This is a genomic window from Chthonobacter albigriseus (assembly GCF_013839445.1).
Classification (GTDB): domain Bacteria; phylum Pseudomonadota; class Alphaproteobacteria; order Rhizobiales; family Pleomorphomonadaceae; genus Chthonobacter; species Chthonobacter albigriseus.
On the sequence record NZ_JACDIT010000007.1, the window covers coordinates 1 to 214,568 of the forward strand.

General features: G+C 66.7%; 201 protein-coding genes, 4 tRNA genes, 1 pseudogene and 1 other annotated feature. Of the genes and pseudogenes, 129 read left to right on the forward strand and 77 right to left on the reverse strand.

Features of this window, described 5'->3' with window-relative positions:
• Window positions 1-101 precede the first annotated feature (101 nt).
• The 3 genes from HZ321_RS16650 to HZ321_RS16660 form a co-directional block, all read right to left on the reverse strand.
• Complete coding sequence (locus HZ321_RS16650; protein ID WP_181703528.1) at window positions 102-1,184, reverse strand: O-fucosyltransferase family protein; 1,083 nt, start codon at window positions 1,182-1,184, stop codon at window positions 102-104.
• A gap of 262 nt (window positions 1,185-1,446) precedes the next feature.
• A complete protein-coding gene (locus tag HZ321_RS16655) occupies window positions 1,447-2,901 on the reverse strand; it encodes an oligosaccharide flippase family protein (protein ID WP_181703529.1) in 1,455 nt (484 codons plus the stop codon).
• 34 nt (window positions 2,902-2,935) lie between these two features.
• Entirely contained in the window at window positions 2,936-3,754 is an 819-nt protein-coding gene (locus HZ321_RS16660) for a hypothetical protein (RefSeq protein ID WP_181703530.1), read from the reverse strand.
• 339 nt (window positions 3,755-4,093) lie between these two features.
• Here HZ321_RS16660 and thrS point away from each other — a divergent pair, with 339 nt between their 5' ends.
• Window positions 4,094-6,079 (forward strand): threonine--tRNA ligase, encoded by a 1,986-nt coding sequence (gene thrS, locus HZ321_RS16665; RefSeq protein ID WP_181703531.1) that lies wholly within the window; start codon window positions 4,094-4,096, stop codon window positions 6,077-6,079.
• 51 nt (window positions 6,080-6,130) lie between these two features.
• Here thrS and HZ321_RS16670 read toward each other — a convergent pair whose 3' ends face one another.
• A complete protein-coding gene (locus HZ321_RS16670) occupies window positions 6,131-6,310 on the reverse strand; it encodes a YegP family protein (protein WP_181703532.1) in 180 nt (59 codons plus the stop codon).
• A gap of 235 nt (window positions 6,311-6,545) precedes the next feature.
• On the opposite strand from HZ321_RS16670, the gene HZ321_RS16675 reads away from it, so the two are divergent.
• The 3 genes and pseudogenes from HZ321_RS16675 to HZ321_RS16685 form a co-directional block, all read left to right on the forward strand.
• The gene (locus HZ321_RS16675; protein ID WP_181703533.1) at window positions 6,546-7,226 is read left to right on the forward strand and encodes a hypothetical protein; all 681 of its coding nucleotides are present in this window, start codon (window positions 6,546-6,548) and stop codon (window positions 7,224-7,226) included.
• Window positions 7,227-7,229: 3 nt separating this feature from the next.
• Window positions 7,230-7,631 (forward strand): hypothetical protein, encoded by a 402-nt coding sequence (locus HZ321_RS16680; protein WP_181703534.1) that lies wholly within the window; start codon window positions 7,230-7,232, stop codon window positions 7,629-7,631.
• A gap of 5 nt (window positions 7,632-7,636) precedes the next feature.
• Window positions 7,637-7,989, forward strand: a pseudogene (locus tag HZ321_RS16685) (His/Gly/Thr/Pro-type tRNA ligase C-terminal domain-containing protein); the annotation flags it as partial.
• Window positions 7,990-8,168: 179 nt separating this feature from the next.
• Here the strand turns inward: HZ321_RS16685 and HZ321_RS16690 are convergent.
• On the reverse strand, window positions 8,169-8,822 hold the full coding sequence (locus tag HZ321_RS16690; RefSeq protein WP_181703535.1) for a hypothetical protein: 654 nt from the start codon (window positions 8,820-8,822) through the stop codon (window positions 8,169-8,171).
• 203 nt (window positions 8,823-9,025) lie between these two features.
• On the opposite strand from HZ321_RS16690, the gene HZ321_RS16695 reads away from it, so the two are divergent.
• Window positions 9,026-9,430 (forward strand): hypothetical protein, encoded by a 405-nt coding sequence (locus HZ321_RS16695; protein WP_181703536.1) that lies wholly within the window; start codon window positions 9,026-9,028, stop codon window positions 9,428-9,430.
• Between the two features lie 125 nt (window positions 9,431-9,555).
• Window positions 9,556-9,924 carry a hypothetical protein gene (locus tag HZ321_RS16700; protein WP_181703537.1) on the forward strand — a complete coding sequence of 123 codons (369 nt, stop codon included), beginning with the start codon at window positions 9,556-9,558 and terminating at the stop codon, window positions 9,922-9,924.
• Between the two features lie 67 nt (window positions 9,925-9,991).
• On the opposite strand, the gene ruvX is transcribed toward HZ321_RS16700, so the two are convergent.
• Together ruvX and HZ321_RS16710 are read right to left on the reverse strand one after the other, a co-directional pair.
• A complete protein-coding gene (gene ruvX / locus HZ321_RS16705; protein ID WP_181703538.1) occupies window positions 9,992-10,492 on the reverse strand; it encodes a Holliday junction resolvase RuvX in 501 nt (166 codons plus the stop codon).
• Window positions 10,493-10,539: 47 nt separating this feature from the next.
• On the reverse strand, window positions 10,540-10,953 hold the full coding sequence (locus HZ321_RS16710) for a hypothetical protein (RefSeq protein WP_181703539.1): 414 nt from the start codon (window positions 10,951-10,953) through the stop codon (window positions 10,540-10,542).
• Between the two features lie 185 nt (window positions 10,954-11,138).
• Between HZ321_RS16710 and HZ321_RS16715 the strand changes: the two genes are divergently transcribed.
• Window positions 11,139-11,840: a metal-dependent hydrolase gene (locus HZ321_RS16715; protein WP_181703540.1), complete on the forward strand. Its 702-nt coding sequence runs from the start codon at window positions 11,139-11,141 to the stop codon at window positions 11,838-11,840.
• Window positions 11,841-11,847: 7 nt separating this feature from the next.
• Here the strand turns inward: HZ321_RS16715 and HZ321_RS16720 are convergent, their stop codons facing one another.
• The gene (locus tag HZ321_RS16720) at window positions 11,848-12,735 is read right to left on the reverse strand and encodes a GGDEF domain-containing response regulator (RefSeq protein ID WP_181703541.1); all 888 of its coding nucleotides are present in this window, start codon (window positions 12,733-12,735) and stop codon (window positions 11,848-11,850) included.
• A gap of 195 nt (window positions 12,736-12,930) precedes the next feature.
• Here HZ321_RS16720 and gatC point away from each other — a divergent pair, with 195 nt between their 5' ends.
• The 13 genes from gatC (at window position 12,931) to HZ321_RS16785 (ending at window position 25,430) form a co-directional block, all read left to right on the forward strand.
• A complete protein-coding gene (gene gatC, locus HZ321_RS16725) occupies window positions 12,931-13,218 on the forward strand; it encodes an Asp-tRNA(Asn)/Glu-tRNA(Gln) amidotransferase subunit GatC (protein WP_181703542.1) in 288 nt (95 codons plus the stop codon).
• A gap of 50 nt (window positions 13,219-13,268) precedes the next feature.
• Window positions 13,269-14,744: an Asp-tRNA(Asn)/Glu-tRNA(Gln) amidotransferase subunit GatA gene (gene gatA / locus HZ321_RS16730; RefSeq protein ID WP_181703543.1), complete on the forward strand. Its 1,476-nt coding sequence runs from the start codon at window positions 13,269-13,271 to the stop codon at window positions 14,742-14,744.
• 221 nt (window positions 14,745-14,965) lie between these two features.
• A complete protein-coding gene (locus tag HZ321_RS16735; protein ID WP_181703544.1) occupies window positions 14,966-15,409 on the forward strand; it encodes a hypothetical protein in 444 nt (147 codons plus the stop codon).
• Window positions 15,410-15,645: 236 nt separating this feature from the next.
• Entirely contained in the window at window positions 15,646-16,074 is a 429-nt protein-coding gene (locus tag HZ321_RS16740) for a hypothetical protein (protein WP_181703545.1), read from the forward strand.
• A gap of 474 nt (window positions 16,075-16,548) precedes the next feature.
• Complete coding sequence (locus tag HZ321_RS16745) at window positions 16,549-17,100, forward strand: hypothetical protein (RefSeq protein WP_181703546.1); 552 nt, start codon at window positions 16,549-16,551, stop codon at window positions 17,098-17,100.
• Window positions 17,101-17,257: 157 nt separating this feature from the next.
• Window positions 17,258-18,739, forward strand: coding sequence for an Asp-tRNA(Asn)/Glu-tRNA(Gln) amidotransferase subunit GatB (gene gatB, locus HZ321_RS16750; protein WP_181703547.1), 1,482 nt, complete (start codon window positions 17,258-17,260; stop codon window positions 18,737-18,739).
• Window positions 18,740-18,813: 74 nt separating this feature from the next.
• Window positions 18,814-20,052 (forward strand): MFS transporter, encoded by a 1,239-nt coding sequence (locus HZ321_RS16755; RefSeq protein WP_425305416.1) that lies wholly within the window; start codon window positions 18,814-18,816, stop codon window positions 20,050-20,052.
• Between the two features lie 363 nt (window positions 20,053-20,415).
• Window positions 20,416-22,023 carry a glycosyltransferase family 39 protein gene (locus tag HZ321_RS16760; RefSeq protein ID WP_181703548.1) on the forward strand — a complete coding sequence of 536 codons (1,608 nt, stop codon included), beginning with the start codon at window positions 20,416-20,418 and terminating at the stop codon, window positions 22,021-22,023.
• Between the two features lie 92 nt (window positions 22,024-22,115).
• Window positions 22,116-22,817 (forward strand): glutathione S-transferase N-terminal domain-containing protein, encoded by a 702-nt coding sequence (locus HZ321_RS16765; RefSeq protein WP_342343869.1) that lies wholly within the window; start codon window positions 22,116-22,118, stop codon window positions 22,815-22,817.
• A gap of 341 nt (window positions 22,818-23,158) precedes the next feature.
• Entirely contained in the window at window positions 23,159-23,428 is a 270-nt protein-coding gene (locus tag HZ321_RS16770; protein WP_425305414.1) for an SEL1-like repeat protein, read from the forward strand.
• A gap of 131 nt (window positions 23,429-23,559) precedes the next feature.
• Complete coding sequence (locus HZ321_RS16775; protein WP_181703549.1) at window positions 23,560-24,252, forward strand: orotate phosphoribosyltransferase; 693 nt, start codon at window positions 23,560-23,562, stop codon at window positions 24,250-24,252.
• Between the two features lie 136 nt (window positions 24,253-24,388).
• Window positions 24,389-24,703 carry a quaternary ammonium compound efflux SMR transporter SugE gene (sugE, locus tag HZ321_RS16780; protein WP_181703550.1) on the forward strand — a complete coding sequence of 105 codons (315 nt, stop codon included), beginning with the start codon at window positions 24,389-24,391 and terminating at the stop codon, window positions 24,701-24,703.
• Between the two features lie 346 nt (window positions 24,704-25,049).
• Window positions 25,050-25,430: a hypothetical protein gene (locus HZ321_RS16785; protein WP_181703551.1), complete on the forward strand. Its 381-nt coding sequence runs from the start codon at window positions 25,050-25,052 to the stop codon at window positions 25,428-25,430.
• Window positions 25,431-25,500: 70 nt separating this feature from the next.
• Here the strand turns inward: HZ321_RS16785 and HZ321_RS16790 are convergent, their stop codons facing one another.
• Window positions 25,501-25,764 (reverse strand): hypothetical protein, encoded by a 264-nt coding sequence (locus HZ321_RS16790; RefSeq protein WP_181703552.1) that lies wholly within the window; start codon window positions 25,762-25,764, stop codon window positions 25,501-25,503.
• Between the two features lie 211 nt (window positions 25,765-25,975).
• Here HZ321_RS16790 and HZ321_RS16795 point away from each other — a divergent pair, with 211 nt between their 5' ends.
• From HZ321_RS16795 to HZ321_RS16805, 3 genes are read left to right on the forward strand one after another with little or no spacing between them, the layout of a single operon-like run.
• Complete coding sequence (locus HZ321_RS16795; RefSeq protein ID WP_181703553.1) at window positions 25,976-26,647, forward strand: response regulator transcription factor; 672 nt, start codon at window positions 25,976-25,978, stop codon at window positions 26,645-26,647.
• The gene (locus tag HZ321_RS16800) at window positions 26,644-28,047 is read left to right on the forward strand and encodes a sensor histidine kinase (protein WP_181703554.1); all 1,404 of its coding nucleotides are present in this window, start codon (window positions 26,644-26,646) and stop codon (window positions 28,045-28,047) included. The genes HZ321_RS16795 and HZ321_RS16800 overlap by 4 nt, the downstream gene beginning before the upstream one ends.
• Window positions 28,044-29,042, forward strand: a complete 999-nt coding sequence (locus tag HZ321_RS16805) for an ABC transporter substrate-binding protein (protein WP_181703555.1) — start codon at window positions 28,044-28,046, stop codon at window positions 29,040-29,042. The genes HZ321_RS16800 and HZ321_RS16805 overlap by 4 nt, the downstream gene beginning before the upstream one ends.
• 14 nt (window positions 29,043-29,056) lie before the next feature.
• Here HZ321_RS16805 and HZ321_RS16810 read toward each other — a convergent pair whose 3' ends face one another.
• Window positions 29,057-29,230, reverse strand: a complete 174-nt coding sequence (locus HZ321_RS16810; protein ID WP_181703556.1) for a hypothetical protein — start codon at window positions 29,228-29,230, stop codon at window positions 29,057-29,059.
• A 332-nt stretch (window positions 29,231-29,562) separates the two neighbouring features.
• On the opposite strand from HZ321_RS16810, the gene HZ321_RS16815 reads away from it, so the two are divergent.
• The 4 genes from HZ321_RS16815 to HZ321_RS16830 all read left to right on the forward strand — a co-directional run bounded on the left by HZ321_RS16815 (window position 29,563) and on the right by HZ321_RS16830 (window position 33,397).
• Window positions 29,563-30,513 (forward strand): tripartite tricarboxylate transporter substrate-binding protein, encoded by a 951-nt coding sequence (locus HZ321_RS16815; RefSeq protein WP_181703557.1) that lies wholly within the window; start codon window positions 29,563-29,565, stop codon window positions 30,511-30,513.
• Entirely contained in the window at window positions 30,513-31,001 is a 489-nt protein-coding gene (locus tag HZ321_RS16820) for a tripartite tricarboxylate transporter TctB family protein (RefSeq protein WP_181703558.1), read from the forward strand. The genes HZ321_RS16815 and HZ321_RS16820 overlap by 1 nt, the downstream gene beginning before the upstream one ends.
• 10 nt (window positions 31,002-31,011) lie before the next feature.
• A complete protein-coding gene (locus HZ321_RS16825; protein ID WP_181703559.1) occupies window positions 31,012-32,529 on the forward strand; it encodes a tripartite tricarboxylate transporter permease in 1,518 nt (505 codons plus the stop codon).
• Between the two features lie 223 nt (window positions 32,530-32,752).
• On the forward strand, window positions 32,753-33,397 hold the full coding sequence (locus HZ321_RS16830) for a TerC family protein (RefSeq protein WP_181703560.1): 645 nt from the start codon (window positions 32,753-32,755) through the stop codon (window positions 33,395-33,397).
• Between the two features lie 87 nt (window positions 33,398-33,484).
• Here HZ321_RS16830 and HZ321_RS16835 read toward each other — a convergent pair whose 3' ends face one another.
• Window positions 33,485-33,970 (reverse strand): YidB family protein, encoded by a 486-nt coding sequence (locus tag HZ321_RS16835; protein ID WP_181703561.1) that lies wholly within the window; start codon window positions 33,968-33,970, stop codon window positions 33,485-33,487.
• Between the two features lie 245 nt (window positions 33,971-34,215).
• Here HZ321_RS16835 and HZ321_RS16840 point away from each other — a divergent pair, with 245 nt between their 5' ends.
• The 9 genes from HZ321_RS16840 (at window position 34,216) to HZ321_RS16880 (ending at window position 43,469) form a co-directional block, all read left to right on the forward strand.
• Window positions 34,216-34,989, forward strand: coding sequence for a FadR/GntR family transcriptional regulator (locus HZ321_RS16840; protein WP_244635948.1), 774 nt, complete (start codon window positions 34,216-34,218; stop codon window positions 34,987-34,989).
• A 58-nt stretch (window positions 34,990-35,047) separates the two neighbouring features.
• A complete protein-coding gene (denD, locus tag HZ321_RS16845; protein ID WP_181703562.1) occupies window positions 35,048-36,046 on the forward strand; it encodes a D-erythronate dehydrogenase in 999 nt (332 codons plus the stop codon).
• Window positions 36,047-36,231: 185 nt separating this feature from the next.
• Complete coding sequence (locus tag HZ321_RS16850) at window positions 36,232-37,110, forward strand: NAD(P)-dependent oxidoreductase (RefSeq protein ID WP_181703563.1); 879 nt, start codon at window positions 36,232-36,234, stop codon at window positions 37,108-37,110.
• An 86-nt stretch (window positions 37,111-37,196) separates the two neighbouring features.
• On the forward strand, window positions 37,197-38,189 hold the full coding sequence (locus tag HZ321_RS16855) for an autoinducer 2 ABC transporter substrate-binding protein (RefSeq protein WP_181703564.1): 993 nt from the start codon (window positions 37,197-37,199) through the stop codon (window positions 38,187-38,189).
• Window positions 38,190-38,255: 66 nt separating this feature from the next.
• A complete protein-coding gene (locus tag HZ321_RS16860) occupies window positions 38,256-39,749 on the forward strand; it encodes a sugar ABC transporter ATP-binding protein (protein ID WP_181703565.1) in 1,494 nt (497 codons plus the stop codon).
• Window positions 39,750-39,764: 15 nt separating this feature from the next.
• A complete protein-coding gene (locus HZ321_RS16865; protein ID WP_181703566.1) occupies window positions 39,765-40,751 on the forward strand; it encodes an ABC transporter permease in 987 nt (328 codons plus the stop codon).
• A 98-nt stretch (window positions 40,752-40,849) separates the two neighbouring features.
• Window positions 40,850-41,830 carry an ABC transporter permease gene (locus tag HZ321_RS16870; RefSeq protein ID WP_181703567.1) on the forward strand — a complete coding sequence of 327 codons (981 nt, stop codon included), beginning with the start codon at window positions 40,850-40,852 and terminating at the stop codon, window positions 41,828-41,830.
• Window positions 41,827-42,825 (forward strand): dihydroxyacetone kinase subunit DhaK, encoded by a 999-nt coding sequence (gene dhaK / locus HZ321_RS16875; protein WP_181703568.1) that lies wholly within the window; start codon window positions 41,827-41,829, stop codon window positions 42,823-42,825. The genes HZ321_RS16870 and dhaK overlap by 4 nt, the downstream gene beginning before the upstream one ends.
• Window positions 42,826-42,827: 2 nt before the next feature.
• The gene (locus HZ321_RS16880) at window positions 42,828-43,469 is read left to right on the forward strand and encodes a DAK2 domain-containing protein (RefSeq protein WP_181703569.1); all 642 of its coding nucleotides are present in this window, start codon (window positions 42,828-42,830) and stop codon (window positions 43,467-43,469) included.
• Here HZ321_RS16880 and HZ321_RS16885 read toward each other — a convergent pair.
• The 3 genes from HZ321_RS16885 to HZ321_RS16895 form a co-directional block, all read right to left on the reverse strand.
• Window positions 43,466-44,449, reverse strand: a complete 984-nt coding sequence (locus HZ321_RS16885) for a sulfotransferase (protein WP_181703570.1) — start codon at window positions 44,447-44,449, stop codon at window positions 43,466-43,468. The genes HZ321_RS16880 and HZ321_RS16885 overlap by 4 nt on opposite strands.
• A gap of 293 nt (window positions 44,450-44,742) precedes the next feature.
• Window positions 44,743-44,799, reverse strand: a sequence feature (sul1 is cis-regulatory element that is thought to sense ions involved in sulfur or methionine metabolism; They are found in Alphaproteobacteria).
• Window positions 44,800-44,911: 112 nt separating this feature from the next.
• On the reverse strand, window positions 44,912-45,253 hold the full coding sequence (locus HZ321_RS16890; protein ID WP_181703571.1) for a hypothetical protein: 342 nt from the start codon (window positions 45,251-45,253) through the stop codon (window positions 44,912-44,914).
• Window positions 45,254-45,447: 194 nt separating this feature from the next.
• Window positions 45,448-45,720, reverse strand: a complete 273-nt coding sequence (locus tag HZ321_RS16895; RefSeq protein ID WP_181703572.1) for a helix-turn-helix transcriptional regulator — start codon at window positions 45,718-45,720, stop codon at window positions 45,448-45,450.
• A gap of 77 nt (window positions 45,721-45,797) precedes the next feature.
• On the opposite strand from HZ321_RS16895, the gene HZ321_RS16900 reads away from it, so the two are divergent.
• The 6 genes from HZ321_RS16900 to HZ321_RS21955 all read left to right on the forward strand — a co-directional run bounded on the left by HZ321_RS16900 (window position 45,798) and on the right by HZ321_RS21955 (window position 54,437).
• Window positions 45,798-47,684 carry a cation:proton antiporter domain-containing protein gene (locus HZ321_RS16900; protein WP_181703573.1) on the forward strand — a complete coding sequence of 629 codons (1,887 nt, stop codon included), beginning with the start codon at window positions 45,798-45,800 and terminating at the stop codon, window positions 47,682-47,684.
• Window positions 47,685-47,696: 12 nt separating this feature from the next.
• Window positions 47,697-48,110, forward strand: a complete 414-nt coding sequence (locus tag HZ321_RS16905) for a hypothetical protein (RefSeq protein WP_181703574.1) — start codon at window positions 47,697-47,699, stop codon at window positions 48,108-48,110.
• 78 nt (window positions 48,111-48,188) lie between these two features.
• Complete coding sequence (gene secD / locus HZ321_RS16910) at window positions 48,189-50,708, forward strand: protein translocase subunit SecD (protein ID WP_181703575.1); 2,520 nt, start codon at window positions 48,189-48,191, stop codon at window positions 50,706-50,708.
• 466 nt (window positions 50,709-51,174) lie between these two features.
• Entirely contained in the window at window positions 51,175-51,699 is a 525-nt protein-coding gene (locus HZ321_RS16915; protein WP_181703576.1) for a PAS domain-containing protein, read from the forward strand.
• Window positions 51,674-52,972 carry a methyl-accepting chemotaxis protein gene (locus HZ321_RS16920; RefSeq protein WP_181703577.1) on the forward strand — a complete coding sequence of 433 codons (1,299 nt, stop codon included), beginning with the start codon at window positions 51,674-51,676 and terminating at the stop codon, window positions 52,970-52,972. Before HZ321_RS16915 ends, HZ321_RS16920 begins: the two co-directional genes overlap by 26 nt.
• 487 nt (window positions 52,973-53,459) lie before the next feature.
• Entirely contained in the window at window positions 53,460-54,437 is a 978-nt protein-coding gene (locus tag HZ321_RS21955; protein ID WP_181703578.1) for an OmpA family protein, read from the forward strand.
• A 141-nt stretch (window positions 54,438-54,578) separates the two neighbouring features.
• Here the strand turns inward: HZ321_RS21955 and HZ321_RS16930 are convergent.
• Window positions 54,579-54,672: transfer RNA gene (locus HZ321_RS16930), tRNA-Ser, on the reverse strand.
• Window positions 54,673-55,160: 488 nt separating this feature from the next.
• On the opposite strand from HZ321_RS16930, the gene HZ321_RS16935 reads away from it, so the two are divergent.
• The 3 genes from HZ321_RS16935 to HZ321_RS16945 all read left to right on the forward strand — a co-directional run bounded on the left by HZ321_RS16935 (window position 55,161) and on the right by HZ321_RS16945 (window position 56,480).
• Window positions 55,161-55,616: a host attachment family protein gene (locus tag HZ321_RS16935; protein WP_181703579.1), complete on the forward strand. Its 456-nt coding sequence runs from the start codon at window positions 55,161-55,163 to the stop codon at window positions 55,614-55,616.
• A gap of 143 nt (window positions 55,617-55,759) precedes the next feature.
• Window positions 55,760-56,227: a hypothetical protein gene (locus HZ321_RS16940; protein ID WP_181703580.1), complete on the forward strand. Its 468-nt coding sequence runs from the start codon at window positions 55,760-55,762 to the stop codon at window positions 56,225-56,227.
• A gap of 58 nt (window positions 56,228-56,285) precedes the next feature.
• On the forward strand, window positions 56,286-56,480 hold the full coding sequence (locus tag HZ321_RS16945) for a hypothetical protein (protein ID WP_181703581.1): 195 nt from the start codon (window positions 56,286-56,288) through the stop codon (window positions 56,478-56,480).
• Between the two features lie 9 nt (window positions 56,481-56,489).
• Here the strand turns inward: HZ321_RS16945 and HZ321_RS16950 are convergent, their stop codons facing one another.
• Entirely contained in the window at window positions 56,490-57,518 is a 1,029-nt protein-coding gene (locus tag HZ321_RS16950) for a histone deacetylase family protein (protein ID WP_181703582.1), read from the reverse strand.
• Window positions 57,519-58,033: 515 nt separating this feature from the next.
• Here HZ321_RS16950 and HZ321_RS16955 point away from each other — a divergent pair.
• Both HZ321_RS16955 and HZ321_RS16960 read left to right on the forward strand, forming a co-directional pair.
• Window positions 58,034-58,198, forward strand: a complete 165-nt coding sequence (locus HZ321_RS16955; RefSeq protein WP_181703583.1) for a Flp family type IVb pilin — start codon at window positions 58,034-58,036, stop codon at window positions 58,196-58,198.
• Window positions 58,199-58,460: 262 nt separating this feature from the next.
• Window positions 58,461-58,625, forward strand: coding sequence for a Flp family type IVb pilin (locus HZ321_RS16960; RefSeq protein WP_181703584.1), 165 nt, complete (start codon window positions 58,461-58,463; stop codon window positions 58,623-58,625).
• 214 nt (window positions 58,626-58,839) lie between these two features.
• On the opposite strand, the gene HZ321_RS16965 is transcribed toward HZ321_RS16960, so the two are convergent.
• The 5 genes from HZ321_RS16965 to HZ321_RS16985 all read right to left on the reverse strand — a co-directional run bounded on the left by HZ321_RS16965 (window position 58,840) and on the right by HZ321_RS16985 (window position 64,604).
• Complete coding sequence (locus HZ321_RS16965) at window positions 58,840-59,811, reverse strand: NAD(P)-dependent oxidoreductase (RefSeq protein WP_181703585.1); 972 nt, start codon at window positions 59,809-59,811, stop codon at window positions 58,840-58,842.
• 232 nt (window positions 59,812-60,043) lie between these two features.
• Window positions 60,044-60,946, reverse strand: coding sequence for a succinate--CoA ligase subunit alpha (gene sucD, locus HZ321_RS16970; protein ID WP_181703586.1), 903 nt, complete (start codon window positions 60,944-60,946; stop codon window positions 60,044-60,046).
• 24 nt (window positions 60,947-60,970) lie between these two features.
• Complete coding sequence (locus tag HZ321_RS16975; RefSeq protein ID WP_181703587.1) at window positions 60,971-62,152, reverse strand: malate--CoA ligase subunit beta; 1,182 nt, start codon at window positions 62,150-62,152, stop codon at window positions 60,971-60,973.
• 124 nt (window positions 62,153-62,276) lie between these two features.
• The gene (locus HZ321_RS16980) at window positions 62,277-63,233 is read right to left on the reverse strand and encodes an HpcH/HpaI aldolase/citrate lyase family protein (protein WP_181703588.1); all 957 of its coding nucleotides are present in this window, start codon (window positions 63,231-63,233) and stop codon (window positions 62,277-62,279) included.
• Window positions 63,234-63,416: 183 nt separating this feature from the next.
• Window positions 63,417-64,604 (reverse strand): aminotransferase class V-fold PLP-dependent enzyme, encoded by a 1,188-nt coding sequence (locus HZ321_RS16985; RefSeq protein WP_181703589.1) that lies wholly within the window; start codon window positions 64,602-64,604, stop codon window positions 63,417-63,419.
• A gap of 499 nt (window positions 64,605-65,103) precedes the next feature.
• Between HZ321_RS16985 and HZ321_RS16990 the strand changes: the two genes are divergently transcribed.
• The 4 genes from HZ321_RS16990 to HZ321_RS17005 all read left to right on the forward strand — a co-directional run bounded on the left by HZ321_RS16990 (window position 65,104) and on the right by HZ321_RS17005 (window position 68,895).
• Complete coding sequence (locus HZ321_RS16990) at window positions 65,104-66,111, forward strand: efflux RND transporter periplasmic adaptor subunit (RefSeq protein ID WP_181703590.1); 1,008 nt, start codon at window positions 65,104-65,106, stop codon at window positions 66,109-66,111.
• Window positions 66,111-67,349, forward strand: a complete 1,239-nt coding sequence (locus HZ321_RS16995) for an FtsX-like permease family protein (RefSeq protein ID WP_181703718.1) — start codon at window positions 66,111-66,113, stop codon at window positions 67,347-67,349. The genes HZ321_RS16990 and HZ321_RS16995 overlap by 1 nt, the downstream gene beginning before the upstream one ends.
• Window positions 67,346-68,074, forward strand: a complete 729-nt coding sequence (locus HZ321_RS17000; protein WP_181703591.1) for an ABC transporter ATP-binding protein — start codon at window positions 67,346-67,348, stop codon at window positions 68,072-68,074. Before HZ321_RS16995 ends, HZ321_RS17000 begins: the two co-directional genes overlap by 4 nt.
• An 80-nt stretch (window positions 68,075-68,154) precedes the next feature.
• Window positions 68,155-68,895, forward strand: coding sequence for a cytochrome c biogenesis CcdA family protein (locus HZ321_RS17005; protein ID WP_181703592.1), 741 nt, complete (start codon window positions 68,155-68,157; stop codon window positions 68,893-68,895).
• Between the two features lie 17 nt (window positions 68,896-68,912).
• On the opposite strand, the gene HZ321_RS17010 is transcribed toward HZ321_RS17005, so the two are convergent.
• Window positions 68,913-69,905: a DUF808 family protein gene (locus HZ321_RS17010; protein WP_181703593.1), complete on the reverse strand. Its 993-nt coding sequence runs from the start codon at window positions 69,903-69,905 to the stop codon at window positions 68,913-68,915.
• Window positions 69,906-70,184: 279 nt separating this feature from the next.
• Here HZ321_RS17010 and HZ321_RS17015 point away from each other — a divergent pair, with 279 nt between their 5' ends.
• The 12 genes from HZ321_RS17015 (at window position 70,185) to HZ321_RS17070 (ending at window position 81,024) form a co-directional block, all read left to right on the forward strand.
• Complete coding sequence (locus tag HZ321_RS17015; RefSeq protein ID WP_181703594.1) at window positions 70,185-70,619, forward strand: VOC family protein; 435 nt, start codon at window positions 70,185-70,187, stop codon at window positions 70,617-70,619.
• A gap of 46 nt (window positions 70,620-70,665) precedes the next feature.
• Window positions 70,666-71,151 (forward strand): SRPBCC family protein, encoded by a 486-nt coding sequence (locus tag HZ321_RS17020; protein WP_181703595.1) that lies wholly within the window; start codon window positions 70,666-70,668, stop codon window positions 71,149-71,151.
• A 169-nt stretch (window positions 71,152-71,320) separates the two neighbouring features.
• Window positions 71,321-71,830 carry a DUF4405 domain-containing protein gene (locus HZ321_RS17025; RefSeq protein WP_181703596.1) on the forward strand — a complete coding sequence of 170 codons (510 nt, stop codon included), beginning with the start codon at window positions 71,321-71,323 and terminating at the stop codon, window positions 71,828-71,830.
• A 143-nt stretch (window positions 71,831-71,973) separates the two neighbouring features.
• Window positions 71,974-72,058, forward strand: a tRNA-Leu gene (locus HZ321_RS17030).
• Between the two features lie 172 nt (window positions 72,059-72,230).
• Window positions 72,231-73,580, forward strand: coding sequence for a trigger factor (gene tig, locus HZ321_RS17035; RefSeq protein ID WP_181703597.1), 1,350 nt, complete (start codon window positions 72,231-72,233; stop codon window positions 73,578-73,580).
• Window positions 73,581-74,036: 456 nt separating this feature from the next.
• Complete coding sequence (locus tag HZ321_RS17040) at window positions 74,037-74,672, forward strand: ATP-dependent Clp protease proteolytic subunit (protein WP_181703598.1); 636 nt, start codon at window positions 74,037-74,039, stop codon at window positions 74,670-74,672.
• Between the two features lie 305 nt (window positions 74,673-74,977).
• Window positions 74,978-76,243, forward strand: coding sequence for an ATP-dependent Clp protease ATP-binding subunit ClpX (clpX, locus tag HZ321_RS17045; RefSeq protein WP_181703599.1), 1,266 nt, complete (start codon window positions 74,978-74,980; stop codon window positions 76,241-76,243).
• Window positions 76,244-76,606: 363 nt separating this feature from the next.
• Window positions 76,607-79,039: an endopeptidase La gene (lon, locus tag HZ321_RS17050; RefSeq protein ID WP_181703600.1), complete on the forward strand. Its 2,433-nt coding sequence runs from the start codon at window positions 76,607-76,609 to the stop codon at window positions 79,037-79,039.
• A 21-nt stretch (window positions 79,040-79,060) separates the two neighbouring features.
• On the forward strand, window positions 79,061-79,501 hold the full coding sequence (locus tag HZ321_RS17055; protein ID WP_425305415.1) for an HU family DNA-binding protein: 441 nt from the start codon (window positions 79,061-79,063) through the stop codon (window positions 79,499-79,501).
• A gap of 266 nt (window positions 79,502-79,767) precedes the next feature.
• Window positions 79,768-79,842, forward strand: a tRNA-Val gene (locus HZ321_RS17060).
• Between the two features lie 403 nt (window positions 79,843-80,245).
• Window positions 80,246-80,322, forward strand: a tRNA-Asp gene (locus HZ321_RS17065).
• A 399-nt stretch (window positions 80,323-80,721) separates the two neighbouring features.
• Complete coding sequence (locus HZ321_RS17070; protein WP_181703602.1) at window positions 80,722-81,024, forward strand: hypothetical protein; 303 nt, start codon at window positions 80,722-80,724, stop codon at window positions 81,022-81,024.
• Between the two features lie 7 nt (window positions 81,025-81,031).
• On the opposite strand, the gene HZ321_RS21725 is transcribed toward HZ321_RS17070, so the two are convergent.
• Together HZ321_RS21725 and hemB are read right to left on the reverse strand one after the other, a co-directional pair.
• Window positions 81,032-82,444: an ABC transporter permease subunit gene (locus HZ321_RS21725; protein WP_181703603.1), complete on the reverse strand. Its 1,413-nt coding sequence runs from the start codon at window positions 82,442-82,444 to the stop codon at window positions 81,032-81,034.
• Window positions 82,441-83,409 carry a porphobilinogen synthase gene (gene hemB, locus HZ321_RS17080; RefSeq protein WP_244635968.1) on the reverse strand — a complete coding sequence of 323 codons (969 nt, stop codon included), beginning with the start codon at window positions 83,407-83,409 and terminating at the stop codon, window positions 82,441-82,443. Before hemB ends, HZ321_RS21725 begins: the two co-directional genes overlap by 4 nt.
• A gap of 566 nt (window positions 83,410-83,975) precedes the next feature.
• Between hemB and HZ321_RS17085 the strand changes: the two genes are divergently transcribed.
• Together HZ321_RS17085 and ldtR are read left to right on the forward strand one after the other, a co-directional pair.
• Window positions 83,976-84,392, forward strand: a complete 417-nt coding sequence (locus tag HZ321_RS17085; RefSeq protein ID WP_181703605.1) for a DUF6163 family protein — start codon at window positions 83,976-83,978, stop codon at window positions 84,390-84,392.
• A gap of 246 nt (window positions 84,393-84,638) precedes the next feature.
• Window positions 84,639-85,151 (forward strand): transcriptional regulator LdtR, encoded by a 513-nt coding sequence (gene ldtR / locus HZ321_RS17090; RefSeq protein ID WP_181703606.1) that lies wholly within the window; start codon window positions 84,639-84,641, stop codon window positions 85,149-85,151.
• Between the two features lie 109 nt (window positions 85,152-85,260).
• Here ldtR and HZ321_RS17095 read toward each other — a convergent pair whose 3' ends face one another.
• Window positions 85,261-86,112: a DUF1295 domain-containing protein gene (locus HZ321_RS17095; protein ID WP_181703607.1), complete on the reverse strand. Its 852-nt coding sequence runs from the start codon at window positions 86,110-86,112 to the stop codon at window positions 85,261-85,263.
• Between the two features lie 219 nt (window positions 86,113-86,331).
• Here HZ321_RS17095 and HZ321_RS17100 point away from each other — a divergent pair, with 219 nt between their 5' ends.
• From HZ321_RS17100 to HZ321_RS17120, 5 genes are all read left to right on the forward strand, one after another.
• The gene (locus HZ321_RS17100) at window positions 86,332-87,606 is read left to right on the forward strand and encodes a L,D-transpeptidase family protein (RefSeq protein WP_181703608.1); all 1,275 of its coding nucleotides are present in this window, start codon (window positions 86,332-86,334) and stop codon (window positions 87,604-87,606) included.
• 227 nt (window positions 87,607-87,833) lie between these two features.
• Window positions 87,834-88,139, forward strand: coding sequence for a ribbon-helix-helix domain-containing protein (locus HZ321_RS17105; protein WP_181703609.1), 306 nt, complete (start codon window positions 87,834-87,836; stop codon window positions 88,137-88,139).
• Window positions 88,140-88,258: 119 nt separating this feature from the next.
• Window positions 88,259-88,654, forward strand: coding sequence for a VOC family protein (locus HZ321_RS17110; protein ID WP_181703610.1), 396 nt, complete (start codon window positions 88,259-88,261; stop codon window positions 88,652-88,654).
• An 83-nt stretch (window positions 88,655-88,737) separates the two neighbouring features.
• Window positions 88,738-89,304, forward strand: coding sequence for a gluconate 2-dehydrogenase subunit 3 family protein (locus HZ321_RS17115; protein WP_181703611.1), 567 nt, complete (start codon window positions 88,738-88,740; stop codon window positions 89,302-89,304).
• Window positions 89,305-89,364: 60 nt separating this feature from the next.
• Entirely contained in the window at window positions 89,365-90,933 is a 1,569-nt protein-coding gene (locus tag HZ321_RS17120; RefSeq protein ID WP_181703612.1) for a GMC family oxidoreductase, read from the forward strand.
• 67 nt (window positions 90,934-91,000) lie between these two features.
• On the opposite strand, the gene HZ321_RS17125 is transcribed toward HZ321_RS17120, so the two are convergent.
• Window positions 91,001-91,756, reverse strand: coding sequence for an SPOR domain-containing protein (locus HZ321_RS17125; RefSeq protein ID WP_181703613.1), 756 nt, complete (start codon window positions 91,754-91,756; stop codon window positions 91,001-91,003).
• A 162-nt stretch (window positions 91,757-91,918) separates the two neighbouring features.
• The gene (locus HZ321_RS17130; protein ID WP_181703614.1) at window positions 91,919-92,275 is read right to left on the reverse strand and encodes a YbaN family protein; all 357 of its coding nucleotides are present in this window, start codon (window positions 92,273-92,275) and stop codon (window positions 91,919-91,921) included.
• Window positions 92,276-92,456: 181 nt separating this feature from the next.
• On the opposite strand from HZ321_RS17130, the gene HZ321_RS17135 reads away from it, so the two are divergent.
• Complete coding sequence (locus HZ321_RS17135; RefSeq protein WP_181703615.1) at window positions 92,457-93,125, forward strand: DUF502 domain-containing protein; 669 nt, start codon at window positions 92,457-92,459, stop codon at window positions 93,123-93,125.
• A gap of 6 nt (window positions 93,126-93,131) precedes the next feature.
• Here the strand turns inward: HZ321_RS17135 and HZ321_RS17140 are convergent, their stop codons facing one another.
• From HZ321_RS17140 to HZ321_RS17150, 3 genes are all read right to left on the reverse strand, one after another.
• Window positions 93,132-93,791 (reverse strand): DsbA family oxidoreductase, encoded by a 660-nt coding sequence (locus HZ321_RS17140; protein WP_181703616.1) that lies wholly within the window; start codon window positions 93,789-93,791, stop codon window positions 93,132-93,134.
• Between the two features lie 89 nt (window positions 93,792-93,880).
• Window positions 93,881-95,527 (reverse strand): AMP-binding protein, encoded by a 1,647-nt coding sequence (locus HZ321_RS17145; RefSeq protein ID WP_181703617.1) that lies wholly within the window; start codon window positions 95,525-95,527, stop codon window positions 93,881-93,883.
• 24 nt (window positions 95,528-95,551) lie between these two features.
• Entirely contained in the window at window positions 95,552-97,378 is a 1,827-nt protein-coding gene (locus HZ321_RS17150; protein WP_342343870.1) for an extracellular solute-binding protein, read from the reverse strand.
• A 266-nt stretch (window positions 97,379-97,644) separates the two neighbouring features.
• Here HZ321_RS17150 and HZ321_RS17155 point away from each other — a divergent pair, with 266 nt between their 5' ends.
• Window positions 97,645-98,328 carry an invasion associated locus B family protein gene (locus tag HZ321_RS17155; protein WP_244635951.1) on the forward strand — a complete coding sequence of 228 codons (684 nt, stop codon included), beginning with the start codon at window positions 97,645-97,647 and terminating at the stop codon, window positions 98,326-98,328.
• A 691-nt stretch (window positions 98,329-99,019) separates the two neighbouring features.
• On the opposite strand, the gene HZ321_RS17160 is transcribed toward HZ321_RS17155, so the two are convergent.
• Window positions 99,020-99,883: a LysR family transcriptional regulator gene (locus HZ321_RS17160; RefSeq protein WP_244635953.1), complete on the reverse strand. Its 864-nt coding sequence runs from the start codon at window positions 99,881-99,883 to the stop codon at window positions 99,020-99,022.
• Between the two features lie 200 nt (window positions 99,884-100,083).
• Between HZ321_RS17160 and amaB the strand changes: the two genes are divergently transcribed.
• The 8 genes from amaB (at window position 100,084) to pbpC (ending at window position 110,311) form a co-directional block, all read left to right on the forward strand.
• Window positions 100,084-101,613: an L-piperidine-6-carboxylate dehydrogenase gene (gene amaB, locus HZ321_RS17165; protein ID WP_181703619.1), complete on the forward strand. Its 1,530-nt coding sequence runs from the start codon at window positions 100,084-100,086 to the stop codon at window positions 101,611-101,613.
• Window positions 101,614-101,627: 14 nt separating this feature from the next.
• Window positions 101,628-102,431, forward strand: coding sequence for a 4-hydroxy-tetrahydrodipicolinate reductase (gene dapB / locus HZ321_RS17170; protein WP_181703620.1), 804 nt, complete (start codon window positions 101,628-101,630; stop codon window positions 102,429-102,431).
• Between the two features lie 11 nt (window positions 102,432-102,442).
• A complete protein-coding gene (locus HZ321_RS17175; RefSeq protein WP_181703621.1) occupies window positions 102,443-103,654 on the forward strand; it encodes an acyl-CoA dehydrogenase in 1,212 nt (403 codons plus the stop codon).
• Between the two features lie 10 nt (window positions 103,655-103,664).
• A complete protein-coding gene (locus tag HZ321_RS17180; RefSeq protein WP_181703622.1) occupies window positions 103,665-104,081 on the forward strand; it encodes a hypothetical protein in 417 nt (138 codons plus the stop codon).
• On the forward strand, window positions 104,074-105,264 hold the full coding sequence (locus HZ321_RS17185) for a CaiB/BaiF CoA transferase family protein (protein ID WP_181703623.1): 1,191 nt from the start codon (window positions 104,074-104,076) through the stop codon (window positions 105,262-105,264). Before HZ321_RS17180 ends, HZ321_RS17185 begins: the two co-directional genes overlap by 8 nt.
• Window positions 105,261-106,928 carry a thiamine pyrophosphate-dependent enzyme gene (locus tag HZ321_RS17190; RefSeq protein ID WP_181703624.1) on the forward strand — a complete coding sequence of 556 codons (1,668 nt, stop codon included), beginning with the start codon at window positions 105,261-105,263 and terminating at the stop codon, window positions 106,926-106,928. Before HZ321_RS17185 ends, HZ321_RS17190 begins: the two co-directional genes overlap by 4 nt.
• A 67-nt stretch (window positions 106,929-106,995) precedes the next feature.
• Window positions 106,996-108,174: an NAD(P)/FAD-dependent oxidoreductase gene (locus tag HZ321_RS17195; RefSeq protein ID WP_181703625.1), complete on the forward strand. Its 1,179-nt coding sequence runs from the start codon at window positions 106,996-106,998 to the stop codon at window positions 108,172-108,174.
• Window positions 108,175-108,247: 73 nt separating this feature from the next.
• Window positions 108,248-110,311 carry a penicillin-binding protein 1C gene (gene pbpC, locus HZ321_RS17200; protein ID WP_244635955.1) on the forward strand — a complete coding sequence of 688 codons (2,064 nt, stop codon included), beginning with the start codon at window positions 108,248-108,250 and terminating at the stop codon, window positions 110,309-110,311.
• A gap of 8 nt (window positions 110,312-110,319) precedes the next feature.
• Here the strand turns inward: pbpC and HZ321_RS17205 are convergent, their stop codons facing one another.
• Together HZ321_RS17205 and HZ321_RS17210 are read right to left on the reverse strand one after the other, a co-directional pair.
• On the reverse strand, window positions 110,320-111,222 hold the full coding sequence (locus tag HZ321_RS17205; protein ID WP_181703626.1) for a DUF4344 domain-containing metallopeptidase: 903 nt from the start codon (window positions 111,220-111,222) through the stop codon (window positions 110,320-110,322).
• A gap of 230 nt (window positions 111,223-111,452) precedes the next feature.
• The gene (locus HZ321_RS17210; protein WP_181703627.1) at window positions 111,453-112,922 is read right to left on the reverse strand and encodes a catalase; all 1,470 of its coding nucleotides are present in this window, start codon (window positions 112,920-112,922) and stop codon (window positions 111,453-111,455) included.
• 129 nt (window positions 112,923-113,051) lie between these two features.
• On the opposite strand from HZ321_RS17210, the gene HZ321_RS17215 reads away from it, so the two are divergent.
• The 3 genes from HZ321_RS17215 (at window position 113,052) to HZ321_RS17225 (ending at window position 116,729) form a co-directional block, all read left to right on the forward strand.
• Complete coding sequence (locus tag HZ321_RS17215; protein ID WP_181703628.1) at window positions 113,052-114,062, forward strand: hydrogen peroxide-inducible genes activator; 1,011 nt, start codon at window positions 113,052-113,054, stop codon at window positions 114,060-114,062.
• Between the two features lie 13 nt (window positions 114,063-114,075).
• Entirely contained in the window at window positions 114,076-114,498 is a 423-nt protein-coding gene (ndk, locus tag HZ321_RS17220; protein WP_181703629.1) for a nucleoside-diphosphate kinase, read from the forward strand.
• 143 nt (window positions 114,499-114,641) lie between these two features.
• The gene (locus tag HZ321_RS17225; RefSeq protein ID WP_181703630.1) at window positions 114,642-116,729 is read left to right on the forward strand and encodes a molybdopterin oxidoreductase family protein; all 2,088 of its coding nucleotides are present in this window, start codon (window positions 114,642-114,644) and stop codon (window positions 116,727-116,729) included.
• Window positions 116,730-116,780: 51 nt separating this feature from the next.
• Here the strand turns inward: HZ321_RS17225 and HZ321_RS17230 are convergent, their stop codons facing one another.
• Together HZ321_RS17230 and HZ321_RS17235 are read right to left on the reverse strand one after the other, a co-directional pair.
• Window positions 116,781-118,238: a methyl-accepting chemotaxis protein gene (locus HZ321_RS17230; protein WP_194304053.1), complete on the reverse strand. Its 1,458-nt coding sequence runs from the start codon at window positions 118,236-118,238 to the stop codon at window positions 116,781-116,783.
• On the reverse strand, window positions 118,235-118,552 hold the full coding sequence (locus HZ321_RS17235; protein ID WP_181703631.1) for a hypothetical protein: 318 nt from the start codon (window positions 118,550-118,552) through the stop codon (window positions 118,235-118,237). Before HZ321_RS17235 ends, HZ321_RS17230 begins: the two co-directional genes overlap by 4 nt.
• Before the next feature lie 216 nt (window positions 118,553-118,768).
• On the opposite strand from HZ321_RS17235, the gene HZ321_RS17240 reads away from it, so the two are divergent.
• Complete coding sequence (locus tag HZ321_RS17240) at window positions 118,769-119,074, forward strand: hypothetical protein (protein WP_181703632.1); 306 nt, start codon at window positions 118,769-118,771, stop codon at window positions 119,072-119,074.
• Here HZ321_RS17240 and purN read toward each other — a convergent pair.
• Together purN and purM are read right to left on the reverse strand one after the other, a co-directional pair.
• Window positions 119,069-119,746 carry a phosphoribosylglycinamide formyltransferase gene (purN, locus tag HZ321_RS17245; RefSeq protein ID WP_181703633.1) on the reverse strand — a complete coding sequence of 226 codons (678 nt, stop codon included), beginning with the start codon at window positions 119,744-119,746 and terminating at the stop codon, window positions 119,069-119,071. The genes HZ321_RS17240 and purN overlap by 6 nt on opposite strands.
• A 2-nt stretch (window positions 119,747-119,748) precedes the next feature.
• Window positions 119,749-120,822, reverse strand: a complete 1,074-nt coding sequence (gene purM / locus HZ321_RS17250; RefSeq protein WP_181703634.1) for a phosphoribosylformylglycinamidine cyclo-ligase — start codon at window positions 120,820-120,822, stop codon at window positions 119,749-119,751.
• A 210-nt stretch (window positions 120,823-121,032) separates the two neighbouring features.
• Between purM and HZ321_RS17255 the strand changes: the two genes are divergently transcribed.
• The 5 genes from HZ321_RS17255 to HZ321_RS17275 all read left to right on the forward strand — a co-directional run bounded on the left by HZ321_RS17255 (window position 121,033) and on the right by HZ321_RS17275 (window position 127,243).
• Window positions 121,033-121,602 carry a CDP-alcohol phosphatidyltransferase family protein gene (locus HZ321_RS17255; RefSeq protein WP_181703635.1) on the forward strand — a complete coding sequence of 190 codons (570 nt, stop codon included), beginning with the start codon at window positions 121,033-121,035 and terminating at the stop codon, window positions 121,600-121,602.
• Complete coding sequence (locus HZ321_RS17260; RefSeq protein ID WP_181703636.1) at window positions 121,599-122,735, forward strand: AI-2E family transporter; 1,137 nt, start codon at window positions 121,599-121,601, stop codon at window positions 122,733-122,735. The genes HZ321_RS17255 and HZ321_RS17260 overlap by 4 nt, the downstream gene beginning before the upstream one ends.
• On the forward strand, window positions 122,732-123,421 hold the full coding sequence (locus HZ321_RS17265) for a P-loop NTPase family protein (protein ID WP_181703637.1): 690 nt from the start codon (window positions 122,732-122,734) through the stop codon (window positions 123,419-123,421). Before HZ321_RS17260 ends, HZ321_RS17265 begins: the two co-directional genes overlap by 4 nt.
• Before the next feature lie 134 nt (window positions 123,422-123,555).
• Window positions 123,556-125,739 carry an RNA degradosome polyphosphate kinase gene (locus HZ321_RS17270; RefSeq protein WP_181703723.1) on the forward strand — a complete coding sequence of 728 codons (2,184 nt, stop codon included), beginning with the start codon at window positions 123,556-123,558 and terminating at the stop codon, window positions 125,737-125,739.
• A 22-nt stretch (window positions 125,740-125,761) separates the two neighbouring features.
• Window positions 125,762-127,243, forward strand: a complete 1,482-nt coding sequence (locus HZ321_RS17275) for a Ppx/GppA phosphatase family protein (protein ID WP_181703638.1) — start codon at window positions 125,762-125,764, stop codon at window positions 127,241-127,243.
• 37 nt (window positions 127,244-127,280) lie between these two features.
• Here the strand turns inward: HZ321_RS17275 and rnd are convergent, their stop codons facing one another.
• Complete coding sequence (gene rnd, locus HZ321_RS17280) at window positions 127,281-128,465, reverse strand: ribonuclease D (RefSeq protein ID WP_181703639.1); 1,185 nt, start codon at window positions 128,463-128,465, stop codon at window positions 127,281-127,283.
• A 243-nt stretch (window positions 128,466-128,708) separates the two neighbouring features.
• On the opposite strand from rnd, the gene aspS reads away from it, so the two are divergent.
• Window positions 128,709-130,490 carry an aspartate--tRNA ligase gene (gene aspS, locus HZ321_RS17285; protein ID WP_181703640.1) on the forward strand — a complete coding sequence of 594 codons (1,782 nt, stop codon included), beginning with the start codon at window positions 128,709-128,711 and terminating at the stop codon, window positions 130,488-130,490.
• 64 nt (window positions 130,491-130,554) lie between these two features.
• On the opposite strand, the gene HZ321_RS17290 is transcribed toward aspS, so the two are convergent.
• Together HZ321_RS17290 and HZ321_RS17295 are read right to left on the reverse strand one after the other, a co-directional pair.
• Window positions 130,555-132,645: a hypothetical protein gene (locus tag HZ321_RS17290; RefSeq protein ID WP_181703641.1), complete on the reverse strand. Its 2,091-nt coding sequence runs from the start codon at window positions 132,643-132,645 to the stop codon at window positions 130,555-130,557.
• 61 nt (window positions 132,646-132,706) lie between these two features.
• Entirely contained in the window at window positions 132,707-133,867 is a 1,161-nt protein-coding gene (locus tag HZ321_RS17295; RefSeq protein WP_181703642.1) for a hypothetical protein, read from the reverse strand.
• A gap of 378 nt (window positions 133,868-134,245) precedes the next feature.
• Here HZ321_RS17295 and HZ321_RS17300 point away from each other — a divergent pair, with 378 nt between their 5' ends.
• Window positions 134,246-135,859, forward strand: a complete 1,614-nt coding sequence (locus tag HZ321_RS17300) for an EAL domain-containing protein (RefSeq protein ID WP_181703643.1) — start codon at window positions 134,246-134,248, stop codon at window positions 135,857-135,859.
• Between the two features lie 45 nt (window positions 135,860-135,904).
• Window positions 135,905-136,474 (forward strand): glutathione peroxidase, encoded by a 570-nt coding sequence (locus HZ321_RS17305; protein WP_181703644.1) that lies wholly within the window; start codon window positions 135,905-135,907, stop codon window positions 136,472-136,474.
• 55 nt (window positions 136,475-136,529) lie between these two features.
• Here HZ321_RS17305 and HZ321_RS17310 read toward each other — a convergent pair whose 3' ends face one another.
• Window positions 136,530-137,075 (reverse strand): BA14K family protein, encoded by a 546-nt coding sequence (locus HZ321_RS17310; RefSeq protein WP_244635957.1) that lies wholly within the window; start codon window positions 137,073-137,075, stop codon window positions 136,530-136,532.
• Window positions 137,076-137,274: 199 nt separating this feature from the next.
• Complete coding sequence (locus HZ321_RS17315) at window positions 137,275-137,550, reverse strand: DUF6455 family protein (protein ID WP_181703645.1); 276 nt, start codon at window positions 137,548-137,550, stop codon at window positions 137,275-137,277.
• A gap of 223 nt (window positions 137,551-137,773) precedes the next feature.
• Here HZ321_RS17315 and HZ321_RS17320 point away from each other — a divergent pair, with 223 nt between their 5' ends.
• From HZ321_RS17320 to HZ321_RS17335, 4 genes are all read left to right on the forward strand, one after another.
• Complete coding sequence (locus HZ321_RS17320) at window positions 137,774-138,661, forward strand: cation diffusion facilitator family transporter (protein WP_181703646.1); 888 nt, start codon at window positions 137,774-137,776, stop codon at window positions 138,659-138,661.
• A 47-nt stretch (window positions 138,662-138,708) separates the two neighbouring features.
• On the forward strand, window positions 138,709-138,987 hold the full coding sequence (locus HZ321_RS17325) for an Rdx family protein (protein ID WP_181703647.1): 279 nt from the start codon (window positions 138,709-138,711) through the stop codon (window positions 138,985-138,987).
• Window positions 138,988-139,276: 289 nt separating this feature from the next.
• A complete protein-coding gene (locus HZ321_RS17330) occupies window positions 139,277-140,056 on the forward strand; it encodes a LysR family transcriptional regulator (protein WP_181703648.1) in 780 nt (259 codons plus the stop codon).
• Between the two features lie 224 nt (window positions 140,057-140,280).
• Entirely contained in the window at window positions 140,281-140,472 is a 192-nt protein-coding gene (locus HZ321_RS17335) for a hypothetical protein (RefSeq protein WP_181703649.1), read from the forward strand.
• A 16-nt stretch (window positions 140,473-140,488) separates the two neighbouring features.
• Here HZ321_RS17335 and HZ321_RS17340 read toward each other — a convergent pair whose 3' ends face one another.
• Entirely contained in the window at window positions 140,489-141,733 is a 1,245-nt protein-coding gene (locus HZ321_RS17340; RefSeq protein ID WP_181703650.1) for an MgtC/SapB family protein, read from the reverse strand.
• A 173-nt stretch (window positions 141,734-141,906) separates the two neighbouring features.
• Here HZ321_RS17340 and msrB point away from each other — a divergent pair, with 173 nt between their 5' ends.
• Together msrB and HZ321_RS17350 are read left to right on the forward strand one after the other, a co-directional pair.
• Window positions 141,907-142,314, forward strand: coding sequence for a peptide-methionine (R)-S-oxide reductase MsrB (gene msrB, locus HZ321_RS17345; RefSeq protein WP_181703651.1), 408 nt, complete (start codon window positions 141,907-141,909; stop codon window positions 142,312-142,314).
• Between the two features lie 55 nt (window positions 142,315-142,369).
• Complete coding sequence (locus HZ321_RS17350) at window positions 142,370-143,062, forward strand: Crp/Fnr family transcriptional regulator (protein ID WP_181703652.1); 693 nt, start codon at window positions 142,370-142,372, stop codon at window positions 143,060-143,062.
• 3 nt (window positions 143,063-143,065) lie between these two features.
• Here HZ321_RS17350 and HZ321_RS17355 read toward each other — a convergent pair whose 3' ends face one another.
• The 9 genes from HZ321_RS17355 to HZ321_RS17395 form a co-directional block, all read right to left on the reverse strand.
• Window positions 143,066-143,272, reverse strand: a complete 207-nt coding sequence (locus tag HZ321_RS17355) for a hypothetical protein (RefSeq protein WP_181703653.1) — start codon at window positions 143,270-143,272, stop codon at window positions 143,066-143,068.
• A 148-nt stretch (window positions 143,273-143,420) separates the two neighbouring features.
• A complete protein-coding gene (locus HZ321_RS17360) occupies window positions 143,421-144,602 on the reverse strand; it encodes a fumarylacetoacetate hydrolase family protein (protein ID WP_181703654.1) in 1,182 nt (393 codons plus the stop codon).
• A 163-nt stretch (window positions 144,603-144,765) separates the two neighbouring features.
• Window positions 144,766-145,035 carry a hypothetical protein gene (locus HZ321_RS17365; protein WP_181703655.1) on the reverse strand — a complete coding sequence of 90 codons (270 nt, stop codon included), beginning with the start codon at window positions 145,033-145,035 and terminating at the stop codon, window positions 144,766-144,768.
• A gap of 41 nt (window positions 145,036-145,076) precedes the next feature.
• Complete coding sequence (locus tag HZ321_RS17370) at window positions 145,077-145,805, reverse strand: TfuA-like protein (RefSeq protein ID WP_181703656.1); 729 nt, start codon at window positions 145,803-145,805, stop codon at window positions 145,077-145,079.
• On the reverse strand, window positions 145,802-147,034 hold the full coding sequence (locus HZ321_RS17375; protein WP_181703657.1) for a YcaO-like family protein: 1,233 nt from the start codon (window positions 147,032-147,034) through the stop codon (window positions 145,802-145,804). Before HZ321_RS17375 ends, HZ321_RS17370 begins: the two co-directional genes overlap by 4 nt.
• A gap of 2 nt (window positions 147,035-147,036) precedes the next feature.
• Window positions 147,037-147,258 (reverse strand): hypothetical protein, encoded by a 222-nt coding sequence (locus HZ321_RS17380; RefSeq protein WP_181703658.1) that lies wholly within the window; start codon window positions 147,256-147,258, stop codon window positions 147,037-147,039.
• A gap of 13 nt (window positions 147,259-147,271) precedes the next feature.
• Window positions 147,272-149,224, reverse strand: coding sequence for an AfsR/SARP family transcriptional regulator (locus HZ321_RS17385; protein ID WP_181703659.1), 1,953 nt, complete (start codon window positions 149,222-149,224; stop codon window positions 147,272-147,274).
• Window positions 149,225-149,383: 159 nt separating this feature from the next.
• Complete coding sequence (locus HZ321_RS17390; protein ID WP_181703660.1) at window positions 149,384-149,806, reverse strand: DUF2141 domain-containing protein; 423 nt, start codon at window positions 149,804-149,806, stop codon at window positions 149,384-149,386.
• Between the two features lie 70 nt (window positions 149,807-149,876).
• Window positions 149,877-150,680, reverse strand: a complete 804-nt coding sequence (locus tag HZ321_RS17395) for a helix-turn-helix domain-containing protein (RefSeq protein ID WP_181703661.1) — start codon at window positions 150,678-150,680, stop codon at window positions 149,877-149,879.
• Between the two features lie 124 nt (window positions 150,681-150,804).
• Between HZ321_RS17395 and HZ321_RS17400 the strand changes: the two genes are divergently transcribed.
• The gene (locus HZ321_RS17400; RefSeq protein ID WP_181703662.1) at window positions 150,805-151,212 is read left to right on the forward strand and encodes a hypothetical protein; all 408 of its coding nucleotides are present in this window, start codon (window positions 150,805-150,807) and stop codon (window positions 151,210-151,212) included.
• A gap of 176 nt (window positions 151,213-151,388) precedes the next feature.
• Window positions 151,389-152,408 (forward strand): NADP-dependent oxidoreductase, encoded by a 1,020-nt coding sequence (locus HZ321_RS17405; protein WP_181703663.1) that lies wholly within the window; start codon window positions 151,389-151,391, stop codon window positions 152,406-152,408.
• Between the two features lie 11 nt (window positions 152,409-152,419).
• On the opposite strand, the gene HZ321_RS17410 is transcribed toward HZ321_RS17405, so the two are convergent.
• A complete protein-coding gene (locus HZ321_RS17410) occupies window positions 152,420-153,313 on the reverse strand; it encodes a LysR family transcriptional regulator (protein ID WP_181703664.1) in 894 nt (297 codons plus the stop codon).
• A gap of 93 nt (window positions 153,314-153,406) precedes the next feature.
• Here HZ321_RS17410 and HZ321_RS17415 point away from each other — a divergent pair, with 93 nt between their 5' ends.
• Together HZ321_RS17415 and HZ321_RS17420 are read left to right on the forward strand one after the other, a co-directional pair.
• A complete protein-coding gene (locus HZ321_RS17415; protein WP_181703665.1) occupies window positions 153,407-154,414 on the forward strand; it encodes an NAD-dependent epimerase/dehydratase family protein in 1,008 nt (335 codons plus the stop codon).
• On the forward strand, window positions 154,414-154,788 hold the full coding sequence (locus HZ321_RS17420) for a DUF6220 domain-containing protein (protein WP_181703666.1): 375 nt from the start codon (window positions 154,414-154,416) through the stop codon (window positions 154,786-154,788). The genes HZ321_RS17415 and HZ321_RS17420 overlap by 1 nt, the downstream gene beginning before the upstream one ends.
• Before the next feature lie 36 nt (window positions 154,789-154,824).
• Here the strand turns inward: HZ321_RS17420 and HZ321_RS17425 are convergent, their stop codons facing one another.
• Window positions 154,825-158,571, reverse strand: a complete 3,747-nt coding sequence (locus tag HZ321_RS17425; protein WP_181703667.1) for a vitamin B12-dependent ribonucleotide reductase — start codon at window positions 158,569-158,571, stop codon at window positions 154,825-154,827.
• Window positions 158,572-159,245: 674 nt separating this feature from the next.
• Here HZ321_RS17425 and HZ321_RS17430 point away from each other — a divergent pair.
• From HZ321_RS17430 to HZ321_RS17445, 4 genes are all read left to right on the forward strand, one after another.
• Window positions 159,246-159,944: a response regulator gene (locus HZ321_RS17430; RefSeq protein WP_181703668.1), complete on the forward strand. Its 699-nt coding sequence runs from the start codon at window positions 159,246-159,248 to the stop codon at window positions 159,942-159,944.
• Between the two features lie 95 nt (window positions 159,945-160,039).
• A complete protein-coding gene (locus HZ321_RS17435; RefSeq protein WP_181703669.1) occupies window positions 160,040-160,423 on the forward strand; it encodes an NADH:ubiquinone oxidoreductase subunit NDUFA12 in 384 nt (127 codons plus the stop codon).
• A 166-nt stretch (window positions 160,424-160,589) separates the two neighbouring features.
• Complete coding sequence (locus HZ321_RS17440; RefSeq protein ID WP_181703670.1) at window positions 160,590-161,537, forward strand: nucleoside hydrolase; 948 nt, start codon at window positions 160,590-160,592, stop codon at window positions 161,535-161,537.
• A 113-nt stretch (window positions 161,538-161,650) separates the two neighbouring features.
• A complete protein-coding gene (locus HZ321_RS17445; protein ID WP_181703671.1) occupies window positions 161,651-162,235 on the forward strand; it encodes a DUF2155 domain-containing protein in 585 nt (194 codons plus the stop codon).
• Between the two features lie 16 nt (window positions 162,236-162,251).
• On the opposite strand, the gene aat is transcribed toward HZ321_RS17445, so the two are convergent.
• Window positions 162,252-162,920 (reverse strand): leucyl/phenylalanyl-tRNA--protein transferase, encoded by a 669-nt coding sequence (gene aat / locus HZ321_RS17450; RefSeq protein WP_181703672.1) that lies wholly within the window; start codon window positions 162,918-162,920, stop codon window positions 162,252-162,254.
• Window positions 162,921-163,253: 333 nt separating this feature from the next.
• On the opposite strand from aat, the gene HZ321_RS17455 reads away from it, so the two are divergent.
• From HZ321_RS17455 to dusA, 4 genes are all read left to right on the forward strand, one after another.
• The gene (locus tag HZ321_RS17455) at window positions 163,254-163,793 is read left to right on the forward strand and encodes a PepSY domain-containing protein (protein WP_181703673.1); all 540 of its coding nucleotides are present in this window, start codon (window positions 163,254-163,256) and stop codon (window positions 163,791-163,793) included.
• Between the two features lie 483 nt (window positions 163,794-164,276).
• A complete protein-coding gene (locus tag HZ321_RS17460) occupies window positions 164,277-165,644 on the forward strand; it encodes an ATP-binding protein (RefSeq protein WP_181703674.1) in 1,368 nt (455 codons plus the stop codon).
• The gene (locus HZ321_RS17465) at window positions 165,641-166,288 is read left to right on the forward strand and encodes a response regulator (protein ID WP_181703675.1); all 648 of its coding nucleotides are present in this window, start codon (window positions 165,641-165,643) and stop codon (window positions 166,286-166,288) included. The genes HZ321_RS17460 and HZ321_RS17465 overlap by 4 nt, the downstream gene beginning before the upstream one ends.
• Before the next feature lie 82 nt (window positions 166,289-166,370).
• The gene (gene dusA / locus HZ321_RS17470; RefSeq protein WP_181703676.1) at window positions 166,371-167,369 is read left to right on the forward strand and encodes a tRNA dihydrouridine(20/20a) synthase DusA; all 999 of its coding nucleotides are present in this window, start codon (window positions 166,371-166,373) and stop codon (window positions 167,367-167,369) included.
• Between the two features lie 40 nt (window positions 167,370-167,409).
• Here the strand turns inward: dusA and accC are convergent, their stop codons facing one another.
• The 5 genes from accC to HZ321_RS17495 form a co-directional block, all read right to left on the reverse strand.
• Entirely contained in the window at window positions 167,410-168,762 is a 1,353-nt protein-coding gene (accC, locus tag HZ321_RS17475; RefSeq protein WP_181703677.1) for an acetyl-CoA carboxylase biotin carboxylase subunit, read from the reverse strand.
• A 14-nt stretch (window positions 168,763-168,776) separates the two neighbouring features.
• Window positions 168,777-169,244 carry an acetyl-CoA carboxylase biotin carboxyl carrier protein gene (gene accB / locus HZ321_RS17480; protein WP_181703678.1) on the reverse strand — a complete coding sequence of 156 codons (468 nt, stop codon included), beginning with the start codon at window positions 169,242-169,244 and terminating at the stop codon, window positions 168,777-168,779.
• Window positions 169,245-169,269: 25 nt separating this feature from the next.
• Window positions 169,270-169,710, reverse strand: a complete 441-nt coding sequence (gene aroQ, locus HZ321_RS17485; protein ID WP_181703679.1) for a type II 3-dehydroquinate dehydratase — start codon at window positions 169,708-169,710, stop codon at window positions 169,270-169,272.
• A gap of 125 nt (window positions 169,711-169,835) precedes the next feature.
• Window positions 169,836-170,606: a DsbA family protein gene (locus HZ321_RS17490; protein WP_181703680.1), complete on the reverse strand. Its 771-nt coding sequence runs from the start codon at window positions 170,604-170,606 to the stop codon at window positions 169,836-169,838.
• A gap of 31 nt (window positions 170,607-170,637) precedes the next feature.
• On the reverse strand, window positions 170,638-172,017 hold the full coding sequence (locus HZ321_RS17495) for a M48 family metalloprotease (RefSeq protein WP_181703681.1): 1,380 nt from the start codon (window positions 172,015-172,017) through the stop codon (window positions 170,638-170,640).
• Between the two features lie 136 nt (window positions 172,018-172,153).
• Between HZ321_RS17495 and HZ321_RS17500 the strand changes: the two genes are divergently transcribed.
• Window positions 172,154-173,305, forward strand: coding sequence for a pyridoxal phosphate-dependent aminotransferase (locus HZ321_RS17500; RefSeq protein WP_181703682.1), 1,152 nt, complete (start codon window positions 172,154-172,156; stop codon window positions 173,303-173,305).
• A 64-nt stretch (window positions 173,306-173,369) separates the two neighbouring features.
• Here the strand turns inward: HZ321_RS17500 and HZ321_RS17505 are convergent, their stop codons facing one another.
• Window positions 173,370-175,952, reverse strand: coding sequence for a ribonuclease E/G (locus HZ321_RS17505; protein ID WP_181703683.1), 2,583 nt, complete (start codon window positions 175,950-175,952; stop codon window positions 173,370-173,372).
• Window positions 175,953-176,665: 713 nt separating this feature from the next.
• Here HZ321_RS17505 and HZ321_RS17510 point away from each other — a divergent pair.
• The 3 genes from HZ321_RS17510 to prfB all read left to right on the forward strand — a co-directional run bounded on the left by HZ321_RS17510 (window position 176,666) and on the right by prfB (window position 181,848).
• Complete coding sequence (locus tag HZ321_RS17510; RefSeq protein WP_181703684.1) at window positions 176,666-177,922, forward strand: N-acetylmuramoyl-L-alanine amidase; 1,257 nt, start codon at window positions 176,666-176,668, stop codon at window positions 177,920-177,922.
• 203 nt (window positions 177,923-178,125) lie between these two features.
• On the forward strand, window positions 178,126-180,585 hold the full coding sequence (locus HZ321_RS17515; RefSeq protein WP_181703685.1) for a penicillin-binding protein 1A: 2,460 nt from the start codon (window positions 178,126-178,128) through the stop codon (window positions 180,583-180,585).
• Between the two features lie 131 nt (window positions 180,586-180,716).
• A protein-coding gene (gene prfB, locus HZ321_RS17520) for a peptide chain release factor 2 (protein WP_181703686.1) occupies window positions 180,717-181,848 on the forward strand; the annotation gives its coding sequence in 2 pieces (ribosomal slippage) (window positions 180,717-180,785 and window positions 180,787-181,848; 1,131 coding nt in all).
• Window positions 181,849-181,924: 76 nt separating this feature from the next.
• On the opposite strand, the gene HZ321_RS21870 is transcribed toward prfB, so the two are convergent.
• The 3 genes from HZ321_RS21870 to HZ321_RS17535 all read right to left on the reverse strand — a co-directional run bounded on the left by HZ321_RS21870 (window position 181,925) and on the right by HZ321_RS17535 (window position 184,652).
• Complete coding sequence (locus HZ321_RS21870) at window positions 181,925-183,217, reverse strand: M23 family metallopeptidase (protein WP_181703687.1); 1,293 nt, start codon at window positions 183,215-183,217, stop codon at window positions 181,925-181,927.
• A 96-nt stretch (window positions 183,218-183,313) separates the two neighbouring features.
• Window positions 183,314-184,174, reverse strand: coding sequence for a ferritin-like domain-containing protein (locus tag HZ321_RS17530; RefSeq protein WP_181703688.1), 861 nt, complete (start codon window positions 184,172-184,174; stop codon window positions 183,314-183,316).
• A gap of 7 nt (window positions 184,175-184,181) precedes the next feature.
• Window positions 184,182-184,652: a peroxiredoxin gene (locus tag HZ321_RS17535; protein WP_181703689.1), complete on the reverse strand. Its 471-nt coding sequence runs from the start codon at window positions 184,650-184,652 to the stop codon at window positions 184,182-184,184.
• Window positions 184,653-184,841: 189 nt separating this feature from the next.
• On the opposite strand from HZ321_RS17535, the gene HZ321_RS17540 reads away from it, so the two are divergent.
• A complete protein-coding gene (locus HZ321_RS17540) occupies window positions 184,842-188,045 on the forward strand; it encodes an AsmA-like C-terminal region-containing protein (protein WP_181703690.1) in 3,204 nt (1,067 codons plus the stop codon).
• A gap of 121 nt (window positions 188,046-188,166) precedes the next feature.
• Here HZ321_RS17540 and HZ321_RS17545 read toward each other — a convergent pair whose 3' ends face one another.
• From HZ321_RS17545 to HZ321_RS17590, 10 genes are all read right to left on the reverse strand, one after another.
• Window positions 188,167-189,063, reverse strand: a complete 897-nt coding sequence (locus tag HZ321_RS17545) for a flagellar motor protein MotB (RefSeq protein ID WP_181703691.1) — start codon at window positions 189,061-189,063, stop codon at window positions 188,167-188,169.
• A 22-nt stretch (window positions 189,064-189,085) separates the two neighbouring features.
• Window positions 189,086-190,024 carry a flagellar motor stator protein MotA gene (gene motA / locus HZ321_RS17550; protein ID WP_342343871.1) on the reverse strand — a complete coding sequence of 313 codons (939 nt, stop codon included), beginning with the start codon at window positions 190,022-190,024 and terminating at the stop codon, window positions 189,086-189,088.
• Between the two features lie 128 nt (window positions 190,025-190,152).
• Window positions 190,153-191,220, reverse strand: a complete 1,068-nt coding sequence (locus HZ321_RS17555) for a UDP-glucuronic acid decarboxylase family protein (RefSeq protein WP_181703692.1) — start codon at window positions 191,218-191,220, stop codon at window positions 190,153-190,155.
• A 60-nt stretch (window positions 191,221-191,280) separates the two neighbouring features.
• A complete protein-coding gene (locus HZ321_RS17560; protein ID WP_181703693.1) occupies window positions 191,281-192,399 on the reverse strand; it encodes a CgeB family protein in 1,119 nt (372 codons plus the stop codon).
• Window positions 192,396-193,514 (reverse strand): CgeB family protein, encoded by a 1,119-nt coding sequence (locus HZ321_RS17565; protein ID WP_181703694.1) that lies wholly within the window; start codon window positions 193,512-193,514, stop codon window positions 192,396-192,398. The genes HZ321_RS17560 and HZ321_RS17565 overlap by 4 nt, the downstream gene beginning before the upstream one ends.
• Window positions 193,511-194,641 carry a CgeB family protein gene (locus HZ321_RS17570; RefSeq protein WP_181703695.1) on the reverse strand — a complete coding sequence of 377 codons (1,131 nt, stop codon included), beginning with the start codon at window positions 194,639-194,641 and terminating at the stop codon, window positions 193,511-193,513. Before HZ321_RS17570 ends, HZ321_RS17565 begins: the two co-directional genes overlap by 4 nt.
• 2 nt (window positions 194,642-194,643) lie before the next feature.
• Entirely contained in the window at window positions 194,644-195,807 is a 1,164-nt protein-coding gene (locus HZ321_RS17575; protein ID WP_244635959.1) for a glycosyltransferase family 4 protein, read from the reverse strand.
• A complete protein-coding gene (locus HZ321_RS17580; RefSeq protein ID WP_181703696.1) occupies window positions 195,789-197,099 on the reverse strand; it encodes a TIGR04295 family B12-binding domain-containing radical SAM protein in 1,311 nt (436 codons plus the stop codon). Before HZ321_RS17580 ends, HZ321_RS17575 begins: the two co-directional genes overlap by 19 nt.
• A complete protein-coding gene (locus HZ321_RS17585) occupies window positions 197,096-198,196 on the reverse strand; it encodes an NAD-dependent epimerase/dehydratase family protein (RefSeq protein ID WP_181703697.1) in 1,101 nt (366 codons plus the stop codon). The genes HZ321_RS17580 and HZ321_RS17585 overlap by 4 nt, the downstream gene beginning before the upstream one ends.
• Window positions 198,193-199,302, reverse strand: a complete 1,110-nt coding sequence (locus tag HZ321_RS17590) for an SDR family NAD(P)-dependent oxidoreductase (RefSeq protein ID WP_181703698.1) — start codon at window positions 199,300-199,302, stop codon at window positions 198,193-198,195. Before HZ321_RS17590 ends, HZ321_RS17585 begins: the two co-directional genes overlap by 4 nt.
• A 210-nt stretch (window positions 199,303-199,512) precedes the next feature.
• Here HZ321_RS17590 and HZ321_RS17595 point away from each other — a divergent pair, with 210 nt between their 5' ends.
• Both HZ321_RS17595 and HZ321_RS17600 read left to right on the forward strand, forming a co-directional pair.
• Window positions 199,513-200,352 (forward strand): TIGR02587 family membrane protein, encoded by an 840-nt coding sequence (locus tag HZ321_RS17595; RefSeq protein ID WP_181703699.1) that lies wholly within the window; start codon window positions 199,513-199,515, stop codon window positions 200,350-200,352.
• Window positions 200,349-200,768: a hypothetical protein gene (locus tag HZ321_RS17600; RefSeq protein WP_181703700.1), complete on the forward strand. Its 420-nt coding sequence runs from the start codon at window positions 200,349-200,351 to the stop codon at window positions 200,766-200,768. The genes HZ321_RS17595 and HZ321_RS17600 overlap by 4 nt, the downstream gene beginning before the upstream one ends.
• 51 nt (window positions 200,769-200,819) lie before the next feature.
• Here HZ321_RS17600 and tyrS read toward each other — a convergent pair whose 3' ends face one another.
• Window positions 200,820-202,073: a tyrosine--tRNA ligase gene (tyrS, locus tag HZ321_RS17605; RefSeq protein ID WP_181703701.1), complete on the reverse strand. Its 1,254-nt coding sequence runs from the start codon at window positions 202,071-202,073 to the stop codon at window positions 200,820-200,822.
• Between the two features lie 103 nt (window positions 202,074-202,176).
• Here tyrS and HZ321_RS17610 point away from each other — a divergent pair, with 103 nt between their 5' ends.
• Window positions 202,177-203,301: an anhydro-N-acetylmuramic acid kinase gene (locus HZ321_RS17610; RefSeq protein WP_244635961.1), complete on the forward strand. Its 1,125-nt coding sequence runs from the start codon at window positions 202,177-202,179 to the stop codon at window positions 203,299-203,301.
• A 38-nt stretch (window positions 203,302-203,339) separates the two neighbouring features.
• Here the strand turns inward: HZ321_RS17610 and HZ321_RS17615 are convergent, their stop codons facing one another.
• Entirely contained in the window at window positions 203,340-203,990 is a 651-nt protein-coding gene (locus HZ321_RS17615) for an alpha/beta hydrolase (protein WP_181703702.1), read from the reverse strand.
• Window positions 203,991-204,287: 297 nt separating this feature from the next.
• On the opposite strand from HZ321_RS17615, the gene HZ321_RS17620 reads away from it, so the two are divergent.
• The 10 genes from HZ321_RS17620 (at window position 204,288) to HZ321_RS17665 (ending at window position 212,862) form a co-directional block, all read left to right on the forward strand.
• The gene (locus HZ321_RS17620) at window positions 204,288-205,463 is read left to right on the forward strand and encodes a cysteine desulfurase family protein (protein WP_181703703.1); all 1,176 of its coding nucleotides are present in this window, start codon (window positions 204,288-204,290) and stop codon (window positions 205,461-205,463) included.
• Window positions 205,464-205,522: 59 nt separating this feature from the next.
• Window positions 205,523-206,998 (forward strand): Fe-S cluster assembly protein SufB, encoded by a 1,476-nt coding sequence (gene sufB, locus HZ321_RS17625; protein ID WP_181703704.1) that lies wholly within the window; start codon window positions 205,523-205,525, stop codon window positions 206,996-206,998.
• Window positions 206,999-207,099: 101 nt separating this feature from the next.
• The gene (gene sufC / locus HZ321_RS17630) at window positions 207,100-207,849 is read left to right on the forward strand and encodes a Fe-S cluster assembly ATPase SufC (RefSeq protein WP_181703705.1); all 750 of its coding nucleotides are present in this window, start codon (window positions 207,100-207,102) and stop codon (window positions 207,847-207,849) included.
• Window positions 207,850-207,865: 16 nt separating this feature from the next.
• Window positions 207,866-209,194: a Fe-S cluster assembly protein SufD gene (sufD, locus tag HZ321_RS17635; RefSeq protein ID WP_181703706.1), complete on the forward strand. Its 1,329-nt coding sequence runs from the start codon at window positions 207,866-207,868 to the stop codon at window positions 209,192-209,194.
• Between the two features lie 42 nt (window positions 209,195-209,236).
• Entirely contained in the window at window positions 209,237-210,472 is a 1,236-nt protein-coding gene (locus HZ321_RS17640; RefSeq protein ID WP_181703707.1) for a cysteine desulfurase, read from the forward strand.
• Between the two features lie 5 nt (window positions 210,473-210,477).
• On the forward strand, window positions 210,478-210,855 hold the full coding sequence (locus HZ321_RS17645) for an SUF system Fe-S cluster assembly protein (protein ID WP_181703708.1): 378 nt from the start codon (window positions 210,478-210,480) through the stop codon (window positions 210,853-210,855).
• Between the two features lie 105 nt (window positions 210,856-210,960).
• The gene (gene sufA, locus HZ321_RS17650) at window positions 210,961-211,332 is read left to right on the forward strand and encodes a Fe-S cluster assembly scaffold SufA (protein ID WP_181703709.1); all 372 of its coding nucleotides are present in this window, start codon (window positions 210,961-210,963) and stop codon (window positions 211,330-211,332) included.
• A 4-nt stretch (window positions 211,333-211,336) separates the two neighbouring features.
• On the forward strand, window positions 211,337-211,789 hold the full coding sequence (locus HZ321_RS17655; RefSeq protein ID WP_181703710.1) for a hypothetical protein: 453 nt from the start codon (window positions 211,337-211,339) through the stop codon (window positions 211,787-211,789).
• Between the two features lie 3 nt (window positions 211,790-211,792).
• Window positions 211,793-212,458, forward strand: coding sequence for a thiaminase II (tenA, locus tag HZ321_RS17660; protein WP_181703711.1), 666 nt, complete (start codon window positions 211,793-211,795; stop codon window positions 212,456-212,458).
• A gap of 41 nt (window positions 212,459-212,499) precedes the next feature.
• Complete coding sequence (locus tag HZ321_RS17665) at window positions 212,500-212,862, forward strand: TfoX/Sxy family protein (RefSeq protein WP_181703712.1); 363 nt, start codon at window positions 212,500-212,502, stop codon at window positions 212,860-212,862.
• A gap of 100 nt (window positions 212,863-212,962) precedes the next feature.
• Here the strand turns inward: HZ321_RS17665 and HZ321_RS17670 are convergent, their stop codons facing one another.
• Window positions 212,963-214,033, reverse strand: coding sequence for a GGDEF domain-containing protein (locus HZ321_RS17670; protein ID WP_181703713.1), 1,071 nt, complete (start codon window positions 214,031-214,033; stop codon window positions 212,963-212,965).
• A gap of 230 nt (window positions 214,034-214,263) precedes the next feature.
• Between HZ321_RS17670 and HZ321_RS17675 the strand changes: the two genes are divergently transcribed.
• The coding region (locus HZ321_RS17675; protein ID WP_181703714.1) for a hypothetical protein at window positions 214,264-214,568 on the forward strand (305 nt) is incomplete at its 3' end.

Sequence of the window (214,568 nt, forward strand, 5' to 3'; positions counted from 1 at the left end):
ACGCCCCGCGCATCGGGGCAGCCTTGCATCCCATGCTCCGGCGGCACTCCGCGCGGAAACGAAGAGGTGCGCCTTTCCAGTCGGCCCACCCGCGGTGGGCCTCATCCGGCAACCGAGGGTGTCGCGGGGATGGCGCCGTAAAGGACGAGATCCGTCGTCCGACGCCGGATCCGGACCCGGTGTTCCAGGTCGGCCAGGAGGTCGTCCGGAACGCTTCCCGACCAGTCCACCGCAACGCCGCGGGGCACGAGGGTCTCGCCGGTTCCGACAAGCCTGGCGTTGGTGTCCCGGGCCCGGGCGGTGGGGCCGTCCGGCGGCTGCTGACCGGGTTCGTAGCCCCAGATCGAACGGAAGCCGCCCATTTCGGTCAGGTTCTCCGCCAGCCAGACGTAGCGGCTGTCGTTCAGGAAGACCGCCCAGCAGCTGAAACTGGAGATCGAGCAGATCATCAGGTCGGTTCGGGCGAGGACGAGCAGATCGGAGACGTCCCGATGGGTTTCCTCCAGCGTGGTGACGCAGTCGAACTCGCGCGTGAAGGGCTCGATGTCGGCGGCGGTGCCGTCGGTTCCGACCACGAACTGGACCCGGGAACCGAAGTGTCCGGCGATCCGCCGCGCCACCGCGATGTACCAGTCCATCGGGATCGCCGTGTTGAACCGCGCCCGAAAGTCCGCGGGGTCGAAGGCCGAGCCGAAGTCGCCGCGGCGGATATGCACGCCGACGTGGAGGGCGTCGGGACGCAGCCGGCGAGACAGCGCATAGAGGTTGTCGAGCGTGTGCCGCGTCGACAGCAGCTTCTGCAGCAGCGTGAGCCGGGCGTCGCGCAGGATGTCGAAGCCGCCCCACAGCCCGTCGAAGCCGAGGACGTAGGCGAGGCGGTCGCCGAGGCCCTCCCGCGCGGCGAAGGCGAGGACGCTGTCGTGAAGGGAGCGGCCGGGAAGCAGGTCGCTTTCCCGGAACTCCAGATAGGGCAGGCCGGCCCTGAGGAGCCGGTGGGCGACGAAGTCCAGCCGGTTGCTGCGGAAGTATCGCCAGTAGGCCCGCTTGTTGGCGCCCCAGGCCGGCGGAAGCGCGGGGATCCGCAGCGCCTGCCCCGCGATGATCGCCTTGGCCCAGGGGATCATCTCGTTGCCCAGGCCGGATCCACGGCCATTCACCACCGGTAAAGCGAAGCGCAACGCCATGCTCGATCTCCCGCATCGCCAGCTTTCATCGGGTCGGCAGGGCCCCGGTTCTTCTCACCGCCGCCCGGAGCGTCTCGACGAAGGGCTTGAGTTCCGCCAGCCGGGTGAGGATCGGCAGAAGGCACGCGGCCAGTACCAGCGCGACCGAACACCGGCACGACCGATCCTTTGCCGGTTACGGTCGAGCGTAGACGATCCCGAACCGGTGATGCCGGCTTTGGATGTCTTCCAAAAGATACCCACGGTGCTTGTTGGCGACATGTCATGGGGTAGTCACGCGAGAGACGAAAGCTGCGACTCGTCGTTGCCACTCGAAGTGTGTCTGACCGACCTCTAAACGGACCTTGAAAGCGTATGTGATGGTAAAAACAAAAGCCAAAACGAAAAAGCGGAAAGGGCTAGACAGGGATATCAGCAAATAATCGACAATGATGGCTGGTATCATCATCAACACTGTCGATGCCATAGGTGCAAGGATATCTCTGAGGAAATTTATTCCGTCGACCCAGGCGAATTTAACGGCACTTCCTATTAATATTATACTTCGAATGCCGTATGCTGCAAGAGTTACATAAGCCGCATGATAGACATCCTCGATCGGAAAAATCCAAAATCCTATACAGAATGTGGCTATACCCATCATCTGTGCAGTCAAATCAAAACCCAGGCGGTTGCGACCCCATAGTACGGCGCCACTGATCGACCCCAACAGCCGGAGCGCCATGACAATACCTATGATACCCAGTATCGGTGCTGCTTCGATCCAATTCTTTCCCAGCAATGTCTTTATGATTACTTCCGGAAAAAGCGCCACAAACAAGTAGATGGGCATGACAAGGCAGATCGAAGCGTTGAGTATTTCTATGTACCTTCGAGCAGCTACTGCTGAATCATCTTGCTCATGAGCGCTGGAAACCAATAGAGGAGACTGGATTACAGAGACGATCGCATCTGTTGGCGCTCGTCCCAAATTGAAAGACATTGAATAAAGTCCAAGGGAGCGCGGACCTAAGTAGTGGGATATAAATGCGTTGTCGATGGATTCGTTGATGAACTGCGCCATGTTCACAACAACCCCCTTTGCGCCGTAAGTCAGCAGATCTCTTCCTCCCCGCCAAGTTGGAACAAGCGGGCAATGTCCAACGATCCATGTCGCACACAAAGCTAGAAGGGTCTGCAGTATAAATGCTGCGATCAAGGCCCATACGGAGGGGAAGTAGATCGCAACCGGCAGACTTACGAACAAAAAGCTGATGATATACGCGGAAAGTTGAATAACCTGCGCTTCGAGCGCACGGTATTCACGACGTAGAACGCTCATCGGTACCGATGACAAAGCAAGCGGCACGATTGTCAGAGCTGCATACACGATAAGTGACCGATCTGCCTCTCGAATTCCTAACACTCGGGCGATCGACTCCTGCAAAGCTACTATGGACAGAGCCACACAAGATGAATATACGAATGTCCAGAACAATCCAACTCGCAGCAGTTGATGACTGAACTGCGGAGATCTAACAAGAGCGGAACCAATGCCACCGTCGGACAGTATAGTTCCGAAGCCGACAATTAAGAGGTAAATAGCAAACTGACCGAGGATTTCCGGTCCGAGCAATCGCATGAGGCAAACTTGCACAAATAGCGCTGCGATCGCCCGCGATAATGAGCCGAGCGTGTTCCATCTTATCGCGCGCCCGAATCCGTTTCCGCTGACCATTCAAGATGACTCGATTTTACGAAGCTGAGCAATCTCAAGCGCGACGAAAAAGCATCCTAAGAAGATTCTTCCCCCCGAATTCGGGCCGTCCTCCAGCTTGCATTCGCGGGTTTATCAGTATCTTGCCCCCGTTCGACGTTATACCTGCGTGAAACGCTACGTGTTCACAGACTTCCCGGCCGTCGGCAGTCAGCCCTTCGTACCTTGAACTGACGTAAACCTCCTGACGATAGAGCGCCAATCCGGCGAAAGCCGATTTCACCTCAATCGCGGGGTGCTCTGGGGGGATCGTAATCATTTTTCCCTCGACCAGCAGTTTCCGGGCGACTGCTCTGTCCAACTTCTGCCCAAGCCGGTCGAGCGCAGCAAAACAGTCGTCTTCGACCCAGTCATCGCATCGCAGTGCAAAAACATCATAGTAACGCCCAAATCGATTCGCCGTGCAGACATCCCACTTCTGATCTATCGCAAAGCACGACATCAATCCTTCTTCGTTGATGCCGTCGTTTATATTGTCAAGGTCAGCGACCAAAACGAAGTCGTGTCGTTCTGGAGATGTGAATACGAATTCAATGCAGGCGTTTCGGCAGAATGCCAGCCGCTGGGTGCGCAGTGGCATCTCCGACGCGAGCTGACCGAAAGACCTGAAATTGAAATCCGATCGTTTCGCAGATAGCGCCTCCAACATCCGGACCGTACCGTCGCTGGAGTCGCTCTCGACAACGAAGTAGGTTCGCCGTCCGAACCCGGCAGTGGCGGCATCCAAGCGTTTGATGTCGCGGATCAGTGACCTTGTACCATTCCGAATCGTCCCGACGATCACTACCGATGGTTTCTGAGCTTCGGAATGCAATGTTCACGCTTCCTGTTTTCGTATTCGACCCACTGAAGGCCGAAGAGTCGCAGGACCTCAAAGGAAGCTCCATCATGGAACAGAGCTTGTGATTCCGGATATCGCTACCCGTATTGCAGAAAATGACATCTCCTATGTTGAACGGCAACACGTTTCCGCCGCTTCAGTTGGATCGAAATGGAAAAGGCGAGGCCGAAGAGGGAGGCGGTGGCCGTGCGGACCCGCCCGAAAACTCCCCATTGGACATCCGGCCGCCCGCCGACTTATACCAACCCCCGCTTCGAACACCCCCAACCGCTTACCCGCGCTCGTCAGCGGGAGTGAGCGAGGAGACACCTGATGATCCACGTCACCTTCCCCGACGGCTCCGTGCGCGACTTCGAGCCGGGCATCACCGGCCAGGCGATCGCGGAGGGCATTTCCAAGTCGCTCGCCAAGAAGGCGGTCGCGATGGCCCTCGACGGCACGCTCGCCGACCTCTCCGACCCCATCACCCGCGACGTGAAGCTGGAGATCGTGACGCGCGACGACCCGCGCGCGCTGGAGCTCATCCGCCACGACGCCGCGCACGTGATGGCCGAGGCGGTGCAGGAGCTGTTCCCGGGCACGCAGGTGACCATCGGGCCGGTGATCGAGAACGGCTTCTACTACGACTTCTTTCGGCCCGAGGGCCCGTTCACGCCGGATGACCTGCCGAAGATCGAGGCGAAGATGCGCGAGATCATCGCGCGCGACGCCCGCTTCACCAAGGAGGAGTGGACGCGCGACCAGGCCAAGGACTGGTTCGCCACCAAGGGCGAGGCCTTCAAGATCGAGCTCGTCGACGCCATCCCGGCCGACCAGAGCCTGAAGATCTACCGGCAGGGCCAGTGGCTGGATCTCTGCCGCGGCCCGCACATGACCTCCACGGGCAAGATCGGCAACGCCTTCAAGCTGATGAAGGTGGCCGGCGCCTATTGGCGGGGCGACAGCGACCGCGAGATGCTGACGCGCATCTACGCCACCGCCTGGCACACGGAGGAGGATCTCAAGGCCTACCTCCATATGCTGGAGGAAGCCGAGAAGCGCGACCACCGCCGGCTCGGCCGGGAGATGGACCTCTTCCACTTCCAGGAGGAGGGGCCGGGCGTCGTGTTCTGGCACGGCAAGGGCTGGACGATGTTCCAGGAGCTGGTCGCCTACATGCGCCGGCGGCTGAAAGGCGGCTACCAGGAGGTCAACGCTCCGCAGGTGCTCGACAAAAGCCTGTGGGAGACCTCCGGCCACTGGGGCTGGTACAAGGAGAACATGTTCAAGGTTCAGTCCGCCGGCGACGACACCGAGGACGAGCGCGTGTTCGCGCTGAAGCCGATGAACTGCCCGGGCCATATCCAGATCTTCAAGCACGGGCTGAAGAGCTACCGCGAGCTGCCGATCCGCATGGCCGAGTTCGGTGCGGTGCATCGCTACGAACCGTCGGGCGCCATGCACGGGCTGATGCGCGTGCGCGGCTTCACGCAGGACGACGCGCACATCTTCTGCACCGAGGACCAGATGGCCGCCGAGTGCCACAAGATCAACGACCTGATCCTGTCGGTCTACGAGGACTTCGGCTTCTCCGAAGTGGTGGTCAAGCTCTCCACCCGGCCGGAAAAGCGGGTCGGCTCGGACGATCTCTGGGATCACGCCGAAGAGGTGATGACGCAGGTGCTGAACGAGATCGCGGAAGCTTCCGGCGGGCGCATCAAGACTGGCATCAACCCGGGCGAGGGCGCCTTCTACGGCCCGAAGTTCGAGTACACGCTGCGCGACGCGATCGGCCGCGAGTGGCAGTGCGGCACCACGCAGGTGGACTTCAACCTGCCGGAGCGGTTCGGCGCCTTCTACGTGGACAAGGACGGCGAGAAGAAGACGCCCGTGATGATCCACCGGGCCATCTGCGGCTCGATGGAGCGTTTCCTCGGCATCCTGATCGAGAACTTCGCCGGCCATTTCCCGCTGTGGATCGCGCCGACGCAGGTGGTCGTCACCACGATCACCTCCGACGCGGACGACTATGCGAGCGAGGTCCACGCCAAGCTGATCGCCGCGGGCGTCAGGGCCGACCTCGATCTGCGCAACGAGAAGATCAACTACAAGGTCCGCGAGCACAGCCACGCCAAGGTCCCGCTGATCTTCGTCTGCGGCAAGCGCGAGGCGGAGGAGCAGGCTGTCAACGTCCGCCGGCTCGGCAGCCAGCACCCGCAGGGCATGGCCCTCGCCGACGCCCTCGCCATGGTCGCCGAGGAGATCGTCCCGCCGGACGTGAAACGGAAGCGAGCGGAGCTGGCGGTCGCGGCGGAGTAGGGGGCGGACTCAGGATGGGCGCATCAGTGGCGCCCATCCGCGACTGCGCACTCATCGAGGAGTGCACTTCATCCCGTTCCGTTTGGCGTTGTCTATACAATCTGATTTGTTGCTGTAAGCCTGGGTAGATGAACCTACTATGCGGCCGTTGGAAGCTGTGCGACGCCACCGCCAACCGTCCGAATTGTAAATTTCCCACTTGTCCCCGTTTGTATCCGTGCAAGATTCCATTTCTTTACCTCCGCTTCTTTGGCGAGCGGAACTTCGGCTGAAGGGTCCGGGGCCACAACTAACTGAGTACAATCTGTGGTTTATTCCTGCTCGGTTTCATAGAACTTATCCCCGCACTTACAGTATAGGAAAATAATCCTTCTCCGATGATTTCACGGGGCAGGTCGGTGCACACGTCCGTTCAGGACATCCAGAGCACGCAGTGGGCGCTTCTTCGTCTCAGGTGCGAGGTCGCTTGGTTTGCCTGGACCGGGCATTACGGCAGTTCGCGGCAAAGGCGGGGTTCGATCCGAACCAGCCTCGGGTGCCGCGCGGTCAGGCCGGCGGCGGCCGGTGGACGGATGCCGACGGACCTGCGGGCGGCGCTTCCTCCACGGGCGATGGGACGAGGCCCATCGTCCTCGCCCAGTCCAGACCGCGCGGCGGCATGGCCGGGCGGTCCGGCCAAATGGTCTTCACTGGCACGCCGCAGCAGGTGCCCGGAGAGATCCCTTTGCGACCGATGGGTTTCCCGAGCGAAGCGGCCTACGCCCGTTTCGTCCGGAGCGCCTACGACGAGTTGTCCGCGCTGGGCTATCCCAATGCGCTCATCGGGATTCGGGGCAGCGCGGCGACGGGCTTCAGCTATCGGACCGGCCGGGCGTTCAACGACTCTTCGACGAAGCCGAGCGACATCGACCTCGCCATCATCAGCCGAGACCTCTACGAAAGGATCGCAGTGATCGCACCGAGGCGGGTCAACAGCAAACAAGGTCGCACGGATCCACTGAAGTCCAGCGATGAATTGACAGTAGACCTCGGTATAGCGGACATCATTTTGCGAGCAAGATCGGGAACCGGTCAGCCTTCCTCGATCGTCGTCTATCGAGATCTGCAGACCTTTATTGACCGTCGATTTTTCGTAGCTGTGGAGTGAGAGATGTACATATATGCAGTGTTCGTATCTGAAAAAATGGAGCTCGAAGACGCGGCAAATCTCTGTTCGGAGGCCCTGGGGCTGACGGCGCAGGGAGGGGAATCTGACTACGCAGGCGTTCACTACGAGATAGAAACCAGTCTGGACGATGGATGCAGCTTGAGTAGCAATTTCGCATTCGATTATGAGGGCGATGAGCAGACTTGGTATACGTGCGACGAAGAATTTTCGCCCAACGCCGTGATTGTCCACGTGCGAACCGCGGATCCCGCGTCGCGTGTACTGGCCTTCTTCCTTGATCGACCGGAGTTGTTCACGCTCCGCAAGCCGATGGCGGTGTACCGAGGTCGGGAACGCATCTTCGAAGGCTATCCCCCCATTCCCGAAGCCGTCCTGCGGAGCTGACCGGCTTCACGCTGCGCGATGCGATCGGCCGGGAATGGCAGTGCGGCACCACGCATGTGGACTGCAACCTGCCAGCGAGGTCCACGCCAAGCTGATCGCCGCCGGCGTCAGGGCCGACCTCGACCTTCGCAACGAGAAGATCAACTACAAGGTCCGCGAGCACAGCCACGCCAAGGTCCCGCTGATCTTCGTCTGCGGCAAGCGCGAGGCGGAAGAGCAGGCTGTCAACGTCCGCCGGCTCGGTAGCCAGCACCCGCAGGGCATGGCGCTCGCCGATGCCCTCGCCATGGTCGCCGAGGAGATCGTCCCGCCGGACGTGAAACGGAAGCGAGCAGGGCAGGCGGAGGCAGCGGAGTAGGCGAGCGCTTGGATGGCGAACAAGCTCGGGGCAGGCTCGGACCGGCCCCGTTTGTCTTTCCGGTCTATAAAAAAGTAATCCTCGCGCAGTGAGTATAGGATCAATGTCCTAAGTCCGCTCGGAAACGATTGGCCAGGTGAGCGGAAACCATGAACCGGAGCCGCAACTACACGGTTGGCTCATGGAAACGCCCTTTCGGCTGGAAAGAAAAAATCCGGTTTCCATTGTTGTTCCGCGTCTGGATTGGGCGGACTTGCGAAATATTGAATTATACCGCTGTGGCGGATGCCGGCTTGACTGTGTTCGTCGTGCTCATCAGGATATCGGGCGCAAGCTGCAAGGCCGATTGCTGCCATCGTTGAAGTCAAACAATAGAGCCATCTCGATAAAAACATGGATCTCCTGTCCAGCTGATAGGGCTTGCGATGTCCGACCTGAGCGAAGCGGCGCATTGGAAAAATCTGGAGCAGGAAATCGGCTATCGCGAGTTCGTTGCGGCCTTTCAAACCGGCTGCCTGGGGCGACGCCAATCGAACGGTGATGACAGGGGTTCCAAGGCCGGGCTTCCCCGACCTGTCCTTTCCCGGGTTCTCGGGGAGTATCGCCCCTTCCTCAACGAGGTTCCGCTGCTGCCCTTCGGGTTCCGATCTGCGGAGGCGTATGTCGGCTTCGTCACCGAATGCCACCGCCTTCTGCGGGAGAACGGCCAGCCACACGTCCTCGTCGCCATCCGGGGCGGAGGCGCAACAGGGTTCAGTTACGGTACCGGCCGAGTGTTCGACGATGACTGCGGCTATGAACTCGCCGTTGTCGGGCGGAGTCTCTTCGATCAAGCCAAGACCCTGGAACGATCCTACAGCACCGATCAGCGGACCTGTCCGATCAGAGAAAGATCGGCGGTCGCCTACGGCCTTGGGCTGAACGATCTTTTGACGGCTCTACGGGGTATAGCTCGGAGGGACATCAGCCTCATCATCCTTCGAGATTTAGCGGCGCTCGCAGCCCGTGGCCCTTTCACTGTCCTGGAGTAGACCAGATGATCTGCGCCGAGTTCGCGGTTCGATCAGACAGCGTAGCGGCGACAGTCGATCTCTGCGAAAGCCTGTTCGGCGCGGAATTTGCGCTTTGGCTAAACGACTTCGAGGATGGCTGTTATGCCTTCGATTTCTCGGACGGAGACATGCTCCACATACTTCCAAACTACACCATAGATACGACGCTCCCCCCAACAATCCGGGCTGTGTGGCCGGACTGTCCGCAGGAAGCATCCAGGCTGTACTTCTCCGGGACCGACGCACGGTCACCATGCCTGAGCGCCTTGCTTGCGAACCCTGATATTTTCGTCCTCTACGGGCCGGCGACGATCTGGGAGCGCGGCATCAAAATTTTCGAGGGCTACCCGCCGCTACCGGAGAACGGCAGTCCTGGCGAGTCCGGATAAGAAGGTCGAGCTTCAAATCAGGGCCTCGTCCCGGCATGGGCGGTGATAAGCGGCCGACGTGACTTCTTCCACAGCGACTAGATCTTGCCGGGGTATTCGTCTTGCAACTCGTTGCCAATTTCACAATGAGCGCCGACCACCTCGATGAGGCCGTTGAACTCTGCGAGAAGCTGCTCGAGCTTCCTCTTGTGCGGACGCATCTGGGTTATCGGGACGTTCACTACAGCCATGCGGACCGCGGCGAGATACTGCAACTCGGGTACAACTTCGATGTTTCCGGAACGATGCCGCCCTGTGTCTACGCGGTCTGGCCCGAGTTCAGCCAAATGCAATTGCGGGTCCGATTGATTTCGGAGCGGCGCGACATGCGGGTCCTCGGATCCTTGCTGGCCTATCCGGAGGTCTTCACCCTCTACAGGCGGCTGGAGATCTGGGACGATAGCCGGCAGGTCTGGGAAGGCCTTCCTCCGGTGCCGGATGGAATTTTCCATTGAAACGGAACGCGTCACCTCACCCTTATCCAACGTCGGCAGGTGCTCGAACTTCGCGGTCGACCCACCGTCACAACCTCCTCAAATCTTCCCGCCGTTCCTCCGCGTGGAGGCGGTCGAGAAAACCCTGGAGGATGTAGGCGGCGGCCATCTTGTCGACGACCTCGTCGCGGCGCCTGCGGGAGGTGTCAGCCTCGATCAGCATGCGCGTGACGGCGGCGGTGGAAAGGCGTTCGTCCCAGAACACGATCGGCAGCTCGGTGAGCGGGCGAAGGTTGCGGACGAAGGAGCGGGTGGATTGGGCGCGCGGGCCTTCGGAGCCGTCCATGTTGACGGGCAGGCCGATGACGATCCCGCCGACCTGCTGGCGGGCGGCAAGGGCCAGCAGTTTCTCCACGTCCTTGGTGAACTTGACGCGGGCGATCGTCTCCAGCGGGGAGGCGATCCGGTGGCCGCCGTCGGAGACCGCGACGCCGATGGTCTTGCTGCCGAGGTCGAGGCCGAACAGCCGGGCAGCGGGGGGCAGGGCGGCGGCGAAGGCGAGGGGGTCGTCGAAGATATCCGCGGGCATGGGCGGCGTGGTACCACAGGGGCGTGGCGGGGTCACGTCCACAGAGGTCACGTTCTCGGGGCGGGTGGCGGCAGGGCGGCCTTCTGCTCCAGGGCGGCGATGAGGCGCTTGGCGGCGACCGGGTCAACCTTCAGCAGCGCGAGCACGGCCTCCTCCGCCTTGTCCTCCAGCGCGCGGCGGGACTGGTGCTTGATCGCCTCAACCCGGTTGGCGATGCCACGCAGCCGCTCGACGGCCTCGGCGGGGCCGCCGTCGGCCATCTCCAGAAGCGCGTCGGTGAGGATTCCCAACTGCTTGCCGAAGCTGGCGATCTCCTCCACGACGCGCTGCTCGATCCGGCGGTCGCCCTCGTAGGTGACGATGGTCGGAGACAGCCAGTTGGCGACCGGCGCGATCCACTGCGCGTTCTGGTCGGCGACCGACATCTTGAGGTCCGGCCACGTCAGCGGGAAGGGGAACATGGAGGCGCTCCAGGATTTGTGCATTGCACAAACGATAGCATGCAAGGGCCCGCCGCCCAAGCGATCTCCGGTGCGCCCCGTTGGCCCGCGCCGGGCCGCAAAGGCCTGTCACGGCATCGATAAAGATCTATGTTTCGGGTACCGGGCGGGACCGGTCCCGACCCTCGACAACGGAGAACATGCCCATGAAGATCACCTGGTACGGCCATTCCGCCTTCCGCGTCGAGTTCGCCGGCGCCGTCGTGCTGATCGACCCCTTCCTGTCGCAGAACCCGTCGTTCAAGGGCAGCGTCGAGCAGGTGCAGGCGGGCGTCACCCACATCGTGCTCACCCACGGCCACGGCGACCACCTCGGCGACACCCTCCCGATCGCCAAGGCGACGGGCGCTAGGGTCATCGCGAACGCCGACCTCGGGGCTTGGCTGTCCCTGCGCGGGCTGGAGAACGTCGACGAGATGGGGACGGGCGGCACCACGAACCAGGGCGCGTTCACCATCACCCTGGTCCATGCGCTGCATTCGTCGGCGACGCAGACCGACGACGGCGTCAGCCACGCGCTCGGCAATCCGAACGGCGTGATCCTGAAGGCGCCGGGCGAGAAGGTGCTCTACCACATGGGCGACACCGACATCTTCGGCGACATGGCGCTGATCAACGAGATCCACCGGCCGGAGATCGGCCTCGTGCCGATCGGCGACCGGTTCACAATGGGCGGCAAGGTGGCGGCGCTCGCCTGCCGCCGGTTCTTCGATTTTTCCGCGATCATCCCCTGCCACTACGGCACGTTCGGCCTGCTCGACCAGACGGCGGACACCTTCGTGGCCGGCATGGGGGACCAGGCCGGACGGGTGAAGGCGGTCCCGCCCGGGACCGTCCTGGAACTTTGATGGTCGGTCAGCCGACGCTGAGGGGCGAGAAGCTGGAGACGCGGTTCCGGCCGCTGTTCTTGGCGTGGTAGAGCGCGGTGTCGGCGCGGCGCGCCATGTCCCCGATCGCCTCGCCGGCGGCGAGGTCGGAGACGCCGAAGCTGGCGGTGAAGGCGATCTCCTGGTCGCCGAACTCGATGGCGATGCCCTCGATCTGCTCGCGGAGGTACTCGGCGACCGACATCGCGCCGTCGAGCGGAACGTCCGGGATCGCCACGGCGAACTCCTCGCCACCGATGCGGCCGAAGATGGCGTCTGGCGGCATGCGCAGCTTGCCGATGTGGGCGATCACCTCGTCGCCCGCGGCATGGCCGTAGACGTCGTTGATGCGCTTGAAGTGATCCACGTCGAACAGGATCATGGAAAGGGCGCCGTCGGGCTGCAGGCCGGAGCGGACCTGCTCGACCTTCTCGAAGAAGGCGCGGCGGTTGAGGATCTTGGAGAGGTCGTCGACCGTGGCCATCGCGATCAGGTGCCGCTGCATCGTGAGCGTCCGCTCGGCGACGCGGAGGCGGGCGTTGAGTTCATCGGCGCGGGGTGGCTTCATCATGAAGTCGTCCGCGCCGGCGTCCAGAATGCCGACGACATGCTCCAGGTCGGTGTTGGCCGACATGGCGATCACGTAGATCGGGCGACCGCCGTCGGCGATGACGCGGACTTCCCAACAGAGCTGCGAGCCGGACAGGCTGGCCAGTTCGAAGCTGGTGATCACCAGCTCGACATCCTCGTTGGCGCGGATGAAGTCGAGCGCCTCCTGACCATCGATGAAGTAGGTCACCAGGTCGCCCCGGTGCTCGATCATGCGGTGGAGGATCATCAAGCCGGTGCGGCTGCCGTCGACGACAACGATATGCATCTATTCCAATTTTCCGTTCTCGAACCGGCGGTTCCCTTGCCCAACCGACGGTCTCCCCCTACCGGCAATATCATGAAGCGGGCCGTGTTGCGACAAATCTCAATCGCTTCTCCGCGCGAGCCCGTTGGCGAGCGAAGGCGCGCTCTGCTATAGCGGCGCGGACACCATCGTCTCACACCCAGGAACCGAAAACCCATGTCCGTGGATACGGCCACTGTCCGACGCGTCGCCCGTCTCGCCCGCATCAAGGTGAGCGATGAGGAAGCTCTGCGGATGACGCACGAGCTCAATTCCATCCTCGGCTTCGTCGAGCAGTTGAACGAGGTCGACGTGACCGGTGTCGAACCGATGACCGCCGTCGTTTCCACCCGCATGAAGAAGCGCCAGGACGTGGTGACCGACGGCGATATCCCGGAACGCGTAACCGGAAACGCGCCGATCTCCGACGACAACTTCTTCATGGTGCCGAAGGTCGTCGAGTAGCGCGCGCCGCCGCTCCGATCCCGCCCCTCCTCCTCCAGGACATCCAAGCCGTGACCGATCTCACCGACCTGACCATTGCCGAGGCCCGCGACGGGCTGAAGGCCAAGCGCTTCACCGCAACGGAACTGACCGAGGCCTACATCGGCGCCGTCGAGCGCGGCCGGTCGCTTAACGCCTACGTCGTGGAGACGCCGGAGAAGGCGCGGGCCATGGCCCGTGCTTCGGACGAGCGGTTCGCCCGCGGCGAGGAGCGGCCGCTGGAAGGCATCCCGCTCGGCATCAAGGACCTGTTCGCCACCGAAGGCGTGCACACCCAGGCCTGCAGCCACATCCTCGACCGATTCAAGCCCGCCTACGAGAGCACCGTTTCGGCCAACCTCTGGGCTGACGGCGCGGTGATGCTCGGCAAGCTCAACATGGACGAGTTCGCCATGGGCTCGTCCAACGAGACCAGTCACTACGGGCCGGTGACCAACCCTTGGCGCCGGCAGGGCTCCAACGCGACGCTGGTGCCGGGCGGCTCGTCCGGCGGGTCCGCGGCGGCGGTGGCGGCGCGGCTCTGCGCCGGGGCGACGGCCACGGACACGGGCGGCTCGATCCGCCAGCCGGCCGCCTTCACCGGGACGGCCGGCATCAAGCCGACCTATGGCCGCTGTTCGCGCTGGGGCATCGTCGCCTTCGCCTCCTCGCTGGACCAGGCGGGGCCGATCGCCCGCGACGTGCGGGATACCGCGATTCTCCTGAAATCGATGGCCTCGGTCGACCCCAAGGACACCACCTCCGTCGACGTGCCGGTGCCCGACTACGAGGCGGCGATCGGCCAGTCCGTCAAGGGGCTGAAGATCGGCGTTCCCCGCGAGTACCGGCTGGACGGGGTGCCGGCCGAAATCGACGCACTCTGGCAGAAGGGGATCGACATCCTTCGGGATGCCGGGGCGGAGATCGTCGACATCTCGCTGCCGCACACGAAATACGCGCTGCCGGCCTACTACATCGTGGCGCCGGCGGAGGCCTCGTCCAACCTCGCCCGCTACGACGGCGTGCGCTACGGCCTGCGGGTGCCGGGCGACGACATCGTCGACATGTACGAGCGGACTCGTGCGGCCGGCTTTGGCGAGGAGGTGAAGCGCCGCATCCTGATCGGCACCTACGTGCTCTCGGCCGGCTACTACGACGCCTATTATCTGAAGGCGCAGAAGGTCCGCACGCTGATCAAGCGCGACTTCGAGGCCGTCTACGCGAACGGGATCGATGCCATCCTGACGCCCGCCACACCGTCCGCCGCCTTCGCGATCGGCGAGAAGGCCGGCGCGGATCCGGTGGAGATGTACCTCAACGACGTGTTCACCGTGACGGTCAACATGGCCGGACTGCCGGGGCTCGCCGTGCCGGCCGGGCTTTCATCGGAAGGGTTGCCGCTCGGCCTGCAGCTGATCGGACGGCCATTCGACGAGGAGACGCTGTTCCGCGTCGGCAGCGCCATCGAGGCGGCGGTGGGAACGTTCGCTCCGGCGAAATGGTGGTGAAGACCGGGATCTCGCCGGTTCGACCCCGCACTCCGGGGAAGGCGTGGATGTCCAGCTGCCAGGCAGACCCGTTGTACTCCGGCCTGTACAACTGCTGAACACTTGTGCAACTTTTTGGCTAAATTGTCGTTGACAAAAACGACACCTGTTTGCATGCTCCGGCTATCCAGGGCGAGATGTATGGAGTGCGCCAGAAGCGCTTTTCAGGTGTGAGGTTTCCGATGCTGAAGATGGCTGTGATGGCATCATTTGTTGCTGCAGGTCTTCTCGCGAGCGATCCGGCCGGTGCGGCCGGATCCTGCACGACGCCGCTGGCCGGCGGGCAGTGCACGGGGTTCAGCAGCGTGTCGGATTTCTACAGCTACATCTCGGGCACCGGGCTTTTCAGCTCCTTGGCTGGCCTGACCCAAACCCTAGGCTTCGGACAGCTGCCGGGGACCTATTTCTTCACGGCCACGATCAGTGCTGTCACGGCGCTGAACTCCGCGACGACGTCCGTCACCACGACCGGGACCGGTTTCACGGTGCCCGGTTTCATCGCGGACAACTTCAGCGCAAGCAACACGGTTGCCGTTCCCGGGCCGGAACTCGGTGGGCTGTCCGTTGTCGCCGCACTCGCCGCCTTCGGTCTTTATCGGCGGCGCCGGCAGCAGCTGGCCGCCTGAAGCCATCCTACGAGGTCGGGATGCTGGCGGGACGGCGGCTTGCTTCGTGAACCTCAGGCGCTCGGATGCGGGTGGCCGGAGCGGCGGGCGAGAGGTTCGTGAGGGGCGTGCTTTCGGACGACGGAGGTAGCGCCCGTAGCATGTGAACTTGGTAGCCTCTCTTTGCATGTGGTTCAAACGTTTCTGGCCAACCGGCACTCGATGACTTCGGTGTGTAACAGTAATTTGGAGGGTCCATGTTCAGGCAACTCGCTGCTGCAGCCGTTCTGACGTCCGGCCTTGCTGCTACTGCTCCTGCAAATGCTGCAGGGACCTGCACCTTTTCGTTGCCGATAGGGTGCTCCGGCTTCACCAATACGGTCGACTTCTACAATTTCATCAAGACGACCTATTTCCCAATCTGGAGCGGTACGAACCAGACCTTCGGGTTCCTGCAACTGGCTCTTCCCAACCCGCTCGTCATCACCGCTTCCGTCGCCGTTGCGACGTCCGGCCAAGTCTCGACATTCACGACCATCGGCGCGGGCGTGAACGCATTTAACGGCCAGTCCACTTCGATCAACGAAGTCTTCGCCGTTCCGGGTCCGGCGATCGGCGGGTTGCCGGTCATCGCAGGCATGGTCGCCTACGGTTTCTATCGGCGCCGCCGGGCCGTGGCGGCCTGAGGGCGGGACAAGGCTTCGATCTGTCCGATCGGCCGGGGAGAACGCCTCGGCCGATCGTTGTTTTCGCGACCGCGCTCGAAGCGCAGCCACCTTCTGGGGCGGGGCCGTCCTCCGGGCGCAGCGGAGATGCCGCTGCAAACCGCGATTTCCTCGCCGGCCTGATTCGACGGTCGGCCGGCGCCAGACGGGGCGAGGCTGGCGGGATGGGTTGCGACCCTATCGGGCCCACCAGCGGTCGAAAAAATCCTTCGACGGGCAGGGGGCGGGTAAGTTGCTGAAACTACTTCGAACTCAAAATATGGCGGATTCTCGCGGGGTGTGCGGTGCAACCGAAGGACATTTCAACGTGAATCTCGCGTTGACAGACTCAACGGCATTAAACATAAAAGCTAGAGGCGTAGGGTCGTGAGTCCCGGGAGGCCCGGGACTATTGGTGCGGCTCATTTGTTTCTGACAGCAATTGGAGTCAAACAAATGATGAAGACATTGAGCGCAGCCACCGTTGTGGCAGTTGGGCTCCTGAGCTCCGGCTCGGCGTTCGCTCAGGTCGTCAAGGATGGAACCTTCGAGCAGTTCCTTGCGAACGGCACGACTCCGTGGAGCACGGGCGGCAACGCAACCGTCGAGCTGGGTGCCAACGGCAACATCTTCGATTTCGGCCAGATCACGCAGACCCTCACGGATGCCGTGGTGGGGCAGGTCTACAACCTGACCGTTTCGCTCGGGAAGACCAATCTCACCAGCCTCTACGGCACCAACAACTTCCTGTCGGTCTTCTACGGCGGGTCGAACCTCGGCAACTACGTCGCGTCTACGCTGCCGACGACGCTGAGCACCAGCTTCACGGCGATCGCCGGTGGCTCGCTCCGCTTCGTGGGCGACAGCGGCAACGAGTTCGTCTCGTTCACCGTCGACGACGTGAAGATCACCGCTATTCCGGGGCCGATCGCCGGCGCCGGGCTTCCGGTCATCGCGGGGATGATCGCCTACGGCTTCTACCGTCGCCGGCAGCAGATCGCCGCCTGATCCCGCATCCTGGGATCAACGAGTTCATCGGCTGCGGAGCGATCCGCAGCCGATTTCGTTTTCGCGGGCCGCGTCCGTGCGAACCCTTGTCCGGCCGGCGAAAAACCGATATCCGGCGGCTGAAGACCCGTCCCATCCAAGCGAGATCGTTGCCGCCATGACCGCCGCCGTCAGAACGCCCGACCCGAAGAAGTTGATCAAGGGCGCCACCGGCGACTGGGAGGTCGTCATCGGCCTGGAGGTGCATGCCCAGGTCACCTCCCAGTCCAAGCTGTTCTCCGGTGCCTCGGCTGAATACGGCGGGGCGCCGAACGCGCACGTCAGTCTGGTCGACGCCGCGATGCCGGGCATGCTGCCGGTGATCAACGAGGAATGCGTCGCGCAGGCAGTCCGCACCGGTCTGGGGCTGAAGGCGGCAATCAACCCCTATTCGGTGTTCGACCGGAAGAACTACTTCTACCCGGATCTGCCGCAGGGCTACCAGATCAGCCAGTACAAGCAGCCGATCGTCGGGGAAGGCGTGGTGGTCGTCGACCTTGCCGACGGCACGTCGATCGAGGTCGGGGTGGAGCGGCTTCACCTGGAGCAGGACGCCGGCAAGTCGATCCACGACCAGCATCCGACCATGTCCTTCGTCGACCTGAACCGGTCGGGCGTGGCGCTGATGGAGATCGTCTCCAAGCCGGACCTGCGGTCTTCGGAGGAGGCCAAGGCCTATCTCTCCAAGCTCCGGACCATCCTTCGCTATCTCGGCACCTGCGACGGCAACATGGAGGAGGGCTCGCTTCGGGCCGACATCAACGTCTCCGTCCGCAAGCCGGGCGCGCCGCTCGGCACGCGCTGCGAGATCAAGAACGTCAATTCGATGCGGTTCGCGGGTCAGGCGATCGAGTACGAAGCCCGCCGGCAGATCGCGATCCTGGAGGATGGCGGCTCGATCGACCAGGAGACCCGGCTCTACGATCCCGGCAAGGGGGAGACGCGGTCGATGCGCTCCAAGGAGGAGGCGCACGACTACCGCTACTTCCCCGACCCCGACCTGCTGCCGCTCGAACTCGATCCTGCCTGGATCGAGAGCCTCAAGGCACACCTTCCCGAGCTTCCCGATGAGAAGAAGGCCCGGTTCGTCGCCGACTACGGCGTCACCACCTACGACGCCATGGTTCTGACGCTGGAGCGCGCCTCGGCGGACTTCTTCGAAAAGGTTGCCGCCGGACGGGACGGCAAGGCCGCGGCGAACTGGGTGATCAACGAACTGTTCGGCCGCCTCAACAAGGAGGGGCTCGGGATCGAGGAAACCCCCGTTTCGGCCGAACAGCTGGGCGCGATCGTCGACCTGATCCAGGACGGGACCATCTCCGGCAAGATCGCCAAGGACCTGTTCGAGATCGTCTGGACCGAAGGGGGCGATCCGAAAGCGCTGGTCGAACAGCGGGGGCTGAAGCAGGTCACCGACACCGGTGCGATCGAGAAGGCCGTCGACGAGGTCATCGCCGCCAACCCGGACAAGGTCGAGCAGGCCAAGGCCAAGCCGACGCTGGCCGGCTGGTTCGTCGGGCAGGTGATGAAGGCAACCGGCGGCAAGGCGAACCCGCAGTCCGTCAACGATCTGGTCAAGCGCAAGCTCGGCATCGAGTGACCGCGGCGGCCGGTCGGGCCGGGTGAGGATCTTCGTCCGTGGTTCAGGATCCAGCACCGGAGATCGCCGGGACGATCGATTACCAGGGTGTCGACACAGGGGGAGGCGGCCGGATCCGCGCCGCCACGGCCGAGTTCCGGCGCGCCACCTGGGGCCTGTTCAGCGCGGGGTTCGCAACCTTCGCGCTGCTCTACAGCGTCCAGCCGCTCCTGCCTGAATTTTCACGTGAATTCGGTGTGACACCGGCGGTCGCCAGTCTGGCGCTGTCGCTGAGTACGGCCGTCCTTGCGGTGTTCATGCTGATCGCGTCCTCCTTCTCCGACGTGGTCGGGCGGAAGGGGATCATGGTGGTCGCCCTGGCCGCCTCGGCCTTGGCCACGCTGGCCGTGGCGTTCGCTTCGACTTGGCCGCACGTGTTGATCCTGCGGACCTTGATGGGGGCGACGTTGAGCGGACTGCCGGCGGTCGCGATGGCCTATCTGGTGGATGAGGTGGAAAGCGCCGCCGTCGGCCGCGCCATGGGGCTTTACATCGGCGGCAGCGCCTTCGGGGGAATGAGCGGACGGCTGATCATGTCCGTGCTTGTCGATGTGACGACATGGCGGATCGCGATGGCGGTCCTGGGCGCGGTGGGCCTTGCCTGCGCGATCCTACTCTGGAGGGGATTGCCGGCGTCGCGCCATTTCCAGCCGCGAAGGCTTCATCTGACGGCGCTGGCCGCATCGCTCGCAGGCCATCTGCGCGACCCTGGACTGCGGCTGCTCTTCCTGCTGGCCTTCCTTTTGATGGGCAGCTTCGTCACCGTCTACAACTACATCGCCTACCGGCTCCTCGCGCCGCCCTACGGGCTCAGCCAGACCGCGATCGGGCTGATCTTCGCCAGCTACCTGCTGGGCAGCCTCTCGTCGGCGTGGATGGGCGGGCTCGCGGACCGCTTCGGACGGCGTCGGGTGCTCTGGGCCGGCATTGTGATCATGCTGGCGGGAATCCTGATGACGCTGGGCTCCGGCCTCGTCCTCATCGTCGGGGGGATCGCGGTGATGACCTTCGGCTTCTTCGGGGCGCATTCGATCGCTTCGAGCTGGGTCGGCCTGCGGGCCAATGGAGCCAAGGCGCAGGCGTCGTCGCTCTACCTGCTCGCCTACTACATGGGCTCCAGCCTCGCCGGTACGGCGGGCGGTCTTCTCTGGGCGTGGAGCGGATGGCACGGGGTGGTGGCAGGCGTCACCGTCCTGTCGACGGCGGGACTCGCGGTCTCCGTCCTGCTTGCGCGGATCGCGCCTCCGGCGTGGATGAAACCCGGTCCCGGATAGTGATGGCCTAAGTCTGCGTGACTGTTGACCCGACGTTCGAGAGCCCCGCAAAAGGTCGCTTGTCCGGCCCCGAGAACTCTCCGCGCAACGGGATACCACCGCCGCCCCCGTGCTGGGGCAATAGGGCCAGTCGGAGTCCGTACTGTCCGGCGTGATGGGGCTCGCCGATACCGCTCCGTTGTTCCCTGTCGCTCCGTTTTGGCGGGCCAATGGGCTGGCCGACCTGGTGATCGAGAAGACCGCGCCGGCGCTGGCGTCGGCCAGACCTGTCCGATCAGCGGCCGTTCCAACGGCTTCCTTCCCAACGGCTCCGCACTCCGCTAAGACCGCCGCAACCAAATTCGAGCGGCGCGATCCCCGTCCATGAACGTCAACTCCAAGTCCGCCGATGGGCGAGGCGAAGCCGGAAGCGGCTTCTGGACGGCGGTCGACCGTATCCTGGAGCGGTGGTCGTCGCCCGGCTCCGTCGCGCTGGTGTTCTTCGCCTATGGGCTGCTGCACGCGGGGCTGCGCCTCGCCTTCTCGGCGACGCTGCCCTTCGACGACGCGCTTGCCGAGGAAACGCTGCAACGGACCTTCGCGCTCGCCTACCAGGTGCGCAATCCGCCGCTCTGGGAGTGGTTGATCCATCTCCTGCACGGACTGGCCGGACCAGGTCTCACTGCCCACTTGGTGCTGCGCTATGGGCTCATGGTGGCGATCGGCCTGTCGCTCCGGGCGGCGGTCGAGGAGGCCACCGGCGACCGGCGGACCGCTGCGGCGGCCGCCTACAGCCTGTTCGCCTTCTACTGGTTCGGCTGGCACTTCCACGAGTTCGTGACGCACACTCTGCTGCTGATCACGGCCTGCCTCGTACACCTCAGGCTCACCCTTCGCTGGATCAAGGCGCCGGACGGGCGGACGGCCCTGCTGCTGGCGCTGGTCACGGCGGTCGGCCTCATCACGAAGTGGAACTTCACGCTCTATCTGGCTCTGCTCGTCGCGGCCATGGCCCTTCGACCGGAGACCCGGCGGCGGCTGTTCGACGCGCGCCTGCTCGGCATTCTGCCGGCGTCGGCGCTGACGCTGGGTCCGGTCCTCACCGGCATCTCCCAACTCGGCGGCGACGTGGTGGCGATGTCGCGCTCGAACCTGATCGGAACCAAGCCCTATTGGGAGCGGCTGGCTGAAGGGCTGGGCGACGCCGCTGCCAATGTGCCGCTCTTCTTCATGCCGTGGGCGCTGCTCGTCGGAATCGCGCTCTACGGCAGCCGCAAGGTGGACGGCGGGCCGGTGGTCGGCTTTCTCCTCCGGTTCTCGGTTCTGGCGGTGTCGGCACTGGTGATCGGTGTCGCCGTGCTCGGGGTGCGCGAGATCGGGACCCGGTACCTCTATCCGATCGGGCTTCCGATGGTCGTCGCGGCGCTCGCGGTGGTGGCCGCGCGGGGGAGGGGCGTGCGGTCCGGGCGGATCGTGGCCGTCGCCGCGCCGGTGCTGGTCGTTCTGGTGCTGGCGGTCAGGGTGACTGCGCTCGCGTCGCCGGGGTTCACCGAGAAGAACCGGAACCGCAACTACGAGCCCTATGCCGCGGTCGCGATGCGTCTGTCGGAGATGGGCTACGGATCGGCTGCTTTCGTGACGGCCCTCCACCAGGAATCAGGCAACCTGATCGCGGCGCTCCCCGACGCGATGGCGGGATCGGCTGTGACCGTGCGGCTGATGCGTCCGATGAGCTATGCTGCGGAACGGACCTGCGTGCTGTTCTGGAACGCCGGCTACCGCACTCCGGGCAGGCCGGAACCGGACCTTGCATTACCCGAGGCCCTGCTCGCGCTTGCGCCCGACGCGGCGACGCGGACAGCGGTGGACCTGGAGGTTCCCTGGGCGAAGACGCTGCTCGGTTCGCCGCGGGTGGGGGTCTACAGGCTGATCGATCTCGGCCGGAACGCCGAGCCCTGCAGGCAGGTCTTCGGGCCTGTCACCGACAGGTGATCGCGCCGGGACTTCCGGCCGCCACGGGGTGGGGATATTTCTGCGGACAGGCTGACCAGCAGGTCATTCTCGAACGACATGGGAGAGTTGCGGTGAACCAGACGAAGCCGATCGACCTCTACTACTGGCCGACCCCGAACGGGTGGAAGATCACCATCATGCTCGAAGAGCTGGGGGTGCCCTACAACGTCCATTACATCAACATCGGCAAAGGCGATCAGTTCAAGCCCGAGTTCCTCACGTTCTCGCCCAACAACAAGATGCCGGCGATCATCGATCCTGAAGGGCCGGACGGCAAGCCGATCTCGGTGTTCGAATCGGGGGCGATCCTGCAGTATCTCGGCCGCAAGTTCGGACGCTTCTATCCGACCGACGAACGCGCCCGGGTCGACGTCGACCAGTGGCTGTTCTGGCAGATGGGCGGCTTCGGCCCAATGCTCGGGCAGTTCCACCACTTCTCGATCTACGCGCCGGAGAAGCTGCCCTATGCCATCACCCGCTACACCAACGAGGCGCATCGTCTCTACGGCGTGCTGAACAAGCAGCTGGAAGGCCGGGACTACGTGGCTGGCGACTACTCCATCGCCGACATGGCCATCATCGGCTGGGCGAAGCTCTGGGAGCGTCACGAGGTGACGGAAAAGGAGATTCCGAACGTGGTGGCCTGGGTCAACCGGCTGCTTGCCCGTCCGGCCGTCGCAAAGGGGCTCGCGGTCAAGTCCGAAGAGCCGCCGGTGAACCTCGCCGAGGACAAGGAAGCGCAGAAGGTCCTGTTCAACCAGCGCGCCCGCTGACGACGTCCGATCATCGTTGCAACAGCCCGGCCGGGTCCATCCCGTGCCGGGCTTTTCATTGAACGGCGTCTGCTGTCGACGAAACCGTATCCGTTGAGTTTGGTGAATAAATTGTGTACAAATTCAGCAACTTATCGGGACCATCAGATCGTTAGATCGGCTGAATACCGGGATATTTAAAGTAAAAATCCGTTCACCCAGTGTGGCAAGACCCGAGCAATTTTCAGAAAATTAAGCGCGTGGTTTAACAGCCTATTCAAGGAGCAGCGTCACCATCATCTCATCTTCGAAGAACTCGAAGACATTGATCCGACAGACCTAGAGAACCCAGGAACAAGTCGATGATGGCGCGTTTCAACACTGCTTCCGCCGAAATGATTGCCGAAGGTCAGAATGCTTCCGGTGATGTCCTTTTCCAGTTGGGCATCATGTACGCGACCGGGCGGACGGTTCCGATCGACCTGGTGGCCGCGCACAAGTGGTTCAATCTCGCCGCACTCCGCGGGAGCAACGAGGCGGCCCGCTACCGCCGCGAAGTCGCCGAGGAGATGACCGCCGCCGACATCGCCGCCGCGCAGCGCGACGCCCGCGAGTGGCTGTCCCGGCATTGACCGCGGCCGCTTGATCGAGGTTGTCCAAGGTCTCGTGCGCGGTGTTCTTGGCATCGCCGCCCGCGGGTGATATTGCCGCCTTTGTCGAGGGCGCCGACAGTCGGCGTCTGCGGTGAAGGGATCAGCAGGCGATGGACAACGCGTTCATGGCGTCGCAGACGGCGCGGATGATGCTGGAAGTGAAAGCTATCCAGTTCAACGCCGAGACGCCGTTCATCTTCACGTCGGGCTGGGCGAGCCCGGTCTACGTGGACTGCCGCAAGCTCATCTCGTTCCCGCGCCTGCGCAAGCGGATCATGGATTTCGCGGCGGAGAAGATCCTCGCGGAGATCGGCGCGGAATCGCTCGACGCGATCGCCGGCGGCGAGACGGCGGGCATTCCCTTCGCGGCCTGGATCGCGGATCGGCTGGAACTGCCGATGCTCTACGTCCGCAAGAAGCCCAAGGGCTTCGGCCGCAACGCTCAGATCGAGGGCGATGTGCGTGAAGGCGCGCGCGTGCTTCTCGTCGAGGATCTGGCGACAGACGGCCGCTCCAAGCTCCTCTTCACCGACGCGATCCGCAAGGCCGGGTGCAGCGTCGCCCATACGCTGGTCGTGTTCCACTACGGCATCTTCAAGGAGAGCACCTCCGTACTTGCGGAAGAGGGCATCAAGCTCCACGCCTTGGCGACGTGGTGGGACATCCTGGCCGAGGCCCGAGCCTCCGGCGCCTTCCCGGCCGCGACGCTCGACGCGGTGGAGGCATTCCTCAACGATCCGGCGGGCTGGTCCGCGGCACACGGCGGACGGTCGGAGTTCGAGAAGCCCAAGCAGGACGGCTGAGCCCTCCGCCTGCCGCGCACATCTTTTCAAGACCGGCCCGGCTTCCCATATATCGATGTGGCGGGGACGACCCCGCCCCCCATTCACCACCACGCGGCAGGGACGGCCCTCCGGAGCAAAACCAGAGCGTCGTTCCATGTCTTGGTTCGTTCTTCTCGTCGCCGGCCTCCTGGAGGTCGGCTGGGCCATCGGGCTCAAGTACACCGACGGCTTCACACGACCGCTTCCGAGCATTGCAACCCTGGTCGCCATGGCCCTCAGCCTTTTCCTGTTGGCTGTCGCGGTGCGTGACCTGCCGCTCGGAACCGCCTATGCCGTCTGGACCGGGATCGGGACCATCGGCACGGTGATCTTCGGGATCGCATTCCTGGGCGAGCCTGCCGATGTTGTGCGCCTCGGCTGCATCGCCCTGATCGCAGCCGGAATTGCAGGGCTTAAGATCCTGACCTGATCGGTGCGCGGACGGGATGGTCGTCTCTTTGCGCGGCTCAACGGATGCGTTCCGGCAAAAAAAGTCCCTTCGCAGTGAACGATCGACGTTCTTGGACGTTGTCGCATCGTCTCGGGTTCCGTGCCGCTGCTTCGGCACAGCCGGAGCCGGACATGACGCGGTGGTACACTTGGCCCCGGCGCAGGTCGCCGGGGCCCTTTCCGCATGCAGCAAAAACGGGCGCGAACGCCGCGGCGACGCTTATGTTGACGCCGATCGTTCACGGTGTGGAACCAATAGGGCCTCTCGCGCGATGAATGGCCAGAAGGCGGCCGCCTTCGGAACCCAAAAAAGTCGGAGGAAGCTCATGACGCTGGACAACGGGCCGAGGGAGCCCCGCTCGAGTTCCCGAAACACCACGGTGCTGGTCGTTCTGGCGGTGGCGGTGATCCTGGCGATCATCTTCATCTTCGGTTTCGGCGGGACGGATGACACGGTCGACACGACGACGGATGCGCCGGTGAGCGGCGACACCGCAACGCCCCCGGCCACGACCACGCCGGACGCGACGCCTCCGGCCACGACCACGCCGGAGCCGACGACCCCGCCGGCGACCACGACTCCGGAGCCGACTACGCCTCCGGCGACGACGCCCGATACCACGACGCCGGATACGACGACGCCGCCGGCCACCACGCCGGACACCACCACGCCTCCGGCAGGTGGAGCGACGCCTCCGGCCCAGTAACGGTCGGCGGGTTTCCGCAGGATCGATCAGGAGGGGTCACCGCGCCGCGGTGGCCCCTTCTTGCGTTCGCCTAACGAGGACTGGTGTCGCCGAGGATGCGGTCGGCGTCAAAGACGAGGACATGGCTGCAGTCCACGCAGGTGAAGGCGAAGACACGCAGGTATCCGGGCGATCCGAACCACGACACCGGATGATCCTCGTAAAGCAGCGCCAGGGGCTTGCCGTCCTTCGACACGGAGGCGGCAAGCTCCGATCCGCCGCAGGCGGGGCAGCCGAGGGTCCGGCCTTTAGCGCTGAACCGCTCCCGCAGAGCCTCGATCGTCAGTCGTGCCATCGGCGGCACCTCCCGAATTTTCTTCTTGGCGGATCGTCACCGTTCGGCCGCCACTGAACAGACAGACTTTACCGGCGTCAACCACGCCGGATCGTTCAATGGGGCTGGCTTGCGCATTGGTCGCGACGGGGGTGGAAAGCCGGCGCCAAATGCAGAAGAATTGAGCCATTCCGCCAAGGCCGTCCGTTGCCGGCGCGGAGCGGGGGAATCGATGCGACTGCTCCTGGTGGAGGATGCGGAGGACCTTGGTCACGCGATCGAGCGCCATCTCGCACGCGGTGGGCATGTCGTGGAATGGGTGCGCGACGGCGCAGACGCGATCCAGCTGGCCGAGGCCGGAGACTTCGACGCGGTGCTGCTGGACCTCAACCTGCCGGTCCGCTCGGGAACCAGCGTGCTGGAACGCCTGCGCAGTCGCCAGGACCCGACACCGGTGCTGGTGATGACCGCACGGGGCGAGATCGAAGACAAGATCCGTCATTTCCAGCTCGGCGCCGACGACTATCTCGTCAAGCCGTTCGATCTGCGGGAGCTCGATGCAAGGCTTTCGGCGCTGCTTCGCCGCCGACACGGATATTCCGGGGAGCGGATCACCGTCGGCAACCTCCTGTTCGACGCGGAGGGACGCCGCGTCCTCGTCAACGACCAGCTGGTCGAACTCTCGGCGCGCGAGTATCGGCTGCTGGAGTACTTCATCGTCGGGAGGGGCAGGGTGCTCTCCAAGGAGCAGATTCTCGACCATCTCGTCGGGCTCAACGAAGAGATCGGGCTGAACGCCGTCGAACTCTACGTCTCGCGACTGCGCAAGAAGCTGGATGGATGCAGCTTCCAGATCCGTACGATCCGCGGGCTCGGCTACGTGGCCGAGGAGGGCCGATCATGAAGACGGCCCGCAGCTATTCGATCGCGCGCCGGCTTGCGATCGCCGGAGGTGCTTCGGTGGTCGCCTTTGTCGCCGTGATGGCGCTGATCGTGATCTCGTTCTCGGACCGCGCCTCCAACGAGGCCTACGATCGCCTGCTGCTCGCTTCCGCCCAGTCGATCGCCGACGCCATCCGCATCGTCGGGGCGGACCTGACGGTGGACGTGCCGATCTCGGCCTTTTCCATGCTGGCGATCGGGAAGTCCGACCGCATCTTCTATCGCGTGACGGAGGAGCCCTCCTCGGCGATCACCGGCTACGGCGACCTGGCACCCGGTTTCCGCTTCGCGCCCGGTCGCGACGTTGCCTATGCGGACGATGTCTACCTCGGCTTGCCCGTGCGCGTGGCCGCGACGCGCCGGTTGATCAGCGCGGCCGGCGAGCCGCGGCGTGTCGTTGTGCTGGTGGCAGAGACACGGGAAAGCCGGCAGGTGCTGGCTGCGGAGATCCGGACCTACGCGCTGGTGCCGCTGTTCGTCGTCTGCGTGGCGGCGGTGGTGATGATCCCGTTCTCCATCCGGCAGGTGATGCGGCCGATCGCGGCGCTGGAGCAAACGGTGAAGGCGCGAGAGCCGACCGACCTCGGCCCGCTCGACCCGCCCTCGGTGCCGCGCGAGATCGCCCCGCTCGTCGAGGCGCTTGACCACTTCGTGGCACGGCTGAAGGAGACACTCGCGCAGAACCGGGCCTTCATCGACGAAACCGCGCATCAGCTCCGCACTCCGCTGGCAAGCCTGCGCGGCATGGCGGAGGTGGCGGCCAACGAGCAGGATCCTGTCGCGCTGCGCAACCAGATCGCCCGGATCCACCGCAGCGCCGTCTCGGCCGCTCGCATCACCAACCAGCTGCTCGCCGACGCGGCAGTGGCCAATCGGCTGCAGACCGGACGGCGGCAGGCGGTGCGGCTGGACATGCTGGCCGCCGAGGCGGTCAACGACGCGGTGGGCTTCTCCGGTGCGCGGACCATTCGCTTCGACGTGTCGGAGGCGGCGGAGGGGACGCTCGTCGCAGCCGATTCCGCGGCGCTGCGCGAAGCGGTCCGCAATCTCATCGAAAATGCGCTGGTGCATGGAGCCCCTGGGGGAACGGTGGAGGTGACGGTCGAGCGCCCCAATCTCATGATGGCCTCGGTCCAGGTGGCGGATCGCGGGCCCGGCATACCCGCCGAAGAAAAGCCCCGCCTGCTTCGCCGGTTCGAGCGTGGGGCGGGGGCGGGCGAGGGCGGCTCGGGCCTTGGCCTGGCCATCGTGGAGCGGGTCGCGGTTGCGCACGGGGGAACGGTAAGCCTGGAGGATCGCGAAGGCGGAGGGCTGGTCGCGTCCATCCGGCTCCCGGTGCAAGACCCCTATGAGGGAGCATGACGATGACGCGGGAGATGCTCTTCGCGCTGGCCGTGCTCTTCGCCGGCCCCGCGTCGGCCGCCGGCCTGGTGGTGGCCGGATCGACGGACCGCGCGGCGATGGAGCCGCTGCTGGTGGCGTTCCGTGCCGCCAACCCGGACATCGCCGTCACCTACCTGGAGCAGGAAACGGTCGAACTCTACGAGGCGGTGACGAGCGGGTCGCTGCAGCCACAGCCGGATGTGGTGATCTCGTCGGCGGCGGATCTCCAGATCCGCCTCGTCAATGACGGCTACACCCGCAGCCATGCCTCGGACGCGACGGCTCGCCTGCCGGACTGGGCGCGATGGCGCGACGAGGCCTTCGGCTTCACCTTCGAACCGCTGGTGTTCGTGGTCAATCCCGTGCTGCTGCCCGTGGAGAACCGTCCCCGGACGCGGGAGGCGCTGGCGCAGCTGGTGGCGGCAGGAGGCGTGGACGGACCGAAGGTCGCGACCTACGACGTCGGGCAGAGCGGGATCGGATATCTCGCGGCAAGCTTCGACGCGGGCACCATGAGCGACTACTGGCCGTTCGTGGAGCGGACCAGCGGAACCGGCCTGCTGACGGCATGCTGCACGTCACTGGTGCTGGACATGGTGGAGGATGGCCGAGCGCTGGTCGGCTACAACGTGCTCGGGTCCTACGCCCGGGCTCGGGTTGCGGAGGGCGGAGCCGTCGCGATCGTTGAACCGGAGGACTTCACCGTCGCGATCACGCGGGTGGCGATCCTCCTGAAGGACGGGCGGAACCCGCTGCCGGCCAACCGCTTCCTGGACTTCCTCGTGTCGCCGGCGGCACAGGCGACGTTGGGCGACGAGGCGCTCCTGCCGCAGGCTGGCGAAAGCGCGGTTCCCGCGGCGCGGGGACCGGTGCGGCCGATCCCGCTCAATGCAAGCTTGCTGGCGCTGACGGACCCGCTCCGCCGCCGCCAGTTCATCGACCTCTGGCGGTCGGTGACAAGCGGCGGTCCCTGAGCTCCGTCCGAACTCTAGAACAGGCGCGTGTTGTCGAAGGCGTCCGGGCGGATGCCGAGCTTGACGAGTGCGGCGCGGGACGGCTTGCGGCCGGTGTCGATGGCACCGGCGGCCTGGACGGCACCCTCGAAGGCGCCGACCATGTCACGGATGGTGCGGGCGAGAGAGGCGGTACGGCGGGTCAACATCTGGTCCTCGATCCAGCCGGCGCGGGCGCCACGGTGCGGCCCGCCAACATCTCCGGCTGCGCCTAAGATGCGCCTTCGACCGCGCCGGGAGTAGGGCGTGCATCGGATTGCTGCCCTGCAACAAACACATGCATCGAACGAAACGCCAAGTTTCGGGTTCGGTTGGCGGGCCTGACAGGCTCGTGACAGGTCCGCAACCCATGTTCGGCGTGTCCGGGCACGGCAGAGCCACCCGGGGGATGTCAGAGGAGCGGCCCCAAGCCGTGACATCCGCCGGATCTGCCACGCCACGACCAATCGACAGGCGGCTTTTGTCGCCAGGGAGGAATTCAGTGAAGAAGTTCATCATCAGCCTGCTGGCTGCGGGCGCGCTCGCCCTTCCCAGCCTTGCCAACGCAGCGGACTACAAGATCATGGCGCCGGCCGCCCCGGGCGGCGGCTGGGACCAGACCGCTCGCACCATGCAGACGGCGCTCCAGGACGAAGGCATCTCCGGCAGCGTGCAGGTGACCAACGTGCCGGGCGCGGGCGGTACCATCGGCCTGGCGCAGTTCGTCAACCAGGCGAGCGGCGATCCGACGTCGCTGATCGTCGGCGGCTACGTGATGGTCGGCGCGATCCTGACCAACGCCTCGCCGGTGAGCCTCAAGGACGTGACGCCGATCGCCCGCCTGACGGGTGAATCCGAGGCGATCGTCGTTCCCGCCGCTTCCGACATCAAGTCGATGGATGATCTCGTCGCCCAGTTGAAGGCGGATCCAGGCTCGGTGTCCTGGGCCGGCGGTTCGGCCGGTGGCACCGACCATATCGCGGCCGGACTGATCGCCAAGGCGGTCGGGGTCGACCCGACCAAGATCAACTACATCGCCTACTCCGGCGGCGGCGAAGCGCTCGCGGCCATCCTCGGCGGCCAGGTGACGGCCGGCATCTCCGGCTACGGCGAGTTCGCCTCGCAGGTGGAAGCCGGCGCGCTGCGGCTAATCGCAGTGTCCGGCGACACGCGGATCCCGGGTGCCGACGCGCCGACGCTGAAGGAAGCCGGCGTCGACGTGGTGCTGCAGAACTGGCGCATGGTCGCCGCCGCGCCGGGTCTCTCCGACGAGCAAAAGGCCGCGGTGACTGCCGACATCGAGAAGATGGCGAAGTCGAAGTCCTGGCAGGACGCGCTGGCCGCCAAGGGCTGGGCGGACACCTTCCTCGCCGGTCCGGCCTTCGAGGAACAGCTTGCCAAGGACATCACGGCCACCGAGGGCATCCTCAAAGACATCGGCCTGGTGAAGTGATGTCGGAGCTCGGCTCCCAACGCGACGAGCGCCGCCCTGATCGGGCGGCGCTGGTCATCGCGGCCGGGCTGGCAGTGCTGTCGGGCGTGATCTTCTGGAACACGGCCAGCATCGGCACGGCCGGCAGCTATGCCCGGATCGGGCCGACCGCGTTTCCCTATGCGATCGCAGGGGCGTTGCTGCTGATCTCGATCGGCACCGCGCTCCGCGCGTGGCGCGGCCATTTCCCGGTTCGGGAAGCCGACGAGCCGGCGCCGATCCTGTGGATCGTGGGCGGGCTGGCGGCGCAGATGCTGCTCCTCAAGGTGGCGGGGTTTGCGATCGCGACCGGCATCCTGTTCGCGTTGACGGCACGCGGCTTCGGACGGGGACCGCTGTGGATGACGCTGCCGATCGGCATCGGCCTGTCGCTGGCGATCTGGCTGGTGTTCGCCCGCCTGCTCCAGCTCTCTCTTCCCGCTGGCCCCCTCGAGCGTCTCTTCCTTTGAAGGCTGCGCCATGGACACCTTTTCGCTTCTGGCCGGAGGCCTGCTGACGGCTCTGCAGCCGATGAGCCTGGTCTACGCGTTCATCGGCGTGCTGCTCGGCACGGCGGTCGGCGTGCTTCCGGGCATCGGGCCGGCGCTGACCGTCGCCCTCTTGCTGCCGGTCACCTACAAGCTCGACCCGGCGGGATCGCTGATCATGTTCGCCGGCATCTACTACGGCGGCATGTACGGCGGCTCGACCACGTCGATCCTGCTCAACACGCCGGGTGAAAGCGCGTCGATCATCACGGCGCTGGAGGGCAACAAGATGGCCCGCGCCGGCCGCGGCGGCCCGGCGCTGGCCACGGCGGCGATCGGATCGTTTATCGCCGGGCTCGTCGCCACCATCGCGCTCGCCTTCCTGGCCCCCACCGTTGTGAAGCTGGCTCTGAGTTTCGGGCCGGCGGACTATTTCGCGCTGATGGTGCTGGCCTTCGTCACGGTTTCGGCGGCGTTCGGGTCCTCCGCCCTGATGGGTCTGACGTCGCTGTTCATCGGGCTGACGCTCGGGCTCGTCGGGATCGACCTGCAGACCGGTCAGGCACGGCTCGCCTTCGGCGTCCCGGACCTGCTTGACGGCATCGAGGTCACCACGCTCGCCGTGGCGCTGTTTGCGATCGGCGAGACGCTGGCAGTTGCCGGTGCCGGCGCGCGGGCGCCCGACAAGATCGAGCCGGTGCGCGGTTCGGTGTGGATGACGGCCGCGGACTGGGGACGCTCGTGGAAGCCGTGGCTGCGCGGCACCGCGATCGGCTTTCCGATCGGTGCGATGCCGGCCGGCGGCGCGGAGATCGGCACGTTCCTCTCCTATGCGGCGGAGCGGCGGCTGACCAAGCATCCCGAGGAGTTCGGGCACGGCGCCATCGAGGGCGTCGCCGGGCCGGAGGCGGCCAACAACGCCTCGGCGGCGGGTACGCTCGTGCCGCTGCTGACGCTCGGCCTGCCGACGTCCGCGACGGCGGCGATCATGCTGGCGGGATTCCAGCAGTTCGGGCTGCAGCCGGGGCCGCTGCTTTTCATCAACAGCCCGCAACTCGTCTGGGGCCTCATCGCCAGCCTCCTGGTCGCCAACTTCATGCTGCTGATCCTCAACCTGCCGCTGGTGGGGCTCTGGGTGCGGCTCCTGGCGATCCCGCGGGCCTGGCTCTACGCCGGAATCCTGACCTTCTCGACGCTTGGCACGATCGGCGCCAACCCGTCGCAGGTGGAACTCGGGATGCTGCTCGGCTTCGGCCTGCTCGGATATGGGCTCCGGCGTTTCGGCTACCCGATCGCGCCGGTGGTGATCGGCCTGATTCTCGGACCGCTCGCCGAGCAGCAGCTGCGGCGGGCGCTCGCGATCAGCCAGGGCGATCTCCTGGTTCTCGTCCAGTCGCCGCTGGCGATCGCGCTCTACCTGATCGCGGCCGCCGCGCTGCTCATACCCCTCGTCATGCGCCTGCGCGGACGAGGCGAGGTCCTCAACCAGCTCGCGGCGGACGAGGACTGATTGACAGGATCGCCGCCGGCCTTCATAGCCGGCGGCGCGCGGCCATCCGGCCGCTCTCGTGCCAGGCCGGGCCCCTCTGGCAGCGCTCCCTGCGCTGCGATGTCGGACTGGAAATCAGACAAGACAGGCTCGACGGAATTACCGTGGTGGAGACCGCCAGCCCTCCTGGCGGAATGGGCGTCCGACGAGCCGACCCCTCAATGACGGAAGGGTTGGCACATCCATGGAAGTGTTTACGAGTGAGGGCTTCGCAGCCCTCCTTCAGGTGATCGCGATCGACCTTGTGCTTGCGGGCGACAATGCGATCGTGATCGGCCTCGCCGCGGCGGGGCTGCCCAAGGACCAGCGCAACAAGGCGATCCTGATCGGCATCATCGCTGCGACGGTGCTGCGCATCGGCTTCGCCGCGGTCACCACCCAACTGCTGCAGATCCTCGGCCTCTTGCTGGTCGGCGGCATTCTGCTGCTCTGGGTCTGCTGGAAGATGTGGCGTGAGCTGAGCACCAGCCATGCCGACGAGGTGAACGCCGAGGAGGCGCTCGCCAACCAGGACCTCAACGCAGATGGAACCGTGGCGGGCGGAGCGCCACGCAAGACCTTCGCGCAAGCGGCCTGGCAGATCGTGGTGGCGGACGTGTCGATGTCGCTCGACAACGTGCTGGCCGTGGCCGGCGCCGCGCGGGACCACCCGACGGTGCTGATCATCGGCCTGGTGCTCTCCATCGCGCTGATGGGTCTGGCGGCGAGCTTCATCGCCCAGCTGCTGCAGAAGCATCGCTGGATCGCCTACGTCGGCCTGGTCATCATCCTCTACGTCGCGCTGGAGATGATCTACCGCGGCAGCATGGAAGTCCTGGCCGCGACCTGACGGGCCGGCCCCAGATATCCGTGCCGACATGCAAAAGCCCCGGGCCGATGGTCCGGGGCTTTTCGTTGACGGGGCTATCCGAACGGATCAGGCGCCGAACTCGTCCTCGCGCGGGATGCGGCCCTGCGGGGTGTAACGGTCGACGGCCTCCGGGAGAGTCCGGGAAAGGCGCGCCAGCAGTTCGTCCCGCGACAGACCTGTCTGTTCGCTGAGGTCGGCCAGGGTATCGTCGCCGATGGCCTGCTCCAGTTCGGACGGGGCGAGTTCGCGGTTCGGCCCGGTGCCGACCCAGCTGTCGGCGACATCGCCCTTGCCGTTGCGGCGGAACTGCTCGACAAGGTCGCCGAGACCGCCGCTGAGCACGCCGCCGGGGCTGCTCTGGCTGCCGCCGAGAGCGCCGGTGAGGCCACCCAGGATCGATCCGAGCCCCCCGCCCGAGGCGCCGGCCGGATTGGCGCCGCCGGAGCCGGTCCGCGACTGGCCGAGATACTCTGCGATCTTGTCGCGGTTCTGATAGCCGGCCACGGCCAGCAAGCCGAGCAGTGCGGTCATTGACGGAAATCCACGTGCCATTTCTACCTCCATCGGGTTGCTGGACGAACGGCCGCGACGGCGGAATGGTTCCTGCATGCTATGGGTTGGGCGCGACGACTGCGGTGGGGGAGACCGATGGCCAGAGCTTCAAACAGACCCGGTGCGGACCGGCAAGGCGGGTGCGGGGCGTCACGCGCCGAGCGGCAGCTTCCGCTTGACAACTTCGGTGTGCGGCTCCTTAACTGGTCTACTGTATGGACCAGTAGGTCAGTGAAGGTTCAGCGATGACCTCCCGCCGTACTCTTTCCGTGCTGAAGCAGATGCCCGAACTGCGGGACGGCGTGTCGCGCCAGACCGTACGGGACATCGTGGCCGACAAGATCGCCTCGCTGATCGCTTCGGGCATTCTCCAGGTCGGCGATGCCCTGCCGAGCGAACGCGACCTCGCCGCGGCGTTCCAGGTGAGCCGGGAGACCGTGCGTGGTGGCATCCAGATCCTCGCCGCGCGCGGCGTGATCGAAGTCTGGCAGGGCGCGCGGACGCGGGTGGTCAGCGCCGACGTCGCGCCACTGGCTTCGGGGCTTCGCGAGCCACGGCTGATCAACAGCTACGACCTGGATTCGATCCACGCTGCCCGGCTCCTGGTCGAGAGGCAGGTGGTGGCCGACGCGGCCGAGCGCATGGACGCGGCGACGCTCGCCAAGCTTGACGCTTCGCTCGCCGAGCAGAGGGCGGCTCTCGACGAGCCGGTCCGCTTCCTGATCTGCGACCGCGAGTTCCACCTCTCGATCTACAAAAGCTGCGGGAACCCGGTGCTCGGCGATTTCGTGAGCGACCTCTACAGCTACATGATGGAGCACCGCCGGGTAGCGGTGTCGAAGCCGGGGTCGATCCAGAAGAGCTTCGACGACCACGTGCTGATCGTTGAAGGCCTCCGTGCCCGCGACCCCGCGGCCGTCGTGGCCGCCTTCGACATCCACCTGGACCGGATCTACACCACCACGCGGTCGCTGCTCGTTGCCGACGATCGCGTTTCGCAGCATGAGGCGGCGGGTTAGGGCGGATGCCCTGCACGTCGTCGCCCTGTCCTCCCGCGTGCCAGAAAGGCCGACCTTCATGCACGTCCTGATCCTCGGAGCCGGAGGGATGATCGGCCAGAAGCTTGTTGCCAGACTGGCAGCGGACGGCGCAGTCGCGGGACGGGAGATCGGGACGCTGACCCTGGTCGACGTCGAGGCCCCGCCGGTACCGCCGGCCTTCAGTGGGACTGCGGCCCGCATCGCTGCCGACATCTCCGACCCGGCGACTGCCGAGCGACTGGTGGGCGAGCGCCCGGACCTGATCTTCCATCTGGCGGCGATCGTCTCGGGCGAGGCGGAGGCGAACTTCGAGCTCGGCTACCGGATCAACCTCGACGGGACGCGCCACCTCCTAGAGGCCATCCGCCTGGCGCATGGCGCGACGGGCTACACGCCGCGGCTGGTGTTCGCCTCCTCGGTCGCCGTGTTCGGCGCCCCGTTCCCGGAGCGGATCGGCGACACGTTCTTCACCACCCCGCTCACCAGCTACGGCACCCAGAAGGCGATCTGCGAACTGCTTCTCGCCGACTACAGCCGGCGCGGTTTCCTCGGCGGCATCGGTATCCGCCTGCCGACGATCTGCGTGCGTCCAGGCCGGCCGAACAAGGCGGCGTCGGGTTTCTTCTCCAACATCCTGCGCGAGCCGTTGGTCGGGCAGGAAGCGCTGCTTCCGGTGTCGGAGGACGTGCGCCACTGGTTCGCCAGCCCGCGCGCGGCGGTCGGCTTCCTGCTGCACGCCGCCGGCATCGACCTTTCGCGAGTCGGCCCCCGCTGCAATCTCAACATGCCGGGTCTCTCCGCCACAGTCGCGGAGGAGATCGAGGCGCTGCGGCGCGTCGCCGGCGATCGGGCGGTGGCGCTGATCCGGCGTGAACCGGATCCGGTGATCGACCGGATCGTCGCCGGGTGGGCGCGGGACTTCGACGCGCGGCGGGCGGTGGGGCTTGGCTTTGCAGCCGAGCGCTCGTTCGACGAGATCCTGGCCGTGCACATCGAGGATGAACTCGGGGGCGTAGTTCCCGGCCAAGCGGCCTGAGGACGGCGACGCTCATTCGTGAGTCCTGGCGACAATTGTGCATGCCGGGATCTTGACAACCCATCCCGCCATGGCTTCACTTAACTGGTCTACTGTTTGGACCAGTAGTGCAGTGCGATCGAGAGCGGCCGGGCGCCTAAGGCGCCGCAGAGACCGCCGATCAGAGGCTTCTCCGGGAGGATGCGTTGGCCACAATCGCTCACATCGGGCTCGGGATCATGGGCAGCGGCATGGCCCGCAACAGCCTGAAAGCCGGCCATGCGGTCACCGTCTGGAACCGGACCGATCGAGACCTGCATCCCGATCTCGCAAGCGCGACGCGCGCCAAGTCGATCGCCGAGGCTGCGCAGGCCAGCGACCGCATCCTGGTCTGCCTGACAGGTCCCGACGCGCAGCGCGACGTGCTGCTCGGGCCGGACGGTCTTGCGGCGCACCTGCGGCGCGGCACCATCGTTGCCGACGCGACCACCACCGATCCGAAGCTCACCCACGAGATCGCTGCCGCGGTGACCGCCGCCGGTGCGGTCTATCTGGACACGCCGGTGTTCGGCAGCCGGAACGAGGCCTGGGAGGGCAAGCTCGATTTCGTGTGCGGCGGCCCGCGCGACGCGTTCGAGGCGTTTCGCCCGCTGTTCGACCCGCTCTCCAACAGCGTCCACTATCTCGGCGAGACCGGGACCGGCGCGACGATGAAGCTGGTCGGCAATCTGCTGGTCGCTGCGCAGATGGCATCGCTCGGCGAGGCGCTGTCGATGGCGCGCAAGGCGAACCTCGACCCGGAGGCCGTCATGGGCGTGCTCGACGTCACCGACTACTCCTCCGCGCTGATCCGCGGCGTCGGGCGGGCGTCGTTCAAGGGTGACTTCTCGCCCCATTTCTATCTCCGCCACATGCTGAAGGACGCCCGTCTGATCGGCGACACGGCCCGCGATCTCGGCGTGCCGCTCTCCGCGACGTCGGCGATCGCACAGCTCTACCAGGCGGCGGTCAATCTCGGCCTCGGCGACCTCAACGCCTCGGGCCTGCACAAGATGCAGTTCGACATGGCCGGCCTGAAGGACTGAGGTCCAAGAGGTCGCGCATCGAAAACCCGCCGGTGTCGCCTGCACCCGGACGGGAAACCCAGAGCAGGCTTGGGAGGATATTCGGCATGAAGAAGATCGTCGGAATCTCGTCGCTTGCTGTCGCCGTAGCCTTCGGCGCCGCCACGCTTGCGGGCGTCGCCGTCGCGCAGGAGAAACTGGACATCCCGACCGTCGTGAAGATCTCCGGCATCCAGTGGTTCAACCGGATGGAGGAGGGCGTGAAGAAATACGCCGCCGAATCCGGACACAACGCCTTCCAGGTCGGACCGGCCAAGGCCGATGCCCAGCTGCAGGTCCAGATCCTGGAGGACATGATCGCCCAGAAGGTCGACGCCATCACCGTGGTTCCGTTCTCGCCGGAGGCGCTGGAGCCGGTTCTGCAGAAGGCACGCGACCAGGGCATCAAGGTCGTGGCGCACGAAGCCTCTTCGATTCAGAACGTTGACTACGACATCGAGGCCTTCAAGAACGAGGACTTCGGCGCCCAGCTGATGGACCGCCTGGCGGCCTGCATGGGTGAAGAGGGCGAGTACGCCGTGTTCGTCGGCAGCCTCACCTCCAAGACCCATAACCAGTGGGTCGATGGCGCGATCGCGCGCCAGAAGGAGGCCTATCCGAAGATGACGCTGGTCGGGTCCAAGAACGAGACCTACGACGACCAGCAGCAGGCCTATGCCAAGGCGCAGGAGGTGATGCGCGCCTTTCCGAACGTGAAGGGCTTCCAGGGCTCCGCGTCGACGGACGTCGCCGGCATCGGGCTCGCCATCGAGGAGCGCGGCCTTGAGGCTCAGACCTGCGTGGCCGGCACCAGCCTCCCGTCGATCGCCGGCCAGTACCTCGAGACCGACGCGGTGGATGCGATCGGCTTCTGGGATCCGGCCGACGCCGCGATCGTGATGAACAAGGTCGCTGCGACGCTGATCGAGGGCGGCAAGATCGAGGACGGCGCCAACCTCGGCGTTCCGGGCTACGAAGCCATCAAGCTGGACGGCAAGGTGATCTACGGCGAAGCCTACAAGCTCGTCGACAAGACCAACATGAAGGACTTCCCCTTCTGATCGGGTCTCACCCGGGCTCCCGGCGTGCTTTTGCGCCGGGAGCCCCCAATCTGCCGACGGTGCTCCATGACCGATCTGCCCCTGGTGAAGCTCTCCGGGATCTCCAAGGCGTTCGCCGGCGTCCACGCGCTTGATGACGTGAGCCTTTCCGTGGGGCGGGGCGAGATCGTCTGCCTCGCCGGCGAGAACGGCAGCGGCAAGTCCACGCTGATCAAGATCCTCGCCGGGGCGCAGGGCGCCGACAGCGGGACCATCGAGATCGACGGGCAGGCGCGCGGCTCGCTCCATCCGATCGAGGCCGTGCGAGCCGGCATCCAGGTGATTTACCAGGACTTCTCGCTGTTCCCGAACCTTTCCGTCGCCGAAAACATCGCCTTCAACGACCAGCTGGTGCACGGCCGCCGCCTCGTCGACAAGCGCCGCAACCGGCGGATCGCGCGCGAGGCGCTCGCCCGGATCGGTGTCGACATGGACCTCGACCGCGTGGTGGAGACGCTGCCGGTCGCCGACAAGCAGCTCGTCGCGATCAGCCGGGCGCTGCTCCACGATGCGCGGCTGATCGTGATGGACGAGCCCACGACTGCGCTCACGGAGCGCGAGGTGCGCGCACTGCTCCAGGTGATCCGCAAGCTGCAGAAGGACGGCGTCGCGGTGCTCTTCGTCAGCCACAAGCTGAAGGAGATCTTTGCCGTCTGCGAGAAGATCGTGGTGCTGCGGAACGGTCGGAAGGTCGCCGACGGGCCGGCGCGCGAGTTCGACCTTGCCTCGCTCACCTACCACATGACCGGCCGCCACGTGACGGCGGTGGAGCTGCCACCGGCGCCCGGCGAGGGCAGCGCGGAGCTCCTGCGCGTGGAAGACCTCGGCCGCGGCAGCCAGTTCGACGGGGTCAGCTTCAGCCTCCGCGCGGGCGAGGTGCTCGGCATCACGGGGCTGCTCGGCTCCGGCCGGACGGATCTCGCAAAGGCGCTGTTCGGGCTCGCGCCCGCCGATCGGGGGCGGATCGTCGTCGGGGGTCGTCCCGTTGCGATCACCAGCGTCAAGGACGCGATCGGCCTCGGCATAGGCTATGTGCCGGAGGACCGACTGACCGAAGGGCTTTTCCTGCCACAGGCGATCGGCCGCAACGTCGCCGTCGGCATCCTCGACCGCTTCGCCGGCCGTTCCGGTGTCGTGGATCGGCCGCGGCTCTCGGATGCGGTGGAAGGATGGGTGCGCCGGCTGAAAGTGGCGACGCCATCGACGGCGCTGCCGGTGCAGAGCCTCTCCGGCGGCAACCAGCAGCGCGTCGTGCTCGCCCGCTGGCTGGCGATCAACCCGCGGATTCTCATCCTCAACGGGCCTACGGTAGGAGTCGACGTCGGTTCCAAGGCCGACATTCACGCCATCATCGCCGACCTCGCGCGCGAAGGGCTCGGGGTGATCGTGATCTCCGACGACCTGCCGGAGGTGCTTGCCGCCTGCCACCGCATCCTGGTGATGCGGGAGGGGCGGATCATCGAGGAGGTCGGGCGGGACTCCGCGGACGAGGACACGCTCGCCCACCGCCTGGCGAGCTGACGGGAGGCACGGACGATGCGATCGCTGTTCTCCCGCAACGAAACCCTGGTGGCGCTGATCATCGTCGCCTTCTGCGTGGTGACCGCGATCGTGGAGCCGCGCTTCCTGACGATCACCACGATCACGGATCTCCTGCGCAACGGCATCGTGATCGGCATCTTCGCCATCGCGGCGATGCTGGTGCTCGTTTCCGGCGGCATCGACGTCTCGTTCACGGCGATCGCGGCCTTCAGCATGTACTCGGCGACGAAGCTGATGATCGCGCTCGGGGTCGGGGACCAGATCATCGTCGCCTTCCTTGTTGCAGCCGCGATCGGGCTGACGCTCGGGCTGATCAACGCGGTCTTCATCGGTACCCTCAAGCTGCCGACGCTGATCGTCACGCTCGGCACGCTCACCGCCTTCCGTGGGTTCCTGCTCACGTTCGTCGGCAGCCAGCTGATCACCAACGTGCCGCCAGGCATGCGCGACTTCGCCCGCAGCATGATCTTCCGCGGCGAGACGCCCGGCGGATCGTTCGTGGCGGTGCCGACCGCGACGCTGTTCCTCGTCGGTGCGGTGGTGCTGACGTGGTTCATCCTGAACCGGACGGTGCTCGGGCGCAGCATCGTTGCGATGGGCGGTTCGCGGGAATCGGCGGCGCGCGTCGGGATCAACGTCACGGCGATGCAGTATTTCGTCTACGGCTACGTCGGCGTGCTGTCTGGGCTCGCCGGCATCGTTCACGCCTCGCTCGCTCGGGTCGCGAACCCCTTCGACCTGGTGGGCCTGGAGCTCCAGGTGATCGCGGCCGTGGTGCTCGGTGGGGCGCGGCTGACCGGAGGCCACGGCACCATCACGGGCACGCTGCTCGGCGTGACGCTGATCGTGCTCATCAACAACAGCCTGATCATGCTCGGCATTCCGTCCACCTGGCAGAACGTGGTGATCGGCTTCCTCATCCTGCTCGGCACCGGTATGCCCGCCTGGCAGGCGCGGCGCCGCGCGGCGGCATCGGCCTGAAAGCGGAGCGCACGCCACCCATGCAGACGCCCAATCCCTCAACGACCGCAGATCCAACAGCGTCCCGCCTCGCATCGCCGTTCCGGGGCGATCCGACGATGGCGCGGCTACTTGCGATCACCATCGCCATCTTCGTGGTGATGAGCCTCCTGAAGCCCGGGCTGTTCTTCACCTGGGGCAACTTCAGCTCCATGGCTTTCCAGTTCCCGGAGTTCGCCATCCTGTCGCTTGCGATGATGATTGCCATGCTGACCGGCGGCATCGACCTTTCCGTGATCGGGCTCGCCAACCTCTCCGCGATCCTCGCCGCCTTCGTGCTCACCGCCTTCGGCCCGGACCTCGCCGCCGGCGGCTCCGCGTTCGGCGTGATCGCACTCGCCGTCGCGACGGCGCTGGCCATCGGTGCGATCGGCGGGCTCGTCAACGGGTTGATCATCGCGGTGATCGGCATCCCGCCGATCCTGGCGACGCTCGGCACCGGCCTGATCTTCACCGGCATCGCCGTCGTGCTGACGGAGGGACAGGCGGTGCTCGGCTTTCCCGCCGCCTTCAGCGTGATCGGCAACGGCTCGATCTACGGGATCCCGGTGCCGCTGGTCATCTTCGCGGTGCTGGCAGTCGCGGTGGCGTTCCTGCTCAACCGCACGGCCTTCGGGCTGAAGCTCTACCTGATGGGCACCAACGCGCTCGCCTCGCGGTTCGCGGGCGTCGACAACACCGGGCTCACCGTCCGGGCCTATCTCCTCAGCGGCACGCTCGCCTCGATCGCCGGGGTGGTGCTGATGTCGCGCGCCAACTCGGCCAAGGCCGATTACGGCACGTCCTACCTGCTGCTCTCGATCCTGATCGCCGTGCTCGGGGGCATCAATCCCTACGGCGGGTTCGGCAAGGTCGGCGGCCTGGTGCTCGCCGTGCTGTCGCTGCAGTTCCTGTCCAGCGGCTTCAACATGCTCCAGTTCAGCAACTTCGCGAAGGAGTTCATCTGGGGCGCGCTGCTGCTGCTGGTGATGGTGGTCAACGGACTTCAATTCGGCCGGACCCGTCCGCGGGCGGCCGCCAGGGAGGGAGGGAATCCATGAAGAAGATCCTGAACAAGGCCGAGAACTTCGTTCCGGAGATGCTCGACGGGCTCCTCAAGGCGCACCCCGATCAGCTCGCCCATGCCGGGGAACTGCACGCGATCGTGCGCGCCGACGCACCGGTCCAGGGGAAGGTGGCGCTCGCCACCGGCGGCGGCTCGGGCCATCTGCCGGTGTTCCTCGGCTATGTCGGAAAGGGCCTGCTCGACGGCTGCGCCGTCGGCGACGTGTTCTCCTCGCCCTCGGCGGAGCAGATGCTGGCCGTCACGCGGCGGATCAGCGGGGGCAAGGGCGTCGTCTACATCTACGGCAACTACGGCGGCGACGTGATGAACTTCGACATGGCGGCCGAGATGGCCGAGATGGACGACATCCCCGTCCGCACCGTGCTGGTGCGCGACGACGTCGCGTCTGCGCCGCCGGCCGAGTGGGAGCGCCGCCGCGGTGTCGCGGGCATGGTGTTCGCCTTCAAGGTGGCGGGCGCGCTTGCCGAGAAGGGCGGCTCGCTCGACGAGGTTGCCGCGATCGCGGAGAAGACGCTCGCCAATCTCCGCACCATGGGCGTCGCGCTGTCGCCCTGCACGGTTCCGCTCGCCGGCCGGCCGACCTTCACCATCGGCGACAACGAGATGGAAATCGGCATGGGTATCCACGGCGAGCCCGGCATGAAGCGCGAGACGCTGCAGACCGCCGACGAGATTGCCACGCGCATGCTGACGGCAATCCTGGACGATCTGAAGCCCGCCGCCGGCGATCGGGTGGCGGTCATGGTCAACGGTCTCGGCGCTACGCCGCCGGAGGAACTCTACATCCTCTACCGTACCGTCCACGACCTGCTCGCCGAGAGGAACATCCGCGTGCATCGGGCCTATGTCGGGGAGTACGCGACCAGCATGGAGATGGCTGGCGCGTCCTTCACGATCCTGCGGCTCGACGACGAATTGGCCGACCTCCTCGACGCGCCCGCGCGCTCGCCGTTCTTCGTGCAGGTTTGACCATGAGCGAGATCGATGCAGCCGCCGTTGCAGCGGCGATGCGGCGGGTCGGGGCGGCGCTGGAAGCCGCGCGAGACCGGCTGACCGAACTGGACCAGGCCGTCGGGGACGGCGACCTCGGCATCACGGCCGGCAAGGCGGGGCAGGCGATCGCCGCGCATGCCGACGGGGATCCGGGCGAAGACCTCGGCAAGTTCGTCGCGCAGGGCGGCATGGCGGTCAACCGTGTCGCCTCTTCGACCATGGGCACGTTGCTCGCCACGGCGCTGATGCGCGCGGGCAAGGCGGCGAGCGGCAAGGCGACGCTGACCAGCGCCGACCTTGTCGCGATGCTGCTCGCCGCCGACCAGGGCATCCAGGAACGCGGCAAGGCGAAGCCGGGCGACAAGACCGTCGTCGACGCGTTGCATCCGGCGGCGCTGGCCTTCGAGGCGGCGATCGGGGAGGGCGCTTCGCTTGCCGATGCCGGGCAGCGGATGCTCGAGGCGGCACGCCAGGGGCTCGACGCCGTCACGCCGCTCCGGAACAGGATCGGTCGCGCCGGCTGGGTCGGAGAACGGACCGAAGGCGCGGTCGATCCCGGCTGTGCGGCAATGGTTGTGATCCTGGAAGCTCTGTCGAGGTCGGACCGGGCGAGCCCTTAGGCCTCACACGGCTCGTAGAACCTCGCGCAGACCGTTTCGGTACCCCGGTCGATCCTGTCGATCTGTTCGTTCGTCAGCCGCTTCTTCCAGTTGTCGAGGTTCTTCCGGCTGTCCAGGCGCACGCCGAAACCGTCCTGATCGCTTGGATTGTGGGAACCGCTCACCTGCTCGACGAACCGGGCCTGCTTCGGACCGAAGTGGAGGTCCACAGCCTTGAAGAGGGCCCTGAAGCCGCTCACCGGATCCCGCGACAGGTCCTCATGCCGCGCGAAAACCCAGTCGGGGTGCTTCTCCCGGTAGACATCCGCGCGGTGGTAAATGCAGTTCCACAACAGAATTCCCTGGTCGACGATGTCAGGTTGTCGTCTCGCGTAGGCTGCGATTTGCTCCCGGAAGGGTGCGAGAGTTTCCATCAACTTCGGTTGTGACGAGAGATTGGTGAAGTCGAAGTTCCAACCCTTGACGAGCAAGCTCGACACGAAGGCGCGGGGATGCCTGATCATCACCACGGGTCGCATGCCGAAATGGGCGGCGAGCCATTCGGCGGAGAAGAAGGCCAGCGGGTCCTTGTAGATCACGCGGCTGGAGCGCCGAAGAACGTACTTGGATCTCCGGAGAGCATACTTGGCGAGAGGCTTCAGCCCCGGACGGAGAAGCACCGCTTCCTGCCAGTAGGGGTAATCCTTGATCGTCGAGGCGATACTGGCGCGGTAGGCCGGATCGGAGTCCTCGTGGAGATAGAGGTACCAGTGACGCGGGTCGAAGTTTCGCTGCTCGTTCCTCAAATGGATGTTGAACGGCTCGAACACCAGTCTCGTGGCTGGCGCGGAACTCAGCACGGAGCCGACCCAGGTCGTACCGGATCTATGCGACCCCGTGACCAGGACAGGGCCTCTTCGGTCTCTCAGCCCGATCATTTTTCGGGCCTCGTCGGCAAACAACGCTTTCTTGTCATGCAGCGGCTTCCAAGCCGCGCGCATACGCTTTCGGAGGGGCGAAATCCGGCCCTAAACCAAGCAAAACGAACGGACTGTCTGCTCAAAACGAAGGGTTGAATGCACCCGGCTCTTTCGATCGTCTCGACGCACGTGCCTATGACCATAGTATCCTCATGCACGAGTCCGCCGCTCCGTTCCCGCTGGATGCGAGCGGACGGACCTGAAAATGCTCCAATGACGAACGGGCTCCGGCCGCGAAGGTTGCCCGCCTCAGACGTTGAACGCGCAGTCCCGACACCGCTGCCGCAAAAATGAGCGGTTCATGGCGTCGGTACGGTTGTCCGGCGGATTGGCGGCCGGAATAGCCACCCGGCTCTGCCCCGGGCTCCATGCGATTAGGTAAAGATACATATTCGCATGCTAAACGGCAACAGTTGGGCGACGACATCGTGCCGGTCGCTTGCCAACCTCCCGGATCGGATGTCCGGCCGCTGCCTCAGCCGGTTATCGAGTCCACGTCCCGACGGGTTCGCCGTCATGGAAGATCGTGGCGACTCGCCCGTCGATCTCCGCGACGAAGCACTTCTCCGCCTGTTCCTCCCAGCGAAGGCAGAACGCCTCGGCGCGCACTGCCCAGCGGCCTTTCCACGCCTTGTCCGGCGCCGAAAGCAGCGCGGTCCCGTCGGGCAGCAGGATGAAGGTCGCGACCAGGCCGGAGAAGGTCTTCGCCTGGAACGGCTTGCCGTTGGCGAAGGCGCTGACGAGTTCGGCGACCGCCGGTTCCTGGGCTGCGGCCGCGGTGACCATCGTCGTCAAGACGACCAGCAGACTTGCCAGCTTGCCCATCGCGCTCCTCGCCGCCGGATTCGACGAGCTTAGCGAGAGGCGTGGAGTCGGGGCTAGGGACATATTCCCTATTCTGCAAACTTCGTATCGGAAAGCAGCTGGAAGCCTGATTGCGGTTCGCCAGGACCGCCTGCCGCGCGTCCGGAACCGGAGATGAACGAGGCAACGTCGCGCCGGCCGGGTGATGCCGCCGTCTAGTCGACCGCGTTCGGCGGCTGATCGCGGGAGAGCAGAGCGGTTCCCAGCCCTTCCACCTGGATGATCGACACCCCCGCCTCTTCGAAGGCGCGCAGAACCTGCGCTTCCGTGGCGCGATGGAGTTCATGCGCGCCGACTTCGAAATCCTTGATCGTGCTGCGGGAGACCTGGGCCCGTTCCGCGAGGTCGGCTTGCGACCAGTCCAGCAGGCCACGCGCGCCTCGACAGAATGCCGGTGTCAAACTGCGGTTTCTAACGTCTTGAACCATAGTGCATGTCAACCATATTGGTTGGTATCACCCCAATATGGTGCTTTCCAGCAAGAAATCCAGACCGAGGACAGCTCATGCCGCACGACACACCCCTGATCTCTACGATCGTCGCGGGCCTCGTGCTGGCTTTCATCTTCGGTGCCATCGCCAATCGGTTTCGTCTGCCACCGCTGGTCGGCTATCTCGTCGCCGGCATCCTGGTAGGACCTTACACGCCCGGTTTCGTGGCCGATCAAAGTCTTGCGCCCGAACTCGCCGAGATCGGCGTCATCCTGCTCATGTTCGGTGTCGGGCTGCATTTCTCCCTGAAGGACCTGATGTCCGTCCGCTTCATCGCGGTGCCCGGCGCGCTGGCCCAGATCGGCTTCGCCACGCTGCTCGGCTGGGCCCTCGGCTGGGCGATGGGATGGACAACGGGCGGGGGTCTCGTATTCGGCCTGGCACTCTCCGTCGCCTCCACGGTGGTCCTCCTGAAGGCGCTCCAGGAGCGGCGGCTGGTCGATACCGAACGCGGCAAGATCGCGGTAGGGTGGCTGATCGTGGAGGACCTTGCGATGGTCCTGGCGCTCGTGCTGATCCCGGCTGCGGCCAGCGTCAGCGACGGCGGCCACGGCGGCGGCGATCCCATGGTGGCGACCTTGGGGCAACTCCTCGGCGTGGATCTCGGCCTGACCGGGATCATCGGCGTGACCCTGCTGAAGGTGGCCGCCTTTGTCGGTCTCATGCTGGTGGTCGGCCGGCGCGTGATCCCCTGGATCCTGCACCGGATCGCGCACTCTGGAAGCCGCGAGCTGTTCCGCCTCGGCGTGCTGGCGATCGCGCTGGGGGTGGCCTTCGGGGCCGCCAAGCTGTTCGGCGTCTCGCTCGCGCTCGGCGCGTTCTTCGCCGGCATGATCCTGTCGGAGAGCGAGCTCAGCCATCGAGCCGCGCAGGAGAGCCTGCCGCTGCGCGACGCCTTCGCCGTGCTGTTCTTCGTCTCGGTCGGCATGCTGTTCAATCCGGCGATCCTCATGGAGAGCCCGGGGCCGTTGCTTGCCACCGTCGCCATCATCGTGGTCGGCAAATCGATCGCGGCCTTCCTGATCGTCTTGGCGTTTCGCCGCAGCACCGGCACGGCGCTGACGATCTCGGCCAGCCTGGCGCAAATCGGCGAGTTCTCCTTCATCCTCGCCGAACTCGGGGTGGGGCTGAACCTGCTGCCGGAGGAGGGCCGGAACCTGATCCTGGCCGGCGCCATCATCTCGATCATCCTCAACCCGCTGATCTTCTGGCTGGCCGAAACGGTCAAGCCGGGGCTTGAGACCCGCGTCATCCGCCAGCCGCCCCGCGCCGCAACCGAACCGGCGGCCGAGACACGGGTGACCGCCCCGCCGGCCGGAAACGGACCCGCCGCTGCTGCGCCGGAAATCGAGGCCGCCCGCTCGGGGCCCGATGCTGCAGGACGGGCGGATGTCCCGGAGGCAGCCGGCGAGGTCGAGGACATCCGTCCGACCTCGCTCACCGGGCATACGGTGCTGGTCGGCTACGGCCGGGTCGGAAGCCTGATCGGCAGCGCACTGACTGCCGATGGCGCGCCGCTGGTGGTGATTGAGGATGCCGACCAGCGTGTCGACGCCCTGCAGGCGGCTGGCATCGAGGTGATCGTCGGCAACGCCGCGGCGGCCGACGTCCTCGCCCTCGCCAACCTTGCGGCCGCCCGTTGCATCCTGGTCGCGATCCCGGAGTCCTTCGAGGCTGGTCAGGTGGTCGAACAGGCCCGCAAGGCCAATCCCGGCATTCTGATCATCGGGCGCGCGCACTCCGACGCGGAGGTCGATCACCTCACGGGGCTGGGGGCGGACGTCGTGATCATGGGCGAGCGGGAGATCGCCCGCGGCATGCTGGATCGTGTGCGGCGTCAGCCGGACCTCCCGGTTGCCGCGGAGGCGAGCGCGGGGTCGACGGCGGGCGCTCCGGTCTGATAGGCATCAAGGATGACGTTCGCGAACCTTCGAGGCAGCGGGATCGACCAGACGCCGGCATCCGTCGGCGCCCGGTCGCGCGCGACCGCGACGGTTGTCGCTCTCGTCTTCGCCTACATCGGCTTTCTGCTTGGGGCGCCTGCACCGGACTTCCGGATCGGATCGGCGCAAGCAGGCGTCCAGGGCGCGCAAGGCTGGCAGCACCTGGCCGGCCGCGAGGGTCCTCGGGCCGTCGCCACAGTCGACCGACCGGATCCGCGGGTACCGTCGCCGCCGTCCCCGCCGGCCCTCGGGCCCGCGCGCGCCGCCGGCCTCCCGACGGTCGACCGTTCCGGCGAGGTCGTCGTCCGGCGGCCTACGACGCCCCGGGCGGTCTCCCTTTCCCGCGCCCACCCGCCGCGAGCGCCTCCCACCGTGCCGGCCTGATCCTCATCCCTGATCAAGGCGCGCCCCCGCTTCGATGCCGAACGGCTCGACGCTGTCGGCGCAGGCACGGACATTCCCATGAAGACCTCTCCCTGGTTGGTGGCCACCTACGTGGTCATCGTCGCGCTCGGCATCCTGACCGCCCTGCCGAACATTCTCTCACAGTCCACCCTCGACTCGCTCCCGTCCTGGCTCCCGCGGGACAAGGTCTCGCTCGGCCTCGACCTGCGCGGCGGCTCCCATCTCGTCCTGGAGGTCGACGGGGCCGACCTCGCACGGGAGCGCCTGCAGACCCTGACGCAGGACGCCCGGCGCGCGCTCCGTGACGCTGGCATCGCCGACACGACGATCAGGCGCTCCGACAGCGGGCTCGTCGTTCGCCTCGGCAACCCGGCCGACCGAGCGGCCGCTCTCACCGCGCTCAACGGCCTGGCGACGACCGTCGGCATCTCCGGCACCCCGGACCTGGCGTTCGCAGGGGAGGGTGGCACCATCACCATCGGTCTGACGCAAGCCGGCCTTTCCGATCGGACGAGCGCGGCCGTCGAGCAAAGCCTGGAGATCATCCGTCAGCGCATCGACCAGGTGGGCGTCGCCGAACCGACCATTCAGCGCGTCGGCGCCGACAGGATCCTCGTCCAGCTGCCGGGCGTTCAAGACCCGGCGCGTATCCGCGACCTCCTCGGCTCGACCGCCAAGATGAGCTTCCACCTTCTGTCGGAGAGCGCCGTAGACGGAGCGGTGCCGCCGGGCGTGACGATGCTGCGCGACGACGAGGGCCGCAGCTACCCGGTCGACGACCGCATCGAGCTCAACGGCGACCGGCTGACCGACGCCCGGGTCGGCTTCGATCCGAACACCAACGAACCGATCGTGTCGTTCCGCTTCGACACGGCGGGCGCCGCGCGGTTCGCGGAGATCACACGCGCCAACGTCGGCAAGCCCTTTGCCATCGTGCTCGACGCCAAGGTGCTCTCGGCGCCGGTGATCCGCGAGCCGATCACCGGCGGATCGGGTCAGATCTCCGGTAACTTCTCCGTGGAGAGCGCCACCGATCTCGCCGCGCTGCTGCGCGCGGGTGCCCTGCCGGCCAAGCTCACCGTCATCGAGGAGCGCACGGTGGGCGCCGATCTGGGTGCGGACGCGATTGCCATGGGCGTCACCACCGGCCTGATCGGCTTCGGCCTGGTGGTCGGGTTCATGGTGGTTCTCTACGGCGCGTGGGGGCTGCTGGCCAACCTGGCGCTCGGCCTCAACGTGATCCTCACCTTCGCCGGCCTGTCGCTGCTGGGGGCGACGCTGACGCTGCCGGGCATCGCGGGCATCGTGCTCGGCATCGGTCTCGCCGTCGACGCCAACGTCCTGATCAACGAGCGCATCCGGGAGGAGACGCGCAAGGGACGCAGCGCGATCGCGGCCCTGGACGCCGGCTTCAAGCGCGCCTTCGCCACCATCGTCGACGGCAACGTCACGGCGCTGATCGCCTCGGTGCTGCTGTTCTGGTTCGGCTCGGGCCCGGTGCGCGGCTTCGCAGTGACCATGGGCCTCGGCATCGCGATCTCGATGTTCACCGCGGTCTCGATCGTGCGCGTTGCGATGCTGGCCATCGTGCGCCGTTTCAAGCTGAAGACGCTGAACATCCGGCCGCTGCTGCCCGTTCGGCTCATTCCGGACGGCACGCGCATCAACTTCATGAAGGCGCGGTTCTTCGGCATCGGCTTCTCGGCCTTCCTGTCGGCGGCCTCGATCGTTCTGTTCGTGACGCCCGGCCTCAACTACGGCGTCGACTTCCGCGGCGGCATCCAGATGGAGGTGGTCACCGAAGGGCCGGCTGACCTCGCCGCTTTCCGCTCCGGGCTCGACGATCTCGGCCTTGGAGAGGTCGCGCTTCAGGAGTTCGGCGACGCCCGCCACGTGCTGGTCCGGGTGGAGCGCCAGCCGGGCGGAGAGGTGGCGCAGACCGCCGCCGTGGAGACGCTGAAAGCGGAGGTGCGAGCGATCGACCCGACCGCCGAGGTGGAACGGACGGAGGTCGTCGGACCGAAGGTTTCAGGCGAATTGGCCACGGCCGGCCTGCTTTCCGTCGTGTTCGCCAGCCTGGCGATGCTGGTCTACATCTGGGTCCGGTTCGAATGGCCCTTTGCAGTCGGGGCAATCGCTACGTTGATCCTGGACGTCACCAAGACGGTCGGCTTCTTCGCGCTGACCGGCCTCGACTTCAACCTGACCGCCATCGCCGCCCTGCTGACGCTGGTCGGCTATTCCGTCAACGACAAGGTCGTGGTGTATGACCGGATGCGGGAGAACATGCGCCTCTACAAGGCGATGCCGCTGCGCGAGATCATCGATCTCTCGATCAACGAGACGCTCGCGCGCAGCCTCTACACCTCGGTGACGGCCTTCCTGTCGCTGCTGCCGATGGCGATCTGGGGTGGTAGCGCGGTGGAGAGCTTCGCCGTGCCGATGATCTTCGGCATCGTCATCGCCGCGTCCTCATCGGTCTTCATCGCCGCGCCGATCCTCCTGTTCCTCGGCGATTGGCGCCGGCGGCGGGCGGCAGGCATGGCGAACCGGATCGAAGGGAGCGCCCCGGCCTGAGGCCGCACCCGAGCGTCGACGTGCCGGCCGGCGCCTGAATTCGGCCGGCACGTTCATGCCGGCGATCCGTAGTCGTGGGTAGTTCCGTTCGAACTTTACCGTACAGATTCTTCGATCTCCTCCTGGAATGGGACATCGGATGATCAATCCAATCCAACTCCCTAATAGTTAACGTTGTTATATTTGCTCCTCGTGCATTATGAAATTACTTTTCCGAAGAAAATGTCAGGATGACATACTTTTTTGTGTTGGATAGCTTCAAAGTATTCGATCAGCAGTTGCCCCTTCTCGTATTACTCGTGAAATCGGGGTAGACAGATCTGGAACCGGAGAGGGGGGCTTATCCGGGATCTCACGACTGCCATGTATTGAGCATGGTTCAACGTGGAAGGCGACCGCTGCTCCTTCAGCAGCGGTCGTTTGCATTCCGGAGTTGCTGCCCCTGCAACGGAGCACAGCAGCACGCATGTCGACACAGGCACCATCGCCGACGGGACGGGAGAGCCCCTTCTTCGAGAACGAGTTCATAGTGACGAAGACGGACATGAAAGGCCGTCTGACTTATGCCAACGACGTTTTCCTGCGCGTGTCGCGGTTCAATTCGAACGACGTGATCGGCAAGCCTCACAACATCATTCGGCACCCGGACATGCCCCGGGCCATCTTTCAGCTCCTGTGGGAGAAGATCGAGGCTCGCTGCGAGATCTTTGCCTATGTCGTCAATCTGGCGTCCAACGGCGACCACTACTGGGTGCTTGCCCACGTGACGCCGAGCTTCGACGGCGCCGGCAACGTCGTGGGCTACCACTCGAACCGTCGGAAACCGGACGGGCCGCAGGTTGCTGCCATCAAACCCCTCTATGCCGCACTCCTCGAGGAGGAGCGCCGACCGACGAAGCGGAAGGACGGGCTGCATTCCTCTCGCTTCCTGCTCGACACCATCCTCCGTGACAAAGGGCTCGGCTATGATGAGTTCGTCCTATCTCTTTAAGTCCAGACTGGCGATCCTCTCTGCGGGTATCCTGCTGTTCTTGCTGTTCGTCCTGCGCGTCATCGATTTGCTGCCTGTCGTGGTGGAGCTTTCGATCTTCGCACTCGCCGCCGCTGTCCTTGGAGCGGGGATGTACTTTACGGCGATGCTGGAGGGTCTTCTCGATCGGGTGGCCTCGGTCTGCGAGGCAGCGAGCCAAGGCGACCTGGAGGCCCGCGTTCTCGATGCGATCCAACCGGGGCCGGTCGGACGACTTCAGGGCTCGGTCAATCGCGTCCTCGATGTGTCGGATGCGTTTGTGAGGGAAGCCGCCGGATCGATGGCAGCGGTGGCTGCGGGCAAGTACTTCCGAAAGGTCATGTTGCGCGGCATGCCGGGCGCCTACGCCAATGCGGCTCGAACCCTCAATGCCGCCACCCACACGATCGACGAGCGCACCGTCGCGTTCGCGCGGTTTGCCGAGGAGAACGTCCGCAGCGTGATGGGCAGCGTCTCGGCCGCTGCCGCAGAGATGGAGGCCAGCGCCGGTTCGTTCGCGTCCTTCGCCAAACGGAGCGAGACCCTGGCCACCTCGGCAGCAAGCGCGTCGACACAAACCACTGCAAACGTGCAGTCCGTTGCCGCGGCCGCGGAACAACTCGCAGCGTCGGTGGACGAGATCTCGCGGCGCGTGAACGATTCGTCAGGTGTCACGCAGTCTGCTGTGGAACAGGCGCGCCGCACCAATGATCTTGTGGGCAGGCTCGCGGCGGCTGCGGAGCGGATCGGCGACGTGGTGCAGCTCATCACGTCGATCGCCGAACAGACGAATCTGCTCGCGCTCAACGCCACCATCGAAGCGGCGAGGGCGGGGGAGGCCGGACGAGGTTTCGCCGTCGTTGCGAGCGAGGTCAAGAGTCTTGCTGGTCAGACCGCCAGTGCGACCGACGAGATCCGGGCGCAGATCGCCTCGATCCAGGCGGAGACACGCAAGGCGGCGGCTGAGATCGGTGCCATCAGCGACACGATCCAGGGTGTCGACCAGATCGCGGCCGCCATCGCCGCCGCTGTCGAACAACAGGGGGCGACGACGCGGGAGATCTCCCGGAACGCCAGTGAGGCTGCGCAAGGCGCAGACGAAGTCACGCAGAGCGTCGTCGGCGTCAGCGCCGCCGCGATAGAAACCGGTGGTGCCGCAGGTCAGGTCTTGGAAGCCGCGGCGGAGCTGTCACGCAACGCTCAACTCCTGAGTGGCCAGATCGACAACTTCCTTGATCGCATGAAAGCGGCGTAGGCGGCCCGCTCCGCCGTACTGGAGGCGAGCGACGTGCGAACACGGCCGAAGGCTTGCCTCCCGTATCGCTCTGGCGCGATCCTTGCCCCGGAGCGACGATACATGCGGCCCCTGATCGAAGCGGCCGGGTCGAGGAACGCAAGTATCTGCCGATCGCCAGCGCGCATGCATCATCGCAGAACGTCTTGACGGCAGAGCACCGGTGACACCGGCCGGATGGCAGCAAGGCGGATGTTTCAGCTGTTCCTGCCCGCGCAAGAACGAACACCCCCGCTGCCGATCGTGGCCGACACTGCCGACATCCGCGCTCTGCCCGTTCTCGGCCTTTGCCCTGGCGACAATCGGCCTTAGGGTCTGCGCGGAGGAGATCCGTCTTTTGCAGTTAAAGGTCGGATCCGCCGCGGCCTGGACTGGAAACGCCAGCCTGGAGCCAACCTTACGACGGAACGGAGAGAAAGCCATGGCTCGGTTGGGGAGAATTGCAGGCGTGGTCCTTTTCCTGCTGCCGCTGGCCTGGAGCGCAGCCGCTGGCGCCGCGGACGTCGCGGGGTCGAAGGACGACCCGCTGATCGGCCGTTACGAGGGCTCGGAGATCGTCGAGTACTCCACCACCGAGTTCGATGCGGCGAAGGTGATCACGGGGCCGATCGATCCAGCGACGATCGACACGGGAGCAGGCGAGGGCTGGCTCCCCGTGGAGGGCAAGGTGACGCTGATCTACTACATGCTGCCACCGGACCGTTCCACGCTGGAAGTCCTGCGCAACTACCAGTCCTCCATTGAAGGGAAGGGTGGCGCTGTCGCCTTTACCTGCGACACCCAGGACGGCACCTGCTACGCGGGGGGCAGCGAGACCGCCGGGTACCTGCTCGGACAGGCGGTCGGTCCGGTCCTGGCGCTGCCCAAGCTGAACGGCGACTACGTGCACAACTGGTTCGGCAACCGCGGTCGCTATCTCTACGCCACGTTCGACAAGCCGGAAGGCAAGGTCCACGCGGAGGTATTCCTCGGCGAGAGCGGCTCCGGCAATGTCGCGGTGGTCCGCGTGGTCGAGACCACGGCCATGGAAGCCGACAAGATCACCTTCGTCGACGCCTCCCAGATGCGGTCCGCGATCGACGAGACGGGCCGGATCAGCCTCTATGGCATCCTGTTCGACTTCGACAAGGCGACCCTGAAGGATGAATCCAAGCCGACGCTGGACGAGATCGCCAAGCTGCTCACCGAGGATCCCGACCTGGAACTCCTGGTCGTCGGGCACACGGATTCGGAGGGCAGCTTCGACTACAACCTCGACCTCTCCAATCGCCGCGCCGCCGCCGTCGCGGCCGCGCTGGTGGAGACCTACGGCATCCCACAGGCGCGGCTTTCCTCGTTCGGCTGTTCGTTCGCGGCCCCGGTCGCATCCAACGCCGACGAGGCAGGACGGGCTAAAAATCGCCGAGTGGAACTGGTGCAGCGCTGAGGGCGGGGCCGGCAAAGACCTGGGGTCGCGCGTCCGAGCGGTTCCTCGGAGCGAAAAAGGCAAGGTCAGCGCTGGTGCCGGCCGGTGCCGCCGCGGCCACGACGGGGCGATGCGGCCCAGCCCATCAGTTCAAAAAAGAGATGGCGGAGCCGGAGGGATTCGAACCCTCGGTACGGGTTTACGCCCGTACAACGGTTTAGCAAACCGCCGCCTTCAGCCTCTCGGCCACAGCTCCAACGGCTGGAATGCGTAGTGGATGACCGAGGTCCGGTCAACCCCCGCAGGGATGCGCGGTGGGGAAGTCGGCAGGGCCGCGGGCAGGGGCTGCCGCACTTGCGGGTTCTCGGCTTTCGGCCCGCGGTTTTGGCACGCAGTCGGGGGTGCCGTCCGAGGGGGGTGACGGCCGTTGGGCGCCCGATCGCATGACGGCTGCGAGCGATTCGACGCGGTGTCCGTGCGCGGAATGATGCCGCCTGGCTCGGCCGTGCCGGCCTCGCGCCGTGCGCAAAGCCGGGAGGCAAAGGGCGGCCGTCGAGGCCGGGCGGTCGCGTGGAGGCTTGTCTCCTGGGATGCTCCGGATCGCTGCCGTCTCTCAAGAAACTCGTAACTTGCATGATTTGGCGCAAGGGAAAGCCGGGCGTTCGGGCGTATCCTTTCGATCCTCGAGCCCGGCGCCGGCTGGAAACACGCAGCGGAAGCCGTGGCCGGAGCAGGAGGCATCGCATGACACACACAGACCACCTCGACGCGCTGGAGTGGCTGATCGTCTTCGACGGCCGCAAGATGCTGGCCTTCCAGAACAGCGGGACGCGCCGGACGCCGACCCTCGCGCTCCGCTTCGAGAGACTTGCGGTGACGGGACCTGCACGGTCGCTTGGAACCGACCGTCCCGGCCGGGTGCAGCCCTCCGTCGGCACCGCGGGTAGCGCCGTGGAGACCCCGGACCTTCACGACGCGGCAGAAGCTGCGTTCGTCCGGGAGACGGCCACGCTTCTGGACGCCTCCGTCAGGGACGGGACGATCCGCTCGGCCGTGGTCGTCGCCCCACCACGGGCGATCGGCATCTTCCGCGAGGCCGCTCCGGTGACCCTGAAGGCGGTGATCCGCGCCGAGCTGACCGCCGACCTGACGAAGGAGCCGGTCACCGACCTTGAACGGCGCTTCTCACCTCAGGGCTGAGGGGGCGTCAACCGGCTGGAAAGGGGTCCCCCCACTAGAGTGGAGGGCGTGGGGAGCCCCTGTAACTTCCCGCTAAGGTGTCGGGGGGTATCATGATCTTTCATAGGGAAAACAAAAACCGTCCGATGCTTATGGAGCAGGTGGTGGCCATTACGCGATCTGTGCCGGTCTCGAGCGATCAGCCCGTCGGCCGGGGGATTGGGCGGATCGTCTTCGATGAGACCCCCTCCGGTACGAAGAGCCGCAAGGCCGCCAAGCCTGTGCGGAAGGAGCCGGGGATCAATTGGCTTGCCTGGATCGTCTGCGGCCTCGCGGTCGCTGTGCTCTGCGTCGGCGCAACCGCCAGCATCGTCCACGTCGTCAACCGGCCGGTTGTCGTGCCGTTGCCGAAGAACGTGACCACGGAGCGCCCCGGCGACACCAACTGGTACCAGCGGATGAACGGGCAGTACCAGCATTGGGTGATGAAGCCGGACGGCTCCTTCGAGTATGTCGGGGCCGTTGAAGCCGGACGCGACCCGAATTTCAGCGACCGCAAGTCCAACGCGGCCACGGCCGACCAGCGCCGCAAGGCGCTGCGCGATGCGGCGAACGGGACGGCCTCTCAGTAGCCTGCGGTGGAACCGATCGGCCGTCCCGCGTCTTCTTCCCCGAAAGCGGGAGAACGGCATGGCCAACAACAGCAACAGCGATCCGGAACGGCGGTCCGGCCACATGGGGCAGGGCGCGAACCAGCAGGGCCAGACGGCACCCCCGCGCGGCGCTTCGCTCGGCCATCGCGTCACGCTCGACGAGGATGGCGAGCCTCGGCCCGAAAAGCCGGATGTCGCCCGCGCGCGCAAGGGAATCCACACGGACGACTGATGGTGGCGGTCAGGCGTCCTCGAAGCCGGAAAGCACGTTCACGGCGTTGATCCCCACTTCCGCCACGGCGTAACCGCCTTCCAGAAGGAAGAGGGTGGGAAGCCCGGCTTGTCCGATCAGCCCGCCGTAGCGACGGAAGTCGTCGCTGGTCAGCTTGAAGAAGCTGATCGGGTCGCGCTCGAAGGTGTCGACGCCGAGCGACACCACGATCGCCTCGGCCCCGAAGGCCCTGATGCGCCGCAGTGCGTCAGCCAGGGCGTCCGACCACTGGTCGTATGCCGTGCCGGGAGGCATCGGGTAGTTCACGGTGAAGCCTTCGCCGGCGCCTTCACCGACCTCATCGGCATAGCCCATGAAATGCGGGAACGCGTCGGCCGGGTCGCCGTGGAGCGAGGCGAAGAAGACGTCGCCGCGCCGGTAGAAGATGTCCTGCGTGCCGTTCCCGTGGTGGAAGTCCACGTCGAGGATCGCGACTCGTCCAGCGCCGGCGTCGCGCAAGTGCTGGGCGGCGACGGCGGCGTTGTTGATAAAGCAGTAGCCGCCGTAGAGATCGTAGGCGGCGTGGTGGCCGGGCGGGCGGCAGAGGCCGAATGCGCCCTTCTCACCGCCCGCGACGAGCGCGGCGGCCGTCAGCGCGACGTCCTTGGAGGCCTGCGCGGCTTCCCACGTCCCGGGCCCGATCGACGTCTCGGTCGACATGGCGTAGTAGCCGAGCTTGCCGTCGACGTGACGGGGCACGCGGTCGACCATCCGCCGGGCCGGCCAGCAGGTCGGGATGGCCTCGCCCTCATAGCCGGCGGCGGCCCACTCGTCCTCCACCGTCGACAGGAATTCGATCAGGCCCGCGTCGTGCACTTTCAGCACCGGGTCCAGGCCATGTCGGGTCGGCGCCACCACGTCTCCCAACCCGACCTCCTGGACACGGTCAAGGACGATGCGTGCGCGCTCGGCCCGTTCGTGCGGTGGCACCAGCACACCGCCGTAGAGTTCGGTGCGGACGTTTCGTTTCTCGTGGTCGGCTGAGAAGACGGTGATCATGCTTGGCTTGTCCCAGGGGTCACGCGGGTTGGCGGACCGTCATGCTAGAGCGCTTTGCAGTCCGGCGAAATCGCCGGGTTGGTCGGTACCGCAGAAACGGGATGCTGCAGATACAGGCGGGGTCGCAATCGCCGCGACGCCGGCTTATCAGGCTGTTCGCCGAGCCGGTTCGGGCGCTAGCGGCGCGCGGACGATGGTAGATGGCCGGTGGGATGCGATCGACGTGCCAACTGCCGCGCCGGCTGCGGCTGTTCATCGCCTTGGTAAGGTTCTGTCGGGCTAAGGTGAATCAAACGTATCGGTTCGAGGGGTTCAGTCTGGCGTTTCGGTTGTTCGGCGACAGATACGCGTCGGTTGTTTCTAGCAAAACGGAGCTCTGATCGTTGTTGTATCACAAATCATGGATCTGTCTGGATCCGGTTTTCTATGTGATCAGATTAAACATTTATAAGATTTTGGATGAGAGGCTTGCCGCTAACGGGACAACATCTGGCTCCCGTCATGGAGGCTTGAAGATGGTTGGGAAGTTTCACGAGTTTCTGCGCAACGAGTCTGGTGCGACGGCCATTGAATATGGCCTTATCGCTTCGCTGATCGCCGTCGTCATCATCGGTGCTGCGACAACCCTGGGCACCAAGATCTCGAACACCTTCGGCCGGGTTTCCAACCAGCTCAGGTAATACGGCCGGATCCCAAGTCGATCCCCGCGCAAAGGTCGCCCCGTCGGGCGACCTCTTTTTTTGTCCGGGCCCTGTCGGATCCTGGCGGTTCGTCGGTTCGCCCGACGAGCGGACCGACAGAAACCTGGAGCTTGTTCTTAAAATCTTCAGGTTAAGTGTACTTAACGGGATTCACCGATGTCGGTTAGCATGTCTGTAGAGGTGGGCCTGCTAGGTTGTTTTCAGCGAGGACAACTCGCAACAGACATACGGAGAGGCCCCAATGCGTCAGACCATCAAGAACTTCATCCGCAACGAATCCGGTGCCACGGCGATCGAATACGGCCTGATCGCCTCGCTGATCGCAGTCGTCATCATCGGCGCTGCTTCGACCCTGGGTTCGAAGATCAGCAACACCTTCTCGCAGGTTTCCAACCAGCTGCGTTGATCCGTCCGGATCCAGACCATCCGGCGGTGCCAATGGCCGTCCCTTTCGGGGGACGGCCTTTTCTTTTTCCGGGCGGGCAGGCGAAAAAAAGGGCTCTTCCCTTTCGAGAAGAGCCCTTCAGTGAGGCTCGCATCCCCCATTTGTCCGCGAGCCGGAGCGGAGCCGGATCGTCCCGCTGTCCCCCGACGGGGGACGATCCGGACCTCGATGCCGATCAGGCCACCCGGTCGGGCGGCGTGCGGCCATCGAAGAAAGCTTCAAGATTGGAGAGGACGCGCCAGCCCATCGCCTCGCGGGTCGAGGCAGTCGCGCTGCCGAGGTGCGGCAGCAGCACCGCGTTCTCGCACTCGTAGAGGTCGGTGACGATCCGCGGCTCGCCTTCGAACACGTCGAGGCCGGCGCCCTTGATCACGCCCGCCTTCAGTGCGTTGGCGAGCGCCACGCCGTCGACGACCTCGCCGCGGGCGGTGTTGACCAGGATCGACGTCGGCTTCATCAGCTTCAGCCGGTCGGTGCTGATCAGGTGGTAGTTCTCCTTGCCGCCGGGCATGTGCAGCGAGACCACATCGGCCTCGCGCAGCACGTCCTCGATGGTGTCGCGCTTCTCGGCGCCAGTCTCGGCGGCGAGTTCGGGCTTCACCGGGAACGGGTCGAAGTAGATCACCTTCATGCCGAAGCCGAAGTGGGCGCGCTTGGCGGCTTCGCGTCCGATGCGGCCGAAGCCGAGCACGCCGAACACGCCGCCGGAGACCTTGGTGCCGATCATGTGGGTCGGGCGCCAGCCGGTCCACTTGTGCGCGCGCACTTCGCGCTCACCTTCGCCGGCACGGCGGGCGGCCATCAGCATCAGCGTGATGGCGAGGTCGGCGGTGCACTCGGAGAGCACCTCCGGCGTGTTGGAAACCTGGATGCCGGCCTTCTTGGCAGCTTCCGTGTCGATGTGGCTGTAGCCGACGCCGTAGCTCGCCAGCATCTTGGCGCGCGGGTTGGTCACGTCGAGCGCGGCGGCGTCCACCTTGTCGGACACGGTCGGGCAGACCGCATCGTAGGCGAGCAGCGCCTCGCGGATCTCGGCGCCGGTCATCGGGATGTCGCTCTCGTTCAGCGTCACGTCGTAGAGCGCCTTGAGCTTCTCCTCGACGACCGTGGGCCAGCGGCGGGTGACGAGCACTTTCTTCTTCGACACGGGTGTTTCCTCTGAGGTTCTTGGGGAAAGCAGGACCGGGTCCCGCCGCCTCCGTGATGGCCCGCGGAGGCGGACCACCCACGCATTCTGCCTTCGATTTCGCTTCCCTACAGCCCTGAAAGCTCCGCTCGAAGCCGTGCGGCACATCCGTCCGTCGATCGGGAGGCGGGCGGCCGGACGGATCCGGCTCCGGGGAGGAGATACCACCGTTCCTTCCGGCCGCCCGTTCCCGTCACTCCGCTGCGACGCGCAGGCCGGAGAGCATCTTCTGCACGGTGGAGGCGAACTCGGCCGGCGTCGGGACGATGGTCACGCCGCATTCCTTCAGGAGTTCCACCTTCTCGGCCGCGGATTCGCCGACCGACGACACGATGGCGCCGGCGTGGCCCATCTTGCGGCCCTTGGGCGCCGACAGGCCGGCGATGTAGGCGCAGACCGGCTTGGTCATGTGGTCGCGGGCATACATGCCGGCTTCCACTTCCTGCGGTCCGCCGATCTCGCCGATCATGATCACGGCGTCGGTGTCGGGATCGTTCTCGAACAGTTCGAGAATGTCGCGATGCGAGCAGCCGTTGATCGGGTCGCCGCCGATACCGACGGAGGTCGAGACGCCGATGCCGATCTCCTTCAGCTGCGAGGCGGCCTCGTAGCCGAGGGTGCCGGAGCGGCCGACGATGCCGATGCGGCCAGGCAGGTAGATGTGGCCCGGCATGATGCCGACCAGCGCCTCGCCCGGGGTGATGATGCCCGCGCAGTTCGGCCCGAGCAGCCGCATGCGGTTCTCGGCCTTGTAGCGCTTCATGTAGCGCTTCACGCGCATCATGTCCTGGGTGGGGATGCCGTCGGTGATGCAGACCGCGACCTTGATGCCGGCATCGGCGGCTTCCATGATCGAGTCGGCTGCGAACGGAGGCGGCACGAAGACGATGGAGACGTCGGCGCCGGTGGCCGCGACGGCATCCTTGACGGTGTTGAACACCGGCTTGCCGTGGATCTCGGTGCCGCCCTTACCCGGGGTGACGCCGCCGACGACCGGCGAGCCGTAGCGGATCATGTCCTCGGCGTGGAACGAGCCGATCTTGCCGGTGATTCCCTGGACGATGATCTTGGAGTTCTTGTTGACCAGAACGGACATTGGTTCTCTCCTTCGCTCGGGCGATCAGGCCGCGACGGCCTTGCCGGTCTTGGCGGCGGCGACCGACAGACGGGCGGCTTCGGCGAGGGTGGTGGCGGAGATCACGTTGATCCCGCTCTCGTTGATGATCTTGCGGCCTTCGTCGACGTTGGTGCCGGCGAGGCGGACGACGAGCGGCAGGTCGAGGCCGGCGATCTCCACGGCCTTCACCACGCCCTGGGCGACCCAGTCGCAGCGGTTGATGCCGGCGAAGATGTTGACGAGCACGACCTTGACGTTCTTGTCCTGGGTGACCAGGCGGAAGGCCTTGGCGACGCGCTCGGGCGTGGCACCGCCGCCGATGTCGAGGAAGTTGGCCGGGGCGCCGCCTTCGAGCAGGATCATGTCCATTGTGGCCATGGCGAGACCTGCGCCGTTGACGATGCAGCCGACGTCGCCGTCGAGGCCGACGTAGGAGAGGCCGCGGTCGGCGGCTTGCGTCTCGCGCGGATCCTCCTGGCTCTTGTCGCGGAGCTCGGAGATGTCGGGGTGGCGGAACATCGCGTTGTCGTCGAAGCTCATCTTGGCGTCGAGCGCGATCAGCGTGCCCTCGCCGGTGAAGACGAGCGGGTTGATCTCCAGCATCATGCCGTCCTTGTCGCGGAAGGCACGGTAGGCGCCGAGGATCACGCGGGTCGCGTCGGCGACGGCGGTGCCCGGGATGCCGAGCTGGAAGGCGAGTTCGCGGGCCTGGAAGGCCTGCATGCCGACGGCCGGCTCGACCGAGATCTTGACGATCGACTCCGGCTTCTGCTCGGCGACTTCCTCGATGTCCATGCCGCCTTCGGTGGAGCCGATGACGATGACGCGCTGCTCGGCGCGGTCGAGCACGAAGCCGAGGTAGAGCTCCTTGGCGATGTTGACGCCGCCTTCCACGTAGAGGCGGTTCACCATCTTGCCGGCCGGGCCGGACTGGTGGGTGACGAGCTTGCGGCCGAGCATCTTCTCGGCGGCTTCCTCGACCTCGTTCTCCGACTTGCAGACCTTGACGCCGCCGGCCTTGCCGCGGCCGCCGGTGTGGACCTGCGCCTTGACGACCCATACGGAGCCGCCGATCTCGCGGGCGCGGTAGGCGGCCTGCTCGGGGCTGTAGGCGAGGCCGCCCTTGGGGATGGGGACGCCGAACTTGGCCAGGATCTCCTTGGCCTGGTATTCATGGATATCCATCGGTCTCTTCCTCTGGGTCTCGTTGGCGGCGGATCCGGCCCGTTGGCGTGGTCCACCCAGTCCCTCCCCCGGTCAGGAGGGGAGGGCGCTCATCCGTTGATCGAGAGGGGCTTCGCCCCCGTCCTCAGGCCGCCTTGGCGGCCTTGCCCTTCGCCTCGATGGCGTCGGCCACCATGACGATGTTCTGCGCCATGCGGGCGGAGGCCGCGTCGATCAGGCGGCCGTCGAGGGAGGCAGCGCCCTTGCCCTGCGCAGCAGCCTCGTCGAGCGCCACGAGCACGCGGCGGGCGCGGTCCACTTCCGCCGGCGGGGGCGAGAAGACGTCGTTGGCAAGTGCGATCTGGGAGGGGTGGATCGCCCACTTGCCTTCGCAACCGAGCACCGCCGCGCGCTTGGCAGCCTTCACGTAGTCCTCAGGCGAGGAGAAGTCGCCGAACGGGCCGTCGATGGCGCGCAGGCCGTAGGCGCGGCAGGCCGTGACCATGCGGTCGATCGCAGCGTGCCACTGGTCGCCCGGATAGTCCGGGTTGAGGCCGCCGATGACGACGGTGCGCGAGCGGCGCGATGCGGAGAAGTCGGCGACGCCGAAGTGCAGCGCCTCCAGGTTCCGGGCGGCCGCGATCGCCTCCACGTTGGCCATGCCGAGGGTGGTCTCGATCAGGGCTTCGAGGCCGATCTCGTTGGGGATCGACTTGGCCTCGCGGATCTGCGCCACCATGGCCTCGACCATATAGACGTCGCCGGGCACGCCGACCTTGGGGATCAGGATGGTGTCGAGGAACTCGCCGGCCTGCTCCACCACGTCGACGACGTCGCGGTACATCCAGTGGGTGTCGAGGCCGTTGATGCGGACCGAGATGGTCTTGCCCTTGGCGCGCCAGGGCATCTCCTTCAGGGCCTTGATGATGTTCTCGCGGGCCTGGACCTTGTCGTTCGGCGCGACGGCGTCTTCCAGGTCGAGGAAGATGAAGTCGACTTCCGAGTTCAGCGCCTTCTCGAACATCTGCGGGTTGGAGCCCGGCACCGCCAGTTCGGAGCGCTGGACGCGCGTCTTGACGGGTTTGTACTGGGTGAAGCTCATGGATTTCCTCCGGAATTTCTCTGTGGCCGAACCTGCGGCCGGTCCGCTGGTCGCCCTTCGCGGCCTCCCGCGAAGGAGGCCGAAGGGTCTGACGCGGGCAGGGCGGTCGGCTGGATGTCGAATGCGATGCCGGGGCGGACGGGGCGGATCCGGGCGTTCCTCGCGCCCGTCCGCCCCGATCGATCAGGCCGCCGCCGCGGTGATGTTGCGGCGCGAGCCGTAGTAGGCCTGCGCGGCCGCCACGCCGGAGCCGAACTCGATGTCGGCGCCGCAGTCGACCAGGGCCATCTCGGCCGCGGCCACCGCGCCGAGCAGCATCAGCTCGTTGGTGGCGCCGAGGTGGCCGATGCGGAACACCTTGCCGGCGACCTTGTTGAGGCCGACGCCGAAGGACACGCCGTAGCGGCTGTAGGCCTGGCGGACGACCTGGGCGCTGTCGACGTTCGACGGCACCAGGATCGCCGACACCGTGTCGGAGTACCACTTGGGCTCCTTGGCGCAGAGCGTCATGCCCCAGGCCTCGACCGCCTTGCGCACGCCCTCGGCGATGTGGTTGTGGCGGATGAAGACGTTCTCCAGGCCCTCTTCGAAGAGGAGGTCCAGCGAGCAGCGCAGGCCGCGCAGCAGCGTGGTGGCCGGGGTGTAGGGGAAGTAGCCGTCCTTGTTGGTGCGCATCATGTCTTCGAAGGAGAAGAAGCAGCGCGGGAACTTGGACGACTTGTGCGCCTCGAGGGCCTTCTGCGACACGCAGATGATGGCCAGACCCGTCGGCAGCATGAAGCCCTTCTGGGAGCCGGAGACGATGGCGTCGACGCCCCATTCGTCCATGCGGAAGTCGATCGAGGCGACCGAGGACACGCCGTCGACGTAGAGCAGGGCCGGGTGGTTGGCGGCGTCGAGCGCCTTGCGCATGCCGGCGATGTCGGAGGTGACGCCCGTGGCGGTCTCGTTCTGGGTGCCGAGCACGGCCTTGATCTTGTGCTCCTTGTCGGCGGAGAGGATCGCCTCGAACTTTTCGACCGGCACGCCCTCACCCCATTCGACGTCGACCACCTGGGTGTCGAAGCCGAGGCGCTGGCACATGTCGGCCCAGAGCAGGGAGAACTGGCCGAAGGTGGAGATCAGGACCTTGTCGCCGGGGTTCAGCGTGTTGGTCAGAACCGCTTCCCAGCCGCCGGTGCCGGACGCCGGGTAGATGAAGGGCTGGCCCGTTTCGGTCTTGAAGACCTTCTTCAGGTCGGCGAACAGCGGCAGCGTCAGCTTCGGGAAGTCCGGAGCACGCATATCCTCCATCGGAAGGTTCATCGCGCGGCGGACAGGATCCGGGACGTTCGTCGGGCCGGGGATGAAGAGACCGGTATGGTAGCGCATCGTGCTCCTCGAAAGGTCGGCGGCCACGCGGGCCGCGGGTTGTCGGCCAAACCTCGCCCGTTCGGTGTCACGCTGTTTTTTGCGCGACGCCGTTCATGGGGATGCGAGATCGGGTTCCTCCTGGGGCTGAAGGTGCGCGGGTATCGTCCTCGTGAACAGCACGAATTTCTTCACGGGGGCGCTAAGAAAACTGAAGGTGCAGTGCAACAAAATCCCGCCGACGCCAGACGGACGCCGCAGAACAGCGCTTATCATCCGATCTGAACGATTAACTGCGGTGAACCTAATACTGCCCATAGGCGCTGCCTATGATGTTTTCTCTTCACTGCGACAGCCGACCGCAGGACCAATCGCCGATCGACCCACGCGCGGAGCGGACTGGGCGAGCGGACGCGGGCAGGAACAGGGTGAAACAGTGTGATCTCGATCATATTGCCGGCTGCAGCCATGGGTTAGAACCTGGGCCTTGCGCACATTGAATGGCGCGGAGGCGGACGGCATGCGTCGCACCACGGTCGTGATCCTGATCCTGATTCTCCTGGCAGCCGCCGGCGCGGCAGGCTGGATCTACTCCCGGCCACTTACGGTCACCACACAGCTGGCCCGCCACGGCGACGCGGCGGAGCTCGTCTACGCCACGGGCGTGGTGGAGCCGAAACGCTGGGCCAAGGTGACCAGCCTGGTCCGCGAGCGGATCATGGAGGTCTGCGACTGCGAGGGCGAGACGGTCCAGGCAGGGCATCTCCTGGTGCGGCTCGACGACAGTGAGACGCGCGCCAACATGCGCCAGCTGGAAGCCCGGCGGATGCTGGCCAACACCGAGCTCGCGCGCGCCGCCGACCTCCTGGAGCGCAGCGTCGGCAGCCGGCAGACATGGGAGCGCGCCAACGCGGAACTCGCCCAGATCGAGGCCTCGCTCGCGGCCATGCTGGAGCAGGCCAACGACCACCTGATCACCGCTCCGATCGCTGGCCAGGTGCTGCGGCTCGACGCGTCCGTCGGCGAGATCGCCGATCCCGGCGAGGCGCTCGCCTGGGTCGGCAGCGCCCGGCCGCTCGAGGTGGTCGCCGACGTCAACGAGGAGGACATCCCTCGCATCGCGACCGGGCAGAAGGTCCTGCTGAGGTCCGACGCCTTCCCGGGCCAGGTGCTGACGGGCTCCGTCGGCCTGATCACGCCGAAGGGCGACCCGGTCGCCAAGACATATCGGGTCCGGCTGTCGCTGCCCGATGACACGCCGCTCTTCATCGGCATGTCGGTGGATGCAAACGTCGTGGTCAGGGAGGTGAAGAACACGATCGTGGTCCCCTCGGCCGCTCTCTCCGGCAATACCGTCTTCGTCGTCCAGGGGGGCGAGGCCCGGTCTGTGTCCGTCGAGGTGGGGATCCGCGGACTGGAGACCACGGAGATCGTGTCCGGCCTCAAGGGCGACGAGACCGTCGTTTCGCCGCTGCCAGAGGACCTGACGGACGGTGCGAAGGTTGTGGCCACGGAGGGCGGCTCGTGATCCGGCTGCTCCTCGATCTCGCCCTCACGCACATCGCCGGTCGCGGCCGGCAGACGGTGGTGTCCGTCCTCGGTGTTGCCCTCGGCGTCGGCTTCTCGATCGCGATGGCGGCGCTGATGCAGGGTAGCCAGAACGACCTGATCGAGACGCTGGTGGAGGAGTATCCGCACGTGTCGATCAGCGTCGACACCCGCAATCCGCGCCCGCAGCCGGGCGACGAAGCCTATGACGCGACGGCCTACGCCGGCCTGCGGCCGCGCGAGGACCGTCGCGGGATCCTCAACCCGGGCGCGGTGGAGGCGTCGCTGGAAAGCTGGATCCCGGGGCGCCTGGCCGGCACCTTCGGGCTGCAGGCCACCGCAAGGCTTGGCGGCAACGACGTCGGAGTGTCGGTGGTCGGCATCGATCCGGACGGCTACGATGAGGTTTCCACGCTTGGCGAAAACATGGTGCTCGGCCGGCTGGCGGACCTGAAGGCGACAGCCTCGCGTATCGTGATCGGCGACGGCGTGGCCGAGAAACTCGGCGCGCAGATCGGGTCCAACGTGACGATCTCGTCATCGCTCGGCATCTCGCGGGTGTTCAAGGTGGTCGGCATGTTCAACGCGGGTGTCGCGGCAGAGGACGACGTGCTCGTCTACATGCTGCTGAAGAACGCACAGACGCTGGCCGAGCAGCCGTCCGCCATCAACGACATCCGCCTGTCGCTCGACGACCCCTATGCGGCCGACGCCGTGGCGAACCGCGTGGAGAAGACGCTCGGGCTCGACGCCAAGTCCTGGCAGGAGTCCAACCAGTCGCTGCTGGAGGCCATCTTCATCCGCAACGTCATCATGTACACGGTGGTCGGCGCAATCCTGCTCGTCGCAGGGTTCGGCATCTTCAACATCGTCTCCACCATCACCCATGAGAAAGCGCGCGACATCGCCATCCTGAAGTCGCTCGGCTTCAAGGCCGCGGACATGCGCCGGCTGTTCCTGGTGGAGGGCATGGCGATGGGGGCAGCCGGCTCGGTGCTGGGCTGGATCCTCGGTTTCGGACTGTCCAAGCTGCTTGCCACCATCCGTTTCGAGGTGAGGGCGGAGGTGGAGATGACGCACCTGCCGGTCGACATCGACTGGCGGCACTATCTCATCGCGGCGCTGTTCGCGCTGATCTCCGCGGGGATCGCCGGCTATCTCCCGGCCCGCAAGGCGGCGTCGCTGAACCCGGTCGACATCATCCGAGGGGCGACATGACCGCTCCCCTGATCAGCGCCCTCCATGTCACCCGCGTGCTGCCGGGCGTGGTGCCGGTCACGCTGGTGAAGGACGCGACGCTGTCGATCGGGCGGGGCGAGTTCGTCGGCGTCACCGGGCCGTCCGGGTCGGGCAAGTCGTCGCTGCTCTACCTGCTTGGTCTGCTCGACCATCCGACATCCGGCGAGATCGCCATCGACGGCAGAACCACCGCCGGCATGACCGACGACGAGCGCGCCGAGATCCGCCTCGCCACCATCGGCTTCGTGTTCCAGTTCCACTTCCTGCTGCCGGAATTCACCATTCTCGACAACGTGATGATCCCGATGCGGCGGCTCGGACGCCGGAGCGCTTCGGCGATGCGGGCACGGGGGGAGGAGGTGCTTTCCGCGCTCGGCCTCGGCGATCACATGACGAAGCGGCCGGACCAGCTCTCCGGCGGTCAGCGCCAGCGGGTGGCGGTGGCGCGGGCGCTCGCCAACGATCCGCCGCTGATCCTGGCCGACGAGCCCACCGGCTCTCTCGACAGCAAGTCGACCGACGCGGTGTTCAAGATCCTCGACGACATCGTCCGCAAGGACGGACGGACCGTGGTCGCGGTCACGCACGATCTCGACCTCGCCGCGCGCATGCAGCGGCGTATCCACCTGGTCGACGGCATGATCGTCAGCGACGGCGCGTCGGGAGAACTCGATCAGGACAAGGCGCCGCTTACGCAGAATTGAAGCAGCCGCGGCCGACACCGCCTCGCCTTTAACCTCCTCATCGCATATTGGGCTGGAAAGCCTGTCATCCCGAGAGCTTCATGATCGCCGACGTCTCGTTTCTCGCCGCCTTCGTTGCCGGGCTGCTGTCCTTCGTAAGTCCCTGCGTGCTGCCGCTGGTACCGCCCTATCTCGGCTTCCTGGCGGGCGCCACCATCGAGGAACTCGTCGATACCAGCGAGAGCCGGCGGGTCGCCCGGCTGCGCGTGGTCACGGTCGCCGCCTGCTTCGTGCTCGGGTTCGCCACGGTGTTCATCACGCTCGGCGCCACGGCGTCGGTGTTCGGGCAGGTGCTGGCGCGCAACACGCCGTGGCTCGCCACCGTCGCCGGGTTCGTCATCATCTTCATGGGGATGCATTTCCTGGGGCTGTTCCGGCTGCGATTCCTCTATCGCGAGGCGCGGATCCAGGCGCGGGACCTCAAGGCCGGGCCGATGGGAGCCTACCTGATGGGGCTCGCCTTCGCCTTCGGCTGGACGCCGTGCATCGGCCCGATCCTGGCGACGATCCTCGCTGTCGCAGGCTCGCGGGAAACGGTTGGCGACGGGGCGGTGCTGCTGGCGGTGTATTCGGCCGGGCTCGGCGTCCCGTTCATGGCCGCGTCGCTCTTTGCGGCCCGTTTCATGTCGTTCCTGAAGCGGTTCCGCGCGCAGTTCGACAAGGTCGAGAAGGCGATGGGCGCCGTGCTCGTCGTCACCGGCATCTTCTTTCTGACCGGGACGATGCAGACCATCTCCTTCTGGCTGCTGGAGACCTTCCCGGTTCTGGCGCGGCTCGGCTGAGCCGAACCGCTCACAGATCAGGCCTTCTTGGCAAACAAGCCCCTGACGCCACGCCAGACCGGCGCGATGACGTATTGGATGATCGGGATCAGGATGAATCCGACGATCAGGCCGAAGACGCCTGACAGGGCTGCCGTCACCACCCATTCCACGAAGCCCTCGGCTGCCGGCACGGCGTGACCGGCGGCAAGCGCCCAATCGTGGACGAAGTGGCCGATCTCGTCGAAGCCATACTCCTCCAGGCCATGGATGATGATGCCGCCGCCAACCCAGATCATCGCCGCGGTGCCGACGACCCCGAGGATGGCGAGCAGCACCGGCATCCCCTTGACGAGGGAACGGCCCAGCCCGCGCGACAGCGAGCCGAAGGCCGACTGCGAGCCGTTGCGCGCGAGGGCGACGCCGGCGTCGTCCGCCTTCACGATCAGCGCCACCGCTCCGTAGACGGCGAGGGTGATGCCGATGCCGACGACGGCGAGGGTGATCGCCTTGGTCCAGAAGCCGCCTTCGGTGACCGCGGCGAGCGTGATGGCCATGATCTCGGCGGAGAGGATGAAGTCGGTCTTGATCGCACCGGCGATCTTCTGGTCCTCCAAGGTCTCGGCGGTCAGCGACACCGGCTCCAGGTGCGCCTCGTGCTCGTGCGCGCCATGCGGTGCGATCTTTTCGTAGACCTTTTCCGCGCCCTCGTAGGCCAGATAGGCGCCACCCAGCATCAGCAGCGGCGTGATGGCCCACGGCGCGAAGAAGCCGAGCGCCAGGGCGGCGGGCAACAGGAAGATCAGCTTGTTCTTCAACGAGCCGAGCGCGATCTTGCCGACGATGGGCAACTCGCGTTCCGCCGCGAAGCCGGTGACGTAGCGCGGCGTCACCGCCGCGTCGTCGATCACCACGCCGGCGGCCTTGACCCCCGCCTTGGCCGCCTGTCCCGCGATGTCGTCGATGGAAGCCGCGGCCACCTTGGCGAGGCCCGCGATGTCGTCCAGAAGCGCGATCAGTCCGATGCTCACGTGACATCCTTCATCTTGGAACCAGGCCGCCCCCGGGGTTGCGAGAGCTTATACGCGGGCGCGGCCATCAGCGCCAAGGGGGCGCGGTGTCACCCTCTGCCGACAGGCCCGCTCAGATGAACGCAGCGGAAGCTCAGGCGATCCCTTCGCCGGCCTGTCAGCGGGGCCAAAAAAGGTCGATCCTCTGTCGGGCAGGCGGTGCCGGCCGCGTCCTTGGGGCAGATCGTCGGCGGTATCGCGTTTCAGAGGCCGGCTGATCGGTCCAGGGAGGAACCAACGATGTCCGCATTGCAGAGCCCGAACCCGGCGCCTACCTCGATGGTGATCGAAGGCGTCACACCCTACCTGCGGCTGCCGGATGCCGCTGCCGCGTCGGCCTTCTACCAGCAGGCGTTCGGCGCCCGCGAAGTCGCCCGCATCCCGGCCGACGACGGCAAGCGCCTGCTGCACTGCCATCTCCTCGTCAACGACGGCGTGCTGTTCCTGAACGACGCTTTCCCGGAATACGGCTATCCGCTGGAGCCCTACCAGGGCTTCACGCTGCACCTGCAGGTTCCGGAGCCACGGGTCTGGTGGGCGCGTGCGCTCGACGCCGGGTGCACCGTGGAGATGGAGATGCGCAAGGAATTCTGGGGCGACCTGTTCGGCCGTGTCCGCGATCCCTATGGCGTGCTCTGGTCGATCGGCGGCCCCGTGCCGGCAGAAACGGCGTGACCGCGCCTGTCGCGCGTCCTACCATCGCCAGTGAGGAGAGACACCCATGGCCACCCCCGTCGACGTCACGCCCACCGACGACCTCGAGCTCGCGATCTGCCGCATCCTGGACGTTCCCCGCGAGAAGCTGTTCAAGGCCTGGACGACGCCGGAGCTCCTGAAGCAGTTCTGGTGCCCGCTGCCGTGGACGACCCCCGAGGCGCACCTCGATGTGCGAACCGGCGGGTCGAGCGTGGTGGTGATGCGCTCGCCGGAGGGCGAGGAGCAGACCCACCGGGGCGTCTACCTGGAGGTGGTGCCGAACGAGAAGATCGTCTTCACCGACGCCTTCACCTCCGCGTGGGCGCCGTCGGATAAGCCGTTCATGGTCGGGATCATCACCTTCGAGGATGCCGGCGCGGGCCGAACCCGGTACACCGCTCGCGCCCGCCACTGGACGACCGAGGATCGCAACACCCACGACAGAATGGGATTCCACGAAGGGTGGGGCGCTGTCGCGGAGCAGTTGGAGCGTGTCGCCGCGGGGGCTTGAGGGCGGGGGCCGGCATGCCGGCCTCCGTCGTCGCTACATTTCGTTACGATTTCTTACACGCCCGTGAGGACTCCCGTCCTCGCCGGGCCTAGGGTTGTGGACGCCTCGCCGCCGGGTGCCGGACCTCCCGCCGGGCAGCCGGCGCGGCGAATTCCGAAGGCTCCGCATCATGGCTTCTCCCGTCACCGGCTTTCTCTGGCGCTATGCCACACCGTTCACAACCGGGCTCTTCCTCGTTTCGACCATATCCGGCCTGGCGCTCTTCCTGCACATCGGCACCAGCTACTTCCATGAGATGCACGAGATCCTGTCGCTCGTGCTGATCGTGCCGTTCGCGTTCCACCTGTGGCGCAACTGGCCGGCGCTCGTCGGCTACTTCAAGCGCGGCACGATCTGGGTGCCGCTGGCGCTGTCGCTGGCGGTGGCGGTTCCCTTCGCCCTCGAAGGCGCGGGCGCGACGGGCGGCAACCCGGCCCAGCGGTTGATCGGCTCGGTTCAGAAGGCGCCGCTGTCCGAAGTGGCCGCCATCGTCGACGTCGAGGGGCCGGTCCTGATCGAGCGCCTCGCTGCCGCCGGGATCGCCGGCGCTACGCTCGACGACACGATCGCCGGGCTCGCCGCGAAGACGGGACAGGACCGCTTTGCGGTTATGGCCGCGATCAACGGTCCGGCGTCCTGATCCGCTTCGGTCCATGACAACGGCGGAAAGGCGGTGTTCCGGTGCTTCCGGGAGGCCGCCTTTTCGCTTTGTCGGCTGCAAACAAGGGTGCTATAGAGACGCCGCCTCGGGCCCCGGCCGCGAAGCGAGGGAGCTCGTGTCTGGCGGGCGTGGTGGAATTGGTAGACACGCTGGGTTTAGGTTCCAGTGGCGCAAGCCTTGGGGGTTCGAGTCCCTCCGCCCGCACCAAGTCACCGCTTTTCCGCCGCTCGTGCCGGCCCGTCGATGACCGTTCCGGTATGGCTTGCCGCCGTCCGGACCGGCCCAGGCAGACGAATTGGATGCTCGAAGGCCTGTTTCGTCACAGGAGCCGCGGGCTTCTCGACAGGTGCTTCGAAGGACAGGAACGAAAGACCGACCCATGCAGGTGACCGAATCCGCGACCGAGGGGCTGAAGCGCGAGCTCAAGATCGTCGTTCCCGCGACCGAGCTGGCGAACCGCCTCGAAACCTATCTCAACGATCTCAAGGGCCGGGTTCAGATCCGTGGCTTCCGCCCGGGCAAGGTCCCCGTCGGCCACCTGAAGAAGGTGTACGGCAAGTCGGCCATGGCCGAGATCGTCAACACGGTCATCGGCGAGTCCACGGCCAAGGCCGTGGAGGAGCGCAACGAGAAGTCGGCGATGCAGCCGCAGATCGATCTCGCCGACGCCGAGGCCGAGAAGGTCCTGGCCGGTGACGCCGACCTCGCCTTCACCCTCTCCTATGAGGTCATCCCGGCCTTCGAGATCCAGTCCGTGGACGGGATCGCCATCGAGCGCCCGATCGCCGAGATCACCGACGAGGAGATCACCGAGCGGCTGACGCAGATCGGCGAAGGCGCTCGCACCTACGAGCCGCGCGGCAAGACCGCCAAGGCCAAGGACGGCGACCGGCTGACCCTTTCCTACGTCGGCAAGATCGACGGCGAGCCCTTCGAGGGCGGCGCCGACGACAAGGCCTACATCTTCCTCGGCCAGAAGCGCTTCATTCCGGGCTTCGAGGAGCAGCTGGTCGGCGCAAAGACCGGCGAGACGAAGACCATCGAGGTCACCTTCCCCGAGGACTACCCGGCCAAGCATCTGGCCGGCAAGCCGGCCACCTTCGACATCGAGGTGTTCGAGGTCGCGGCGCCCGGCGAGCTGAAGCTCGACGACGACTGGGCCAAGACCCTCGGCATGGAGAGCATCGAGCAGCTGACCGAGGCGGTCCGCAGCCAGATCCAGTCGCAGTACGGCATGCAGACCCGCCAGAAGGTCAAGCGCCAGCTGCTCGACGCGCTCGACAAGCAGTATTCCTTCGACCTGCCGCCGACGCTGGTCGCCCAGGAGTTCGAGATCATCTGGCGTCAGGTCACCGAGGAGATGGCCCGCACGGGCAAGACCTTCGAGGACGAGGAGACCACCGAGGAGAAGGCGCGCGCGGAGTACATGACGATCGCGCAGCGCCGCGTCCGCCTCGGCCTGGTGCTCTCCAAGATCGGAGAGGAGAACAAGATCCAGGTGACCGAGCAGGAACTGCAGCGCGCCCTGATCGACCGGGCCCGCCAGTTCCCGGGCCAGGAGCGCGCCGTGTTCGAGTACTACCGCAAGGACCCGAACGCGCTCGCCACCCTGCAGGCGCCGGTGTTCGAGGAGAAGGTCGTCGACCACCTGCTCACCCAGGTGAAGGTCGAGGACAAGACCGTCTCCAAGGACGAACTCTTCAAGGACGACGAGGAAGAGGCCGCCTAAGGCGCCCCTCTCCCTGCCAAGATCCGACAGCCGGCCGGGGAGGCGACTCCCCGGCCGGTCTGCTTTCGTCCAGGGCGGGCTCATGCTGCGGCGCAGCGGGTGATTCCCGGCGATTCTCTCTATCGGGTGCCGCGGCCCTGTTGCAGGCTGCGGCAATTGGGTCCGGCGCGGCGGTTGCGGAGGCCCAGCCAGGGGGCAGGGTGGCGGTTGCCCCTTCTCTTTTCCAACCTGCCGTCCCATATGTGGAATTCGTTGGCGCCCGCCGCCCTGGGGCACGGCGCATCGGCGCGCGAAGCGCGCGTTTTGTTTGGCCCCATGCACCGAAAATTCAGCGAGGCCGGTGTAGCCAAGGGGCGAGCCGGGATGTAACGATCCCCATAAAGGCGATTTGCATTCGCGAAGGTGCCGCCGCCGGCAGGTTGCGGAGCCCACCGAAGATCGAGGCCGAGGAGTGGCATGAAGGACCCCGTCGATTTCACCATGAGCAATCTCGTCCCGATGGTCGTCGAGCAGACGAACCGCGGCGAGCGGGCCTATGACATCTTCTCGCGGCTCCTCAAGGAGCGGATCATCTTCATCACGGGCGGCATCGACGACGGCGTCGCCACGCTGGTGTGCGCACAGCTCCTGTTCCTGGAATCGGAGAATCCGAACAAGGAGATCGCTCTCTACATCAACTCGCCTGGCGGTTATGTGACGTCGGGCCTGGCGATCTACGACACCATGCAGTTCATCCGCCCCAAGGTGTCGACGCTCTGCATCGGCCAGGCGGCCTCGATGGGCTCGCTGCTGCTTTGCGCCGGCGAGAAGGGCATGCGCTTTACGCTGCCGAACTCGCGCATCATGGTCCATCAGCCGTCCGGCGGCTTCCGCGGGCAGGCGGCCGACATCATGCTGCACGCGCAGGAGATCCTGAAGCTGAAGCGCAGGCTCAACGAGATTTACGTGAAGCACACCGGGCAGGACCTGAAGACCGTGGAGGATGCGCTGGAGCGCGACAACTTCATGGACGCCTATGCGGCGAAGACCTTCGGCCTCGTCGACGACGTGATCGAAAGCCGCGTCGGCCTGGAAGCGGGCGCGGCGCGCTGAGGGCAGCGGGCGCACGCCGGACCTTCCCGAACGGTGCAGGGATCCGGCGAGGGTGCCGCGGCGTTCAGGAGATAACGCCGTCCGTCCCGGTGGTCGGACGGGTGGTGGTGAGATGTTAAGGGTATCTTGATCCCTCGACCGCCAGCATGCAGAGATTAGCGTAGATTTCAGTATGCAGGCTTAGACAAGGGGTTGGGGAACGGCAGCCCGGCGCAACGGGAAAGCCGCGCGGAGAGCGGGGCGTTCTGGAGCAAGGGGTTGGCTAGGACGGACTCCCGTCCGACAACCGAGCAGGAACGATTTGGATGACCAAGGTCAGCGGCGGCGAGTCGAAGAACACGCTCTACTGTTCGTTCTGCGGCAAGAGCCAGCATGAAGTCCGCAAACTCATCGCGGGCCCGACGGTGTTCATCTGCGACGAGTGCGTCGAACTCTGCATGGACATCATCCGTGAGGAGTCGAAGTCCAACCTCGTGAAGTCGCGGGACGGCGTTCCGACGCCGGAGGACATCCGTAAGGTTCTCGACGATTACGTGATCGGTCAGGACAAGGCCAAGAAGGTCCTGTCGGTGGCGGTCCACAACCACTACAAGCGCCTGAACCACGCCGCCAAGAACAACGACGTGGAGCTGGCCAAGTCCAACATCCTGCTGATCGGCCCGACCGGTTGCGGCAAGACGCTGCTCGCGCAGACGCTCGCCCGCATCATCGACGTGCCCTTCACGATGGCGGACGCCACCACGCTCACCGAAGCCGGCTATGTCGGCGAGGACGTGGAGAACATCATCCTGAAGCTGCTGCAGGCCGCCGACTACAATGTCGAGCGGGCGCAGCGCGGCATCGTCTACATCGACGAGGTCGACAAGATCAGCCGCAAGTCGGACAACCCCTCGATCACCAGGGACGTGTCGGGCGAGGGCGTACAGCAGGCCCTCCTGAAGATCATGGAAGGCACGGTCGCGTCCGTGCCGCCGCAGGGCGGCCGCAAGCATCCCCAGCAGGAGTTCCTGCAGGTCGACACCACGAACATCCTCTTCATCTGCGGCGGCGCGTTCGCCGGGCTGGAGAAGATCATCTCGGCCCGCGGCAAGTCCACCTCGATCGGCTTCAAGGCCCAGGTCTCCGCGCCGGAGGACCGCCGGACCGGCGAACTCTTCCGCGAAGTGGAGCCGGAGGATCTCCTGAAGTTCGGCCTCATCCCCGAGTTCGTCGGCCGTCTGCCCGTTCTGGCGACGCTGGAGGACCTCGACGAGGACGCACTCGTCACCATCCTCACCGGTCCGAAGAACGCGCTGGTCAAGCAGTACCAGCGCCTGTTCGAGATGGAAGACGTCGAGCTCACCTTCCAGGACGAAGCGCTGAAGGCGATCGCCCGCCGCGCCATCGAGCGCAAGACCGGCGCCCGCGGCCTCCGGTCGATCATGGAGGCCATCCTGCTCGACACCATGTACGAACTGCCGTCGCTGGGCAGCGTGCGCGAGGTGGTGGTCAGCCAGGACGTGGTCGACGGTCGCGCGCGGCCGATCTACGTGCATTCGGAGCCGCTCGCCGAAACCGGCACGAGCGCCTGACCAGGGCAGCGGACGGGCGGATCACCGCCCGTTCACACCCGCTCGACCGGCATCGGCGCGATCCCGGGCGAGGCTTGAAATGGACGCCGCCGCGGCACATGTATCGTTTCGACGCGGCAACGCCTGAAACACGAACAGGCGGTTCGGCGATGCGCCTCTCCCGGGCATCGCGGAACCGGCCTCGAACAAGGTCGAAAGCCGGGCGATCCGGCCTCCTTCCCCAGTAGCGCGTTTCTGTACGAAGAGCTTCAAAGGTCGAAGTCCGGCCCTCCTCCCGCCGAGTTCGCGTCGACCAAAGGCCGTCCAGCCGCCTTTCCCCAGAAGAAGGCACCGGACGGGCCGTTCAGAAAGGATACCACTGCGATGACCGCTTCCTCCCACGCGCCCGGTCACGAAAAGGATGTCTTCCCGGTCCTGCCCCTGCGCGACATCGTCGTCTTCCCGCATATGATCGTGCCGCTGTTCGTCGGCCGCGAGAAGTCGATCCGCGCCCTCGAAGAGGTGATGACCGCGGACAAGCAGATCCTGCTCGCCACCCAGAAGAACGCCGGCGACGACGATCCGATGCCCGGCGCCATCTTCGACGTCGGCACGCTCGCGACGGTGCTGCAGCTGCTCAAGCTTCCCGACGGCACCGTCAAGGTGCTGGTGGAGGGCGGCAAGCGCGCCAAGATCACCCGCTATCTCGACCGCTCGGAGTATTTCGAGGCCGAGGCGTCGCTGCTCGACGAGGATCATGGCGATCGCGTCGAGGTCGAGGCGCTGGCCCGCTCGGTGGTGGCCGAGTTCGACAACTACGTGAAGCTCAACAAGAAGGTCTCGCCCGAGGTGCTCGGCACCATCGGCCAGATCGACGACTATTCCAAGCTCGCCGACACCGTCGCCTCGCATCTCGCCGTCAAGATCGGCGAGAAGCAGGAGATCCTGGCGCTCACCAGCGTCACGGAGCGGTTGGAGCGCGTGCTCGGCCTGATGGAGAGCGAGATCTCCGTCCTGCAGGTGGAGAAGCGCATCCGCTCGCGCGTCAAGCGCCAGATGGAGAAGACCCAGCGCGAGTACTACCTCAACGAGCAGATGAAGGCGATCCAGAAGGAGCTGGGCGACGGCGAGGAAGGCCGTGACGAGCTGGCCGAGCTGGAAGAGCGCATCAACAAGACCAAGCTGACCAAGGAAGCCCGGGAGAAGGCGCTCGGCGAGCTGAAGAAGCTGCGCCAGATGAGCCCGATGTCGGCCGAGGCGACGGTGGTGCGCAACTACCTCGACTGGCTGCTCGGGATTCCCTGGAAGCAGCGCTCCAAGGTCAAGAACGACCTTGGCTACGCGGAGAAGGTGCTCGGCGACGACCACTTCGGCCTGGAGAAGGTCAAGGAGCGGATCATCGAGTATCTGGCCGTGCAGTCGCGCGCCAACAAGCTGAAGGGGCCGATCATCTGCCTCGTCGGCCCTCCGGGCGTCGGCAAGACGTCGCTCGCCAAGTCGATCGCCAAGGCGACCGGCCGTGAGTATGTCCGCATGTCGCTCGGCGGCGTGCGCGACGAGGCCGAGATCCGCGGCCACCGGCGCACCTACATCGGCTCGATGCCCGGCAAGGTCATCCAGTCGATGAAGAAGGCGAAGAAGTCCAACCCGCTCTTCCTGCTCGACGAGATCGACAAGATGGGCATGGACTTCCGCGGCGATCCGTCGTCGGCGCTCTTGGAGGTGCTGGATCCGGAGCAGAACTCCACGTTCATGGACCACTACCTTGAGGTCGAGTACGACCTGTCGGACGTGATGTTCGTGACCACGGCGAACACGCTGAACATCCCGGCGCCGCTGATGGACCGCATGGAGATCATCCGCATCGCCGGCTACACCGAGGACGAAAAGGTGGAGATCGCAAAGCGGCACCTGCTGCCGAAGGCGATCAACGACCACGGCCTCAGGAAGGGCGAGTACGAAATCACCGAGGAGGCGATCCGCCACGTGATCCGGCGCTACACCCGTGAAGCGGGCGTGCGCAACCTCGATCGCGAGATGATGACGCTCGCCCGCAAGGCGGTGACCGAGCTGCTTCGCAATCGCGGGGAGGGTGCGGCCGTGTCCGTCACGGTGACGCCGGACAAGGTCGAGCAGTATCTCGGCGTGCCGCGCTACCGCTACGGCGAGGCCGAGACGGACGCCCAGGTCGGCGTCGTCACGGGCCTGGCGTGGACCGAGGTCGGCGGCGAGCTCCTGACGATCGAAGCCGTCCAGCTGCCCGGCAAGGGCCGCATGACGGTGACGGGCAACCTGCGCGACGTGATGAAGGAATCGATCTCGGCGGCGGCGTCCTACGTCCGCTCGCGGGCGATCGACTTCGGCATCGAGCCGCCGCTGTTCGACAAGCGCGACATCCACGTGCACGTGCCGGAAGGCGCGACGCCGAAGGATGGACCGTCGGCGGGCATCGCGATGGTGACCTCCATCGTGTCGGTGATGACCGGCATTCCGATTCGCCACGACGTGGCGATGACGGGCGAGATCACGCTGCGCGGCCGTGTGCTGCCGATCGGCGGTCTCAAGGAGAAGCTGCTGGCCGCACATCGGGGCGGGATCAAGACTGTCATGATCCCGGAAGAGAACGCGAAGGACCTCGCGGATATTCCGGACAACGTGAAGAGCGGTCTCGACATCATCCCCGTCGCCCGGATGGACGAGGTTCTGCGCAACGCGCTGACGCGGATGCCGGAGCCGATCGAGTGGGACGAATCGAAAATGCCTGCGCCGGCGACGACCGGGCTGGAAGATGATCCCACCGCCGTCACCGCACACTAAAAAATAGTCTGATTTGAAGCATTGGCCCCGGCGATCACTCGCCGGGGCTTTTTCGTCACGAGAGGCGGGAAACCGCGATTTTTCGGGCGATCGCCTCTTGCAATCCGGCTGATTTCCGGGAAACGTGCCGGCCGGAGCGGCGGCCGTAAGGGTCGCCTCCGCGAGAGATCGAAAAGGGATTTCGACATGAACAAGAACGATCTGGTCACGCAGGTCGCCGAGAAGGCCTCGCTCACGAAGGCGCAGGCCGGCGAAGCGGTTGATGCGGTTTTCGACGTCATCAGCGGCGCTCTCAAGGCCGGTGACGAAGTGCGCATCGTCGGCTTCGGCAACTTTGTGGTGACCGAGCGTGCCGCCACCAAGGGCCGCAATCCGCAGACGAAGGAAGAGATCGACATTCCGGCCTCCAAGCAGCCGAAGTTCCGCGCAGGCAAGGGCCTCAAGGACGCGGTGAACGGCTGATCGGTGGGAATGACTTTGCCGTTTCGGCGAAGCCATCGTTGCGTTGCGGGCGGTACGGATCCGATCGGGCTCCGACCGCCCGTTGTTTTTGGTGGTGATCACCGGCTTGCCAAGCCTGGCGCCAGAGCCTAAACGGATCGCACGCAGCCGGGCCCGTATCCCGGCCGCGGCGGCAGGGTCCCCAAGGGGCCGGAAAAGCCGCCGAAGGCCGGACAGCGGGCCCGCGGTGCAGGGATCCGCCGACCGCTGCGGCGCGCGGATCGGACGCGGGGTTAGCTCAGTGGTAGAGCGGCTGCTTTACACGCAGCGGGTCGGCGGTTCGAACCCGTCACCCCGCACCATTCCTTTCCTCGGACAGAGCGCCTGACCGTCCAGCGGCGTCCGGCAGTGGAGAGAAACCGAGGCCGGTTCGCACTGGGACGTTTCCGACCAATCGGAGAATCGCTCCGAACGGGAAGAAATCCGCGGCGCTCCGGTGCTCGCTCGATAGGCTGGGCCGCGCCTGCCTGGAATGGCATCGTCAGGCCATGCGACGCCCGCGCCCGGTCCCGAACCGACGCACGCGGATCTCCTGCGGAAGGTCGGCGGGAGAGGCGCGTAGTGCTTGATTTCTCGTGATAATCCCCTCTCTGGCGCGGATCGGAAAAAGGGCGCTTGACTTCCCCCGCCCGTTCCCATACTTCAACGCCACCGACGGCGAACGACACGCGGCACTGACGCAAATCGATCGCCAATCGCCCGAGCGGGGGTGTAGCTCAGTCGGTTAGAGTGCCGGCCTGTCACGCCGGAGGTCGCGGGTTCGAGCCCCGTCACTCCCGCCACTTTTTCTCCTTCTCCCCGTCAGGGATACGCGCCACGTCCGTGGATCCCATCCGTTTGCAGTTGCGAACGGGCTTGCGTTCCGGCGGCCTCGTCCCGCACCGATTCGCCGAAGGCGGCCAATCGGTTGCAGCGGATTTTGCTGTTGCGAACACGTGCCGGGCCGGCGACTTGTCCATTGCTGCAGCAGCATAGGAAAACCGCAAAAGGTCGGAACAGTTTATCCCGCATGCATTGGTGCTGCCGATGCGTTGGCCTGTGAAGACGGGGAAATATTCAACGGCTCTACTTTGAGAACGGGCCCGGTCCAGGCGATGAATTTTAGGAGATCTGTTTACATTATCGAAACCATACGGGCCGACCCTGTCCTCAACAACTGGCGAACATGTAAGGAGCACGCCATGGACGTTGGAGAAGACGGGGGGGCCGGGCGCCCTCCCGCACGACGCGCCACTCCCTCCGGGGTACTGGAGATCGTTGCTGCCTGGTTCGCGCTGGCGGTGTTCGTCTTTTGCGTGGTGGTCTATGCCGCCGGGCAGGGTTTGGCGGCATTGAAGATGCGCCCAGGCGATCGCGCTCAGCCGAGCTGGCCGGCTGCCATGCGACCCAGGAGCCTGCCCGAGCCGCGCCTGAGGACCGCGTCGGTGATCCGCCCGGTGCCGATCATCCAGCGTAAGCCGGACCGCTATCACCACCGCCCGTAACCGGCGGTCAGCCGCCGGCGTTCCATCGCCGGTCGGCCGCGTCGCCGAGCTGCCGGTCTATCCCGAGCAGTCCGTGCGGGCGAAACATCAGCACCAGCACAAGGGCGGTGAGGATCGCGATGTCGCGGTTCTCGATCGGCAGGTAGGCGGACCAGAGCGTTTCGCCGAGACCGATCGCAAGGCCGCCCAGGGCCGCGCCCGGCAGAGAGCCGATGCCGCCGAGCAGCGCGGCCACCAGGGCCTTGAGGCCGATCATGGTACCGGCCCCGTAGCTCGCCTGTCCGTAGTGCAAGGCCGTCATGGCGCCTGCCAGACCGGCCAGCGCGGCGGACAGCACAAAAGTGGCCGTGGCGATCCGGTCGGTGTCGAGGCCCAGGAAGCGCGCCATCTGCGGGTCGTCGGCCGTCGCCCGCCAGGCCAGGCCGAATCGCGAGCGGTGCATGGCGACCAGCACCAGCGTCAGCAGGGCCGCCGCGCCCAGCGTCTCGGCCAGACGCATCACCGTGAGCGTGACGCGGAAGCCGCCGTCCAGAAGCAGCAGAGGGTCGCCGAACAGTGGCTGGATCCAGCGATCGCGCGAGCCGGCGGCCAGCCGCACCGCCTCGCCGAGCGCGATCGCCAACCCGATGGTAGCGATCAGAAACGCGCGGTGGCCGGCGTTGCTCAATCGCCGGAACACAACCTTGCCGACGATCCCGCCGAGCAGGCCGGCGTGCAGTCCCGCACCCGCCAGGGCGGCCAACACCGCAAAGGCGGCGCCGGCTCCGGCGGTCCCGGCCAGTCCGGCACTGAACCCGGTGATCACCGCGACGGTGGCATAGGCGCCCATCACCGCGAGTTCGCCGAAGGCGAGGTTGATGCGGTTCACCAGCCCATAGACCAGCGCATAGGCGACCGCCAGGAAGGCGTAGACGGCGGAGACGGGCAGGGCGTTCAGGAGCTGCTGGAGGGCGTAGCCGACGTCCTTAGACACCGGCAGCGGCAGCAGCGGCCGACCGCCACCGATGCCGCCGATCCGGGCCTCGCCCTCGTCCAGGGCTTCCGGATCGCCCAGCCAGAAGCGCTGCAGGAAGTAGAGCCGCGCGTCTCCCACCAGCCCGTCGGCCGTCTCCACGGCGACGAGCTGGGACCGGCCCTGATCCAGGAACCCGCCGGCGAAGGCGCAGCGCAGCCGCTTCGACACGCCGTCGAGGGTGTAATCGACCCGGACGCCGTGGCGAGCATCGGGTTCGGTTGCGATCGATGTGACGACGAGGGTGCCGACCGGCTCCAGCGCGGGGACCAGTGATCGGCAGAGTCGGCCCTGTTCGCCGTCGAGCCGCGAGCCGGTGACGAGGGCGCCGGTCAGGATGGCAAGGATCACGCCCAGCGCCAGGCCCGTCCGAAACGGCCGGGGCCGGTCGAGCAGCCGGTGGATCACCCCCCAGCCTTCAGCTGACGGGCAACCGCCGGGGCGAAGTAGGTGAGCACGCCGTCGGCGCCGGCGCGCTTGAAGGCCATCAGGCTCTCCACCATCGCGCGCTCGCCGTCGATCCAGCCGTTCTGCGCGGCCGCCTGGATCATCGCGTATTCTCCGGAGACCTGGTAGGCGAAGGTTGGCACCGCGAAGGTGTCCTTGATGCGCCGGAGCACGTCGAGATAGGGCATGCCGGGCTTCACCATGATGGTGTCGGCGCCCTCGGCAAGGTCGAGTTCGGCTTCGCGGATCGCCTCGTCGGTGTTGCCCGGGTCCATCTGGTAGGTGCGCTTGTCGCCGCGCAGCGTCTTGGAGGTCCCGACCGCGTCGCGGAACGGGCCGTAGAAGGCCGAGGCGTACTTGGCGGCGTAGCTCATGATCTGGACGTGCGAGAAGCCGTTCTCGTCGAGTGCCCGGCGGATCGCGCCGATGCGCCCGTCCATCATGTCGGAGGGGGCGATCACGTCGGCGCCCGCGGCTGCCTGCACCAGCGCCTGCCGGCAGAGCTGTGCCACCGTCTCGTCGTTGAGGATCTCGTCGCCGGCCATCAAGCCGTCGTGGCCGTGGCTGGTGTAGGGATCGAGGGCGACGTCTGTGATCACCCCGACGTTCGGCACCGCCGCCTTGATCGCGCGGATCGCACGGCAGACGAGGTTCTGCTCGTTGAGCGCCTCCGAGCCGTTCTCGTCGCGCAGGTCCGGGTCCGTGTAGGGGAACAGCGCCAACGCCGGGATGCCGAGCGCCCCGGCCTCCTCCGCCGCGCGGACGATGTTGTTTATGCCCCAGCGCTCCACGCCCGGCATCGAGGGCACCGGCGTCGCCGTGTCGTCACCCTCCACCACGAACATCGGCCAGATCAGGTCGTCGATGGTCAGCGTCGATTCACGGACGAGGCGACGCGACCAGTCCGTGCGGCGGAGGCGCCGCATGCGCCGGCCATTGAGGATGTCGTCGAGGTCGGAGGAAGGGACCGGGGTGCCGTGGCCACGCTGGAACGTCATTGGATCTCACCTTGCTGGCCGCTTGGGCGCGGACACGTCGGTCGGCGTCTCCCGGCTCGCTTTTCTTGGCTCGTCATATCACGCCTGCGCCGCCGGTCACCATCGCCGTGCGGCAAATCGAAGGCCGGTCGGCGCGCGCCGTTTTCAACCGCCGCAGCCCACCTGTTCTTCCGTCCCGATCCGCGCGCCCTCCAAACCGCCCGCCTTGACGTGTCCTGACGCACACCCTTTCCGATGTCCCTGATCCGCCCGTCCGGAGCCTGCCCCTCCATCCGGCCAGATTTGCACACCGCCTTATCCGTCATGGTCCGCGAAGGCGGACCACCCACGCCTTTTGTTCGCGACGGCGCACCGGCCTCTTGCGAACACGCCTAGGAAGTGCCCCTTCACCTTTCGCGGTCTCAAGTGAAGCGGTCGCGCAATCACCGGATGGGTTCTTCCGCGGAGCGGCGAAGGCAGGCATAAAGAGGCGTGTCGGGCCGCAGGGAGAGAGCATGAGCAGGGCGAAGCGTTTGCCGTTGGAGTTCCTGTCGGGGTTCGACCCGCGGCTCGCGCTCGTCATCATGGTGCGCATCCTGGCGATGCTGTTCATGGCGTCCGGCCTGCAGCGCTGGGCCGTGGTGCTCGGGCCGCTCGCGCCGAAAGGCGATTTCCTGTCCCTGCCCACCGAGCAGATGGTGGCGACGGTGTTCTTCGCCGTCACCGATCTCGTCGCGGCCGTCGGGCTGTGGCTGCTGGCATCCTGGGGGACGGTCGTCTGGCTGATCTCCGCCCTCACCGAGGTGGTGCTGAAATCGTTTTTCCGGGAAATCTTCGGCTACGATCCGGCCATCATCGTGTTCCACGGCGCGACTGTGGTCATGTATGCGGTTCTCACATGGCTTTACGAGCGGTCGCGGCCGGATGCATGAGAGCCTCACGGGTTCGGCGAGGAAGCGGAACCGCTGAAAACCGGGATTCCTGCAATTGTAGACGTCCTGCAGGAATTCGGAAAGGTTAAGCGGGGGTTTGCCGGGTTTCCCCCCGGGGTCCGATCATTTTAAATAAACGTTCAGTCTTTCGCTTAAGTCGATTTTCAAACAGCTCGGTTAGATTTCTTCTCAATGTGGACACAGATCCACGGTGCAGAAGAGAAATCGACAGAGAGGCAGTCAACTATGGCCAATGCCAAGCGCGCTTACGACGTCTATGCCCAGACCGACGAAGAGCAGGGCTTGCAGCCGCTATACCTCGAAGCGCTCCGCCTCGTCGAACGGCTTCACCGCCGTCTCCTCGATGTGATCAAGGACGAATTCGATCGCGCCGGTCGCACCGACGTGAACGCCGTCCAGGCGCTTCTCCTGTTCAACATCGGCGACAGCGAGCTGACCGCCGGTGAACTCAGGACCCGCGGCTACTATCTCGGTTCCAACGTTTCGTACAATCTGAAGAAGCTTGTCGAGATGGGCTACATCCATCACCAGCGCTCGCGCATGGACCGCCGTTCGGTCCGTGTCCGGCTCACCGACAAGGGGCAGGAAGTCGCCCAGATCATCGAGAAGCTCTACAACCGCCACATCACCTCGATCGAGACGGTGGGCGGGATCCAGCGGGACGACTTCAAGATGTTGAACAAGTCCCTGCAGAGGCTCGAGCGCTTCTGGACGGATCAGATCCTTTATCGCCTGTGACCTTCGGCCGACCTCCGGCCAAAACCCACCCCTGCCGCACCCTCCCTCCCCGGGTGCGGGACCTTGAAGCCCCGGAGCACAGGCTTGCTCCGGGGTTTTTCTTTGTCGATCACTCGGCGGCCGCTGCCCCACGGTCGTCCGCCGGGCGCGGCCGGCGCGGCACGAAGGCCGGGGTGCGGGCGGCCCAGTCGGCATAGCCTTGCTTGGTGGCGGCCAGATGGGTGTCGAGCAGCGTCACGCCCGAGACCTTCAGCAGCAGCAGCGTGATCAGCGCGGGGCCGACGAGAGCCCAGACCAGCCCGGTGTCTGCATAGGCGATCAGACCGAATCCCCACCAGACGAGCGTCTCGCCGAAATAGTTGGGATGGCGGCTCCAGGCGAACAGCCCCTCCGTCATCAGCCGGCCGCGGTTGGCGGGATCGGCCTTGAAGCGCCAGAGCTGGAAGTCGGCCACGGTCTCCAACACCATGCCGGCCGCAAACAGCGCCAGGCCGGGATAGAGCAGGGCGGGCGACAGCGCCTCCGTCCGGCCGAACAGGGACGCATGGACCGGGGTGCCCAGCACCCACTGGATGGCGGCCTGCAGCCAGTAGAGCGTGAACAGCGAGCGCCACCACCAGCCTGGGCCGCCCTTGCGGCGCATGGCGGCGTAGCGGGCGTCCTCGCCGTCCATATGGCGGTGGCGCCAGACCATGTGCGCTGTCAGGCGTACCGCCCAGACGGTGATCAGGCCGGCGAGCAGCAATGTGCCGGTCGTGCCGCCGCCCGACAGCGCGATGGTCAGCCAAGCGACCAGCGCGAAACCCGGGCCCCAGAAGAAGTCGACGATGCCGGCGTCCCTGATTTTGACATGAATCCCCCATACCAACGAAAACAGCGCGATCGTGGCCAGGAACGTCGCGAGGAGGATCGTCGAGGGATCCCAGAGCGTTGACGCGACTGGTATGAATTCGTTAGCCAATTTCGTGTCCACTTCGTTCGCTCGAGGCCGGCGCGTGGTGATCGGATCTTGTCGGCCCGGCGTAGATGCCTGGAGAACTCCCACGTCCGGGGGCTCTGGTCACGACTGCAACAGAAATCCGTTCCGGATCCGCCGGAACCTTGAGAACCGCTGCGCCCTCACGAACCGCCGTATGGCCGGGGAGCGGGCGACATCAGCCACGGGAGCTGCATGACCGTGATGTTACGCATACGCACCGCCAATGGATCAGCTTCCGCTCTAGATCTGTCCCGGCGCGACGTGCTGAAGGCGGGACTGGCCGCGGGCCTGACCATGTCGGCGTTCGGCGCGCAGGCGCAGACCCTGCAGGCGACGCCCGCCAACCAGGCGGTGGAGTGGACCGAAGGCTTCGACGCGTCCGCGCCCTACCAGGCGCCGATCCGCTCGGCCCGGCCCACGCTTTCGGCCGAGACGGCGACCTATACCGAGCAGGCGATCACCCAGTACATGGACCTCTCCGCCCGCGGCGGCTGGCCCACCGTGCAGACCGACAAGATGCTGAAGATCGGCATGCGCGATCCGGCGATCGGGGCGCTGCGCGAGCGGCTCGCCGTCACCGGCGACCTGCAGAGCGTCGGCGGCCAGCCGGACAGCTTCGACAGCTTCGTCGACGGCGCCGTGAAGCGCTTCCAGCTGCGGCACGGTCTCAACGCTGACGGCAAGGTCGCCGGCGAGACGCTGAAGCAGCTCAACCTTCCCGTCGAGTTCCGCCTGCGCCAGTTGGAGACCAACCTCGTCCGCGTGCGCTCCATGTCCGGTTTCCTCGGCGACCGCTATGTGATGACCAACATTCCGGGCGCGGAGATCGAGACGGTGGAGGCCGACATCGTCCACTCGCGGCACCAGGCCGTGGTGGGCAAGATTGACCGGCAGACGCCGCTGCTCACGACCAAGATCAACCTGATCAAGTTCAATCCGTTCTGGACGGTGCCGCGGTCCATCATTATCAAGGACCTGATCCCCAAGATGCAGAAGGACTCCGGCTACCTGGACCGGCAGAAGATCTACATCTACACCCAGCAGGGCGAGCCGCTGGACTGGCGCACCATCAACTGGAACTCGGAGGAGGCGGCGGACTACCTGTTCCGGCAGGATCCAGGCGACCTCAACTCGATGGGCTCGGTGAAGATCGAGTTCCCGTCGCCGGAAGGCGTCTACATGCACGACACGCCCTCCAAGGGCCTGTTCGGCGAGAACGCGCGCTTCCATTCGTCCGGCTGCGTGCGCGTCCAGAACGTGCGCGAGTACGTGTTCTGGATCCTCAAGAACACGCCGGAATGGCCGCAGGAGCGGATCGCGGAAGCGCTCACCTCGGGCGAGCGCATCGACGCGCCGGTCGCCGATCCCGTGCCGCTCTATTTCCAGTACGTCACGGCGTGGGCGAACTCGGACGGCATCATCCAGTTCCGCGACGACATCTACAACCGCGACGGGCTCGACGTCGCCGCCCAGTGACGGGTGCCGCCGAGACGGAAAATTGCACCCGCCGCGTCCTCTGCGGCGGGTTTTTCGTTTCGCGTCGGACCGTCGCAGGGGGTGTTTTGCTCCAAAGGCCAATTCCCTCGCGTGCGCTGTCGCCCTACTTTCTGAATCAGGGTTTCCGCATAGGGGTGGACGCCGTCTGCGGACGACGATCCGGCAGGCCCGACCTGCAAGCGGAACCCGAAGGAGGAACGGTTCCCATGTGCCACATCTTCGCGAGCCAAGCGCCGGCGAGCTACGCGTTCGAGACGCGTTCGATCCGCCTCAACGGCCAGAGCACCAGCATCCGCCTGGAGCGCATCTTCTGGAGCGTTCTGGAGATGATCGCGGCCAAGGAAGGCCTCAGCGTGCCGAAGTTCATCTCCACCTTGCACGACGAGGTGCTGAACATCCGGGGGGAGGCGCCGAACTTCACGTCGCACCTGCGCTGCATCTGCCTGGTCGCGCTGGAGGGGAGCCTGTCGAGCGCGGAGGCCGAGCTCGCCGACGGGCGCGCCGCGGCCTGAGGGTCCGGCCGAAGCCGGCGGCGTAGTATGCCTATAACACCCGGGGCCGTCCGGTTCCGCTAGCCTCAATGAAACGACGCCTTCTCCGGAAGCGTCCTTTCAACGAGGACAGGGACCGCATGGCCAAAGCTATACACTCGATGATCCGCGTGCTCGACGAAGCCCGCTCGGTCGCCTTCTACGACCAGGCGTTCGGGCTCAAGGTCGCCGACCGTCTCGACTTTCCGGAGTTCACGCTGGTCTACCTGCGCAGCCCGGACGCCGACTTCGAGGTGGAGCTGACCATCAACAAGGGCCGAACCGAGCCCTACGATCTCGGCACCGGCTACGGCCATATCGCCTTCGTCGTCGACGACCTCGACGCCGAGCGCGAGCGCTTTGCCGGCCTGGGCCTCGAGCCGCGGCCGATCGTCGAGTTCAAGCCGGGCGGCGACCTCCTGGCGCGCTTCTTCTTCGTGGCCGATCCCGACGGCTACAAGATCGAGGTGCTGCAGAAGCACGGCCGCTACCGCTGACCGGCCCGGCGCGCGCAGCGCGCCCTTTCAATTCATCAAAACGACAGAACGCCGACAGGCGTCGACATCGGAGGAAACACAGCATGGGCCACCACCATCACGATCATGAACACGGCCACGGAAAGGGCCGGGCGCCGCTGACGCGTCGCCGCTTCCTGATGCGCTCGTCCGAGCTGACGCTCGCCGCGGCGATCACCGTCACTGCCGGCGGCGCGCTTCTCAATGCGCCGGAGGCCTGGGCTATGGACGTCAAGGCGCTGAAGCCGGAAACCATGAAGACGCTGATCCAGCTCGCCCGGGACATCTACCCGCACGACAAGATCGCCGACCGCTTCTACGCCATCGCCGTCAAGGGCCACGACGACAAGGCCGCCGCCGACGGCGCCCACAAGGAGCTGATCGAGAAGGGCATCGCCGATCTCGACGCGGCGGCCGGGCAGGGCGGCTACCTCGGCCTCGGCTGGGAGGCCGAGCGGGTCAAGCTCCTGCGCGGTATCGAGGAGACGCCCTTCTTCCAGGCGGTGCGCGGCGACCTCGTGGTCAGCCTCTACAACCAGCAGGAAGTCTGGCCGATCTTCGGCTACGAAGGCGAATCCTACTCCAAGGGCGGCTACATCGAGCGCGGCTTCGACGACATCGACTGGCTCTGAACCACCCTGTCGCGCGCCACGACGCGCCAAAAAACTAAATCGATTGAGGGGAAAACGAGGATGGCTGCTCCCTATTCCAAGGACGACGACAGCGTCGTCGTGATCATCGGATCCGGCGCCGGCGGCGGCACGCTCGGCAACGAGCTCGCCCAGAAGGGCATCGACGTGGTGATCCTGGAGGCCGGTTCCCGGCACGAGTACGAGGACTTCATCAACGACGAATGGGCGAGCTTCTCGCAGCTGGCCTGGACCGACGCCCGGACCACGTCCGGCACCTGGCGCGTCGCCAAGAACTTCCCGGGCCTTCCCGCCTGGATCGTCAAGGCTGTCGGCGGCTCCACCACGCACTGGGCCGGCGCGTCGCTGCGCTTCCAGGAGCACGAGTTCAAGACGCTGACGACCTACGGCAAGGTCGACGGGGCGAACCTCCTGGACTGGCCGATCACCCTTCAGGATCTCGCGCCCTACTACGAGAAGGCCGAGGCGAAGATGGGCGTGACGCGGACCAACGGTCTGCCGGGCCTGCCGGGCAACAACAACTTCAAGATCCTGGAGGCCGGCGCCAAGAAGCTCGGCTACAAGGAGTGCCATACCGGGCGGATGGCCATCAACTCGGTGCAGCGCGATGATCGCAACTCCTGCCAGCAGACCGGCTTCTGCTTCCAGGGCTGCAAGTGGGGCGCCAAGTGGTCGACCCTCTACACGGAGATCCCCAAGGGCGAGGCGACGGGAAAGCTTGAGGTCCGCCCGGACAGCCATGTGCTGATGATCGAGCACGACGACAGCGGCAAGGTCACCGGCGTCGTCTATGCCGACAAGGACGGCAACAAGCAGCGCCAGAAGGCCCGCATCGTCGCGGTCGCCGGAAACTCCATCGAGAGCCCGCGGATCCTGCTCAACTCGGCTTCCAACACCTTCAAGGACGGCCTTGCCAACTCGTCCGGTCAGGTCGGCCGCAACTACATGCGGCACATGACCGGGTCGGTCTACGGCGTGTTCGAGAAGCCGGTGCACTTCTATCGCGGCACGACCATGGCCGGCATCATCCAGGACGAGGCCAAGCACGATCCGAGCCGCGGCTTCGTTGGCGGCTACGAGATGGAGACGCTGGCGCTCGGCGTGCCCTTCATGGCCGCCTTCCTCGATCCGGGCGCGTGGGGACGCGAGTTCACCACCGCCATGGACAGCTACGCCAACATGGCCGGCATGTGGCTCGTCGGCGAGGACATGCCGCAGGAGAGCAACCGCATCACCCTGTCCGACACCAAGGACAAGCACGGCATGCCGGTCGCCAACGTCAACTTCGACGACCATCCGAACGACATCGCGATGCGCAATCACGCCTACAAGCAGGGCATGGCGATCTACGACGCGGTCGGTGCGACCCGCACCTTCCCGACGCCGCCGTATCCCTCCACGCACAACCTCGGCACCAACCGGATGAGTGAGAAGGCGCAGGACGGCGTGGTCAACAAGCACGGCCAGACGCACGACATCAAGAACCTCTTCATCTCCGACGGTAGCCAGTTCACGACCGGCGGCGCGGAGAACCCAACGCTGACCATTGTGGCGCTGGCGATCCGCCAGGCCGACTTCATCGCCCAGGAGATGAGCGCCGGCACGATCTGAGCACTGGGCTCGGAGCCATACCGGTGGGGGGTGGGGAGGGCGGGGCTTGCTCCGCCCTTCTGCCGTTCTAGAGCGGCTGGCCGACGTAGAAGGCCGGCATGCAGGACTGCTCGGTGCCGGCCAGGCGGCCGCAGAGCGAGGCGGCGTCGGAGGCGTTGGTGAAGGGGCCGGCGACGAGCAACAGCTCGGTCTGGCCGGACCGGTCGCGCACGGTGGCGAGCGCGCTCAGGCTGCCGAAGAGCTCCGGGTTTTCACGGCGAATCCGGCGCCATGCGTCACGGATGCTGCCGAGATCGGCAAAGGTTCCGAGTTCGACGCCGAACTGGGTGCGGGCGGCGGCCGGCGCCCTTGTGGCGAGCGTCGCCGTCTCGCCCGCCGGCGGCGACACCATGTCGACCGCGGCCGGCGGCGGGGGCTCGGCCGCGGAGATCGTCCCCGTCATGTCGGTCAGCTTGGCTTCGAGCGCCGAGAGCCGGTCGGACAAGCCGTCGATCTGTCCGCGCATGACGTCCTGCGTCTGGCGAAGCGCGGCGTTCTCGATGCGCTGGCGGGCCAGTTCGGCGGCGATGTCGGCGAGGTGCTCGGTGGCCGGACCGCCGCCCATCGCGGCGATGTCGCTACGTCCGCCGGGATCGGCGTAGACGCTGCCGGTCGACGACATCTCCGCCTCGCCGTTTCGGTCCGGGCTGCCGTACTGCCAGGCGACGAGAGCGAGAATCAGGGCGAGGCACGCGACCCCGGCCCACAACGACACGACGATGCCGCTCGGCTCCGTGCGATCGGTGCCGAGGGGATCGAACTTGTCGCCGAAGTCGCCCCTCAAGTGGAATGCCCCATCTATGCAGGGTCGCGAATCTCACCCGCCTTCGCCGCTCATGAGACGGGATGCCGATGATTCCGGCAAGTCGCAGGGCGCCGATTCCGCCCGGGCGACCCACCGACACCAGCCGACTGATGCAACGACGCCGCGCATTGCCCTTGCTTATCAGCCGTCCGGACGGCTGACCACGAACAGGGCACAACCGAGCAGGATTGCGGCGACGAGGCTGGCGAGCGGCAGGCCGGGGCGAGCGCTCAGCAGGAACAGGGCGTAGCCGACGGCCATGCCGCCCGTGGCGAGAGCTTTCGCCTTGGGAGCGATCGCGCCGGTGTCGCGCCAGCGCCGGATCGACGGGCCGAAGGTCGGGTGGTCGAGGAGCCAGGCTTCCAGCTTCGGCGACGACTTGGCAAAGCTTCCCGCCGCCAGGATCAGGAAGATCGTGGTGGGCAGGAGCGGCAGGAAGGCGCCGACGATGCCGATCGCCAGGAACAGCAACCCGGCCGCGAAGTAGAGGATACGCATGGAGGCTCCAGGGCGGCGGGCCTGATGGTCCTCGGTGTGGCCGCACCTTCTTGCCAGCGCAATATGCGTGTGGTTCGCTGCTCGCTGCAATGCCGCATTCGGATTTCCGCCCCAATCGGATCGGAAACGGAAGCGGTGGCCGGCGGGCACCCTCCGCGCCGGCGGAACGGGGTGAGCGGTCGTGGCGAGGTTGCGCAACTATTTCCTGACGGGTCTCTTGGTGGCGGGACCGGCCGCCATCACCGTCTACATCACCTGGGCGCTGATCACCTGGGTGGACAGCTGGGTGAAGCCCTATCTGCCGTCCGCCTACAACCCGGACAACTATCTGCCGTTCAGCATCCCCGGCTACGGCCTGATCGTCGCCATCTTCGTGATCACGTTGATCGGCTTCTTAACCGCCAACATCGTCGGGCGCACCCTGTTCGGCTGGAGCGAGCACATGCTCCAGCGCATGCCGGTGGTGCGCAATCTCTACCGCGGTTTGAAGCAGATCTTCTCGTCCGTGCTTGCCGAGCGCGGCCGCTCGTTCCAGAAGGCGGCGCTGGTACAGTTTCCCCGCCAGGGCGTCTGGACGATCGGGTTCGTCGCCGCCGCCACCAAGGGCGAGGTTGCGCTGAAGGCGCCGGGCGGGGACGGCATGCTGACGATCTACGTGCCGACCACACCGAACCCCACCGGCGGCTATCTGCTGTTCATCCCCGAGCCCGAGGCGATCATGCTCGACATGAGCGTGGAGGACGCCGCCAAGCTCGTCATCTCCTTCGGCCTCGTCACCGGCGAGGACGGACAGGCCGCCAAGGCCTTCGTGGAGCAGGCCGCCCGCAAGCTGCCCGAGCCGGTCGGTTGATCCCGGTCAGCCTCCAGCGGCGCGGGCCAGTTCGTCGGAGACCTGCCGGATTGCGTCGGCCATAACGGCGGACGGCTGCGCGCCGGAGATGGCGTATTTGCCGGCGATGATGGTGCACGGGACGCCGGTGATGCCGAGTTGCCCGGCGTAGGCGATCGCCTGCTGGATCGCCTCGCGGTCGGTGCCGTCGTCCAGGTTGCGGCCGATGAAATCCGGGTCGAGGCCAACGTCCTCGGCCGCCTTGATCAGCACCTCGCGGTCGCCGATGTCGGCGCCTTCCTCGAAGTAGAGCGCAAACAGCCGGTCGACCATCTCGTCGCCGAGGTCGTCCTCCTGCGCCCAGTGGATCAGGCGGTGGGCGTCCAGCGTGTTGGGCGATACCTCGATGCGCTCGAAGGCGAAGGCGATGCCGCTGCCGGCGGCGGCCTCCTCCAGGCGGGCGTGCGCCTCGGCCACGCGGCCGGGATCGCCGAACTTCTCGATCATGTAGGCGCGTCGTTCCTTGCCCTCCGGCGGGATGGTCGGGTCGAGCTGGAACGGCCGGTAGCGGACGGACGTCTCGAAGTCCGGCAGGGTCTCCAGTGCCGCGTCGAGGCGACGCTTGCCGAGGTAGCACCAGGGGCAGACCACGTCGATCACGACGTCGAGGGTGAGAGGCGTGGACATGGCTGCGGCTCCGGGCTCTTGGGACACCGGCCGGTTTAACCCCGCCGCACCCCGCCCCTCAAGCCCGCGGCGGCGCGATCTCGGAATCGTTACGCCACAGCGGCTAGAAACAGGGACTTGCGCGCCACGGACCCGTCAGCCGCGCGGGGGATTTCCGGCACGGCGATCAGCGTCGCGGGGCGGTCGAGCACGCTGGCGCCCTCTGCGTCCAGCCACTCGTTGAGCTCGTCGAGGGTGAGGCGCCGGCCGGGCCGGTTCACCACCGCGACGCCGAGGCGGGCGCCGAGCGTGCGGTCCTCGATGCCGAACACGGCGGCGTCGACGATGGCGGGGTGACGCTGCAGCAGGTCGTCGACCCGCGCCGGCGATATCGCTTGGCCGGCGACGACGATGGTCTCGGTCGTGGTGCCGGTCACGGTCAGCGTGGCGCCATCCTGCGAGACCTTGGCGGTCAGTCCGGTGCGCAACGCGCCGTCGCTCATGAAGGCCAGCACGCCGCCGACGTTGCCGCTGACCGGCTCCGGCCAGGGTGCGTCGGGAACCAGCGGGCCGGAGAGCAGCAGTTCGCCCGACGTGACGCGCCTGTCGCGCGTGCCGCGGCCCTTGAGGCGCGCCTCGGCGAGGACGGGACCGTCGAGGGGCATGGTGCGCAGGCGGTGCGGCCCGACGGCGATGTCGCGCGGGGCGCCGTCGTCGTCGCGCGCGGCAGGCAGCAGCGTCAGGCCTCCGTAGGTGATGAGGTCGACGACCGGGCGCGCGGCGGGCACAGCGGCCGGCTTGCGGCCGTCGAGGCCGGTCCAGGCGAGCGAAAGCCCTACCTCCGCCGGCAGGGCGGCGGCCAGCGCCGGCCCCAGCGCCGCGGGGGCGATCACGCGGTCGGCGCCGCATTGGCCCGCCGCCTCGGCGATCAGCCGCATGCGGATGCCATTGTGGAACGCCGCCGTGCCATCGACCACCAGGCTGGAGACCAGGCAGCCGACGAAACCGGTCAACGAGGCCGGGTGCATCAGGTCGAATAGGGTCGCGCCGGCCTCGATGCCGGCCTCGCGGACGTGGGCGGCGGCCATCGCCACCAGCGCGGCGTGGGCGAGCGGTACGGCGCAGAGCCTGCCGTCCACGGTACGGGTGAAGGACAGCAGCGCGACATGGTCCGACGGCGAGCCGCGCCGCGGCACAGCGGGGGCGGCGCCCAGGGCGTCCACCTCGGCCATCACCTCGGCGAGATCGATCAGGCCGTCGGGCAGCCCCTCGCCGACGGCGAACACGAAGCGGATCGCGAAGACCTCGCCGGCCACGTCGCGGACCAGTTCGCCGGAGGGCTGGCCCTCGATCTCGGAAGCGGTGACGATCGCCTTGATGCCGGCGACGCCGATCGCGGTTTCCATCTCCGCTTTGGTCCAGTGCAGCGGCAGCGGGCTGACGACGAGACCAGCCCTCAGCGCGGCCAGCGTCACGACGGCGGCGTCGGCGCAGGGCGGCAGGTGGATGCCGATCACCATGTCCGGACGCAGCCCAATGGAGGAGAAGAAGGCGGCCAATCCTTCAATTCGCCGGTTGGCGTCGGCGTAGGTGTAGGACGAGCCCAGTCCGGGCACCGCGGAGGCCCCGACGTCGGTCAGCGCGGTGCGCTCCGGGGCGGCGGCCGCCGCCTTGCGGAACAGGTCGTCCACAGTGGTGCGTGACCAGGCGCCGGCCTCGACGGCCGCTGCGATGCGCGCCTCGCTGGAGAGAATCATCGCGCCATTCCCCTCGTCATCCCGTCATTCCCCCTGATACCACCAGGTGGTCGGCTGCGCGCCGGTCAAAGCGGACTTTTCCGGAACTGCGATGCGTTTCCAACGCGCGATCCAGTCCTTCGGCGTGTGGAAGAGCGGCACCACGTAGCGGCCGGAGATCAGCAGCCGGTCCAAAGCGCGCACCGCCGCCTCGAACGCCGGGCGCTCGCGCGCGGACAGCAGCGCGTCGATCATGGCGTCGATGGCGGTCGAGGACGCGCCGGCGTAGTTGAAGGTGCCCTCGGTTTCCGCCGACTGGGACGACCAGCGGTTGTTCTGCTCGTTGCCGGGCGAAAGCGACGCCGTCCACAGCATCTGCAGGGCGTCGAAGTCGAACTTCTTCTGCCGGTCGAAATACTGGGTGGAGTCCACCAGCCGGATGGACATGGCGATGCCGACCGTCTTCAGCGTCGGCTGCCAGGCGAGCGCGAGGCGCTCCTCCTCCTTGGTCTTGGCCAGGAACTCGAAGGTGAAGGGCTGGCCTGCCGCGTTCTTCAGCGCGCCGCCGTCCAGCTTCCAGCCCGCCTCGCCCAGCAGCGTCAGCGCCGCCTTCAGCTGCTTGCGGTCGCGGCCGGAGCCGTCGCTCTTGGGCGGGGCGTAGGTGCCGTCGGCTACGGCGGGGAGCACGGTGTCCGGGAAGGGCGCCAGCAGCGCCTTCTCCGCGTCGTCCATCGGCTTGCCGATCGCGGAAAGCGCGGAACCCTGGAAATACGAGGCCGTGCGCTGGTAGATGCCGCCGTAGAGGTTGCGGTTCACCCATTCGGCGTCGAACAGCAGGTTCATCGCCTCGCGCACCCTCGGGTCGCGGAAGATCTCGCGGCGAGTGTTCAGCACGAACCCGCTCATCCCCTTCGGCGAACCGCTCTCCACCTCGTCGAGCACGACCTTGCCGGTCTTGGCGGCGGGGAAGCCGTAGCCGTCTGTCCAGCGCTGCGGGTCGCTTTCGAAGATCACGTCGAAGGCGCCGGTCTTGAAGGCCTCGAAATAGGCGTTGCCGTCGCGGAAATACTCCAGGCTGATCTCGTCGAAGTTGTCGAAGCCGCGCTTGATCGGCAGGTCCTTGGCCCAATAGTCCGGGTTGCGCTTCAGCGTCACGCGGGTGCCCGGTTCGACCTTGTCGAACATGTAGGGGCCGGAGCCGATCAGCGGGGCGAGGGTGGACTTGTCGAAGCTAGCGGCATCGGTCCGGTCCTTGGGGAACACGGGCGTCAGGCCGATCAGCAGCGGCAGTTCCCGGTCAGCGCCGCTGCCGAAGGTGAAGCGCACGCCGCGGTCGCCGACCTTGTCGATCGACGTCACGTTCTTGAACCGGTTGCGGTAGACCGGGCGGCCCTTGGCTTTCAGGAGGTCGACGGTGAAGATCAGGTCGTCCACCGTCAGCGGCGTGCCGTCGGAGAACTTCGCCTCCGGGCGGAGCTGGAACTCCACCCACGAGCGGTCGTCGGGAACCTCCACGGTCTCGGCGATCAGGCCGTAGAGCGTGAAGGGTTCGTCCGCCGAGCGGGCCAGCAGCGTGTCCCACACGTTGTTGCCGAGCAGGTTGTCGAGCAGGCCGCGCGGCGCGTTACCCTGCACGATGAAGGGGTTGAGGCTGTCGAAAGTGCCCGTGAAGCCGTAGGCGATCCGCCCGCCCTTGGGCGCGTCCGGGTTGGCGTAGGGCAGGGCGGCGAAGTCGGCCGGCAGCGCCGGATCCCCGTGCATGGCGATACCGTGGGCGGGTTCGGCGCGCGCGGCCAGAGGCGCCAGGACGACGGCGAGCGCCGCGCATGCCAGGACTTTCCAGGACGGCATGCGGTGGGCAGGGTTCAGCACGGCTCAGACACCTTCGGTTTGCGAATCTCCCGGTACGTCACGGCGAATCTACCATGATGTCGGGCGGTGATCGCCACCCGCTTCATTTCGCACGCCCACTCGTTTATTGAGATGAAAGGAATCGGGCCACCGTGTCGCCCCAATTGCGGTCCAACAGACGACCGTCGGATCGGGCCGGCCAGAAGGGCACGCTTTCGGGGCGTATATTTCTGAACAGCCGGTGCGGACATCACCCCAGCCGGGACCGATACTCGAGGACGATTTTCATGGCGATCACCGACATCATGCGCGCTGCCACCACGGCTCTGGCCGTCGCGACGGTTTCCGGCGCGCTGTTCGCCGGCCCCGCTTCGGCCCAGGACGCGGCTCCGGCCCAGGCGCCGGCCGCCAGCGGCCAGGCGGCTCCTCCGGCTGCCGATCCCAACGCCTGGGTCAAGCTGTGCGGCTCCGACCCCAACACCAAGAAGCAGATCTGCTTCACCCAGCGCGAGCTGCGCACCGACTCCGGCCAGTTCCTGGCCTCGGCGGGCATCCGCGAGGTGAACGGCGAGTCCCGCAAGATCCTGCTCGTGCAGACCCCCGTCGGCATGCTGATCCAGCCGGGCATGCGCGTCCAGGTCGACAAGGGCAAGCAGGACGCGGCTAAGTACACGATCTGCTTCCCGAACGCCTGCTTTGCGGAACTGCCGATCACGGACGACTTCATCTCGTCCCTCAAGAAGGGCAGCGACCTGGTGCTGACCACCCTCAACCAGCAGGCCAAGGGCGTCAGCTTCAAGATCTCGCTGAAGGGCTTCACCAGCGCCTACGACGGCCCGGCCATCGACACCGCAGCGCTGCAGCGCCAGCAGCAGCAGCTCCAGGCCGAGCTTCAGCGCAAGGCGAAGGAAGCCCAGCAGAAGCTCATCGACGCCCAGAAGGCCGCCGGCCAGCCCGCGCAGAGCCAGTAAGAACCCTCAACACCACCGCGTCCGGACCGGGCTCGCCGCAAGGCGGGCCCGTTTCGTTTTGGACCGACCATGCGGGTCATGCCAGGACGCCGACGGCGGAGGACGCGCGCCGAGCTTGCCAACCAGCTGCCTCTTCCCACCTGCCGTCATGGTCCGCGCCGGCGAACCACTCGCTTCCCCACCCCACCCGCCGTCATGGTCCGCGCAGGCGGACCACCCACGCATTTTTCCGGGCCGGCACCTCGACGTCGAAAGGCATGTACCGAGCTCACCCCACAAACTCGTGGGTGGTCCGCCTGCGCGGACCACGACGAGGGGGCGGTGGGGTAAAGGATTACACCAGCCCGCGCGGACCATGAGGGCGAAGGGGTGGAGTAGAGGATCACACCCGACCGCATGGACGGTTACGACGTGACCGCGCGCCGCATTCGTCTGTGTCCACGGCCGAGCTCGTCCCACTCCCACCTGCCGTCATGGTCCGCGCCGGCGGACCACCAGCTTCCCCGCCCCACCCGCCGTCATGGTCCGCGCAGGCGGACCACCCACGCCTTTTTGCCTGCCGATACCCCGACGTCGAAAGACACGCACCGAGCGGACCCCACAAATTCTTAGGTGGTCCGCTTGCGCGGACCATGACGGCGACGGGGAAGTGAAGGATCACCCCCTCCCGCTCGGACCATGCCGCCCCCCGTCACCCCGCCTCCCGCTTCAGCCAGTCGGCGAAAGCACGGACGAGGGCGGAGCCGGATTTTGCTTCCGGGTAGACGAACCAGTAGCCGGTCCCCGAACTGAGCGGCGCATCGAACAGCACGACCAGGCGGCCGGAACGCAATTCCTCCTCCACCAGGAAGCGGGGCACCAGCGCCACCCCCAGGCCGGCGACGGCCGCTTCGGCGATCATGGCGAACTGGTCGAAGTGGGCGCCCTTGAAGGCGTTCCTGGAGGTGACCCCGGCGGCGGCGAACCAGTCGCGCCAGGCCGTCGGCCGGGTGCTTTGGTGGAGCAGCGGGACCCGGTCGAGGTCTTCGGGAGATCCGATGCCGAGCTTTTCCCGCAGGCCCGGGGCCGCCACCGGCAGCACGGATTCGTCGCAGAGATGTTCGCACACCGCGCCCGGCCATGTCGGCTCGCCGTGGTGGATCGCGCCGTCGAACGGCTCCTCCAGGAAGTCGAAAGGCTCCAGGCGGACGGAGAAGTTGACGGTGGTGTCGGGGTGATGGCGCAGGAAGCCGGGCAGGCGCGGCATCAGCCACCGCGTGGCGAAAGTCGGCAGCACCGCAAGGTTCAGCGTGCCGGCCGTGCCGGCGAAACCGAGCACGCGCTGCGTCGCCGCGCCGAGGTCGGCGAGGATCCGTTGCACCTCGCGAAGATAGAGCCGGCCGGCGTCGGTGAGGAAAACGCGTTGGTTCACCCGTTCGAACAGCACCACGCCGAGCGTCTCCTCCAGCTGGCGGACCTGCCGGCTGATCGCGCCTTGCGTCAGGTGCAACTCCGCGGCGGCCCTGGAGAACGACAGGTGCCGCCCCGCGCTCTCGAAGGCGGTGAGAGCAGACATGGAGGGAAGGATCGCGCGGGCCATCGGACCTTGGGGTCATGAGTTCCAGTCATGATCCTACCAGAAATCATCGCTTGAGAGCGAGAGTGGGGAGGAGGATAAGGATGGCCTGACATGAACGATGGTGCGGCAGGTCCCGTTCGACTGAACGGGTGCCCGGCAATCGCCGGTCCGCCGCCATCCCGATGAGGACGCAGGCCATGACGATCGCCCCGAAGCTCGACACCCTTGCCGCGGAAGCGGCTGCCGTTCTGGATCGGCTCGGTGTTTCCCTGGCCGGCGAGGGCCCGATCGTCGTGCGCTCGCCGATCAACGGCGCGGTGCTCGCCCGCCTGCCGGAGGCTTCGGCGGCGGAGACGGCGGCGGCCGTCGGCCGTGCACACGATGCCTATCTGTCCTGGCGCAAGGTGCCGGCGCCGCGCCGCGGCGAGCTGGTCCGCCTGTTCGGCGAGGAACTGCGCGCCGCCAAGGCCGATCTCGGCCGGCTGGTCACCATCGAGGCCGGCAAGATCACCTCGGAGGGTCTCGGCGAGGTTCAGGAGATGATCGACATCTGCGATTTCGCCGTCGGCCTGTCCCGCCAGCTCTACGGCCTGACTATCGCCACCGAGCGCGCCTCGCACCGGATGATGGAAACCTGGCACCCGGTCGGCGTGGTCGGCGTCATTTCGGCGTTCAACTTTCCCGTCGCCGTCTGGTCCTGGAACGCGGCGCTCGCGCTCGTCTGCGGCGACAGCGTGGTCTGGAAGCCGTCGGAGAAGACGCCGCTGACCGCGCTCGCGGTGCAGGCGCTGTTCGAGCGGGCGGCCGCCAAGTTCGGCGGCGTGCCGGCCGGCCTCAGCGAAACGATCATCGGCGGACGCGATGCCGGTGAGGCCCTGGTTGACGATCCCCGCGTGCCGGTCGTTTCGGCCACCGGCTCCACGGCGATGGGCCGGGCCGTCGGACCGCGGCTTGCCAAGCGGTTCGCCCGCGCGATCCTGGAGCTCGGCGGCAACAACGGCGCGATCATCTGCCCGTCGGCCGATCTCGACCTGGTCGTCCGCGGCGTCGCCTTCGCGGCGATGGGCACCGCGGGCCAGCGCTGCACCACGCTCCGCCGCCTGTTCGTCCACGACAGCGTCTACGACGCGCTGGTTCCCCGCCTGAAGAAGGCCTACGGGTCGGTGCGGGTCGGCGACCCGCGCGAGCAGGGCGTGCTGGTCGGGCCGCTGATCGACGGTCGCTCGTTCGAGGGCATGCAGCAGGCGCTGCAGTCGGCCAAGGCGGCCGGCGGCACGGTGCACGGCGGCGAGCGCGTCAACGAGGCTCTGGGCGGCGATGCGTACTACGTCCGTCCGGCGCTGGTGGAGATGCCGGCGCAGACCGATATCGTCTGCCACGAGACCTTCGCGCCCATCCTCTATGTGATGCGCTGGTCGTCCTTCGACGAGGTGCTGGCGATGCATAACGGGGTACCGCAAGGCCTTTCCTCCTCCATCTTCACCAACGACCTGCGCGAGGCCGAGCGGTTCCTCTCGGTGGAGGGATCCGACTGCGGCATCGCCAACGTCAACATCGGTCCGTCCGGTGCGGAGATCGGCGGCGCGTTCGGCGGCGAGAAGGAGACCGGCGGCGGCCGCGAGGCCGGGTCGGACGCCTGGAAGGCCTACATGCGCCGCGCCACCAACACCATCAACTACGGCCGCGAGCTGCCGCTCGCCCAGGGCGTCGTGTTCGACGTCGAGTGAGAGAGGCAACGGCCATGGTAACGCGGGTCGCAGTGGCGGGGATAACCGGCTGGACGGGAAGCGCCGTCGCCAGGGGCGTGATGGCCGCCGACGACATGGATCTGGTCGCCGGCGTGTCGCGCTCGGCAGCCGGGACGGACGTCGGCGTCCTGCTCGGCGGGGTTGCGACGGGTTGCACTACGTATACGTCCGTCGCCTCGATAATGACGACTACACCTCTGCCGGAAATTCTGGTCGACTACACCAAGCCGGACGTCGTCAAATCGAACGTGCTGACCGCGATCGCCCACGGGGTCGCCGTGGTGATCGGGACCTCGGGCCTCACGGCCGCCGACTACGCCGAGATCGACGCCGCCGCCAGAGGTGCCGGGGTGGGTGTCTTCGCCGCCGGAAACTACTCCATCACGGCCACGCTGATGACCAAATTCGCTTTGATGGCAGCACGTTACGTGCCCGACGTCGAGGTGGTCGACTATGCATCCGCCAAGAAGCCGGACACGCCGTCGGGCACGGCGCGGGAACTTGCCGAACGGCTCTCGGCGGTGCGGCTGCCGTCCACGGCCAAGCCGGTCGCAGAACTCGGTGGCGTCAGAGAAACCCGTGGCGGAACAATAGGTTCGGTTCAGGTCCACTCGCTTCGGATGCCCGGTTTCGTGCTGTCCTGCGAGGCTCAGTTCGGTGCTCCGGACGAGCGTCTCGTGATCCGCCACGACGCCGGAAGCTCGGCGGCGCCCTATGTCGCCGGCACCCTGCTCGCCATCCGTCGGGTCCGTGAAGTCGCCGGTCTGCGCCGCGGCCTCGATCAACTCATCGACTGAAGAGGTTTCCCATGACCGCCGTCGCCAAGTCCGCCCCCGAAAAGCGCCAGTCGTTTCAATGGGATGACCCGTTCCTGCTGGACGACCAGCTGTCCGAGGACGAGCGCATGATCCGGGACAGCGCCCGGGCCTATGCCCAGGAGAAGCTGCAGCCGCGGGTCATCGAGGCCTACGCCGAGGAGAGGACCGATCCGGAGATCTTCCGCGAAATGGGAGAACTCGGATTGCTCGGTGTCACGATCCCGGAAGACTACGGCTGCGCCGGCGCGAACTACGTTTCGTACGGCCTCGTCGCTCGGGAAGTCGAACGTGTCGACAGCGGCTATCGCTCCATGATGAGCGTGCAGTCCTCCCTGGTGATGTACCCGATCTATGCCTACGGCGATGAAAGCCAGCGGAAGAAATACCTTCCGAAGCTTGCCTCCGGCGAGTGGATCGGCTGCTTCGGCCTGACCGAGCCGGACGCGGGGTCGGATCCCGCTGGCATGCGGACCCGGGCGGAGAAGGTATCGGACGGTTATCGTCTCACCGGCTCCAAGATGTGGATCAGCAACTCGCCGATCGCGGATGTCTTCGTCGTCTGGGCGAAGTCGGAAGCGCACGGCGGCGAGATCCGCGGCTTCGTCCTGGAGAAGGGCATGAAGGGCCTTTCCGCTCCGAAGATCGGCGGAAAACTGTCGCTTCGCGCGTCGATCACCGGCGAGATCGTGATGGACGGCGTCGTGGTCGGAGAGGATGCTCTTCTTCCGAACGTCTCCGGCCTGAAGGGTCCGTTCGGGTGTTTGAACCGGGCGCGATACGGGATTTCTTGGGGTGTGCTCGGTGCGGCCGAGTTCTGCATGCACGCTGCTCGAGGCTATACCTTGGAGCGCAAGCAGTTCGGCAAGCCGCTGGCGCAGACCCAGCTTATCCAGAAGAAGCTGGCGGACATGCAAACCGAGATCGCCCTTGGTCTGCAAGCATCGCTTCGTGTCGGCAGGCTGTTCGACGAGGGCAAGATGGCCCCCGAGATGATCTCGATCGTCAAGCGCAACAATTGCGGCAAGGCTCTCGACATCGCCCGGATGGCCAGAGACATGCATGGCGGCAACGGAATCTCGGAAGAATACCAGGTGATGCGTCACATGGTGAACCTGGAGACCGTGAACACCTATGAAGGAACGCACGATGTTCACGCGCTGATCCTCGGCCGTGCGATCACCGGGTTGCAGGCCTTCTTCTGAGAGGGCCGCCATGACCCCGCCGATCCGGGCCGCCATCGCCTATTTCGCCATCGCCTTTGGATTCGGCATGGTGTTCGGAACTATCCGGGTCCTGTTGCTGGCGCCGAAGCTCGGCGAACTGGCCGCGGTGCTGTTCGAGGTGCCGATCATGCTGGTGATCTCGGCGCTGGGGTCGCGATGGGCGGTTCGCCGGTTCGGTGTCGGCGACGCGCTGGCGGATCGGCTGGCGGTGGGCCTCGTCGCCTTCGGCCTCCTGCTGGTCGCCGAAACCTTGCTCGCGGGCTTGGTCGGCACTGGAACTTTCGGCAATAACGTCCCGCAGAACCTGCAGGAATACGGTTCCCCGCCACGCCTGGTCGGACTTGCCGCCCAGGTCGTCTTCGCCCTGATCCCGCTGTTCGTGCCGCGAAGGTCCGCCGATGTCTAAGCCTCTTGCCGGTGTTCGGGTCCTTGAACTCGCGCGGATCCTTGCCGGACCCTGGGCGGGGCAGATCCTTGCCGATCTTGGCGCCGAGGTGATCAAGGTGGAGCGACCGGGATCCGGCGACGACACCCGGGGATGGGGTCCGCCCTTCATCTCCGATGCCGTCGGCGAAAGCTGGGGGGCGGCCTACTACCACGCCTGCAATCGCGGCAAGCGGTCGATCGCGATCGACTTCGAAACCGAGGAGGGCCGGGCGGTGGTCCGGCGCCTTGCCGCGGACTGCGACGTGGTGATCGAGAACTTCAAGGTCGGCGGACTGAAGAAGTACGGTCTCGACCACGACAGCCTGAAGGCGGGAAATCCCGGCCTGATCACCTGTTCAATCAGCGGTTTCGGGCAGGACGGGCCCTATGCGGCGCGGGCCGGCTACGACTTCATGATCCAGGGGATGTGCGGGCTGATGGACATCACCGGCGACCCGGCCGGCGAACCGCAGAAGGTCGGCGTTGCGGTCGTCGACGTCTTCACTGGTGTCTATTCTGCCGTCGGAATCCTCGCGGCGTTGCGACGTCGGGACGAGACCGGGGAGGGCGGCCACATCGACATGTCGCTGCTCGACGTCGGTGTTTCGATGCTGGCTAACCAGGCGATGAACTACCTCGCCTCCGGCAAGGCGCCGCGCCGGCTCGGCAACGCCCATCCGAATATCGTTCCGTATCAAGTGTTTGAAACCAGTGACGGCCATGTCATCGTCGCGGTCGGCAACGACGGCCAGTATCAGAAGTTCTGCGCCGTGATCGGTGCGCACGAGCTCGCCGCCGACGCCGCCTATTCCCGCAACGCCGACCGTGTGCGGCTGCGGGCTGATCTGGTGCCCCGTCTTGCCCCCTTCCTGAAGGCGCTGACCCGGGTCGACGTATTGGCGCGGCTGGAGGCGGCCGGCGTTCCGGCGGGGCCGATCAACACGGTCGCCGACGTGTTCGCCGATACGCAGGTCGTCCACCGCGGGCTGAAACTGGCGCTCGCCGGTGACGATGGTGCGGTGGTTCCCTCCGTCGCGTCGCCGATCGTGATCGACGGCGTCCGGATGGCGGCGGACCGTCCGAGCCCGAAGCTCGGGGCCGACACGGCCGACATCCTCAAATCCATCGCGGTGACGCAAGATCGAGGCGGAGATACCCTGTGAGTTCAGAGACGAAGACCCGCACCGGCGGACAGATCCTCGTGGACCAGCTGATCGCCCAGGGGGTGGAGCGGCTGACCTGCGTGCCGGGTGAAAGCTACCTCGCCGTCCTCGACGCCCTCCACGACGCCTCCATCGACGTGATGGTCTGCCGCAACGAGGGTGGGGCGGCGATGATGGCGGAAGCCTACGGCAAGCTGACCGGCCGGCCGGGCATCTGCTTCGTGACCCGCGGTCCGGGAGCGACGAACGCCAGCCCCGGCGTCCACATCGCCCAGCAGGATTCCACGCCGATGATCCTGTTCGTCGGGCAGGTCGAGCGCGGGATGAAGGAGCGCGAGGCCTTCCAGGAGGTTGACTACAAGGCCGTGTTCGGGACCATGGCCAAATGGGTGGTGGAGATCGACAATCCCGCCCGCATTCCGGAACTGATCGCCCGCGCCTTCCGCGTCGCCTGCCAGGGCCGGCCTGGCCCGGTGGTGATCGCGCTGCCCGAGGACGTGCTGACCGAGACCGTGGCGGTCGCGGATGCGCCGAAGGTGGAGCCGGTGGAAACCTGGCCGGGCCTCACCGACATGATGCGGCTGCAAAAGATGCTCTGGTCGGCGAAGCGGCCGCTGGTGATCCTCGGCGGCTCGCGCTGGAGCGAGCGGGCCTGCCGCGAGGTGATCCGGTTTGCGGAGCGGTTCGACCTGCCGGTCGCGACCTCCTTCCGCCGCTCCCACCTGTTCCCCGCCAAGCACCCGAACTATGTCGGCGACGTCGGGATCGGGCCCAACCCGAAGCTGGCCGAGCGGGTGAAGGACGCCGACGTGCTGATCCTGATCGGCGGCCGGATGAGCGAGATGCCGTCGTCGAGCTACACGCTGATCGACGTTCCAGCGCCCAAGCAGCAGCTGGTGCACGTCCATCCGGATCCGGAGGAGATCGGCCGCGTCTACCAGCCGGCGCTTGGCATCGTCGCCTCGGCGCATGCCTTCGCGGCGGCGCTGGAGACGGTGCATCCGCCGGTTTCGATCCCCTGGGCGGAGCGGACCCGGGCGGCGCGCGAGGACTGGAAGGCGTGGACCGAGACGCCGAAGACGCTGCCGGGCGCGTTCCAATATGGCGACGTGATGCGCTGGCTGCGGGACCATCTGCCGGAAGACACGATCGTCTGCAACGGTGCCGGAAACTACGCGATCTGGGTGCACCGCTACTGGCGCTACAACAGCTTCGCGACGCAGCTTGCGCCGACCTCCGGCTCGATGGGCTACGGTCTGCCGGCGGCGGTGATGGCCAAGCGGCAGCGGCCGGAGAGCCCGGTGGTCGCCTTCGCCGGTGACGGCTGCTTCCTGATGAACGGCCAGGAGTTCGCCACCGCGGTCCAGTATGGCCTGCCGATCATCGCGATCGTGGTCGACAACGGGATGTTCGGGACGATCCGGATGCACCAGGAGCGGACCTACCCGGGCCGCCCGTCCGCAACGGCGCTGAAGAACCCCGATTTCGCGGCCTATGCCCGTGCCTTCGGCGGGCACGGCGAGACAGTGCGCACGGCCGAGGAGTTCGTCGCGGCCTTCGAGCGGGCCCGGTCGAGCGGCCTGCCGGCGATCCTGCACTGTCTGATCGACCCGCAGGCGATCACGCCGGCAAAGACGCTGGACGAGATCTCGCGCGGGGTCTGACGGCCCGAAACCTCAACCTGGAGGACCGGAGCGAGCCTCGGCCTCCCAAGGACACCAGCATACCCCCATGCAGAGCTATGACGTCGTTATCATCGGCGGAGCGGTCACCGGATCTTCGGTCGCCTATCACTTGGCTGCGGATCCGGATTTCACCGGGTCGATCCTGGTGGTGGAGAAGGATCCCTCCTACCAGACCTGCGCCTCGGCACTGTCGGCGGCGTCCATCCGCCAGCAGTTCTCGTCGGCGGTGAACGTCAAGATCTCGCTCCACGGCATCGCCTTCCTGCGCTCGATCGGCGACATCCTGGAAGTGGACGGCGACCGGCCGGACGTGCAATTGCACGAAGGCGGATACCTGTTCCTGGCAACCGGCGCGGGGCGTGAGATCCTGGAGGAGAACCACGCAATCCAGGTCGGGCTCGGCGCGGATATCGCCTTCCTCGACCCTGCAGCCTTGAAGGCGACGTTCCCGTGGCTCGCCGTCGACGACCTCTCGGCCGGCTGCTACGGGCTTACCGGCGAAGGCTGGTTCGACGGATACGGGCTGATGCAGGCGTTCCGGCGCAAGGCGCGGTCGCTCGGCGTGGAGTACCGGGCGGCAAGCGTCGTGGACGTGAGGACGGCCGGCGGGCGTGTCGTCTCGGTGACGCTCTCGGACGGCTCGGAGATCGCCTGCGGGACGGTGGTGAATGCGGCCGGCGCGGGCGGTGCCGCCATCGCGCGGGCGGCCGGGGTCGAGATCCCGATCCATGTGAAGAAGCGGATGATCTTCACCTTCAAGTGCGCCGACCCGGTGGAGCGCTGCCCGCTGCTGATCGATCCCACCGGCGTCTACGTGCGGCCGGAGGGCGACGGCTTCCTGTGCGGTACCGCTCCGCCGGCGGACCAAGACCCGGACGTGGAGGGCGACTTCGAGGTGGAGTGGGGCCTGTTCGAGGAGGTGATCTGGCCGACGCTGGCGGCGCGGGTGCCGGCGTTCGAGCGGATCCGGACGGGACGGGCCTGGGCGGGCACCTACGACATGTGCGCCTTCGACCACAACGTGCTGCTCGGCCCGACGCGGGCGGTGCCCAACCTGATCCTCGCCAACGGCTTTTCGGGACACGGCCTGCAGCAGTCGCCGGCCGTCGGGCGCGGCATCGCGGAACTGATCGTGCACGGCGGCTACCGCACGCTCGACCTTTCGGAGTTGTCGCCGGACCGGATCGCGGATGGTCGCCCGGTGGTGGAGAAGAACGTGGTCTGATCACGACCTGCGGCGGGGCTGTATTCTCCGGCACCGCTGCTAGAATAGGCTCTCCAGAAGGAGCCTTGCCGCGTTGCGTGCCCGCCTGCGTGCCCGACTGTTGATTGCGCTGATGATCGGCGTCGGCCTCGCCGCGTCGGCGGCGCCGATCGCGCTGCGGCTCGCGGTGGAGGCTGCCAAGCCGGCGGATCTGTTCGTCCAGACATCCCGCGTGGTACTCGACCGGAACGGCCGGCTGCTTCGACCTTTCGTGGTGGAGAACGGCCTGTGGCGACTGCCGGCATCGGTGGAAGCCGTCGATCCGCTTTATCTGGCGATGCTGCAGGCGACGGAGGATCACCGTTTTCCCGAACACCGCGGGGTCGACCCGACCGCTATCGTCCGCGCCGGATTGCAGCTGGTCACATCGGGGCGGATCGTTTCGGGCGGCTCGACGCTGACGATGCAGGTGGTGCGGCTCGCCGAACGTCGGCATACACGCGACGTCCCGGGCAAGCTCGGCCAGATCGTCGGCGCGCTGGCGCTGGAGCGCTTCGTGTCGAAGGACCAGATCCTCGACGCCTATCTGAAGCTCGCCCCATTCGGCGGGAACCTGGAGGGGATCCGGGCGGCGTCGCTTGCCTATTTCGGGCACGAGCCGCGGCGGCTGCGGCCTGCGGAGGCGGCGCTGCTCGTGGCGCTGCCGCAGGCGCCCGAAGCGCGACGGCCGGACCGTTTTCCGCAGGCGGCGAAGATCGCGCGGGACCGGGTGCTCACCCGGGCTGTCGCCTCGGGCGTTCTCAGCCGCGCCGACGCCGAGGCCGCCATGGGGGAGCCGGTGCCGGAGCGGCGGATCGCCTTTCCCATGCTCGCGCCGCAGACGACCGACCGCGTCGCCCGCGAAACGCCGGCCGAGCCGATCATCCGGCTGACGCTGGACGGCGACCTGCAGGGCAAGCTGGAGCGGCTCGCCGAAGAGCGGGCTGAGGCGATCGGGCCGAAGGTTTCGGTCGCCATCATGGTGGCGGACATCGCCACCGGCGACGTGCTCGCCTCGGTGGGGTCAGCCAAGCTGATGGACGAGAGCCGGGACGGGTTCATCGACATGACGCGCGCCGTGCGTTCGCCGGGCTCGACGCTGAAGCCCTTCATCTATGGGCTGGCGTTCGAGAGCGGGATCGCGCATCCAGCGACCCTCGTGGAAGACCGGCCGACCGCCTTCGGGGGCTATACGCCCGGCAACTTCGACAAGACCTTCCACGGGACCGTGACCGTTCGCCGGGCCCTGGAGCTGTCGCTCAACGTGCCGGCGGTGCAGGTGCTGGAGCAGGTCGGGCCGGCCCGGCTGGTCGGCCGGATCAAGCGGACGGGCGTGACGCCGCGCTTTCCGGACATGTCGCCGGCGGGCCTGGCCATCGGCCTCGGTGGCGTCGGACTGACGCTCGCCGACCTGACGACGCTCTATGTGGCGCTGGCGCGCGGCGGCGATCCGGTGCCCTTGGTGGAGCGGCTGGGCGGGCTGCGGCCGGCGGAACCGATGAAGCCGATCTTCGATGCCCGAGCAGCGGCCTACGTCACGGATATTCTTGCCGGGACACCCGGCGTGACCAAGGGTGACGCGCGGGTGGCGGTGAAGACCGGCACCTCCTACGGATACCGCGACGCGTGGGCCATGGGCTACGACGGACGGCTGGTGATCGGGGTCTGGGTGGGCCGGCCGGACGGCGCGCCAATGCCGGGACTGATGGGCGTGGACGTGGCGGTGCCGGTGCTGGCGGACGCCTTCGTGCGGGCCGGCGGGATCACCCGCCTGCCGCCGTCGCCGGTGAGCCTCCTGAACGCGACCTCGTCGCAGTTGCCCCCGCCGTTGCGGCGCCTGAGAGGCGCGCGGGCGGAGGTGGCGGACCGAAACGCGGGGCCGGCGATCGCCTATCCGCCCGACGGGGCTCGCGTGGACCTCGGCGGCAACGGGGCTGGCCTTTCCCTGAAGGTGCGGAACGGGCGGGCGCCGTTCACGTGGTTTGCCGACGGGGCGCCGATCGCGCGCGAACCCTTCTCGCGCGAGATCCTGTTCACGCCTGCAGGATCCGGCTTCGTGACGCTCAGCGTAGTGGACGCGCTCGGGCGCGCCGACCGGGTCACCGTCTTCCTGGAGTAGCTCGCCGGCTACTGCGCGCTCGTCTGCCTGTCGCTGGTGTCATCGCCAGCGTCCGCTCCCTCGGTTTCTTCGGCGTTTGCGCCGCTCCGCTCGCCGGCGGTCCAGTCCAGCATGATCCGGCCGAAGAAGTTGGCGTATTCGTAGCAGAAGGTCGCCTCGCGCTTCGCCGGGTACCAGTAGGCGTTCGCCTCGCCGCACGCCTTGGCCGTGAAGGTGATGCCGGGCTCTAGGACGTAGCGCTGAGCCATTGTTTCAGCGACGGTGTCCAGGACGCGACTTTCCTTGATCACCGTGTAGGCCCAGAGGAGTTCGGGGTCGCTGGTCTCCTCGTATGAGACCGTGATCGCCGCGCCGCTGCCGTCGGTGTTCTGGTGCGGCTCCAGCAGCTTTGCCCAGGAGTCGGAAACCTGCTGGTACTCCCAGCCGCAACGTTCGCGCCGGTCTGCGGGTAGCTCGTAGCTGTCGGCTATGTCGCTGAAGCGATCGGGATCCTGACCGACCATCAGGCAGATCACCTGGTAGGAGCGCTGCAGGTCCAGGCCGTGCTCGTCGTAGTAGGCGGAATGATCCTCCTCCGCGTCGTCGGCTGCGGCGGCCAGCTCGTGCTTGGTCCAGGATCCGTCGGCACGGTCGGCCAGAGCCTGCTCGAAAGCTTCTGAGCCGCCCTCGAGCAGCATGATCGTGGCGAGGTTGTCGACGGCGTCCTCCTCGCGGCCGAGCACTGGCAAGTCGAACTCGGAGATCAGCATATGACCGGATTCATGCAGCATCGTGTAGAGGGCGTTGCCGACGACGTACTCGACGGCGGCCGTCGTCTCGTCTTCGGTCAGGTCCTCGTAGGTCAGTTCGGCGGATCGCGCCGGAGATGACAGGATGACGACGGCTATCGCCGCCCAATAGACGCTGCGCATGATGAAGGCGTGCCCCGTTCGACTTGAACCACCGACGACTAGGGTAGCAGCGTCAGGTTTCGAAGTCGCGAATTCGAGAGACGCCGTGACCGATACGGCCGCACCAAAGAAAACCGCCGCCCACCCAGGGGGTGAGCGGCGGCTCCAAACGTCCGGCCGGGTGTCAGCCGGTGGATGGCCGGGCGCTTGTGGCCGCGCCACGAGGGGGTGGCGCGGCCAACTCGGTCAGGTCACTCGGCCGCGACCGGCATCGGCGGGACGGCGACGCCCATGCGGCGGGCGACGCCTTCGCCGTAGCGCGGGTCGCACTTGGCAAAGTGGGCGACCTGGCGCTCGATGATCTCGGCGGGAACGCCGCCCATCGCCGCTGCGATGTTGTCCATCAGGCGCTCGCGCTCGGCCTCGGTCATCAGGCGGAACAGGGCGCCGGGCTGGCTGTAGTCGTCGTTGCCGGCGCGATGGTCGTAGCGGTCCGCATCGCCGGAGATGCGCAGCGGCGGCTCGCGGTATTCGGGCGCCTGGCGTGGGCCGGAGAAGCTGTTCGGTTCGTAGTAGGCGTTCGGGTTCGGATTGTTGGGGAAGAAGCGCATCGACCCGTCCTTGTGGTAGTGGTGGACGGGGCACTTGGGCTGGTTCACCGGCAGCGCCTCGTAGTGGGTGCCGATGCGATAGCGGTGAGCGTCAGCGTAGGCGAAGATACGCGCCTGCAGCATCTTGTCGGGCGAGAAGCCGATGCCGGGAACGATATTGGACGGCGAGAAGGCGGCCTGCTCGATCTCGGCGAAGTAGTTGTCCGGGTTGCGGTTCAGCTCCATCACGCCGACCTCGATCAGCGGATAGTCGCTGTGCGGCCAGATCTTGGTGAGGTCAAACGGGTTGTAAGGCGTCTTGTCGGCGTCGAGCTCGGGCATGATCTGGACGCAGACGCGCCACTTGGGGAACTCGCCGTTCTCGATGGCGTAGAAGAGATCCTCCTGGGTGGACTCGCGGGTCTTGCCGACGACCTCGGCGGCTTCGGCGTTGGTCCAGTGCTTATGGCCCTGCAGGGTCTTGAAGTGGACCTTGATCCAGAAGCGCTCGCCGGCATCGTTCAGGAACGAGAAGGTGTGCGATCCGTAGCCGTTGACGTGACGCACGCCGACCGGCAGGCCGCGGTCGGAGAAGAGGATGGTGATCTGGTGCAGGCTCTCCGGCGAGAGCGACCAGAAGTCCCACATGGCGGTCGGGGAGCGCAGGTTGGTGCGGGGATGGCGCTTCTGGGTGTGGATGAAGTCCGGGAACTTCAGGGGATCGCGGATGAAGAAGACCGGCGTGTTGTTGCCGACGACGTCCCAGTTGCCCTCCTCGGTGTAGAACTTCACCGCGAAGCCGCGCACGTCGCGCTCTGCGTCAGCTGCGCCCAGTTCACCGGCCACCGTGGAGAAGCGCACCAGCACCGGGGTCGACTTGCCGACTTCGGCGAAGAGCTTGGCGCGGGTGTACTTGGAGATGTCGTTGGTGACCGTGAAGGTGCCATGCGCACCCCAGCCCTTGGCATGGACGACGCGCTCGGGGATGCGCTCGCGGTTCTGGTGCGCCAGCTTTTCGATCAGCTGCCAGTCCTGAAGCAGCACGGGGCCGCGCGGGCCGGCGCTCAGCGAATTCTGGTTGTCGGCGATCGGCGCGCCCGCCGTGGTCGTCATGATCGGACGATCGGTCATTGTCTGGCTCCCCACGAGAAAAGTCGTTCGGCTGCGGACCGGAATCGGCCTGCGGCTCGGCGGTGACTGTGACCGGGGACGGTGATAAGATCAAATCGCAAGTTCGGACGAAGGCGATAAGACAAACCTATGAAGATTACCCTCCGCCAACTTCGCTACCTCGATGCCCTTGCCACGGAACAGCATTTCGGTCGCGCCGCCGAACGATCGGCCGTCAGCCAGCCGGCGTTGTCGGCGCAAATCCGGGACTTGGAGGCCCTCCTCGGGGTGACGCTCGTCGAGCGGCTGCCGACCGGAGCCCGGCTGACGCGCGTCGGGGCGGAGGTCGCGGCGCGAGCCCGAGCGATCCTCGGCGATGTGGGAGACCTGGAGTCCTACGCCCGCGCGCAAAGCGGCGACCTTGCCGGGCCGTTCCGGCTGGGACTGATCCCGTCGATCGCGCCATTCCTGTTGCCGCGGCTGCTTCCCATCCTGGGCGACCGTTTTCCCCGGATGGAGCTCGCCGTGCGCGAGACCGTGACGGGGACGTTGGTGGAGGAGCTCGTCGCCGGCGACCTCGATCTCGTGATCGCCAGCGTGCCGCTCGACCATCCGGCGCTGGAGGAGATGCCGCTGTTCGACGACTGCTTCCTTCTCGCCACCCCCCGACAAGGGCCGTACGCGCTGGCAAGCGCCGACTCCGCCGGGCAGATCCCGGCGGAAGCCCTGCTGCTGCTGGAGGACGGGCACTGCCTGAGGGACCAGACGCTCAAGGTGTGCGGCGCCCTCGACATGCGCAAGCTGCGGAACACTGGGCTGACCTCGCTCACCACGATCCTGCAGCTGGTTGCGGCGGGGCAGGGAATCACCCTGCTGCCGGAGATGTTCCTGGAGAACGCCGCGATGGACCAGTCCGCCATCCGGCTGAACCGGTTCGCCGGGCCGGAGCCGAAACGGACGGTCGGGCTGGCCTGGCGACGCTCCAGCCCGCTGACGCCGTTGTTCGAACGGCTTGGCGACGTGGTGGCGCGTTGTGCGTCCGGGCACCAATCCGAGCATCGCGAGGGTGGGCGGGCGGGCTTGTCGCGGCACGAGGCGGCGGCTATAAGCCCGCAGACTTCGGCATTCGAGCCGCTTCCGACCGGACGGCGGCACCCTTGAAAGGCAAGCAGACATGGCGATCGAACGCACCTTCTCGATGATCAAGCCCGACGCGACCCGTCGCAACCTGACCGGCGCCATCACCGCCAAGCTGGAGGCGGCGGGCCTGCGCGTGATCGCCTCCAAGCGCGTGTGGATGAGCCGGCGTCAGGCGGAGGGCTTCTACGCCGTGCACAAGGGCCGGCCGTTCTTCGACGAGTTGTGCGAGTTCATGTCGTCCGCGCCGACGATCGTGCAGGTGCTGGAAGGCGAGAACGCCATCGCCAAGAACCGTGAAGTGATGGGCGCGACGAACCCGGCGAACGCCGCCGAAGGCACCATCCGCAAAGAATTCGCGCTGTCGATCGGCGAGAATTCGGTGCACGGCTCCGACGCCCCGGAGACCGCTGCGCAGGAGATCGCCTACTGGTTCTCCGAGACCGAAATCGTCGGCTGACGGCGAGCGACCTGGTCGTTTTTCAAGGCCCGCGCTCGCCAGCGCGGGCCTTCGTTTTTCCGATGAAGCCATCGGGGCTCGCGGGGCTTGACCGGCCTGACCGTTTCGCCTGATCTCGTGCGACATCGCTTGGAGTTGGCCGCATGAACCGCCCCGTCACGCCCCGCATCGCGCATTCCGCCTGCCCGCACGACTGCCCGTCGACCTGCGCGCTGGAGGTGGAGGTGATCGACGACCGGACGATCGGGCGGGTGCGGGGCGCAGAGGACAACGCCTATACGGCCGGGGTGATCTGCGCGAAGGTCGCCCGCTATGCGGAGCGTGTCCACCATCCGGACCGGCTCACGAAGCCGCTGCTGCGGACCGGTCCGAAGGGATCGCGCCAGTTCCGCGAAATCTCCTGGGACGAGGCTCTCGACCGGACCGCCGAGGCGTTCCTTGCGGCCGAAGCGCGGCTGGGCGCGGAAACCGTCTGGCCCTACTTCTACGCCGGCACGATGGGGCTCGTTCAGCGCGACGGCATCGAGCGGCTGCGGCATGTAAAGCGCTATTCGCGCGAGTTCGACACGATCTGCACGAACCCCGCCTGGACCGGCTACATCGCCGGAACCGGGCGGCTCGCCGGGCCCGACCCGCGGGAGATGGCGCTGGCCGATTGCGTGGTGATCTGGGGCACCAACGCGGTCGCAACGCAGGTCAACGTGATGACCCACGCCGTGCGTGCCCGCAAGACGCGGGGCGCGAAGATCGTGGCGGTGGACGTCTACGAGACGGAGACGGTGCGGCAGGCCGACATCGGACTCGTGCTCCGGCCCGGCACCGACGCCGCGCTCGCCTGCGCGGTCATGCACGTCGCCTTCCGCGACGGCTACGCCGACCGGGCCTACATGGCGCGCTACGCGGACGCGCCGGAGGAACTGGAGGCGCATCTCGCCAGCCGGACGCCGGCTTGGGCATCGGCGATCACCGGGCTCACCGTGGAGGCGATCGAGGCGTTCGCCAAGCTGGTCGGGACCACGCAGCGGACCTTCTTCCGGCTCGGCTACGGCTTCACGCGGAGCCGCAACGGTACGGTTTCCATGCACGCGGCGGCCTCGATCGCCACGGTGCTCGGGTCCTGGCAACACGAGGGCGGCGGGGCGTTCCACAACAACGGGGCGATCTACCGGCTCAACAAGTCGATGATCGAGGGCACCGACGCGTTGGATCCGACGGTGCGGCAGCTCGACCAGTCCCGCATCGGGGCCATCCTGACCGGCGAGGCCGCTGCGCTCGCGGGCGGCCCGCCGGTGACGGCGATGATCATCCAGAACACCAACCCGATGACGGTGGCACCGGAGCAGGAGAAGGTCCGCCGCGGGTTTTCGCGCGACGACCTGTTCGTCTGCGTGCACGAGCAGTTCATGACCGACACCGCGGCGATGGCCGATATCGTGCTGCCGGCGACCATGTTCCTGGAGCACGACGACATCTACAAGGGCGGCGGGCACCAGTACCTAATGTTCGGGCCCAAGGTGGTGGATGCGCCCGGCGAGGCGCGGGAGAACCATTTCGTCCAGGTGGAGCTGGCCCGGCGGCTCGGGGCAGTGCACCCCGGTTTCGACATGACCCCGCGCGAGCACGTGGACTGGATGCTGAAGGCGTCCGGCTGGGGGAGTCTGGCCGACTTGGAGGCGAACCGCTGGCTCGATTGCCAGCCGCCGTTCGAGCGCGCCCACTACCTCGACGGGTTCGGCTACGAGGACGGCAAGTTCCGCTTCAAGCCGGACTGGACGACGGTGAAGGCGCCCAATATGGGGCCGATGGGTCCGTGGGCCGACATGCCGTCGCTGCCCGATTTCTGGCCCGTGATCGAGGCCGCCGACGAGACGCATCCGTTCCGCCTGGTGACGGCGCCGGCACGGTCGTTCCTCAATTCCACCTTTGTTGAGACTCGGTCCTCAGTGAAGCGGGAAGGCCGGCCGACGGTGAAAATCCATCCGGACGACGCCGCGCGGCTGGTCGTGGAGACGGGCGATCGGATGGTGCTCGGCAATCACCGCGGGCGCGTGGTGCTGCACGCCGAGGTGTTTTCCGGCATTCAGCCGGGCGTGGTGGTCGCCGAGGGGATCTGGCCGAACGAGGCGCACGAGGGCGGCGTCGGCATCAACACGCTGACCGGCGCGGAGCAGGTGGCGCCCTATGGCGGGGCTGCCTTCCACGACACGAAGGTGTGGATCGCTCGCGGCTGACGTGGGCGCCGCTCCGGCCGGGTTACGGCCGACCGGAGCGGTTCCGACAGGTCAGGCCGCGATGCTGCGGACGAAGGACTGGATCTGACGGTCCAGCTGGTCGGTGACGGTCATCACGTCGGCCACCGCGGCTCGGACTGCAAGGGCCGAGCGGTTCGTTTCGGACGCCGCCTTGTCGGAGCGCTCGGAGACCGCGGCGACGCGGGCCGTACCGTCGGAGGCATGGCTGACGTTCTGGGCGATCTCCTCCGTCACCGCGCGCTGCTGCTCCATGGCGCCGGCGATCGACGCGGTGAAGTTCGCAACCTCCTCGATCCGGGTCGAGATGCCCTGGATGGCATCGACCGCGCCGCGGGTGGACGCCGAGATCGCGGCGATCCGGTTGGCGATGTCCTCGGTCGCGCGGGTGGTCTGGTTGGCGAGGTTCTTCACCTCGGCGGCGACCACGGCGAAACCCCTGCCCATCTCGCCAGCGCGCGCGGCCTCGATGGTGGCGTTCAGCGCCAGGAGGTTGGTCTGGCCGGCGATGTCCTGGATGATGTTGAGGACCTCGCCGATCCGTTCGGCCTCGGAGGCGAGGGTCGCCACGTCGGCAGTCGTGCGCTGGACGGACGACATCGTCTCGTCGACGACGGACTTCGCCTTCACCACGTGATCGGTCATCTCGCCGATGCTGGACGTCATTTCCTCGGCGGCCGCGGCAACGGTGCCCACGTTGCGGGACGCTTCGAGCGAGCTGGATGCCGCCTCGCCGGCGCTGCGCGAGGCATCGGCGGCAATGCCGGTCAGCTTGTCGGCAGTGGTGTCCATCTGGTCGGCCTGGCTGCGCAGCCGAGAGACGAGTTCGCTCACCTCGGAGCGGAAGTTTGCCACCGAGGCCTCGACGCTCGCGCGGATCCGCGCCTCCTTCTCGGCGTGCTGCTGCTGCTCGTTCGCCAGCGTGGCGGCGGACTGCTGGGCGACGGTCGCCTCCGCAAGGGCGTTGTCGGAGGTGACGAACGCGTGGTCCAGGTTCCAGACGATCCAGGCCAGGGTGCCGGTCTGGAGCACGACGATCACGGCGTGCAGAAGGACGCGCGCGAGGTCCGGCTCCGCGGCCGGGAACACGGCGGAGGGCAGGGCATAGTTCAGAACGAGGTGGTGAACCGCGGTGAAGGCCGCGTTGGCGATGATCGCCCGCCAGTCGCACCAGCCGGCGACCACCGCCAGCATGGCGAAGAAGTACATGTGCAGGTCGATCTGATAGGGGTGGCCCGCGGCCTGGTAGACCATCACCGCCACCAGGGCGGAGGCGGCGATCGACGTGGAGACGCGGGTGGCGACGCCGGTGCGGTCGGACAGCCAGGACATCGTTGCGCCGAGTGCGATTACGGCGCCGCCGGCGAGGCCGATCCAGCCGGACGATGCGCCGCCGATCAGCGCGATGCCCCCGAGAATGGCGACGTTCAGCCAGAGAAAGGCGATCAATGCGGGGCCGAACGTCCGGCGGAGCTGGTCCAGGGTCGTCATGAGCGTGTTTCCTTCACATCCTTGTTTGTGCAGCCGAACCCGAAACCGGCATCGATCACCAGCCAAGCGCCGGCGGCGTAGAGCGCCGAAACGAAGTCGGGGTTGTCAGACCGTGCGACAACGATCCAAGATTGCCCTGTCCCGTCGACCAGAAGACCGTCCGCGGCGGCAATCGCTCCGACGGCCGCCGGTTCGGACGACCCCGGGCCGAGTATGACGGCCACGTGGCCGCCCGGCTTGGGCGACAGCGCGATCGCCAGAACGGCGAGAGTGCAGAGCAGTGCTTGCGAGGTGACGGACGCGATCGTTTTCACTGGGAACCACTGTAGATTTCCCGGAATTTGCATCTTGCACCGTTAAAGTTTGGCAAAACTTCGCCACGTCAGCCAAAGTTTTCCGAATACTGCGAGCCGCTTACGCGGGCGGGGACCGGGTGCCGAAACAACCGGTCCGTTGCGTTTCCCCGCCGCTCCAGTAAAAAAGTGTCAAGCTGGCGCGCGGCGCGCCCGCTGATTCCTGAAGAGTTGGATATGACCAGATTCGTTTCGGCGATCTGCCTATTGGCCTGTGTGACGCCGGGGGTCGGCGTCGCGTTGGCGGACACGATCTCGCGCGAGACCCTGGAGCGCAGGTTCCTGGATTCCTGCGTCTACCAGCAGTTCGGCGTGAAGGACATCAACCGTCAGAAGATGATCGAGAACTGCCGCTGCGCGACGAAAACCGCGATGGCCACACAAGAGGGCGACAGCTTCCAGGAGCCCCGTTCAGGCGGGTTGACCGGTCCGCAGACCAAGACGATCCAGGCGGCGATCGCGGCCTGCTTCAAACCGTCATAGCGCTGGAAGCGCGGGCGCGAAGAGGCGGGCGGTCCCGTCGCCGGCGCGGGCCGGGTCGATGTCGACGCGATCCCCGTGGACCACAGCGGCCCCCGTGGCGATCATGGCAACCGCATAGGAATAGAGCCTGTGCTCGGCGGTCAGGATTCGCGCCGCAAGGCTGTCGGGCGTATCGCCGGGCAGAACCGGCACGGCAGCCTGGGCGACGATCGGGCCGGTGTCCACCTCGGCACGGACATAGTGGACCGTGCAGCCGGCGATCCTGACGCCGTCGGCGAGCGCCCGCGCATGCGTGTCGAGGCCCTTGTAGGCCGGCAGCAGGGAGGGGTGGATGTTGATCAGGCGATCCCGCCAGCGGTCGATGAACCAGGGCGAGAGCAGGCGCATGAAGCCGGCGAGACAGACCAGCTCGACGCCGCGCGCCTCCAGTTCCGCCGTCATCGCCTGCTCGAAGGCCACCTTGTCGGGGTAGTCGCGGTGGGCCACGGCGATCGCCGGTATGCCGCGCGCGGTGGCAAGACCCAGGCCGGCGGCGTCCGCCTTGTTGGCGATCACGCAGGCGATCTCGGCGGGAAATCCGGGCTCGGCGGCGGCGGCGGCCAGCGCCAGCATGTTGGAACCGCGGCCGGAGATGAGCACGCCGAGGCGGCGCTTGGCGGCGGCGCTGGTCATGGTCAGAGGCTCAGGCTGCCAGTGAAGAGCGTCCGCGGGCCCTCAGCGTCGGCCTCCAGGCGGCCGAGGCGGACGACAGTCTCGCCCTCGCGCGAGAGCACTGCCGAGACGGCCTCCGCATCGGCTTCGGCGACGACGACGATCATGCCGACACCGCAGTTGAAGGTGCGCACCATCTCGGACTGGTCGATGCCGGCGGTTCGCGCGAGCCAGCCGAAAACCGGGAGCGCCGGCACGGCGGAGAGGTCTACGCGGGCGGAGACCTTGTCCGGGAGCACGCGGGGGATGTTGTCGACGAAGCCGCCGCCGGTGATGTGGGCGAGGGCCTTGACGGCGCCGGTATCGCGGATGGCCGCCAGCACCGGCTTGACGTAGATGCGCGTCGGCTCGAGGAGCACCTCGCCGAGGCTGCGGCCCGGCGCGAAGGGCGCTTCGTCCCCATAGGACAAGCCGGCCCGTTCGACGACCTTGCGAACAAGCGAGTAGCCGTTCGAATGCGCGCCAGATGAAGCGAGGCCGAGGATGACATCACCGGGGCCAACGGTGGGGGCAGGGAGGATGCCGGTGCGCTCCGCCGCGCCGACGGCGAAGCCGGCGAGGTCGTAGTCGCCGTCGGCGTACATGCCGGGCATCTCGGCCGTCTCGCCGCCGATCAGCGCGCAGCCGGCGGTTCGACAGCCGTCGGCAATGCCGGCGATGACGTCGGCGGCGGTGTCGACCGACAGCTTGCCGGTGGCGAAATAATCCAGGAAGAACAAAGGCTCGGCGCCTTGCACGACGAGGTCGTTGACGCTCATGGCGACGAGGTCGATGCCGACGGTGCGGTGGATGCCGGCTTCGATCGCGACGCGCAGCTTGGTGCCCACGCCGTCGTTTGCGGCGACAAGTACGGGATCCTTGAACCCGCAGGCTTTCAGATCGAAGAGGCCGCCGAAGCCGCCGATGTCGGCGTCGGCGCCGATGCGGCGGGTGGCCTTGACCAGCGGCTTGATCCGGTCAACGAGCGCGTTCCCCGCATCGATGTCGACGCCAGCGTCGCGGTAGGTCAGACCGTTCGACCTTGTCTCGTCGGCCATGAGGGTTCGTCCTTCGCCTGCTCGCCTTCCAGAGCCGCGGTCAAACCTCAATCGGAGTGGTTTGGCAAGACGATTGACGAGCCATGCCCCCGGATTCAAGGGGAAAGCGAGGAGAGCGACGCTTCAACCCTTCAAATCGGCGCCTTTTCCGTCCACATGATCGCAAGGCACGCGCAACGCGGCGCGAGCAGACCCGAGGAAGAGACCGGCTTGACGGTTCCCAACCTGATCACGATCGCACGTCTGATCGCCGTCCCGGCCGTGGTCATGCTCATCCTGGAGCACTCCTACGGCATGGCCTTCGCCGTGTTCGTCGCGGCGGGCATCTCCGACGCGGTGGACGGGGCGATCGCCCGGCACGTGAAGGGGCAGTCGAGCGCGCTCGGCGCCTACCTCGATCCGATCGCGGACAAGGCGCTGCTGGTTTCCATCTATGTGACGCTGGCGATCATCGGCTATGCGCCCGCCTGGCTGGCGGTGCTGGTGGTGAGCCGCGATGTTCTGATCATCGGTGCGGTGCTGCTGTCGTGGGGGATCTCGCGGCCGGTCAGCATCAAGCCGATCTTCGTGTCGAAAGCCAACACGGCTTTCCAGATCGTGTTCGCGTCGGTGTCGCTGGCCGACCTCGCCTTCGGCTGGAGGCTCGGGCTGACACCGGATCTCCTGGCCTGGACCGTCGCCGCCTTGACGATCGCGTCCGCTGCGGCCTACCTCATCGAGTGGGTCCGGCACATGGGCGAACCCGGCGGCGCCGGGCCCAAGATGGGGGAAGACGGGTGAGCTTGAGGTCGACCATCCTGTTTTGGATCGCCACGGCTGTCGTGGTGATCCTGTTTCTCTACATCTTCTCCGGCGTGCTGCTGCCCTTCGTGGCCGGCATGGCGCTGGCCTACCTGCTCGATCCGGTCGCCGACCGGCTGGAGCGGATGGGCATGTCGCGCCTTCTGGCGACGGTGCTGATCCTGGTTCTGTTCGTGGTGGTGGCGATCGTCCTGCTCATCACGCTGACCCCCATCCTCGGTGAGCAGTTGGGCGGGTTCCTGCAGAACATCCCGGACTACGTGAACCGCCTGCAGCTGTTCCTCAACGAGATCGCCGGGGGCCGCATCCGCGACATGCTGCGGATGTCGCCGCAGGACGTGAAGGGCTCGCTCGGCGACATCGTGAACCAGGGTGCGGGCTGGGTCGGCCAGATCCTCTCGTCGTTGTGGAACGGCGGGCAGGCCCTGATGTCGGTCGTGTCGCTGCTCGTGGTGACGCCGGTGGTGGCCTTCTACATGCTGCTCGACTGGGATCGCATGGTCCGCAAGGTCGACGGCTGGCTGCCGCGCGATCACCAGGCGACGATCCGGGAGCTCGCCCGGCAGATGGACGAGGGCGTTTCCAACTTCGTCCGCGGCCAGGTGTCGGTGTCCACCATCCTCGGCATCTACTATGCCATCGGGCTGTCGTTGACGGGGCTCAACTTCGCGCTGCTGATCGGCATGTTCGCCGGGCTGATCAGCTTCATCCCCTACGTCGGGTCGATCCTCGGCGGCATCATCGCCATCGGTGTCGCGATCGTGCAGTTCTGGCCGGACTGGACCTGGGTGCTGGTCGTGGCGGGTGTGTTCGCCAGCGGGCAGTTCATCGAGGGCAACATCCTGCAGCCCAAGCTCGTCGGTGACAGCGTCGGCCTGCATCCCGTCTGGCTGATGTTCGCCCTGTTCGCGTTCGGCGCGATGTTCGGCTTCGTGGGCATGCTGGTCGCGGTGCCGGCCGCCACGGCAGTCGGCGTCCTCGCCCGCTTCGCGCTCACCCAGTATCTCGGCAGTCCGCTCTACCGGGGGCGCTACACGAGCACCCTGGTCGCGCCGGATCCCACGGGAAAACCGCTGACCCTCCTGCCCCGACAGCATGGATCCGAGGAATGAGCAACGGACGCCCGAAGCAACTGCCGCTGGCCCTTCCTCATGAGGCAGCCCTCGGACGCGCGGATTTTCTTGTCGGCGAATCCAACGCCGACGCCACGTCCTTCATCGACGCCTGGCCGGATTGGCCGGCCCTGGTGGTGCTCCTGATCGGGCCATCCGGGTCCGGCAAGAGCCATCTCGCACGCGCCTGGGCTGATCGGAGCGCGGCGCCGATCGTCGTCGCGGAGGATCTCGCCGGACAGGATCCGATGAAGCTGGTCGGCCGCGGGGCCGTCGCGGTGGAGGATGCGGACGATCCGGCGATGGACGAGACGGCGCTGTTCCACCTGCTCAACGCCGCCCGCGGGCGGGGCGCGTCGGTACTCATCACGGCGCACAGCGTACCGGCCGACTGGGGCCTGACGCTGCCGGACCTGCTCTCGCGGCTTCGGGCGGCGCAGCCGGCGATCCTCGGCCCACCAGACGACGACCTCTTGCGGCGCGTGCTCGTCAAGCTGTTCTCCGATCGCCAGATGGAGCCCGACATCGGTCTGATCGACTTCGTGCTCGCACGCATGGAGCGCTCCTTCGCGGCGGCAAACCGGATTGTGGAGGCGCTCGACCGGGAATCTCTCGCGCGGGGGCGCCGCGTCACCAAAGCCATGGCCGCCGAATTCCTCGGCGTCGGTAGTGAAGCGGACGATTGACGGACGCGGTTTTATCCGTCGCGGGTGCGGAAGAACCGTCATACTCTCCGGATAAAGATCGGATGCTCAGGTCGAGCTGACCTGCCGACGGGGAGATCAAGGTGGAGACGAGAGAGTTGGAACAGACCTCCCTGATGGCGGATCCCGTCCCCGCGGCCGTGAAAAGCCCGGGAGATCTGATCGGCAGTCCTTCGCGCTTCATCAATCGCGAACTCTCGTGGCTCGGGTTCAACCGGCGCGTTCTGGAGGAGTCCGAGAATCCCCATCACCCGCTGCTGGAGCGGCTGCGCTTCCTGTCGATCTCGGCCAACAATCTGGACGAGTTCTTCATGGTGCGCGTCGCCGGCATCAAGGGGCAGATCCGGGAGGACGTGAACACGCTCTCCGACGACGGACTGACGCCGGCCGAGCAACTGGCCAAGATCTCCGACGCCGCAGCCCAACTGGCGGCCTCCCAGCAGCGACGCTGGGTGAAGCTGCGGCAAGAGCTGTCCGAAGTCGGCATCGTCATCGTGTCGGGTGAGGACCTGACGCCCGAGGAATACGCCTGGATCGAGGACTACTTTCTCTCGTCCGTTTTCCCGGTGCTGACGCCGCTTGCCGTCGATCCGGCGCATCCCTTCCCGTTCATCCCGAACCTCGGGTTCACGCTGGCGTTGGACCTGGAGCGCAACCGGGACGACGAGCGGATGACGGCGCTGATCCGCATGGCCGCCAAGGTGGATCGTTTCGTGCGGTTGCCGGACCGGGGCGAGACGCCGGCGGTGCACCGCTTCATCATGGCCGAGACGCTGGTCTCGTTGTTCATCAGCCGGCTCTTCCCAGGCTATCGCGTGCTGGGGCAGGGCGCATTCCGGATCATCCGCGACAGCGACATCGAAGTGGAGGAGGAGGCGGAAGACCTCGTCCGTCTGTTCGAGACGGCGCTGAAGCGCCGTCGGCGGGGATCGGTGATCCGCGCTGAATTCGAGAGCTCGATGCCGGCCGCACTGCGCGACTTCGTCGCCGAGGCGCTCGGGACGACACACGACGAGGTGTTCCTGATGGACGGAGCGCTGGCGCTCAACGAGCTCAGCCAGCTCGTCGCGCTGGATCGCCCGGAACTGAAGTTCGTTCCCTACGCGCCGCGGTTCCCGGAGCGGATCCGCGAGCACGGCGGCGACTGCTTCGCCGCGATCCGGCAGAAGGACATCGTCGTCCACCACCCCTACGAGAGCTTCGACGTGGTGGTGCAGTTCCTGCGGCAGGCTGCGGCCGATCCCGACGTCATCGCGATCAAGCAGACGCTCTACCGCACCTCGTCCGACAGCCCGATCGTCAGGGCGCTGATCGAGGCGGCGGAGGCCGGCAAGTCCGTGACGGCGCTGGTCGAGCTGAAGGCGCGGTTCGACGAAGAGGCGAACATCCGCTGGGCGCGGGACCTGGAGCGGGCCGGCGTGCAGGTGGTGTTCGGCTTCATCGAGCTGAAGACCCACGCCAAGCTGTCGATGGTGGTCCGGCGCGAGGCGACGGGGCTGACGACCTACTGCCACCTCGGTACAGGCAACTACCACCCGATCACCGCGCGCATCTACACGGACCTGTCCTACTTCACGGCCGACAAGCCGATCGCCCACGACGTCGCCCGAATCTTCAACTTCATCACCGGCTATGCCGAGCCGCAGAAGCTGAACGCGCTCGCCATGAGCCCGATGACGCTGCGCAAGACGATCATCGAGTGCATCGACGCGGAGATCGAGCATGCCAACGCCGGGCGGCCGGCGGCAATCTGGATGAAGATGAACAGCCTGGTCGACCCGCAAGTGATCGACGCGCTCTACAAGGCGTCGATGGCGGGCGTGCATATCGACATCATCGTGCGCGGCATCTGCTGCCTCCGCCCCGGCATCAAGGGGCTGTCGGAGAACGTCCGGGTCAAGTCCATCGTCGGGCGTTTCCTGGAGCACAGCCGGATCTTCTGTTTCGGCAATGGTCACGGCTTGCCTTCGCACCGGGCGACGGTCTACATCGGGTCCGCCGACATGATGCAACGGAACCTGGACCGGCGCGTCGAGGTTCTGGTGCCGCTCACGACCGCGACGGTCCATGCGCAGGTTGTCGACCAGATCATGGTCGCCAACATCAGGGACAATCAGCAGAGCTGGCGCCTGCTGCCGGACGGGAGCCATGAACGCATCGTGCCGGAGGAGGGCGACGAGCCCTTCAACGCGCATCAATACTTCATGACAAACCCGTCGCTCTCCGGCCGCGGACACTCGCTTGAAACCGATTCTCCCAAACCGATCGTACGTCGCCGCCAACGCACTCGAGGGACGTGAGGCACCGGGCCGCCTGAAAGGGATGGGGCCGATCGCCGTCATCGACATCGGGTCCAACTCGGTCCGGCTTGTGATCTACGAACGCCTGTCGCGTTCGCCGACGATGCTCTTCAACGAGAAGGTCATGGCCGGTCTCGGCAAGGGGCTGGCCAGCACCGGCAAGCTTCGCACGGATTCCGTGCAGCAGGCGCTTGCCGCGATCCGGCGGTTCAAATTTCTTTCCGACCAGAGCGGCTCGGTGGAGCTTCATATCCTGGCGACGGCGGCCTCGCGGGACGCGGCGAACGGACCGGAGTTCCTGAAGGCGGTGGAGAAGATCTGCGGCGTGAAGGTCACGCTGCTGTCCGGGGCCGACGAGGCCCGGCTCTCCGCCTACGGCATCCTGTCGGGCTTCCACAAGCCGCGCGGCGTGGTGGGCGACCTCGGCGGCGGCAGCCTGGAACTCGTGCAGGTGGCCAACGGGAAGGTGGGGCAGGGGCGGACCTTCCCTCTCGGCGGCATCCGGCTGGAGGAGGCGTCCGAGGGATCGATCCGCAAGGCTGAGAAGATCGTGGCCGAGGCGCTGGCCGACGCCGGCGACGGCCTCGATGCGAAAGGCTCGACATTCTTCGCCGTGGGCGGGACGTGGCGGTCGTTCGCGCGCCTGCACATGTTCGAGATCGGCTATCCGCTGCACGTCATGCACCACTACGCCATCCGGGCGGACGAGGCACTGGATTTCGCCCGCATGGTCGCGCGGCGTGCGCCCGAGGCGCTCGACCAGATCGACGTGGTCTCCAAGGCACGGCGCGAGCTGCTGCCGTTCGGCGCGCTGGTGCTGGAGCAGGTGATCAGGACGGTGCAGCCGTCGCAGGTGGTCATCTCCGCGCTCGGCGTGCGGGAAGGGCACCTCTACGAACTGCTCTCCGAGGAGGAGATGACGCAGGATCCGTTAATCGAGGCCTGCGCCGAATTGGCCTATCTGCGCTCGCGCTCGCCGCAGCACGCCGAGGAGCTGATCCCCTGGGTGGGGCATGCCTTCGCCGAACTGGGGATCGACGAGACCGCGGAGGAGGAGCGGCTGCGGATCGCAGGCTGCCTCGTTTCCGACATCGGCTGGCGGGCTCACCCGGACTATCGCGGCGAGCAGACGCTGTCGATCCTGGCCAACGCGTCCTTCATCGGAATCGACCATCCCGGACGTGCCTACCTGGCGCTGGCGATCTACTACCGGCACGTGGGGCTGGTGGACGAGGCGGTCAGTCCGCGCATCCGCGAGCTCTGCTCCACGCGGCTGAAGGAGCGTGCCCGGACGCTCGGCGCCGCGCTCCGGGTCGCCTACCTGGTGTCCGCGTCGATGCCCGGGGTGATCCCCCGCACCCAGCTTGTCATGGACGGCGATACGCTGGTGCTGCAGGTGCCGCCGGACCTTGCCGACATCGTCGGCGAGCGGCTGCTGAAGCGGCTGTCGTCGCTCGCCAAGATCGGCGGCGGACGCGAAGGGGCGATCCGGGTGGTGGGCTGAGGGGGCCACCGGCCGCCATGACGGCGGCGGCGCCCGACTATTCGGCCGCCTGCCGGCCGTCGACCGGTTTGGCGAGGCCCGGTCCTTCGACCATGACCACCTTCTTGCCGTCGAAGGTCAGAGCCAGCTCTCCGCGCTTCACGCGCAGAGCCTGTTCGCCGAACAACTCGCGGCGCCAGCCTTTGAGGGCGGGCACGTCCGCGTCGTTGCTGGCCGCGATCTCCTCCAGGTCGTCGACGGTCGCGATGATCTTGGCGGCGACGCCTTCGTTCTCGCTGACGAGCTTGAGCAGAACCTTCATGAGGTCCACCGCGGCGCCGGCGCCCTCGGGTGCGTGGCGGCCCTTGGGCATGCGCGGCCACTGCTCCTTGGGCGTCTCGAGGGCGAGGCGGACGGCGGCGACGATCTCCTCGCCGGCACGTGAGCGCTCGAAACCCTTCGGGATCGTGCGGAGTTCGGCGAGTCTGGCCGGATCGGTCGGCGCCTGGGTGGCGATCTCGTAGATCGTATCGTCCTTCAGGACGCGCGAGCGCGGCACGTCCCGGGTCTGCGCCTCGCGCTCGCGCCAGGCGGCGACTTCCTTCATGACGATCAATTCGCGTGGCTTCTTCACACGCATCTTCAGCCGCTGCCAGGCTTCGTCCGGCTCGGACCTGTAGGTACCCTCGGAGGTGAGGACCTCCATCTCCTCCAGCACCCAGTCGGCGCGTCCCTGCTCCTCCAGGTTGGCCTTGAGGAAGCGGTAGACGTCGCGCAGATGGGTGACGTCGGCGATCGCGTAGGTGAGCTGGTGCTGGGACAGCGGCCGGCGCGACCAGTCGGTGAAGCGGTGCGACTTGTCGATGTGGGCGCCGCTGATGCGGGCCACCAACTGGTCGTAGGAGATGGAATCGCCGAAGCCGCAGACCATGGCCGCGACCTGGGTGTCGAACACGGGATGCGGAACGAAGCCGCCGAGGTGCCAGACGATCTCGATATCCTGGCGCGCGGCGTGGAAGACCTTCACGACCTTCTCGTTGCGCATCAGGTCGAAGAAGGGGCCGAGATCGAGGTCCGGCGCAAGGGCATCGACGACGACAGCCGCGTCCGGGCTTGCCATCTGGATGAGGCAGAGCTTGGGCCAGAAGGTGGTCTCGCGGAGGAACTCGGTGTCGACCGTTACGGCGTCATAGCGGGCGAAATCGGTGCAGGCAGCGGCGAGGGCGGCGGTTGTGGTGATCATCGTCATGGCTGGCCGAGATATAGCCGAATCGTGGCGACGTGTCTGCACGGGGTTTCGAGGCAAAATGGCGGTTCCCGGCGGTCGGCGATCGGTGCGTCCAAACCCTGCATGCAGCCCGGTGAAAACCCGCTGATCCTTGACAAATGCGGGTCGGCGTGCGCTTTTCCGGCCCGCGCGGACCAGCCCTTCCGGCTTTGCTCCGCCCTTCCTTTCTGGCCCACGATCCATCGACGGAACGATCCCATGCACCGCTATCGGACCCACACCTGCGGAGAACTGCGCTCCGCCCACGTCGGCGCCAGCGTGCGCCTGTCGGGCTGGGTTCACCGGGTGCGCGACCACGGCGGGCTGCTGTTCATCGACCTGCGCGACCATTACGGCCTGACGCAGTGCGTGGTGGATCCGGATTCGCCCGCCTTCAAGGCGGCGGAGGCGGTTCGCTCGGAGTGGGTGATCCGGATCGACGGAACGGTCAAGGCGCGGACGGCCGAGACCGTCAACGCGAACCTGCCGACCGGCGAGGTGGAGCTCTTCATCACCGACCTGGAGACGCTGTCGGCGGCCAAGGAGCTGCCGCTTCCGGTGTTCGGCGAGCCGGACTATCCGGAGGACGTGCGGCTCAAGTACCGCTTCCTCGACCTTCGACGAGAGACGCTGCACCGGAACATCGTGACGCGCACGAAGGTGATCGCGGCGATGCGCCGGCGGATGGACGAGATCGGGTTCGCAGAATACTCCACGCCGATCCTGACGGCGTCGTCGCCGGAAGGCGCGCGCGACTTCCTGGTGCCGAGCCGTATCCACCCGGGCAAGTTCTTCGCGCTGCCGCAGGCGCCGCAGCAGTACAAGCAGCTGTTGATGGTGGCCGGCTTCGACCGCTACTTCCAGATCGCGCCCTGCTTCCGCGACGAGGATCCGCGCGCCGACCGCCTGCCGGGCGAGTTCTACCAGCTCGACCTGGAGATGAGCTTCGTCACGCAGGAAGACGTCTGGAACACGATGGAGCCGGTGCTGCGCGGCCTCTTCGAGGAGTTCGCCAACGGCAAGCCGGTGACGCAGTCGTTCCCGCGCATCCCCTACGACACGGCCATCCGCAAGTACGGCTCGGACAAGCCGGACCTGCGCAATCCGATCGAGATGCAGGCGGTGACCGAGCATTTCGCCGGATCCGGCTTCAAGGTGTTCGCGCGGATGATCGAGGCGGATCCGAAGACGGAGGTCTGGGCGATCCCGGCCAAGGGCGGCGGGTCGCGGGCGTTCTGCGACCGGATGAACAGCTGGGCGCAGGGCGCGGGTCAGCCGGGGCTGGGGTACATCTTCTGGCGTACCGAGAGCGATGCGCTTGAAGGCGCCGGCCCACTCGCCAAGAACATCGGACCGGAGCGGACGGAAGCCATCCGGACCCAGCTCGGCCTGAACGAGGGCGATGCCTGCTTCTTCGTGGCGGGTGATCCGGCGAAGTTCTACAAGTTCGCCGGCGAGGCGCGGACGCGGGTCGGCACGGATCTCAACCTCGTCGACACCGAGCGGTTCGAGCTGTGCTGGATCGTCGACTTCCCGTTCTACGAGTGGGACGAGGACGAGAAGCGCGTCGACTTCGCGCACAACCCGTTCTCGATGCCGCAGGGCGGCCTCGATGCGCTCAACAACCAGGACCCGCTGACGATCAAGGCGTTCCAGTACGACATGGTCTGCAACGGCTTCGAGATCGCGTCGGGGTCGATCCGCAACCAGTCGCCGGAGCTGATGGTGAAGGCGTTCGAGCTGGTGGGACTCTCGAAGGCCGACGTTGAGGAGCGGTTCGGCGGCATGTACCGCGCGTTCCAGTATGGCGCGCCGCCGCACGGCGGCATGGCCGCGGGTGTCGACCGGATCATCATGCTGATCTGCGGGGCGCAGAACCTGCGCGAGATCACCCTGTTCCCGATGAACCAGCGGGCCGAGGATCTCCTGATGGGCGCTCCGTCCGATCCGACCAACAAGCAGCTGCGCGAGCTGCACATCAAGCTGAACCTGCCGAACTGAGCGATTGCAGAGGCGACAATAAAGCCGGCCCGTCACGCGACGAGCCGGCTTTTTCCTGTCGGCATCACTGGTTGGCGACGATCTTGAACTTCAGCGCGTCAAGGAGCGGGCCGACGCCGTCGTTGCCGAGCGCCTCGATGGCGGTGAACGGCAGCGGAGCGGCGGGCTTCGCCGTGACCACCAGCGATCTGGGATCCTTGAAGAAGTCCTTCAGGACGGCCGCAAAGCGGTCCTGGATGGTCTTGTCCTCGAGGAACCCGAGCATCAGGGGCAGGGCGTTGGCGAAGTTGTCTCGGAAGTCCTCGGGCTTCTGATTGAGCTTCTTGGCCTGGGCTTCGAAGGTCCGCTCCACGATGGAGTTGTTGCCGAAACGGAACGACGAGCCGACGAGCGCCACGTCCTGCATCCGCTGCTCGATGAGGTCCGGATTGTCCAGGATCGACAGCGGAAGGCCGTTGACCTCGGCGTCGAAGGAGACCAGTCCCATGTCCGCCACCGTCACCGTCGCGTCGTCCAGGCGGACGATCCCCTTGTCGGTGTCCCAGCTCCAGCTAGCGCCGCCGGAGACGCTGATCTGCTCATAGCCCATGGCGGTGAGCTCGTCCTTGGCGGAGGGATCGGTGATCGCCGTCACGGGGAAGTTCAGCGCCGTCCAAGCGAATTCGCCGCGGCGGGCGATCGAACCCAGCCAGTCCCCGCCGGTGACCGTGAGGGCGCTGAGGCCGAAGGTTCCCAAGGGCGTGTTGATGCTGAGGCCGTTCAGTTCGGCGAAATCGGTCCGCGGCATGCCATCGATGAGGGCTGCACGGATGAGCTCCGGCGGCGGCTCGCCACCCCCTTCCGTCGCCGCGCCCAGCTCCAGCAGAGGCTTCAGGGCGCCGAAGCGGATGTTGCCGAGCGAGACCACGTTGAACTTGCCGGATGTCTGGGGATCGACGGTCAGTTCGCCGCGGCGCAGGGTGATCGCGCCGATGCCCTCACCGTCGATGTCGGAGATGTCCAGTTCGGCCAGCGATGCGGCGACACCGTCGGGTCCGGTCATTTCGGTGTTGTCGATGGCGAGGCTGTTGAACCGCATCAGTCCCGTCAGGTTCGGCAAAATCGTGGAAACGAAGGCGAGAGGGTCCTTCTCCACCGCCTCCGGATCTGCGAACACGGCCTGGAAGATCTCCACCACGGACTTTTCGGTCTGGCGCATCTGCTGGACGTCCAGCTCGATCAGCCCGAGCTTGACGGCAACGCCTTCCGCCTCGATGGACATGTTCACGATGCCCTGCTGCTGCACGACCGTACGCCAGCGGCCGTCGGGCTTGCCGGCCTTGACGCTCGCCGGGTCGAGGACCGCCAGCACAGCGCCGAGGTCCATGCCGGACATGTAGCTCGTCTCCGCGGAGAAGGCCTGCTTGAATTCGCCGGCCGTGGTGGTTCCGCGATAGTTGTTGTAGCCGGACCGCTCGATGCGGCCGTCATGAATGCCTGTCGCGAAGATCAGCTCGTAACTGGTCTCCGACTCGCCTTCCGGCAGCCCACGGGTGACCGTTCTGAGGTTGTCCATCTCGAACCAGTCGGCCCGGGCCGCGAGGCTATGGCGGGCGTGGGCGAGCACCCGTGTGATCGTATCGGCATCGGCGGCCACCTTGGCGGGTTCCAGCGGGGTCTCGATCCGCTCATAGAGGAGGAGGTCGGCGGTCAGTTCGACGTCGTAGGCGGCCGAGACGTCGACGCTTGCGTCCACGCCATCCTCATCCTGGTCGGGGCCGGAGTTTTCGGCCCCGCCGCCCGTCTCAGCAATCTTCTTGGCGAGTTCAGGGAACCAGGCGGCCGGGTCGATGTGCAGCGTGGCCTTCATGTTCTCGCCGCGAACCGCATGGGCGGCGAACATGCCGGCTGCAGTCTTGCGGGGATCGGTGACCACGAAAACGGGAAAGTCGATCCTGGCCCACGACCCTTCGCCGCCGAACACGACGTTCTCCAGGACGACCGACGCGGTTGCCGGATTGTAGGACGAGCCGCCGACCTTGACGTCCAGGCCCATGGCGGTGACTTCCAGCCACTCGCGGACCAGGTCTTCCTGCGGCGAGGCTGCGAAGGTCGGGAAAGCGGACAGGACGATGAGCGTCGCGGAGGCCGCGAGGCGCATGGGGAGGCAGCGCATGGACGAACTCCGGTTCGAGGTGAGGCCGGCCGGAACACCGTCCCGGCCGGCCTGATTTGGATCACTCGGACTGATTGGCCTGGATCTCGGCCTTCAACGCGTCCGGCAGCGTCTGCGGGGCGGCCTGGATCGTGCCGACGAGTTCCATCAGCGAGATCGGGTTCTCGGGTGCGACCGTGATGGAGATGTTCTTCGGATCCTTCAGGAAGGCGCCGGCGGCTGTCGCGACCTTGGCTTGGAACGCTGGATTCTGGAGCGCCGTCAGAAACAGCGGGAGCGCCGCGGCCATCTGCTCGGCGAAGGCTTCCCTGGTGACTCCCTGGGCCTTGGCGTATTGCTCCATGATGCGGTTGGCCAGCGAACTGTCCTCGTAGGTCAGGGTCGCGGTGCCGAGGGTGATCTTGCCGAGCACGTCCGGCGGCGGCTGCTGCTGCTGAAGCATCGCAAGCACGTCCGGCGTGAAGCCGTAGAGTTCGCCTTCCAGCGTCAGCGACCCCATCTCGTCACCTTCGATGGTGATGCGTTCGAGGGAGATGGTGCCCTGGCCTTCCTCGTAGGTGCCATCGCCGAACAGGTTGACGCGGATCTGGGTGTACCCGAGCGCCTTCAACTGGTCGGCCCCCGGATCGGGAGGCGCGGTCGTCAGATCGACCAGAACGCCCTCGACGCCGACGCCGACGGTGCGCGGGTAGTCGCCGACGTAGTCGGCGTTCTCCAGAGAGATCTTGTCGATCGAGAAAGCCTGGTTCTGCTGACCGATGCCAGTGATGGTGGTGGCGATGATGCTGTCGTAGCGGCCTTTCTCCAGCGTGTCGCCGGTGCCGCGCTTGGCGACGAGGTTGGTGACCTCGATCTGATCGACCTTGAGGTTCGAACCGTCGTTGGAGTTGCCAGAAACCTTTTCGGCCACCAGGGACTCGGCGATAAGGGCGCCGGTCTCGTCGATGTCGGCGCCGGTCAGGGTCAGGGTCTCGATCTTGCCGTCGCGAACGACGCCATCAGAGGTGGGCGGCTGGCTGATCTCGACATTGCTGTAGACCAGCGACCCGCCGTCTTCGGTGGGCGTACCGAGCTTGACGTCGGTGTTGCCGCCCGGTCCGACGAAGAGTTCGGTGAGAGCCTTGGAGATCTCGGCTTCGGTTGCCGCGAAAGCGGTAGCCGACGAAAGGGCCAGAATGGCGATGGCGGCGACCGACGTCGTCACCCTGCGCTTCAACAACATAGACGTCTCCCAAGACCGGGACGAGGTAGTGCTCCGCCATGGCTTCCCGGAACCTTCGGCGGGCGTTTGCCGGATACTCTGCAAAAACAGGACTGCTGCGACAAGTGACCTGCCGGGCGCCGAACGTGTCGACGCGGTGACCGCCGGTCCAGGTGAGTCGGAACCAGGAGGCTATGGAATAACGGCCAAGTCATGAACTGAAATCCGTTATCGTTCGATTGCCCGTGAGCCCGCAAGCCGCCACTGCGGCCCGAACCGGCCGGTGAACTCCAGAGGCGGTTAATATCGCCTTTCCGCGCCGAAAACATCGCTTCGAAAGAGTTTCTTCAGGGCGGATCCCTAGACTTGCCGGCGATCCGCCCTGGTATGGAGTACGGCGTGAGCGGTCTTATGATGCGATGGGCAAGGGTGATCGCAGCCGCGGGATTCGTGGCGGCCGGTCCCGTTCTCATCTCCGAATACATCTTCGACCACCACGCGCTGTCGCAGAGCCGGAGCGAAACGCGCGCGCTTGCCGACCGCTACCTGGAGCGGACCGAGACTGTGGTTGCCGAAAGCCTCGGCGAGTTGCAGGCGCTGCGGGAAAAACAGCATACCTCCTGCGTGCTGGCCGATCGGCAGGCCTACGGTACGGCTGCTTTCGCATCAGCCTTCGTGCAGCAGATCGGCGTGGCCGACGCGAGCGGAACGTTGATCTGCGGCGAGCCGATGGGCTCTCTGGCCCAGCCGATCCGGCTTCCCGCCAGCGAACGCGGCGATCCCTCGGTGATGCTCGGGATCCTGAACGGACCGAAGAAGGATCGCCAGGCCGTCATCACGCTGCGGGTTTCGGAAGAGACGCGGCTGATCGCCCGCATACGGCGCGAAAGCCTCGACCTGCAAGCAGGGCCCGAATACCTGATCGACCACACCACGATCGGCATCTTCCTCGACGACGGCGCGGAGTGGATGTCGATCGCCGAGAACTGGACGCCCGAGAAGGAGGCGGACGCGGTAACGGAGACGCTCACCTCGGCGCGCTATCCGATCCGGATTATCGTCGCCACGTCCGCCTCGGCGGCCCGGGCGACCATGGCGCCGCTGAAGACGATCGTGCTCATCGTGTCGATCTTCGGTGGATTCAGCGTCTTCATCGCCGGGCTCTGGCTTTCCTGGGGCAAGGACGGCAGTGGCGACGTGTTCACCCGGGCGGTGGAGAACCGCGAGTTCGTGCCCTACTACCAGCCCGTGTTCGACCTGTTCACCGGCGAGCTGAAGGGATGCGAGGTTCTGGTCCGCTGGATCAAGCCGGACGGCTCGATGGTGCCGCCGGGACAATTCCTGCCCTATGCGGAGGCCACCGGCCTGATCCGGGACATCACACGGCAGCTGATGGTGCAGACGGTGGACGACTGCGGCGCACTTTATGCGGCAGGCAGAACGCTGAAGCTCTCGATCAACCTGACAGCGATGCACTTCGTCGACCTGGAGATCGTCGACGATATCCGCCTGATATATGCCGACAGCGGCATCTCCTACGACCAGCTCTGCTTCGAGGTCACCGAGCAGAACCCGCTCAAGGATCTTGCGCTTTCACGGACGATCATCGGGCGCATCCAGGCGCTCGGCGCCTCCGTGGCGCTCGACGATGTGGGGACGGGCCACGGCGGCCTCGCGTACCTGCAAAAGCTCGGCGTCGATATCATCAAGATCGACAAGATGTTCATCGACAACCTCGCCACCGACCATTCCTCGCAGACCATTGTGGAGACGCTGGTCGAACTCGGCACACAGCTCGGGCTGGGCATCATCGCGGAGGGCGTCGAGACGGTGGAGCAGGTGGAACAGTTGAAGCGGATCGGCGTCTCGACAGCGCAAGGGTACCTCTTCGCCAAGCCGCTTCCAGCCGCCGCCTTCCTGGAACTCGCCTGGAAGATGATGGAGGGTGAAGCCCCGTCGGCATCGCCTGAAGACGTCACGCCGGAGAAAACCGAACGGGCCGATGCAGCGTAATGACGGATACTCTTCCGTAAGAGGCTCCGACCCGCAGGTGCCTGCATGCCAACCCGCCGTGAATTCGTCGCCACCGCCCTTTGTCTCGGCCTGCTGCCGCAACGCGGCTTGGCGGCGCCCGCCATGTCGACCGGAGGGGCGCACCGCTTCCAGTTCATCGGTATCGACGGCGCGCCGATGCCGCTTTCGGCCTACGCCGGGCGTCTTCTCCTGGTCGTCAACACGGCATCGCGCTGCGCCTACACGCCCCAATACCGGGACCTGGAGGCGCTCTGGGACCTCTATGGCGCGCGTGGGCTGACGGTGATCGGCACGCCTTCGAACGATTTCGGCGGTCAGGAGCCGAAGTCGGAGCAGGAGATCCAAGGATTTTGCAGCGGTGAGTACGGCGTCAGCTTCCCGCTGACCGAAAAGATCCATGTGCGCGGGCCGCTGGCGCATCCGTTCTATCGGTGGGCGGAGACGGAGGCGGGGTTTGGAAACGCGCCGGGCTGGAACTTCCACAAATATCTGATCGGCGCCGACGGCCGCCTGATCGCGGCGTTCCCCTCGGCGATGAACCCGCAGGACCCGCGACTGGTGGCTGCCATCAAAGCCCATCTGCCGGCCGGTTGAATGGAAAAGGGCCGGCCCGAGGGCCGGCCCTTTGTCTTTGGAGCGTGTCCGCCGTTCAGCGGCAGAAGTGACGCTGGCCGTCGTAGCCCATGAAGGTTCCGGTCCGGGGGTCGAACGACCGGTAGCGCGACGAACAGTAGCTCATGTAGCCAGCCGAGAAAGGTGCGTAGCCGGCAGCCGGAGGCGCGCTGACGACATTGCCGCCGCCACCGCCGAATCCGCCTTGAGCAAGTACGCCGCCGAGCAGCGCGCCGGCTGCCAAGCCGCCAAGGCCGGCCGCGAGGTCATCCCGGTCGCGGTGGCGGCGCCAATACCGGCGGTCGCGGTCGCGATCACGGTCGCGATAGATGCGGCGCGGGCTGTCGTAGTCTCGCTTGCCATTGTAGTAGCCGTCAAAACTGCGGTGGCGACGCCAGCGCCAGTCGTCGTGGTCAACTTGCGTGACGATCCCAGGCCTGGCCAGATCGAGGTTGAGGCCGACCGACGCGGCGTGGGCGGGTGCGGACGGCAGGGCCAACGAACCCAGCGTCATCACGCCCGTGACCGCGGCGATCACGAGACTGCGGGCGCTGACCTGTGATTTGGTACGCGAATGGAACATCCGAAACTCCCATCCGGCTGCCGGCGCACATCTTTCGTGCCGGGAGCCGTTCTATAGGGGTGGTGGCCGCGTCCATTGGACGGGATGCGGCATCCTTGGATGTTCAACGTCCGGCAGCCGGCGGCGTTCCGCTCAGCTGGCGTTCACACTTTCGGGACCTGTACGGGGAAGCCGCGCCAGGGCTTTCTCGCGGGTCCGTTCAGAACGTGGACGGTGCTTCGCTTGCGAGCGCGTCGAAGGTTTCGACGTTGCGGCAGAAACCAGGGGCGTGTTCGGCGCCCGCCAGGGCGGCGATATCCAGCCAGTGCCGGCAATCGTCCCGGTCTGTGCATCCCTCGCAGCGGCCGGCAGCTGCTTTCCTCGCCTCGCCGGCCAATGCGCCGTCCACGCCAAGGACATGGATCATCTCCCGCATCAGCACGGGTTCACCGGACTGGATTTCGACGGCGACGGACTTCTGCGAAAGGGTTGACATCTGCGCCTCCAAGGCTCCGGCCGATGAGTGACCTGATACAGCGTCGCGCCCTCCTGAGAGATCAGCGTTGATCTGGATCAAGCGGGCAGGGGGGAATCGGCGGGACAAGTGCTGAAACGCCCGCATCAATGCTCAGGGGGCCTGATCGTCCGTGGCGTTTTTCGATGAGCGATGATACTCCGACGCCGGACACGGCCGGGTGGTCGTATCGGGGAGCCTTGCCTTGGAACAAACTCTCAAGCTGGCGATCGGGAGCCTGCTGGTCGGTTGTGCCGTCCTTGGACTGAAGACGCTCGCCTACCTCATGACCGGCAGCATCGCGCTCTACTCGGACGCCCTGGAGAGCATCATCAACGTGGCGGCTGCGCTGGCCGCCTTGATCGCCGTCCGGCTCAGCGCCAAGCCTGCCGACGCGAACCACCCCTACGGGCACCACAAGGCCGAATACTTCTCGGCGGTGCTGGAGGGCGTTCTGATCGTGGTGGCGGCGCTCGCGATCTTCCGGGAAGCCTATCTGGGGTACCTCGCGCCGAAGCCCCTCGACGTCTCTGCGGAAGGACTCCTGGTCAACGGCCTGGCAAGTACGATCAACGCCGTGTGGGCCTTCGTCCTGATCCATCGCGGCCGTTTCCTTCGCTCGCCCGCCCTGGTCGCGGACGGCCGGCATCTGCTGACGGACGTGCTGTCGTCGATCGGGGTCCTGCTAGGCCTGGGTGTGGCGACGCTGACCGGTTGGGCCGTGCTGGATCCGGTTCTCGGCGGCTTGGTCGCGATCAACATCCTGTGGTCCGGATGGAGCCTCGTCACCGATTCGATCGGCGGTCTGATGGACGCCGCGGCACCGCCTGAGGAGTTGGAGAAGATCCGGCTCATCATATCCCGCTCGGCGGAAGGGGCGATCGAAGCGCACGACGTGCGGACCCGGCACGCGGGCAAGGTCACCTTCATCGACTTCCATCTCGTCGTCGATGGTGAGAAGACGGTGACGGAGGCGCACGAGATCTGCGACCGGGTTGAAGCAGCGCTGAAGGCCGCCATCGGGCCGGCGGTCATCAGCATCCACGTGGAGCCCGACACGAAGGCCAAGCATTCGGGCGTCCTGGTCATCTGACGCGGACGGTCGCGTCGGATGCTTCGTGCCCGCGGTGAGGGAGCGACATGACCGCCAAACCGATGGTTTCGATCACCTATTGTCGGCAATGCCAGTGGCTTCTGCGCGCCGCGTGGATGGCGCAGGAGCTCCTCTCAACTTTTTCGGAGGAGCTCGCACAGGTTGCACTCGTCCCTGGGACCGGCGGTGTTTTCCAAATCGCTGTCGATGGGGTGATAGTCTGGGATCGATCCCAGGATGGAGGGTTCCCCGACGTCAAGTCCCTGAAGCAGCGAGTACGCGACGCGATCGACCCAGAACTGGCGCTTGGTCACATCGACCGATAGTCCAAGAGCAAGACCGCACCATAGGCTCGCCCGGTCTCGCTTTAGGTTTGCGGCGAATATTGGTAATTATTACCATAGTCTGTACTGAAGGCCAACGGCACAAATCGTCTTTTCAGTTGCAGGATTCGTCATTTCAAGTAGGCTGTTTTTTGCACAAGACGAAAAAAACGGCTGCAACGTCGAACGGGGACAGCGCTCATCACATTCCTGATGGCCGGCGGGGACTTTTCCCGTGCCGGGCGTGTGCTGTTCGGGCGGGTGTAGCCGGATCAGGTGGGGAGATCGATCGGTGAGGACTCAGGACATCGAGATCATATTGGGCATTTGCGAGCGGGGATCTTTCTCAAAGGTTGCAGAGTCCATCGGCATATCCCAGCCGGCCGTGTCTTTGGCGGTGAAGCGCATGGAAGAGGAGTTCGGTTTCCGCTTCTTCGACCGTGCAGGTCCGCAGGTTTCCGTTTCCCAGGATGGCAAGCGCGTGTTGCCGACGCTGCAGCGGGTGATGGATCTGCTGGCTGACATCAAAAGCCACCGCGCCCGCAGCGCGACTTTCAAGCTCGGACTGTCCCCGATCCTCAGCGGCCGTGATGTGGCCCAGATGTTCGATCAGGTCGACCGCGACAGTTTCCACGCCTATTCGGTAGAATTCCTTGATAGCGTCAACGTTGTCGCCCGCACGGATTTCGACGTCCGGGTCGTCGTCCCCACGTTGCGCAGGCGATCCTCCTTCTACGTCGATCTCCAGACGATCTGGATCGGCGCCAACAACGGGGTCTTCATCCAGTCGACCCAGGAGTCCGACCTGTGGCAGCGTGCCCGGCACGTGCTGCTCGACCATGGGATTGAAGTGAAGAAGACGCTGGAAGTGAACGACTGCGGGTACGCATATCACCTGGCGTCCTCCGGTGCGGGCTTCTCTCCCTGCGTGCTGACCCACCACAATGCCTTCAAAGATTTCGAATTGAGCAAATTGCCGCCGCTTCCGCCGACCCGACTGGACATATTCGCGCCGCCGGAGCTTGCGATCGTTCTCCGCAACTCGCTGTCTTCCCAGCAAGTCGCCGCCTAGCGGTTCGACTTGCAATCTCATCGATCTCAATGAAAAGCGATCGCGTGCCTGAGGTCGCTTGGACAGAGTAGCGCTTGTATTCGACTAGGTATTGTTGACCTTCAGCTTCATCGCAACAGCATGTTCGCTAGGAGAAGCAGTCGGTAGTACAATCCCGAATTTCGCGCTGTATCAGATTAATTTATTCTCTTCGTTAGTCGTCTGACGGTGCGGAGAGCGCGATAATGAGTGTGGTGGACACGGCTCGACTGATTTCCCGGTTCACCTCGATCCTGGCCGAAGAGGCCGACCGGAACGAGATGCCGTTGCTCGCCCAACTGCTCAGGAATGCGGAAGCGGAGGCCAACGAGCACGTTCCGCTCGTGCCGCCGGCGTTCGAGGATCTGGAAGAGTTCACGGTTTGCCGGGTCCAGTAGGCACGGACTAGGCGCGTCAGTCCCAGGCCAGGGCGCCGGCCGTCACCGCGGCGACACTGATCGCGGTCACCGTCATCCCAAGGCGCAACCCTCCGGCCGACGTCGCCATCACCGCCTTTGCCAGTGTATTCACGGTGAGCGCGATCGCGATCGCTTCGGAAGCCGTACCGATCGAAAGTTCGCCGCCGGACAGGCGCGCCATGGAGATCGTCACGGCGTCCACGTCGGCGATCCCGGAGAGGGCGGCGAGCAGCACGACCCCGGCATCGCCCGCCGTCTCGCGCGCGATTCCCGTGCCGACCAGGACGAGCGCGATAAAGGCGGCGAGCTTGAGGGCGGTGCCGATCTCCAGCGGGTTGCTGATCGCAAGGTCGGTGCGGGTGTCCTTCGCCCCGATCAGGAACAGGAAAGCGGAACCGGCCGCCAGCGTGCCGGCTGCAGTGGCCAGGGGAATCAGAAGAGGTTCCACGAGGTCGCGGTTCAGGGCGGCGGCAACGACGACGACGCGAGCAACCATGACGACGCCGGCCGCCAGGATGCCTCCGGCGAGCAGGCGCCAGGCCGCCGGCTCGGCGCGGGCGAGGCGCGCCAGCGTCAGCGTTGTGGCCGTTGACGAGGCGAGCCCTCCGGCGATCGACGCCGCCAGGATGCCGAGGCGCTCGCCGAGGACCCGCACGGCGATGTAGCCGCCGAAGGAGATTGCGGCGATGACAATCGCCATGATCCAGATCTCCGCCGGATTCAGAACCGACCAGGGGTCGATCGTCCGGTTGGGAAGCACCGGGAGCAGCAGGAACGTCATCGCCAGGAGCGTGAGGACCGCGCGGATCTCCTCCCAGCGCAGTCGCTCGACCCAGCCGTGAAGCTGTTCTCGAAGTGCCAGGAGAACCGTCATGGCGACGCCGCAGGCGACAGCGACCCTGAGTTCTCCGATCCCGGCATAGGCGCCCAGCATGAAGGTGAGCATTCCGGCCACCACCGAGGTGGCGCCCACGTTGTGCTCCAGCCGTGCCTCCAGGAGATGGAAGGCTGTGAAGGCCGCGACGAAGCCCAGGAAGGCGAAGCCGATTACGAGAGGGTTCGTCGCGGCGCCGACGGCGGCCGAGACACCACCGAGAAGGCCGGACAAGGCGAAGGTCCGCAACCCTGCGGCACGCTTCTGCTCGTCCTCATCGCGCGTATGCCAGCCGCGCTCCAGGCCGACGAGGAGGCCGATGGCGAGCGCCACGGCAAGACGCGTCAGCAGTTCCTGTTCGGACATCGGACACCCTGACTTTCGACACGGGGGCAAGCCTAGCGTTTGCGCCGGCACTGCGAAGTCCGCAGCATAACGGATCGCCGGCCTTGAATTCGTTGTGAGGCCCGTGCTCGCCGGGTGCCATCACGAAGCCGCGCGCCTATATTCCGGTCGGAGACAGAGCGAGGATCGTTCACATGGATGCCAAGATCTACCCCGTCACCCGGACCGACGCGGAATGGAAGGCGCTGCTGACGCCGGAACAGTATCGGGTCATGCGCGCCCACGGGACGGAGCGGCCCGGCAGCTGCGCGCTCCTTCATGAAAAGCGACCCGGGCGTTTCACCTGCGTGGGCTGCGGACAGCCGTTGTTCGAAGCGGGCAAGAAGTTCGAGAGCGGCACGGGCTGGCCGAGCTTCGACACACCTGTCGACGGCGCAGTGGAGACGACCGAGGATCGCAGCCATGGCATGGTGCGGACCGAGGTGCACTGCAGCCGCTGCGGCAGCCACCTCGGCCACGTCTTTCCCGATGGCCCGCCGCCCACCTTTCTGCGCTATTGCATCAACGGAGTCGCGATGGATTTCGAACCCGCAGCGGATTGAGCCGCGTCGCCGAACATCCAGGAGCCGCGCGACAGTTGGACACCCGAGGGCACCGATGGCGGGAGACATGGAGGAGCGGGCGGAACGGCTCGGCGGATTATCTCTGTTCGCCGGTCTCGCGCCGACCGATCTGACGGAGGTGGCGCGGCGGGTCCGTTTCTCGGATCATGACGAGGGGCAATGGATCGTCGCCCATGGCGATGGGGACCGCGAGGTGTTTGCGGTCGTATCCGGTCGGGTACGGGTGCTGCTTTTCGGTGAAACCCGCGAACTCATCCTCGGCGACCTCGAGACCGGCGCGCTGTTCGGCGACATGTCGGCGATCGACGGGCGGCCTCGCTCGGCGAGCGTAGTGGCGCTTGATGCGGTGTCTCTGGTGCGGATGTCGGCGTCGGTCTTCCTCGACCTCATCCACCGGCACGCCAGCGTGTGCGACCATGTGCTGAAGGTGCTGGTCGGCCGGATCCGAACCCTCGACGACCGCGTCCACGAGTTTGCGAGCCTGACCGTTTCGGAGCGGGTGCGCACCGAACTGCTGCGGCTGGCCAGCCCGGTGCCCGGTCGGCCGCGGGAGGGCGTCGTCGCGCCCGTCACCCATGCGGAACTTGCGGCGCGGATCGGGACCCACCGCGAGGCCGTGACGCGTGAGCTCGGTGCTCTCCAGCGTCGCGGCGCTCTTCTCAAGCGGGAGGGGCGGTTGGTGATCCGCGACGTGCTGGCCCTGTCGGCGGCGCTGAAGGGCATCTGACCGTCACAACATCGGGTCGCGCCAAGCTTCGGTCCGGAGACGGTCCGGATCCGGCTGGTCGTCGCGGACGCGCTCGTCACACGCGCTGTCCGCTCCGTTGCAGAACCAGATCGTCGCCCAGAGGCGCGCGGGTCCGAGCGACCAGGTGGAGCGCGGAGCCGGGCGGCGCGGACTGGTGGTCAGGGATCGGCGGATGTTGGTCTTGGACATGTCGGCTTCCTTCCAGGGAGCGACCGGCGGTCGCGATGGAAGGAGCTTGGACGGGGCCGCGGAAGGCCGATGTGCGAGAACGCACACGGCCTCCGAAAGATCTGCGCAGCCCATGCGCAGCCGCTGTCGACCGAGCGGGGGGGGCGGTTCAGGTTCCGAGCAGCCTCCGGTCCGCAAGGTTGCGCATGAGGGCGGCGACCCCGAACGTCCAGGGTTCCGCCTCGTCCGTCGCCACGACACGGTTGACGAGGGTGCCGAGAGCCGGCGCGGCGATCCGTACGATGTCGCCGTGCTTGTGGGTGAATCCGCGGCCGGGAGCGTCGCGGTCGTCGACCGGTGCGAACATCGTCCCGAGATAGAGCACGAAGCCGTCGGGGTAGCGATGGTGGGCGTTGAGGGTCTGGGCGACGAGATCTGCCGGGTCGCGGCTGATCTCGCTCAGCGAGGACCGGCCTTGAAGATGGAAACCGTCCTCCCCGAGAACGTCCAGCGTCAGGTCCATCCGGCGGACCGTGTCGAGCGTGAAGGCGCCGTCGAATAGGCGCAGGAACGGGCCGATGGCAGCGGACGCGTTGTTGTCCTTGGCCTTGCCGAGCAGCAGCGCCGAGCGCCCCTCCACGTCCCGCAGGTTGACGTCGTTTCCGAGTGTGGCGCCGACGATGGATCCGGTAGACGAGACGACGAGAACGACCTCCGGTTCCGGGTTGTTCCAGGTCGACTTCGGATGGACGCCGATGTCGGCGAGCGTGCCGACGGACGACATCGGCTGCGCCTTCGTGAAGATCTCGGCGTCCGGTCCGATGCCGACCTCCAGGTACTGGCTCCAGGCGCCCTCGCGTACCAGCGTGTCCTTGAGGGCCATTGCTTCCGGCGATCCCGGCCGCAGACGGCGCAGGTCTTCGCCGACGAGTTCGCGGATGTGGGTGCGGATTGCGGCGGCGGCGTCGGCGTTGCCGCGGGCGCGCTCCTCGATCACCCGTTCCAGCATCGATGCGGCGAAGGTCACTCCGGCCGCCTTGATGGCCTGAAGATCGACGGGCGAGAGCAGATAGGGCTTGCCCGCGTCCCGAGGCCGGGCGGGCGTTGCTGCCAGCACCTCGGCGAGCGAGCCGACGTCTTCGCCCGGCGCTGCCTTGAGCGCGGCGGCCGGATCGGGGGTTTCGCAGAGGTCGCGTACGGTCGGGAAGGTGGCGGAAACGTCGATCAACCGGTCCCCGGCGATCTTGACGACCGACGGTCCATTCACCTCCGGCCGGAACAGGCGACCGACCAGGGCCGCATCGGCATCCGACGGCAGCGCCGAGGCGGGCGAGGTATCCAGGTCGAGCATCGCGGCATCCTCCGAAGACGATCTTCTTGGGCGGAAGCCACCACCCGCGCCGACGCCGGCCAACGGGTGTACGCGGTTCCTCCGCCGGTTCAGATCCCGAGTCTTAAACGGTCCGGAGCCCGTTGGAAGGATGGTATTTCAGGCATGAAGGGAAGGGCGCCTGTCAGTTCGGTTCGGCGCGGGGGAGCGGGTGCGTCGACACGAGGTCCGGGGCGATGGGAGTCCGCAGGCTGCGTTCGAGCATTTCATCGAGCACGGCGGTCATCGTCAAGGAGAGGCAGTAGGAGGGAAACTCCGCGCCGAGGCCGTCGAGGATCTCGTCGGCCATTCTCAGCAGCGAAACCGCCGTCGAAAGGCGCCGGACCTCGCTCTCGTCGAGCTCGGCGGGAAGCTTTCTGTCCGTGTACATCGGCTCGGATCCCGTGGCGGTCATTTCTGCCTACCTCCCATAGGTCAATGCGCGTCACCTCCGCGTTATGGTCTGCGGAGCATGGCCTCGGACCGGGAGGACAGAAGCGCGTTGAAGGTCCCGGTTGCGTTGAAGTGCCAGTCCGGAACGACACGGCGGTCTGTCGACGCGACTACCAGCGCCTGGCAGAGGAGCAACGCGTCCATCCGTTTCAAGTTGACGAACCGGGACCGGACAAGGCGCGCCGTCTCCAGCCGGGTCTCGGTGTCGAGATCGGCACAGTCGAGGATCCGGTCCCAGGTGCGGCGGCGGAAATGCAGCGACCGGGCTGCGGAGAGGATCCGAACGGCAGTGTCGGGCGCCAGGTCGCCCTCCGCCGACAAAGCTTCCACGGTTGCGTCGACATTGACGAGCGCTTCGGTCAAAGGGGTGCAGCCGAGCTCCGGAGGCGCGTGAAGCTGAGCGACGGCCGCGTCGTCGTCGAGCCGCCCGTCTTGGTAGCGGCGAAACACCTCGCCGATCCCGATCATGCCGAAGGCGGAGCACTCGGCTGCTCTCAGGGCTCCCATGCTGGCGGCGCCCATCACGGTGACGCCGCGGCTGAGGGCGAAGAGGATCTCCTTGTGCCAGACCGCTGCGACATCGCCGAAGACGCCGTCGACCAGGCCGATCGCACGGGCGCCTGCGCCAACCGCGTGGGCGACATCCCCGGCGGCCGCCGGAGGATGCACCGTGACACCCGGCATCGGCGGCAAGGCGCCATGCAGGGTGGGGCCGCTGAACAGGATCTTCACGCGAACTCGACTCCCTTGGCACGCTGAAGCATCCGGCGGATCGCGCGCATGCCGATGCTGCGCTGACGACCCCCGGGAGGATTCTCCAGGCCCGGACAGAGCACCTTGGCGACGGCGAAGTCCGCCTCATCGGCAAGGGGAACCGCGATCACCGGCGAACCAGCGGCAGCCACGGCTCCGACGAGGTCGGCAATCGACATCGGCGCGTGCGGCTGCAGGGTCGGTGTTGGCGGTGCGGAGGCTTCATCAAAGCCGAAGTAGTCAAGGGCGCCGGGTTGGGACCTTGCGCGGTACTCGTCAGGGAGAAAGTCGTCCCGCGCACCGGAGATGACCGTCACCCGTGACTGCGCTGCTTCCGTGATGGCGCGAACAGCGGCCCTTGCCGGATCGGGGTGGCAACCGCTGCCGACGGCGATCTCGAAATGCCGGGGTACATGCGATAGCGACGCGCCGGAATCCATGATGGCGGCGCCGATAACCGGTACCTTTATGTCGCTCGACAGGTCGAACAGCCGGATCCGGTGACCGGCGGCCGTCACGCGCGCGCAGAGACAAGCGACGTCGCGACTTTGGAAGGCCGCGGCGGAACGCAAGCGATTTGGCACGTCAGCCGGATGGCGCAGAGCCCAAAGCGCGAGGGCGTCGCGCTCGATGCGCTCCAGGAGGCCGTGCAGGATCGCCTCGGCAAGCGTGTTGCCCGAAGCCAGCCCGTCCGTCGACTGCCAGTAACGGCGGAAACGGGGGGCGATGGTGTAGTCCAGAGAGGCTGCTTCCAGAGGTATCCAGGTCGACATGCCGGTGCCGAGGTCCGTCCCGCGCACCCACGTCGTCTCGTCCTCGGGTTCCAGAGGGAATGCGCCCTTGGCGACCAGTTCGGGAAGTGTGGAGACCACGTCGCCGTCCGGCAGGAGGGTGGCCGTCCCGATCCGCAGTTCGGAACGGGGCCGCTCCGCCAGCGCCTGTTCGACAGCTTCCATCAGGGCCGAAGCCCTGGCATGGTCGTCATCGAGCCCCTTGCCCTGCGTGACCGAGAGGTTGCGGGCATTAGGCCGCGCGGCGGACCATACCGGTATCCCGATATCGTCGAGGTGCGTGACTCGCGCCAGACGGGTGATGCCGAGGGCCTGCGCCAGAGGCCAGACACGTGCCAGCGTGTCGGCAGGATGGACGGCCCGACCAGCATCGGCGGGCAACTGGAGCTGCGAACCAAGATCGAGCCGTCCTGTCATGGTCAGTTGCTGAACGACAGTCGCTGCGACGGGGCGTCCGCGCGCATCTCGGCGGCGACAGCGAGGTCGATGCCGTCGATCAGGCTCTCGCCCGCGGCGCGGGCGGCGTTCGCTTCGCTGAGGAACGCGTCGGATTCAGCCACGCGCGCGGCAGTGCCGGCGTCGAGGTCAACCATCCACAGGCCGGCTTCACCCTTCAGTCCAAGAATGATCTGCTTGCTCATCTCATGTATCTCCTTATTTGAAGCCTGCCCTGCGCAGGCCCTCCTCGTAATGGTCCCGCTGCCGCGGGTCCCGGAGCGGCAAGACCGCCAGCCAGTCCTCCACCCGGAAATCCGGATGGATCGCCCTGGCCTTGCGGGCGTATTGGCGCGAGGCTTCCATGTCGCCCGCCATGGCGCTGCTGGCTGCCATCAGACGGTAGGCGGGGCCGCGTTCGCGCATCCGCTGAAGCGCTTCGATGGCTTCGCGGTAGTTCCCGAGCAGGAAGTTGGCGCCCCCCTCGATCCAACGGTAGTCGTCCGGACAGAGCGGGTTGAGGGCTGTCGCCTGGTGGATCTTGCGAAGGGCAAGCTCCGGCTCCGACGCATGGACAAGCGCGTCCGCATGGTCGGCCAGCAGATCGGCATAGTGTGGGCTGACCAATTCAGCCTCGTCGAACGCCTGAAGGCTGGCTTCGAAGCGGCCGGAAAACTGGTTCCAAAGTCCGAGTTCACGGAGGGCATGGACTTCGGTCGGCGATAGTTCGGCGGCCTGACGAGCATATTCCCCGGCCTGTTCCAGGCAGGAAGCGTCGCCGCGGGCCAGCAGGAGCCATTCCAGGTGATAGGTCCGGGCGATCCCGGCGATGGCCGAGGCGTAGACCGGGCTCTCTTTGGTGGCAGCCTTGAAGCACTTGCGGGCCTTGCGAATGCTCGGAAGATCCATCTGTCGCAGATGGAAGCGGCCCTTCAGAAACAGGCAGTAGGCAGACCCGTCGTGTTCCGGCAGCAGCTTGTCCAGCTCCGTCCGCTCCACCGTCTCGATGACCGACGTGCCGATACGAGCGGAGAGATCGCGGTAGCTGCCGTGGGCGTCGAGTGCGTCGACACCGTAGCGTTCGGCCCAGATGATCGTCCGGCTGGCCGCATCCACCAGCTTGACCTGGAGGCTGGCCGTCTCGCCGAAACGGACCAGGCGGCTTTCCACGGAGTAGTCGATGCCGAGTTGGGCGATCGTGTCGACGGACTCCTGAGCGAGGCGCTGGCACGTATGCGGTGCGACCATCGAGACCGACCGGGCCGAGCAGAGGCCGAGCGTCACATCCTCCAGGAGGGCTGTGGCGACGTGCCCTGCCTCGCCCGCGGAGGGCGCGAGTTCCGGCGGCATCACCGCGACCCGGGGGAGGAGGATCGCCGAGCTGGAGCCGTGCGGTTCCAACGGCGGATGCGCCCGCACGGACGCCGGCACCGCGGGTCCGGCCTGTCCGGACCGACCCTGGCGGAAGATGGAACGGACCAGCTCGAGCGTCGTCTCGTCCGGTTCGATGCCGAGTTCCTCGCGCAGGCGGGACCGGCAGCGGGCAAAAACCTCCCGAACCTGGGAGAACTGGTGTTCGTCGGCCAGGATCCGGATGAGCACGCGATAGGCCGTTTCCCGGTAGGGGTCGGCCTCGATCAAGCTGACGGCGGCGTCGCGGAGATTGCGGCGTTCGGCGGGGGTCGCTTCGCCTTCCGCCCGTTCCAGAAGGGTCTCCAGCAACTTGTCGCGGATCTTGTTGCGCGCCGACGACAGCCACTGTCGCCCGACGTCGCCTTCCATCTCCACGCCGGTGAGCAGTTCGCTGCCGCAGAGGTGGCGGAGCGTTTCCGTTGAAAGCGGCCGCGCGGGTGATTCCTCCAGTTCCAGGACGTCGATCTCGATGCCGTCGGTCGCCAGGCGGATGCGGCCGTCGACTTCCGTCAGAACCTCGCACCCGATACGCGCTTGCGCCTCCCGGACGCGCAGAAGCAACTGGCGCAAGTTGCCGTTGAGACTGTCGGTGCGCGTGGCGTCCCAGAGGAGCTCGGCAATCCGGGCGCGTGTGGCCTGGAACCCGCCGGCGTCGGTCGCCAGGTAGGCGGCAGCGACAAGCGCCTTGACCGGGAACTTGACCGAACGCCCGTCGATGTAGAGGGCGGGTTCGCCCAGAAGAACCACCCGCGACACCATCTTGCTAGGCCCCCAGTCATGCCGGCCGCCGCCACCAGCCGCAGTGGCTGAACGGCATGCAACACCCTAGGGTTAATGGTGCGGAGGGGTGAGTTCAATCCCGGTGCAAGTTGTGTAACGCATGTGTAACGCTTGGCGACGCCAAGCATTGGCGAATGCTCAGCGGGCGATGTCGACGGTGGTCCGCGTTCGTCCGTCGACGCGGATCGCGGCCTCGTCGAACCGCGGCGCGCGCATGACGGGCCGGATGTTGTTGGTCACCGCCCAGTCCTCCCGGGGGATGCCGAAAACGTTGGTGTCGAGTTTCCGGTTGCCGTTGACGTCGTGCGAAACCGCAACCGCGTAGCGGCCGGCCGGGAGCTTTTCGAAGCGGCAGGTCACCCCCGCCGGATCGGCCTTCTCCCACGCCGTCCGCGTTGTCGCGTTGCCGCCCGGAAAGGGCTCGCCCTCCGCGAACAGGGCGCAGCCGATCTCACCGGCGTTCGATGCGATGCCGGAGACCTCCACGTGCAGGCTGGCGGCCCGGAGGGGCAGGGTGGACAGGGCGATCGCGGCGAGCGCCGGAGTCAGTACGCGGATCATCGATGGGCCTTTCATGAGGCCCCCCGCCGGAAGGTCTAGGGCGGGCGGGCCTCGGTTCAACCCGGCGCTCTCAACGGGCGGTGAGGCGGGCGAGTTCCGCCGCGGATTCCGGATCGGCGGGAAAGAAGGATTCGATCGCCAACTCGGACAGGCCGATGTCGACGGCCGTGCCGAAGACGGTGGTGGTGGTCAGGAGGCGCAAGGTGGCGCCGTCCGGGATGCCGAGTTCCAGCAGCACGACGATCCCGCCGTAGGCCGCCTCGCCGGGCGTCGGTGGGCGCGCGTTGGCCGGCGGCGGGTAGGACTTCAGCTCTTCTGTCAACGCCACCAGCGCCGGGTCTGCGGAGACATCGATCTGCCGCATCAACCGGCCGAGCACATGGGCGCGCCAGTCGCGGTAGTTGCGGATGCGCGGCGCCAGCCCGCCGGGGTGGAGGCTTATGCGCAACGCGTTGGCGCCGGGGCCGAGGAGCGTCGGATCGATGCCGTCCAGCAAGGGGGCGACGGCTTTGTTGGTGGTGACGATGTTCCAGTGCCGGTCTACCGCCAGCGCAGGGTTCGGGGCATGGCCCGCGAGAATGGCGTCCACGGCGGCGCGCGCCGCGGCGAGGTCGGGGTGGTCGATGCCCCGATCGCGGAGCAGCGGCGCGTATCCGGCAGCGACCAGCATCGCGTTCCGTTCACGCGCGGGAACCGACAGATGTTCGGCAAGGTGCAGCACCATGTCCCGGCTGGGCGAGGAGCGTCCCGTTTCCACGAAACTGAGATGGCGCTGGGAGATGCCAGCCTCCACCGCGAGGTCGAGCTGGCTCAAGCGCCGGCGTCTGCGCCAGCTCTGAAGAAGCGTTCCGAAGGAGGGCTGCATGTCGATCATGAGCCGAGGGTAGGCCCGACGGCGGCGCGATCCAATGACCTCCGACGTAATCGACCCGTCGTGCGGCGGCGGTCAGCATCAAACGGTCAGCTGCCGTCGGCGGCTTCAACTTGGAGATCCCGAGATGCCTTTCGATCGCAAATCCCTTCCGCTTCGCCCCATCCTGATGGCCGACGCTGCGGCCTGCCTCGTCATGGGGATCGGCCTGATCGGGCTGGCGGGCCCGCTCGAGCCCCTCACCGGGCTGTCGCAGACCTTCGCAATGGTGGCCGGCGCCCTTCTCCTGCCGGTGGCGGCTTTCATCCTTGTGGTGGCGAGCCGTCCGGCGATCCCCGCCGCGGGTGTGGCGGTGATCGTTGCCGGGAATGTCGGCTGGATCGCCGCAAGCCTGCTCATTCTTGCGACCGGAATGGTGCAGACCACCGCGCTCGGGACCACGCTCGTCCTCGCCCAGGCGGCAGCGGTCGCCGTGATCACAGCCTTGGAACACGCGGCGCGTCCCGCACGCATCGTCGGGCAGGCGGCGATCTGAGGACCTGTTGGCGGGGGCGGGCTGCCCGTCCCCCGTCGCCCGCCGCATGGCAGCGGACGGTGCGGTCGGGCCACGAACTCCCTCGCGGGGTCCGATCAAGTTCCCTCGACAAGACTCGCTGCCAGCGCGGTCCGGGACCATATGAAGCGTCCACCGCCAACAACCGGAGCGCTTCCATGGCCGAAACCCTGAACCGACGCATCGTGCTGGCGGCTCGCCCGGACGGCGAGCCCAAGGCCTCCGACCTCCGCCTTGAAGAGGTCCGGCTCCCCGAGATCGGACCGGGGCAGGTTCTCCTCAAGACGTTGTTCCTGTCGCTCGATCCCTACATGCGCGGGCGGATGAGCGCGGCCAAGTCCTATGCCAAACCGGTCGAGATCGGCGCGGTGATGGAGGGCGGCACGGTCAGCGAGGTGGTGGCCTCCACCAACAGCGCCTTCAAACCGGGTGACGTCGTCCTCGGCTATGCGGGGTGGCAGAGCCATGCGGTGTCGGACGGCAAAGGGCTGCGCAAGCTGGACCGCGCGGCGGCGCCTCTATCGGCCTGGCTCGGCGTGCTCGGCATGCCCGGGATGACCGCCTACACGGGGCTCCTGACCATCGGGCAGCCCAAGCCGGGCGAGACCGTCGTGGTGGCGGCAGCCACCGGGCCGGTGGGGTCCGCCGTCGGGCAGATCGCCAGGATCAAGGGCGCGCGCGCGGTCGGGATCGCGGGCGGGCCGGAGAAGCGCCGGGCCTTGACCGAGGAGTTCGGCTTCGACGCGGCCTTGGACCACAGGTCGCCGACCTTTGCTGAGGACCTTGCGGCGGCCTGCCCGGACGGCATCGACGTCTACTTCGAGAACGTCGGCGGGCCGGTCGCGGCGGCGGTGCAGCCGCTGCTGAACCCGTTCGCGCGCATTCCGGTCTGCGGGCTCATCGCGCACTACAACGACAGCGCTCCGCCGCCCGGTCCGGACCGGTTGCCGGCGCTGATGCGCGACGTGCTCACCAAGCGACTGACCTATCGCGGTTTCATCGTCAGCGACTTCCAGGATCAGGCTCCAGCCTTCGCGCGGGACATGTCCGCGTGGCTGAAGGACGGCCGCGTCAAGGCGCGCGAAGATGTCGTGGAAGGCCTGGAGAACGCGCCGGAAGCCTTCTTCGGCCTCCTGAAGGGCCGCAACTTCGGCAAGGTGGTGGTGAAGGTCGCCTGAATGATCGGCGCTCAAACGGCGCGGATATGGGCTGCGAGGCCCGCTGCCAGGGCGTCGAACACGACCCGGCAGCGGGGACTTGATTTCAGGTCCTCGTGCATGACGACATAGGTGGGCAGGCCGAGGGAGACTTCCTCGGGGAGCACCCGCACGAGGTCGGGTTCGCGGCGCGCAAGCTGGACCTGGCAGACGCCGATGCCGAACCCCGCCTTGATGGCGGCGAACTGGGCGAGGTTGCTGTCGGCGCGCAGCGCGAAGTGGTCGCGCGTGATGAACCGCATCTGCTTCAGCATGGCGCGGATGGCGGGGGTCTCCCGATCGAAGCCGATCAGGTCGTGACCCCTGAAATCCGCCAGTGATGCAGGAACGCCGCGCCTTTCGATGTAGCTGCGGTGGGCGTGCAGCCCGAGTTCGATGGTGCCGACGCGCCGGGCCAGCAGCGCCTCCTGCGTCGGCTCGACCATTCGCACAGCGATGTCCGCGTCCCGGCGGATCAGATCGTCGACCGCGTCGGAGAGCACCAGTTCGATCACGAGGTCCGGATGCCTGGCGCGCAGATCGGCGAGGATCGCGGGCACGATCTCCACGCCCACCACTTCGCTGACGCTGAGCCGAACCGGGCCGCGCACTTCCTTGCCGTGGCTTGAGGCCGCACGCACCAGGGCGGCGGTGGTGGCGGCGAGCGTTTCGGCGTAGGGCCGCAGATCTTCTGCAGCCTCGGTGGGCGAGAGACCGCGCTGCGAACGGATGAAGAGGTCGTAACCGACGAGGCTCTCCAGAGCGTCGATATGGCGGGACACGGTCGGCTGGGTCAGCCCAAGGCTACGCGCGGCGCCCGACAGCGATTGCTCGCGCAGAACGGCAAGGAAGGTGCGGTAGAGGTCCCAGGACGGTTCAGAGTTCATGCATTTTAGTATAGCGACCGTACAAGTTTGCGCAATTCCGTTGATCCTGGTTTGCCCGCATCCTCGCTCCATCACCTTCGGATGGAGACGATCATGAGCACTCGAACGGCACTGGTACTCGGCGCGACGGGCGGCATCGGCGGCGAAGTCGCGCGCACGCTGAAGGGGAGGGGCTGGACCGTCCGCGCCCTCCACCGCGATGCTGCCCGCGCCGGCCTGCGGGACGGTATCCAGTGGATCACCGGGGATGCCCTGTCGCCGATAGACGTTACGGCGGCGGCAGACGGCGCGTCCTTGCTGGTGCATGCGGTCAACCCGCCGGGATACCGGAATTGGGGTTCTCTTGTGCTGCCGATGCTGGACAGCACGCTCGCCGCGGCGCGCTCCAGCGGCGCCCGCATCCTTCTCCCGGGCACCGTCTACAACTACGGGCCGGATGCGCTGCCGAACCCGGACGAACTGTCCGTCCAGCACCCCGTGACCGCCAAGGGCAGGATCCGCGTTGAGATGGAACGCCGACTCCTCCGCGCGGCGGAGGCCGGGCACTCGACGGCCGTGGTCGTCCGCGCCGGCGACTTCTTCGGTCCGCGCGCCGCGAACAACTGGTTTTCGCAAGGGCTGGTGAAGCCGGGAAAGCGACCGGCGTCGATCGCCTATCCGGGACGCCCCGACGTCGGCCACCAGTGGGCGTATCTCCCCGATGTCGCCGAGACGATGGTCCGCGTCATCGAAACCAGATCCCTTGGCAACTTCGCGACCTTCCACATGGAGGGGCACTGGGATCCGAACGGGATGCGGATGGTGGAGGCGATCCGACGCGTGGTCGGAGCGCCGGATCTCCCGGTGCGGCGATTGCCTTGGACGCTGATGCGCCTGCTGGGCCCCGTCGTGCCGCTGTTCCGGGAGCTTGCTGAGATGCGCTATCTCTGGGAGCAGCCGGTGCGGATGCGCAACGACCGGCTCCTCGCGCTGATCGGCGAGGAGCCCCGGACACCGCTGGACGATGCGGTTCGCGCCACGCTGATCGGACTCGGCTGCCTCGGCGCGGCGGCGAACGCCAACGCATCGGCCCTTGCAACCGCATCGCAGGGGAGGGTCTGATGACCGGCTCTCTCGTAACAACCGCCGCGCGGGTGACGCCGCTCGGCGTCATGGGCCAGTTCCTGTTCGCCGGGCTGGCGCTGTTCCACGATGCCGCCTTCTGGGCGTTTCACGGCGCGCTCGGCGGCCTCCTCGCCCTGCCGATCGGGATCGTGCTCTTCGCCGCCTACCGTCAGGAGCGCCATCGAACGCTCCTGCGCCCGGCGGGGCTCCTCGCCGTCGCCTACCTCGTCCAGCTCACGCTCGCCGGCCTCGGCCAGGCGACCGACATCGGCGCGCTCCTCGCCCTCCACCTTGTCAACGCCGGCCTCGTCCTCGGTGCCGCTGCCAACCTCGCGGATGCGGCAGCTGGGCGGGGGAGGGCGGTGGCCTAGAAAAAGTTCGGGGGGCTTTCGCCCCCCGTTTTTCGTTCAGCTGCAGCCGCTGGTGCTGCCACAGGTGTCGCACTTCAGGCAGGTGCCGTTTCGCACCATCGTGAAGTTGCCGCACTCGGAGCAGGCCTCGCCTTCGTAGCCCTTCATGCGGGCCTGGGCGACCTTGGAGGCGTAGTCGAGTTGCGGCGGCGCCTGCGTGATTCCGACGGCCGCCGTGGCGGCGACGGCCGGTTCGGCCTCAATGTCCCGCTTGAAGGCGGTCGCGGCGGCGCCGGCGGCGATCGCGGTGACGCCGGATGAAGCCCGGGCGGTCGCGAATGCGGACACCGAGGCTGTGGCCGAACCGCCGCCGGACGCGATGGCGCCGCCGGCTGCCGAGCCCTTCGGATCGGGGGTGCCGGAGACGACCTTCAGCGCGCCCGGTCGGCCGCGGACGAGACCGTGGCTGACGATGCCCTCCGCGCCCTTCTCCTCCTTCACGCCGCCGCCGAGGCCGGTGTTGCCGGCATCCTGCGGCACCACGTGCGCCAGGTCGTGACGGCCGAGGTAGGAGACGGCGAGCTCGCGGAACACGTAGTCGAGGATCGACGTCGCGTTCTTGATCATCTCGTTGCCCTGCACCATGCCGGCCGGCTCGAAGCGGGTGAAGGTGAAGGCCTCCACGTATTCCTCGAGCGGCACGCCGTACTGCAGGCCGAGCGAGATCGCGATGGCGAAGTTGTTCATCATCGCGCGGAAGGCAGCGCCTTCCTTGTGCATGTCGATGAAGATCTCGCCGATGCGCCCGTCATTGTACTCGCCGGTCCGGATGTAGACCTTGTGGCCGCCGACGATGGCCTTCTGGGTGTAGCCCTTGCGGCGGTCGGGCATTTTCTCGCGGGCACGGATGTGCCGCTCGACGATCCGTTCCACGATGCGCTCGGCGGCGGCGGTGGCGCGGGCGGCCATCGCCTTCTCGGCGACGATCGCCTCGACCGCGTCCTCGGCGTCCTCCTCGTCGTCGGCCAGCAGCTGGCTGTTGAGCGGCTGGGAGAGCTTGGAGCCGTCGCGGTAGAGGGCGTTGGCCTTCAGCGCCAGGCGCCAGGAGAGCATGTAGGCCTCCTTGGCATCCTCCACCGTCGCCTCGTTCGGCATGTTGATGGTCTTGGAGATGGCGCCCGAGATGAACGGCTGGGCGGCCGCCATCATGTGGATGTGGCTCTCCACGCTGAGATAGCGCTTGCCGATGCGGCCACAGGGGTTGGCGCAGTCGAAGACCGCGTAATGCTCCGGCTTCAGGAAGGGGGCACCTTCCAGGGTCATCGCGCCGCAGACGTGGGTGTTGGCCGCCTCGATGTCCGCCTTGGTGTAGCCGAGGTGGGTGAGGAGGTCGAAGGCCGGGTCGTTGAGCTGGGCGTCGGCGAGGCCGAGCTTCTTCATCTCCTCGTCGCCGAGAGTCCAGCGGTTGAACACGAACTTGATGTCGAAGGCCGACTTGAGCGAGCCCTGCACCTTCTCGATGGCCGCGTCGGAGAGGCCCTTGGCGCGCAGCGAAGAGGGGTTCACCGACGGCGCCTGGGCGATCGAGCCGTGGCCGACGGCGTAGGCCTCGATCTCGGCGATCTGGCTTTCCGTGTAGCCGAGGGCGCGGAGCGCCTCCGGAACGGCGCGGTTGATGATCTTGAAGTAGCCGCCGCCGGCCAGCTTCTTGAACTTCACCAGGGCGAAGTCCGGCTCGATGCCGGTGGTGTCGCAGTCCATCACGAGGCCGATCGTGCCGGTCGGCGCGATCACGGTCGCCTGGGCGTTGCGGTAGCCGTGCTTCTCACCGAGCGCAAGGGCGCTGTCCCAGGCGCGGGCGGCGGCCTCGATCAGACGCTTGTCGGGGCAGGAGCCCTTGTCCAGCGGCACCGGAGGCGTGCGCAGCTTCTCGTAGCCGTCCTTAGCTCCGTGCGCCGCGCGGCGGTGGTTGCGGATCACGCGGAGCATGTCGGCCGCGTTCTTCTTGTAGCCGGGGAAGGGGCCGAGCTCCTTGGCCATCTCCGCGGACGTTGCATAGGAGACGCCGGTCATGATGGCGGTGATGGCGCCGCAGATGGCGCGGCCCTCGGCCGAGTCGTAGGGGATGCCGGACGACATCAGGAGGCCGCCGATGTTGGCGTAGCCGAGGCCGAGGGTGCGGAACTCGTAGGAGAGCTGGGCGATCTCCTTGGACGGGAACTGCGCCATCGTCACCGAGATCTCGAGCACCACCGTCCAGAGGCGGCAGCCGTGCTCGAAGGCTTCAATGTCGAACGCCTTGTCGGACTGGCGGAACTGCAGGAGGTTCAGCGAGGCGAGGTTGCAGGCCGTGTCGTCCAGGAACATGTATTCCGAGCACGGATTGGACGCGCGGATCTCGCCGCTGGCCGGGCAGGTGTGCCAGTCGTTGATGGTGGTGTGGTACTGGATGCCGGGGTCGGCGGAGGCCCAGGCGGCGTAGCCGATCTGCTCCCAGAGGTCCTTGGCCTTCAGCGTCTTCATCACCTTGCCGTCCTTGCGGGCGGTGAGGTTCCAGGAGCCGTCGGTCTCCACGGCGCGCAGGAAGTCGTCGGTGACGCGGACGGAGTTGTTGGAGTTCTGGCCCGAGACGGTGAGGTAGGCCTCCGAATCCCAGTCGGTGTCGTAGACCGGGAATTCGATCGCGGTGTAGCCCTGGCGGGCGAACTGGATGACGCGGCGGATGTAGTTCTCCGGCACGCTCGCCTTCTTGGCGGCGCGGATCTCGCGCTTCAACGGCAGATTCTTGGCCGGATCGAACTTCTCGTCGCCGGGCAGCTCGGTTGAGCCGATCGCCTGCATGATGGCGTTGAGATGCTTGGAGCAGGTCTTGGAGCCGGTGACGAGAGCTGCAACCTTCTGCTCCTCCTTCACCTTCCAGTTGATGTACTGCTCGATGTCGGGGTGATCGATATCGACCACCACCATCTTGGCGGCGCGGCGGGTCGTGCCGCCGGACTTGATGGCGCCAGCGGCTCGGTCGCCGATCTTCAGGAAGCTCATCAGGCCGGACGAGCGGCCGCCGCCGGAGAGCTTCTCGCCCTCGCCGCGCAGCTTGGAGAAGTTGGAGCCGGTGCCGGAGCCGTACTTGAAGAGGCGGGCTTCGCGGACCCAGAGGTCCATGATGCCGTTGTCGTTGACGAGGTCGTCCTCGACGCCCTGGATGAAGCAGGCGTGTGGCTGCGGGTGCTCGTAGGCCGTGGCCGAGCGGGTCAGCTTGCCGGTCTTGTAGTCGACGTAGTAGTGGCCCTGGCTCGGGCCGTCGATGCCGTAGGCCCAGTGCAGGCCAGTGTTGAACCACTGCGGCGAGTTCGGCGCCACCTTCTGGGTGGCCAGCATGAAGCGCAACTCGTCGAAGAAGGCGCGGGCGTCCTCCTCGCCGTTGAAGTAGCCGCCCTTCCAGCCCCAGTAGGTCCAGGTGCCGGCGAGCCGGTCGAAGACCTGGCGAGCGTCGGTCTCACCGCCGAAGCGCTCGGCCTCGGGCAGGGCGGCGAGGGCCTTCTCGTCCGCCACGGAGCGCCAGAGGAAGGAGGGGACGGAGGTCTCCTCGACCTTCTTCAGCGCCTTGGGCACGCCGGCCTTGCGGAAGTACTTCTGGGCGATGATGTCGCTGGCCACCTGGCTCCACGCCGAGGGTACCTGGATGTCGGCCGCACGGAAGACCACCGAGCCATCGGGATTGCGGATTTCGCTCGTGGCCAGCCGGAATTCGATCTCCGCATAGGGAGACTGGCCGTCCTTTGTGAAGCGCCGCTCAATCCGCATCTAACCATCCCCTATGAAGCCCTGGCGCGCCGGTTCGTTCTCCCTTCCATGGGAGGCCCGGCCCCGCACCCGATTGATGTTAACGGCTCTTATCGTCTTCCAGAACGCCTCAGTCAGCCGGTCGTTCGGGACGGACAGATCACAATCTGTCCAGGTCTAGTGCCCCCTCGTTCGCCGCCGACTAGATCTAGAGTGGATCGTGAGTCCGGTTAAAGATCTCTTACCAACGTTTTCCCCAACGCCGAGGGGTTATCCCCGCTGTTGAGGAGGCAGCGTCGCACGCAGGACACAACCGACCCGGAACCCGTTCACCGCTCTTGACCGACATTCAGCCGGCGAACCGATTCGACCGGTTCTGCGCATCGGTCGCGAGCCGCCTGCGCGGTTCCTTCCGACGCCTTCACGCTAGGCCGAGTCTGCCATGGGGTCAACAAGATCTAGTGTCGTCCCGCGCAACCAAGCCATACATATGGTGCTTAGGGGCAGGGAATCACAGAGCAGCGCAGGGATAGTGAGAATTTTAGCCGAATCCGGCGGGTTGGTTTCAAGGGGGCTTAAAATCGGCCTGCTAGTGTCGCCTTCAGACCGGTTGCAGGCGTATCTCATTGCCTCGCGGCCAGTGCCTGGGACAGCGGCGGTGCAGCTATGCGCATCGCGACATCCGATGGACCGCGATGACCTACCACGCCGCCTACGCGTTGCCGACCGATCTCCTGGACATCGTCCTGATCGAGGATTCCAAGCCGATGCAGGCGATCCTGCGGTCGATCATCGGCGGCCTGAAACCGCGCCGGGTGCGGACCTTCGACCGCGCCGACGAGGCCCTGGAGGCGATGCTCCACGAGCCGCCGAACCTGATCATCACGGACTGGCGCATGGAGCCCATGTCGGGCGCCATGTTCCTCAAGACGATTCGCGACAAGCGCATGTCGCCGCTCTGCTTCGTTCCGGTGATCGTTGTCACGGCGCACGCCACCCGACAGGTGGTGGAACGCGCGATGTACAGCGGCGCCCACAGCCTGCTCGTCAAGCCGCTGGCTCCGGCGATGCTGCTCGACCGGGTGCAGCGGCTCTGCGAGGACCAGCGCCGCTTCGTGCTCGACCACGACGGCGGGGCCTACGAGATCGAGGGCGTGCGCAAGGTGTTGGCCGTACAGCAGGCCCGGACCGATGCGCTGCTCAAGGCGCGCGAGTACCACGAGGCGGCGCTGCGCCAGATCGAGACCGAGGAAGGCGGCGAGCACAAGGTGGATCCGGCCACGGCCGAGGTCGCCAACAAGATCGTCGTCGCAAACCGCCGGACGGCCGCCAAGGCGTCGACGCTGCCGGCCTCCACCCATCGCTACGCGGCGATCCGGGTGCCGAACACCTGAGAAACGTCAGGGTTTGTCCCGGGCTGGTTTCCCCTGGACATCGCGCGGTGCGGTCGCCATAGTCCGCCGCAGATCCGACGGACGGTCGCAGGGTAATGAAAGAGCTTCTTCTTCAGATCTTCACCTGGTGGAATGGCCAGACCATGGGCACGCGTTTCTGGACCTGGCGCAAGGGCGTCAGGGTCGGCGACGACGCTTTTGGCAACACCTACTACCAGGAGCGTGGCGGCAAGCGGCGCTGGGTGATCTACAATGGTGTCGCCGAGGCTTCGAAGATCCCGCCGGGCTGGCACGGCTGGATGCATTTCCGCACCGACGTGCCGCCGAGCGAAGACGGCTACAAGCCGCACGCCTGGGAAAAGCCGCACCGGGAGAACATGACCGGGACCAGCGAGGCCTATCGCCCGAAGGGTTCCATTCTCGCCGAGGGCACGCGGCCACGGTCGACGGGCGACTACGACGCCTGGACACCAGGCTGACGGCGGGGCCTGAAGCCGACGCCGACCGCTTCGGACGGCCGAGAGTCGCGGTTGTTCGCGGCGTGGCGTTCCGGCCCGTGGTCATCCAACACCCAACTCATCTGCGTATAGCGGTATCCGACGAGGCTCTCCGGGCCGTCGGCCGCGCGCATTCTTCGAGGACGTCATGTCGTCTCCCCGCTCCATCATCATCGATACCGACCCCGGCCAGGACGACGCGGTCGCGATCATGCTCGCCCTCGGCCATGCCGAAGCGCTCGACGTGATCGGGATCACCGCCGTCGCCGGCAATGTCGGGCTGCCGCTGACCGCGAAGAATTCCCTCAAGCTGCTCGAATTGGCTGGCCGGACGGACATCCCGGTCTATGCGGGGGCGAGCGCGCCGCTGATGGTTCCCCTTGAGACGGCCGAGTATGTGCACGGGGAGACGGGCCTCAACGGCTGGACGTTCCCGGAGCCGACCACGGCGCTGCGACCGGAGTTCGGTCCGGACTTCATCGTCGAGGCGGTGATGAGCCGGCCGCCGAAGTCGGTGACGCTGTGCCCGCTCGGGCCGCTCACCAACATCGCGCTGGCCATGGCGAAGGAGCCGCGAATCGCGGACCGGATAGACAAGATCGTGCTGATGGGCGGGGCACAGATCGAGGGCGGCAACGTCACGCCGACGGCCGAGTTCAACATCTACGTCGATCCCCATGCGGCGGCCCGTGTGTTCAACTCCGGCGCCGAGATCGTGGTGATGTCGCTCGACGTCACTCATCAGGCGCTGATCAAGCGCGCGTGGCTGAATGAGTTGGCCGGCCTCGGTACGAAGTGCTCCGAGGCCTTCGTGGGGCTGCTCTCGTTCTACGAGCGCTACGACGAAGAGAAGTACGGCTCCGATGGCGGGCCGCTGCACGATCCCACCACGATCGCCTGGCTGCTGAAGCCGGAGCTCTTCAAGGGCAAGTTCGTCAACGTGGAGATTGAGACGACGCCGGGGCTCTGCTTCGGGCAGACGGTGGTCGACCGCTGGAGCGTCACCAAGCGGCCGAAGAATGCGACCTGGATCACACATGTCGATGCCGATGGCTTCTTCGACCTCATCCTGGACGCGTTCCGGCGCCTTGGTTGAACGAAAGGTCGTGGAAGCGCCGCATTCTGGGGCGAGGTGAGCTTTTCAAGCCGGGCCACGGGTGCTAGCACCCGGAGGCTCTCCCGCTCAAACCGATCCGGTCCCGCCGCCCGATGACGCCAGCCCGCCTTCGCCTTTCGGCGCTTGCCGCCGTCGCCATTCTTGCGGCGACCCCTGCGTCGGCCGAAAAGGTCGCCAACAAGGTCGCGGTTTTCACGGGGCTCGACAAGATCACCGGGCGCATCATCACGTTCGACGTGCTGATCGACGAGACGGTCCAGTTCGGCGCCCTGCGGGTGACGCCGCGCGTCTGCTACACGCGGCCGCCGACCGAGACGGCGCAGACGGACGCGTTCGTCGAGGTGGACGAGATCACGCTGGACAACGCGATCAAGCGGATCTTCACCGGCTGGATGTTCGCCGCCAGCCCGGGCCTGAACGCCGTAGAGCATCCCGTCTACGACGTGTGGCTGAACGACTGCCAGCAGGATCGCGTTGTGGCCGGCGCCGGCGGCGCGGCCGATCCCGGCGCAGCAGCCGGCGAGGGGGGCGGGCCGGTTCTGATGGTCGACGGCATCCCGGTCCCGCGGCCCAAGCCGACGGCACCGTCCGAGACTCTTGCGGCGCCGACGCCGAGCGATATCGTCCCGGACATTCCGGAGACGGCGGAAGAGACACCCGGCGAGATCCTCGACTGATTCCGGCCGGACGCGGCTAGGTCCGTGCGATCCAGCGCAGTGCTTCCTCTCCCGAGACGGACCGGGGAAGGGCGAAGAAGTCGGCGGGTTGGACCAGCGCCTCCTCCAGCTTCCGGCCGTAGATCTCGCGCGGGATCTCGGTCGCCCCGAACTTGAGGAGGTGCTCGGTGACGAACTGGGTGTCCAGCATTCGGTAGCCGCCAGCCCTCAGGCGGGCGACGAGGTGGACGAGCGCCACCTTGGACGCGTCGGTCACCGTGGAGAACATGCTCTCGCCGAAGAACACGGCGCCGAGCGAGACCCCGTAGAGGCCTCCGACCAGGTTTCCGTCCGACCAGCACTCCACGGTGTGGCAGTGGCCTCGCCTGAACAGCTCCCCATAGAGCCGCCGGATACGGCCGTTGATCCAGGTCTTGGTGCGCCCGGGCGCGGGCGACGCGCAGCCGTCGACAACCCCGAAGAAGTGCGTGTCTACGCAGACCTCGAAGAGCTCCTGGCGCACGGTCCGGGCCAGCCGCCTTGGGAGGTGGAACGCGTCGAGCGGGAGCACACCGCGCCATTCGGGCTCGACCCAGAAGAGGGTGGGATCGTCGGCGCTCTCGGCCATCGGAAACATGCCGCAGGCGTAGGCCTTCAGCAGCACGTCGGGCGTGATCTCGAAGGTCAGGTCGTCGCGTGACGTCATCAGCCGGTCCCGGTTTCGATGACCAGGATACGCGTACCGTCCAGGAAGGGGAATGCGGCGCGGACGCCGAACCGGCGAGGATCGTGGCGCGCGGGCATCCGCCGATTCGCTCGAAACGATATTTTATCCGCAAGATGCTCCATCGGAGCAGAATAGATATTCGAATTACTAGGGATAAAGTCCCTATCAAACAAGAATAGTTCCTGTTCGTATGGGACTGTGTCCCATTGATGATCTAGGTCATGTGCCCTACTTTTGGGATGAAACAAGTTCCTCCAGCGCGACGTTCTGGTTCGACACACGGGGCGGCGCAGAAGATCAAAGGAGGACATCATGCGTTCTGCGATTGCTACACTGATGATTATGGCTGCTGTTGGTGGCGCTCAGGCCGGACCGATCGCCGATTCCGTCGCCCAGGTGCCGGTGTCCCTGCCGGCGGCGCTCGACGTGGTGACGGCAACGATCGGGTCGAAGATCACCCACCTGGAGTTCGAGAGCCGGGACGGGGTGCCCACCTACGAGTTCATCGTGGAGACGGCCGCCGATGTCTATTACGTCGGCGTGAGCGGCACGACGGGTCTGGTGACCGAGGTGGATGTCATCGCGGACGATGACGACGCGCGCTTCAAGGCGCTCGCCAAGATCTCCGAGGACGACGCCAAGGCGGCGGCGATGGCGAACTACAAGGGCGAGGTCGAAGAGGTCAAGCGGCTGCTCCTGTCGGACGGGACCGCCGCCTTCGAGGTGGATGTCGAGATCACCGGCGCCGGCGGCGAATACAACGTCTACGTCGACGCCGCGAGCGGCAAGGTCAAACTCGTCAACGTCGAGTACTGGGAACTCGGCGAAACCGTTCCGGGCGATGCGGATTGAGCCTTCCCTCAAGGTTCCGTTCGTATCGGCCGGGGGCAGCCGGCAAGGCCATCGCCGAGCCGGTTGCCCTAACTTCGGGAAATACTCCCAAAGCGAGGGAGAGTTTTCGCTGCCCATGACGCGGAATCATGGAGGAAGTTTAACTGGTACAGACGCTTGGGCGAGGGCATCCTCTGATCGTCGGCTTCAAGGCGGGCCGGCCGAAAGGGGATCCCTAGCCCACGACGGTCCGGTCTGCCAGCCAACACGCGGTATCCCTCAATGCCGCACCTGATTGCAGGACACGGCGCGTCCACCTCGACGATCCGATGATCCATAGAACAAGCGGCTGCTCTCCCCGGGGCGGCCGCTTTCTTTTTTATGAGAGCCGGGAGAATTTTCCCGCTCTGCCGTGCAGAATACCCTTCCTTGTGGGAAGAAGGATGCCGGTCTCCCAATAAGGCGGCCGCCCGCCTTTCCGGGGTGCTCGTCCGGAGGAGTGAAATGTCGCTGAGGGGCCGGTTGATAGGAGCGATCGCCGTCGTTCTGGCCGCCGCTCTGCTGATCGGCAGCGTGTTCTCCTATGGGCACGCCCAGCGGAAGGTCCTGCTGGAGATGGACGCTGCGATGGACGTGGCGCGCAACACCATCGCGCGCGCGATCCGTGAAGCCCCGCAGCCGATCCAGCGCGCGACGCTTGTCGTCGCCCTGCGGGTGTTCGACGGGGATCGGCATGTGCGCGCCGAACTGCTCGGTCCTGGGGGCAAGGTGGAGATGGTCTCCGCCCTGCGTACGCCCGCGGGGGAGGTGCCGGACTGGTTCGTCCGGCTGGTTGCGCCTGATTTCAGCGGACATGAGGTTGTCATCACGCCTGTCGTCCAGGGCGGATGGTCGATCCGGCTGGTGCCCGATCCGCGCAGCGAGGTGGACGAGGTCTGGACCGACATGCTGCTGAACCTGTCGGTGCTGTCGGTCTTCTGCGTCGCGGCCTTCGTCTTCGTTTCCGCCATCATCAGCCGCGCGCTGGCGCCGATCGCCTCGCTGTCCAGCGCCTTCCGGGCCATAGGCGAGGGCAACTACGCGGTGCGTATCGCCGAACACGGCACGCCGGAACTGAAGCGCCTCTGCGCCGGCTGCAACGATATGGCCGGCCGTCTGGAAGGCATGGCGGCGCGCAACCGGCAGCTCTCCGACCAGCTGATCCGCCTGCAGGACGAGGAGCGGGCGGATCTGGCACGCGACCTTCACGACGAGGTCGGACCTTTCCTGTTCGCGATCGACGTGGATGCCGCGGCGCTGGCGGGGATGGCCGAATCGCGCGGACCGTTGCCGGCGGCACGGGTGGGGGAGCGTGCGGAGGCAATTCGGCAGGCGGCCGCGCATGCCCGCAAGTACGTCCGCTCTATCCTCGGCCACCTGCGTCCGGGCGTCGCCGGCAGCCTCGGCCTCTGCGCGGCGATCCAGGAACTGGCCAACTTTCACGCCGAGCGGCACCCGAGCGTCGTCTTCGAGCTGGACCTGCCCGACAGGGGCTTCGGCAATGCGCTTGATTCGGTGATCCTGGCGGTCGTCCGCGAGGCCGTGAACAACGCGGTGAGACATGGCCGGCCCGGGCGGGTCGAGGTATCCATCGTGCCGATGGACAACGAAGTGGCCTTCTCGGTGAAGGACGACGGCGACGGCCTGCCGGCGAACGTCCAGGCCGGGGGCTACGGGCTGATCAACATGCGCGAGCGGGTGGAAAGCGTCGGCGGCACGATCACCGTGGCCAACCGAGCCTATGGAAAAGGCGTCGCGGTCTCGGCCGTGATCCCGCTTGCCGAGGCGGACAGCAGCCTGAATGGCGGAGAAGAGGTCAAGGAGGTGGCATGAAGATTCTGATCGTCGACGACCACGTGATCGTGCGGGAGGGCGTCAGCCGCCTGCTCGCCGAACTGCCCGGCGCCATCATCCGCGAGGCGGAGAACGCGGCCGACGCGATGACCATCTTCCGGACGGAACCGCCCGACGTCATCGTCCTCGACATCAACCTGAAGGGCAACAGCGGCCTGGAGTTCCTGCGCAAGATCAAGGCGGAGGATCCGGCGGTCCGCGTCGTCATCTTCAGCATGTACTCCGACGTGGTCTACGCCACCTCGGCCCGGCGGGCGGGCGCGCTCGGCTACGTTTCCAAGAGCGCGGCGTCCGACCAGTTGCTGATGGCGGTCAAGCGCGCCGCGCGCGGCGAGACCTACGTGGACAGCGCGATTGCCAGCGAGCTGGCTCTGACCGCCTTCTCGCCGCAGGAGAACGTCAATCACCTCTCCAACCGCGAGCTGGAGATCCTCAGCCTGCTCGCCGACGGCAAGAGCCTCTCCGACATCGCGGACGCGCTGGGCGTCGCCTACAAGACTGTCGCCAACACCTGCACGCGCATCAAGGAGAAGCTCGGCGTCGACCGCACCGCAGACCTGATCCGCTTCGCCGTGGAGAACCGGCACATGCGCACGGTGACGCCGGACGAGTCGCGCTGGTAGGGGGGCGTTCGGGGAAAGCGCTCGCGCCTCGGGCCGAAATGCGCTAGATCCGGCGTCCTCCCGAGGATCGAAGATCGACTTGATGGCCGGATACCCCCAGCACGCCTTCGCCGTAGCCCCGATGATGGACTGGACCGACAGCTTCTGCCGGCGGTTCCATCGGCGGTTGACGTCGCGCGCGCTGCTCTACACGGAGATGGTCACGTCGGCGGCGATCCGGTTCGGCGACCGTCCCAAGCTGCTCGGCTTTTCCCCCGACGAACAGCCGGTGGCGTTGCAGCTCGGCGGTTCGGATCCGGGCGAACTGGCCGAGGCGGCGGCCATCGGCGAGGCCTTCGGCTACGTGGAGATCAACCTCAATTGCGGTTGCCCGTCCGACCGGGTCCAGTCCGGTCGGTTCGGGGCATGCTTGATGCGCGAGCCGGATCTGGTGGCGGACTGCGTTGCCGCGATGAAAGCAGCGGTTTCGGTTCCCGTCACGGTAAAATGCCGGATCGGCGTCGACGACCAGGATCCGGAGCAGTCTCTCGACGTGTTAGCCGATGCGGTGCTCCAGGCGGGGGCCGATGCGCTCTGGGTGCATGCACGCAAGGCTTGGCTGAAGGGCCTCAGTCCCAAGGAGAACCGCGACATTCCCCCGCTCGACTACGACCGGGTGCTGCGGCTGAAGCAGCGCTTGCCCGAAGTCTTCATCGGCATCAATGGTGGCATCGCCACGCTGGACGATGCCGAGCGGCTGCTCGCGGTCGGGTTGGACGGGGTGATGCTCGGGCGGGCCGCGTACCACGATCCCGGCCTGCTCGCGAGCGTCGACCGTCGGATCTACGGCGTGGACCAGCCCGACACCGATCTCTTCGACGCGGTGGACGCGATGCGGCCGGTCATCGCCGAACACCTTGCGGCCGGCGGGCGGCTGGGGCAGGTCACGCGGCACATGCTGGGGCTCTTCCATGGACGGCCCGGCGCGCGCGCCTGGCGGCGGATCCTCACGGAGGGCGGCGTCAAGGCCGGCGCGGGGCTGGAGGTGCTGGACGCGGCGCTCGCGGCGGTGCGCCGGCCGGAACGCGCCGCCGTCGCCTGACGACCAAGGCTGCGGCAACGCGGCTACGGCACTGCTTCGATCAGGCCTGGAAGGGATCCGTTGCCAGCCACTTCTCCAGCCAATGGATGTCGTACATGCCGTTGGCGATGTCCTGGTTGTCGACGAGGTGGCGGAACAGCGGGATCGTCGACTGGATGCCGTCGACGACGAACTCGTCCAGGCAGCGACGCAGCCGCATCATGCATTCCACGCGCGTGCGGCCGTGGACGATCAGCTTGCCAATCAGGCTGTCGTAGTGGGGCGGGATGTTGTAGCCCTGGTAGACGCCGCTATCGACACGAACACCCAACCCGCCGGGCGGATGCCAATACGTGATCTTGCCGGGCGACGGCGCGAAGGTGGCCGGGTTTTCCGCGTTGATGCGGCACTCGATGGCATGGCCGTTGAAGGTGACGTCCGACTGGCGGATCGTCAGCGAGGCGCCGGAGGCGACCTTGATCTGCTCGTTGACGAGGTCGATGCCGGTGATCATCTCGGTCACCGGATGCTCCACCTGCAGGCGGGTGTTCATCTCGATGAAGTAGAACTCGCCGTCCTCGTAGAGGAACTCGATCGTGCCGACGCCGGAGTATTTCAACTCGGCCATGGCATCGGCGACGATGCCGCCGATACGGTCGCGCTGTTCCTGGTTGAGGGCAGGCGAGAGCGCCTCCTCCCACACCTTCTGGTGCCGGCGCTGGAGCGAGCAATCGCGTTCGCCCAGATGAATGGCGTTGCCCTTGCCGTCGCCGAGAACCTGGATCTCGATGTGGCGCGGCTTGAGGAGATACTTCTCGATGTAGACGCTGTCGTCGCCGAACGCGTTCTTGGCCTCGGAACGGGCCGCCGACAGGGCCGACGACATCTCGTCCTCGGTCATGGCGACGCGCATGCCGCGCCCGCCGCCGCCGGCGGCAGCCTTGACCAGCACGGGGTAGCCGATCTCGGCAGCGATCCGCATCGCGTCCTCGTCGGTGGTCACCGCGCCGTCGGATCCGGGCACCACGGGAATGCCGAGCCGGCGTGCGGTGTTCTTCGCCTCGATCTTGTCGCCCATGATGCGGATGTGTTCCGCGGACGGGCCGATGAAGGCGATGTTGTGCGCCGAGAGGATGTCCGCGAAGCGCGCGTTCTCCGACAGGAAGCCGTAGCCCGGGTGGACCGCTTCCGCGCCGGTGATCTCGCAGGCGGCGAGCAGGCTCGGAATGTTGAGGTAGCTGTCGCGGGCCGGCGGCGGGCCGATGCACACGCTCTCGTCAGCGAGGCGCACGTGCATGGCGTTGGCGTCGGCGGTGGAGTGGACCGCCACCGTTTCGATGCCGAGTTCCTTGCAGGCGCGCAGCACCCGGAGGGCGATCTCGCCGCGATTGGCAATGAGGATCTTGTTGAACATGCGTGTTGCGCCGCTCACTCGATGATCATCAGCGGTTCGCCGTATTCGACGGGCTGACCGTTGTCCACGAGGATGGCGGTGACCTTGCCGGCACGGGGCGCGGCGATCTGGTTCATGTGCTTCATCGCTTCCACGATCAGCACGGTCTGGCCCTGGCGGACGCTGTCGCCGATCTCCACGAAGTTTCGCGAGCCGGGCTCGGGCGCGAGGTAGCAGGTGCCGACCATCGGCGAGGAGACGGCGCCGGGATGCGTGGCGGGGTCAGGCGCCTTCACTTCACCAGGGGCGATGGCCGGCGCGGCGGGCGCTGCCGCCTGGGCGGCGGGGGCAGGGGCAGGCGCATAGGCCGCCGCGGGCGCCGGCATGCGAGCCACGCGGACGCGCAGCTTGTCCTGCTCGACCTCGATCTCGGTCAGGTCTGTCTCGTCGAGGATCTCGGCGAGCTTGCGGATGAGGTCGTAGTCGATCGCTTTGGTGGTCATCGTCTGGTCTGCACTCCGGCCTGGATCACTTGCTGAGGATCGCGGCGATGGCATCCAACGCGAGGAGATAGCCCTGGGGGCCGAGCCCGACGATCACTCCGCTCGCCACAGGCGATACGTAGGAGTGGTGGCGGAAGGTTTCGCGCGCGTGGACATTGGACAGATGGACCTCGATCAGCGGCACGCCGGTTCCCTTGATGGCGTCGTGCAGAGCGATCGAAGTATGGGTGTATGCGCCCGGATTGATCACGACGCCCGCGCCGCGGCGGCCGGCCTCGTGGATCCAGTCGATCAGGACGCCCTCGTGGTTGGTCTGGCGGAAATCCAGGCTCAGACCCAGCGCGTCGGCCTTCTGCCGGCAGGACGCCTCGACGTCGGCCAGCGTCGCCGCGCCATAGACGCCGGGTTCGCGGGTGCCGAGCAGGTTGAGGTTGGGTCCGTTCAGGACGAGGACGTCGCGCGCCAAAGGGGTTCATCCGAAAGGCAGGGAATCGCGACAGCGTGCCGCCCCTGCGGGAACACCCTTATAGGCATTCGCTTTCCGGAAAAAAAGGGAGGAACCCGACGCCAGTGTGGGTTCCTCCGGCGCAATCAGCAGGTCGCCTTCCCGCACTCGCGGACGGCGACGATCTTGGCGCGCAGGTCGTCGATGCCGACCGCGCCGAAGATGACCTCGTCGGCCAGGACATAGGAAGGCGTGCCGGAGAGCCCCAGCTTGTTGGCGATCGTGTAGACCTCCTCCAGGGTGGATGCGACCTCAGGATCCTTGAGGCGCGCCTCGACGGCGGCCGGATCGATGCCCGCTTCCTCGACGGCCGCCATGGCGCGCTTCTCGTCGGCCTGACCCGGACCCAGCAGGAGCGCCTTGTGGAAGTCCAGGTACTTGTCCGGCGCGGCCAGGTTGACGGCGATCGCCACGCGGGCGGCCTCCACCGAACCCGGTCCGAGAACCGGGAACTCCTTCAGGACGATCTTCACGTCCTTGTCGTCCTCCAGCAACGCGAGCGTGTCCTCCAGCGCGCGTTTGCAGTAGCCGCAGTTGTAGTCGAAGAATTCGACCAGAGTGATCGGCGCCTTGGGGTCGCCGAGTACCACCTGCCGCTGGCTGGTGTAGAGCTTGTCCTTGACCTCTCCGACGGCGGCAACCCGCGCAGCGGCTTCCGCGTCCTGCCGCTTCTTCTGCAGGGCGACGAGAGCCTCTTCGATCACTTCCGGATTGTTGACGAGGTAGTCGCGCACCACCGCCTCGATCGCGTCCTTGTCGACCGCCGAAATTTCCGCCGCGGATGTCGCCGGCCCCAGGAACGTGGCGGCGGACAGGAAGCCGGCGACCAGGACGGCTCGAAGGGCGGACGAGGGCATGCTCAGGGACTCCGATTCAAAGGTCGTCTGTTCAGTATCTCTTCGGATTGTATGTGACCAGATCGTCGGCGCGAAGCCACGCCGGCGACCCCCGCTTCAATTTCGCTTGAGCGCGCATCGCATACTGCTTGGCCGATTTGACGTCACCCGCCGCGAAGGCGCCTTGGGCCGTCGCAAGGTCCGCCATCGGGATGTTCCCCGTCCGGGCATAGGCGATGGCAAGCTGCCGATAGGCGATCGCGTTGTCCGGGTCGTTGCCGAGGCCCTTGGTCAACTGCTCGATCGCCTCCTTCATGTCGCCGTCGCCGTTGGCGGCGATCAGCGCCTGGCCGAGCAGGACACGGATCTGACCCTCGCCGGGATCGAGGCTCACAGCCTTCCGCAGGGGCGCGACCGCGGCCTTGGGGGATCCTGTGTCGAGAAGGATCTGGCCCTTGAGTTCATGGAGGTAGGGGTTCTTCGGGTCGATGCCGATCAACTCGTCCACTGCGGCGATCGCAGACCGGGGGTCACCGTAGCGATAGGCGACGATGGCGCGCGCGTATTTGGCCGGCAGGCTCTGATCGTTGGGCGGGTAGGCGCGCGCGGTCTTCTGGGCCGCCCCGGTGAAGGCGATGAACTTGGCCCGCACCATGTTGTGACGGTGCTGCAGCATGACGTCGTCGACCGCATTCCAGTGCGGGCTCTTCTCGGCGGTCTCGCGGATCTGGATGATGCGGTCCGCCGCCAGGGGGTGGCTCAGCACATAGGGGTCGTTGAAGGCGGCGCCGAAAAGCTGCTGGCGCGACAGCCGGTCGAAGGTGGCGATCATGCCGCGCGCGGACTGCCCGGTCTTGGCGAGGTAGCTGAGGGCGGCCAGATCGGCCGAGGACTCCTCGGTCCGCTGGTAGGCGAGGAGGCTGCGCATGCCGATCTGCCCGCCTCCGGCCGCCGCCGCCACGCCGCCGCGCGCGGCCTGCTTGTTGCCGCCGGCGGACCCGGCGATCGCGCCTGCGGCGCCCGCGAGGATGCCGATCGCGGCCAGGATCTGCGCCTTGACGATCGCCTCGCGCAGACGCGCCAGATGGTTGCCGGCGAGATGGCCCGTCTCGTGCGCGATCACGCCGATCAGCTCGTTCGGCGTTTCTGTCTGCATCAAGGTGCCGGCGTTGATGAAGATGTGCCGGCTGTCGGCCACGAAGGCGTTGAAGTTGGTGTCGTTGACGATCTTGATCTCGATGTTCGCCGCGCCGAGCCCGGCGGCCTTGAGGATCGGGCGGGCATAGTCGCGGACGAGCGCCTCGGCTTCCGCGTCGCGGATCAGGGCGACGCGGCGGCCGCGTTCCTGGGCGAGGGCGGGCAGGGCGGACGTGACGACAAGGCTGAGGGCGGTCAGGCCGGCCACGAGCGTGAGCGAAAGCCGTTCGGCCATGGGTGTCTCCGAGAGGCGCCCGTTGAGGGCTGGTCTTGCCGCGGATCGGCTGGTAGCAGAGGGGCCGTCCGACGGAGCGCGAAGGTAGGGTCGGGCAGGGTGGTCGGTCAATCCAGTCGGGAGAGGGTTCAAACGGATGCAGCCTTCCAAGCGCAGTGCGGTCTCGCCCTTCATCGCCATGGACGTGATGGCGGCCGCCAACGCGCTGGAACGCGCCGGCACGCCAGTCGTCCACATGGAGGTCGGAGAGCCAGGAGCACCGATCCCGGCCAAGGTGCGGGAGGCCGCGGAGGCGGCGCTCCGGCGTGGGCGGATCGGCTATACCGAGGCGCTCGGTCTGCGTGAGCTGCGCGAGCGGATCGCCCGGCACTACGCCGACCGCTACGGCGTCCGGGTGCCGGCCGAGCGTGTGGCTGTCACCAGCGGCTCGTCAGGCGGCTTCAATCTCGCCTTCCTGGCGCTGTTCGACGTCGGCGACCGGGTCGGACTGCCAACCCCCGGGTACCCGGCCTACCGCAACATTCTCCAGGCGCTCGGACTCACGGTCGTCGAGATTCCGACCACGGCGGAGAACCGCTGGCAGGTCACGCCCGCCATGCTGGAAGCGGTGCATGCCGAAGGCCCGCTCAAGGGCCTGATCGTCGCCTCGCCGGCCAATCCCTCGGGTACGATGATGGAGCGCCAGGGCATCGCCGACCTGATGGGCGCCTGCCGGTTGATGGGCATCTCATTGATCATGGACGAGATCTACCACGGGCTCGTCTACGAGGGCCAAGAGACCACGGCGCTGGAGTTCGGCGACGACGTGGTCGTGATCAACTCGTTCTCCAAGTACTACTGCATGACGGGATGGCGGATCGGCTGGATGGTGCTGCCGGAAGCGCTGGTGCGGCCGATCGAGCGGATCGCGCAGAACCTCTTTATCTCGCCCTCCGAGATCTCCCAGCGCGCGGCACTCGGCGCCTTCGAGGCGGTCGAGGAACTGGAAGCTGTGAAGGCCGGCTATGCCGCCAATCGGGCGCTGCTGCTAGACCGCCTGCCGGCGATCGGCTTCGACCAGTATCTGCCGGTGGACGGTGCATTCTACGTCTACGCCAGCGTCCGGCGCTTCTCCAACGACAGCCTGGACTTCGCCCGCCGGATGCTGAACGAGGCGGGGGTGGCGGCCACGCCTGGGCCGGACTTCGACACGGAACGCGGCCACGCCTATATCCGCTTCTCCTTCGCAGGCACCCACGAGGCGATGCAGGCGGCCTGTGACCGGCTGGAAGGCTGGCTGAAGCGCTGATCGCCGAGGAGACGTCGGCAAGCTGATGTGGAACGGGCGCCTTTCGGCGCCCGTCTCTTTTCGATCAGAAGAAGCTGCGGCGCTGCCACCAGCCGGAACGCTTGGGCCGGTCGTCGTCCTCGACCTCGACCCGGGCCGGCGTAGGCTTGCGGGCGGGAGCCGCCGCAGGCTCCGGAGCCGGTGCAGGCTCGGCAGCGGCAGCCGGCTCGGCGTGGTTTTCCTCGACCGCGGGCTCGTCGACCTCGACCTCGGCCGCGGGTTCGTCCTCATCTGCCGCCGTGTCGTCGTCGACCGATTCCGCACGCGCGGCTTCCTCGGCCACGAACTCGACGGGTTGCGAGGCGAAGGCCGGAAGAGCCGCGGCGGTGTCGACGGACGGAGCGGCTTCCTCGTCGGAAGCAGCGACCGTCGCCTCCTCGCCGGACGCTTCGACGTCCGAAGCCTCCTCGTCGCCGGCGATCATCTCGCCATCCTTGCCGTTCCGGCGGCGACCGCCACGGCGACCGCGACGTCGCGACCGGCGCTTGGCCTCGGCGGCCTCATCGCTTTCGCTCGTTTCGGCGGAAACCTCGTCGGCCCGACCTTCCTCGGACGCGCCCTCGGCGGCAACGGCTTCGCCGTCGCCCTCCGATTCGTCGCCGTCCTCGAACTCGTCACCGGCGGAGCCCGCTTGTGCGCCTTCGCCGGGCGTGTCGCCCGGACCACCGCGCCGGCGGCGCCGACGACGGCGGCGGCGGCGGTTCTGGCCGTCGCCCTCGGATTCGCGGCGGGGTTCGCCGTTGCGAGCGCGGGTCTCGGTGGTCTCCTCCTCGCCCTCCTCTTCCTCCTCGAGCTCCTCGACGGCGAGATCATCCTCGTCGAAGGGCTGAACGCTTTCCGGCGTCAGGGTGGAGGGCGTCGGCGGCGGCAGCGGGTTCAGGATCAGCTCGCCGCGTTCGAGCGCGAAATGCTGGTTGCCGAGGTGCTCGTCGGCCGAGATCGTAAGGACGAGACCGAAGCGGGATTCCAGATCAGCCAGGTGCTTGCGCTTCTGGTTCAGGATGTAGAGCGCCACGCCCGTGCGGGTGCGCACCGTCAGGTGGTGCGTCACGCCCTTCAGCAGCTGGTCCTCCAGCGCGCGAAGCACGTGCAGCGCCACCGACTCGGTGGAGCGGACGATGCCGGCGCCCAGGCAGTGGGTGCAGACTTCCGTGGAGCCTTCCAGCACGCCGGTGCGGATGCGCTGGCGGCTCATCTCCATCAGGCCGAAGTGCGAGATGCGGCCGACCTGGATGCGGGCGCGGTCGTTCTTCAGACATTCCTTGAGCTTGCGCTCGACCGACTTGTTGTTCTTCGACTCCTCCATATCGATGAAGTCGATGACGATCAGGCCGGCAAGGTCGCGCAGGCGCAACTGGCGGGCCACCTCCTCGGCGGCCTCCATGTTGGTGGCGAGCGCGGTGTCCTCGATGTTGTGCTCGCGCGTGGAGCGGCCCGAGTTGACGTCGATGGAGACCAGCGCTTCGGTCTGGTTGATAACGATGTAGCCGCCCGAGCGGAGCGTCACCTGGGGCGAGAACATCGCGTCCAGCTGCGGCTCGACGCTGAAGCGGGCGAAGATCGGCACCACATCGCGGTAGGGCTGGACGTTCTTGGCATGGCTCGGCATGAGCATGCGCATGAAGTCCTTGGCCTCGCGGTAGGCCTCGTCGCCGGAGACGAGAACCTCGTCGATGTCCTTGTTGTAGAGGTCGCGGATGGAGCGCTTGACCAGCGAGCCTTCCTCATAGACCAGGGTCGGCGCGGAGGATTGCAGCGTCAGTTCGCGCACGTTCTCCCACAGGCGGAGCAGATACTCGAAGTCGCGCTTGATCTCGGCCTTGGTGCGCGCGGCTCCCGCGGTGCGCAGGATGACGCCCATGCCTTCCGGCACCTCCAGATCGTGGGCGATCTCCTTGAGGCGCTTGCGGTCGGTGATGTTGGTGATCTTGCGCGAGATGCCGCCGCCCCGGCCGGAGTTCGGCATCAGCACGGAATAGCGGCCGGCCAGCGACAGGTAGGTGGTAAGCGCCGCGCCCTTGGTGCCACGCTCTTCCTTGACCACCTGGACCAGCAGCACCTGGCGCCGCTTGATGACTTCCTGGATCTTGTACTGCCGCATGCGCGGCTTGCGCCGCTCGGGCACTTCCTCCAGCGCGTCCTCCGCGCCGACGGACTCCACATGGTCCTCGTCGTCGTCGCCGTTGCCGTTGCCGTTGGAATGGATCTCGGTGACGGAACCCTCGTCGATCTCGGTGACCGCCGCGGCTGCCGGAGCGCGTTCACGCTCGCGCTCGCGTTCGCGGCGCGACTTGGACCGGCGCTCGTTCTCTTCCTGCTCCTCGCGCTCCTCAGCCTCGATCAGGGCCTGCCGGTCAGCGACGGGGATCTGGTAGTAGTCCGGGTGGATTTCGGAGAAGGCGAGGAAACCGTGGCGGTTGCCGCCGTACTCGACGAAGGCCGCCTGGAGCGAGGGCTCCACGCGTGTGACCTTAGCGAGATAGATGTTACCTCTGAGCTGCTTCTTGGTGGCTGACTCGAAGTCGAATTCCTCGACCCGGGTCCCGCGGACCACAACTACCCGGGTCTCCTCCGGGTGGGTGGCATCGATAAGCATCTTGTTGGGCATGAAAGGGAAGCTCCCGGCCGCGCGAAAGCGCCCGGCCGCCCGCGATCGGGCAGCAAGGGGCGCGCAAGGCCGTCAATGGGGGTGGTGGGGGTTGGAGCCGACGCCGGGCGCCCGAAGAACGACTCGACGACCATGCCGGAGGCGATACGCACTCCCGGATTTTGCCTGGTCGCAGTCGGCCTCGATATCGGCACGTTCGGCTCGTTCCTGACTCGCGTCACCGCCGGAGAACGGCGGATCGAAAAGCGTCTGGCCGGCGGTCGTCGGCCGCACGGCGGAACCGTCATCTTTTCGGTGATTCAGCACGGCCCAAGATTTCCACCACCACGACCGGCCCGTTGCATGGGCCGGAGAGGAGGTGGAGGCCGGGTTCGCTCCAGATTGCCGACCGGCGTCCGCGCATCGTCGCGAGCCCCGTTCTCGGCTCCCTCGAACACCATCCCGAAGGGACGGAAGAGGGTGCCATCTTGGCCGCTCTCGTATACCGAGGCGAGGATTCGGGCTCCTGCTGGATCTTTTAAGTGGCCTTGCCGGGCAATGCAAGCGAGGACGACACAACAACACTGGTCCGTATCGCCAAATCATGCGATCAGCAGGTGTTTCTGGTCGTTCGATCCGCCGGTTGCACAGTCGGGTAAGGTCTCGTTAACCCATTGCGGGTAGGCGGGCGGATGGTGCGCTGCTACACTCGCGCCCAAATCCGGGAGTGTTCCTTGACGCGTGCCATAGCCGCGCTGGCCTTCTTCGTCGCCTGCTGCCTCTCGCCGCTCTACGCCGCTGCGCAGACGGAGGGAAGCGCCGTGCCGCCCCCCGTCTCCAGCGGCGGGCCGGTTCCGGTTGCCAATGACGCGCGCGTCGCCGGCGACGAAGAGCGTACGCGGTTCATCCTGGACCTCTCCGCCGACGTAGAGATCGGCGCCTTCACGCTCGGCGATCCCTACAGGGTGGTGATCGACCTGCCGGAGGTCGCCTTCGAGCTTCCCACGGATGCCGGGCTGACGGGGCGCGGGCTGGTCACCGGCTGGCGCTACGGTCTGTTCGCCCGCGGCCGGTCACGAATCGTGCTCGACACCACGATGCCGGTGAAGATCGACAAGGCCTTCGTCCTGGCGGCCGTTGAAGCGCAGCCGGCCCGACTTGTCGTGGATCTGGTGCGCACCACGCCGGCTGAGTTCCAGGCGGAATTGCAGAAGACCGCGATGACCCGCGAGGCCTCCAACACTGTGGATGCGGGGAAGGGCGACCTGCTCGGCATGGCGCCGTCACAGCGCCGGGCCAAACCGCTCGTGATGCTGGATCCTGGACACGGCGGGCTCGACGCGGGCGCCACCGCGCAGAGCGGCGTCCTGGAGAAGGACATCGTCCTGAAGTTTGCCTTCGAGCTCAAGCAGCGGCTGGAAGCGACCGGCAAAGTCGACGTGGTGATGACCCGCGAGGATGACCGCTTCATCCCGCTGCGCGAGCGCGTACGAATGGCGCGCGACCAGGCGGTGGACCTTTTCGTGTCGGTGCATGCCGATTCGACCCGCGAGGACTTCGTCCGCGGCACCACGGTCTACACGCTGTCGGAGAAGGCGTCCGACACCGCAGCGGCGGCGCTGGCGGCCAAGGAGAACGCGGCCGACTCCATTGCCGGTCTGGAAAGCAAGGAGGATACCGACGAGGTCAGCGACATCCTGATGGACCTGACGCGCCGGGAGACACGGACGTTCTCCTCGGCTTTCGCCAACAACCTCGTCACCGAACTCTCCAACACCACGCGGATGATCAAGAATCCGCACCGTTCGGCGGGCTTCTGGGTGCTGAAGGCTCCCGACGTTCCTTCCGTGCTCGTGGAGATCGGCTATCTCTCCAACGCCGAAGACGAGAAGCTGCTGACGTCGGACGATTGGCGGACGAAAGTCAGCGAAGCGGTGGGTAACGCCGTCATGCGCTTCTTTGGACCCAAGTTCGCGGCAGCCAACCCCTGACAATCCGTTGTATTTTGTGGCATGGGTGCAACGAGGCGGTCCCACGTTCGCCATAAACCCGGACAAGGGTGGCGCATAAGGGAACCCGGCCCGGCGCTTCGGCCTTCTGCACCCAGGCGGAACGCAGGTCGAAGCCGCCCCGGGGATGTGTGCAGCCGATCCGGATCGCAGGGCGTCCGGACGGTTTGGAGAGACGACTGGTCATGATTTTCGTGCGGTTCTTCGGCTGGCTGTTTGCGATCGGGGCCTTCATGTTCCTGATCGTCGCCGGGGGCGTGGCGGCCTATCTCGCCTCGATGAACCGCGACCTGCCGGACTATACCCAGCTGAAGAAGTACGAGCCGCCGGTGATGACCCGGCTGCATGCCGCCGACGGCCAGCTGGTGGCCGAGTATGCGCGCGAGAAGCGCCTGTTCCTGCCGATCCAGTTGATCCCGGAGCGGGTCAAGCACGCGTTCCTTTCCGCCGAGGACAAGGACTTCTACAGCCATCCGGGCGTCGACATGGTGTCGATCGCTGCGGCCATGGTGAAGAACGTCGAGCTGGTGTCCGCGGGGCGCCGCCCGGTCGGTGCGTCGACGATCACCCAGCAGGTCGCCAAGAACTTCCTCTTGACCAACGAGCAGTCGATCGAGCGCAAGGTGAAGGAGGCGCTGCTGGCGCTCCGCATCGAGCAGGCCTTCACCAAGGAGCAGATCCTCGAGCTCTACCTCAACGAGATCTATCTCGGCCTCGGCGCCTACGGCATCGCCGCCGCGTCGCTCACCTACTTCGACAAGTCGGTGGCCGAGCTCGACCTGGCGGAGGTGGCCTATCTCGCCGCGCTGCCGAAGGCGCCGAACAACTACAACCCCTACAAGTTCGCGGACCGTGCCAAGGAGCGCCGCGACTGGGTTCTCGACCAGATGGTGTCGAACGGCTACGCCAAGCCGGAGGAGGCTGCCGAGGCGAAGCTGAAGCCGATCGAGGTGGTCAACCGGAACCGCGGCGCGAGCGTCTTCGCGGCCGACTACTTCGTCGAGGACGTCCGGCGGCAATTGCTCGCGATGTACGGCGAGAAGGGCCTCTACGAGGGTGGCCTCTCGGTGCGCACCACACTCGATCCCAAGGTCCAGGTGATGGCGCGCAAGGCCCTGCAGAAGGGCCTGATGAAATACGACATGGAGCGCGGCTGGCGCGGTCCTGTCGCCACGATCGACATGTCCGGAGACTGGGGCATCGCGCTCGCCGCCGTTCCCGCACTCTGGGATCTGCCGGAGTGGCGGCTGGCGGTCGTGCTCTCGGCCGGCGAGAGCGAAGCGGTGATCGGGCTTCAGCCGGCGAAGACGCCGACCGGCAAGGTCGTCGTCGATCGGGAACGTGGCGTGGTCCCCCTGCAGGAGGTCACCTGGGCGAAGTGGGCCACCGGTCCGCGCAAAGGCGCCAAGGTCTCCGCGGTGTCCGACGTACTCACGCCCGGCGACGTCGTCTACGTGGAGAAGATCGGCTCCGGCGGCAGCTATCGGCTGCGTCAGGTGCCGGAGATCTCTGGCGCGCTGGTCGCGATGGACCCGACAACCGGCCGCGTGAAGGCGATGGCCGGCGGCTTCTCCTACGCCCAGAGCGAGTTCAACCGCGCCACGCAGGCGATGCGGCAGCCGGGCTCGTCGTTCAAGCCGTTCGTCTACTCGGCGGCGCTCGACAACGGCTACACGCCCGCCTCCGTGGTGCTCGACGCACCGATCGAGGTGGACCAGGGCGCCGGCCTCGGCCTCTGGAAGCCGTCGAACTATGGTGGGGGCTTCGGCGGCCCGTCGACGCTGCGCACCGGCATCGAGCGTTCGCGCAACCTAATGACCGTGCGCCTCGCGCAGGACATGGGCATGCCGCTGGTGGCCGAGTACGCCAAGCGCTTCGGCGTCTACGACAACATGAAGCCGATGCTCTCCTTCTCGCTCGGCGCCGGCGAGACGACCGTGCTCAGGATGGTCAACGCCTACTCGATGATCGCCAACGGCGGCCGCCGGGTGCAGCCGACGCTGATCGACCGCGTCCAGGATCGGTTCGGCCGCACGGTCTACAAGCACGACCAGCGCATCTGCGAGGGCTGCAACGCGGAAGGCTGGCGCGGCCAGGACGAGCCGCAGTTGATCGACGAGCGCGAGCAGGTGCTCGACCCGATGACGGCCTACCAGATCACCTCGATGATGGAGGGCGTCGTCCAGCGCGGCACCGCCACCGTGGTGAAGAGCCTGAACCGGCCGATCGCCGGAAAGACGGGCACCACCAACGACGAGAAGGACGCCTGGTTCGTCGGCTTCACGCCGGACCTCACCGTCGGCGTCTTTCTCGGCTACGACACGCCCAAGCCGATGGGCCACGGCTCGACCGGCGGCCAGATGGCGGCGCCGGTGTTCCGCGACTTCATGCAGGTGGCGATGGCCGGCCAGCCGCCGGTGGAGTTCCGCGTTCCGGACGGCATGTCGCTGATCCCGATCGACAAGAAGACGGGCATGCGCTCCTACGGCGGCGACGGCACGATCATCGAGGCCTTCAAGCCGGGCACCGGGCCGGCCGATACCTACGACATCATCGGCTACGACGGCGGCTTCTACGAGGGGCCGACCACCGTCAACCCGGAGGCCGACCGCGCCGCCGTGAGCGGTACCGGCGGGCTCTACTGACCGCCGCTGCAGGCGGTTTACATCCTTGCCGCCCGTCCCTATGTTCCGCCCGCCGCGCTTTTCCGCGCGGCGGACCGTCCGGCGTCGGCGAGCGGGCGGAACCGATCAACCTCCCTTTCGAAGGATACGTCATGCGTACCGAGATCGAGGCCATCGTCGACGAGATCAAGCAGGGTATGGCCCTGCTGAGGAGGCATCTTTGACTGGGACAAGTCCCAGCAGAGAATGGCCGAACTGAACGGTTTCGTCGAAGATCCGAGCCTCTGGAACGACCCGGAGCGCGCGCAGAAGATCATGCGCGAGCGCACCGACCTGGAGAGCCGGATCAACGGCTACCTGCGCCTCGAGCGCGACCTGAAGGACAATGTCGAACTGATCGAACTCGGCGAGATGGAGGACGACCAGACGGTCGTCACCGATGCCGAGAATGCGCTGCGCGGCCTCAAGGATGAGGTCACCCGGCAGCAGATCGAATCAATGCTCTCCGGCGAGGCCGACGCGAACGACACCTATCTGGAAGTGAATGCCGGCGCGGGTGGCACGGAGAGCCAGGACTGGGCCAACATGCTGTTGCGCATGTACACCCGCTGGGCCGAGAAGCGCGGCTACAAGGTGGAGCTCCTCGAGGAGCACGACGGCGAAGAGGCGGGCATCAAGAGCGCCACCATCGTCGTCAAGGGCCACAACGCCTATGGCTGGCTCAAGACGGAGTCGGGCGTGCACCGGCTGGTGCGCATCTCGCCCTTCGATTCGAACGCGCGGCGGCACACGTCGTTCTCGTCCGTCTGGGTCTATCCGGTGGTTGACGATCGGATCGAGATCGAGATCAACGAGAGCGAGTGCCGCATCGACACCTACCGGGCACAGGGCGCCGGCGGCCAGCACATCAACACCACCGACTCGGCCGTGCGCATCACGCATCTGCCGACGGGTATCGCGGTGTCGTGCCAGTCGGAACGGTCGCAGCACAAGAACCGCGCGACTGCCTGGGCGATGCTGCGGGCGCGTCTCTACGAACTGGAGTTGAAGAAGCGCGAGGAGAAGGCGAACGCCGAGGCGGCTTCCAAGACCGACATTGGCTGGGGCCACCAGATCCGGTCCTACGTCCTGCAGCCCTACCAGATGGTCAAGGACCTGCGCACCGGCCACGAGACCAGCGACACCGGCGGCGTGCTCAACGGCGACCTCGACCCCTTCATGGAGGCGACGCTGGCCATGCGGGCCTTCGGGACCCAACGCGGCGAAGTTCGCGATATCGACTGACCGCAAAGGAATGGCCCGGGACCTCGTCGGTCCCGGGCCCTTTCAGCCGAACAGGTGCGGTGAGTTGTGTCGGCTGTCAGTGCAAAAGCTTTTTGATCTGGCGGCCGGCCGTCAGATAGGTCATCGGGTTGACGGCGGTGCCGTTCACGCGGGTCTCGTAGTGCAAGTGCGGGCCGGTCGAACGGCCGGTCGAACCGACCTCGCCGATGATGGCGCCGCGGGCGACCTTCTGGCCCAGCTCGACCTTGATCTTGGACAGGTGGGCGTAGCGCGTGGTCAGCCCGTGGCCGTGGTCGATCTCCACCATGTTGCCGTAACCCCCATTCCTGCCCGCCGTGACGACGGTGCCCGGCGCGGTCGCCGCCACGTCGCGGCCGGTCGGGGCGCGGAAGTCGATGCCGGCGTGAAAGGCGGTCGAGCCCAGAAAGGGATCGGAACGGGAGCCGAAATTCGAGGTGACCGAGCCGGAGGCGAGCGGCGCCACGACAGGGAGCTTGCCCACGGCCTTGCGGATCACTCCGAGCTTCTCGAAGGCGGCCGACGCGTCGGCCATCGCGGAGGCGAGCGCTTCCGGACTGTTCATCGGAATGAACGGTCCGCCGAGCGCCTCGTCCACCCTGTCCGACTTGACCGAGGCGGTCTTGGCGACGTTCACCGTGACGCCGAGCCGCTCGACGATCGTCGCCACCTGATCGGCGCGGGTTTCGGCGGCATTGGCGATCGCCTGAACGGCAGCGGCCTGCTCGGCGGTCATGCGATTGAGATCGCTGGCGAGCGCCTTCAGGTCGGGCTTGCCGTCCGGTCCCACCGGCACGGTCGCCGAGGATTCGCCGAGGGCGGCGAAACGGCGCTCGATGTCGGCCGCGGTGGTATCGGCGGCATAGCTGTCGGCGGTGCTGCCGGTGATCGACGGATCGGCGGCCGCGCGGTCGTCGGCGGTTGCCGCGTCGTCCAGGAGACCGCTGGAGCGCGCTTGGTCCAGCAGCGTGGAGACCGCCTTCTGCCGATCGTCGAGATTGCGCTGGGCAGCGAGAAGGCGCTCGACCTTCTCGTCATAGGCGACCTGATCGAGGAGCTGGCGCGAGGCGATCTTGTCGATCTCGGATCGTAGCGAGGCGATGCGGTCCTCGTAGGCCTGCTGGAGATCGGCCTTGCGGGTGAACGATGCGTTGATCAGGTCGTCGCGGAAAAGCAGATAGGCGGTCGAGCCGATGTAACCGACCGACAGGGCGATGCCGCAGATGGCGACCAGCCCGGCGATCCACGGCCGCACCGTGTAGCTGCGCGCGTCGTCTCCCTTGACCACCACGATGCGCCGTGTCGCCTGAGGGCGCGGGCGGTACCGATCTTCGGCGCGTTCTCTCGCCATGGGAGTGTTCTCCAACCAACGCACGCTTCTTCTGAAGTCGTGAGTTGATTAGAAACGGTTAGGGTTAACAAAGATTTATTCGCATGCACCGGGGCGTTAGCCGGTGAGGCTGGCCAGCGGCTTGTAGAAACCGGGGGTGAGGCCGGCCTCCGATCGGGCGCGATCGTTGAACGGAGGCTTGAGCGGGCCGCGGAAGTAGGTTCGCACCAGGGCGTGGAAGGCCGGCTCGGGCGCGCGTCGCTCCCGATCGCAGCGGAAGCGGAACCACTTGGCTCCGAAGGCCACGTGGCGTTTCTCGTCGCGGTAGATCACGTCGATGATGCCGGCCGTGGCCTCGTCGCCGGCGGCGCGCAGCTTGTCGCTCATCGAGGGCGTCACGTCGAGGCCGCGGGCCTCCAGGACGAGGGGTATCACCGCCAGGCGCGCCGTCAGGTCGTGACCGGTCGACTCCGCGGCCTGCCATAGGCCGTCGTGTGCGGGCAGGTCCCCGTAGGCGGCGCCGAGCTCCTTCAGCCGGCGGTCCAGCATGGAAAAGTGCTTGGCCTCCTCCAGCCCGACCTGGACCCAGTCGTCGAAGAAGGAGCGCGGCATGTCCTCGTCGATGAAGCGGCCGACGAGGTCCCAAGTCAGGTCCACGGCGTTCAGCTCGATGTGCGCCAGCGAATGGACGAGCGCGATCTTGCCGGCGCCGTCACCGCCGCGCGCGCGGCGGGGCATGTCGCGCGGGGCGAGGAGAACGGGCTTGTCCGGCCGACCGGGTCGCGGCGGCATGGCCGCTGCGGTGCGGCCGGATCCCCGCGCCAGGCGGCGGGCATACCAGTCGCGCGCGGTGCGGTAGGCGAGGGCGACCTTGTGGCCGAGGTCGGCCGTCGAAACGATCTGCCGCGACCGCTCGTAGAGGGTATCGCCGAGCACGATGTCGGGCAGTTCGGTGGGGGACGACGGGACCTCGACCATCGCGGCCTCAGAGCGCCTTGGCGGCGGCGAGCACTTCCTCGGCGTGGCCGGGAACCTTCACCTTGCGCCAGACTTTGGCAACCTTGCCGTCGCGACCGATCAGGAAGGTGGAGCGATCGACACCCATGTAGGCCTTGCCATACATCGACTTCTCGACCCAGACGCCATAGGCTTCGATGACCTTGCGGTCCTCGTCGGCGCCCAGCGTGATGGCGAGCTCGTACTTGCCGCGGAATTTCTCGTGGCTTTTGGCGCTGTCGGGCGAGATGCCGATCACGGTCGCGCCGATGGCGTCGAACTGGTCCTTCAGGCAGGAGAAGCCGATCGCCTCCTTGGTGCATCCGGAGGTGTCGTCCTTGGGATAGAAGTAGACAACGACCGGCTTGCCCTTGAGGGCGGAGAGGGAAACGGAACCCGCACCGTCGGTCGGGAGCGTGAAGTCGGGGGCCGGGCTGCCTTCGGTCACGGCATCGGTCATCGCGGTGGTCCTTCGCAATCGGTTGGCTGGAAGTCCGGGTTGTTCTGGCACCCGGCGGGACCGTTACGCAAGCCGGGGGCGGGTGGATCTTTGGGGGTTGCCGGTGCTTGCCACCGGAAAAACCGCATCCTGCGTTGACGCGGGGCGAAGCGGTGTGCGAACCCGACGAACGGGAGGAAGGTACCTGATTTGAACAGCGGACCGGATCCGGAGAACGGCTACGAGGGCGCGCATCATCCCACGCCGCGAGGGCGCGGCAGGCGGTGGCCGCTCGCGGTCGCCGGTCTGGTCCTGCTTCTCGGTCTCGCCATCGGCGCGCTGTTCGTTCGCCTGCTCTCGGGTCCCCTCTACACCGACCTTGGAACCCAGCGGATCGCGACGGCGCTCGCCGCCGCGTTCGGCCCGGAGGCGCAGGCGACGGTCGGCGTCGTAGGCATGCGGATCGCAGCCGACTTCAAGCCGGAGATCCACCTGCGGGATATCTCCGTCAACGTGCCCGGCCGCGCCTCGGCCTCGATCGACACGCTGGCCGTGACCACCAGCTGGGCCACCCTGCTCGGCCGGGATACGGCGCTGAAGCGGGTGATCGTCGACCACGTGTTCCTGGAGACGGTGGAGAACGACGCGCCGATCCCGGCGATTCCCGATCTGATCGCCACCATCGACCGCGGCCTCGGCCGCACCGGACTCGATTATCTCGACGTCGACGCCATCACGATCACCCGGCGGAGCGGCGAGACGGCACGACGCACCGTCCTGGAGAAGGCCGCGGTGACCGCGGAACGGGCCGGCGAGCGGGTCGAGGCGGTTCTCGTGGGGGAGGGGCTGACCGGGCCGTGGTCGGTCCAGGCGAGCGTCGGACCGGGCGAGGGGAGCAGCGCGCGGCTCGTCGACCTGCAGGCCAACGGCTTCGACATCGCCGATCTCGGCGCCCTGGCGGGCGAGACCACCCCGCTGGCCTACGGTCCGGCGACATTCACGGGGCGGATCGGCCTGACGGAGGGCGGCGCCATGGTGGAGGGCGACGGACAGCTGACCGTCGGGCCGGTGGAAGAGGGCGGCGAACAGGCGGGCGTGCTGCTCGGCCGCAGCCGGCTGGAGGTCCGCTGGCGGCCGGAAGACCGGACCCTGGTGATCGATCCGTCGCCGGTGGTGGTTCCGGGCGGCCACGGCATCCTGACGGGAACGGTCGGGCTTCCCGGCGGCACGGGTACCAGCTGGCCGTTCAAGCTCAAGCTGATCGCCCATACCGGCAATACGCCGACGGCCTCCGGTGACCTGTCCGGCCGCTACGACCCGGGCGCCGGCGAACTGGTGGTCGACCAGTTCACCGCCAGCGGTCCCGGCGCCAGCTTCGCTGCGGCGATGAGGTTCAACCATGGGCGCGGGCATGTGGCCGGCGCCCTGTCGGGCGTGTTCCCGACTTTGTCCGTGGACGCCTTGAAGACGCTGTGGCCGGGGGCGATCTCGCCGCAGGCGCGGTCGTGGGTCACCCGGCACGTGAGCGCCGGCCTGATCAAGGACGCTACCGTCGACCTGTCCGTGGCTGACGACGCAGTCGGCGGGCCGGGCACGGCGGCGGCGCTGAACTTCCGCTTCGAGAGCCTTGCCTTCAGTCCGCTCGACGACGGCCCTCCCATCATCAACGCTTTCGGCACCGGAACGCTGGTCGGCAATCGACTGGAGATTACGCTCGACCGCGGTCTGGTCGACCTCGGTCAAGGCCGCACGCTCGAGGCGGCCCGCGGCAGGTTCATCATCGCCGACATCGGGCCGGATCCGACGATCGGCGAGGTCGAGCTGTCACTGGCGGGCCCGGCGGAGAACGCCGTGGCACTCTGGGAGCGGCTCCCGCTTTCAGACGACGTCGATTTGCCGGCGGCGTCGGATGCGGTATCCGGTTCAGCCGAGGCGGATATCCGCCTCAGGCTGCCCCTGATCAAGGACATTCCTGCCTCGCAGGTCACTTTCGGCGGCGAGGTCCGGTTCGCCGATCTTGCCATCGCCGAACCGATGGACGGGCGCACCATCCGGGACGGGGAAATCACGATCGCACTGCAGGGCGGTATGGCGGCGATCACCGGGACTGCGTCCGTGGACGGCGTCAAGGCGGAGATCGACATCGCCCGGCCTTTGAAGGGGAACGCCGGCGGGTCGTCGGCGGTGCGGCTGGTGCTCGGCGACGACGACCGCGCCAAGCTCGGGCTCGATGCATCGGGGCTCCTGTCGGGGCCGGTGACGGTGACCGTCGAGGACCAGAAGGGGACGGACGGCGAAACGCTCCAGCAGGTCACCGCCGACCTCACGAAGGCGAGCATCAGCGTGCCGGCCATCGGCTTTGCGAAGGCGAAGGGCAAGCCGGGCAAGGCGACCTTCACGCTTCGCAAGACCGGCAGCCGGACGACGGTGGAGGCCATCGTCCTGGAGGGTGGCGGCGCCCGACTGGAGGGCAGCCTCGCGCTGGACGGAAACGGTGCGCTGGTTTCGGCGGCTTTTCCGCGCGTGCGCCTGTCGCAGAGCGACCGGATCGCGGTCAAGGTCACGCGGGCGGACAAGGGCTACAAGGTCGCGATCACCGGAGACCGCTTCGACGCGCGCACCTTCATCCGCCAGCAGTGGAAGAAGGGCGACGAAGGGGCCGAGATCGGTGCGCCGCTGGAACTCGACATCGAGGTCGGCTCGGTGACCGGGTGGGGCGAGGAGGCGCTTGCCGGCGTAAACATCGCGGCACGGGTGGTGGACGGGCGGACGCGAGCGCTGTCGTTCACCGCGCAGACCGCCGGCGGCGGGTCGGCGTCGGCCACCGTCACGCCGGCAGGCGGCCAGCGCCGCGTGGAGATCGAGGCCGGCGAGGTGGGGCGTTTGATGCGCTTCCTCGACCTCTACCCTCGGATCTACGGCGGGCGCGCCCGGGTCACCGGCGTGATCGAGCCGTCCGGCCTGTTCACGGCCACCGTGGACGGCAGCCGCTGGCGGATCGTGGAAGAGCCGGCGCTGGCGCGGCTGTCGAAGGCCGTCACGGACGGACCGGCGGCCGGTACGACGACCGCCGACATCAAGCGGCTCATCTTCCAGATCCGCTTCGCCCTCGGCGTGCTGCAGATCGAGGACGGTATCGTGAGGGCCGACACGGCCGGCCTGTCGATCCAAGGCGACATCGATTTCCGGCGGGACTCGCTGCGCCTGTCCGGTTCCTATCTCCCGGCGAGCGCGCTCGACAGCCTCCTCGGCAAGATCCCCATCCTCGGCCAGACGGTGTTCGCAGGGGGGCGGGCAGGGCTGTTCGGCGTCACGTTCCGACTGACCGGTCCGGTCGACGACCCGACGCTGTCGGTCAACCCACTGTCGGTCATCGCGCCGGGCATCTTCCGCAAGCTGTTCGAACTCGGCTGACGGGGAACGGCACGCGGCGAACGGGATCGGGTTGAAGACGATCTGCCCTTTGTCCGGCTTCCGCCGTCGCTCGCGACGGCGCAGCTAGATTACGGCGAGCGGGGTCAGTTCCCGAGCCACCCTACGGCTGCAGCTCCTCGGGAAGCGGCGGGGGCCGGAAGACGACACTCATGCTCACCCGATCGTTGGAGGACATGAAGGGATCATTGACGAAATAGGGCTCGGTGGAAGCCCGGCCGACCACCGAACTGATGTTTTCATCGGAAAGCCCGGATCGGGTGAGGATCGCACGCACCATATTGGCCCGGTCGGCGCTCAACTCCCACGGCCCGTAGACGGGGTCGGCGTAGCGCCCGCCTGCGGCCGTATGGCCCGCAATGGTGACCTGGGCGTGGAGGCGCTGCAGGATCGGAGCGATTGCTGCGACCATGATGTTCGCAGGGCCGAGCGGAACCTTCGACCCGTCCGCGAACATCCGCCGCCCATCCTGGTCCACGATCTCGATGTCGAGGCCGGTGTCGGTGACTTCGATCTGGAAATTGTTGAGGTAGGGCGTCACCTCCGGCATCGCCTGCAGCGCCTGCCGGATGCTGGCCGCCGCGCTATGGTACGCCTTCTCGGCCGCCGCCGGACGGTTGGAGTCGCTATCACCGGCACTGCCCTGGCCACCATCGGCCTTCCCGGCGGCGCCGATCGCCGCATCGCGAGGCATGGAGGGGTCGCGCCGGCTTATGTCGGGTCGCGCGCCCGACGACTGGTTGCCGGAATGGGCGATGGCATTGCCGTTCAGGACGCCGCCTGCGCCGCTTGTGCTCTCACTCAGAGCCGCTGGCGTAAAGTATTCCGCCAGGCCGACCTTCTGCTCCGGCGTCGTCATGCTGATCAGCCACATCAGCAGGAAGAACGCCATCATGGCGGTCACGAAGTCGGCATAAGCAATCTTCCAGGCTCCGCCATGATGCGCATGGGCGGCCTTCTTGACCTTCTTGACGATGATCGGCTGATTTGACTTGGCCATCGTGTTACCGCGTTGAATGACGTCAGATATTTGCTGGCACTTCGGAGGTTGCCGCCTCTACTTCGCTGTACGTCGGGCGGACGTCGCTCATCAGGGCCTTGCGGGCAAACTCCACCGCCATCACCGGCGGCTGTCCGCCGATATGGGCCAGAAGGCCCGCCTTGAGGGACTGGAAGTATTTGGATTCAGCCTCGAAGATGCTCTTGAGCGACTGCGCCATGGGCCCGAAGAAGCCGTAGGCGACGAAAACGCCGAAGAAGGTTCCGACCAGCGCGCCGCCGATCAGATGTCCCAGCACCTCCGGCGGCTCGGTGATCGCCCCCATCGTCTTGATCACGCCGAGCACGGCGGCGACGATGCCGAGCGCCGGGGTTCCGTCGGCGATCGACTGCATGGCCGCGACGACCCGCTCCTGCTCCTGGTGGTGCGTCTCCAGTTCCTCGTCCATGAGATCGGAAATCTGATAGACGTTGTCGGCGCCCATGGTCACCATGCGCATGTAATCGCAGACGAACTCGACCGCATGATGGTTTGCTGCAAAAGTCGGGAAGGCGTTGAACAGCGTCGACTCGTGCGGATCTTCAATGTGCTTTTCGAACTCGAGCAGGCCCTTCTGCCGCACGAACTTGTACATGGCATACTGCATTGCCAGGAGTTCGACATAGGCCGCACGCTTGTACTTGGGACCCTTCACAAGCGTGAGGAGCATCGAGGGCACGGCCTTGAGCACCGGCGCAGTGTTGCCGATGATGAAGGCACCGATCGCGGCACCCAGGATGATGACGAACTCGAACGGCTGCCAAAGAACCTCGATATGGCCGCCCATCGCCATATAGCCGCCGAATACGCAGGCGAAGACGACGATTACACCGACGATCAAACGCATTGAAATGCCACCCTCGCGCCGAAGCAGGTCCGGCCTTTGCGAAGCCAGTTCTAATCTGCAGTGTTCCCTATCCACCTTAATGTCGAGTTTCGGACCATAAGCCTGAAGGCATTCGCCCCGGGCATCTTCCGAAAACTGTTCAAACTCGGCTGGTGGCGTCAGCCGATCAGGGAACAGCGGGGACGCGTCATGACACCGCCTGCTCAGTCCCGCCGGTTCGCGGTGGAGGCCACGGCGAGCGTCGGAACCCGCCCAGCCGTGCGGGCGGGCGACCGGGCGGCCGCAGGGCGCGACTCCGCCTCGATCAGTCGCGAGAACCAGGCGATCGTGGGCGGAAGGCCGCGGGCGAGCTGGATCTTCGGCGCCCAGTCGAGCAGTTCCTTGGCCCGTGTCACGTCCGGACGGCGGCGCCGCGGATCGTCCTGCGGGAGCGGCTCGTGGACGATGCGGGACGTCGAGCGGGTCATGGCCAGCACCAGTGCGGCCAGTTCGTTGATGGTGAACTCGCCGGGATTGCCGAGATTGACGGGCTCGCGCGGATTGTCCGCCACTGTTGCCAGCCGGACCAGGCCGTCGACGAGATCGGAGACGTAGCAGAACGACCGCGTCTGCTCGCCGGTGCCGTAGATGGTCAGCGGCTTGCCGGCGAGAGCCTGACAGATCAGGTTCGAGACGATCCGTCCGTCGTCCGGCTGCATGCGCGGACCATAGGTGTTGAAGATCCGCGCCACGCGGACGTCCGTCCGGCCGTGGCGCAGGTAGTCGAAGCAGAGCGCCTCGGCCGCCCGCTTGCCTTCGTCGTAGCAGGCGCGCGGCCCGGTGCAGTTGACGTTGCCCCAGTAGGCCTCCGGTTGCGGGTGGAGCTCGGGATCGCCGTAGATCTCGCTGGTCGAGGCCTGGACGAAGCCGGCCCGGTTCGCCTCGGCGAAGGCCAGAAGGTGGTTGGTGCCGACGACGCAGGTCATCATCGTGTGGACGGGATCGGCCTGGTAGCGCGGCGGCGACGCGGCGCAGGCGAGGTTGAACACGAGGTCCGCGGTCAGTCCGGGCGGCAGCGGTTCGCAGATGTCATGCTCCAGGAACTCGAAGCGGGTTTCCTTGGTGAGACGCTGCAGGTTGCCTCGGGAGCCGGTCTGCAGATTGTCGAGGGCGATGACGCGCCAGCCGCGCCGGATCAACTGCTCGCAGAGGTGCGAACCCAGAAAACCGGCCCCGCCGGCGACGAGGGCGGTCCGGTCCGATCCGGCGAGAGCACTGGTCTGAAGGTTCATCGCTTGGAATTCCTTCCTCTTGCTGTGAGGGAGCCGCGGGATCGGAGGGTTGGGTGCGGTTCAGAGCGCTCCGACGCGCACGGCGGCGGCAGCAGGTCTTGCCTCTGGAGTGGCCAGACGTAGGGCGGCAAGCAGGTCCCGCGCGCGGGCCGTGCCGGTGTGGTGGGCGAGCACGCGGCGGCGCGCGGCGTCGGCGACTGCGCGGCCCGATTCGGCGCCCGCCGTCTCCAGGAGGCGCACGACATCGGCCGGGTCGGTGGCGACGACGATCGCCTCTTGCGGCGGGAAGATCTCGTCGAGGCCCGGCCAGGCGTCGCTGACGATCGGGGTGCGGCAGGCGGCTGCCTCGAACAGGCGGACGCTCGGCGACCAGCCGGATGCGATCATGTCGGCGCGGGTCACGTTCAGCGTCCAGCGCTGGCGGCTATAGAAGGCGGCGTGTGCGGCCGGCGGCAGGTGATCGATGCGCTCCACGTTCGCCGGCCAGTCGATCGAGTCGGGGTACTGCGGCCCGGCGACCACGAAGCGCCGGTGCGGCAACCGGCGCGCGGGCTCGATCAGCAGCCGCTCCAGCGTGGGCTGGCGATCGGAACTGAAGGTGCCGAGATAGCCGAGGTCCCAGCGCGGCGGTTCGTTCAGGGGACGATAGAGCGTCTCGTCGACCGAGCAGAACAGTGCTGCCGCGCGACGGGCGCCGAACTCGCTCTCCAGCCGGTCCAGCGTCGGGCCGCCCGCGAACGAGAGATAGAGGTCCACCAGCGGGATCTGGCGGCGCTCCAGGTACTCCTCGTCGCAGCGTCCCAGTTTGGCGAGGGTCACCGGCGTGTCGATGTCGTAGAAGGCGACAGTGCCTCGGGCCGTCTCCAGCACGGCGTCCAGAACCGCGACGCCCTCCGGCACGTAGGATCCGACGATCACCGCATCCGCGCGGCGGATCCGCTCGCCGAAGCGGGAGAGCAGGTCGGGGATGCCGGTGTAGAGCGCGAGATCGCAGAAGTCCGGGTCGGCGAGGTCCCGGTTGGCGGCATACCACGGCACGTCCCGCTCCAGGAAAAGGACGCGGTGACCGAGCCGGTGCAGACCCTTTAGAAGCGCGCGGAAGGTGGTCGCGTGGCCGTTCCCCCACGAGGAGGAGAGCGATAGCCCGAGGATGACGATGTCTTGCGGGCCGGCCGTCATGCCGCCACCTCGGCGCGGCGCGCGGCGACGGCATCCACCAGGATCCGGTCGACGGTTTCGGCGCGGCGGTCGTAGGTGTGTTCGGCAAGGACGCGTGCCAGCGCGTTGCGGCCGATCTCCCGGGAGCGGGCCATGTCGAGTCCCTTCAGGGTCTCGGCCACATCCTTGCCGTCGCGGACCACCAGAACCTCGTGGTCGGGCTTCAAAAACAGCTCGATGCCGGTCCAGTGGTCGGTCATCAGGCAGGCGCCCGCGCCCGCCGCCTCGAAGACGCGGGTCGGCGGCGAGAAGCCGACGGCCGCCATCGATTCTCGGTTGATGTTGAGCACCGCCTTCGGCGTCACGTTGAGCGCGTTGTGATCGCGAGTGGCGACATGCCCGAGCCAGGCGACGTTGGGCGGCAGGCTGCGGTCGCCCCAGCCGGAACCGCCGAGCAGGAACTTCTGATGCCATAGCGCCTTGGCCGGCTCCAGGAAGAACGTGTCGACGCGCGCCTCGCGGTCCGGCAGCCGGTTGCCTAGAAAGGCGAGGTCGGCCGAAAAGCGAGGATCCGGTTCGACGGGATGATGCGTCTGCGGGTCCAGCGCGTTGTAGATCGGAATGCAGGCGCGGGCGCCGATCGCCCGGTAGGCCGAGACGACGGGGTCGCCGCCGCCGTAGGTCATCACCATGTCGATGCGGTCGAGCGTGCGCCGAAGCACGTGGTCGGGCGCGGCGCGGACCTCGGCCAGGGTCGCGGGAGCGTCGACATCCCAGAAGATGCGGACGGCCTCGGGAGACGCCGCATCGAGCAGGGCCTCCAGCAGCGCGTCGTCCTCGAAGCCGACGCCGCTTGCCTTCACCACGACGTCGAAGCCGCCGGCCTCTGCCGTCGCCCGCTTCAGCGCCTCCATGGTGCCGTCATAGACGACGACCTCGCACCAATCCGGCGGATCGATGTCGCGGTTCTGCTGGCGGTCGTAGACATCCGGCTCGAAGAAGGTGACCCGGTAGCCTCGGCCGGCGAGCGCCCGGATCAGGCCGCGGTAGTAGGTGGCGGCGCCGTTCCAGTAGGACGACAGGAGGCTGGATCCGTAGAATGCGATGGTCGGCTTTTCGGTCGATCGCAGCGTCATTCGGCGGCCTCCTTGTCGAGGATGAGGGTCTTCACGCGGCTGGTCCCGCAGTCGGCCAGCACGTCGAACAGTTCGTTCACCCGATGCCGGCAGGTGTGGCGTTCCTCGATGGTGTGAAGCCCCGAGGAGGCCAGCCCGGCCGAGAGGTCGTTGTCGTTGAGGAGATCGCGCATCAGGCGCTTCATCTCCTCGCCGTCTTTGGCGAAGAGGAAGTCCTCTCCCGGCCGGAACAGCCCCTCGGCGTCGTCCCAGGGTGCGGAGATCAACGGGATGCCGCAGGCGAGCGCCTCGAAGACCCGGATCGTCGGGATCCCCGGCAGGCTCTCCACGTAAGGCCGGCGCGGAACGTGGACGGTCAGGGCGTATCGGGCGAAGGTCTGCGGCACCCGCACGTTCGGCAGCCAGCCGCCGTAGCGAATGCCGGCCGCCTCCAGATCGCGCAGCGCCTCGTCGGGGTAACGCACGCCATGGACCAGCGCCTTCAGCTTGAGGTCGCGCACCGGGTCGATCAGGAACTCGTGCAGTTCGCGGGTGCGCTCGTCATCGCCCCAGTTACCGATCCAGACCAGGTCGCCCTCGCCGACGAGGTTGACGCTGGGCTTGAAGCGGCGGGTGTCGGCGGCCTCGTGCCAGGTGTAGACGGTTCTCCCCCAGCCGGCCTTCAAATAGCGTTGCCGCAGGGTCTCACCGAAGGCGAGCACGCCGTCGTAGTCGGCAAGCCCGAGGTCCGCGATCGCCTTCTCCTCCGAGACGGCCCGGTGATGCGTGTCATGGAAGAGCAGGGTGAAGTCGCCGCCCCCGCGTCGGATCCGGCCGACGTGGGCGACGATGTCGGGATCGGTCCACTCGTGGACGATCACCACGTCCGCGTCGGCCAGCACGCTCGCATGGTCGAAGCCGGGTCCGTAGGTCACGGAGAGCAGGTCGGGGAACTCGCGGTAGAAATCGGCGACCACCGTGTCGCCCTGATCCTGGAGAAGGTTCTGGCGGCTCCACCCGTCTTCCGGCTCGAGCGCGACGGCTTGGTGCCCACGCGCAACGAGGTCGCTGAGCACGCCGCGCAGGAAGTGCGCGTTGCCGTGGTTCCAGTCCGAGATCAGGGAATGCGTGTAGAAGACGAAATTCATGATCACTCCGCGGCGGAGGCGTGTTTGAGCGAGCCGGTCCGGCAGACCTCGGCATAGACGGCTACGAGGCCGTCGATCTGGGCATCGGGCGAATAAGCCTCGGCGCGCCCGCGGGCCCGACCGGCGAAGTCGGCGCGCAACTCCGGGTCGGCGGCCAGTCGGGCAATGGCGCCGGCGAACCGTCCGGGGTCATGCGGGTCGGCGAAAATAGCTGCGCCGTCCCAGATCTCCCGGAAAGTGGGGATATCTGCGCAGACCAGCGCGCAGCCGGCTTGGGCGGCTTCCATGGGGGCGAGGCCGAAGGGTTCGTAGACGGATGGCGCGACGAAGATGCCGGCGCGGGCCATCAGGGACCGCACCTCCGCTGCGGGCAGTTCGCCCGGCGCCTCGGCGTGGTTCAGCACGGTGGCCGTGCCGGCGGGCGAGACGAGGCTGCCGGCCATCACCACCGGCCAGGGCGACAGCGCGGCGGCGCGATCGAGTACGCGGCCGTTCTTGCCCTCGTCCCACCAGCGCGCGGCAGCGAACACGAAGTCACGCTTCTCTGCAGGGGCGACGTCCCAGCGGACTGCGTTGGGAACCGCACGGAGATTGGTCAGCGGCCCGTAGACATCCTCGACCGCCGCCGCGTGGCTACGGCTCGGCGCGATCACGGCGTCGGCCGCCAGCAGCCCGCGCCGGGTGCGATCGGCCTGCCAGGCCCAGGCTACGGGCGGTTCGGTGCCGCGTACGGCGCGGAACCACGTCGCCACGCAGGAGTGTGCGACGACCACGACCGGGCAGGGCAGGCTGAGGCCCACCGCCTGCGAGGGAACGTTGAGATGCACCAGGTCTATGTCCAGGGCTTCGACGAGCTCCGGCAGACGTCCGGCGAGGCCGTCGAGGTCCGCTTCGTCCGCCGCCATCCAGTCGAGCGGCTCATCCACGTGGATCAGGGAGGTGGCGGAAAGCGCCCGGACATCGGCGAGATGGCGGCCGTCGGGTGCAGGACCGAGACAGGCCAGCACCACTTCGATCCCGCGGTCATTCAGGCCGGCTGCCGCGTCCACCGCCCACCGCCAGACTCCGCCGACCGCATCCGCCGTCATCAGGATGCGCCGGGGTCCGCCGAAGCCGGGGACGGGCGCCGCAGGGTCGGACGCCGAACTCAGTGACCCGAGCAGCATGCACCCTCCAGTTCGCGGAGCGGAAGCGGGCGCTCATCCTGGATGTCGCTGAAGGCGGTGAAGGCCTTCAGGTAGTGCTCGTGCGCACGCTCCCAGGCTTCGTCGTCCGGCTCGCCCCAGAGCTGCCGATAGGTCGGCGAAGCGGGGTAGGGGTAGAGCGGCACCGGCTCGTTGGCCCACACGCCGGCGGCGATCAACCGCTCGCGCCAGGCCTTCACCATGTCCGCCTCGTCCTCCTCCATCCCGATCAGGTTGGCCTGGACGAAGGGCACGTGCCGGCGGGCCTCGATCAGCAGGTCGGCGAGTTCCTCCGTGGTGAGTCGGCAGCGCTTGGCCAGCAGCTCGCGGCCTTCCACCGTCAGGCTCTCCACGCCCGCCTCGATCGAGACGCAACCGGCGCGGCCGAGAAGCTCGAGCAGGTCGGGTTTCCAGAGGTCGATGCGGGTCTGGATGCCGAACTGGATGGTCCGTTCGACCAGTCCTTCCAGCAGCGGCTTCTGAGGCAGGAAGATCTCGTCCACGAAGTAGACGTAACCGGCGCCTTGCGCGATGAGCCCATCGATCTCCGCGAGCACCGCGTCGACATCCCGGCGGCGGTACTTGTCGCGGAAATCGATCTTGGCGCAGAAGGTGCAGTTGTAGGGGCAGCCGCGCGAGGCCTCGACCTCCGCGCCGAAGCCCGTCTGCACCGCGTCGAAGCGATGGTGGTGGTGCGGGTGCCCGGCGATCCACTCCGCCGGCCAGTGAAGCGGCGGATGGTCGACGAAGATGGACGCGTGGACCGGGCCGACGCTGACCAGCCGGTCGTTGTCGAGATAGGCTGTGGACGAGACGCCCGCCCAGCTTTCCGCGTCCGCCAGGGCCGCCACGATCTCCTCGCACTCGCCCCGCACCACGATATCGACGCCGAGCTTGCGAAGCGTCGGCGCGGGCGTGGTGGAGCCATGCGGGCCGACAGCCACGGTACGCCCACCGCGACCGGCAAGACGAGCCAGGAAATCGCCGGGGACACGCAGTTCCGGCTGGGCGCAGCGCCAGAACAGGTAGGTCGGCGCCGTCGTCACAACCGTGATGTCCGGCGAGAAGGCCGAGACACGGTCCGCGAGGTCCTGGTTGGAAAGGCCCTGCAGCTGGCCGTCGAGCATCAGCACCTGATGGCCGGAGCGCTCCAGCAGCGCTTTCGAATAGCCCAGCTCCAGCGGCAGGTGGGCGTGCCGGCAGCCGAAATAGATGCTGCCCTCGTAGCTCCAGGCCGGGTTGACCAACGCGATCTTCTTCCGCGCCGCTGTCATGCCATCACTCTCCGGGTATCGAGGGGCCGATCGCCGACGGGCAGGCCGAGCGCGTCGGCAGCAGTCCAGCTTTCCAGCCAACGGGCGAGGTCCATCAAGCCCTCGCGCCAATGCACCGATGCGTGCCAGCCGGCCGCCTGCGTCAATCGCCTCGTATCGGCGACGAACCAGACCTGATCTCCCTTGCGCCAATCGTCGAAATGCAGCTCGGGCTCGCGATCGAGACGGCGGCCGATGTCGTCCAGCACCTGGCGCAGGCTGACGGCATTCCGAGGGCCGCCGCCGAGGTTGAAGGCCTGTCCTGCTACGGCATCGATCCGGTCGAGAACCAGACGATAGGCCTTCACCGCGTCAGCCACATGAAGGACGTCGCGCACCTGGTGGCCATCGCCGTAGATGGTGATCGCCTCGCCGCGCAGTGCGCGGATCAGGAAATGGGCAAGCCAGCCCTGGTCTTCGGTGCCGAACTGGCGGGGGCCGTAGATGCAGCTCATCCGGAGCACGGCCGTCGGCAGGTCGTAGGACTTGGCGTAATCCAGCACGTACTGGTCGGCGACGCCCTTGGAGCAGCCGTAGGGCGTGCAGAAGTCGAGGTTCCGCGTCTCCGGAATGCCGTGGGTGCGCAGGTCCTCGTTCTCCGGCAGCCAGCGCTCGCCGTCCGAGGCGAAGAGCACGTCTTCCAGGCCGCCGTAGACCTTGTTGGTGGAGGAGAAGACCACCGGCACCCGCCGGTCCAGGGCGCGCACGGCCTCCAGCACGTTGAGCGTGCCGGCCGCGTTCACCTCGAAGTCGGCGACCGGATCGACCAGGCTTGTCGTGACCGCCACCTGCGCGGCGAAATGGAAGACGGCGTCCGCGTCGCGAAGCGCCGCGGCAAGGCCGCGGGCGTCGCGAACGTCGACGGCGCGATGCTCCACCATGGGGCCATGGCGGTCGATCAGCCAGGCGAGGTTGGCCTCGACGCCGGGCCGGGCCAGCGTGTCGATCACCGTGACGCGCCATCCGTCGCAGAGGAAGCTCTCCGCCAGATTGCAGCCGATGAAGCCCGCGCCGCCGATGATGGCGACGCGGCCGGCCTCGCGATCGAGCGCCATCATGACACCAGGCCCCGGGCTTCCAACTGGCGGCGCATCTCGGTGCCGCGGTCGGTCGCCTCGGCCGCCTTCACCCAGGCGGCGAACTCGTCGAGGCTGTCCTCCAGCGCATATTCCGGCTCGAAACCGAGCAGGTCGCGCGCCTTGGAGATGTCCGCGAAGCAGTTGCGGATATCGCCGGCGCGCGCCTTGCCCATGATCTCCGGGCGGATGTGCGGCACGCCCATCGCCTCGGCGACCAGCTCGGCAACCTCCGCCACGCGGTAGGACCGACCCGAGCCGACGTTGATCACGTGGCCGGCGGCGCGCGGCTGCTCCATCGCCAGGCGGAACGCGCGAGCGACGTCGCGGACGTGAACGAAGTCGCGCCGCTGCTGGCCATCTTCGAAGATCATCGGCGGCTGGCCGTTGATCAGGCGCGAAGCGAAGTTGGCGAGCACGCCGGTGTAGGGATTGGACAGCGCCTGGCCGGCGCCGAACACGTTGAACAGCCGCAGCGCGACCGCCTCCACGCCGTAGGCTTCGCCGAAGATCAGCACCTGGCGTTCCTGGGCATATTTGGTCAGCGCGTAGATGGAGGCGAGGTCGACCGGCTTCTCTTCGTCGGTCGGCACTGGGATCAGATTGGCTCCGTTCTCGGCCACCAGGTCCCACTCGCCTGCCTTCACCCGAGCCGGGTTGCGGCGAACGCGGTCGACGTGGTTGCCGTTGACCAGGCTGTAACGGCCCTCGCCGTAGACGCTCATCGAGGACGCGACCACGATGCGCCGCACCGGCCGCTCGATCATCTGCTGCAGGAGGACGGCGGTGCCGACATCGTTGCCGCTGACGTAGCGCTCGATCTCGTACATGCTCTGGCCGACGCCGACCTCGGCGGCGAGGTGAAAGACGCCGGAGACGCCCTCGAGCGCGCGCGCGACTGCGGCGTGGTCGCGGACATCGCCTTCGATGAACTCGACGTCCTCGTGCCCGGCGCCGGACCCGCCGGGGCCGTGCACCTGCTCGACGAGCGAGTCGAGGACCCGCACTTCGTATCCGTGTTCGAGAAGGTCTTTGGCGAGGTAGCGGCCGATGAAGCCCTGTCCACCGGTGATGAGTACTTTTGCCACGTGTGAGGCTCCCCGTGGGGCTTTTGTGTGGGCGAAGCTCGTGCCCCAGTCGAACGGGGAAAAAGGAAAGTTGTTCCCGGATCAGGTCGCTAACGGGGGGCGACGATGCGGCCTTTCTGAAATCCCCGTGGACCAGCCGTGACAAGACAAGGAGCGATGAAACGGAAGCAGAGGCTTCGGCGTTACCCGGGCTCGATCGGGGACCAACACATGCCGAATGCCGCCGAACGGGAGATCCGCCGGCCTGCCACGCGCGACTTCGTGGTGGGGCTCGGCCGTGCTTTCGCGGGCGCCGTGATCTTCTCCATACCCATCCTGATGACGATGGAGATGTGGTGGCTTGGGTTCGTCATGGATCCACTCCGGCTCGGGTTGCTGATCCTGCTGACGCTGCCATTGCTGGTCCGGCTCTCCCGCTACGAGGGTTTTCGCGAGACCGCCTCGCTCACCGACGACATCGCAGATGCCTTTGTCGCAATGCTGGTGGCTTTCGTCGCTTTCCTCGCCATCCTTTGGGTGCTCGGCGTGTTCGACACCGGCATGCCTGTCTCCGAGATCATCGCAAAGACGGCGGTGCAGATGGTGCCCGGCTCGATCGGCGCGATGCTGGCGCAGAACCAGCTCGGCGGCGGCGACGCTCCGCGGCGCAAACCGGACGAGACCTATTCCGGCGAGATCTTCCTGATGATCGTCGGGGCGCTGTTCCTGTCCTTCAGCGTCGCGCCCACCGAGGAGGTGGTGCTGATCGCCTACCGGCTCACGGCGCTGCAGGAACTCGCGCTTTTGGGTGCGTCGCTCGCCCTGATGCACGCCTTCGTCTACGCCCTGGAATTCTCCGGTAGTGCGGAACGGCGGCCGGGTGAGTCGTTCCTCCACACCTTCCTGCGCTTCACCGTCGTCGGCTACGCCCTGGTGTTCCTGGTCAGCCTGTTCGTCCTCTGGTGCTTCGGCCGGATGGACGGGATCGGGCTGGAGGAGATCCTCAGCACCGGCGTGGTGCTGTCCTTTCCCGGCGCCATCGGCGCCTCGGTCGCGAGGTTGATCCTGTGAGACAGGACGAAGAAGCAGATCAGGACGAAACACCGTCCGTCACCGGCACATCGACGCTGGAATGGATCGTCGCCGGCGTGGGCGTCGTGCTGGTCGCCTCGCTGGTCGTCTTCCTGGCGCTCCAGGCGTTCACCCAGGCGGAGGGCCCGCCGGTGATCGTGCTGGAGCCCGTCGGCATCGAGAAGGTCGGCGACCATTGGCACGTCGAAGTCCGCGTCCGCAACGACGGCTTCAGCACGGCGGCGGCGCTCGACATCGCCGGAGAGCTCAAGGACGGGGAGGAGACCGTCGGCGAAGCGACCGCCACTCTCGACTACCTGCCGCGACATTCGGAGCGGAAGGCTGGGCTGTTCTTCAACCAGGACCCGGGCGCTTATCGGCTGGAGCTGCATGCGCGTGGCTACGTGGAGCCTTGACACGAAAAGGCCCGCCGAAGCGGGCCTTCGATCTCGGGTCGGCCGGTCTCGTTACACCGGCTTCAGCAGCACGTGCTTCTTGCGGCCGAGCGACAGCTTGATCGCGCCCGTTTCGTTGAGGTCGCCAAGGCCCAGCGTGCGCTTGACGTCGGTCAGCGTCGCGTCGTTGACCTTCAGGCCGCCGCCGTCGGCGGACCGCCGGGCCTCGCCGTTCGATCCGGCCAGCCCCGCCCGGACGAACGCGGCGAGCACGCCGAGGCCTGCCTCCAATTCGCTCCGCGGGATCTCTACCGTCGGCAGGTCCGCGGACAGCGCACCTTCCTCGAAGGTCTTGCGCGCCGTCTCGGCGGCGGCCACGGCGGCGTCGCGGCCGTGCAGCAGGGCGGTTACCTCCGTCGCGAGGATCTTTTTGGCCTCGTTGACCTCCGACCCGCCGAGGGCGGCGAGGCGGGCGATCTCGGGCATCGGCAGCGTGGTGTAGAGCTTCAGAAAGCGGGCGACGTCCGCGTCCTCAGTATTGCGCCAGTACTGCCAGAACTCGTAGGGGCTGAGGAGGTCGGCATTGAGCCACACGGCGCCCGAGGCCGTCTTGCCCATCTTGGCGCCCGACGAGGTGGTCAGCAGCGGCGAGGTGAGCGCGAACAACTGCGGCGTGCCCATCTTGTGGCCGAGGTCGATGCCGTTGACGATGTTGCCCCACTGGTCGGAGCCGCCCATCTGCAGCACCGTTCCGGTGCGCCGGTTCAGCTCCACGAAATCGTAGCCCTGGAGGATCATGTAGTTGAATTCCAGGAAGCTCAGCGACTGCTCGCGGTCGAGTCGGAGCTTCACGCTGTCGAACGACAGCATGCGGTTGACCGAGAAGTGCCGGCCGACGTCGCGCAGGAATTCCAGGTAGTTGAGCTTGGTCAGCCAGTCGGCGTTGTTGATCATCATCGCGCCGGTCGGGCCGTCGCCGTAGGCGAGGTAACGGTCGAAAACCTTCTGGATGCCGGCGATGTTGGCGTCGATGTCGGCGGGCGTCAGCAGCTTGCGCGCCTCGTCCTTGAACGAGGGATCGCCGATCAGCGAGGTCCCGCCGCCCATCAGCGAGATCGGGCGGTGACCGGTCTGCTGCATCCAGTGCAGCATCATGATCTGGATCAGCGAACCGACGTGAAGGCTGGTGGCCGTCGCGTCGAAGCCGATATAGCCGGTGATGGGACCCTTCACGCACGCCGCGTCGAGACCCTCGGGGTCCGAGATCTGGTGAATGAAGCCGCGCTCGTCGAGCGTGCGCAGGAAGTCCGACTTGAACCCGGTCATGATACCTTTCCCTGGGGCTTGGCTCCGGCTGGCCCGGCGCCGAGGCGTGTGCTTAGCAGAGATCGACGGGTGATTCACCCGGTGTTTGCGGGAGGGCGGCGGCATGCCGGGCGGCGAAATGCGATGGGCGCTGGGCCTGATGAGCGGCACCTCCATGGACGGGGTGGACGCCGCGCTGATCCGCACCGACGGGGAGGGTATCGAGGCCTTCGGGCCGGTGCTGTTCCTGCCCTATACCGACGCGGAACGGGCCGTCCTGCGCCAGGCGCTTGCCGATGCCGTGGGGATCACCGACCGGACCGAGCGGCCCGGCGCGGTTGACGAGGCCGAGCGGATCATCACCGACCGGCACGTCGAGGCGGTCCGCAGCCTTGCCGAGCGTGCGGCCGCAGACGACATCAACGTCGACGTCGTCGGCTTCCACGGCCAGACCGTCTTCCACGCGCCCGACCGTAAGCTCACCGTCCAGATCGGCGATGCCGCAGCGCTCGCCCGCCTCTCCGGCTTCCCCGTCGTGCATGACTTCCGCGCGGCGGACGTGGCGGCGGGCGGGCAGGGCGCGCCGCTGGTGCCGGTCTTCCACCGGGCGCTGGCGGCAAAGGCCGGGCTCGGGCTTCCCGCGGCGATCCTCAACATCGGCGGCGTCGCCAACGTCACGATCATCGGCCGCGACGGTTCGCTCTGCGCCTTCGATACCGGGCCGGGCAACGCGCTGATCGACGACCTCGTCCGCGAGAAAACCGGCGCCCGCTTCGACCGAGACGGCGCTTTCGCGGCGCTCGGGACGGTGGAGGAGAAACTTGTTGCCGAGCTGGTCAGTTCACCCTACTTCTCAGACAATCCACCGAAATCACTGGATCGAAACGCATTCTCCTCGAACGCTGTCCGTGGATTGCCGTTCGAGGACGCCGTTGCGACCCTGACCGCCTTTACGGCTGAAGCCGTCGCGATCGGCCTTCGGCACACGGACGAGCCCATCGGATCGATCGTGGTGGCCGGCGGCGGCGCGCACAACGCGACCTTGCTCCAGATGATCGGGTCGCGCACCAACGCCGCCGTCCTCCCGGCCCACGAGATCGGTCTCGACGGAGATTTCCTGGAGGCCCAAGCTTTCGGCTACCTCGCCGTGCGGCGGCTCAGAGGCCTGCCGGGGAGCTATCCGGGAACGACGGGCGTGCAGGAACCGGTGGTCGCCGGTGAGGTGGTGGGAGCCGAGGGGCGAGGGTAGCGTTCCTCATCCCTCGGGGCAGCGAGCGGCCTGCTCCCTCACGCCTCGGCCATGGCCAGGCGCTTGTCGAGGTATGCGGCGCAGTCGTCGATCAGTTCGTCGACCTTGTTCTCGAAGAAGTGGTTGGCGCCTTCGATGATCTTCTGGTCGATGACGATGCCCTTCTGCATCTTCAGCTTGTCGACCAGCGTCTGCACGTCCTTCTGCGGGGCCACCTTGTCCACGTCGCCGTGGATGATCAGGCCGGAGGAGGGGCAGGGTGCCAGGAACGAGAAGTCGTGCAGGTTGGCCGGGGGCGCGATCGAGATGAAGCCCTCGATCTCCGGGCGGCGCATCAGCAGCTGCATGCCGATCCAGGCGCCGAAGGAGAAGCCGGCCACCCAGCAGGACTTGGCGTCCGGGTGGATGGTCTGTACCCAGTCGAGCGCAGAGGCGGCATCGGAGAGTTCTCCAGCGCCGTGGTCGAACTGGCCCTGGCTGCGGCCGACGCCGCGGAAGTTGAAGCGGAGCACGGCGAAGCCGCGGTCCTTGAACATGTAGAACAGGCGATAGATCACCTGGTTGTTCATGGTGCCGCCGAACTGCGGATGCGGGTGCAGGATCATCGCGATCGGGGCGTTGCGGCCCTTGGCAGGCTGGAATCGGCCCTCGATGCGGCCGGCGGGTCCGTTGAAGATCACTTCAGGCATCGGTCGCTTCGGACTCTCTGTCTTGTGCCGTATGGATGCGGAGCCGATGCGCTTTCGACGGCGAAGTCAGGGCAAACCCGTAGCCCGCGGCTTGACGCCGGGGCGGGCTCCCCCTAAAACTTCTTTAGAACCGTTCGAAACTGCGAGCCATCGGTCATTCCGCCTGAGGCGAATGCACTGGACTGCGCGGGCCTCGGACGTCAAGAAAAATCGCACGCAGACAGCTTGATCGCCGTAGCGCCCGTGCCTTTCGGCACCGCCTCATCACGGCGAACCACCGACGAAGGACCCGACCTGATGGGCGCGGATCGCGTCTACCTCGACTGGAACGCCGGCGCGCCCCTCAGGGCGGAAGTCGCCGCGCGTCTGGTCGAGGCGATGGGGCGAGCCGGCAATGCGTCGTCTGTCCATGCCGAGGGGCGGGCTGCGCGCGCGCTGGTGGAGGCGGCCCGGCGGCAAGTGGCAGCGCTCGTCGGCGGCGACCCGCGCTTCGTCACCTTCACGAGCGGTGGCACCGAGGCAGCGGTCACGGTGCTAACGCCGCAGTGGACCTTCGGCGGCAAGCCGCTCGCCTTCGACCGGCTGCTGGTCTCGGCGGTGGAGCACCCCTGCGTGGCGCGGGGCGGCCGCTTTCCCGCCGAAAGGGTCGAGACGATTCCCGTCGACGGCGACGGACTTGTCGACCTTGCAGCCCTCGACGCACGCCTCGCCGAGCTCGCGGCCTCGGGCCAGCGGGCGCTCGTGTCTGTGATGTTCGCCAACAACGAGACCGGCGCGATCCAGCCGGTCGCCGACGTGTCGCGGATCGCGCACGGCCACGGCGCGCTGGTCCACACGGATGTGGTCCAGGCCGTTGGTCGCATCCCGGTTTCGATTGCTGATCTCGGCGTCGACGTGCTGACGCTGTCGGCGCACAAGATCGGCGGGCCGCAGGGCGCCGGGGCGATCGTCCGGGCGACGGACCTGTTCGCTTTCCAGCCGCTGCTGATCGGCGGCGGGCAGGAGTCGCACGGCCGGGCGGGAACCGAAAACGTCTGGGCGATCCACGGCTTCGGCCTTGCGGCGGAGGCTGCCGGACACGATCTGAAGGATGTCGATGCAGTCCGCGCGCGGCGCGACCGGATCGAGGCCTTCGTCCGCTCGGCGGCGCCGGCGGCGATGCTCTTCGCGAGCGGCGTCACGCGCGTGCCCAACACCGTGGCTTTCGCGGTGCCGGGGCTTTCCGCGGAGACGGCACTGATCGCCTTGGACCTTTCCGGCGTATCAGTATCGTCGGGTTCGGCCTGCTCCAGCGGCAAGGTCGGGGCGAGCCCGGTGCTGACCGCGATGGGCGTCGCGCCGGATCTCCTGAAGGGCGCTCTCAGGGTGAGCATCGGGCCGACGACGAGCGACGACGACGTGGTGCGCTTCATCGAGGTCTTCGGAAAAGTCCTCGCAGACCTGACGAAACGTCAGGGGACGCGCGCCGCCTGAACGCATATAGAAACCCACGTTTTCCCACGGTCCTTGAAACCGCGTGGATGGAGTGAGACATGCCTGCAGTCCAGGAAACGATCGAACAGGTGTCGGCGATCGACGTCGACAAGTACAAGTACGGCTTCTTCACGGAGATCGAGTCCGACCTCGCCCCCAAGGGCCTGGACGAAAGCACCGTCCGGTTCATCTCCGCCAAGAAGAACGAGCCGGAGTGGCTCTTGGAATGGCGGCTGGAGGCTTTTCGCCGCTGGCAGACCATGACCGAGCCGACTTGGGCGCGGGTGCACTATCCCAAGATCGACTTCCAGGACCTCTACTACTACGCCGCGCCGAAGAAGACCGCCGGGCCGAAGAGCCTGGACGAGGTCGATCCGGAGCTGCTGCGCACCTACGAGAAGCTCGGCATCCCGCTGAAGGAGCAGGAGCTGCTCGCCGGCGTCGTGTCCGACAAGCCGCGCGTGGCGGTCGACGCGGTGTTCGACAGCGTGTCGGTGGTGACGACCTTTAAGAAGGAGCTCGCCAAGCACGGAGTGATCTTCTGCTCGATCTCCGAAGCGGTGCGCGAGCACCCGGAGCTGGTGAAGAAGTATCTCGGTTCGGTGGTCCCGACGACCGACAACTACTACGCCACGCTGAACAGCGCCGTGTTCTCCGACGGATCCTTCGTCTACATCCCCAAGGGCGTGCGCTGCCCGATGGAGCTGTCGACCTACTTCCGAATCAACGAGAAGAACACCGGCCAGTTCGAGCGGACGCTGATCATCGCCGACGAGGGCTCCTACGTCAGCTATCTGGAAGGCTGCACGGCGCCGACCCGCGACGAGAACCAGCTGCATGCCGCGGTGGTCGAGCTGGTCGCGCTGGATGATGCGGAGATCAAGTACTCCACCGTCCAGAACTGGTACCCCGGCGACGCCGAGGGCAAGGGCGGCATCTACAACTTCGTGACCAAGCGCGGCGACTGCCGTGGCCGGAACTCGAAGATCTCGTGGACGCAGGTCGAGACCGGCTCGGCGATCACCTGGAAGTACCCGAGCTGCATTCTCCGTGGCGACAACTCGCGCGGCGAGTTCTACTCGATCGCCATCTCGAACGGCCGCCAGCAGGTCGACTCGGGCACCAAGATGATCCACCTCGGCAAGAACACGACGTCGAAGATCATCTCCAAGGCGATCTCGGCCGGGCGCTCGGACTCGACCTACCGCGGCCTCGTGTCGATCGGGCGGAAGGCGTCCAACGCGCGCAACTTCACCAACTGCGACTCGCTCCTGATCGGCAACAAGTGCGGCGCGCACACGGTGCCCTACATCGAGAGCAAGAACGCTTCGGCTGTCGTGGAGCACGAGGCGACCACCTCGAAGATTTCCGACGACCAGATGTTCTACTGCCTGTCGCGCGGGCTCGACGAGGAGGAGGCGATCGCCCTGATCGTCAACGGCTTCGTCCGCGACGTGCTGCAGCAGCTGCCGATGGAGTTCATGGTCGAGACCCAGAAGCTGATCAGCATCAGCCTGGAAGGCTCGGTCGGCTGACCCCTCGCGGCCTCCCGCGCGGAGGCCGCCACCCCGCTTTCACCGAAGGACACACCGCCTCCGCCGTTGCGTCGAGGCGCTCGAAACGAAGGACCTGACCCATGCTCGAAATCCGCAACCTGCATGCCCGCATCGGCGACCGCGAGATCCTGCGCGGCATCGACCTCGTCGTGAAGCCCGGCGAGGTGCACGCCATCATGGGGCCGAACGGCTCCGGCAAGTCGACGCTCTCCTATATCCTCGCCGGCAAGGACGACTACGAGGTCACCGAGGGCGACATCCTGTTCAATGGCGAGTCGATCCTGGAGATGGAGCCGAACGAGCGCGCGACGGCGGGCCTGTTCTTGGCCTTCCAGTATCCGATCGAGATTCCGGGCGTCGCCTCGATGACGTTCCTGCGCGCCGCGCTCAACGCCAAGCGCAAGGCGAACGGAGAAGCGGAGATCACCACGCCGGAGTTCATGCGGGTCGTGAAGGAGGCCTCGGCCAAGCTCAACATCTCCCCGGACATGCTGAAGCGCCCGGTCAACGTCGGCTTCTCCGGCGGCGAGAAGAAGCGCAACGAGGTGCTGCAGATGGCGCTCCTGGAGCCCAAGGTGGCGATCCTCGACGAGACCGATTCAGGCCTCGACATCGACGCGCTCAAGGTCGTCGCCGAGGGCGTCAACGCGCTCCGTTCGCCGGACCGCGCCTTCGTGGTGATCACCCACTATCAGCGCCTGCTCGACCACATCGTGCCCGACATCGTGCACGTCCTCTCGGCGGGCCGGATCGTGCAGACCGGTGGCAAGGAGCTGGCCTTCGACCTGGAGAAGAACGGCTACGCGGCCTACGTCTCGGACGCGGCGTGAGGGAGAGATGACGGACATGGTCAGCCCCACACCCCTGCGCACCCCGGCCGAGGATACGCTCCTGAGGCGCTTCCCGGCCGAGAAGGCCGCGCTGCCCGGCAACGACACCGTGAGGTCGCTGCGTGACGAGGCCTTCGCGGGCTTCGCCGCGGCCGGCCTGCCGCACCGCCGGGTGGAAGCCTGGAAGTACACGGACCTGCGCGCCAACGTGCGGGCCATCGCCCCCGCCGCGCCGGCCGCCGACATCGCCCGCGTCGGGGCGCTTCCTTCCGCCGTTCCGGGCGACAACGCCCGCCGGCTGGTGGTGGCCAACGGCCGCTTCGTGCCGGAGCTCTCCGACGTCGCCGAGCTTCCCGCCGGCGTGACGGTCGGTTCGTTGGCCGACGCGCTCGCCAGTGGCGATCCGCTCGTGCTCGGCGCGCTTTCCAAGGTCCCGCAGGCCGAAGAGAACGTCGCGGTCCAGCTCAACGCCGCCTTCATGACGGACGGCGTGGTGATCCTCGTCGCCGACGGCCTCAGCCTCGACCGGCCGATCGAGATCGCGCACATCGCCGACGGCGAGACGGCTGTGTCAACCCACGTCCGCAACGTCGTGATCGCCGGGGCAGGGGCTAACCTCACGGTCATCGAGACCATCGAGTCGGTTTTCCGGGCCGCGCACCAGTCCAACATCGTCACCGACATCGTCGTCGGAGACGAGGCGCACGTCGACCACATCCGCCTGCAGCTGGAACCGGACGACGCGCTCAGCCTCACGGCTGTGACCGCCACGATCGGCGCCAAGGCGCGGTTCGAGACCTTCAACGCGGTCCTTGGCGCGGGCCTTGCCCGGGCGCAGGTGTTCGCGCGCTTCGCCGGCCGCGAGGCCGTCGGCGGTTTCCGTGGCGCCACGCTGCTTTCCGGCCGCCGCCATGCCGACACCACGCTGGTGCTTACGCACGACGCGGAGGCGTGCGAAAGCCGCGAGCTCTACAAGGCGGTGATCGACGACGAGGCGAAGTCGGTGTTCCAGGGCCGCATCAACGTGCCGGCCCACGCGCAGAAGACCGACGCGCGGATGATGACGGCCTCGCTGCTCCTGTCGGAGGGCGCGGAAGCCAACGCCAAGCCGGAGCTGGAGATCTTCGCCGACGACGTCCAGTGCGGCCACGGCGCCACCTGCGGCGCGCTCGACGACGACCTCCTCTTCTACATGCTCGCCCGCGGCATCCCGAAGGCCGAAGCCGAGAAGATGCTGATCCTCGCCTACCTCGGCGAAGCGATCGACGAGGTGGAGAACGAGGCCGTGCGCGAAACGCTGATCCATCGCGTGGAGGATTGGCTGGCCCGCAGGGTGGCGGGCTAGTACCTGAACCGAAGCGGGTGCACTGCTTTATCGGAAGGTGTCATGAATACTCACGCCCAGCCCTACGACGTCGAGGCGATCCGGCGGGATTTTCCGATCCTGTCGAAGACCGTCTACGGCAAGCCGCTGGTCTACCTGGACAACGGCGCCTCCGCGCAGAAACCCCGGGCCGTGCTGGACCGCATCATGACGGCCTACACGGAGGAATACGCCAACGTCCACCGCGGGCTGCACTTCCTCTCCAACGCGGCCACCGAGGCCTATGAGGAGGCACGGGAGATCGTCCGCGGCTTCCTCAACGCGCCGTCCGTCGACCAGGTGATCTTCACCCGGTCCTCTACCGAGGCGATCAACCTCGTGGCAGCCAGCTACGGCGGGCTGGTGTTGAAGCCGGGCGACGAGGTGGTGCTCTCCATCCTGGAGCATCATTCCAACATCGTGCCGTGGAACTTCCACCGGGAGAAGAACGGCGTCGTCATCAAGTGGGCTCCGGTCCACGAGGACGGCGCGTTCGACCTGGAGGCGTTCGAGAAGCTGATCACGCCGCGGACGAAGATCGTCGCGATCACACACATGTCGAACGTCACCGGCACGGTCGTGCCGATCAAGGAGGTGGCGCGGATCGCCCACGCCCACGGGGCGGTGGTGATGGTCGACGGCTCGCAGAGCGCCGTCCACCTGCCGGTCGACGTTCAGGACCTCGACGCCGACTTCTTCGTCTTCACCGGCCACAAGGTCTACGGGCCGACGGGCATAGGCGTGCTCTACGGCAAGAAGCACCTCCTTGAGGCGATGCCGCCGTGGCAGGGCGGCGGCGAGATGATCCGCGAGGTGACGGAGGACTTCGTCACCTACAACGAGCCGCCGCACCGCTTCGAGGCCGGCACGCCGCCGATCGTCCAGGCGATCGGGCTCGGCGCAGCGCTCCGCTACATGGAAAGCATCGGCCGCGACCGCATCCTCGCGCACGAGAACGCGCTGCGCGACTACGCGATGGAGCGGCTCGGACAGCTCAACTCGATCCGCATCTTCGGCACGACGAAGGAGAAGGGCGCCATCGTCGCCTTCGAGATGAAAGGCGCCCACGCCCACGACGTCGCGACCGTCATCGACCGCTATGGCGTGGCGGTTCGGGCCGGCACCCATTGCGCGATGCCCCTCCTCGCCCGATATGGGGTAACGTCGACCTGCCGCGCATCTTTCGCGCTCTACAACACCAAGGCCGAGGTGGACACGCTCGTCGATGCGCTGACCCGCGCCGAGACGATGTTCGGATAGGAACCATGAACGACACCGCATCCACCATCCCGAACGCGCCGGCCACCGCGGGCGGATCCGCGATTCCGCCGGACGAGCTCGCGCGGATCACCGACGACATCATCGCCGCACTTAAGACGGTGTACGACCCGGAGATCCCGTCCGACATCTACGAGCTCGGCCTCGTCTACAAGATCGACATCGACGACGACCGCTTCGTGAAGATCGACATGACGCTCACCGCGCCGGGCTGCCCGGTCGCCGGCGAGATGCCGGGCTGGGTGGAGAACGCGGTCGGCACGGTGCAAGGCATCAACGGCGTCGAGGTCGCCATGGTGTTCGACCCGCCGTGGACGCCCGACCGGATGAGCGAAGAGGCTCAGGTCGCGCTGAACTGGTATTGAGGATCGGCGGGCTTTCCACGACGGGAAGCTTCGTGTCAAAGTGTTGAGACCACTGGGTGTAAGATCCATCCGGCCTTGAACCGGATGCGTTTCAGGAGACCCGAAATGGCTATGGCAAGACGCAAGCTCGAGGTCATGTCCGTCACCACGGCGGCCGCCGAGCGCGTGCAGGAAATCTTGGAGAGCGCTGACGGGGAGGCGGTCGGCGTCCGCGTGGGCGTCAAGAACGGCGGCTGCGCCGGCATGAGCTACACCATGGAGCTCGCCCGCGAAACCCGTCCCTCCGACGAGCGCGTCGAAGCGCACGGCGTCACCGTCTTCATCGACCCCAAGGCCGTTCTGTTCCTGCTCGGCACCGAGATGGACTTCGAGCGCACCACGCTGAAGACCGGCTTCGTCTTCAAGAACCCGAACCAGGTCGGCGCCTGCGGTTGCGGGGAAAGCGTGAACCTCGTTCCCGCCCAAGCCACGGCCTGAGGCGATGGCGCGCCCGTTGTTCGGCGACAGGACCGTTCCCCGCACGCTGGCGCTCGCGGATTTCCAACTCGATGTGCTCGTCATCGAGGACGTCGATATCGACTACGAGGCGGTTACGGAGAGTACTGCCGACCTCGCCGGGCTGTTCGGTGGCGACTGGCCGGTCGGCCTGACTTTGCGGGAGAACCTCGTCGACCTCGGCTGGCACGAGCGCGAGTTCGGGCGCGGCACCAGCTTCGCCTGGGTCATCCGCGACTCCGACGGGCGATACTGTGGGTGCGCCTATCTGCGTGCCGGAGAGGACGACGAAATCCTCGCCCACTCGTGGTTCCGCTCCTCGTTCGACGATCTCGCCGCCATCGAAGCGTTCGACGCGGCGTGGCGTACCTTTGCCGGTTCGCTGTCCGATGCGCCTGTCGTCCACGCACGCCGCAGCCGTTTCCACCCGCTGGGATAGCCGATGCCCCTGATCGACCGTTTGATCGCGGCGAATGACGCCGACTGGCGCGCCTACACCCACCATGCCTTCGTTGAGGCCATGGCGGACGGTACGCTGCCAGCCCCGGCCTTCCGGCACTACCTGATCCAGGACTATCTCTTCCTCATCCAGTTCGCCCGAGCCTATGCGCTGGCCGTCTTCAAGGGGCGGAGCCTCTCCGACATGCGCGCCAGCCTGAAAGGTCTCTCCGCGATCCTCGACTTGGAGATGGATCTTCACGTGCGAACCTGCGCCGGCTGGGGGATCAGCGCCGCGGACCTGGAAGCGACGCCCGAGGACACGCCGACGACCGCCTACACCCGCTACGTCATCGACACCGGACTGCGAGGCGACCTCCTCGACCTCCACGTTGCGCTGGCGCCGTGCGTGATCGGCTATGCAGTGATCGCCGAGCGGCTCGCTGCCCGTCCCGGCGCGCTGGAGTCGTCCAATCCCTACGCCTTCTGGATCGGCGAGTACGCCGGCGAGGCCTACCGGGACGTCGCCCGGTCGGCGGCGGAAACGCTGGATGCGCTCGCCGGGGACGACCTGACGCCCCGCCGCTTCGAACAGCTCTCCGTCGTGTTCGGTCAGGCGACCCGGCTGGAAGCGGCGTTCTGGCAGATGGGGCTGGACTCGGCGCGCTGATTTGTTCATGCTCCGTTCCCTGCGGTCGCGGGGGAGATGGCATGCCGGCGCACGGATATCGCGAGTTTCTGGAAGAGCTGTTCGAACCGCTCGGCGGCGTCACGATCCGCCGGATGTTCGGCGGCCTCGGCATTCATCGCGACGGCATGATGGTCGCTCTATCGGCTGACGACGTGCTCTATCTCAAGGCGGACAGGGAGACGATCCCGTTGTTCGAGGCGGAGGGCTCAAGCCCGTTCAGCTACGACACGAAGACCGGCAGGCACACCATCACCAGCTATTGGCGGGCGCCCGAAAGGCTCTACGACGAGCCGGACGAGTTTCTTTCCTGGGCAAGGTCGGCCTGCGCCGCCGCCCTGCGGGCACAAGCGGCCAAGAGCGCCGGAAAGCGAAAGAAAGGGTGATCCGGATCCTGTCGCCGCATCGTGGGACGGCGATGTAGTCCGAACATGAAAACAACGGCGTTCAGCCGTTGCGGGCATGCCTGTGCGGCGATCGGGGCGATCAGGCCACTCGGCCCGTATCCTTGCGGCGCTCGGCGATTTCCAAGTCACGCTCGGTGCAGACCCGATTGCGGCCGGTGCGCTTGGCCAGATAGAGCGCGCTGTCCGCGCGCTCAATCACGCTCTGCACGGTGTCGCCGGCCTGCCAGGTCGAAACGCCGACGGAGATGGTGATGTAGCCGAGGTTTTCGCCGGTGGAGCGCTTCACCAGTTCCTTCGACATCACCGCGACGCGGATATGGTCGGCCACGGTGCGGGCGTGGTCGAGCGTGGTGCGCGGCAGGATGATGGCGAATTCCTCGCCGCCATAGCGGCACGCGATGTCCTGGCCCTTGACGTTCTGCTTCACGGCGAGACCGACGAGGCGGAGCACCTGGTCACCGGTTTGGTGGCCGAAGGTGTCGTTGAAGTTCTTGAAGTGGTCGATATCGGTGATCAGCAGCGAGAAGCTGTCGTTGGCTTCCTCCGCGTTCACCACCGCGCGCTCGATCGACTGATCGAAGTGCTTGCGGTTGGCCAGCGTGGTCAGTTCGTCGGTGAGGCTCTCGTAGCGGATCGCGTCCAGGCTCTGCTGCAAGTCGGCGATCTGCGAGCGGCTGTCGGCGAGCTGGGCTTCCAGCACGCGATTGGTGGCCTCGGTCTGGCGCGTCGCTTCGATCAGCTCCTTGGCGATCGAGACGACCTGCGCCCGTTCGGTGGCCTGGGCCAGCGAGTTGGTCGCGCCGTTCAAAGACTCGCAGTAGCGGGAGGTGGCGATGATGGTCTTCTCGACTGCGCCGACCACTTCGTTGATCTCGTCGGAGATCTTGCCGCCGACTTCCTCGATCCGGTCTCCCAGGCGCGAGGGCGCGAGAAACTGACCGTAGACGCCGTTCACTTCCTCCAGCGAGATCCGTCCGCGAGCGCGCAGGATGTCGTTCACGGCCTTGTTCAGGGCATGATTGAAGCCGGCGCAGTAGGTGTACCAGAGTTCGTAATTCCGGGGATATGCCGGAATTTCGTTACGGCGGAGCTGGCCCATGGCCGCCTCGCCGTATCCGATCGTCCGATGGAATTCCTCGGCCTGAGACATAGAACACCCACGAATGCGATAGCTCGTAGGTTGTAAATATAGCGGACCGGAGTGAACGTCAGGTTAAATCCCGAGGCAAACAGCCAAACATTGATTTATATTGCAAGTTTGCTATTTGCCAGACTATAGCTTTGAGCCGGGCCGGCCGAGATCTAGTGGTCCCGGCCTCCGCTGTCCTCTCAGGAGGCCGCTTTTACCACACGCACAGGTCGAAGCAGGAAAGCGGGCACGTGGTCGCCAAGGCCGACCACGGCGGGGCCGTCGTCCATGTCGCGGCGGCGCGGCATCCGATCACCGGCCCGGACGGGCTGACGGTCGTCGCGGCGGGGACGCTGCTCTTCGCGCGGGTGGCGGGGCTGATCGTCTCGTGCATGACGCGGCTGTTCGCGCGGCTCGCGCTCGGGCCGAGGCGCGCGACGTTCCTCCACGGCTTCGGCGGCAGGCTTCGGCGCGCGGGTTTCAGCGGCGGGGCGCGGCGCGCGCGGTTCGGCGGCGGGGCGAGGCGCACGCGGGGCGCGCGGCTCGGCGGCAGCCC

Bases quoted from the DNA above. Each gene is read 5' to 3' on its own strand.
- HZ321_RS16650 (WP_181703528.1), bottom strand. From the start codon at position 1,184: ATGGCGTTGCGCTTCGCTTTACCGGTGGTGAATGGCCGTGGATCCGGC.
- HZ321_RS16655 (WP_181703529.1), bottom strand. From the start codon at position 2,901: ATGGTCAGCGGAAACGGATTCGGGCGCGCGATAAGATGGAACACGCTC.
- thrS (WP_181703531.1), top strand. From the start codon at position 4,094: ATGATCCACGTCACCTTCCCCGACGGCTCCGTGCGCGACTTCGAGCCG.
- HZ321_RS16670 (WP_181703532.1), bottom strand. From the start codon at position 6,310: ATGGAATCTTGCACGGATACAAACGGGGACAAGTGGGAAATTTACAAT.
- HZ321_RS16680 (WP_181703534.1), top strand. From the start codon at position 7,230: ATGTACATATATGCAGTGTTCGTATCTGAAAAAATGGAGCTCGAAGAC.
- HZ321_RS16695 (WP_181703536.1), top strand. From the start codon at position 9,026: ATGATCTGCGCCGAGTTCGCGGTTCGATCAGACAGCGTAGCGGCGACA.
- HZ321_RS16700 (WP_181703537.1), top strand. From the start codon at position 9,556: ATGAGCGCCGACCACCTCGATGAGGCCGTTGAACTCTGCGAGAAGCTG.
- ruvX (WP_181703538.1), bottom strand. From the start codon at position 10,492: ATGCCCGCGGATATCTTCGACGACCCCCTCGCCTTCGCCGCCGCCCTG.
- HZ321_RS16710 (WP_181703539.1), bottom strand. From the start codon at position 10,953: ATGTTCCCCTTCCCGCTGACGTGGCCGGACCTCAAGATGTCGGTCGCC.
- HZ321_RS16715 (WP_181703540.1), top strand. From the start codon at position 11,139: ATGAAGATCACCTGGTACGGCCATTCCGCCTTCCGCGTCGAGTTCGCC.
- HZ321_RS16720 (WP_181703541.1), bottom strand. From the start codon at position 12,735: ATGCATATCGTTGTCGTCGACGGCAGCCGCACCGGCTTGATGATCCTC.
- gatC (WP_181703542.1), top strand. From the start codon at position 12,931: ATGTCCGTGGATACGGCCACTGTCCGACGCGTCGCCCGTCTCGCCCGC.
- HZ321_RS16735 (WP_181703544.1), top strand. From the start codon at position 14,966: ATGCTGAAGATGGCTGTGATGGCATCATTTGTTGCTGCAGGTCTTCTC.
- HZ321_RS16740 (WP_181703545.1), top strand. From the start codon at position 15,646: ATGTTCAGGCAACTCGCTGCTGCAGCCGTTCTGACGTCCGGCCTTGCT.
- HZ321_RS16745 (WP_181703546.1), top strand. From the start codon at position 16,549: ATGATGAAGACATTGAGCGCAGCCACCGTTGTGGCAGTTGGGCTCCTG.
- gatB (WP_181703547.1), top strand. From the start codon at position 17,258: ATGACCGCCGCCGTCAGAACGCCCGACCCGAAGAAGTTGATCAAGGGC.
- HZ321_RS16760 (WP_181703548.1), top strand. From the start codon at position 20,416: ATGAACGTCAACTCCAAGTCCGCCGATGGGCGAGGCGAAGCCGGAAGC.
- HZ321_RS16770 (WP_425305414.1), top strand. From the start codon at position 23,159: ATGATGGCGCGTTTCAACACTGCTTCCGCCGAAATGATTGCCGAAGGT.
- HZ321_RS16775 (WP_181703549.1), top strand. From the start codon at position 23,560: ATGGACAACGCGTTCATGGCGTCGCAGACGGCGCGGATGATGCTGGAA.
- sugE (WP_181703550.1), top strand. From the start codon at position 24,389: ATGTCTTGGTTCGTTCTTCTCGTCGCCGGCCTCCTGGAGGTCGGCTGG.
- HZ321_RS16785 (WP_181703551.1), top strand. From the start codon at position 25,050: ATGACGCTGGACAACGGGCCGAGGGAGCCCCGCTCGAGTTCCCGAAAC.
- HZ321_RS16790 (WP_181703552.1), bottom strand. From the start codon at position 25,764: ATGGCACGACTGACGATCGAGGCTCTGCGGGAGCGGTTCAGCGCTAAA.
- HZ321_RS16795 (WP_181703553.1), top strand. From the start codon at position 25,976: ATGCGACTGCTCCTGGTGGAGGATGCGGAGGACCTTGGTCACGCGATC.
- HZ321_RS16800 (WP_181703554.1), top strand. From the start codon at position 26,644: ATGAAGACGGCCCGCAGCTATTCGATCGCGCGCCGGCTTGCGATCGCC.
- HZ321_RS16805 (WP_181703555.1), top strand. From the start codon at position 28,044: ATGACGATGACGCGGGAGATGCTCTTCGCGCTGGCCGTGCTCTTCGCC.
- HZ321_RS16810 (WP_181703556.1), bottom strand. From the start codon at position 29,230: ATGTTGACCCGCCGTACCGCCTCTCTCGCCCGCACCATCCGTGACATG.
- HZ321_RS16820 (WP_181703558.1), top strand. From the start codon at position 30,513: ATGTCGGAGCTCGGCTCCCAACGCGACGAGCGCCGCCCTGATCGGGCG.
- HZ321_RS16825 (WP_181703559.1), top strand. From the start codon at position 31,012: ATGGACACCTTTTCGCTTCTGGCCGGAGGCCTGCTGACGGCTCTGCAG.
- HZ321_RS16830 (WP_181703560.1), top strand. From the start codon at position 32,753: ATGGAAGTGTTTACGAGTGAGGGCTTCGCAGCCCTCCTTCAGGTGATC.
- HZ321_RS16835 (WP_181703561.1), bottom strand. From the start codon at position 33,970: ATGGCACGTGGATTTCCGTCAATGACCGCACTGCTCGGCTTGCTGGCC.
- HZ321_RS16840 (WP_244635948.1), top strand. From the start codon at position 34,216: ATGACCTCCCGCCGTACTCTTTCCGTGCTGAAGCAGATGCCCGAACTG.
- denD (WP_181703562.1), top strand. From the start codon at position 35,048: ATGCACGTCCTGATCCTCGGAGCCGGAGGGATGATCGGCCAGAAGCTT.
- HZ321_RS16855 (WP_181703564.1), top strand. From the start codon at position 37,197: ATGAAGAAGATCGTCGGAATCTCGTCGCTTGCTGTCGCCGTAGCCTTC.
- HZ321_RS16860 (WP_181703565.1), top strand. From the start codon at position 38,256: ATGACCGATCTGCCCCTGGTGAAGCTCTCCGGGATCTCCAAGGCGTTC.
- HZ321_RS16865 (WP_181703566.1), top strand. From the start codon at position 39,765: ATGCGATCGCTGTTCTCCCGCAACGAAACCCTGGTGGCGCTGATCATC.
- HZ321_RS16870 (WP_181703567.1), top strand. From the start codon at position 40,850: ATGGCGCGGCTACTTGCGATCACCATCGCCATCTTCGTGGTGATGAGC.
- dhaK (WP_181703568.1), top strand. From the start codon at position 41,827: ATGAAGAAGATCCTGAACAAGGCCGAGAACTTCGTTCCGGAGATGCTC.
- HZ321_RS16880 (WP_181703569.1), top strand. From the start codon at position 42,828: ATGAGCGAGATCGATGCAGCCGCCGTTGCAGCGGCGATGCGGCGGGTC.
- HZ321_RS16885 (WP_181703570.1), bottom strand. From the start codon at position 44,449: ATGCGCGCGGCTTGGAAGCCGCTGCATGACAAGAAAGCGTTGTTTGCC.
- HZ321_RS16890 (WP_181703571.1), bottom strand. From the start codon at position 45,253: ATGGGCAAGCTGGCAAGTCTGCTGGTCGTCTTGACGACGATGGTCACC.
- HZ321_RS16895 (WP_181703572.1), bottom strand. From the start codon at position 45,720: ATGGTTCAAGACGTTAGAAACCGCAGTTTGACACCGGCATTCTGTCGA.
- HZ321_RS16900 (WP_181703573.1), top strand. From the start codon at position 45,798: ATGCCGCACGACACACCCCTGATCTCTACGATCGTCGCGGGCCTCGTG.
- HZ321_RS16905 (WP_181703574.1), top strand. From the start codon at position 47,697: ATGACGTTCGCGAACCTTCGAGGCAGCGGGATCGACCAGACGCCGGCA.
- secD (WP_181703575.1), top strand. From the start codon at position 48,189: ATGAAGACCTCTCCCTGGTTGGTGGCCACCTACGTGGTCATCGTCGCG.
- HZ321_RS16915 (WP_181703576.1), top strand. From the start codon at position 51,175: ATGTCGACACAGGCACCATCGCCGACGGGACGGGAGAGCCCCTTCTTC.
- HZ321_RS16920 (WP_181703577.1), top strand. From the start codon at position 51,674: ATGATGAGTTCGTCCTATCTCTTTAAGTCCAGACTGGCGATCCTCTCT.
- HZ321_RS16935 (WP_181703579.1), top strand. From the start codon at position 55,161: ATGACACACACAGACCACCTCGACGCGCTGGAGTGGCTGATCGTCTTC.
- HZ321_RS16945 (WP_181703581.1), top strand. From the start codon at position 56,286: ATGGCCAACAACAGCAACAGCGATCCGGAACGGCGGTCCGGCCACATG.
- HZ321_RS16950 (WP_181703582.1), bottom strand. From the start codon at position 57,518: ATGATCACCGTCTTCTCAGCCGACCACGAGAAACGAAACGTCCGCACC.
- HZ321_RS16955 (WP_181703583.1), top strand. From the start codon at position 58,034: ATGGTTGGGAAGTTTCACGAGTTTCTGCGCAACGAGTCTGGTGCGACG.
- HZ321_RS16960 (WP_181703584.1), top strand. From the start codon at position 58,461: ATGCGTCAGACCATCAAGAACTTCATCCGCAACGAATCCGGTGCCACG.
- sucD (WP_181703586.1), bottom strand. From the start codon at position 60,946: ATGTCCGTTCTGGTCAACAAGAACTCCAAGATCATCGTCCAGGGAATC.
- HZ321_RS16975 (WP_181703587.1), bottom strand. From the start codon at position 62,152: ATGGATATCCATGAATACCAGGCCAAGGAGATCCTGGCCAAGTTCGGC.
- HZ321_RS16980 (WP_181703588.1), bottom strand. From the start codon at position 63,233: ATGAGCTTCACCCAGTACAAACCCGTCAAGACGCGCGTCCAGCGCTCC.
- HZ321_RS16985 (WP_181703589.1), bottom strand. From the start codon at position 64,604: ATGCGCTACCATACCGGTCTCTTCATCCCCGGCCCGACGAACGTCCCG.
- HZ321_RS16990 (WP_181703590.1), top strand. From the start codon at position 65,104: ATGCGTCGCACCACGGTCGTGATCCTGATCCTGATTCTCCTGGCAGCC.
- HZ321_RS17000 (WP_181703591.1), top strand. From the start codon at position 67,346: ATGACCGCTCCCCTGATCAGCGCCCTCCATGTCACCCGCGTGCTGCCG.
- HZ321_RS17005 (WP_181703592.1), top strand. From the start codon at position 68,155: ATGATCGCCGACGTCTCGTTTCTCGCCGCCTTCGTTGCCGGGCTGCTG.
- HZ321_RS17015 (WP_181703594.1), top strand. From the start codon at position 70,185: ATGTCCGCATTGCAGAGCCCGAACCCGGCGCCTACCTCGATGGTGATC.
- HZ321_RS17020 (WP_181703595.1), top strand. From the start codon at position 70,666: ATGGCCACCCCCGTCGACGTCACGCCCACCGACGACCTCGAGCTCGCG.
- HZ321_RS17025 (WP_181703596.1), top strand. From the start codon at position 71,321: ATGGCTTCTCCCGTCACCGGCTTTCTCTGGCGCTATGCCACACCGTTC.
- tig (WP_181703597.1), top strand. From the start codon at position 72,231: ATGCAGGTGACCGAATCCGCGACCGAGGGGCTGAAGCGCGAGCTCAAG.
- HZ321_RS17040 (WP_181703598.1), top strand. From the start codon at position 74,037: ATGAAGGACCCCGTCGATTTCACCATGAGCAATCTCGTCCCGATGGTC.
- clpX (WP_181703599.1), top strand. From the start codon at position 74,978: ATGACCAAGGTCAGCGGCGGCGAGTCGAAGAACACGCTCTACTGTTCG.
- lon (WP_181703600.1), top strand. From the start codon at position 76,607: ATGACCGCTTCCTCCCACGCGCCCGGTCACGAAAAGGATGTCTTCCCG.
- HZ321_RS17070 (WP_181703602.1), top strand. From the start codon at position 80,722: ATGGACGTTGGAGAAGACGGGGGGGCCGGGCGCCCTCCCGCACGACGC.
- hemB (WP_244635968.1), bottom strand. From the start codon at position 83,409: ATGCGGCGCCTCCGCCGCACGGACTGGTCGCGTCGCCTCGTCCGTGAA.
- HZ321_RS17085 (WP_181703605.1), top strand. From the start codon at position 83,976: ATGAGCAGGGCGAAGCGTTTGCCGTTGGAGTTCCTGTCGGGGTTCGAC.
- ldtR (WP_181703606.1), top strand. From the start codon at position 84,639: ATGGCCAATGCCAAGCGCGCTTACGACGTCTATGCCCAGACCGACGAA.
- HZ321_RS17100 (WP_181703608.1), top strand. From the start codon at position 86,332: ATGTTACGCATACGCACCGCCAATGGATCAGCTTCCGCTCTAGATCTG.
- HZ321_RS17105 (WP_181703609.1), top strand. From the start codon at position 87,834: ATGTGCCACATCTTCGCGAGCCAAGCGCCGGCGAGCTACGCGTTCGAG.
- HZ321_RS17110 (WP_181703610.1), top strand. From the start codon at position 88,259: ATGGCCAAAGCTATACACTCGATGATCCGCGTGCTCGACGAAGCCCGC.
- HZ321_RS17115 (WP_181703611.1), top strand. From the start codon at position 88,738: ATGGGCCACCACCATCACGATCATGAACACGGCCACGGAAAGGGCCGG.
- HZ321_RS17120 (WP_181703612.1), top strand. From the start codon at position 89,365: ATGGCTGCTCCCTATTCCAAGGACGACGACAGCGTCGTCGTGATCATC.
- HZ321_RS17130 (WP_181703614.1), bottom strand. From the start codon at position 92,275: ATGCGTATCCTCTACTTCGCGGCCGGGTTGCTGTTCCTGGCGATCGGC.
- HZ321_RS17140 (WP_181703616.1), bottom strand. From the start codon at position 93,791: ATGTCCACGCCTCTCACCCTCGACGTCGTGATCGACGTGGTCTGCCCC.
- HZ321_RS17145 (WP_181703617.1), bottom strand. From the start codon at position 95,527: ATGATTCTCTCCAGCGAGGCGCGCATCGCAGCGGCCGTCGAGGCCGGC.
- HZ321_RS17155 (WP_244635951.1), top strand. From the start codon at position 97,645: ATGGCGATCACCGACATCATGCGCGCTGCCACCACGGCTCTGGCCGTC.
- HZ321_RS17160 (WP_244635953.1), bottom strand. From the start codon at position 99,883: ATGTCTGCTCTCACCGCCTTCGAGAGCGCGGGGCGGCACCTGTCGTTC.
- amaB (WP_181703619.1), top strand. From the start codon at position 100,084: ATGACGATCGCCCCGAAGCTCGACACCCTTGCCGCGGAAGCGGCTGCC.
- dapB (WP_181703620.1), top strand. From the start codon at position 101,628: ATGGTAACGCGGGTCGCAGTGGCGGGGATAACCGGCTGGACGGGAAGC.
- HZ321_RS17175 (WP_181703621.1), top strand. From the start codon at position 102,443: ATGACCGCCGTCGCCAAGTCCGCCCCCGAAAAGCGCCAGTCGTTTCAA.
- HZ321_RS17180 (WP_181703622.1), top strand. From the start codon at position 103,665: ATGACCCCGCCGATCCGGGCCGCCATCGCCTATTTCGCCATCGCCTTT.
- HZ321_RS17185 (WP_181703623.1), top strand. From the start codon at position 104,074: ATGTCTAAGCCTCTTGCCGGTGTTCGGGTCCTTGAACTCGCGCGGATC.
- HZ321_RS17195 (WP_181703625.1), top strand. From the start codon at position 106,996: ATGCAGAGCTATGACGTCGTTATCATCGGCGGAGCGGTCACCGGATCT.
- HZ321_RS17205 (WP_181703626.1), bottom strand. From the start codon at position 111,222: ATGCGCAGCGTCTATTGGGCGGCGATAGCCGTCGTCATCCTGTCATCT.
- HZ321_RS17210 (WP_181703627.1), bottom strand. From the start codon at position 112,922: ATGACCGATCGTCCGATCATGACGACCACGGCGGGCGCGCCGATCGCC.
- HZ321_RS17215 (WP_181703628.1), top strand. From the start codon at position 113,052: ATGAAGATTACCCTCCGCCAACTTCGCTACCTCGATGCCCTTGCCACG.
- ndk (WP_181703629.1), top strand. From the start codon at position 114,076: ATGGCGATCGAACGCACCTTCTCGATGATCAAGCCCGACGCGACCCGT.
- HZ321_RS17225 (WP_181703630.1), top strand. From the start codon at position 114,642: ATGAACCGCCCCGTCACGCCCCGCATCGCGCATTCCGCCTGCCCGCAC.
- HZ321_RS17230 (WP_194304053.1), bottom strand. From the start codon at position 118,238: ATGACGACCCTGGACCAGCTCCGCCGGACGTTCGGCCCCGCATTGATC.
- HZ321_RS17240 (WP_181703632.1), top strand. From the start codon at position 118,769: ATGACCAGATTCGTTTCGGCGATCTGCCTATTGGCCTGTGTGACGCCG.
- purN (WP_181703633.1), bottom strand. From the start codon at position 119,746: ATGACCAGCGCCGCCGCCAAGCGCCGCCTCGGCGTGCTCATCTCCGGC.
- purM (WP_181703634.1), bottom strand. From the start codon at position 120,822: ATGGCCGACGAGACAAGGTCGAACGGTCTGACCTACCGCGACGCTGGC.
- HZ321_RS17265 (WP_181703637.1), top strand. From the start codon at position 122,732: ATGAGCAACGGACGCCCGAAGCAACTGCCGCTGGCCCTTCCTCATGAG.
- HZ321_RS17270 (WP_181703723.1), top strand. From the start codon at position 123,556: ATGGCGGATCCCGTCCCCGCGGCCGTGAAAAGCCCGGGAGATCTGATC.
- HZ321_RS17275 (WP_181703638.1), top strand. From the start codon at position 125,762: ATGGGGCCGATCGCCGTCATCGACATCGGGTCCAACTCGGTCCGGCTT.
- rnd (WP_181703639.1), bottom strand. From the start codon at position 128,465: ATGATCACCACAACCGCCGCCCTCGCCGCTGCCTGCACCGATTTCGCC.
- aspS (WP_181703640.1), top strand. From the start codon at position 128,709: ATGCACCGCTATCGGACCCACACCTGCGGAGAACTGCGCTCCGCCCAC.
- HZ321_RS17290 (WP_181703641.1), bottom strand. From the start codon at position 132,645: ATGCGCTGCCTCCCCATGCGCCTCGCGGCCTCCGCGACGCTCATCGTC.
- HZ321_RS17295 (WP_181703642.1), bottom strand. From the start codon at position 133,867: ATGTTGTTGAAGCGCAGGGTGACGACGTCGGTCGCCGCCATCGCCATT.
- HZ321_RS17305 (WP_181703644.1), top strand. From the start codon at position 135,905: ATGCCAACCCGCCGTGAATTCGTCGCCACCGCCCTTTGTCTCGGCCTG.
- HZ321_RS17310 (WP_244635957.1), bottom strand. From the start codon at position 137,075: ATGTTCCATTCGCGTACCAAATCACAGGTCAGCGCCCGCAGTCTCGTG.
- HZ321_RS17315 (WP_181703645.1), bottom strand. From the start codon at position 137,550: ATGTCAACCCTTTCGCAGAAGTCCGTCGCCGTCGAAATCCAGTCCGGT.
- HZ321_RS17325 (WP_181703647.1), top strand. From the start codon at position 138,709: ATGACCGCCAAACCGATGGTTTCGATCACCTATTGTCGGCAATGCCAG.
- HZ321_RS17335 (WP_181703649.1), top strand. From the start codon at position 140,281: ATGAGTGTGGTGGACACGGCTCGACTGATTTCCCGGTTCACCTCGATC.
- HZ321_RS17340 (WP_181703650.1), bottom strand. From the start codon at position 141,733: ATGTCCGAACAGGAACTGCTGACGCGTCTTGCCGTGGCGCTCGCCATC.
- msrB (WP_181703651.1), top strand. From the start codon at position 141,907: ATGGATGCCAAGATCTACCCCGTCACCCGGACCGACGCGGAATGGAAG.
- HZ321_RS17350 (WP_181703652.1), top strand. From the start codon at position 142,370: ATGGCGGGAGACATGGAGGAGCGGGCGGAACGGCTCGGCGGATTATCT.
- HZ321_RS17355 (WP_181703653.1), bottom strand. From the start codon at position 143,272: ATGTCCAAGACCAACATCCGCCGATCCCTGACCACCAGTCCGCGCCGC.
- HZ321_RS17360 (WP_181703654.1), bottom strand. From the start codon at position 144,602: ATGCTCGACCTGGATACCTCGCCCGCCTCGGCGCTGCCGTCGGATGCC.
- HZ321_RS17365 (WP_181703655.1), bottom strand. From the start codon at position 145,035: ATGACCGCCACGGGATCCGAGCCGATGTACACGGACAGAAAGCTTCCC.
- HZ321_RS17375 (WP_181703657.1), bottom strand. From the start codon at position 147,034: ATGACAGGACGGCTCGATCTTGGTTCGCAGCTCCAGTTGCCCGCCGAT.
- HZ321_RS17380 (WP_181703658.1), bottom strand. From the start codon at position 147,258: ATGAGCAAGCAGATCATTCTTGGACTGAAGGGTGAAGCCGGCCTGTGG.
- HZ321_RS17385 (WP_181703659.1), bottom strand. From the start codon at position 149,224: ATGGTGTCGCGGGTGGTTCTTCTGGGCGAACCCGCCCTCTACATCGAC.
- HZ321_RS17390 (WP_181703660.1), bottom strand. From the start codon at position 149,806: ATGATCCGCGTACTGACTCCGGCGCTCGCCGCGATCGCCCTGTCCACC.
- HZ321_RS17395 (WP_181703661.1), bottom strand. From the start codon at position 150,680: ATGATCGACATGCAGCCCTCCTTCGGAACGCTTCTTCAGAGCTGGCGC.
- HZ321_RS17400 (WP_181703662.1), top strand. From the start codon at position 150,805: ATGCCTTTCGATCGCAAATCCCTTCCGCTTCGCCCCATCCTGATGGCC.
- HZ321_RS17405 (WP_181703663.1), top strand. From the start codon at position 151,389: ATGGCCGAAACCCTGAACCGACGCATCGTGCTGGCGGCTCGCCCGGAC.
- HZ321_RS17410 (WP_181703664.1), bottom strand. From the start codon at position 153,313: ATGAACTCTGAACCGTCCTGGGACCTCTACCGCACCTTCCTTGCCGTT.
- HZ321_RS17415 (WP_181703665.1), top strand. From the start codon at position 153,407: ATGAGCACTCGAACGGCACTGGTACTCGGCGCGACGGGCGGCATCGGC.
- HZ321_RS17420 (WP_181703666.1), top strand. From the start codon at position 154,414: ATGACCGGCTCTCTCGTAACAACCGCCGCGCGGGTGACGCCGCTCGGC.
- HZ321_RS17425 (WP_181703667.1), bottom strand. From the start codon at position 158,571: ATGCGGATTGAGCGGCGCTTCACAAAGGACGGCCAGTCTCCCTATGCG.
- HZ321_RS17430 (WP_181703668.1), top strand. From the start codon at position 159,246: ATGACCTACCACGCCGCCTACGCGTTGCCGACCGATCTCCTGGACATC.
- HZ321_RS17435 (WP_181703669.1), top strand. From the start codon at position 160,040: ATGAAAGAGCTTCTTCTTCAGATCTTCACCTGGTGGAATGGCCAGACC.
- HZ321_RS17440 (WP_181703670.1), top strand. From the start codon at position 160,590: ATGTCGTCTCCCCGCTCCATCATCATCGATACCGACCCCGGCCAGGAC.
- HZ321_RS17445 (WP_181703671.1), top strand. From the start codon at position 161,651: ATGACGCCAGCCCGCCTTCGCCTTTCGGCGCTTGCCGCCGTCGCCATT.
- aat (WP_181703672.1), bottom strand. From the start codon at position 162,920: ATGACGTCACGCGACGACCTGACCTTCGAGATCACGCCCGACGTGCTG.
- HZ321_RS17455 (WP_181703673.1), top strand. From the start codon at position 163,254: ATGCGTTCTGCGATTGCTACACTGATGATTATGGCTGCTGTTGGTGGC.
- HZ321_RS17460 (WP_181703674.1), top strand. From the start codon at position 164,277: ATGTCGCTGAGGGGCCGGTTGATAGGAGCGATCGCCGTCGTTCTGGCC.
- HZ321_RS17465 (WP_181703675.1), top strand. From the start codon at position 165,641: ATGAAGATTCTGATCGTCGACGACCACGTGATCGTGCGGGAGGGCGTC.
- dusA (WP_181703676.1), top strand. From the start codon at position 166,371: ATGGCCGGATACCCCCAGCACGCCTTCGCCGTAGCCCCGATGATGGAC.
- accC (WP_181703677.1), bottom strand. From the start codon at position 168,762: ATGTTCAACAAGATCCTCATTGCCAATCGCGGCGAGATCGCCCTCCGG.
- accB (WP_181703678.1), bottom strand. From the start codon at position 169,244: ATGACCACCAAAGCGATCGACTACGACCTCATCCGCAAGCTCGCCGAG.
- HZ321_RS17490 (WP_181703680.1), bottom strand. From the start codon at position 170,606: ATGCCCTCGTCCGCCCTTCGAGCCGTCCTGGTCGCCGGCTTCCTGTCC.
- HZ321_RS17495 (WP_181703681.1), bottom strand. From the start codon at position 172,017: ATGGCCGAACGGCTTTCGCTCACGCTCGTGGCCGGCCTGACCGCCCTC.
- HZ321_RS17500 (WP_181703682.1), top strand. From the start codon at position 172,154: ATGCAGCCTTCCAAGCGCAGTGCGGTCTCGCCCTTCATCGCCATGGAC.
- HZ321_RS17505 (WP_181703683.1), bottom strand. From the start codon at position 175,952: ATGCCCAACAAGATGCTTATCGATGCCACCCACCCGGAGGAGACCCGG.
- HZ321_RS17515 (WP_181703685.1), top strand. From the start codon at position 178,126: ATGATTTTCGTGCGGTTCTTCGGCTGGCTGTTTGCGATCGGGGCCTTC.
- HZ321_RS21870 (WP_181703687.1), bottom strand. From the start codon at position 183,217: ATGGCGAGAGAACGCGCCGAAGATCGGTACCGCCCGCGCCCTCAGGCG.
- HZ321_RS17530 (WP_181703688.1), bottom strand. From the start codon at position 184,174: ATGGTCGAGGTCCCGTCGTCCCCCACCGAACTGCCCGACATCGTGCTC.
- HZ321_RS17535 (WP_181703689.1), bottom strand. From the start codon at position 184,652: ATGACCGATGCCGTGACCGAAGGCAGCCCGGCCCCCGACTTCACGCTC.
- HZ321_RS17545 (WP_181703691.1), bottom strand. From the start codon at position 189,063: ATGGCCAAGTCAAATCAGCCGATCATCGTCAAGAAGGTCAAGAAGGCC.
- HZ321_RS17555 (WP_181703692.1), bottom strand. From the start codon at position 191,220: ATGAACCTTCAGACCAGTGCTCTCGCCGGATCGGACCGGACCGCCCTC.
- HZ321_RS17560 (WP_181703693.1), bottom strand. From the start codon at position 192,399: ATGACGGCCGGCCCGCAAGACATCGTCATCCTCGGGCTATCGCTCTCC.
- HZ321_RS17565 (WP_181703694.1), bottom strand. From the start codon at position 193,514: ATGACGCTGCGATCGACCGAAAAGCCGACCATCGCATTCTACGGATCC.
- HZ321_RS17570 (WP_181703695.1), bottom strand. From the start codon at position 194,641: ATGAATTTCGTCTTCTACACGCATTCCCTGATCTCGGACTGGAACCAC.
- HZ321_RS17575 (WP_244635959.1), bottom strand. From the start codon at position 195,807: ATGCTGCTCGGGTCACTGAGTTCGGCGTCCGACCCTGCGGCGCCCGTC.
- HZ321_RS17580 (WP_181703696.1), bottom strand. From the start codon at position 197,099: ATGACAGCGGCGCGGAAGAAGATCGCGTTGGTCAACCCGGCCTGGAGC.
- HZ321_RS17585 (WP_181703697.1), bottom strand. From the start codon at position 198,196: ATGATGGCGCTCGATCGCGAGGCCGGCCGCGTCGCCATCATCGGCGGC.
- HZ321_RS17595 (WP_181703699.1), top strand. From the start codon at position 199,513: ATGCCGAATGCCGCCGAACGGGAGATCCGCCGGCCTGCCACGCGCGAC.
- tyrS (WP_181703701.1), bottom strand. From the start codon at position 202,073: ATGACCGGGTTCAAGTCGGACTTCCTGCGCACGCTCGACGAGCGCGGC.
- HZ321_RS17610 (WP_244635961.1), top strand. From the start codon at position 202,177: ATGCCGGGCGGCGAAATGCGATGGGCGCTGGGCCTGATGAGCGGCACC.
- HZ321_RS17615 (WP_181703702.1), bottom strand. From the start codon at position 203,990: ATGCCTGAAGTGATCTTCAACGGACCCGCCGGCCGCATCGAGGGCCGA.
- HZ321_RS17620 (WP_181703703.1), top strand. From the start codon at position 204,288: ATGGGCGCGGATCGCGTCTACCTCGACTGGAACGCCGGCGCGCCCCTC.
- sufB (WP_181703704.1), top strand. From the start codon at position 205,523: ATGCCTGCAGTCCAGGAAACGATCGAACAGGTGTCGGCGATCGACGTC.
- sufC (WP_181703705.1), top strand. From the start codon at position 207,100: ATGCTCGAAATCCGCAACCTGCATGCCCGCATCGGCGACCGCGAGATC.
- sufD (WP_181703706.1), top strand. From the start codon at position 207,866: ATGGTCAGCCCCACACCCCTGCGCACCCCGGCCGAGGATACGCTCCTG.
- HZ321_RS17640 (WP_181703707.1), top strand. From the start codon at position 209,237: ATGAATACTCACGCCCAGCCCTACGACGTCGAGGCGATCCGGCGGGAT.
- HZ321_RS17645 (WP_181703708.1), top strand. From the start codon at position 210,478: ATGAACGACACCGCATCCACCATCCCGAACGCGCCGGCCACCGCGGGC.
- sufA (WP_181703709.1), top strand. From the start codon at position 210,961: ATGGCTATGGCAAGACGCAAGCTCGAGGTCATGTCCGTCACCACGGCG.
- HZ321_RS17655 (WP_181703710.1), top strand. From the start codon at position 211,337: ATGGCGCGCCCGTTGTTCGGCGACAGGACCGTTCCCCGCACGCTGGCG.
- tenA (WP_181703711.1), top strand. From the start codon at position 211,793: ATGCCCCTGATCGACCGTTTGATCGCGGCGAATGACGCCGACTGGCGC.
- HZ321_RS17665 (WP_181703712.1), top strand. From the start codon at position 212,500: ATGCCGGCGCACGGATATCGCGAGTTTCTGGAAGAGCTGTTCGAACCG.
- HZ321_RS17670 (WP_181703713.1), bottom strand. From the start codon at position 214,033: ATGTCTCAGGCCGAGGAATTCCATCGGACGATCGGATACGGCGAGGCG.